225 protein-coding genes, 6 tRNA genes and 1 pseudogene (2 of these 232 running past the window's edge) are annotated in these 225,990 nt (G+C 70.1%); 140 read left to right on the plus strand and 92 right to left on the minus strand.

All coding sequences use genetic code 11. From position 1 onward, the window contains the following. Positions 1-363: the 3' portion of a fluoride efflux transporter FluC gene (locus H9L21_RS03140; RefSeq protein ID WP_154595727.1), read on the plus strand. 9 nt of this gene lie to the left of the window's left edge; the window shows 363 of its 372 coding nt (coding positions 10-372); its start codon lies off the left edge, out of view; its stop codon occupies positions 361-363. Between the two features lie 12 nt (positions 364-375). Here the strand turns inward: H9L21_RS03140 and H9L21_RS03145 are convergent, their stop codons facing one another. The 6 genes from H9L21_RS03145 to H9L21_RS03170 form a co-directional block, all read right to left on the minus strand. Beyond that, on the minus strand, positions 376-2,271 hold the full coding sequence (locus H9L21_RS03145; RefSeq protein WP_154595726.1) for a YhgE/Pip domain-containing protein: 1,896 nt from the start codon (positions 2,269-2,271) through the stop codon (positions 376-378). Further along, positions 2,271-2,885 (minus strand): ATP-binding cassette domain-containing protein, encoded by a 615-nt coding sequence (locus H9L21_RS03150; protein ID WP_154595725.1) that lies wholly within the window; start codon positions 2,883-2,885, stop codon positions 2,271-2,273. Before H9L21_RS03150 ends, H9L21_RS03145 begins: the two co-directional genes overlap by 1 nt. A gap of 92 nt (positions 2,886-2,977) precedes the next feature. After that, the gene (locus H9L21_RS03155; RefSeq protein ID WP_154595724.1) at positions 2,978-4,018 is read right to left on the minus strand and encodes an LLM class F420-dependent oxidoreductase; all 1,041 of its coding nucleotides are present in this window, start codon (positions 4,016-4,018) and stop codon (positions 2,978-2,980) included. A gap of 96 nt (positions 4,019-4,114) precedes the next feature. After that, positions 4,115-5,086, minus strand: coding sequence for a DUF4349 domain-containing protein (locus H9L21_RS03160; protein ID WP_154595723.1), 972 nt, complete (start codon positions 5,084-5,086; stop codon positions 4,115-4,117). After that, positions 5,086-5,682: an RNA polymerase sigma factor gene (locus H9L21_RS03165; RefSeq protein ID WP_255467230.1), complete on the minus strand. Its 597-nt coding sequence runs from the start codon at positions 5,680-5,682 to the stop codon at positions 5,086-5,088. Before H9L21_RS03165 ends, H9L21_RS03160 begins: the two co-directional genes overlap by 1 nt. Positions 5,683-5,713: 31 nt before the next feature. Then, positions 5,714-7,234, minus strand: coding sequence for a dolichyl-phosphate-mannose--protein mannosyltransferase (locus tag H9L21_RS03170; RefSeq protein WP_154595722.1), 1,521 nt, complete (start codon positions 7,232-7,234; stop codon positions 5,714-5,716). 102 nt (positions 7,235-7,336) lie between these two features. Between H9L21_RS03170 and rsmI the strand changes: the two genes are divergently transcribed. The 8 genes from rsmI (at position 7,337) to H9L21_RS03210 (ending at position 16,461) form a co-directional block, all read left to right on the plus strand. Further along, positions 7,337-8,179 carry a 16S rRNA (cytidine(1402)-2'-O)-methyltransferase gene (gene rsmI / locus H9L21_RS03175; protein WP_187411745.1) on the plus strand — a complete coding sequence of 281 codons (843 nt, stop codon included), beginning with the start codon at positions 7,337-7,339 and terminating at the stop codon, positions 8,177-8,179. Beyond that, entirely contained in the window at positions 8,176-9,198 is a 1,023-nt protein-coding gene (gene fgd, locus H9L21_RS03180; protein ID WP_154595721.1) for a glucose-6-phosphate dehydrogenase (coenzyme-F420), read from the plus strand. The genes rsmI and fgd overlap by 4 nt, the downstream gene beginning before the upstream one ends. A gap of 44 nt (positions 9,199-9,242) precedes the next feature. Continuing rightward, positions 9,243-10,823 carry a methionine--tRNA ligase gene (gene metG, locus H9L21_RS03185; protein WP_187411746.1) on the plus strand — a complete coding sequence of 527 codons (1,581 nt, stop codon included), beginning with the start codon at positions 9,243-9,245 and terminating at the stop codon, positions 10,821-10,823. Positions 10,824-10,826: 3 nt separating this feature from the next. Further along, a complete protein-coding gene (locus tag H9L21_RS03190) occupies positions 10,827-11,684 on the plus strand; it encodes a TatD family hydrolase (protein WP_187411747.1) in 858 nt (285 codons plus the stop codon). A gap of 119 nt (positions 11,685-11,803) precedes the next feature. Beyond that, positions 11,804-12,886 carry a resuscitation-promoting factor gene (locus H9L21_RS03195; protein WP_154595720.1) on the plus strand — a complete coding sequence of 361 codons (1,083 nt, stop codon included), beginning with the start codon at positions 11,804-11,806 and terminating at the stop codon, positions 12,884-12,886. Next, positions 12,859-13,755, plus strand: a complete 897-nt coding sequence (rsmA, locus tag H9L21_RS03200; RefSeq protein ID WP_230081486.1) for a 16S rRNA (adenine(1518)-N(6)/adenine(1519)-N(6))-dimethyltransferase RsmA — start codon at positions 12,859-12,861, stop codon at positions 13,753-13,755. Before H9L21_RS03195 ends, rsmA begins: the two co-directional genes overlap by 28 nt. A 13-nt stretch (positions 13,756-13,768) precedes the next feature. After that, a complete protein-coding gene (locus tag H9L21_RS03205) occupies positions 13,769-14,683 on the plus strand; it encodes a 4-(cytidine 5'-diphospho)-2-C-methyl-D-erythritol kinase (RefSeq protein WP_222865906.1) in 915 nt (304 codons plus the stop codon). Further along, positions 14,683-16,461 carry an ABC-F family ATP-binding cassette domain-containing protein gene (locus H9L21_RS03210; protein ID WP_154595718.1) on the plus strand — a complete coding sequence of 593 codons (1,779 nt, stop codon included), beginning with the start codon at positions 14,683-14,685 and terminating at the stop codon, positions 16,459-16,461. Before H9L21_RS03205 ends, H9L21_RS03210 begins: the two co-directional genes overlap by 1 nt. A 15-nt stretch (positions 16,462-16,476) precedes the next feature. Here the strand turns inward: H9L21_RS03210 and H9L21_RS03215 are convergent, their stop codons facing one another. Further along, positions 16,477-16,962, minus strand: coding sequence for a MarR family winged helix-turn-helix transcriptional regulator (locus tag H9L21_RS03215; RefSeq protein ID WP_154595717.1), 486 nt, complete (start codon positions 16,960-16,962; stop codon positions 16,477-16,479). Between the two features lie 101 nt (positions 16,963-17,063). Between H9L21_RS03215 and H9L21_RS03220 the strand changes: the two genes are divergently transcribed. The 7 genes from H9L21_RS03220 (at position 17,064) to pth (ending at position 22,295) form a co-directional block, all read left to right on the plus strand. Then, positions 17,064-17,142 (plus strand) — tRNA-Gln (locus H9L21_RS03220). 240 nt (positions 17,143-17,382) lie between these two features. Beyond that, positions 17,383-18,093 (plus strand): glycosyltransferase family 2 protein, encoded by a 711-nt coding sequence (locus tag H9L21_RS15415; RefSeq protein WP_230081295.1) that lies wholly within the window; start codon positions 17,383-17,385, stop codon positions 18,091-18,093. A 47-nt stretch (positions 18,094-18,140) separates the two neighbouring features. Then, positions 18,141-19,592 (plus strand): bifunctional UDP-N-acetylglucosamine diphosphorylase/glucosamine-1-phosphate N-acetyltransferase GlmU, encoded by a 1,452-nt coding sequence (gene glmU / locus H9L21_RS03225; RefSeq protein ID WP_255467236.1) that lies wholly within the window; start codon positions 18,141-18,143, stop codon positions 19,590-19,592. Positions 19,593-19,614: 22 nt separating this feature from the next. Then, on the plus strand, positions 19,615-20,553 hold the full coding sequence (locus tag H9L21_RS03230) for a ribose-phosphate diphosphokinase (protein WP_154596306.1): 939 nt from the start codon (positions 19,615-19,617) through the stop codon (positions 20,551-20,553). Between the two features lie 10 nt (positions 20,554-20,563). After that, entirely contained in the window at positions 20,564-20,932 is a 369-nt protein-coding gene (locus H9L21_RS03235; RefSeq protein WP_154595715.1) for a hypothetical protein, read from the plus strand. 161 nt (positions 20,933-21,093) lie between these two features. After that, positions 21,094-21,729 (plus strand): 50S ribosomal protein L25/general stress protein Ctc, encoded by a 636-nt coding sequence (locus H9L21_RS03240; RefSeq protein ID WP_187411749.1) that lies wholly within the window; start codon positions 21,094-21,096, stop codon positions 21,727-21,729. Further along, positions 21,729-22,295 (plus strand): aminoacyl-tRNA hydrolase, encoded by a 567-nt coding sequence (gene pth, locus H9L21_RS03245; RefSeq protein WP_154595714.1) that lies wholly within the window; start codon positions 21,729-21,731, stop codon positions 22,293-22,295. Before H9L21_RS03240 ends, pth begins: the two co-directional genes overlap by 1 nt. A gap of 18 nt (positions 22,296-22,313) precedes the next feature. Here pth and H9L21_RS03250 read toward each other — a convergent pair whose 3' ends face one another. Further along, on the minus strand, positions 22,314-22,976 hold the full coding sequence (locus H9L21_RS03250) for an arsenate reductase/protein-tyrosine-phosphatase family protein (RefSeq protein WP_255467244.1): 663 nt from the start codon (positions 22,974-22,976) through the stop codon (positions 22,314-22,316). A 456-nt stretch (positions 22,977-23,432) separates the two neighbouring features. Here H9L21_RS03250 and H9L21_RS03255 point away from each other — a divergent pair, with 456 nt between their 5' ends. From H9L21_RS03255 to H9L21_RS03280, 6 genes are all read left to right on the plus strand, one after another. Then, positions 23,433-24,677: a lipopolysaccharide biosynthesis protein gene (locus tag H9L21_RS03255; RefSeq protein ID WP_154595712.1), complete on the plus strand. Its 1,245-nt coding sequence runs from the start codon at positions 23,433-23,435 to the stop codon at positions 24,675-24,677. Next, complete coding sequence (locus H9L21_RS03260) at positions 24,674-25,780, plus strand: polysaccharide pyruvyl transferase family protein (RefSeq protein ID WP_154595711.1); 1,107 nt, start codon at positions 24,674-24,676, stop codon at positions 25,778-25,780. The genes H9L21_RS03255 and H9L21_RS03260 overlap by 4 nt, the downstream gene beginning before the upstream one ends. A gap of 152 nt (positions 25,781-25,932) precedes the next feature. Continuing rightward, positions 25,933-27,297: a glycosyltransferase family 39 protein gene (locus H9L21_RS03265; protein ID WP_187411751.1), complete on the plus strand. Its 1,365-nt coding sequence runs from the start codon at positions 25,933-25,935 to the stop codon at positions 27,295-27,297. A gap of 167 nt (positions 27,298-27,464) precedes the next feature. Continuing rightward, positions 27,465-28,829: a tyrosine-protein kinase domain-containing protein gene (locus H9L21_RS03270; protein ID WP_187411752.1), complete on the plus strand. Its 1,365-nt coding sequence runs from the start codon at positions 27,465-27,467 to the stop codon at positions 28,827-28,829. A 637-nt stretch (positions 28,830-29,466) separates the two neighbouring features. Beyond that, a complete protein-coding gene (locus H9L21_RS03275) occupies positions 29,467-32,115 on the plus strand; it encodes a right-handed parallel beta-helix repeat-containing protein (RefSeq protein WP_187411753.1) in 2,649 nt (882 codons plus the stop codon). Continuing rightward, positions 32,108-34,108 carry a glycosyltransferase gene (locus tag H9L21_RS03280; RefSeq protein ID WP_154595706.1) on the plus strand — a complete coding sequence of 667 codons (2,001 nt, stop codon included), beginning with the start codon at positions 32,108-32,110 and terminating at the stop codon, positions 34,106-34,108. Before H9L21_RS03275 ends, H9L21_RS03280 begins: the two co-directional genes overlap by 8 nt. A gap of 4 nt (positions 34,109-34,112) precedes the next feature. Here H9L21_RS03280 and H9L21_RS03285 read toward each other — a convergent pair whose 3' ends face one another. Next, complete coding sequence (locus H9L21_RS03285; RefSeq protein ID WP_187411754.1) at positions 34,113-35,108, minus strand: glycosyltransferase family 4 protein; 996 nt, start codon at positions 35,106-35,108, stop codon at positions 34,113-34,115. Positions 35,109-35,222: 114 nt separating this feature from the next. Between H9L21_RS03285 and H9L21_RS15550 the strand changes: the two genes are divergently transcribed. Together H9L21_RS15550 and H9L21_RS03295 are read left to right on the plus strand one after the other, a co-directional pair. After that, the gene (locus H9L21_RS15550) at positions 35,223-40,754 is read left to right on the plus strand and encodes a PKD domain-containing protein (protein ID WP_154595704.1); all 5,532 of its coding nucleotides are present in this window, start codon (positions 35,223-35,225) and stop codon (positions 40,752-40,754) included. Positions 40,755-40,854: 100 nt separating this feature from the next. Next, positions 40,855-42,120, plus strand: a complete 1,266-nt coding sequence (locus H9L21_RS03295; RefSeq protein WP_154595703.1) for a hypothetical protein — start codon at positions 40,855-40,857, stop codon at positions 42,118-42,120. Here the strand turns inward: H9L21_RS03295 and H9L21_RS03300 are convergent. The 4 genes from H9L21_RS03300 to H9L21_RS03315 form a co-directional block, all read right to left on the minus strand. Next, positions 42,113-42,781, minus strand: a complete 669-nt coding sequence (locus H9L21_RS03300; protein ID WP_154595702.1) for a hypothetical protein — start codon at positions 42,779-42,781, stop codon at positions 42,113-42,115. The two genes, H9L21_RS03295 and H9L21_RS03300, sit on opposite strands and share 8 nt — an antisense overlap. 101 nt (positions 42,782-42,882) lie before the next feature. After that, positions 42,883-44,049 carry a glycosyltransferase family 4 protein gene (locus H9L21_RS03305; protein ID WP_154595701.1) on the minus strand — a complete coding sequence of 389 codons (1,167 nt, stop codon included), beginning with the start codon at positions 44,047-44,049 and terminating at the stop codon, positions 42,883-42,885. Next, complete coding sequence (locus tag H9L21_RS03310; protein WP_154595700.1) at positions 44,046-45,068, minus strand: glycosyltransferase; 1,023 nt, start codon at positions 45,066-45,068, stop codon at positions 44,046-44,048. Before H9L21_RS03310 ends, H9L21_RS03305 begins: the two co-directional genes overlap by 4 nt. After that, positions 45,065-46,270 carry a glycosyltransferase gene (locus tag H9L21_RS03315; RefSeq protein ID WP_187411755.1) on the minus strand — a complete coding sequence of 402 codons (1,206 nt, stop codon included), beginning with the start codon at positions 46,268-46,270 and terminating at the stop codon, positions 45,065-45,067. The genes H9L21_RS03310 and H9L21_RS03315 overlap by 4 nt, the downstream gene beginning before the upstream one ends. 166 nt (positions 46,271-46,436) lie before the next feature. Here H9L21_RS03315 and H9L21_RS03320 point away from each other — a divergent pair, with 166 nt between their 5' ends. Beyond that, positions 46,437-47,408, plus strand: coding sequence for a glycosyltransferase family 2 protein (locus H9L21_RS03320; protein ID WP_154595698.1), 972 nt, complete (start codon positions 46,437-46,439; stop codon positions 47,406-47,408). 1 nt (position 47,409) lies between these two features. On the opposite strand, the gene H9L21_RS03325 is transcribed toward H9L21_RS03320, so the two are convergent. Together H9L21_RS03325 and H9L21_RS03330 are read right to left on the minus strand one after the other, a co-directional pair. Continuing rightward, positions 47,410-48,546 carry a DUF1972 domain-containing protein gene (locus tag H9L21_RS03325; protein WP_222865839.1) on the minus strand — a complete coding sequence of 379 codons (1,137 nt, stop codon included), beginning with the start codon at positions 48,544-48,546 and terminating at the stop codon, positions 47,410-47,412. Next, positions 48,546-49,265 carry a CDP-alcohol phosphatidyltransferase family protein gene (locus H9L21_RS03330; RefSeq protein ID WP_154595697.1) on the minus strand — a complete coding sequence of 240 codons (720 nt, stop codon included), beginning with the start codon at positions 49,263-49,265 and terminating at the stop codon, positions 48,546-48,548. Before H9L21_RS03330 ends, H9L21_RS03325 begins: the two co-directional genes overlap by 1 nt. 189 nt (positions 49,266-49,454) lie before the next feature. Between H9L21_RS03330 and mfd the strand changes: the two genes are divergently transcribed. After that, a complete protein-coding gene (gene mfd, locus H9L21_RS03335) occupies positions 49,455-52,934 on the plus strand; it encodes a transcription-repair coupling factor (protein ID WP_154595695.1) in 3,480 nt (1,159 codons plus the stop codon). 55 nt (positions 52,935-52,989) lie between these two features. On the opposite strand, the gene H9L21_RS03340 is transcribed toward mfd, so the two are convergent. Beyond that, positions 52,990-55,404 (minus strand): right-handed parallel beta-helix repeat-containing protein, encoded by a 2,415-nt coding sequence (locus H9L21_RS03340; protein ID WP_154595694.1) that lies wholly within the window; start codon positions 55,402-55,404, stop codon positions 52,990-52,992. Between the two features lie 146 nt (positions 55,405-55,550). Between H9L21_RS03340 and H9L21_RS03345 the strand changes: the two genes are divergently transcribed. Genes H9L21_RS03345 through H9L21_RS03355 form a run of 3 tightly spaced genes read left to right on the plus strand, consistent with a single transcriptional unit; the run spans position 55,551 to position 57,796 of the window. Then, positions 55,551-56,564 (plus strand): LCP family protein, encoded by a 1,014-nt coding sequence (locus tag H9L21_RS03345; RefSeq protein ID WP_230081478.1) that lies wholly within the window; start codon positions 55,551-55,553, stop codon positions 56,562-56,564. A gap of 22 nt (positions 56,565-56,586) precedes the next feature. Then, the gene (locus H9L21_RS03350) at positions 56,587-57,213 is read left to right on the plus strand and encodes a hypothetical protein (protein WP_154595692.1); all 627 of its coding nucleotides are present in this window, start codon (positions 56,587-56,589) and stop codon (positions 57,211-57,213) included. A gap of 1 nt (position 57,214) precedes the next feature. Next, complete coding sequence (locus H9L21_RS03355) at positions 57,215-57,796, plus strand: nucleoside triphosphate pyrophosphohydrolase (protein ID WP_255467263.1); 582 nt, start codon at positions 57,215-57,217, stop codon at positions 57,794-57,796. A 28-nt stretch (positions 57,797-57,824) separates the two neighbouring features. Here H9L21_RS03355 and H9L21_RS03360 read toward each other — a convergent pair whose 3' ends face one another. Then, positions 57,825-58,343 (minus strand): cysteine hydrolase family protein, encoded by a 519-nt coding sequence (locus H9L21_RS03360; RefSeq protein ID WP_187411756.1) that lies wholly within the window; start codon positions 58,341-58,343, stop codon positions 57,825-57,827. Then, positions 58,340-59,836: a purine-cytosine permease family protein gene (locus H9L21_RS03365; RefSeq protein WP_154595691.1), complete on the minus strand. Its 1,497-nt coding sequence runs from the start codon at positions 59,834-59,836 to the stop codon at positions 58,340-58,342. Before H9L21_RS03365 ends, H9L21_RS03360 begins: the two co-directional genes overlap by 4 nt. Positions 59,837-60,025: 189 nt before the next feature. Here H9L21_RS03365 and eno point away from each other — a divergent pair, with 189 nt between their 5' ends. From eno to H9L21_RS03395, 6 genes are all read left to right on the plus strand, one after another. Beyond that, complete coding sequence (gene eno, locus H9L21_RS03370; protein ID WP_154595690.1) at positions 60,026-61,300, plus strand: phosphopyruvate hydratase; 1,275 nt, start codon at positions 60,026-60,028, stop codon at positions 61,298-61,300. Positions 61,301-61,302: 2 nt separating this feature from the next. Next, positions 61,303-61,857: an FtsB family cell division protein gene (locus H9L21_RS03375; RefSeq protein ID WP_154595689.1), complete on the plus strand. Its 555-nt coding sequence runs from the start codon at positions 61,303-61,305 to the stop codon at positions 61,855-61,857. Continuing rightward, positions 61,854-62,357, plus strand: coding sequence for a DUF501 domain-containing protein (locus tag H9L21_RS03380; protein WP_154595688.1), 504 nt, complete (start codon positions 61,854-61,856; stop codon positions 62,355-62,357). Before H9L21_RS03375 ends, H9L21_RS03380 begins: the two co-directional genes overlap by 4 nt. Before the next feature lie 43 nt (positions 62,358-62,400). Next, positions 62,401-63,324, plus strand: a complete 924-nt coding sequence (locus H9L21_RS03385; RefSeq protein ID WP_154595687.1) for a Ppx/GppA phosphatase family protein — start codon at positions 62,401-62,403, stop codon at positions 63,322-63,324. Next, entirely contained in the window at positions 63,321-64,235 is a 915-nt protein-coding gene (locus H9L21_RS03390; RefSeq protein WP_154595686.1) for an NAD(P)-dependent oxidoreductase, read from the plus strand. The genes H9L21_RS03385 and H9L21_RS03390 overlap by 4 nt, the downstream gene beginning before the upstream one ends. A 9-nt stretch (positions 64,236-64,244) precedes the next feature. Next, positions 64,245-64,317, plus strand: a tRNA-Leu gene (locus H9L21_RS03395). A gap of 10 nt (positions 64,318-64,327) precedes the next feature. On the opposite strand, the gene H9L21_RS03400 is transcribed toward H9L21_RS03395, so the two are convergent. Both H9L21_RS03400 and trmB read right to left on the minus strand, forming a co-directional pair. Further along, positions 64,328-64,780 (minus strand): hypothetical protein, encoded by a 453-nt coding sequence (locus tag H9L21_RS03400; protein WP_154595685.1) that lies wholly within the window; start codon positions 64,778-64,780, stop codon positions 64,328-64,330. Continuing rightward, positions 64,777-65,520, minus strand: a complete 744-nt coding sequence (trmB, locus tag H9L21_RS03405) for a tRNA (guanosine(46)-N7)-methyltransferase TrmB (protein WP_154595684.1) — start codon at positions 65,518-65,520, stop codon at positions 64,777-64,779. Before trmB ends, H9L21_RS03400 begins: the two co-directional genes overlap by 4 nt. Before the next feature lie 35 nt (positions 65,521-65,555). Here trmB and H9L21_RS03410 point away from each other — a divergent pair, with 35 nt between their 5' ends. From H9L21_RS03410 to H9L21_RS03430, 5 genes are all read left to right on the plus strand, one after another. Then, positions 65,556-66,068 (plus strand): DinB family protein, encoded by a 513-nt coding sequence (locus H9L21_RS03410; protein ID WP_154595683.1) that lies wholly within the window; start codon positions 65,556-65,558, stop codon positions 66,066-66,068. 28 nt (positions 66,069-66,096) lie between these two features. After that, positions 66,097-67,194, plus strand: a complete 1,098-nt coding sequence (locus H9L21_RS03415; RefSeq protein ID WP_154595682.1) for an NAD(P)/FAD-dependent oxidoreductase — start codon at positions 66,097-66,099, stop codon at positions 67,192-67,194. Positions 67,195-67,270: 76 nt separating this feature from the next. Beyond that, on the plus strand, positions 67,271-67,597 hold the full coding sequence (locus H9L21_RS03420) for a PadR family transcriptional regulator (protein ID WP_154595681.1): 327 nt from the start codon (positions 67,271-67,273) through the stop codon (positions 67,595-67,597). Further along, positions 67,594-68,655, plus strand: coding sequence for a hypothetical protein (locus H9L21_RS03425; RefSeq protein ID WP_154595680.1), 1,062 nt, complete (start codon positions 67,594-67,596; stop codon positions 68,653-68,655). The genes H9L21_RS03420 and H9L21_RS03425 overlap by 4 nt, the downstream gene beginning before the upstream one ends. Positions 68,656-68,748: 93 nt before the next feature. After that, a complete protein-coding gene (locus tag H9L21_RS03430) occupies positions 68,749-69,618 on the plus strand; it encodes a Bax inhibitor-1/YccA family protein (RefSeq protein WP_154595679.1) in 870 nt (289 codons plus the stop codon). 67 nt (positions 69,619-69,685) lie between these two features. On the opposite strand, the gene H9L21_RS03435 is transcribed toward H9L21_RS03430, so the two are convergent. Continuing rightward, positions 69,686-70,600: an SGNH/GDSL hydrolase family protein gene (locus H9L21_RS03435; protein WP_154595678.1), complete on the minus strand. Its 915-nt coding sequence runs from the start codon at positions 70,598-70,600 to the stop codon at positions 69,686-69,688. Positions 70,601-70,656: 56 nt separating this feature from the next. On the opposite strand from H9L21_RS03435, the gene H9L21_RS03440 reads away from it, so the two are divergent. The 4 genes from H9L21_RS03440 to H9L21_RS03455 all read left to right on the plus strand — a co-directional run bounded on the left by H9L21_RS03440 (position 70,657) and on the right by H9L21_RS03455 (position 74,600). After that, positions 70,657-71,337, plus strand: coding sequence for a tyrosine-protein phosphatase (locus H9L21_RS03440; protein ID WP_154595677.1), 681 nt, complete (start codon positions 70,657-70,659; stop codon positions 71,335-71,337). Continuing rightward, positions 71,337-72,227, plus strand: a complete 891-nt coding sequence (locus H9L21_RS03445) for a pirin family protein (RefSeq protein WP_154595676.1) — start codon at positions 71,337-71,339, stop codon at positions 72,225-72,227. Before H9L21_RS03440 ends, H9L21_RS03445 begins: the two co-directional genes overlap by 1 nt. Positions 72,228-72,288: 61 nt before the next feature. Then, the gene (locus H9L21_RS03450; protein ID WP_154595675.1) at positions 72,289-73,107 is read left to right on the plus strand and encodes an SDR family NAD(P)-dependent oxidoreductase; all 819 of its coding nucleotides are present in this window, start codon (positions 72,289-72,291) and stop codon (positions 73,105-73,107) included. Between the two features lie 11 nt (positions 73,108-73,118). Beyond that, the gene (locus H9L21_RS03455) at positions 73,119-74,600 is read left to right on the plus strand and encodes a cytochrome P450 (RefSeq protein WP_222865840.1); all 1,482 of its coding nucleotides are present in this window, start codon (positions 73,119-73,121) and stop codon (positions 74,598-74,600) included. Positions 74,601-74,811: 211 nt separating this feature from the next. Here H9L21_RS03455 and H9L21_RS03460 read toward each other — a convergent pair whose 3' ends face one another. Then, positions 74,812-75,363 carry a mismatch-specific DNA-glycosylase gene (locus tag H9L21_RS03460; RefSeq protein WP_154595674.1) on the minus strand — a complete coding sequence of 184 codons (552 nt, stop codon included), beginning with the start codon at positions 75,361-75,363 and terminating at the stop codon, positions 74,812-74,814. Between the two features lie 4 nt (positions 75,364-75,367). Next, positions 75,368-76,003, minus strand: a complete 636-nt coding sequence (msrA, locus tag H9L21_RS03465) for a peptide-methionine (S)-S-oxide reductase MsrA (protein ID WP_154595673.1) — start codon at positions 76,001-76,003, stop codon at positions 75,368-75,370. A 49-nt stretch (positions 76,004-76,052) separates the two neighbouring features. On the opposite strand from msrA, the gene H9L21_RS03470 reads away from it, so the two are divergent. Beyond that, positions 76,053-77,186, plus strand: coding sequence for an AI-2E family transporter (locus H9L21_RS03470; RefSeq protein ID WP_187411758.1), 1,134 nt, complete (start codon positions 76,053-76,055; stop codon positions 77,184-77,186). A gap of 9 nt (positions 77,187-77,195) precedes the next feature. After that, complete coding sequence (ilvA, locus tag H9L21_RS03475) at positions 77,196-78,386, plus strand: threonine ammonia-lyase (RefSeq protein WP_187411759.1); 1,191 nt, start codon at positions 77,196-77,198, stop codon at positions 78,384-78,386. 110 nt (positions 78,387-78,496) lie between these two features. Here ilvA and greA read toward each other — a convergent pair whose 3' ends face one another. Together greA and H9L21_RS03485 are read right to left on the minus strand one after the other, a co-directional pair. Then, positions 78,497-78,994, minus strand: a complete 498-nt coding sequence (gene greA, locus H9L21_RS03480) for a transcription elongation factor GreA (protein WP_154595672.1) — start codon at positions 78,992-78,994, stop codon at positions 78,497-78,499. A gap of 65 nt (positions 78,995-79,059) precedes the next feature. After that, complete coding sequence (locus tag H9L21_RS03485) at positions 79,060-79,443, minus strand: DUF4307 domain-containing protein (protein WP_187411760.1); 384 nt, start codon at positions 79,441-79,443, stop codon at positions 79,060-79,062. A gap of 74 nt (positions 79,444-79,517) precedes the next feature. Between H9L21_RS03485 and mca the strand changes: the two genes are divergently transcribed. Further along, entirely contained in the window at positions 79,518-80,369 is an 852-nt protein-coding gene (mca, locus tag H9L21_RS03490) for a mycothiol conjugate amidase Mca (protein WP_154596300.1), read from the plus strand. Positions 80,370-80,381: 12 nt separating this feature from the next. On the opposite strand, the gene H9L21_RS03495 is transcribed toward mca, so the two are convergent. Then, positions 80,382-82,004, minus strand: a complete 1,623-nt coding sequence (locus H9L21_RS03495) for a phytoene desaturase family protein (protein ID WP_187411761.1) — start codon at positions 82,002-82,004, stop codon at positions 80,382-80,384. A 115-nt stretch (positions 82,005-82,119) separates the two neighbouring features. Next, positions 82,120-82,566 carry an SRPBCC family protein gene (locus tag H9L21_RS03500; RefSeq protein WP_154595669.1) on the minus strand — a complete coding sequence of 149 codons (447 nt, stop codon included), beginning with the start codon at positions 82,564-82,566 and terminating at the stop codon, positions 82,120-82,122. 114 nt (positions 82,567-82,680) lie between these two features. Between H9L21_RS03500 and H9L21_RS15435 the strand changes: the two are divergent. The 7 genes and pseudogenes from H9L21_RS15435 to H9L21_RS03530 form a co-directional block, all read left to right on the plus strand. Beyond that, a pseudogene (locus H9L21_RS15435) lies at positions 82,681-82,785 on the plus strand (DUF8730 family Cys-rich protein); the annotation flags it as partial. A 27-nt stretch (positions 82,786-82,812) separates the two neighbouring features. Beyond that, positions 82,813-83,028: a hypothetical protein gene (locus H9L21_RS03505; RefSeq protein ID WP_154595668.1), complete on the plus strand. Its 216-nt coding sequence runs from the start codon at positions 82,813-82,815 to the stop codon at positions 83,026-83,028. A 7-nt stretch (positions 83,029-83,035) separates the two neighbouring features. Next, positions 83,036-83,593: a GNAT family N-acetyltransferase gene (locus H9L21_RS03510; protein ID WP_222865841.1), complete on the plus strand. Its 558-nt coding sequence runs from the start codon at positions 83,036-83,038 to the stop codon at positions 83,591-83,593. 38 nt (positions 83,594-83,631) lie between these two features. Next, positions 83,632-85,116, plus strand: a complete 1,485-nt coding sequence (locus H9L21_RS03515) for a hypothetical protein (protein WP_154595667.1) — start codon at positions 83,632-83,634, stop codon at positions 85,114-85,116. Then, positions 85,113-86,051 (plus strand): phosphatase PAP2 family protein, encoded by a 939-nt coding sequence (locus tag H9L21_RS03520; protein WP_154595666.1) that lies wholly within the window; start codon positions 85,113-85,115, stop codon positions 86,049-86,051. Before H9L21_RS03515 ends, H9L21_RS03520 begins: the two co-directional genes overlap by 4 nt. Before the next feature lie 16 nt (positions 86,052-86,067). Continuing rightward, positions 86,068-86,361, plus strand: coding sequence for a hypothetical protein (locus tag H9L21_RS03525; RefSeq protein ID WP_154595665.1), 294 nt, complete (start codon positions 86,068-86,070; stop codon positions 86,359-86,361). Between the two features lie 53 nt (positions 86,362-86,414). Beyond that, a complete protein-coding gene (locus tag H9L21_RS03530) occupies positions 86,415-88,439 on the plus strand; it encodes a thioredoxin domain-containing protein (protein WP_154595664.1) in 2,025 nt (674 codons plus the stop codon). Here H9L21_RS03530 and trhA read toward each other — a convergent pair. Beyond that, positions 88,414-89,112 carry a PAQR family membrane homeostasis protein TrhA gene (gene trhA / locus H9L21_RS03535; protein ID WP_154595663.1) on the minus strand — a complete coding sequence of 233 codons (699 nt, stop codon included), beginning with the start codon at positions 89,110-89,112 and terminating at the stop codon, positions 88,414-88,416. The two genes, H9L21_RS03530 and trhA, sit on opposite strands and share 26 nt — an antisense overlap. 93 nt (positions 89,113-89,205) lie before the next feature. On the opposite strand from trhA, the gene H9L21_RS03540 reads away from it, so the two are divergent. Continuing rightward, a complete protein-coding gene (locus H9L21_RS03540) occupies positions 89,206-89,967 on the plus strand; it encodes an isoprenyl transferase (protein WP_154595662.1) in 762 nt (253 codons plus the stop codon). Positions 89,968-90,158: 191 nt separating this feature from the next. Continuing rightward, positions 90,159-91,475, plus strand: coding sequence for an RNA 5'-3' helicase PhoH2 (phoH2, locus tag H9L21_RS03545; RefSeq protein WP_255467276.1), 1,317 nt, complete (start codon positions 90,159-90,161; stop codon positions 91,473-91,475). A 4-nt stretch (positions 91,476-91,479) separates the two neighbouring features. On the opposite strand, the gene pepN is transcribed toward phoH2, so the two are convergent. Beyond that, the gene (pepN, locus tag H9L21_RS03550) at positions 91,480-93,996 is read right to left on the minus strand and encodes an aminopeptidase N (RefSeq protein ID WP_154595661.1); all 2,517 of its coding nucleotides are present in this window, start codon (positions 93,994-93,996) and stop codon (positions 91,480-91,482) included. A 115-nt stretch (positions 93,997-94,111) separates the two neighbouring features. Between pepN and H9L21_RS03555 the strand changes: the two genes are divergently transcribed. Genes H9L21_RS03555 through H9L21_RS03585 form a run of 7 tightly spaced genes read left to right on the plus strand, consistent with a single transcriptional unit; the run spans position 94,112 to position 100,128 of the window. Further along, a complete protein-coding gene (locus tag H9L21_RS03555) occupies positions 94,112-95,263 on the plus strand; it encodes a glutamate--cysteine ligase (protein ID WP_154595660.1) in 1,152 nt (383 codons plus the stop codon). Next, positions 95,260-95,868, plus strand: a complete 609-nt coding sequence (locus tag H9L21_RS03560; RefSeq protein WP_154595659.1) for a mycothiol-dependent nitroreductase Rv2466c family protein — start codon at positions 95,260-95,262, stop codon at positions 95,866-95,868. Before H9L21_RS03555 ends, H9L21_RS03560 begins: the two co-directional genes overlap by 4 nt. Before the next feature lie 27 nt (positions 95,869-95,895). After that, positions 95,896-97,512, plus strand: a complete 1,617-nt coding sequence (locus H9L21_RS03565; protein WP_154595658.1) for a CDP-glycerol glycerophosphotransferase family protein — start codon at positions 95,896-95,898, stop codon at positions 97,510-97,512. 22 nt (positions 97,513-97,534) lie between these two features. After that, entirely contained in the window at positions 97,535-97,993 is a 459-nt protein-coding gene (locus H9L21_RS03570) for a ribose-5-phosphate isomerase (RefSeq protein WP_154595657.1), read from the plus strand. Next, on the plus strand, positions 97,986-98,798 hold the full coding sequence (locus tag H9L21_RS03575; protein ID WP_154595656.1) for an Fpg/Nei family DNA glycosylase: 813 nt from the start codon (positions 97,986-97,988) through the stop codon (positions 98,796-98,798). Before H9L21_RS03570 ends, H9L21_RS03575 begins: the two co-directional genes overlap by 8 nt. Before the next feature lie 9 nt (positions 98,799-98,807). Continuing rightward, positions 98,808-99,923 carry a PP2C family protein-serine/threonine phosphatase gene (locus H9L21_RS03580; protein WP_154595655.1) on the plus strand — a complete coding sequence of 372 codons (1,116 nt, stop codon included), beginning with the start codon at positions 98,808-98,810 and terminating at the stop codon, positions 99,921-99,923. A gap of 10 nt (positions 99,924-99,933) precedes the next feature. After that, positions 99,934-100,128: a hypothetical protein gene (locus H9L21_RS03585; protein WP_154595654.1), complete on the plus strand. Its 195-nt coding sequence runs from the start codon at positions 99,934-99,936 to the stop codon at positions 100,126-100,128. 1 nt (position 100,129) lies between these two features. Here H9L21_RS03585 and H9L21_RS03590 read toward each other — a convergent pair. Both H9L21_RS03590 and H9L21_RS03595 read right to left on the minus strand, forming a co-directional pair. Then, positions 100,130-100,205, minus strand: a tRNA-Gly gene (locus H9L21_RS03590). 53 nt (positions 100,206-100,258) lie between these two features. Next, the gene (locus tag H9L21_RS03595; protein WP_154595653.1) at positions 100,259-100,825 is read right to left on the minus strand and encodes a nucleoside/nucleotide kinase family protein; all 567 of its coding nucleotides are present in this window, start codon (positions 100,823-100,825) and stop codon (positions 100,259-100,261) included. 62 nt (positions 100,826-100,887) lie between these two features. Between H9L21_RS03595 and H9L21_RS03600 the strand changes: the two genes are divergently transcribed. Then, on the plus strand, positions 100,888-101,130 hold the full coding sequence (locus H9L21_RS03600; protein ID WP_154595652.1) for a MoaD/ThiS family protein: 243 nt from the start codon (positions 100,888-100,890) through the stop codon (positions 101,128-101,130). A 1-nt stretch (position 101,131) separates the two neighbouring features. On the opposite strand, the gene moaA is transcribed toward H9L21_RS03600, so the two are convergent. The 3 genes from moaA to H9L21_RS03615 all read right to left on the minus strand — a co-directional run bounded on the left by moaA (position 101,132) and on the right by H9L21_RS03615 (position 102,643). Continuing rightward, complete coding sequence (moaA, locus tag H9L21_RS03605) at positions 101,132-102,109, minus strand: GTP 3',8-cyclase MoaA (RefSeq protein WP_222865843.1); 978 nt, start codon at positions 102,107-102,109, stop codon at positions 101,132-101,134. Further along, entirely contained in the window at positions 102,106-102,546 is a 441-nt protein-coding gene (locus tag H9L21_RS03610; protein ID WP_154595650.1) for a molybdenum cofactor biosynthesis protein MoaE, read from the minus strand. Before H9L21_RS03610 ends, moaA begins: the two co-directional genes overlap by 4 nt. Before the next feature lie 23 nt (positions 102,547-102,569). Beyond that, positions 102,570-102,643: transfer RNA gene (locus H9L21_RS03615), tRNA-Pro, on the minus strand. A 132-nt stretch (positions 102,644-102,775) separates the two neighbouring features. Between H9L21_RS03615 and tig the strand changes: the two genes are divergently transcribed. The 9 genes from tig to H9L21_RS03660 all read left to right on the plus strand — a co-directional run bounded on the left by tig (position 102,776) and on the right by H9L21_RS03660 (position 111,528). Then, on the plus strand, positions 102,776-104,149 hold the full coding sequence (tig, locus tag H9L21_RS03620) for a trigger factor (RefSeq protein WP_187411762.1): 1,374 nt from the start codon (positions 102,776-102,778) through the stop codon (positions 104,147-104,149). A 198-nt stretch (positions 104,150-104,347) separates the two neighbouring features. Beyond that, the gene (locus H9L21_RS03625) at positions 104,348-105,463 is read left to right on the plus strand and encodes a lipase family protein (RefSeq protein ID WP_154595648.1); all 1,116 of its coding nucleotides are present in this window, start codon (positions 104,348-104,350) and stop codon (positions 105,461-105,463) included. A 57-nt stretch (positions 105,464-105,520) separates the two neighbouring features. Continuing rightward, positions 105,521-106,666, plus strand: coding sequence for a lipase family alpha/beta hydrolase (locus H9L21_RS03630; RefSeq protein ID WP_154595647.1), 1,146 nt, complete (start codon positions 105,521-105,523; stop codon positions 106,664-106,666). Positions 106,667-106,760: 94 nt separating this feature from the next. Next, entirely contained in the window at positions 106,761-107,243 is a 483-nt protein-coding gene (locus H9L21_RS03635; RefSeq protein WP_187411763.1) for an SRPBCC family protein, read from the plus strand. 17 nt (positions 107,244-107,260) lie between these two features. Further along, positions 107,261-107,713: an SRPBCC family protein gene (locus tag H9L21_RS03640; protein WP_255467494.1), complete on the plus strand. Its 453-nt coding sequence runs from the start codon at positions 107,261-107,263 to the stop codon at positions 107,711-107,713. Positions 107,714-107,811: 98 nt separating this feature from the next. Continuing rightward, positions 107,812-108,387 carry an ATP-dependent Clp protease proteolytic subunit gene (locus H9L21_RS03645; RefSeq protein WP_373681478.1) on the plus strand — a complete coding sequence of 192 codons (576 nt, stop codon included), beginning with the start codon at positions 107,812-107,814 and terminating at the stop codon, positions 108,385-108,387. Continuing rightward, positions 108,384-108,983 carry an ATP-dependent Clp protease proteolytic subunit gene (locus H9L21_RS03650; RefSeq protein WP_154595645.1) on the plus strand — a complete coding sequence of 200 codons (600 nt, stop codon included), beginning with the start codon at positions 108,384-108,386 and terminating at the stop codon, positions 108,981-108,983. Before H9L21_RS03645 ends, H9L21_RS03650 begins: the two co-directional genes overlap by 4 nt. Before the next feature lie 98 nt (positions 108,984-109,081). After that, positions 109,082-110,350, plus strand: coding sequence for an ATP-dependent Clp protease ATP-binding subunit ClpX (gene clpX, locus H9L21_RS03655; RefSeq protein WP_154595644.1), 1,269 nt, complete (start codon positions 109,082-109,084; stop codon positions 110,348-110,350). A 20-nt stretch (positions 110,351-110,370) separates the two neighbouring features. Then, positions 110,371-111,528 (plus strand): saccharopine dehydrogenase family protein, encoded by a 1,158-nt coding sequence (locus H9L21_RS03660; RefSeq protein WP_154595643.1) that lies wholly within the window; start codon positions 110,371-110,373, stop codon positions 111,526-111,528. 76 nt (positions 111,529-111,604) lie between these two features. Here H9L21_RS03660 and H9L21_RS03665 read toward each other — a convergent pair whose 3' ends face one another. Both H9L21_RS03665 and valS read right to left on the minus strand, forming a co-directional pair. Then, a complete protein-coding gene (locus H9L21_RS03665) occupies positions 111,605-112,372 on the minus strand; it encodes a DeoR/GlpR family DNA-binding transcription regulator (protein WP_187411764.1) in 768 nt (255 codons plus the stop codon). A gap of 59 nt (positions 112,373-112,431) precedes the next feature. Continuing rightward, on the minus strand, positions 112,432-115,008 hold the full coding sequence (valS, locus tag H9L21_RS03670) for a valine--tRNA ligase (RefSeq protein ID WP_255467293.1): 2,577 nt from the start codon (positions 115,006-115,008) through the stop codon (positions 112,432-112,434). A gap of 140 nt (positions 115,009-115,148) precedes the next feature. Here valS and H9L21_RS03675 point away from each other — a divergent pair, with 140 nt between their 5' ends. After that, entirely contained in the window at positions 115,149-116,129 is a 981-nt protein-coding gene (locus H9L21_RS03675; protein ID WP_222865844.1) for a GNAT family N-acetyltransferase, read from the plus strand. On the opposite strand, the gene H9L21_RS03680 is transcribed toward H9L21_RS03675, so the two are convergent. Further along, positions 116,093-118,201: an MMPL family transporter gene (locus H9L21_RS03680; RefSeq protein WP_154595639.1), complete on the minus strand. Its 2,109-nt coding sequence runs from the start codon at positions 118,199-118,201 to the stop codon at positions 116,093-116,095. The genes H9L21_RS03675 and H9L21_RS03680 overlap by 37 nt on opposite strands. 150 nt (positions 118,202-118,351) lie before the next feature. Between H9L21_RS03680 and H9L21_RS03685 the strand changes: the two genes are divergently transcribed. The 4 genes from H9L21_RS03685 to H9L21_RS03700 all read left to right on the plus strand — a co-directional run bounded on the left by H9L21_RS03685 (position 118,352) and on the right by H9L21_RS03700 (position 121,627). After that, positions 118,352-119,701, plus strand: coding sequence for a bifunctional folylpolyglutamate synthase/dihydrofolate synthase (locus tag H9L21_RS03685; RefSeq protein ID WP_154595638.1), 1,350 nt, complete (start codon positions 118,352-118,354; stop codon positions 119,699-119,701). Positions 119,702-119,706: 5 nt separating this feature from the next. Beyond that, the gene (locus tag H9L21_RS03690) at positions 119,707-120,033 is read left to right on the plus strand and encodes a DUF4233 domain-containing protein (protein ID WP_230081294.1); all 327 of its coding nucleotides are present in this window, start codon (positions 119,707-119,709) and stop codon (positions 120,031-120,033) included. Positions 120,034-120,099: 66 nt separating this feature from the next. Further along, a complete protein-coding gene (locus H9L21_RS03695; RefSeq protein ID WP_222865845.1) occupies positions 120,100-120,771 on the plus strand; it encodes a metallophosphoesterase family protein in 672 nt (223 codons plus the stop codon). Beyond that, the gene (locus H9L21_RS03700) at positions 120,764-121,627 is read left to right on the plus strand and encodes a chromosome partitioning protein ParB (protein WP_154595635.1); all 864 of its coding nucleotides are present in this window, start codon (positions 120,764-120,766) and stop codon (positions 121,625-121,627) included. Before H9L21_RS03695 ends, H9L21_RS03700 begins: the two co-directional genes overlap by 8 nt. A gap of 13 nt (positions 121,628-121,640) precedes the next feature. Here the strand turns inward: H9L21_RS03700 and H9L21_RS03705 are convergent, their stop codons facing one another. From H9L21_RS03705 to H9L21_RS03725, 5 genes are all read right to left on the minus strand, one after another. Continuing rightward, positions 121,641-122,807, minus strand: coding sequence for an ABC transporter ATP-binding protein (locus H9L21_RS03705; RefSeq protein WP_154595634.1), 1,167 nt, complete (start codon positions 122,805-122,807; stop codon positions 121,641-121,643). Positions 122,808-122,818: 11 nt separating this feature from the next. Then, positions 122,819-123,658 carry a carbohydrate ABC transporter permease gene (locus H9L21_RS03710; RefSeq protein ID WP_154595633.1) on the minus strand — a complete coding sequence of 280 codons (840 nt, stop codon included), beginning with the start codon at positions 123,656-123,658 and terminating at the stop codon, positions 122,819-122,821. Beyond that, complete coding sequence (locus H9L21_RS03715; RefSeq protein ID WP_154595632.1) at positions 123,658-124,596, minus strand: carbohydrate ABC transporter permease; 939 nt, start codon at positions 124,594-124,596, stop codon at positions 123,658-123,660. Before H9L21_RS03715 ends, H9L21_RS03710 begins: the two co-directional genes overlap by 1 nt. Continuing rightward, positions 124,593-125,876: an ABC transporter substrate-binding protein gene (locus H9L21_RS03720; RefSeq protein WP_222865846.1), complete on the minus strand. Its 1,284-nt coding sequence runs from the start codon at positions 125,874-125,876 to the stop codon at positions 124,593-124,595. The genes H9L21_RS03715 and H9L21_RS03720 overlap by 4 nt, the downstream gene beginning before the upstream one ends. A gap of 119 nt (positions 125,877-125,995) precedes the next feature. Beyond that, complete coding sequence (locus H9L21_RS03725; RefSeq protein ID WP_154595631.1) at positions 125,996-127,672, minus strand: glycoside hydrolase family 13 protein; 1,677 nt, start codon at positions 127,670-127,672, stop codon at positions 125,996-125,998. 38 nt (positions 127,673-127,710) lie between these two features. Between H9L21_RS03725 and ndk the strand changes: the two genes are divergently transcribed. Both ndk and H9L21_RS03735 read left to right on the plus strand, forming a co-directional pair. Then, complete coding sequence (gene ndk, locus H9L21_RS03730) at positions 127,711-128,118, plus strand: nucleoside-diphosphate kinase (RefSeq protein WP_154595630.1); 408 nt, start codon at positions 127,711-127,713, stop codon at positions 128,116-128,118. Positions 128,119-128,122: 4 nt separating this feature from the next. Beyond that, entirely contained in the window at positions 128,123-128,863 is a 741-nt protein-coding gene (locus tag H9L21_RS03735; protein WP_187411767.1) for a 3-keto-5-aminohexanoate cleavage protein, read from the plus strand. A 7-nt stretch (positions 128,864-128,870) separates the two neighbouring features. Here the strand turns inward: H9L21_RS03735 and H9L21_RS03740 are convergent, their stop codons facing one another. After that, positions 128,871-130,295 carry a CotH kinase family protein gene (locus H9L21_RS03740; RefSeq protein ID WP_154595629.1) on the minus strand — a complete coding sequence of 475 codons (1,425 nt, stop codon included), beginning with the start codon at positions 130,293-130,295 and terminating at the stop codon, positions 128,871-128,873. 110 nt (positions 130,296-130,405) lie between these two features. Here H9L21_RS03740 and H9L21_RS03745 point away from each other — a divergent pair, with 110 nt between their 5' ends. Next, positions 130,406-131,716: a DUF2079 domain-containing protein gene (locus H9L21_RS03745; protein WP_154595628.1), complete on the plus strand. Its 1,311-nt coding sequence runs from the start codon at positions 130,406-130,408 to the stop codon at positions 131,714-131,716. A 56-nt stretch (positions 131,717-131,772) separates the two neighbouring features. On the opposite strand, the gene H9L21_RS03750 is transcribed toward H9L21_RS03745, so the two are convergent. The 3 genes from H9L21_RS03750 to glpX form a co-directional block, all read right to left on the minus strand. Further along, positions 131,773-133,170, minus strand: a complete 1,398-nt coding sequence (locus H9L21_RS03750) for a class II fumarate hydratase (protein WP_154595627.1) — start codon at positions 133,168-133,170, stop codon at positions 131,773-131,775. A 68-nt stretch (positions 133,171-133,238) separates the two neighbouring features. Next, on the minus strand, positions 133,239-134,162 hold the full coding sequence (locus tag H9L21_RS03755; protein WP_154595626.1) for an alpha/beta fold hydrolase: 924 nt from the start codon (positions 134,160-134,162) through the stop codon (positions 133,239-133,241). A gap of 4 nt (positions 134,163-134,166) precedes the next feature. After that, the gene (gene glpX / locus H9L21_RS03760; protein WP_187411768.1) at positions 134,167-135,174 is read right to left on the minus strand and encodes a class II fructose-bisphosphatase; all 1,008 of its coding nucleotides are present in this window, start codon (positions 135,172-135,174) and stop codon (positions 134,167-134,169) included. A 77-nt stretch (positions 135,175-135,251) separates the two neighbouring features. Between glpX and H9L21_RS03765 the strand changes: the two genes are divergently transcribed. Continuing rightward, positions 135,252-135,785 (plus strand): DUF4245 family protein, encoded by a 534-nt coding sequence (locus tag H9L21_RS03765; protein ID WP_154595625.1) that lies wholly within the window; start codon positions 135,252-135,254, stop codon positions 135,783-135,785. On the opposite strand, the gene H9L21_RS03770 is transcribed toward H9L21_RS03765, so the two are convergent. Then, a complete protein-coding gene (locus H9L21_RS03770; protein ID WP_154595624.1) occupies positions 135,752-135,982 on the minus strand; it encodes an exodeoxyribonuclease VII small subunit in 231 nt (76 codons plus the stop codon). The genes H9L21_RS03765 and H9L21_RS03770 overlap by 34 nt on opposite strands. Next, positions 135,975-137,198: an exodeoxyribonuclease VII large subunit gene (gene xseA / locus H9L21_RS03775; protein ID WP_154595623.1), complete on the minus strand. Its 1,224-nt coding sequence runs from the start codon at positions 137,196-137,198 to the stop codon at positions 135,975-135,977. The genes H9L21_RS03770 and xseA overlap by 8 nt, the downstream gene beginning before the upstream one ends. A 68-nt stretch (positions 137,199-137,266) precedes the next feature. Between xseA and H9L21_RS03780 the strand changes: the two genes are divergently transcribed. Then, positions 137,267-138,256 carry a 4-hydroxy-3-methylbut-2-enyl diphosphate reductase gene (locus H9L21_RS03780; RefSeq protein ID WP_154595622.1) on the plus strand — a complete coding sequence of 330 codons (990 nt, stop codon included), beginning with the start codon at positions 137,267-137,269 and terminating at the stop codon, positions 138,254-138,256. Here the strand turns inward: H9L21_RS03780 and ggt are convergent. Beyond that, positions 138,234-140,063 carry a gamma-glutamyltransferase gene (ggt, locus tag H9L21_RS03785; RefSeq protein WP_154595621.1) on the minus strand — a complete coding sequence of 610 codons (1,830 nt, stop codon included), beginning with the start codon at positions 140,061-140,063 and terminating at the stop codon, positions 138,234-138,236. The genes H9L21_RS03780 and ggt overlap by 23 nt on opposite strands. A 130-nt stretch (positions 140,064-140,193) precedes the next feature. Here ggt and H9L21_RS03790 point away from each other — a divergent pair, with 130 nt between their 5' ends. Further along, entirely contained in the window at positions 140,194-140,598 is a 405-nt protein-coding gene (locus H9L21_RS03790) for a hypothetical protein (protein WP_154595620.1), read from the plus strand. Here the strand turns inward: H9L21_RS03790 and H9L21_RS03795 are convergent. After that, positions 140,582-141,022, minus strand: coding sequence for a DUF6542 domain-containing protein (locus H9L21_RS03795; RefSeq protein ID WP_154595619.1), 441 nt, complete (start codon positions 141,020-141,022; stop codon positions 140,582-140,584). The two genes, H9L21_RS03790 and H9L21_RS03795, sit on opposite strands and share 17 nt — an antisense overlap. A gap of 2 nt (positions 141,023-141,024) precedes the next feature. Next, positions 141,025-142,101, minus strand: a complete 1,077-nt coding sequence (locus tag H9L21_RS03800; RefSeq protein ID WP_154595618.1) for a DNA recombination protein RmuC — start codon at positions 142,099-142,101, stop codon at positions 141,025-141,027. Positions 142,102-142,214: 113 nt separating this feature from the next. Here H9L21_RS03800 and H9L21_RS03805 point away from each other — a divergent pair, with 113 nt between their 5' ends. Continuing rightward, positions 142,215-142,664: a YdeI/OmpD-associated family protein gene (locus H9L21_RS03805; RefSeq protein ID WP_154595617.1), complete on the plus strand. Its 450-nt coding sequence runs from the start codon at positions 142,215-142,217 to the stop codon at positions 142,662-142,664. A gap of 4 nt (positions 142,665-142,668) precedes the next feature. Here H9L21_RS03805 and H9L21_RS03810 read toward each other — a convergent pair whose 3' ends face one another. Genes H9L21_RS03810 through H9L21_RS03820 form a run of 3 tightly spaced genes read right to left on the minus strand, consistent with a single transcriptional unit; the run spans position 142,669 to position 145,080 of the window. After that, positions 142,669-142,995 (minus strand): antibiotic biosynthesis monooxygenase family protein, encoded by a 327-nt coding sequence (locus H9L21_RS03810; protein WP_187411769.1) that lies wholly within the window; start codon positions 142,993-142,995, stop codon positions 142,669-142,671. After that, complete coding sequence (locus H9L21_RS03815) at positions 142,992-143,750, minus strand: methyltransferase domain-containing protein (protein ID WP_154595616.1); 759 nt, start codon at positions 143,748-143,750, stop codon at positions 142,992-142,994. The genes H9L21_RS03810 and H9L21_RS03815 overlap by 4 nt, the downstream gene beginning before the upstream one ends. Before the next feature lie 37 nt (positions 143,751-143,787). Beyond that, positions 143,788-145,080, minus strand: a complete 1,293-nt coding sequence (locus H9L21_RS03820) for a lipase family protein (protein WP_154595615.1) — start codon at positions 145,078-145,080, stop codon at positions 143,788-143,790. A 112-nt stretch (positions 145,081-145,192) separates the two neighbouring features. On the opposite strand from H9L21_RS03820, the gene ychF reads away from it, so the two are divergent. The 7 genes from ychF (at position 145,193) to H9L21_RS03855 (ending at position 150,916) form a co-directional block, all read left to right on the plus strand. After that, positions 145,193-146,281, plus strand: coding sequence for a redox-regulated ATPase YchF (ychF, locus tag H9L21_RS03825; protein WP_187411770.1), 1,089 nt, complete (start codon positions 145,193-145,195; stop codon positions 146,279-146,281). 92 nt (positions 146,282-146,373) lie between these two features. Next, complete coding sequence (locus H9L21_RS03830; protein ID WP_154595613.1) at positions 146,374-147,993, plus strand: ABC-F family ATP-binding cassette domain-containing protein; 1,620 nt, start codon at positions 146,374-146,376, stop codon at positions 147,991-147,993. Positions 147,994-148,051: 58 nt separating this feature from the next. Then, entirely contained in the window at positions 148,052-148,240 is a 189-nt protein-coding gene (locus H9L21_RS03835) for an ATP-binding cassette domain-containing protein (protein ID WP_222865847.1), read from the plus strand. Positions 148,241-148,862: 622 nt separating this feature from the next. Further along, the gene (locus H9L21_RS03840; protein WP_154595612.1) at positions 148,863-149,309 is read left to right on the plus strand and encodes a DUF2510 domain-containing protein; all 447 of its coding nucleotides are present in this window, start codon (positions 148,863-148,865) and stop codon (positions 149,307-149,309) included. A 156-nt stretch (positions 149,310-149,465) separates the two neighbouring features. Then, on the plus strand, positions 149,466-150,191 hold the full coding sequence (locus H9L21_RS03845) for a DinB family protein (protein WP_154595611.1): 726 nt from the start codon (positions 149,466-149,468) through the stop codon (positions 150,189-150,191). Positions 150,192-150,266: 75 nt separating this feature from the next. After that, positions 150,267-150,500: a FitA-like ribbon-helix-helix domain-containing protein gene (locus tag H9L21_RS03850; protein WP_154595610.1), complete on the plus strand. Its 234-nt coding sequence runs from the start codon at positions 150,267-150,269 to the stop codon at positions 150,498-150,500. After that, on the plus strand, positions 150,497-150,916 hold the full coding sequence (locus H9L21_RS03855) for a type II toxin-antitoxin system VapC family toxin (protein WP_187411771.1): 420 nt from the start codon (positions 150,497-150,499) through the stop codon (positions 150,914-150,916). Before H9L21_RS03850 ends, H9L21_RS03855 begins: the two co-directional genes overlap by 4 nt. Positions 150,917-151,033: 117 nt before the next feature. Here H9L21_RS03855 and H9L21_RS03860 read toward each other — a convergent pair whose 3' ends face one another. After that, entirely contained in the window at positions 151,034-151,621 is a 588-nt protein-coding gene (locus H9L21_RS03860; RefSeq protein WP_154595609.1) for a CGNR zinc finger domain-containing protein, read from the minus strand. 54 nt (positions 151,622-151,675) lie between these two features. On the opposite strand from H9L21_RS03860, the gene H9L21_RS03865 reads away from it, so the two are divergent. Next, on the plus strand, positions 151,676-152,971 hold the full coding sequence (locus H9L21_RS03865; RefSeq protein WP_187411772.1) for an MFS transporter: 1,296 nt from the start codon (positions 151,676-151,678) through the stop codon (positions 152,969-152,971). A 67-nt stretch (positions 152,972-153,038) separates the two neighbouring features. Here the strand turns inward: H9L21_RS03865 and H9L21_RS03870 are convergent, their stop codons facing one another. Continuing rightward, the gene (locus H9L21_RS03870; RefSeq protein ID WP_230081293.1) at positions 153,039-155,096 is read right to left on the minus strand and encodes an MDR family MFS transporter; all 2,058 of its coding nucleotides are present in this window, start codon (positions 155,094-155,096) and stop codon (positions 153,039-153,041) included. A 100-nt stretch (positions 155,097-155,196) separates the two neighbouring features. Further along, positions 155,197-156,615 carry a GntP family permease gene (locus tag H9L21_RS03875; protein ID WP_154595606.1) on the minus strand — a complete coding sequence of 473 codons (1,419 nt, stop codon included), beginning with the start codon at positions 156,613-156,615 and terminating at the stop codon, positions 155,197-155,199. 238 nt (positions 156,616-156,853) lie between these two features. Between H9L21_RS03875 and bsh the strand changes: the two genes are divergently transcribed. Beyond that, the gene (gene bsh, locus H9L21_RS03880; protein WP_154595605.1) at positions 156,854-157,801 is read left to right on the plus strand and encodes a choloylglycine hydrolase; all 948 of its coding nucleotides are present in this window, start codon (positions 156,854-156,856) and stop codon (positions 157,799-157,801) included. 77 nt (positions 157,802-157,878) lie between these two features. Here bsh and H9L21_RS03885 read toward each other — a convergent pair whose 3' ends face one another. Together H9L21_RS03885 and H9L21_RS03890 are read right to left on the minus strand one after the other, a co-directional pair. Further along, positions 157,879-158,454: a TetR/AcrR family transcriptional regulator gene (locus H9L21_RS03885; protein WP_187411773.1), complete on the minus strand. Its 576-nt coding sequence runs from the start codon at positions 158,452-158,454 to the stop codon at positions 157,879-157,881. Beyond that, positions 158,447-159,277, minus strand: a complete 831-nt coding sequence (locus H9L21_RS03890; RefSeq protein ID WP_154595604.1) for an alpha/beta fold hydrolase — start codon at positions 159,275-159,277, stop codon at positions 158,447-158,449. Before H9L21_RS03890 ends, H9L21_RS03885 begins: the two co-directional genes overlap by 8 nt. 94 nt (positions 159,278-159,371) lie before the next feature. Here H9L21_RS03890 and H9L21_RS03895 point away from each other — a divergent pair, with 94 nt between their 5' ends. Next, positions 159,372-160,160 (plus strand): alpha/beta fold hydrolase, encoded by a 789-nt coding sequence (locus tag H9L21_RS03895; protein WP_154595603.1) that lies wholly within the window; start codon positions 159,372-159,374, stop codon positions 160,158-160,160. Here the strand turns inward: H9L21_RS03895 and H9L21_RS03900 are convergent. Together H9L21_RS03900 and H9L21_RS03905 are read right to left on the minus strand one after the other, a co-directional pair. Continuing rightward, positions 160,094-160,597, minus strand: a complete 504-nt coding sequence (locus tag H9L21_RS03900; RefSeq protein WP_222865848.1) for a hypothetical protein — start codon at positions 160,595-160,597, stop codon at positions 160,094-160,096. The two genes, H9L21_RS03895 and H9L21_RS03900, sit on opposite strands and share 67 nt — an antisense overlap. Beyond that, complete coding sequence (locus H9L21_RS03905; protein WP_187411774.1) at positions 160,584-160,919, minus strand: antibiotic biosynthesis monooxygenase family protein; 336 nt, start codon at positions 160,917-160,919, stop codon at positions 160,584-160,586. The genes H9L21_RS03900 and H9L21_RS03905 overlap by 14 nt, the downstream gene beginning before the upstream one ends. Before the next feature lie 128 nt (positions 160,920-161,047). On the opposite strand from H9L21_RS03905, the gene H9L21_RS03910 reads away from it, so the two are divergent. Beyond that, a complete protein-coding gene (locus H9L21_RS03910) occupies positions 161,048-161,434 on the plus strand; it encodes an SRPBCC family protein (protein WP_187411775.1) in 387 nt (128 codons plus the stop codon). A 9-nt stretch (positions 161,435-161,443) separates the two neighbouring features. Here H9L21_RS03910 and H9L21_RS03915 read toward each other — a convergent pair whose 3' ends face one another. Continuing rightward, a complete protein-coding gene (locus H9L21_RS03915; RefSeq protein WP_154595602.1) occupies positions 161,444-163,192 on the minus strand; it encodes a dihydroxyacetone kinase subunit DhaK in 1,749 nt (582 codons plus the stop codon). An 85-nt stretch (positions 163,193-163,277) separates the two neighbouring features. Beyond that, entirely contained in the window at positions 163,278-163,796 is a 519-nt protein-coding gene (locus tag H9L21_RS03920; RefSeq protein WP_222865849.1) for a flavin reductase family protein, read from the minus strand. 53 nt (positions 163,797-163,849) lie between these two features. Here H9L21_RS03920 and H9L21_RS03925 point away from each other — a divergent pair, with 53 nt between their 5' ends. Beyond that, positions 163,850-164,212 carry an SdpI family protein gene (locus tag H9L21_RS03925; protein WP_154595601.1) on the plus strand — a complete coding sequence of 121 codons (363 nt, stop codon included), beginning with the start codon at positions 163,850-163,852 and terminating at the stop codon, positions 164,210-164,212. A gap of 2 nt (positions 164,213-164,214) precedes the next feature. On the opposite strand, the gene H9L21_RS03930 is transcribed toward H9L21_RS03925, so the two are convergent. After that, positions 164,215-165,705 carry a carotenoid oxygenase family protein gene (locus H9L21_RS03930; RefSeq protein WP_154595600.1) on the minus strand — a complete coding sequence of 497 codons (1,491 nt, stop codon included), beginning with the start codon at positions 165,703-165,705 and terminating at the stop codon, positions 164,215-164,217. A gap of 81 nt (positions 165,706-165,786) precedes the next feature. Here H9L21_RS03930 and H9L21_RS03935 point away from each other — a divergent pair, with 81 nt between their 5' ends. Beyond that, entirely contained in the window at positions 165,787-166,386 is a 600-nt protein-coding gene (locus H9L21_RS03935; RefSeq protein WP_187411777.1) for a TetR/AcrR family transcriptional regulator, read from the plus strand. Between the two features lie 4 nt (positions 166,387-166,390). On the opposite strand, the gene H9L21_RS03940 is transcribed toward H9L21_RS03935, so the two are convergent. Further along, positions 166,391-166,726, minus strand: coding sequence for a YnfA family protein (locus H9L21_RS03940; RefSeq protein ID WP_154595598.1), 336 nt, complete (start codon positions 166,724-166,726; stop codon positions 166,391-166,393). A gap of 30 nt (positions 166,727-166,756) precedes the next feature. On the opposite strand from H9L21_RS03940, the gene H9L21_RS03945 reads away from it, so the two are divergent. The 4 genes from H9L21_RS03945 to H9L21_RS03960 are packed head-to-tail and all read left to right on the plus strand — an operon-like array spanning position 166,757 to position 168,388. Next, a complete protein-coding gene (locus tag H9L21_RS03945) occupies positions 166,757-167,071 on the plus strand; it encodes a YchJ family protein (RefSeq protein WP_154595597.1) in 315 nt (104 codons plus the stop codon). After that, on the plus strand, positions 167,068-167,292 hold the full coding sequence (locus tag H9L21_RS03950) for a helix-hairpin-helix domain-containing protein (RefSeq protein ID WP_187411778.1): 225 nt from the start codon (positions 167,068-167,070) through the stop codon (positions 167,290-167,292). Before H9L21_RS03945 ends, H9L21_RS03950 begins: the two co-directional genes overlap by 4 nt. Before the next feature lie 13 nt (positions 167,293-167,305). Then, the gene (locus H9L21_RS03955) at positions 167,306-167,515 is read left to right on the plus strand and encodes a DUF4287 domain-containing protein (protein ID WP_154595595.1); all 210 of its coding nucleotides are present in this window, start codon (positions 167,306-167,308) and stop codon (positions 167,513-167,515) included. Next, a complete protein-coding gene (locus H9L21_RS03960; protein ID WP_154595594.1) occupies positions 167,516-168,388 on the plus strand; it encodes an ATP-grasp domain-containing protein in 873 nt (290 codons plus the stop codon). On the opposite strand, the gene H9L21_RS03965 is transcribed toward H9L21_RS03960, so the two are convergent. Then, a complete protein-coding gene (locus tag H9L21_RS03965; protein WP_154595593.1) occupies positions 168,371-169,576 on the minus strand; it encodes a YibE/F family protein in 1,206 nt (401 codons plus the stop codon). The genes H9L21_RS03960 and H9L21_RS03965 overlap by 18 nt on opposite strands. Before the next feature lie 9 nt (positions 169,577-169,585). Between H9L21_RS03965 and H9L21_RS03970 the strand changes: the two genes are divergently transcribed. The 3 genes from H9L21_RS03970 to H9L21_RS03980 are packed head-to-tail and all read left to right on the plus strand — an operon-like array spanning position 169,586 to position 171,561. After that, positions 169,586-170,359 carry a phosphotransferase gene (locus H9L21_RS03970; RefSeq protein ID WP_195849042.1) on the plus strand — a complete coding sequence of 258 codons (774 nt, stop codon included), beginning with the start codon at positions 169,586-169,588 and terminating at the stop codon, positions 170,357-170,359. Positions 170,360-170,393: 34 nt separating this feature from the next. Further along, positions 170,394-171,287 (plus strand): bile acid:sodium symporter family protein, encoded by an 894-nt coding sequence (locus tag H9L21_RS03975; protein WP_154595592.1) that lies wholly within the window; start codon positions 170,394-170,396, stop codon positions 171,285-171,287. After that, positions 171,280-171,561: a hypothetical protein gene (locus H9L21_RS03980; protein WP_154595591.1), complete on the plus strand. Its 282-nt coding sequence runs from the start codon at positions 171,280-171,282 to the stop codon at positions 171,559-171,561. The genes H9L21_RS03975 and H9L21_RS03980 overlap by 8 nt, the downstream gene beginning before the upstream one ends. Positions 171,562-171,696: 135 nt before the next feature. Here H9L21_RS03980 and H9L21_RS03985 read toward each other — a convergent pair whose 3' ends face one another. Next, positions 171,697-172,347 carry a TetR/AcrR family transcriptional regulator gene (locus tag H9L21_RS03985; protein ID WP_154595590.1) on the minus strand — a complete coding sequence of 217 codons (651 nt, stop codon included), beginning with the start codon at positions 172,345-172,347 and terminating at the stop codon, positions 171,697-171,699. Positions 172,348-172,578: 231 nt separating this feature from the next. Here H9L21_RS03985 and H9L21_RS03990 point away from each other — a divergent pair, with 231 nt between their 5' ends. Beyond that, positions 172,579-173,598, plus strand: coding sequence for an alpha/beta hydrolase fold domain-containing protein (locus H9L21_RS03990; protein WP_154595589.1), 1,020 nt, complete (start codon positions 172,579-172,581; stop codon positions 173,596-173,598). Here H9L21_RS03990 and H9L21_RS03995 read toward each other — a convergent pair. Continuing rightward, positions 173,561-175,645 carry a S9 family peptidase gene (locus tag H9L21_RS03995; RefSeq protein WP_154595588.1) on the minus strand — a complete coding sequence of 695 codons (2,085 nt, stop codon included), beginning with the start codon at positions 175,643-175,645 and terminating at the stop codon, positions 173,561-173,563. The two genes, H9L21_RS03990 and H9L21_RS03995, sit on opposite strands and share 38 nt — an antisense overlap. A gap of 36 nt (positions 175,646-175,681) precedes the next feature. Here H9L21_RS03995 and mshB point away from each other — a divergent pair, with 36 nt between their 5' ends. Genes mshB through H9L21_RS04010 form a run of 3 tightly spaced genes read left to right on the plus strand, consistent with a single transcriptional unit; the run spans position 175,682 to position 178,850 of the window. Beyond that, positions 175,682-176,587 (plus strand): N-acetyl-1-D-myo-inositol-2-amino-2-deoxy-alpha-D-glucopyranoside deacetylase, encoded by a 906-nt coding sequence (mshB, locus tag H9L21_RS04000; RefSeq protein WP_154595587.1) that lies wholly within the window; start codon positions 175,682-175,684, stop codon positions 176,585-176,587. A gap of 35 nt (positions 176,588-176,622) precedes the next feature. Continuing rightward, positions 176,623-177,156, plus strand: a complete 534-nt coding sequence (locus H9L21_RS04005) for a flavin reductase family protein (RefSeq protein ID WP_187411780.1) — start codon at positions 176,623-176,625, stop codon at positions 177,154-177,156. After that, entirely contained in the window at positions 177,153-178,850 is a 1,698-nt protein-coding gene (locus H9L21_RS04010) for a VanW family protein (RefSeq protein ID WP_154595586.1), read from the plus strand. Before H9L21_RS04005 ends, H9L21_RS04010 begins: the two co-directional genes overlap by 4 nt. Positions 178,851-178,862: 12 nt before the next feature. Here the strand turns inward: H9L21_RS04010 and H9L21_RS04015 are convergent, their stop codons facing one another. Next, entirely contained in the window at positions 178,863-179,768 is a 906-nt protein-coding gene (locus H9L21_RS04015; protein ID WP_154595585.1) for a GNAT family N-acetyltransferase, read from the minus strand. 86 nt (positions 179,769-179,854) lie between these two features. Here H9L21_RS04015 and fdxA point away from each other — a divergent pair, with 86 nt between their 5' ends. Further along, positions 179,855-180,178: a ferredoxin gene (gene fdxA / locus H9L21_RS04020; RefSeq protein ID WP_187411781.1), complete on the plus strand. Its 324-nt coding sequence runs from the start codon at positions 179,855-179,857 to the stop codon at positions 180,176-180,178. Positions 180,179-180,184: 6 nt separating this feature from the next. Then, positions 180,185-181,285, plus strand: a complete 1,101-nt coding sequence (dapC, locus tag H9L21_RS04025) for a succinyldiaminopimelate transaminase (protein ID WP_255467318.1) — start codon at positions 180,185-180,187, stop codon at positions 181,283-181,285. On the opposite strand, the gene H9L21_RS04030 is transcribed toward dapC, so the two are convergent. Next, positions 181,286-182,434 carry an ROK family transcriptional regulator gene (locus H9L21_RS04030; RefSeq protein WP_187411782.1) on the minus strand — a complete coding sequence of 383 codons (1,149 nt, stop codon included), beginning with the start codon at positions 182,432-182,434 and terminating at the stop codon, positions 181,286-181,288. It lies immediately after the preceding gene. Positions 182,435-182,600: 166 nt separating this feature from the next. On the opposite strand from H9L21_RS04030, the gene H9L21_RS04035 reads away from it, so the two are divergent. From H9L21_RS04035 to H9L21_RS04055, 5 genes are all read left to right on the plus strand, one after another. Further along, on the plus strand, positions 182,601-183,671 hold the full coding sequence (locus H9L21_RS04035) for a substrate-binding domain-containing protein (protein WP_187411783.1): 1,071 nt from the start codon (positions 182,601-182,603) through the stop codon (positions 183,669-183,671). Positions 183,672-183,746: 75 nt separating this feature from the next. Beyond that, entirely contained in the window at positions 183,747-184,565 is an 819-nt protein-coding gene (locus H9L21_RS04040; RefSeq protein ID WP_154595583.1) for an ATP-binding cassette domain-containing protein, read from the plus strand. Next, entirely contained in the window at positions 184,562-185,788 is a 1,227-nt protein-coding gene (locus H9L21_RS04045) for a sugar ABC transporter permease (RefSeq protein WP_154595582.1), read from the plus strand. Before H9L21_RS04040 ends, H9L21_RS04045 begins: the two co-directional genes overlap by 4 nt. Positions 185,789-185,831: 43 nt before the next feature. Next, a complete protein-coding gene (locus H9L21_RS04050; protein ID WP_154595581.1) occupies positions 185,832-186,758 on the plus strand; it encodes an ABC transporter ATP-binding protein in 927 nt (308 codons plus the stop codon). Next, positions 186,755-187,549 (plus strand): ABC transporter permease subunit, encoded by a 795-nt coding sequence (locus tag H9L21_RS04055; RefSeq protein ID WP_154595580.1) that lies wholly within the window; start codon positions 186,755-186,757, stop codon positions 187,547-187,549. The genes H9L21_RS04050 and H9L21_RS04055 overlap by 4 nt, the downstream gene beginning before the upstream one ends. A 156-nt stretch (positions 187,550-187,705) precedes the next feature. Here H9L21_RS04055 and H9L21_RS04060 read toward each other — a convergent pair whose 3' ends face one another. From H9L21_RS04060 to H9L21_RS04070, 3 genes are read right to left on the minus strand one after another with little or no spacing between them, the layout of a single operon-like run. Then, positions 187,706-188,527, minus strand: a complete 822-nt coding sequence (locus H9L21_RS04060) for a hypothetical protein (protein WP_187411784.1) — start codon at positions 188,525-188,527, stop codon at positions 187,706-187,708. Beyond that, positions 188,527-189,465, minus strand: coding sequence for a 2,3,4,5-tetrahydropyridine-2,6-dicarboxylate N-succinyltransferase (dapD, locus tag H9L21_RS04065; protein WP_154595579.1), 939 nt, complete (start codon positions 189,463-189,465; stop codon positions 188,527-188,529). Before dapD ends, H9L21_RS04060 begins: the two co-directional genes overlap by 1 nt. Positions 189,466-189,506: 41 nt before the next feature. Then, a complete protein-coding gene (locus H9L21_RS04070) occupies positions 189,507-189,968 on the minus strand; it encodes a tRNA (cytidine(34)-2'-O)-methyltransferase (protein ID WP_187411785.1) in 462 nt (153 codons plus the stop codon). 150 nt (positions 189,969-190,118) lie between these two features. Between H9L21_RS04070 and H9L21_RS04075 the strand changes: the two genes are divergently transcribed. From H9L21_RS04075 to H9L21_RS04095, 5 genes are all read left to right on the plus strand, one after another. Further along, the gene (locus H9L21_RS04075) at positions 190,119-191,048 is read left to right on the plus strand and encodes a MetQ/NlpA family ABC transporter substrate-binding protein (RefSeq protein WP_255467323.1); all 930 of its coding nucleotides are present in this window, start codon (positions 190,119-190,121) and stop codon (positions 191,046-191,048) included. A gap of 2 nt (positions 191,049-191,050) precedes the next feature. Then, positions 191,051-192,070, plus strand: a complete 1,020-nt coding sequence (locus tag H9L21_RS04080) for a methionine ABC transporter ATP-binding protein (RefSeq protein ID WP_154595577.1) — start codon at positions 191,051-191,053, stop codon at positions 192,068-192,070. Then, a complete protein-coding gene (locus H9L21_RS04085; protein WP_154595576.1) occupies positions 192,067-192,738 on the plus strand; it encodes a methionine ABC transporter permease in 672 nt (223 codons plus the stop codon). Before H9L21_RS04080 ends, H9L21_RS04085 begins: the two co-directional genes overlap by 4 nt. A gap of 97 nt (positions 192,739-192,835) precedes the next feature. Beyond that, positions 192,836-193,231 (plus strand): hypothetical protein, encoded by a 396-nt coding sequence (locus H9L21_RS04090; protein ID WP_154595575.1) that lies wholly within the window; start codon positions 192,836-192,838, stop codon positions 193,229-193,231. Positions 193,232-193,267: 36 nt separating this feature from the next. Beyond that, the gene (locus H9L21_RS04095) at positions 193,268-194,119 is read left to right on the plus strand and encodes a hypothetical protein (RefSeq protein ID WP_154595574.1); all 852 of its coding nucleotides are present in this window, start codon (positions 193,268-193,270) and stop codon (positions 194,117-194,119) included. Positions 194,120-194,124: 5 nt separating this feature from the next. Here the strand turns inward: H9L21_RS04095 and H9L21_RS04100 are convergent, their stop codons facing one another. Further along, positions 194,125-194,991, minus strand: coding sequence for a sulfurtransferase (locus H9L21_RS04100; protein WP_154595573.1), 867 nt, complete (start codon positions 194,989-194,991; stop codon positions 194,125-194,127). Next, positions 194,991-195,560 (minus strand): NYN domain-containing protein, encoded by a 570-nt coding sequence (locus H9L21_RS04105; protein ID WP_187411786.1) that lies wholly within the window; start codon positions 195,558-195,560, stop codon positions 194,991-194,993. Before H9L21_RS04105 ends, H9L21_RS04100 begins: the two co-directional genes overlap by 1 nt. A gap of 113 nt (positions 195,561-195,673) precedes the next feature. Here H9L21_RS04105 and H9L21_RS04110 point away from each other — a divergent pair, with 113 nt between their 5' ends. After that, the gene (locus H9L21_RS04110) at positions 195,674-196,912 is read left to right on the plus strand and encodes a fibronectin type III domain-containing protein (RefSeq protein ID WP_154595572.1); all 1,239 of its coding nucleotides are present in this window, start codon (positions 195,674-195,676) and stop codon (positions 196,910-196,912) included. A 57-nt stretch (positions 196,913-196,969) separates the two neighbouring features. On the opposite strand, the gene katG is transcribed toward H9L21_RS04110, so the two are convergent. After that, positions 196,970-199,177: a catalase/peroxidase HPI gene (gene katG / locus H9L21_RS04115; RefSeq protein WP_154595571.1), complete on the minus strand. Its 2,208-nt coding sequence runs from the start codon at positions 199,175-199,177 to the stop codon at positions 196,970-196,972. Next, positions 199,170-199,625 carry a Fur family transcriptional regulator gene (locus H9L21_RS04120; RefSeq protein ID WP_154595570.1) on the minus strand — a complete coding sequence of 152 codons (456 nt, stop codon included), beginning with the start codon at positions 199,623-199,625 and terminating at the stop codon, positions 199,170-199,172. Before H9L21_RS04120 ends, katG begins: the two co-directional genes overlap by 8 nt. A gap of 103 nt (positions 199,626-199,728) precedes the next feature. On the opposite strand from H9L21_RS04120, the gene H9L21_RS04125 reads away from it, so the two are divergent. Further along, positions 199,729-200,166: a nitroreductase family deazaflavin-dependent oxidoreductase gene (locus tag H9L21_RS04125; protein ID WP_154595569.1), complete on the plus strand. Its 438-nt coding sequence runs from the start codon at positions 199,729-199,731 to the stop codon at positions 200,164-200,166. A gap of 3 nt (positions 200,167-200,169) precedes the next feature. Here H9L21_RS04125 and H9L21_RS04130 read toward each other — a convergent pair. Both H9L21_RS04130 and bcp read right to left on the minus strand, forming a co-directional pair. After that, a tRNA-Leu gene (locus H9L21_RS04130) sits at positions 200,170-200,252 on the minus strand. Positions 200,253-200,281: 29 nt separating this feature from the next. Next, positions 200,282-200,758 carry a thioredoxin-dependent thiol peroxidase gene (gene bcp, locus H9L21_RS04135; protein ID WP_154595568.1) on the minus strand — a complete coding sequence of 159 codons (477 nt, stop codon included), beginning with the start codon at positions 200,756-200,758 and terminating at the stop codon, positions 200,282-200,284. A 46-nt stretch (positions 200,759-200,804) separates the two neighbouring features. Here bcp and H9L21_RS04140 point away from each other — a divergent pair, with 46 nt between their 5' ends. The 5 genes from H9L21_RS04140 to H9L21_RS04155 all read left to right on the plus strand — a co-directional run bounded on the left by H9L21_RS04140 (position 200,805) and on the right by H9L21_RS04155 (position 203,129). Beyond that, positions 200,805-201,074 (plus strand): DUF3618 domain-containing protein, encoded by a 270-nt coding sequence (locus H9L21_RS04140; RefSeq protein ID WP_187411787.1) that lies wholly within the window; start codon positions 200,805-200,807, stop codon positions 201,072-201,074. After that, a complete protein-coding gene (locus H9L21_RS04145; RefSeq protein WP_154595566.1) occupies positions 201,074-201,394 on the plus strand; it encodes a GroES family chaperonin in 321 nt (106 codons plus the stop codon). Before H9L21_RS04140 ends, H9L21_RS04145 begins: the two co-directional genes overlap by 1 nt. After that, positions 201,394-202,509 (plus strand): FUSC family protein, encoded by a 1,116-nt coding sequence (locus H9L21_RS04150; RefSeq protein ID WP_154595565.1) that lies wholly within the window; start codon positions 201,394-201,396, stop codon positions 202,507-202,509. Before H9L21_RS04145 ends, H9L21_RS04150 begins: the two co-directional genes overlap by 1 nt. Then, positions 202,509-202,634: a hypothetical protein gene (locus tag H9L21_RS15440; protein ID WP_255467325.1), complete on the plus strand. Its 126-nt coding sequence runs from the start codon at positions 202,509-202,511 to the stop codon at positions 202,632-202,634. The genes H9L21_RS04150 and H9L21_RS15440 overlap by 1 nt, the downstream gene beginning before the upstream one ends. A gap of 345 nt (positions 202,635-202,979) precedes the next feature. Then, positions 202,980-203,129, plus strand: a complete 150-nt coding sequence (locus tag H9L21_RS04155; protein ID WP_154595564.1) for a hypothetical protein — start codon at positions 202,980-202,982, stop codon at positions 203,127-203,129. Between the two features lie 67 nt (positions 203,130-203,196). Here H9L21_RS04155 and H9L21_RS04160 read toward each other — a convergent pair whose 3' ends face one another. From H9L21_RS04160 to mobA, 6 genes are all read right to left on the minus strand, one after another. Further along, entirely contained in the window at positions 203,197-204,066 is an 870-nt protein-coding gene (locus H9L21_RS04160; RefSeq protein ID WP_154595563.1) for an HpcH/HpaI aldolase/citrate lyase family protein, read from the minus strand. Positions 204,067-204,075: 9 nt separating this feature from the next. Further along, on the minus strand, positions 204,076-205,125 hold the full coding sequence (locus H9L21_RS04165) for an HpcH/HpaI aldolase/citrate lyase family protein (protein WP_187411788.1): 1,050 nt from the start codon (positions 205,123-205,125) through the stop codon (positions 204,076-204,078). 138 nt (positions 205,126-205,263) lie between these two features. Continuing rightward, on the minus strand, positions 205,264-205,605 hold the full coding sequence (gene arsC, locus H9L21_RS04170) for an arsenate reductase (glutaredoxin) (RefSeq protein ID WP_187411789.1): 342 nt from the start codon (positions 205,603-205,605) through the stop codon (positions 205,264-205,266). 14 nt (positions 205,606-205,619) lie between these two features. Beyond that, entirely contained in the window at positions 205,620-206,750 is a 1,131-nt protein-coding gene (locus H9L21_RS04175; RefSeq protein WP_154595562.1) for a molybdopterin molybdotransferase MoeA, read from the minus strand. Further along, positions 206,747-206,995: a DUF6457 domain-containing protein gene (locus H9L21_RS04180; RefSeq protein ID WP_154595561.1), complete on the minus strand. Its 249-nt coding sequence runs from the start codon at positions 206,993-206,995 to the stop codon at positions 206,747-206,749. The genes H9L21_RS04175 and H9L21_RS04180 overlap by 4 nt, the downstream gene beginning before the upstream one ends. Continuing rightward, positions 206,982-207,545, minus strand: coding sequence for a molybdenum cofactor guanylyltransferase (gene mobA, locus H9L21_RS04185; RefSeq protein WP_187411790.1), 564 nt, complete (start codon positions 207,543-207,545; stop codon positions 206,982-206,984). The genes H9L21_RS04180 and mobA overlap by 14 nt, the downstream gene beginning before the upstream one ends. A gap of 66 nt (positions 207,546-207,611) precedes the next feature. On the opposite strand from mobA, the gene H9L21_RS04190 reads away from it, so the two are divergent. The 5 genes from H9L21_RS04190 to H9L21_RS04210 are packed head-to-tail and all read left to right on the plus strand — an operon-like array spanning position 207,612 to position 215,560. Beyond that, entirely contained in the window at positions 207,612-211,310 is a 3,699-nt protein-coding gene (locus H9L21_RS04190) for a nitrate reductase subunit alpha (RefSeq protein WP_154595559.1), read from the plus strand. Beyond that, positions 211,310-212,971 carry a nitrate reductase subunit beta gene (gene narH, locus H9L21_RS04195; protein WP_154595558.1) on the plus strand — a complete coding sequence of 554 codons (1,662 nt, stop codon included), beginning with the start codon at positions 211,310-211,312 and terminating at the stop codon, positions 212,969-212,971. Before H9L21_RS04190 ends, narH begins: the two co-directional genes overlap by 1 nt. After that, the gene (gene narJ, locus H9L21_RS04200; protein WP_187411791.1) at positions 212,968-213,594 is read left to right on the plus strand and encodes a nitrate reductase molybdenum cofactor assembly chaperone; all 627 of its coding nucleotides are present in this window, start codon (positions 212,968-212,970) and stop codon (positions 213,592-213,594) included. Before narH ends, narJ begins: the two co-directional genes overlap by 4 nt. Then, on the plus strand, positions 213,594-214,358 hold the full coding sequence (gene narI, locus H9L21_RS04205; RefSeq protein WP_154595557.1) for a respiratory nitrate reductase subunit gamma: 765 nt from the start codon (positions 213,594-213,596) through the stop codon (positions 214,356-214,358). Before narJ ends, narI begins: the two co-directional genes overlap by 1 nt. Continuing rightward, positions 214,355-215,560 (plus strand): MFS transporter, encoded by a 1,206-nt coding sequence (locus H9L21_RS04210; protein ID WP_154595556.1) that lies wholly within the window; start codon positions 214,355-214,357, stop codon positions 215,558-215,560. The genes narI and H9L21_RS04210 overlap by 4 nt, the downstream gene beginning before the upstream one ends. Positions 215,561-215,572: 12 nt before the next feature. Here the strand turns inward: H9L21_RS04210 and H9L21_RS04215 are convergent, their stop codons facing one another. The 3 genes from H9L21_RS04215 to H9L21_RS04225 are packed head-to-tail and all read right to left on the minus strand — an operon-like array spanning position 215,573 to position 218,090. Continuing rightward, complete coding sequence (locus H9L21_RS04215) at positions 215,573-217,144, minus strand: SLC13 family permease (protein ID WP_187411792.1); 1,572 nt, start codon at positions 217,142-217,144, stop codon at positions 215,573-215,575. Positions 217,145-217,198: 54 nt separating this feature from the next. Then, complete coding sequence (locus H9L21_RS04220; protein ID WP_154595555.1) at positions 217,199-217,525, minus strand: DUF503 domain-containing protein; 327 nt, start codon at positions 217,523-217,525, stop codon at positions 217,199-217,201. A gap of 4 nt (positions 217,526-217,529) precedes the next feature. Continuing rightward, positions 217,530-218,090, minus strand: coding sequence for a TetR/AcrR family transcriptional regulator (locus H9L21_RS04225; RefSeq protein ID WP_187411793.1), 561 nt, complete (start codon positions 218,088-218,090; stop codon positions 217,530-217,532). Between the two features lie 38 nt (positions 218,091-218,128). On the opposite strand from H9L21_RS04225, the gene H9L21_RS04230 reads away from it, so the two are divergent. Beyond that, positions 218,129-218,602, plus strand: a complete 474-nt coding sequence (locus tag H9L21_RS04230; RefSeq protein ID WP_154595553.1) for a PaaI family thioesterase — start codon at positions 218,129-218,131, stop codon at positions 218,600-218,602. Between the two features lie 86 nt (positions 218,603-218,688). Next, on the plus strand, positions 218,689-219,939 hold the full coding sequence (gene nhaA, locus H9L21_RS04235; RefSeq protein ID WP_154595552.1) for a Na+/H+ antiporter NhaA: 1,251 nt from the start codon (positions 218,689-218,691) through the stop codon (positions 219,937-219,939). A 3-nt stretch (positions 219,940-219,942) separates the two neighbouring features. On the opposite strand, the gene H9L21_RS04240 is transcribed toward nhaA, so the two are convergent. Together H9L21_RS04240 and H9L21_RS04245 are read right to left on the minus strand one after the other, a co-directional pair. Next, entirely contained in the window at positions 219,943-220,248 is a 306-nt protein-coding gene (locus H9L21_RS04240) for a hypothetical protein (RefSeq protein WP_154595551.1), read from the minus strand. Further along, positions 220,245-220,703: a MarR family winged helix-turn-helix transcriptional regulator gene (locus H9L21_RS04245; RefSeq protein WP_154595550.1), complete on the minus strand. Its 459-nt coding sequence runs from the start codon at positions 220,701-220,703 to the stop codon at positions 220,245-220,247. The genes H9L21_RS04240 and H9L21_RS04245 overlap by 4 nt, the downstream gene beginning before the upstream one ends. 75 nt (positions 220,704-220,778) lie before the next feature. On the opposite strand from H9L21_RS04245, the gene H9L21_RS04250 reads away from it, so the two are divergent. Continuing rightward, positions 220,779-221,021 (plus strand): helix-turn-helix domain-containing protein, encoded by a 243-nt coding sequence (locus H9L21_RS04250; RefSeq protein ID WP_154595549.1) that lies wholly within the window; start codon positions 220,779-220,781, stop codon positions 221,019-221,021. Between the two features lie 10 nt (positions 221,022-221,031). Then, a complete protein-coding gene (locus H9L21_RS04255; protein ID WP_154595548.1) occupies positions 221,032-221,298 on the plus strand; it encodes an acylphosphatase in 267 nt (88 codons plus the stop codon). Between the two features lie 39 nt (positions 221,299-221,337). On the opposite strand, the gene H9L21_RS04260 is transcribed toward H9L21_RS04255, so the two are convergent. Both H9L21_RS04260 and H9L21_RS04265 read right to left on the minus strand, forming a co-directional pair. Continuing rightward, positions 221,338-221,413 (minus strand) — tRNA-Lys (locus H9L21_RS04260). 65 nt (positions 221,414-221,478) lie between these two features. Then, positions 221,479-222,993 (minus strand): phytoene desaturase family protein, encoded by a 1,515-nt coding sequence (locus tag H9L21_RS04265; protein WP_154595547.1) that lies wholly within the window; start codon positions 222,991-222,993, stop codon positions 221,479-221,481. Between the two features lie 42 nt (positions 222,994-223,035). On the opposite strand from H9L21_RS04265, the gene glpK reads away from it, so the two are divergent. The 3 genes in view from glpK to H9L21_RS04280 are tightly spaced (at most 19 nt apart) and all read left to right on the plus strand, a layout consistent with a single transcriptional unit that may run on beyond the window. Continuing rightward, the gene (gene glpK / locus H9L21_RS04270; protein WP_154595546.1) at positions 223,036-224,544 is read left to right on the plus strand and encodes a glycerol kinase GlpK; all 1,509 of its coding nucleotides are present in this window, start codon (positions 223,036-223,038) and stop codon (positions 224,542-224,544) included. After that, positions 224,541-225,599 (plus strand): alpha/beta hydrolase, encoded by a 1,059-nt coding sequence (locus H9L21_RS04275; protein WP_222865850.1) that lies wholly within the window; start codon positions 224,541-224,543, stop codon positions 225,597-225,599. The genes glpK and H9L21_RS04275 overlap by 4 nt, the downstream gene beginning before the upstream one ends. 19 nt (positions 225,600-225,618) lie before the next feature. After that, positions 225,619-225,990 carry the beginning of a glycerol-3-phosphate dehydrogenase/oxidase gene (locus H9L21_RS04280; RefSeq protein ID WP_154595545.1) on the plus strand. It continues 1,356 nt past the right edge of the window, so 372 of the gene's 1,728 nt are visible here — the first part of the coding sequence; its start codon is at positions 225,619-225,621; the stop codon falls past the right edge of the window.

Raw genomic sequence — 225,990 nt, forward strand, 5'->3', positions numbered from 1 at the left:
CTCGTGGTGCTGGCCGGAGGGCTCGGCGCGGTGCTGCGGTTCGTCGTGGATGCATGGGTGACGCGTGTGGTCCGTTCGCGGGTGCCCCTCGGAACCCTCGTCGTCAATGTCACCGGCTCGTTCCTGCTCGGACTCGTCGTGGCGCTCAGTGGCGACCATGGCGTCGGTGCGGACGTCCGCTCGGTGGTCGGGACGGGTCTGCTGGGCGGGTACACGACCTTCTCGGCAGCGAGTGTCGAAGCGGGGAGCCTGGCCCGGCAGCGCGGCTCCCGTGCCCTCGTGACGGCGACTGTGCACGCGGCCGCGATGCTCGTCTGCAGCCTCCTCGCGGCCGGGCTCGGCCTCTGGTTCGGGGGACGCTGACGCCAGGGCGATCTACAGGGCGATCTCCGGCTTGATCTGCGACACCTTCCAGATCCTTCGTCGATAGGCCGCGAGGGCCGTCAGGGCCACCGATCCCACCACGTACGCCGCGAGCACCGCGATGTCGCGCGGCAGGCTGTCGAGCGCCGCGTCGTACATCAGGTGACGGATGCCGTCGATGGCGTAGGACATCGGCAGGACGTGGTGGGCGGCCTGCAGCGCGCCGGGCAAGGTCTGCCACGGGAACGTGCCGCCGGCGCTGGCCAATTGCAGGACCAGCAGGACCAGCCCGAGGAACTGACCGACCGGCCCGAGCCACGCGTTGAGGCAGTGCACGATGGCCACGAAGGCCGCAGCCACCAGCATGAGGAACAGCGCGACCTGCGCGGCACGGAGCACGTCGATGCCCACCACCGCCACCACGATGCCGAGCATGACGAGCACCTGCACGGCCGCGAGGAGCGCGGGGGTGAGCCAGCCACCGAGAGCCGTGCGCAACGGGGACTGCCGCGCCGCGATCGCGCGGTTCGACAGCGGCCGCACCAGCAGGAACATGACGTAGCTGCCGACCCAGGTGCCGATGCACAGGAAGAACGGAGCCAGTCCGGCGCCGTAGCTGTCGGCGGACGCCTGGGCGACGTCCCGGGTCTGGATCGGCGAGGCGATGGCCTCGGCGGCCTCGTCGCGGCGCTCACGGCCGAGGTCCGGGACCGAGTTGATGCCGTCCTCCAGCCCGGTCGCCAGGCGCTGGGACCCCGCGCGGGCCGTGCCCAGCCCGGTGGTCAGCTCGTCGGCGCCCGATGCCAGCTTCCTCGCCCCGTTCTCGGCCTCGAGCTGCCCGCTGACGAGCCGGGCGCTGCCGGACTCGGCGGTCGTGAGGCCGTTCTTGAGCGTCGCGGTGCCGTTCGCGACCTTCTCGGCGCCGGCGGCCAGCTCGTCGATCTGGGCGTCCGTGGCCTGGACCTTGTCGTTGAGCTGGTTCAGCGGTGCTCCGAGCTGGTCGACCTGCGCCAGGATCCGGCGCTGCTGGGCCGGAGTGAGTCCGGCGTCGTCCAGGAGCTCGGCGATGTCGGCCCGCGCCTGCGGGAGCGCCTCATTGGCCGTCTTGGAGGCGGCCGCGATGTCGTCGGCCACCGTCGCGATCTTCTCGTTGCCGGCGGCCACCTGGCGCGACCCGCTCTCGAGCTCGGCCGTGCCCGAGGCGGCACTGCTGATGCCTCGGCCGAGCGTGCGCTGGCCCTCGAGCAGGGTCGCCTGCCCGTCGGCCAGCTTCGTGGCGCCGGTGGCGAGCCGCTCGCTGCCCTTCTCCGCCTCGGCGATGCCCTGGGTCAGCTTCTCGGCTCCGGCTCCGGCCTCCTGCAGCTTGTCGTGCAGGGTCGAGAAGCCCAGCAGGAACGCGGCAGCGGCCTTCTCGCCGACGTTCTGGTCGATCGACGCGCTGACCCTCGACAGGACCTGGTCGGCGATCGTGGCCGAGAGGTAGTTGTTCGCCTCGTTCGTGGTCAGGATCAGCGTGCCCTTCTTGGGGTCGAAGTCCGCCGTCGAGGCGAGCGCCTCGGAGAACCCCCGGGGGATGGTCAGGGCGAACAGGTACTCGCCGTTCTCGACACCGCGGTCCGCGTCGGCGGCGGACACCTCGCGCCAGTCGAACGAGCCGTCCTTCACCAGGTCGCGAGCCACCTCCCGGCCGGCGTCGATGCGCCCGCTCTGCTTGCTCTCGGCGGGCTGGTCCTCGACGACCAGCGCGGCCTCGACGGTGGTGAGGCGGCCGTACGGGTCGTGATTGGCCCACAGGTAGAGCGAGGCGTAGAGGGTCGGGATCAGGATCACGGCCGCGATGGCCAGCCGGGGGAGCAGTCCGGCACTGAGCCTCAGGAGCTCGGTGAGGGCGAGCCGCAGCGATGTCATCAGGACCTCCCGAGGGTGGCGTGCGAGTGGTCGACACCCTGCAGGGTGGTCGTGGTCAGCTGCAGGCACACGGCGTAGCCGGAGTCGGCCAGCTCGCGGGCCACCCCGAGGGCCTCGTCGGCCTGCACGCCGTAACGGTCGGGACAACACAGGACGAGGGCGCGGACGCCGGGGCGCTGGGCGGCGAGATACGCGAGCAACTGGAAGCGCAGCGCGGCCGGCACGTCCTCGACGCGCGTGCGACGCCAGTCCTCGGCGCCGTACTGGCTCAGCGTCTCGCGCACGTGCCTCGGCCGGGCGGGCAGGCGCGCCATCGCCAGCTCCTCGCCGATCGCCGTGGACAGCGACACGACCTCGTCGGGCTCGGAGACCGCCGGCACGTCGACGACGGCCACCTCGCGGCGCAGCCGCTGCCCGTCCGCCTCGCCGTCGACCAGGACCTGCCCCGAGGACGGGACCATCCGGCCGGCCACGACGAGGCTGAAAGCCGTGTGGCCCGTCCCCGGCGGCCCGTCGATGATCGTGACGGCTCCGGACTCGATCGTCGCTGAGGTGGGGCGCAGCAGGGGCGAATGAGGGCCGTCCACCGCGACAGCCAGGGATTCGATGCGCATGGGACCTCGCTACGGCAGTCGGTTCCCTCCACTGTGACCCAGCGTGGCGGGAACCGAAACCGGAGAGCGACGCCCGCCGGACCCCGGCCGCGTCAGAGCACGAGCTCGGCCATGAGGCGCAAGGTGGCCTCGTCGCCCCCGACCATGAGCGTCGTGACGACGGACTCGCGCCAGGCGGCGAGATCGTCGCGGATCTTCTCCTTCGGTCCGATCAGGGCGATCTTCTCGACGAGGTCGAGGGGGACGGCGGCCGTGGCCTCGTCCTTGCGACCCTCCAGGTACAGGTCCTGGATCTTCGTGCAGACCTCCTCGAACCCCAGGCGCGCGACGGCGTCGAAGTGGAAGTTGGCACCCTTCGCGCCCATGCCGCCGACGTACAGCGCGATGAACGGACGGATCCAGTCGGCTGCCGCCTCGAGGTCGTCGGACACGATGACCTGCACCGGGCAGGCGACCTCGAACTGGTCGCGCGGCAACCGCTCGGGCGAGCGCAGCGCGAAGCCCGCCTCGAGGGCGTCGTGGGCGAAGGTCGCGTCGTGCGGCGAGTAGAAGAACGGGATCCAGCCGTCGGCGATCTCGGCCGAGAGGGCGATGTTCTTCGGCCCCTCGGCGGCCAGCAGGAGGGGGATCTGATCGCGGACCGGGTGCAGCGTCGAACGCAGGGACTTGCCCAGGCCGGTGGACTTCAGGCCGTACCTGTCGACGTAGGGGATCTGGATCTGGGCGCCGTCGTGGGCGACCTTCTCGCGGGCGATCGCCTGACGCAGCACATCGAAGTACTCGCGGGTGCGCGCCAGCGGGCGCGGGTAGGGCTGGCCGTACCAACCCTCCACGACCTGTGGGCCCGAGACGCCCAGCCCGAGCATCATCCGGCCGCCCGAGAGGTGATCGAGGGTCATGGCGGCCATCGCGGTGGCCGTGGGGGTGCGGGCGGACATCTGGACGATGCCGGTGCCGAGCTTGATCCGCTCGGTCGAGGCGCCCAGCCAGGCCAGCGGCGTCAGGGCGTCGGAGCCGTAGGCCTCCGCGGTCCAGACCGAGTCGTAGCCCAGCTCCTCGGCCAGGGCGACCTGCGCGGCCTGTCCCGGCGGCTGTCCCTTGCCCCAGTAGCCGAGGCTGAGTCCGAGCTTCATCCGTCTGCACCTCCCATGAGCGGGCGCACGTCGCCCGTGTCGTGGCTCACGCTGCCACATCGAGGGCCGCCGCGTCCCGGATGGTCCCGAGGTGGGTCAGCGTCGGGCGCGGCGGCGGCGGACCCCCAGCACGACGACGGCGACCAGGCCCACGGGGATCAGCCACGGTGTCAGCAGTCCGGCGACGGTGACCAGCCCGTCCACGGTGGCGACGAGGGCGTTCCAGCCGCGCGTGAGGCCCCCACGGAAGCCCTCACCGGGCTCGACCGGGCGCGCGGTGTCCCGGGGCGTCACGAGCACCTCGATGGTGGCCAGCGAGGTCTGGTCGCGCAGCGCGCGGCGCTGGCCCTGCAGTGCCTCGAGATCTCCCTGGCGCTGGGTGAGCTGGGCCTCGGCGTCGAGCAGGTCTCGGGTCGACGAGGACTCCGCGACGATCGCCCGCAACCGTCGGATCGACGTCTCCAGCGACGCGATGCGCGCGTCGACGTCCGCGATCGTGGCCGCCTCGTCGGTGCGCTCGAGGTACACCGAGGACGGCGCGCCGAGGGAGTCGAGCTCGCGCCGGAGCGCCTCGACGCCGTCAGCGGGCACGCGCACGGTGAGCGAGGCCGAGCCCTCCGCGCCGCCCTCGATGGTCTCGGCGTCGATACGTCCCAGGCGCCCCGCGACGAACGTGCGGATCACCGCGACCGCGTCGCGCACGTCGTCGACCTCGACCGACATCGAGCCCGTCGTGACGACGGTCGTGAGCGGCGGGACCTCCGCGTCGGCAGCGGTGTCGTCCGCCTCGGCGCCCGCGTCCGACCGGGCACTCGGCGCCTCCGCCGCGGCCGTGTCATCGGCGGTGGTCGCCTTCGAGTCGCTCGAGGACCCGCCGAGCTCGCTCACTCCCACTCCGACGCCACCCACGACGACGACCGCCGCGGCGACGGCGCCCGCGAAGGCCGCCCGCACCCGCCGGCGCCGGTGCCGCGTGGCGCCCTCGTGCTCGGCGACCGCGTCCATCACGCCCACGCGCATCCGCTCGATCCGCTCCGGCTCGAGCACCGGCAGCTCCGTCCCGGTCATCAGGCACGCTCCTCTCGCAGGTCGCTGCGCAGGCGGGTCCGCAATCGCGACACGCGGTTGCGGACGGCTCCGTGGGTCACGCCGACCGCGGCGGCCGCCTGCTCGTAGGTCAGGTCACCGTCGACACACAGCTCGTACAACCGGCGATCGATGGGGGAGAGGCGGGCCACGGCCGCCTCGATGGCCGCCGCGACCGCTGCCTCCTCCAGGCGGCCGGAGGGATCGGCGTCGGGATCGACCGGCTCGTGCTCCAGCGCGACGGCGCGACGGCGCGCACGCTTGCGACGGGTGTTGAGCGCGGTGTACCGCGCCGTGACCATGAGCCACGGCAGGATCGAGCGGTCGGCGATCGTGATGTCGCCGATGCGCCGCCAGGCCGTGACGAACGTGTCCTGGCAGACGTCCTCTGCCTCGTCGGCGTCGCCGACGACCCGGTGCGCCTGCCAGTAGACGGCACCGACGTGCCGGTCGAACAGTGTGCCGAACGCGAACGTGTCTCCGCGTCGGGCCCGCGCCAGCAGCGCCGCGTCGCTCAGCGGAGCGTCCTGCGCCTCGGGCTGGGCCGGTCCGGCCATCGTCTCGATCCTTGCCTCCACGACCTCTCATGTCGCGGTGCAGCGCATCGTCTCAGATCCAGCGGTCCCACCACATGCGTTCGCGCCACTGGTCGTACGTGATGATCCGGTTGGCCAGGATCGGGTAGAAGTACCAGAACATCGCGATGACGATGCCCACGTAGGCCGCGATGCCGCCCCACCACAGCCGGTCCGGGATGCGGCGGCGGATCGCGGCGAACACCAGGCACAGCGCCACGATCATGAACGGCACGATCGCGACGGCGTAGAAGGTGAAGATCGGGCGGCCCGAGGTGATCCACCACGGCGCCCACGTGGCCACGACGGCGACCAGCGGCAGGCTCCAGCGCCACGTGGGGTTGCGGATCCAGGCCACGAGCGCCGTGACCAGACCGAGCGTGCCGACCCACCAGATCGCGGGGTTGCCCAGCGTCAGCACCTGGCGGACGCACTTGGACTCGGCTGCCGCACCGCACGCGGAGGCGGCGATGTCGAAGTTCGAGGAGACGTTCGTGGGCCGCCACTGGATCAGCCAGCCGAAGGCGTTGGTCTCGTAGGGGTGGGTCTTGGTCGCGAGGTAGTCGCCGGTGTGGAAGTTCCAGGTCATGACGTGGAAGCTCCACAGCGAGCGGAACGCGTCGATCAACCCGCCCAACGGGCCACGGGTGGGGTTGCTGACGCTGCCCCAGACCGGCTCGTCGCCGTAGCCGTGCCCGAAGCGCGTCTCGAAGGCGTCGTGGTTCAGCAGCCAGCCGGTCCAGCTGAGGAGGTAGACCACCAGCGCGACGCCGACGAGCGAGACGAAGGCGGGGAGGCCGGCACGCAGCACCCGCATCACCGCGTCCTGCCACGTCGCGACCCGGCCCCGGGCCCACACGTCCCACACCACGACCGTGATGCCGAACGCCGCCAGCACGTACAGACCGCTCCACTTGGTCGCGATCGCCAGGCCGAAGCAGGCGCCGGCCGCCAGTTGCCAGGGGCGCAGCCAGATCCACGCATCGGGTCCGACCTCGCGCAGCTTGCGGGTGAGCCAGTCGCGGTCGGCGGCCAGGCAGGCGGTGGCGCAGACCAGCCAGAACGCGAGGAAGACGTCGAGCAGGGCGATGCGCGACATCGTGAAGTGCAACCCGTCGAGGGTCAGCAGCAGGCCCGCCAGGCAGCCCAGCGCGATCGAGCCGGTGAGCCGCAGCACGAGGCGGGCTAGCACCAGGACCGTGAGGGAGCCGATGACGACGGCGCCGAAGCGCCACCCCAGCGGCGTCAGGCCGAACAGCTTCTCGCCGAACGCGATGAGCCATTTGCCACCGTCGGGGTGCACGACCCAGGTCGGGTCCTGGGTGAACACGTCGGTCTCACCGTTGATGATCCGGCCGTTCGCGTCATCGACGGCGTCGCGTGCGTACCCGCCGTGCAGGAGCCCCCAGGCGTCCTTGGCGTAGTACGTCTCGTCGAACGTCAGCGAGTTCGGGCTCGAGACCTTCCAGATCCGCAGGAAAAAGGCCAGCAACGCCACGGCGATCGGCCCGATCCATCCCCAGGCGCGCAGGCTGATGTTGTCGAGCAGAGTCACCCGGCACACCCTAGCCAGACTGGGAGCCGAGCGGGAGTGCCATCGAACTCGCAGTTACATCGGGCCCGTTCGCGCCGTGTGCCGCCGTGGCAGGATCGAGGGGTGCTGATCCTCGCCGGGACCCCCATCGGAACCGTGGCGGACGCCTCCGGGCGCCTCGCCCCCGCGTTGGCCGAGGCCGACGTCGTCGCGGCCGAGGACACCCGCCGCTTCCGGCGGCTGGCCGCCGACCTGGGCGTCGAGGTCACCGCTCGCGTCGTCTCGTACTTCGAGGGCAACGAGGAGCAGCGCACGGCCGAGCTGATGGACGACCTGCGCGCCGGCCGGACCGTCGTCCTGGTGACCGATGCCGGGATGCCGAGCGTGTCGGACCCGGGCTACCGGATCGTCGCCGCTGCCGTGGCCGAGGACCTGCCGGTCACCGCGATCCCGGGCCCCTCGGCCGTGCTGACGGCGCTGGCGGTCTCGGGGCTGCCGGTGGACCGCTTCTGCTTCGAGGGCTTCCCGCCGCGCAAGCCGGGCGAGCGGGCTCGCGTGCTCGGCGCGCTCGCGACCGATCCGCGCACCTTGGTGTTCTTCGAGTCCCCGCACCGCACTGCCGCGACCCTGGCGGCGATGGCCGAGGCGTTCGGGCCCGACCGTCGCGCAGCCGTCTGCCGCGAGCTGACGAAGACGTACGAGGAGGTCGTGCGCGGTCCGCTGTCCGACCTCGCGCAGTGGGCCGGCGACGGCGATCGCGTGCGCGGCGAGATCACGATCGTCGTCTCCGGCGCGGAACCGGCGGCCCCCGAGGACCTCGACGAGGCCGACCTCGCGGCGCTGGTCGAGCAGACCCGAGCCGAGGGGCTCAGCACCAAGGACGCGATCGCCGACGTCGCGCGGCGCACCGGAATCTCCCGCAAGGTGGTCTACGCCGCCGCCCACGCCCCCAAGGAGTCCTCATGAGTCAGCCGCTGAAGCTCGGGTACAAGGCCTCGGCCGAGCAGTTCGGTCCGCGCGACCTGGTCGAGTACGCCGTGGCCGCCGAGGCGCACGGCATGGAGTCGGTCTGGACCAGCGACCACTTCCAGCCCTGGCGCCACGTCGGCGGGCACGCCCCGTTCTCGCTCGCGTGGATGACCGCGGTGGGCGAGCGGACCCACTCCGTGGTCATCGGCACGTCCGTGATGACGCCGACGTTCCGCTACAACCCCGCCGTCATCGCCCAGGCGTTCGCCACGATGGGATGCCTGTACCCGGGTCGGATCGTGCTGGGCGTCGGCACCGGTGAGGCGCTCAATGAGATCGCCACCGGCTTCCGCGGTGCGGGCGAGCAGGACTGGCCCGAGTTCAAGGAGCGGTTCGCGCGGCTGCGCGAGTCGGTGCGCCTCATGCGGGCCCTGTGGTCCGACGAGCGGGTGTCCTTCGAGGGCGAGTACTACTCCACGCACGACGCCTCGATCTACGACCGCCCCGACGAGCCGATCCCGGTCTACATCGCGGCCGGCGGCCCGGTCGTGGCGAAGTACGCCGGGCGCATGGGAGACGGCTCGATCTGCACCTCGGGCAAGGGGCCCGAGCTCTACACCGAGAAGCTGCTGCCGGCGATGCGCGAGGGCGCCGAGGCCGCGGGGCGCGACCCGCAGGAGGCCGACCGGATGATCGAGATCAAGCTCTCCTACGACACCGATCCCGAGCTGGCGCTGGAGAACACGCGCTTCTGGTCGCCGCTGTCGCTCACGCCCGAGCAGAAGCACTCCATCACCGACCCGGTCGAGATGGAGAAGGCGGCCGACGCGCTGCCGATCGCGCAGATCGCCAAGCGCTGGATCGTGGGCTCGGATCCCGACGAGGTCGTCGAGAAGATCGGCCAGTACGTCGACTGGGGCTTCAACCACCTCGTGTTCCACGCGCCCGGGAACGACCAGAACCGCTTCCTGGAGCTCTTCGAGCGCGATCTGGCGCCGCGTCTGCGCGCTCGCTGACCGCGGGACGAGCCGCGGTTCGAGGGCTCACTAGACTCGAACTCGTGCCCGAACCTCGTTTCTACGCCACGACGCCGATCTACTACGTGAACGACGCGCCCCACATCGGGCACGGCTACACCACCACGATCGGCGACGTCCTGACCCGCTGGCATCGCCAGCGCGGCGAGCGCGTCTGGTTCCTGACCGGCGTCGACGAGCACGGCCAGAAGGTCCTGCGCAAGGCCGAGGCCAACGGCGTGTCCCCGCAGGAGTGGGTCGACCGCCTCGTCGAGAACGAGTGGCTGCCGATGCTGGAGACGATCGACGCCGCCAACGACGACTTCATCCGCACGACCGAGCAGCGCCACGAGAAGGGCGCCCAGGCGTTCTGGCAGGCCCTGCACGACCGCGGCGAGGTCTACCGCGGCGAGTTCTCGGGCTGGTACAGCGTCGGCTCCGAGGAGTTCGTCGCCGACGAGTACGTGACCGACGGCGAGGGCGAGGACGAGGGCTTCAAGATCTCGACGCTCGACGGCAGCCGCCTCGAGCACGTCACCGAGGAGAACTACTTCTTCCCGCTGAGCAAGTACGCCGACAAGCTGCTCGAGCTGTACGAGGCGCGGCCCGACTTCGTGCAGCCGGAGTCGGCGCGCAACGAGGTGCTGGCGTTCGTGCGCGGCGGTTTGAAGGACCTGTCGATCTCGCGGTCGACGTTCGACTGGGGCATCCCGCTGCCGTGGGACGACTCGCACGTCATGTACGTCTGGATCGAGGCGCTGCTGAACTACGTCACGGCGGCCGGCTACGGCGTCGACGACGAGCGGTTCGAGGACCTGTGGCCCGCGAACGTGCACCTGGTCGGCAAGGACATCGTGCGCTTCCACGCGGTCATCTGGCCGGCCCTGCTGATGGCCGCGGGACTGCCCGTGCCGCACCGGGTCTTCGCGCACGGCTGGCTCCTGGTGGGCGGCCAGAAGATGAGCAAGAGCAAGGCCAACGGCATCCACCCGAACGAGATCGTGGCCACGTTCGGCTCCGACGCCTACCGCTACTACTTCACGCGGGCGCTGACGTTCGGCAGCGACGGGTCGATCTCGTGGGAGGACATCGGCGCGCGGTACCACGCCGAGCTCGCCAACGGCTTCGGCAACCTCGCGTCCCGCGTGGCCGCCATGATCGGCAAGTACTTCGACGGCGAGCTGCCGGCTGCCGGCGAGCTGGGCCCGGCCGAGCAGCACATCGTCGACACCGTCGCGACGGCCGTGGCCGAGGCCGACGAGGCCATGGAGCGCATCGCCCCGCAGGACGCCCTCACGGCGATCTGGCGCATCGTCGACGCGCTGAACCTCTACATCACCGAGTCCGAGCCGTGGGCCGTCGCCAAGGACGAGTCCCAGCGCGAGCGCCTCGGCACGATCCTCAACACCGCGGCCGAGGGCCTGCGCGTCCTGGCCGTGACGCTGCACCCCGTCATGCCGAAGGCCACCACCTCGCTGTGGGAGTCCCTCGGCGCCGAGCCCGACCTCGGGCCGGTCGCCGACCAGCGCCTCGACGAGGTGGCGACGTGGGGCCGGCTGCGCCCGGGCGCCACCGTCACCAAGGTGCCGTCGCTGTTCCCGCGCATCGATCTCGCGCAGGACTGAGCCGTGAGCCTCACCGAGGGCTGGCCGCAGGCGCCCGAGCCGTTGCCGCGGCCGGTCGTCGACAACCACTGCCACCTCGACACGCGGATCCGCGGGGGAGCCCTGATCCCCGTCGACGAGGCGCTCGATCGTGCCGCCGCCGTCGGCGTGACGCGCACCGTCCAGGTCGGGTGCGACCTCGAGAGCTCGCGGTGGGCGGTCGAGGTCGCACGGCAGCAGCCCAGCGTCGTCGCCGCCGTGGCGATGCACCCCAACGACGCCGCTCGCAGCGCGACGCTCGAGGACGATCTCGCCGAGATCGACCGCCTCGCGGCCGACCCCGTGGTCCGTGCCGTCGGCGAGACCGGTCTGGACTACTTCCGCACCGGCGCCGAGGGCCGGCCGGCCCAGCAGTACTCGTTCCGTCGTCACATCCGGATCGCCAAGCGGCACGACCGCACGCTGGTGATCCACGATCGCGACGCGCACGACGACGTGCTCTCGCTCCTCGACGACGAGGGTGTGCCCGAGCGGGTCGTCATGCACTGCTTCAGCGGTGACGCCGACGTCGCGCGACGCTGCCTGGACCGCGGCGCCTACCTGTCCTTCGCGGGAACGGTCACCTTCAAGAACGCCGATTACCTGCGCGACGCCCTGCGGATCGCGCCGCGCGACCGCATCCTCGTCGAGACCGACGCGCCGTTCCTGACGCCCATGCCGCACCGGGGCGAGCCGAACGCGTCCTTCCTGATCCCGCACACGGTGCGGTTCATGGCCGAGGTGCTCGACACCGACCTCGCGCAGCTGTGCGACGCCATCGCCGAGAACACCGATCGGGCGTTCGGCGGACACTGGTCCGAGCGCGGCGATATCGTGGCCTGAACCACAGAACTTGATATCGCAGTCCCCGTCACGCATGGTGGATTGGTTGCATCTCCGAAACCCTGAGGTTGTTTGTGCCCCGTCTGTTACCTGAAGTCACTGCCAAGAACGCGCTCGTCATGGGTGCGCTGGCGACCGGTCTGGTCGTTGCCATCGGCGGCGTCGTCCACGCCTCCACCTACGACCAGCTCGTCCGTGTCGACGTCGACGGCGTGGTCACCGAAGTGCGGACCGAGAGCGACTCCGTCGCCGATCTGCTCGACGAGAAGAACGTCACCGTGGCCGCCACCGACAAGGTCAGCCCGGCTCCCGTCACCGAGCTCGACGACGGCGACGTCGTCAAGGTGCGCCGCGCCAAGGCCGTCACGCTGGTCGTCGACGGCAAGATCAGCCAGCGCACCGTCCACGACGTCGATGTCGCCGGAGCGCTCGACACGCTCGGCGTCGAGCCGAAGGAGGGGGCCGTCTTCTCGATGGCGCCCGACGAGCGTCTGAGCCGCGACGGCAACAGCGTCGTGGTCAGCAACCCCAAGGCCGTCACCTTGAAGGTCGACGGCGAGAAGAAGACGCTCACCACCGCGGCTCCCACCGTGCATTCCCTGCTCGAGCAGCACGGGGTCGAGGTCGGCAAGCTCGACGAGGTCAAGCCGGGCCTCGGCTCGTACCTTAAGCCGCGCCAGGCGCTGCGCGTCGTCCGGATCAAGAAGGTCACGCGCACCGAGAAGATCCCGGTCGACCACAAGGTCACCTACTCCTCCGACCCGTCGCTGTTCAAGGGCGACACCGAGGTCGTCAAGGAGGGTCGCGACGGTCTCGACCGCGCGAAGGTCGAGCTGATCCTGGCCGACGGCAAGCTCCGCGAGCGCCGGGTCATCTCCCGCAACTCGGTCCGTCCGCCGGTCACCGGTGTGGTGAAGCGCGGCACGAAGGCCAAGCCCGCACCCGAGACCCCCGACTCGTCGATCGACGGCGGCGTCTGGGACCGGATCGCCAAGTGCGAGTCCGGCGGCAACTGGAGCATCAACACCGGCAACGGCTACTACGGCGGCCTGCAGTTCTCGCTCGCCACGTGGCGCAGCGTCGGCGGCCCGGGCTACCCGCACGAGCAGAGCAAGGCGACCCAGATCAAGTACGCCAAGATCCTGCAGGCGCGTTCGGGCTGGGGCCAGTGGTCCTGCGCGGCCAAGGTCGGTATCCGCTGAACGACTCCCGCCCGGACGACACCGTCCGCCTGCTCGGCGCTGCCGACATCCGTCGGCTCGCCGAGGAGGCAGGAGTGCGTCCCACCAAGCAGCGTGGCCAGAACTTCGTCATCGACGGCAACACGGTCCGGCGCATCGTCGACGTCTCGGGCGTGGGCCCGGACGACGTCGTCGTCGAGATCGGGCCCGGTCTGGGCTCGCTGACGCTGGCCCTGCTGGACCGCGCCCGCCACGTGACGGCGGTCGAGATCGACGAGGCGCTGGCCGCGCGGCTCCCGGCGACGATCGAGCAGTTCGCGCCCGGCGCGGCCGACCGCTTCGACCTCGTGCAGGCCGACGCCATGCGGGTCACCGAGCTGCCGGGGCCGGCGCCGACCGCGCTGGTCGCGAACCTGCCGTACAACGTGTCGGTGCCGGTCCTGTTGCACTTCCTCGAGACGTTCCCGTCGCTGCGCACCGTCCTGGTGATGGTGCAGGCCGAGGTGGCACACCGCCTCGCGGCCGGGCCGGGATCGCGGACGTACGGCATCCCCAGCGTCAAGGCCGCCTGGTACGCCGACGTGCGACTGGCCGGCAACATCGGCCGCAACGTCTTCTGGCCCGCACCGAACGTCGACTCGGCACTGGTCGCGATGACCCGTCACGAGCCGCTGCCGGGCGACCGCGCGGCCGTCTTCCGGGTCGTCGACGCCGCGTTCGCGCAGCGTCGCAAGACGCTGCGGGCCGCGCTGGCGGGTGTGGCCGGCGGCGGCCCCGCGGCCGAGGCGGCCCTGACGGCGGCGGGGATCGATCCCCGCACCCGGGGTGAGCAGTTGACGGTCGAGCAGTTCGCCGCCGTCGCTGCGTCGCTGGCCTCGGTCGGCCGTTAGGTTGGGGACCGTGGTGTCCAAGGTGACCGTGCGTGTTCCGGCCAAGATCAACCTGTGTCTGGGGGTGGGTCGTCCGCGCCCGGACGGCTTCCATCCGTTGGCCACGGTCTACCAGGCCGTCGACCTGCACGACGAGCTGCGGATCACCGCCCGCGACGACGGTGAGATCACCGTGGCGGTGCACACCGAGGTCGCCCTGCCCGAGGGCTCGGTCGTCCCCGAGAGCGACGACAACCTCGCCGTGCGGGCCGCGCGCCTGCTGCGCAAGCACTTGGGCGACGAGAGCCTCGGCGCCGACATCGTGATCCGCAAGGTCATCCCGGTCGCAGGCGGCATGGCCGGGGGTTCGGCCGACGCCGCCGCCGCGCTGGTGGGCTGCAACGAGCTCTGGGGCGGCGGCCTGTCCAAGCTCGACCTCGAGCCCTTCGCGGCCGAGCTCGGCAGTGACGTCCCGTTCCTGCTGCACGGCGGCATCGCCATCGGCGGCGGCCGGGGTGAGACCGTCAGCCCCGTCCTGGCCCGCGGCGGCTACCACTGGGTGTTCGCCACGGCCGCCGAAGGCCTCTCGACCGCGGCCGTCTACGCCGAGTTCGACCGGCTCGCGCCCGACGCCCCCGCCGAGCCCGAGGTGCCCGACGCGCTGCTCAACGCCCTGCGGGCCGGCGACGCCCATGCGCTCGGACTGGCCCTGAGCAACGACCTCACCGAGGCCGCGCTGTCGCTGCGGCCCGAGTTGGCCGACACGCTCGACGTGGGGCTCCGGGCCGGTGCGTTGGGCGCGATCATCTCGGGGTCCGGCCCGACGACCGTGTTCCTGGCGGCCTCCGAGCAGCACGCGCTCGACCTGGCGATGGCGCTGACCAGCGCGATGAACGCGGCCGACGTCATCCAGTCCCACGGGCCCGTCTCCGGGGCGCGACTCGTCTGATGCCTCCTCTCGTCGTCGCCGAGCGCATCGGCCAGTCCTTCCCGTCCGGAACCGTCCTCGAGGACGTCACCCTCGGCGTCGCCGAGGGCGACCGGATCGGCGTCGTCGGCCGCAACGGCGACGGCAAGTCCACGTTGCTGCGGATCCTGTCGAAGACGTTCGCTCCGGACTGCGGCCGCGTCACCTGGCGTCGCGACCTGCAGGTGGGCGTCGTGGAGCAGACCGACCTCCTCGACTCGACCGACACCGCCATCCACGCGGTGGTGGGCGACCGGCTCCAGCACGAATGGGCATCGGACCCGGCGATCCGCGATGTCCTGTCCGGCCTCATGGGCGACATCGACCACGAGGCGATCGTCTCCACGCTGAGCGGCGGTCAGCGCCGCCGCGTGGCGCTGGCGCGCACCCTGGTGCGCCGCTGGGACCTGCTCGTGCTCGACGAGCCCACCAACCACCTCGACCTCGAGGGCGTGACGTGGCTGGCCGAGCACGTGAAGCGCCGTACCGAGGCGCTCCTGGTCGTCACGCACGACCGATGGTTCCTCGACGAGGTGTGCACGCTGACGTGGGAGGTCCACGACGCCCGCGTGGACGCCTACGAGGGCGGCTATGCCGCCTACGTGCTGCAACGCGTCGAGCGCGACCGCCAGGCGGCCGCCTCGGAGGAGCGTCGCCAGAACCTCATGCGCAAGGAGCTGGCCTGGCTGCGTCGCGGTGCTCCGGCCCGCACGTCGAAGCCCAAGTTCCGCATCGACGCGGCCAACGAGCTGATCGAGCGTGAGCCGCCCGTCCGCGACTCCGTGTCGCTGGCCAAGCTGGCCACGGCGCGCCTGGGCAAGGACGTCGTCGACCTGCTCGACGTCTCGGTCGAGTACGACGGACGACCCGTCCTGCGCGACGTCGAGTGGCGGATCGCGCCGGGGGAGCGTGCCGGGATCCTGGGCGCCAACGGCGCGGGCAAGAGCACCCTGCTCGGTCTGGTGACCGGCGCCGTGGCTCCGACGTCCGGCCGGGTGAAGCGCGGCAAGACCGTCAAGATCGCCGCGCTGACGCAGGACCTGGCCGATCTCGACGCCGTCGCCGACGACCGCGTCAGCGAGGTCGTCGCCCGGCGACGGACCGCCTATGTCGCCGAGGGCAAGGAGATGACGCCGAGCCAGCTGCTCGAGCGGCTGGGCTTCACGTCGGCGCAGCTGACGACTCCCGTGAAGGACCTGTCCGGCGGCCAGCGCCGTCGCCTCCAGCTGCTGCTGATCCTGCTCGACGAGCCGAACGTGCTGATCCTCGACGAGCCGACGAACGACATGGACACCGACATGCTCGCGGCGATCGAGGACCTCCTCGACACGTGGCCGGGAACGCTGCTGGTCGTGTCGCACGACCGGTACCTGCTCGAGCGCGTCACGGACCACCAGTTCGCCGTCCTGGACTCCCACCTGCGGCACCTGCCCGGTGGCGTGGAGGAGTACCTGCGGCTGCGCGCCGCGGGCCCGGTCGACGCCCAGCCCTCGGGCCCGGCGCCCGCCGCCGCGAAGCCGCCGGCCGCCACCCAGCGTGGCGGGCAGGCCGAGCGGCAGGCCAAGAAGGACGTGGTCCGGCTCGAGCGTCAGATCGAGCGGCTGACCGCCCAGATCTCCGACCTGGAGCGGGCGATGGTCGAGGCCTCGACAGAGCCCGACCGGCTCATGACGCTGGACGCCGAGCGTCGCCCGCTGGTCGAGGAGCTGGAGCGCGCCGAGGAGGCGTGGCTCGAGGTCTCCGCCGCTCTGGAGGGCTGAGTCCGGCGCGGACCCTCAGCCGTTGAAGTGCGCCGTCAGCGTGCGCAGCGCCTGGGCGACGTGCTCACGCTCGGCCTCGGGAAGGTCCTCGAGGATGGCGCTCTCGAGCGCCAGCAGGGTGTCGAGCGCACCGTCGACCCGGGCCCGCCCCTCGGCGGTCAGCCGGACGAGCACCCCGCGCCGGTCCGACGGTGCCGGGCGTCGCTGCACGAGTCCCCGGGCCACGAGCCGGTCGACCCGGTTGGTCATGGTCCCGCTGGTGACCATGGTGGCGGCCACGAGCTGGCCGGGGGAGAGCTCGTAGGGCTCGCCCGAGCGCCGCAGCGCCGACAGCACGTCCCACTCCCACACGTCGAGCTCGTGCGTCGCGAAGGCCTGCTTGCGCAGTCGCTCGAGGTGCTTGGCCAGGCGCGTGAGCCGGCTGAAGACCTCCAGGGGAGTCACCTCGGCGTCGGGTCGCTCGACCCGCCACGCCGCGACGATCTCGTCGACCTCGTCCATGGACCTCACGGTAGTCCATCAAGAATCTTGACGTAGAGATAGTTGCGCTCCCTGCGGTCTCGGCCTCTCCGGGAAGCGCCTCCGGTAGCCTGAGACGACCGTCCCCGGTTGGTCTGTCGGCAGGGCCCGCCTGACTTTGAATCAGGATTAGCGACGTAGGTTCGACTCCTACCCGGGGAGCTCCGCCATGATCGTGCCGTGCCCCATGCCGGGCGGGTCGTGAGTTTCGGTCGGGCCGTCGATGTTGGAAGTCTCGTGCCGCGACCCGAGATCCTCCGGTAGCCTCGACGGACTCGCAGGGAGGCGGGAAGGCCCATGAGAACTGGACTGAGACGTCTCGCGCGTCGTGCCGCTGAACCGGTCGACCGGCTGCACGGCCGCTGGGCCTTGCCGGCCCCGACGGGCCCCGTTCAGCGCATCTTGGTCGTCGGTATCTACCGCGAGGACGAGCCCATTGCGAGTCTCGTCGAAGAGTTGATGACGAGTCGTCACGATGTGCGTTTTCGACTCGGGGCGATGGCTGACTCCGGGCCGAGGTTGAGCCACGTCACCGCGCGGGAGCACCTCAGCGCGGGCAAGTTCCAGAACCTCAACGAGCTCGTGGAGGCAGATGACGGTGAGTCGGACTGGTTGCTGATCGTGGATGACGACGTGTTGCTGCCGCGCGGCTTTCTCGACCGCATGGTCGAGGTATGCCGGCGCTGTGACTTCGCGCTCGCTCAACCGGCTCAAACGAGGTTCAGCAACGCCAATTGGCCGATCGCCAAGCGCCATTTCCTTTCCTTGGCGCGCGAGACCAAGTTCGTCGAGATCGGTCCTGTCACTCTCGTGCGCCGAGATGCCGTGCGGCTGCTCACTCCGTTTCCTGCGGACTTGAGATATGGATGGGGCCTGGACTTCGTGTGGTCCGAGGTCATGGAGCGGCACGGACTCGGGATGGGCATCGTCGACGCCCTCGCGGTCGAGCATGCGTCGAGAGCGGTCGCGAGCACCTACTCGTGGGACAGTGCGCAGGAGGAAGGGCGGCGGTTCCTGGAGACGGTGGACCACGCGCCGATCGGTGTCACGGAGGGTTCGGGACTTCGAACCTTTCGGTGGGCGCCTCGCGTGCCGGCCGCTCCGCCGTCCTGATTCTCTCCGACTCCCTACACTCGGAAGGTCGTCAACCGAGGAGTGATGTGAGCGAGCAGGTCATCGCGATCGTCCTGGCCGCAGGTGCCGGGACCCGCATGAAGTCACGCCGGGCCAAGGTGCTCCACGAGATCGCCGGCCGTCCGATGCTGGGTCACGCCCTCGACGCCGTCCGCGGCGCCGGGGTCGACCGGGTCGTCACGGTGGTCGGTCACGACCGCGAGCAGGTGGAGGCCGCCGTCGCCGAGCTGGAGCCGTCGGCGACGATCGCCGTGCAGACGCAGCAGCTGGGCACCGGCGACGCCGTGCGCGTCGCCCTCGACGCCCTCGACGTGAGCGCCGAGACCTACTTGGTCACCTACGCGGACGTGCCGCTGCTGACGGCCGAGACCTTGCGCAGCCTCGTGGACGAGCACCGCGCCGCGAGCCGCGCCGTCACGATCCTGACCTCCGAGCCGCAGGACCCGACGGGTTACGGGCGGATCCTGCGCGACGAGGCCGGCTCGGTCATCGCGATCCGCGAGCACAAGGACGCCACCGAGGCCGAGCGTGCCACGCGGGAGGTCAACAGCGGCATCCTCGTCGTCGACGGACCCTTCCTCGACCGTGCGGTGCGGGCGCTCAGCACCGAGAACGCGCAGGGCGAGCTGTACCTCACCGACATCGTCGGCCAGGCCGTCGCCGAGGGACTGCCCGTGGGTGCCCACGTGCTCGAGGACGTGTGGCAGACCGAGGGCGTCAACGACCGGCGTCAGCTGGTCCGGCTGGGCCGTGAGCTCAACGCCCGGATCGTCGACCGGTGGTTGGCCGAGGGCGTCACGATCGTCGACCCCGAGACGACCTGGATCGACACGGCCGTGACGATCGGCCGCGACACGACCCTGCTGCCGGGCACCCAGTTGCTGGGCGCCACGACCGTCGGCGAGGGAGTGACGATCGGCCCCGACACCACGCTGCGCAACATCGAGGTCGGTGACGACGCCACCGTCGAGCGCACCCACGGCTCGGACTCGACGATCGGCGCGGGCGCCACGATCGGCCCGTTCGCCTACCTGCGACCCGGTGCGGTCATCGACGACGGTGCCAAGGTCGGGACCTTCGTCGAGATCAAGAACAGCCACATCGGCCCCGGCGCCAAGGTGCCCCATCTGTCCTACATCGGCGACGCCGAGGTGGGGGAGGGCACCAACCTCGGCGCGGGCGCGATCACCGCGAACTACGACGGGATCCGCAAGCACCGGACGACGATCGGCGCCCAGGTGAAGACCGGGTGCCACAACGTCTTCGTCGCCCCTGTTGAACTCGGTGACGGGGCCCACACCGGCGCCGGAGCGGTCGTGCGCGAGGACGTGCCGCCGGGGGCGCTGGCGGTGCCGGCGGCCGGACAGAGGACAATCGAAGGGTGGGTCGCGAGTCGGCGGCCGGGCACGCCTTCCGCTGTTGCAGCGGACCAGAACACGCAGGAGACCAGCGGTGGCGACGAACAAGAGCCTCAGTAAGCGCACGCCCACGAGCAACCTCATGTTGTTCTCGGGGCGCGCCCATCCGACGCTGGCCCGTGAGGTGGCCGAGTTGCTCGAGGTCGACCTCGTGCCGACGACGGCCTACGACTTCGCCAACGGCGAGATCTACGTCCGCTTCGACGAGTCGGTCCGCGGCTGCGACGCCTTCGTGATCCAGAGCCACAGCGCTCCGATCAACGAGGCGATCATGGAGCAGCTGATCATGATCGACGCGCTCAAGCGCGCCTCGGCCAAGCGCATCACCGTCGTGCTGCCGTTCTACGGCTACGCGCGCCAGGACAAGAAGCACCTGGGCCGCGAGCCGATCAGCGCCCGCCTGATGGCGGACCTGTTCCTGGCCGCCGGCGCCGACCGGCTGATGACGGTCGACCTGCACACCGCCCAGATCCAGGGCTTCTTCGACGGCCCCGTCGACCACCTGCTGGCCATGCCGATCCTGACTCGTCAGGTGCGCAAGAACTACGGCAAGAAGCCGCTCGCGGTCGTCTCTCCCGACGCGGGCCGCATCAAGGTCGCCGAGCACTGGGCGCGCCAGTTCGACAACGCGCCGCTGGCGTTCATCCACAAGACGCGTGACGTCACGCAGGCGAACGTCACGAAGGCCAACCGCGTCGTCGGTGACGTCGCCGGCCGCACCTGCATCCTGGTCGACGACCTGATCGACACCGGTGGCACGATCTGCCAGGCCGCCGAGGCGCTGAAGGCCGGTGGCGCCGCCGAGGTCGTCATCGCCGCCACGCACGCGGTGTTCTCGGGCAAGGCCGTCGAGCTGCTCAAGAACTCGGTCGCGACCGAGGTCATCGTCACCAACACGCTGCCCCTCAACGAGACGCAGCGCTTCGACAAGCTCACCGTCCTGTCGATCGCGCCGCTGCTGGCTCAGGCCGTCTCGGCGGTGTTCGAGGACGGGTCGGTCACGAGCCTGTTCAGCGAATGACGTTCCTGCCGTGACCGTCGGCTCCGTGCTGCGGGCCATGGCCCAGCTCGCGGCGGCCTACGCGGTGGTGGGGGTGATCGGCACGATGGTGCTGGCGCTGCTGAGCGGCGGTCTGGATGCGAACGGGCTGCTGCCGCTGGTCGTGCTGGCCGTCGCGCTGGGCTTCGCGGCCGTCGTCATCGTCTTCCTGGCCCGGCTCGTGGTCTCCTGGCTGGACGGGCGTGTCGGCGACCCCGTCGACCTCGCCATCATGTTCGTCTCCGGGCTCGTCCTGCTCAGCGGTGCGTTGACCATCGCCTCGCTGGGGCTCTCGGGACTCCTGGTCGCGGCCCTGCTGGCCCTGGCCACGCATGCCGTGCTGACGCGCAACTGGGCCTGACCGGAGCGCGCGCGGGCGATTTCAGGTCTTCCACGCCGGTGGGCTAGAATTGTGGGGTTGCCTCGGCGAGGGTCCTTGCGGACCGTGATCGACAGGGTGCTCCACAGGAGTGCTGTGTCGAGCGCCGAGACCAGACCCAGACCTTCCAAGGAGAATTCCCCGTGGCCGAGATCAAGCTTTCCGCCGAGCAGCGCACCGAGTTCGGCAAGGGTGCCGCCCGCCGCATCCGCCGCGAGAACAAGGTTCCCGCCGTCCTCTACGGGCACGGCACCGATCCCGTGCACGTGACCCTGCCCGGCCACGAGACGATGCTGGCGCTGAAGACCGCCAACGCGCTGCTGGCCGTCGAGCTGGACTCCGAGAAGCACCTGGCCATCCCGAAGGACGTCCAGCGCGACCCGCTCAAGGGCTTCATCGAGCACGTCGACCTGCTGATCGTCCGCCGCGGCGAGAAGGTCACCGTCGACATCGCGATCAACGTCGTGGGCGATCCCGAGCCGGGCGTCCTGGTCGTCACCGAGAACGCCAGCGTCTCCCTCGAGGTCGAGGCCACCCACATCCCCACCGAGATCGAGGTCTCGGTCACCGGTCGTCAGATGGGCGAGCAGGTGCTGGCCTCCGACCTCGACCTGCCCGAGGGTGCGGCGCTCGCCGTCGAGGACGACTACATGATCCTCAACCTGACGCACGCGCCGACGGCCGCCGAGGTCGACGCCGAGCTCGAGGGTGCCGAGGCCGACGCCGGCATCGAGCGCGACGAGTCCGAGACGCCCGAGCCGGAGTCCGTCGAGGGCTGATGACCTGGTTGGTCGTCGGACTGGGGAACCCCGGTCCGTCCTATGCCGCCACCCGGCACAACGTCGGGTATCACGTGACCGATGAGCTGGCCGCCCGTATGGGCGGCCGGTTCTCGTCTCTGAAGGCGGCCCGCGCCGACGTCGTGTCGGGTCTGCTCTCGGGGCAGCGGGCCGTCCTGGGACGGTCACGCTCCTACATGAACGAGAGCGGGGGAGCCGTCTCGGCCCTGCTCAAGTACTACGACGTCGCGCCCGAGCAGCTCATCGTCATCCACGACGAGCTGGACCTGCCGCTGGGATCGTTGCGCTGCAAGCTCGGCGGTGGCGACAACGGCCACAACGGCCTGAAGTCGATCCGCCAGTCCATCGGGACCGGCGACTTCCTGCGCGTGCGCTTCGGCATCGGCCGCCCGCCGGGACAGCAGACGGTGCACGACTTCGTGCTCAAGCCGTTCGCCAAGCCCGAGCGCACCGAGGCCGACATCGTCGTCCAGGAGGCCGCCGACGCGGTCGAGAGCCTGATCTCGGTCGGCCTGGTCAAGACGCAGAGCGCCTTCAACTCCTGACGTCGGACGGGGACCGGTTCACCCGGCGTGGCTCGTGTTGCGGGCGGCCGGCAGTTCGTCGCGCCGGGGATCTCCCGAGGGCGAACTGAGCCCGGCGATTCGTGACAGTAGTTGCTCGCTGATCGCCAGGGCGAGCGAGCGTGACGCGTTCAGGACCGGAGGATGGATGGACATGCGCGACGCGTGCGCGTCCTGCACCGAGAGCCCTCGTAGCGGACGTCGTGAAGCGAGCTTCCGCAGGGCGATCCTCGACGGGGTCTTCCAGTGCTCGTTCGCCACCTGCCAACGCATGCGGTGGAGGAGAGCGACCAACGTCTCGAGGTCGGTCGGTCCTGTCGCGATCTCTGGAAGAGAGAACAGTCGCTCCAGCTCGACCATCGTGAAGGTCCGCGCGCGGGCGGCCGGGTCCAACTGCGCCACCAGTGACCGCTCGCGTGGGGTGGCCGTGACGATGAGCGCCGAGCGGGCGGAGTGCTTGGACGACAACCGGGTGGCGCGGTGATGCACGGCGAACTCACGACCACGCGACTCCTCGGCGAGGAAGTCGCTCGCCCGGACGCAGATCTCCTGTCCGGTCACGGCGTCGGTCCCCACGCTGGAGACACTCAGCCTGGTGTCGGACAGTTCCCTCGCGGCGAAGAACTCCGCCACGGGCGATCGGCACAGATTGGCTCGACACACGAAGAGGATCGACGATTCCTCACGCTGCTGCAAAATGTCACGTCCAATCTGGGAAGCCTCGGCGTCGTCGGCGAGGTGCCCTCAATGATCTGACGGGCGTGCCTCGTCGCTATGACGCCACACGACCGATCCGTGGTCGAATTGGTCCGGGTGACGAAGCCGTCACGATGAAACCACGCGTGAATGAATGGGCGCAAGCGAAAGCACAGTGCTGCTGAGTACTGTGAGGCGCGCTGAACAGGCGCCGACTCGCGGTTTCACCAAATCCGCCCAAGGACTGAAATCGCACCTCTAGACTCGGCCTGCGGGCCCAGTGCCGCCTTTTGCCTTGCGGAGCGAGGCGACCCTTCACAGCCTTGAGGCGCGGTTTTGATGAATGACGTACAGCAGTCTAGTTCGCGACCAGCACTTCGCGCGGCCGGGACGGGTGCGCTGGCACGTCTTCTGGTTTTGGCGGTGAGCACGGGGCTGGGCATCGTGGTCACGAGGCTCCTGATCGAGAACTACGGCGTCGACTCGTATGCCCAGTACATGCTCCTGGTCGGTCTGATCGCACTCGTCCCGTTCGCCGACCTCGGTATCTCGGCGTCGATCATCAACACGGTCGCCGGCTCGGACGATCCTCGGAACGACCCGCGCGTGCGGGGGGTGCTCATCACCTGCCTGCGGATTCTGGCCGTGTCGATGATGGTCATCCTGGTGATCACCGCGGTGGTGACCGGCTCGGGCGTGTGGGAGTCGCTTCTGGGCGACGGCTTGATGCCCGAGACGGGCCCCGCTGCCGCCGCTGCGTGCCTCGTGGTGTTCGCGATGACGCTGGGGATCGGGTACGGGCAGCGGATTCTCATCGCGCTGGGCAAGAACCACATAGTGGTCCTGCTCGGCTTGGTTCAGACGCCCATCGTCCTGACCTGCATCATCACGATGCTGCTTCTCGACATCGACGCCGGCGGGTACCTGGCCATCGCGGCGTACGGCGGCATCTTCGTGGCCGCGGCCATCGCCATGGTCATGGCGAGCCGCGCCCTGGCCCCGATGCTCCGCCTGGCCTACCGCGACGCTCTCCGCGTGCGATCGGTCCGTGGGGCGCGAGTCTTCGACACGGCCTTGCCTCTGCTCGTCCAGATGATCGCCCTGCCGATCGCCATGCAGTCCAGCCGCATCGTGCTCAGTCACGTTGCCTCGCGGGACGAGCTGGCGCAGTACAGCCTCGCGGCCCAGATGTTCCTGCCGATCGTCGGGGTGGCGATGGCCGCCGGTGTGTCTTTGTGGCCCGTTTTCGCGCGCGAGAGGGCGGCCAACCCCTCCTCGATCTCCTCACCACATGCGATGGCACTGTGGTTCGGTGTCGCGGCGTGCGTCGTCGGCGCGATGGTCGCGGTTGCCTCGCCGTGGCTGGCCGAGATCGCCTCCGGTGGGCAGATCCGGCTCGATGCCGCGCTCGTGGCGGCGTTCGTCGTGCTCGTCATCGTGCAGGCTGCCAAGAATCCTCTGGGCAACTTCTTGACCGACGCCCGGGGCCTGCGGTTTCAAGCAATCATGGTGACTCTCATGATGCCGTGGAACATCGTCGCCTCCGTGTTCCTGTCGATGAGCCTCGGAGCGATCGGTCCGGTGATCGCCTCGATTTCCGGGGTGATGATCTTCCAACTGGCCGCCAACTGGATCTACGCGACTCGGACGGCGGTGATGACGAGGTGACTGCCATTGCTCACGTCGGGGCGTTCTCGATGTCCAACTACGGCGACCAGGTGTATCCGGGCGTGCTCGACGCGTTGTCACGACAGCTGGGGATACAGCCACCCTCGAGACACTTCGGGCTGATTGCGGGACAGCTCCCCGACGGGCGCTCCGTCGAGGCGATCTCGAGTTATCGTCCGGAAGGTCTCGACGCAGCATGGATCGGCGGCGGAGACATCATCCGCGTCGACCGCCGCGTCGTCGCCATGGATCATCTGTGCGTCCCCACCGGCGAGCGTGGGAAGTGGATCAACAGACTGCGGGCTGACCGATTCGCGCGCCGCGCCATCGGGAACCGCCCCGGGCCGTGGATGGCCCGCTCGTGGGGGGTGCCTGCGGCCTACGTGTCTGCGGGTGTCCACACGCTTCCTCGCTCACCCGACGTGCTGGAGGCGATCACCTCGTCGTCGGGCGCCTGGGTGCGCACGCATCGGGGTGCCGAGATCCTGCGCGATGCAGGAATGAGCGCCGATGCGGTTCTCGTCGGGCCCGATGCGGTGTTCGCGCTTCCGCTGGTCGAGTCTGCAGCCGATGCCGCCGAGCGGGGGGCACGCATCCTGGCTGAACGTACGGGTGCGTCCGACGCCCCGGTGGTGTTCCATGCTGCCGCGTTCGCAGGGTGGACTCGTGCGCGGCTCGCGAGCCTGATCGAGGCCTGCGCTCCGGCGCCCTGTGTCGTCCTGCCGCTGGGCAGGTACGCAGGCGAGCACGTCCTGCTGCGCGACGCCGCCGCGCGCGCCCGGGTGCCGTTCCTAGGAGTTCTGCCGGCCGGCGAGGTGACCGCGGTGCTCGCCGCCGCGGGCTGTGTGGTCAGCACCAGCATGCATGCGGCGGTCGTCGCCGCGACCTACGGTCGGCCGGTGGTTTCGCCGGGGGTCGCCAAGACGGCCACGGCGTTCGAGGCATGCGCCGAGCCGCCGCCGCTGCACCAAGCGACCGATGAAGCGATTCCAGCCCTCGTGAACGAGTTGCGTCTGCGTGACACCGAGAAGGTGAGCGATGCGAACCTGGCGGCAGTCGTCGAGACCTTCGAACGGATCGTCGCCCTCGTGGGGCTCCGTTGACGGCTGGCCGAGGATCTCTTCGCTCCGAGGTCCTCGTTGCGACCGTCTGGGGTCTGCTTGCCACCGTCATAAGTCTCGTCGGTAGTTCGGTCCCAGCCTTCTGGGTGGACGAGGCAGCCTCGTTGTCCGCGGCCCGCCGCCCGCTGGCTGACTTGGCCGGACTCCTTGAGCGCATCGATGCGGTGCACGGCGCCTACTACCTGGTCCTCCATGGCTGGATCTCCGCCTTCGGAGCGTCGGAGCTCGCCGTGCGGTCACTGAGTGCGATCGCGATCGGCGTCGCAGTCGCAGGAACTTACGTCCTCGCCCGCCAACTCTTCGACTCGAGTGTGGTCCCGAGCGCGGCCGCCCTGATCCTCGCCGTCCTGCCTCGCGTCACGTGGATGGGTCTCGAGACTCGCTCCTTCGCTCTGGCGACCGCCGCCGCCGTGTGGATGACGGTGGCGTTCGTGTGGGCGGGGAGGGCCGGTGGTCGACGCTGGTGGGCCTATGCCGCTCTGGTGACGGTGGGAGTCCTCTTCCACCTCTACGTGGCACTCCTCGTCGTGGTTCACGCCCTGGCCATCCCGTGGTTCGTCGAGCGAACGCGTGAGCGTCTCCACTGGTCGCTGGCCGCCGCGGGAGGGATGCTCGTCGCCGCCCCTCTCGTGGTGACGGCCCTCGGACAGCGGGGGCAACTCACGCAGACCGAGCTGTCGGTGCCCGGGTTCGTTCGACGGGCCGTGGTCAACCAGTGGTTCCTCGGTGAGACGCCGGGCGGCGTCGAGGCCGGTCCCTGGTTGCCGGCGGCACTCATGCTGGCCCTGGCCGGGTGGATCGCGGCGGGCGTGGGAGCCATACGGCTGCTTCGTGCCCCACGACCGCAGGCGCAGACGGGCGCGGCCATGCTGCTCCTCGGTTGGATCCTTCTGCCCACCGTGGTGATCGGTGGCTGGTCGCTCCTGGGGGGGTCCCTCTACCACCCGCGCTATTTCGGATACTGCGCCCCGGCTCTGGCCATGCTGATCGCCATGGGCCTGACGACGATCCACGGCCGGTTCGCCCGCGTTGCGCTGGTCGGCGGTTTGGTGCTCCTGGTCGCTCCTATCTACGCATCCCAACGGATGGAGGGTGCCAAGAGCGGCTACGACTGGTCGAGGGTCGCCGAGCGGATCGCGGAGCGAGCGCGGGAGGGAGACGGCGTCTACTTCAGCCCGTCACGCATGGACGATGCCAGCGTGGTCCGGGCCACCAGTCGGCCGATCGCCAGCGCGTATCCGGAGCCCTTCGCCGGTCTGGTCGACGTCACCCGAATCTCGGACCCGGCTGATTCTCATCTGCTCTTCGCCGGCTCGCGTCAACTCGCGGTAGCGGGCTCAACCCTCGATGGGCTCGACACCATCTGGGTCGTTCGCCGCACGGACCTCGAGGCCGCCGCTCGTGACCGTGATGAGGAGCTCCTCGCGGAGCACGGCCTGACCCCGACGGACGCTTGGTCGGGTCCGCGCACCACGTTGGTGCGCTTCGACCGGCGGTGACCGGGTCGGGCTCCTCACGAGGCGGCCGGTGCCCTCGCCGGCGGTGTCGAATGGTGTGGAGTCATCCGATCGCTTCCACTCCGGGAGGCGCTGTTGGCACCTAGACTCGGAGCCGTGACTTCGCGAGCTGGCACGATCCGACCGACGATCGTGTTTCGACGATGAGTTTGCGCGCGTACGTCAAGACGATCCAACGCCACGTCGCGGCCATCTTGCTGCTTGGGATCGTCGGGGCGATGGTGGGCTACCTGCACGCGAGCAACACGCCGCCGACCTACCGGGCCACCAGTCGCGTCCTGCTGACGACGGACTTGGGCGGTAGTGCCACCGACATCGTTCAGGGCTCCAACTTCATCCAGAACATCGTCGCGTCTTACGTGCTGCTGGCGAATTCCGAGATGGTGCTCAAGCCGGTCATCGAGCGGCTCGACCTCGACGTCACGCCGAAGCAGCTTGCGGGGTCGGTCAGCGCCTCCTCCCCGCTCAACACCGTGGTGATCGACGTCGCCGTCACCTCGGGCGATCCCGAGGAGGCACGTCAGATCGCCGCCGGAGTCACCCGAGAGCTGGCGGCCGCCGTCTCGGAAGTCTCGCCAGCCAACAAGAAGGGCGCTCCGGTCATCCGGCTCACCACGGTCGGTCCGCCGGCCACCCCTGGGGCACCCATAGCGCCGAGCCGGCGCAACGAAGTCATCCTGGGCGCACTGGTGGGTCTGGCCCTCGGGTTGGGTTACGCCCTTCTCCGTCGCTTCTTCGGTGCATCCATCCGTGATGCCTCGGACGTGGAAGAGATCACCGAGCTTCCCGTGCTGGGGGAAATCGTCGAATCGGGACGCGGAAGCTCCTTCCTGCGGGCCGTGATGTCCGATCGGCGGGGCAGGCAAGCCGAGTCACTCCAGGGCCTGGTCACGAGCCTGAGCTTCCTGAGGGTACCGAAGGGCGTCTCCTCGCTGGTGGTGACGTCGGCGACTCCGGGTGAGTCGAAGAGCTCGGTCGCGGCAGGATTGGCCGCCGTCGTCGCTGCCGGAAACAAGAAGGTCCTCCTGATCGACTGTGACCTTCGTTCTCCATCGGTCGGCCTCGTCACCGGCTTGGAGTCGGCGGTGGGCCTGTCCAATGTCCTCTCGGGCCAGTACAAGCTCTCGACCGCTGTCCAGGAGTGGATCCCGAACCTCGACGTCCTCGCCGCCGGCCCCATTCCCCCCAACCCGGCGCAACTGCTCAGTAGCACTGCCATGGAGGAGTTGATGGAGCAGGTCAAGGCGGACTACGACTTCATCGTCCTGGACTCGGCCCCGGTTCTGGCGGCCGCGGATGCGGTCTGGCTGGGCCACGTCACCGATGGCGTGCTGATGCTCGCGCGTCGCGCGAAGGTCACGACCGGCAAGTTCACCAAAGCACTGGACATCCTCGAGGCGGGTCACGCGCCTGTCCTCGGCGTCGCGTTGACGCGCGTGCGCCGTGGCCATCGGCTGCGCTACGGAAGCGACGGAGTGTACGGAAAGCGTTCACGGGAACGCGTCGACGTGTGATCCATTCCGTTGCGTGGAAGTCATTGCGCACAGCGCCAGTAGTTTGCGAGGCTACGGGGACAATCTCGGGTTGTTCACGACTTCGACGGAGTCGCGCGGTGCTCCGCGGCGGAAATTGTCTACCTGAGGTTGCCCCTTGATGACGACTGGACTGCAGCGCGGCCGCGCTGTCGCATCTCGCTTCATTCTCCTCGTTCTCGGTCTCGGCCTGGTTGCAGGCGCGATGGTCGGCGCGGTGACGGCGTCGGCCGGAGCCACTGTCCTGCAGGACGATTTCGACCGTCAGGTCGCCTCAGGGTGGGGAGCCGCCTCGAGTGGTCAGGCGTACACGGCAGGTTCGCCGGGACGGATGAGCGTCGGTGACGGCGTCGGCAAGGTCGATCTGGCTGCGGGCACGCAGGCCGCCTCGGTTAGTGAGAGCGTCGTGCTCGGTGACTCCTATGGCAAGGTGAACGTCTCGTTCCAGCGTCAGGGCGAAGGCACCTCCGACGGTGTCTCCACGTCGTTGCTCCTTCGGCGCAAGAGTCTGGGCTTGTACTACGAGGCGCGACTGCGCCAGCTCTCGACCGGTCGATTCGGACTCACCATCATCCGCAGCGATCGCACCTCGACGTCCACGCTCAGCAAGGAGGCCGTGGTGGCAGCGCGCATCGCGCCCGACCAGCGGTTGTCGGTCGAGTTCACGGCGACCGGTGGTGCCGTGGTCGAGCTGAAGGCACGCGCGTGGGCCAGTGGCGCATCGATCCCCTCGTGGCAGGCGATCGCCGTGGACTCGTCGGCCTCACGCATCGCCGCAGGCTCGCCCGGTCTGGCCTTCAAGTCGTCGAGCCGATCGGCGCGCACGACCGTGAGGGTCGACCAGTTCCGAGCCTCGGACATCAGTGCGAGCGCGGCGGTTCCCGGAACCGCGCGCCACCTCGCCGACGATTTCGCGCGCCGCTGGACTGAGGGCTGGGGCGCTTCGACCAGCGGATCGATGTACACGACAGGAGCCCCTGGCCGACTCCTCGTGGACGGGGCGCAGGGAGTCGCCACGGTCGAGTCGGGCAAGTCCGCGGCAGCGGTGGCGGAGGGCCTCACTCTCGGGGACGCCACGATCAAGGCCGACGTGACCGTCGCGACGGAACAACGAGGCGGCGGAGCGACCACGGCGGTCATCTTGCGTCGCTCGGCTCTCGGTTACTACTACGAGGCGCGCCTGCGCCACATCGCCGGCGGGCGCGTGGGGCTCTCCCTGCATCGTGTCGCAGGTTCCTCGACAGCCATGATCGGCGCAGAGAAGGTCGTCCTCGCGAGCGTCCCGGTGAACCGGACGCTCACCGTGGAGTTCTCCGCGATTGGGGACAGCAAGGTGGACCTGAGAGCACGAGCATGGCTGACAGGCGCCGCTGCTCCTGCCTGGCAGGTGACCGGCGTCGACTCGTCGGACGACCGTTTGAGGGCTGCTGGTGCCCCGGGTCTGAAATTCGCGGTTCCGGACGATGGGGTGGCCACCGTCATCCGTGTCGACAACGTCGCGACGGCGAAGGCAGACACCTCCGCCAGTCCGACGCCACGGCCTACGCCGACGACCCCGTCGCCGACTCCCACGGCACCTGCGACCACCGCGACGACTCCCGCACCGACCACTCCTGCCCCGGTCACACCTGCGGCCGTCGGCTCGCTTCCAGTCGGCAAGGCCTCGTATCCGGTTCCCTCGGGGGCCATCTTCGTGGCTGCCAAGGGCTCGCGAGCGGGGGCCGGGACCAAGGCTGATCCCTATGGGAGCCTGGGATTCGCGTTGGAGAAGGCCAAGCCGGGTTCGACACTCGTCCTTCGTGGCGGCACGTATCAGGAGAGCGTGCTCATCGACAAGAGCAAGTCCGGCATCACCGTGCAGAACTTCCCCGGTGAGGCGGTGTGGTTCGACGGCTCGAAGTCGGTGGCGAACTGGACCGCGAGCGGGTCTCGCTGGGTCGCCTCGGGGTGGACGAGTCTCTTCGATCACCGGATCATGGCGGGCTCCACGGATGAGACGAGCAGATGGGTGGACCCGGCGAGGCCGTTGGCGAGCCATCCGGATCAGGTGTGGGTCGGGGGCAAGGCGCTGACGCAGGTGGCTTCGGAGTCGGCCGTGTCGGCGGGCAAGTTCTTCGTCGACAAGGCCGGCAAGCGGCTCGTGATCGGCGATGATCCGCGAGGTAAGGCGATCCGAGCCAGCGCGTTGACACGAGCGATCGAGGTCCATGCACAGGATTCGGTCTTGCGCGGCTTCGGCGTGCGGCGCTATGCGACGGCGAAGAATCAGTTCGCGGCGGTGATCGCGGGCGTGCCGGGCATCGAGTTCGAGAACGTGGTGGTGACGGAGAACGCGTGGGTCGGGATTGCTGCGTGGGCGGCAGGCCAGCGTTACCGGAACGTGACGGTCTCGGAGAACGGCATCATGGGCTTCGGGGGAAACAACACAAACGACCTGGTGATCGAGAACTCGGAGTTCCGTGGCAACAACGCGCAAGGCTTCAAGCCGACACCTATCGCGGCGGGTATCAAGATCACCCGCGCGAAGGGCGTGGTCCTGCGCGACAACGTGGTCGCGAACACCTCGTTCGCTGGAGGCGTCTGGTTCGATGTGTCGTCCTCGAAGCTGCAGATCGTCGGTAACTCGGTCTCGGGGAACGCTGCGGGAGTCATGGTGGAGCTGAGCGAGGACGCGCTCATCGCCGACAACCACATCTTCGACAACTCCGGGACGGGGGTGCGCGTGCAGGCGTCCGGATCCGTGGACGTGTGGAACAACACGATCGTCGGGAACCCGCGGCCGTTCGCGGTGTGGGCTGACGAACGGCGTCAGGAAGTGCCGGCGCTCGTGGCGACGATTCCGTGGGTGGTCGATGACATCGACTTCCACAACAACGTCGTGAGCATGACGGGATCGAACACCTGCCCCATCCTCACGCAGGACGAGTCCCAGATCATGGTCGGAGATGACTTCGGCATCACCTCTGACAACAACGCGTTTCACCGGCCAAGCGCCTACAGCCCGGCCAACTTCGCTTGTTGGGCCAACGGTGTGTTCCAGGTCGAGAGCTTCAAGAACCTCCAACAGTTCCGCGAGGGCACAGGCAATGACAAGTCCTCCATCCTCACGGAGGGCGCACCCATCGTCGACGCCACCGGCGTGGTGGACGCCGCGAACCGGGCGCGTGCCGGCTCGATTGCCCTGGGGCTGCCCGCTGTGATCGCCGAGGCGACCGGTCAGCGAACCGGTACGAAGGCCCTCGGCGCTTTCACGGGGCGCCATGGTTGACGGTGCACCACAGGAGGAGCTCGCCGACGGAAATCATGCTCGGCTCGGCGTCGTGGTGGTCAACTACGGATCGAGTGGTCTTCTCCGCGAGAATCTGGCCCGGATCCCGTTCGACGCGGGTTGCGTGGTGGTGGTCGTGGACAACTTCTCGTCGGTGACCGAGCGTTCGACCGTACGTGGACTCGTCGGTGAACAAGGGTGGGTGGGTGTCTACCCGGAAGGGAACCTCGGCTTCGGCGGAGGATGCAACGTCGGCGTGGCGCAGGCTCTCGAGCGGGGAGCATGCCGTGTCCTGCTGTTGAATCCGGATGCAACCATCGATTTGGGCTCGGTGGCGGCACTTGAGTCAGTGGTGGCGGCACGGCCCAGAACCCTGGCAGCCCCGACGATCCTCAACGGCGTGGGAGCGGTGTGGTCGGCAGGCAGTGACCTCCTGCTCGACACCGGGGACATGCGCTCGTGGGGCCGGCGGGTGCCGGGTGAACGCCATCTGCCCTGGCTGTCCGGGGCATGTCTGATGTTCTCCGCGGAGCTGTGGCGGGAGATCGGCGGCTTCGACGAGGACTACTTCCTCTACTGGGAGGACGTCGATCTGTCGGCCAAGGTGCTCGCTGCCGGGGGCGATCTGGAGCTCGTGGCCGGCGCGACAGCGATCCATGACGAGGGTGGAACCCACCAACTCGAGAGCCGATCACGCGCCAAGTCGTCCCTGTACTACTACTTCAACACTCGCAATCGTCTGTTGTTTGCGCGCAAGCATCTCGAGGACGAGGACTTCCGTCGATGGAGACGGCGGTCGTGGGCCGCCGCGCGGAGCATCCTGCTCCGAGGTGGGCGGCGGCAGATCATCCGCCCCGACCGGACTGTCTGGCCGGTGCTGCGGGGAACTCTGGCGGGATGGCGAGCCGCGCGCACCACGGGGGCGCTGGCACCGCGGGTCCGGGTGTACGAAGGTCTGCGAACGGCTCACCTGGAACGTTTCCATGTGTTGGAGCCGGCTTCCGTGCTCTACGGCGGGCGCAACTACGACTTCGCCGAAGAGCTGCTCGGTGGCTTGGATGTGCGCCGATTCTCGGGCACGCGGAGTCTGGTGCTCCAGTTGCTGCGGGCCGACGTCCGCCAACTCGAGGTCAACGAGCCACTCATGTTGTCAGCGGTCAAGAACAGCCTCGCCGCCGCTCTCGCGGTTCGGCTCCGAGGGCTCATCACCGGCCGGCACGTCCGGGTCGTGAGCTATGCCATCGGCAATGAGGATCCATTCGCGTCGCCGAGTCCGCGCCTGGCGTCGTGGTGGCGGCGGTGGGTGTACCGATCCATGGTGAATCTGTTGATGCGGCGAGTCGACCGCCTGGCGGTGGGCACTCCGGGCGCGATGGCCCAGTACGCCCCTTACCGGATGCGGCGATCGGCGCAGAGCCGTCTGATCCCGGCTCTCCCGGAGCCGTGTGGGGCGTGCTCGCTGGGAGGCCCGAGGTCCGCGGTGGTCTTTCTGGGCGCATTCGATGAGCGGAAGGGCCTACGTCAGTTGATCGAGGCGTGGCCCCTGATCAGGACGGGGTCTCCCGGCACCCCTCTGCACATTCTCGGCAAGGGTGAGCTGCGCGGGCTCGCCGAGTTTGCCGTTGCCGGGTGGGATGAGGCGACGATCCAGGTCGACCCCAGTCGGGAAGAGATCCACCGCGTGCTGGCCTCGGCTGCGGTGCTGGTGCTGCTCTCGCAGCCGACCCCGACGTGGCGCGAGCAGGTCGGGTTGCCGATCGTCGAGGCGCTCGCCCACGGCTGCGAGATCGTTGCCACCTCGGAGACCGGGATATCCCCGTGGCTGACCGAGCATGGTCATCAGGTTGTCGACGCTCACGGGGCCGGCCCAGAAGACGTCGCGGCTGCCGTGCGGCGAGCGCTGGAGGCTGACCGCAAGGCGGGTGACGTGCTTCAAGACCTACCTGCCGTCGACGGAAGGCTCGCCGCTGATCGCTGGATGTTCGGCGACTGACCCGTTAGGCCAGACCGACGGCCGTGGCAAGTCGATTCGCGAGATGTTGGCAGGTGAACTCGTCCTCGACGTGTCGACGAGCCTCGTGGCCCATCGATGCAGCCCGGGCCGGGTCGTCGACGAGGTCGATCAGGCGCTCGACCCATCGGTCGGTCGCCTGCGAGCTCATCAGGAATCCGGTCACGCCGTCGTCTACGTAGTCCTCCGCACCCGGTGTGTGCGTGAGAATCACCGGTCGTCCGGTGGCCTGTGCTTCGAGGGACACGGTCATCCCCGAGACGTGCAGGTTGGGCCGGGTCGCGATCGCGACGACCGAGGACCGCCGATAGAACTCCCTGAGTTCGAGGTGCGAGAGATGCGGGACGACCGTGACTCCGGGGGCGGACGCACGTGCCCTCGTCTGTACGACGGCCTTCACGTGCGGTCGAGCACGGACGACCTGCGCGAAGGCGGCCAGGATCGTCTCGTGATCGCGATCCCGGTCGCCCCCTGCGCTGAACAACAGCGGTTGCTCGGGGTACGGCGCGGGGGAGAAGAACGCGTCGTCAACGCCGAACTTCACGAATTCGGATGGGGTCGAGCTCCCGACGAGACGGTCGACGGCGTCCAGTTGTCCTCGACTCAGCACCCACACGGACTGCATGGCCGACAAGGTCCTGCGAACGCCCGCTGTCGCGCGACCATCGGCCTGGTCGAGCCGGTCGGTGGCCCAGATGACTCCGCAGTGCATGCGACCGTAGCGTCGCGAGGCGGCCATCGCGTGCGCCGTGCCCTCGTCCCAGGCAAGCCCGAGGCGCTCATTGCGTGCTGCTCGGGGGCGTAGGCGCCAAGCGAGTCGGGCCCCCCGCGACGGTGCGCTGACGTGTCTCATGGCGACGGGGCGTCCGGGACGGTCGATGCGCTCCAGTCCGTAGGGCCACAGCCCGGGAACCTCCCCGCGCGCGTGTCGCTCGCTCCAGGTGCTCGACGCCACCGGGAAGACGAACTCCGTCTCGGCCATGCGTTCTCCGTTCAGTCCCCGCGCTGTCGAGCAGTGATTCGTCACCGTACAGCAGCGCGGTGGGGCCTCGGACTCTTTCCGTCGGGACCGGAAGGGCAGCATGCGGAGTAAGTCGTGGGACGAAAGATGAGAAAGAGGCAGGAGTGTCGAAACACCATTTCTGAGGTCCGCCATTCGCCGAACGGTGTATCGCGACGCGTGTTTGACTGCTCGTGTTCCAAGAATTCGCGGGGGGAAATCGCGACTTGCGGGCATCCGGCTGGGTGCACTGATCAAAGGAATACGCGCGTGAACAGCACTCATGGCCGACCCATCGTCTTGATCGGTACCCTCTCCCTGATTCTCCTCGCGATGGTCGCGCCGTCGATCAACCGCGCCGATGCCGCGGAGCCCCTGCCTGAGACCGTCACGGCAGATGCACTGCCCACCGCGCAGATGAACGGGAAGTCGACGACCGTGCTGATCGTGGGTGACACCGTCTACGCCGGCGGTGACTTCACCAGTGCGCGTCCGGCCGGCGCCCCGGCGGGTACCGGCGAGAGTCAGCGATGGAACGCGATGGCCTTCGATCTGCGCACGGGCGCGCTCAAGGCCTGGGCGCCGCAGTTCAACGGTCAGGTCAAGGACATTGCGACGAACCCGGCCAAGACCAAGCTCTACGTCGTGGGGACGTTCACCCAGGTCAACGGCCTGAGCCGCAACCGCATCGCGATCTTCGATCTTCCCAGCGGCAATCTCAGTAGCCTCGCTCCCAACATCAACGGCATCACCAGCACCGTCGCAGCCACGAACGACACGATCTTCGTCGGCGGCTACTTCACAGGCGTGAACAATCTGCCGCGCGGACGCGCGGCTGCGATCAACGCCTCGACCGGTGCGACGCTGCCGTGGCGGGTCGACGCCGACAACAACCAGGTGCAGTCGATGGAGGTGAACACCGGGGTCAACAAGGTCCTGATGACAGGCAACTTCACTTCGGTGGGTGGCAGCGACAATCCCGGTTACGGCATGTTCCTCTCCGATGCGACCACGGGTGAGGCGCGGCCGCTCCCGGTGAACACCCAGGTTCGGGACGCAGGTGAGAACTCTGGCATCGCCAAGACCGACAGCGACGGGCAGAGGTTCTACGGGGTCGGCTGGCACTACGGCGGCGGTGGAAACTCCGAAGGCACATTCGCAGCGAACTGGAGCGATGGGTCGCTGGTCTGGATCGAAGACTGCCACGGCGACACGTACGACGTCGCGGCCACGTCCGATGTGGTCTACACGGCCAGTCACAAGCACTACTGCGGGAACAGCAACGGGTTCCCCCAGTCGGATCCGTGGACGTACTACCACTCGAACGCCTTCAGTAACGATGTGCGCGGCACCAACACCCCGGACATCTATGGCTACAAGGATCACCCCGGCGCCCCGCGCCCCGAGCTCCTGAACTGGTGGCCCACCTCATCGGTCGGATCGGTGAGTGGACAAGCCACGTGGGCGGTCGACGCGGAGGATGACTACGTGGTCTTCGCCGGCGAGTTCCCACGGGTCAATGGTCAAGCGCAGGCTGGGCTCGTGCGGTACGCGAAACGTTCAGTCGCCGGCAACCCGAAGAAGCGCGGGCCGCAGAACTCGGCCGCGGCGATCAACCCCAGCGTGCGCAGCGCCCGGCCGGGCGAGGTTCGGCTCACCTGGCCGGCCAACCGTGACCAGGACAGTGCGAAGTTGACGTACCGTATCTACCGCAACACCGTCAACGCGGCTGGCCTGGTCCACGAGGAGGTCCAGACTGCCCGCTGGTGGGAGGGCAAGCCGATGTCCTTCCGGGACACGGGTCTCACGCCCGGCGCCGATGTGCGCTATCAGCTGCGGGTCCTCGACGACGACGGCAATCTCGCCACGTCCAACTGGGTGACCGTGACCGTCGCTGCCACCGACACTCTCGGGCAGTACGGGAACGCCGTGTTCGATGACGGGGCGACCAAGTACTGGCGTCTCGGGGACAGCGGCACCGCCGTCGCCGACTGGATCGGGAGCGACAACACGGTTGCCGGATCGGGCGTGACGCGGGGCACTGCCGGTGCGCTGAACAACTGGACCGACACTGCATCCGGGTTCGCCGGTACGGCCAATGGCCGAGTGATCTCGTCGGAGCTGACGCCGGGCCCGCACGTCTTCTCGACCGAGGTGTGGTTCAAGACCACATCGAGGGCGGGCGGCAAGATCGTTGGTTTCGGCAACGCTGCGACGGGCGACTCCGGAAGCTACGACCGCCACATCATGATGAACACCGCGGGGCGCCTCGTGTTCGGCGTGTACCCGAGTGCTGAACGGGCGGTGACGTCAGCCAAGGCGTACAACGATGGTCAGTGGCACCAGGCGGTGGCGACGTTGAGTCCCAAGGGTCAGGTCCTCTACGTCGACGGCAAGCGGGTTGCCCAGCGGACCGACACGACGTCCGCGCAGGTGTACAACGGCTACTGGCGCATCGGTGGCGACAACACGTGGACCGGAGGAAAGAACTTCAACGGCCAAATCGACGAGTTCTCGGTGTACCCCACCGCCCTCACGCCCGCGCAGGTCAACAACCACTGGATCCAGAGCGGTCGTCCCTCGGCCCTGGGGACGGCACCGGCCGATCCGTACGGTGCTTCCGTTTTCAGCGACGAGCCGGATCTGTTCTGGCGTCTTGCCGACACGGGATCGACGGCGGCGGACGCCGCACCGTTGGGCGACCGCGAGGGGACGATCGCGGGAAACAGGACGGCGGGTCGCCCCGGCGTGATTGCCGGGAACGCTTCGCTCCGCCTCGGTCCCAGCACCATGTTCGGAATGAGCCCCGGGGGTGTTGTGACGTCGAAGACCCAGATCCCCGGACCCGCCACGTTCAGCCAAGAGGTGTGGTTCAAGACCACGATGTCTGGCGTGGGCCGGATCTTCGGTTTCGGTTCGAGCAGTGGCACGGGAGCGTCGACGAACTATGATCGGCATCTGTGGCTGTCCGCCGGACGGCTCAACTTCGGCGTGAATCCCGGATCCGCCGTGACCATCACGTCCAGCGAGACCCTCAACGACGGCCAGTGGCACCACGTGGTCTCCACCTTGGGGCCGGACGGGATGAAGCTGTACGTCGACGGTGAACTCGACGGGACGCACCCGAACACCTCGGCCCAGGCGTACGACGGCTATTGGAAGCTCGGTGGCGACCGGCAGTGGACCGACTCCTCCACGGCGTGGTTCGACGGCGATGTCGACGAGGCCGCGATCTACTCCCGAGCCCTGTCGACGTCCGACGTTCAGCGGCACTTCGTCGCTGGCGGCGGTGTGCTGCCGAACGTGAGCCCGACGGCCGACTTCACAGTCGCCAAGGATGGATTGGCGGCTGCTTTCACGTCCAACGCCTCGGACCGCGACGGAACGATCGTCTCGTACCTGTGGGACTTCGGCGATGGGCAGACCAGTACGCAGGCGAACCCCTCGCACACCTATGACGAGGAAGGCACGTTCACCGTCACCCTGACCGTGGCGGACGAGGACGGAGGCGAGGGCACCTACTCGGCTCCCGTCGTGATGGAGAGGCCGAACGTCGCTCCCACGGCGGATTTCCGGTCGACGACGACGCCCGGCTCCAAGACGGTGGCGTTCACCTCCGAAGCGCGCGACAGCGACGGCTCAATCGTGTCCCACCTCTGGGAGTTCGGGGATGGAAACACTTCGACCGAGCAGAACCCGGTACACGACTTCGTGGGCTTCGGGAGCCATGAGGTCAAGCTCACCGTGACAGATGACGAGGGTGCGTCCTCGTCCGTGACGCGGACGGTTTCGCTCGAGGCTCCCAACCAACCCCCGACGGCCGCGTTCTCTGTTACAACGAACGGACTCAGAGTCACGGTGAATGCCGCTGGATCGAGCGATCCGGACGGGACGATCACGTCCTACGAGTGGGACTTCGATGAGGGTCCCGGTGGTTCGGGCTCATCGGCAACGCACACCTACGGCGCCGCCGGCACATACACCATCGCCCTGACTGTCACCGATGACGATGGTGGAACCCACACCGCGACCAGAGAGGTGACGGTGTCGGTACCGGCAGCCACCGACATCGTGGCCAAGGATGTGTTCGATCGGACGGTGACGGGTGGTTGGGGTGCCGCTGATGTGGGTGGCGCGTGGTCGACTCCGGCGTCGGCTCAGCGCTACTCGGTGTCCGGTGGGGCGGGTGTGCTGTCGGTGCCGGCTGGCGGGACCGTGGCGGCGACGTTGGGGGAGGTCGGCTCGGCGAACACTCGGGTGACCGGGGTGTTCTCGGTCGACAAGCTCTTCGAGGCGACGTACGTGTCCTTGGTCGGTCGCAAGGTGGGGACGAACGAGTACTTCGCCCGGTTGCGGCTCGCTGCCGACGGCAGTGTTCGGATGAACCTGTTGCGCAACCCGGGCACGGTCACGGTGGGGGCGCAGGTCGTCCCGAACCTGACGATCGTCCCGGGGGAGAAGTATCGGTTGGCGATCGAGGTGACCGGTTCGGGTCCGACGACGCTGAAGGCGAAGGTCTGGAAGGACGGCACTGCAGAGCCTGACTGGCAGCGGACGGTGACCGACGTGGCTGCAGCGTTGCAGGTGCCCGGTTCCGTCGGGGTGTGGGGCACGTTGCCCTCTGCCGCTTCGGCGGTCTCCCCGTTGGCGCTCCGCTGGGACGCGATCACCGTCACCGACCCCACCATCGTGGTGGCTGAGCCCGAGGAGCCGCCGACGCCGAACGTGGCACCGGTGGCCGACTTCGCCTGGACCGCTTCTGGTTTGACAGCCGCCTTCACATCGGCCGCGTCGGACTCGGACGGAACGATCGCGTCGCACGCCTGGGACTTCGGTGATGGCGCGACGAGCACCGCATCGAATCCCTCGCATCGCTTCGACTCGCCCGGATCGTACGTGGTCCGGCTGACGGTCACCGACGACGACGGTGCAACTCACTCCGTCACCAAGTCCCTGGCGGTCAGTGCCCCCGATCCGGAGGACCCGGCGCCGGCGAATCTGCTGGCCGAGGATGTGTTCGATCGGACGGTGACGGGTGGTTGGGGTGCCGCTGATGTGGGTGGCGCGTGGTCGACTCCGGCGTCGGCTCAGCGCTACTCGGTGTCCGGTGGGGCGGGTGTGCTGTCGGTGCCGGCTGGCGGGACCGTGGCGGCGACGTTGGGGGAGGTCGGCTCGGCGAACACTCGGGTGACCGGGGTGTTCTCGGTCGACAAGCTCTTCGAGGCGACGTACGTGTCCTTGGTCGGTCGCAAGGTGGGGACGAACGAGTACTTCGCCCGGTTGCGGCTCGCTGCCGACGGCAGTGTTCGGATGAACCTGTTGCGCAACCCGGGCACGGTCACGGTGGGGGCGCAGGTCGTCCCGAACCTGACGATCGTCCCGGGGGAGAAGTATCGGTTGGCGATCGAGGTGACCGGTTCGGGTCCGACGACGCTGAAGGCGAAGGTCTGGAAGGACGGCACTGCAGAGCCTGACTGGCAGCGGACGGTGACCGACGCGGCTGCAGCGTTGCAGGTGCCCGGTTCCGTCGGGGTGTGGGGCACGTTGCCCTCTGCCGCTTCGGCGGTCTCCCCGTTGGCGCTCCGCTGGGACGCGATCACCGTCACCGACCCCTCGGCTCTCGACTGATCGGCCAGATCTGAGGCGGCAGAACTCGACAATCTCGCGGCGCCGCCGCGCTAGGGTGGTGTCTGCTGGCCCGGATCGCGGTCGGCGAAGGGAGGCGATCGTGTCGCGCCAGAACGCTGCGCACGTGCCGCCCCGGATCCGCAGTTCGTCCGTCGCCCTGGACGCCGAGCTGGTGCAGTTCCTGGCCATGGCGCTCGTCCTCGCGACGGCTCTGCGATTGCCCTTGCCGCTGGGAGTGCCGCTCGGATTCCTGGTCGGCGTGCCGCTGCTGCCCATCACCGCCACCGCCATGAGGCGGTATCGATTCGTGCCGCTGTTCGTCGGTATGTGCGCCGTGGCGGCCGTCAGCGGTGTTCTCCTGACGATGCAGTTCTCCCCTGAGGCGGGTTGGGACGCTTCGATCCTGTTCGCCAACACTGTTCGAGTGCTGTCCCTCGCTGTCGGGGTCGTGAGCCTGCTCTGGGCGCGCACGGTGGTCGGGCTCCGCACCGTGGTGCTGGTGTTCGGGCTGGGGGCCTTGGCCAACGTGGCGATTCTCGGCGCCAATCCGGCGAACGTCTGGAAGTTCTCACTGTCCGTTCCGGTCATCTTGCTGGCACTCAGCGGACCCTGGGTGTTCGGGAATCGCAACCGAGAGTTCGTGGTCCTGATCGCTCTGACCGTCGTCTCGGCGCTGAACGACTCGCGCTCGGCTGCCGCCATGCTCCTGATCGCGGCCGCGATCGTTCTGATCCAAGGCGGGCGAGCAGGTACCGCGGGCACGGCTCGGCTGCGTTTCGTCGTGGTGCCGGTGCAGCTGGTCGTGATTGCGGTCGCTGGCTACTTCGCCGTTCAGGCGGCGATTCTCGAGGGCGCTCTCGGTGAGGCCGCCCGAGACCGAACGGTGGCCCAGACGACCACTGCGGGATCCGCGCTGCTCGGCGGTCGACCGGAGATCGGCGCGACGGCCGCCTTGGTCGACGCGAATCCGTTCGGACTGGGAGCGGGGACGCTGGTCAGTTACGACAACCTGCTTCTGGCGAAGGAGGGGATGCGGAAGATCGGCTACGACCCGAACAACAACTACGTCGAGGTCTATCTGTTCGGCAACACCTACGAAGTCCATTCGGTCCTCGGGAACCTGTGGATCCAGTTCGGCATCGCGGGCTTGGTGACGGCGGCGCTGGTCGGCTTGATCCTGATCCACGGATTGGTCGTCGTGTCGTCGGAGAGGATCGCCCGCGGCGTGGTGGTCTACCTCGCCCTGCGGTCGTTGTGGGATCTGCCTTTCAGCCCTTTCTACACCTCCGCGGCCACCCTGGCGCTGGCGCTGGCGGTGATCGCGGTGCCCCGACGGTCGACTGCGCCGGTGGCCGACGTCACCTGAAGGTGCCGGCGAAGCGAGCCACCGGGAGTTGGGGAGCGAGGTCGACCTCGAGCGTGACGTTGCTGCGGGCCTTTGGACCGATGTCGAACAGATAGACGCCGGTGGCCGTCTTGCCGGCTGCGATCGAGGTGGGGATCGGGCGCCCTCCGGGCTCGCTTAGCACGTTGGCGGGGACCAGGTCGTCGCCGTGGTAGGCATTGACCACCGCGAATCGGGTGTCGAGGCGGGCGTTGGAACGATTCGCGACCTTCACCGAGATGCGAACGGCAGGGCCCTTCTTGTCGCTGGGCAGGACGATCTTGCTCGTGACGGCCTCGATCTTCACCACACGGATGGATACGGCCCTGGACAGCTTCGCGGTGTCCGCGGGGCGCACCGGGTCGAGAGCGATTCGCTCACCGGCCGGATCGGTGGCGACCGGTGACGGCTCATCGGTGGGCACGACGGCGCTCGAAGGCTTGCCGGTCGCCGTGGGGGTGGGGCTCTGAGGCGGCTCGGTCGGCGTGGCCGGCTCGCTGGACGCCTTGGGGGCGTCCGACGCGTCGGACTGGTCGTCAAGGATGGCCCAGACGATCCACGCCAATGTGGCGGCAGCAACGAGACCGGCGAGACTCGTCAGCCAGCGACGTGTGGTCCTGCGCCCATCCTGGTGGTCGCTCATAAGATCGCTTCTTCCTCACGGCCCAGTGCAGATCGCTCCCCAAGTGTAGGCGGCGTGAGGCGGGTGCGGGTCCGTTATGCGCGGGCACCCGATCGTTCCCGTCAGGAAGGTTGGTCCAGCTCGTCCGGGTGATCGGGCACCCCGATCGCGGCGCGGATCTGTCGGCGATAGCGCTCAGCTCCGAATCGATCGAGTGCGTCGGCGTGGCCCGTGTCGGCCAGCTGCCTGGCCAGGCTCGGGTTGCTCGCCACCACGAGGATCTGCTCGGCCAGAGAGGTGGGATCACCCGGGACGGCCAACAAGCCGCCCGCTCGATGGGTGACGATCTCCGCGAGCCCTTGGGTGCTGGATGCGACGAGAGGCCGCCGCGCGAGCAGTGCCTCGACGGCAGTGTTCCCGAAGGGTTCGACCCGTGAGGGCACGAGGACGACATCGGCCCGGGCCAGAGCGGGCCACACGGGATTGACGTAGCCGTGGAAGGTGACGCGTCCGACGAGGTCGCCCTCGTTCGCTCGGTCGTGCAATTGCTCGGCGAACCACTCGTAGCCCTCGAACGCCGAGCCGTAGACGTCGAGCGAGACGTCAACCCCTGAGCGCGCCACCTCGGCGGTGGCCTCGAGTGCGACGTCGATGCCCTTTCGCGGAGAGAGCCGCCCCACGACGGCGAGAGAGAGCGGCGTCTCGTGTGTTCGTGTCCGCACGGGCGAGGGCGTGTCTGGTGGTCCGGGAACGCCGTTGTAGACGACCTCGACCCGGTGGCGAAGTGAGGGGACCACGCTGGTCAGGGCGCGCGCCGAGCACTGGCTGTTGACGATCAGCTTCGTCGCGAAGAGGTTGGGCAGAGCCAGCAGCGTCCGGAAGAGCCGCGAGCCGTCCTCCTCGGCCTCGTGCACGTGGCCGATCGTCGGCAGCCGAACCCAACGACCGGCGACCAACCACCACGGGATGGTGATCGTGTTGACCAGGAGGAACTGGGCATCGGTGCGTCGCAGCAGGGCGATCGATCGGGGAAGCGCCATCATGGCCTCGGCCACCAACCGCGCGAAACGCAGCGGGTGCAGGGCGGACTTTCGAAGTACGGGGAATCTCATCGTGAGGACCTCGGCACCGCGCCGCTCCAGCTCGTTCGTCAGCGGACCGGTGCTCGGGAGTGCCACGAGGACACGGGCGCCCGACTCGACGAGCGACTCGACCGTGACCAGAAGTTGCAGGTCTGATCCGTAGACGTCGGCGGACGGGTGGGCGACGACGACCGTGGTGTCGCTCATCGACGCTTGCCCTCTCGAGATGTCGCCGCCGCGAAGGCGACCAGGTGGGCGGTGCCGGCGTCGTCCCAGTCGCGCCTCGACAGGTCGGGCCGATCCGTCGGCGCCAGGGTGGAGGCGGCCGCCAGTGCCGCCGAGACGTCGTGTTCGTCGACGACGCCTGTGAAGAGATGGACCCACCGATGGCCCACCTCCTCGGCGAGGGCTCGGTTCACCGGGTTGTCCGGCATGAGGACCGGGCGGCCGACGGAGAGAGCGGCCAGGGCCACACCGGAGTTGTGCATGTGCCGGTAGGGCATCGCGACCAACGACATCGACGCCAGTTCGGCGGCGTAGTCGGCATCATCGACGAACTCCAGGCGCACGCTCATGCGAGGATCCTCCCGCGCGAGCGTCCGGATCGTCTCCTCCAACTCGGGGGTCGAGGGTTTCCCGACCACCCGCAGGCTGGCTGCGGGATCGTCGATCCTGGCAAACGCCGCGAGCAGGTCCTCGACTCCCTTGTACCGACGGATCAGCCCGACATAGCCCACGCGGCCGGGCGTCGCGGGTGGCTGGTGATGGTGCCCGTACCAGTCCCGGTAGTGGCCGTGCAGGATCGTCACGACCGGAGACGAGCTGATCTGCTCCGTGACCGGGTTCAGGACGATGCGGAGAGCCGTCAGCCGGTCGAAACCGTCGAGCAGCCACTGGTCGATGCGCCCGAGATCGGAAGGGCGCTCGAGGTTGTGCCAGGTCCTGACGACCGGGACCCGGAGCGCCCACAGCCGCAGGAGAAGCAGCACGGCGAGCGCACGTCGCGCCACGCGGCCGTACCAGTGGTGACCACCGACCAGATTCTCGGGCCAGTGGGTGTGGAACACGTCGTAACGGCTCGTCAGGGCGGCTCGATAGGAGAAGTGACGCAACGCGAGTCCGGAGGTCCGTGAGAGGACCTGACTGAGCTGGGTGATGTAGGGATTCGTCGTCGGGCGCGGCGGCGGGAACGACTCGAGGACCACGAGGTCATCGGGATGCGTCATCGTTCCTCCGCGGCATCGGCGCGCCCGGCCATGGCGTCGGCGTACCACTGACGGACTCGGGGGACGAGTCGATCGCGTGCCCAGGTGTCATGTGGAACGCCGGGTTGCTCTCGTGTCCCCGCCAGGGCTTCGGCGAGATTCTCGGGGATGTCGCCCTCCAGCGAGACGACGCGGGCGTTGACGCCTGCCAGCAGGTGCGGGCCGCCCAGCGGCAGGCAGACGACAGGGCACCCGAGACTGCTCGCCTCAGCTGCGACCCATCCGGCTTGGTCGTGCATCGAAGGGAAGAGCATCGCATCGGCCCGCGCGAAGGCCGCAAGCACCTCGGTTCGGGGCCGGTGACCGAGAAAGGCGACCCGGTCGCCCAGGCCGTGTCGTTGGACGAGTGATTCCAGCGCCTCACGCTCGTAACCATCCCCGTAGATATCGAGATGCCATGCTGCGGCGGCGGGACGCGTGAGAGCCTCGACCGCCAAGCGCACTCCCTTCCAGGCGACGAGTCGGCCGACGAACACGGCCGTGGGGACGTCGTTCGGCGGTGGGGGGATCGGGCCGAGGGCGGCCAGGACTTCCTCGTAGCGGTCGAGAGCGGCGTTCGGCTCCACGACGACCCGCCGTGCTCGGCGGAAGCGAGCGGCCACCTCGTGGTTCTGGGCGACGACGACAGCGGCGCGCGACGCGTTGCGGTCGCCCCACACCCGTCGCGGAAGTCGGGTCAGTGCGCCGCGAACCAGCTCCGTGAGCAGACCGCGTCGGCCCAGCCATCGGCCGAGCCGCCGCAAGGGGACCGCGCTGGCACCACCGACTGGACCCCAGACGAACGGCACACCGCGCACGTGCGAAACCCCGGCGTGCAGCCAGTCGTTGGCCCACGTCGCATGGTGCACGACGTCGAAGCGGAGCTCTCGGTGCAGCCGGCGAGCGACGCCGCCCAGGGCGTACTGCCAGGCGACGTAATACCAGTACAGGTCGATGTTGCGACGTTTCAGAGCGACGATCCGGGGGGCGAGGTCGTGGAACACGACGGTCAGCCGGGCGGCGAGCTCCGGGTCTTGCGCCAGCGCGTCCTCGATCGCGGTACGGAATCGCGGGCGTGTGACGAGCCAGACGTCGTGGTCCGCGGCGGCGGCAGTGGCCAGCGCCCATCCGGCGCCTGCCTCGGGTTCCTCTCCCGGGCTCGCCGCGTAGGCCCCGATCAACACACGAGGTCGACTGCCAACGCTGCCGAGGGCCTGTGGCATCGTCACGTATTGCCCCTTCGAGTCGTGCCGAGAACGGGCGCGCGGTCTCGGCGGCAGAGCCGATCCTAGCGCTCAAAATCTACGGCGTTCGAAGATCGGGGGAGCTCGCCGCGCCTAGGATGTGCTCGTGGCGAACCAAGGCGCGGTCGCGGGGCGGCTGGTCGTCGGTGTCGCGACATTCCACCGGGCCGGCCCGCTTGCCGCCCTGCTGCCGCTGCTCCTGGCCGAGCTCGATGGTGTGGCCGACGTGCTCGACCCGCCGAGCGAGCTCGGGCTCGTCGTGGTGGACAACGATCCGAGTGGCAGTGCTGAGCCGGTGGTCTCGAGGGTCATGGACGCGCGGGTCACCTACGCCCGCGAGACCACGCCCGGCATCTCGGCCGCGCGGAATCGCATTCTCGACCTGGCCGCTGGTGCCGACCTGCTGGTTTTCATCGACGACGACGAGACTCCGGAGCCCGGTTGGCTGAGGGCGCTCATCGAGACATGGCGGTCCAGTGGCGCAGATGCCGTCAGCGGCCCCGTTGTCTCAGTGCCCGACGGTGCACTCGATCCCTGGGTGGCCGCCGGCGGGTTCTTCGAGCGGTCTCATCGCGACATGGTGCCGACGGGAGCCGCGCTCGACCGGGCTGCGACCAACAACCTGCTCCTGCATCTGCCTGCCGTCCGTCGGCTCTCGTTGCGGTTCGACCCGCGCTTCGGCCTCAGCGGCGGAGAGGACTCGCTCTTCACCAGGTCCCTGGTGGCACGCGGCGGCAGGATCGTCTGGTGCGCCGAGGCCGTGGTGCTGGACCGGTTGCCGGTGGATCGGCTGACCAGGTCGTACGCGCTGAGCCGGACCTACGGCCTCGCGCACTCGTCGACGCGTGTGGACCTCGCGCTCCAGCGTGGGGCGGCGGGTCGCGCGCGGGGGCGGATGCGGGCGGTTGTCACGGGGGTGGCTCGGTTGGCGTGGGGCGCGGCGCAGGGCGCGCGTGGGGTGCTGGCGCGAGGCGTGGAAGACCGGGCGCGTGGCCGTCGCATGATGGCTCGCGGCCGAGGGGAGATCGCGGCTGCGCTGGGGACGGTTAGGAGATCGTACGGAGGTTCGGGCGGGTGATTCAGCGCCGCTTTCCGCTCGCCTCGCCTCGCCGGCTCTGACCGTCCGCCAAGCGTTTCGCGAGGGCGAGGTAGCCGTCCGTCACTGCCTCCCACGAGTACGTGGAGACGACGCGCGCGCGGACCGTCTCGGCATGGGCGACGGCGCCGGCCACGTCACCCTCGGTCTCGACCACGCAGCGTGCGACGTCGCCAGCCGTCCGGAAGTAGCGTGCTCCCGCTCCCAGGGACTCGGCATTGAAGCTGATGTCATAGGCGATGACGGGAGCGGCCGCGCCGATCGCTCGCAGCAGCGAGGGATTGGTGCCGCCCACGCTGTGGCCGTGCAGATAGGAAGCCGCGTTCGCATAGAGAGCGTCGAGGAGGTCCTGGTCCCAGACGCCCCCGACGAGCCGGATGCGAGGGTCGCCATGGGCAGCCTGTTCGATCTCGGTCGTGTACGCGTCGGCATAGGGCGCCGAGCCGACCACGACGAGCGGCAGCGTGGCGTCGCTGGCACGGTAGCCGCGGACGATCTCGAGCACGTGGTTCTCGGGCTCGAAGCGCGCGACCACGAGGTGGTAGCCGCGGTCGTTCAGATCGAGGTCGGCGATCCGCTCGGTGCGACGGTCCGTCAGGAGGGGCGCCCCGTATACGAGGAGTTCGGTCGAGGCGCCGAACTCCTCGGTGTAGTAGTCGGAGATGCCCCGCGCGTCCGCGATGAGCGCGTCGGCCCATCGAACGGAGAGGGCTTCCGCCGTCCGGTAGTACCGGCGCCCGGTGCCGCCCCACTTGGCACGCTTCCACTCCAGCCCGTCGACATGCACGGCGGTTGGGAGCCGGCGCAGGCGGAGCACCGGCAGAAACACGGCGTTGGCCGCGTTGAACACGAAGGCCACGTCGTGGCGGCGCCGGGAGAACAGCAGGTGGAACACCGACAGGCAGGTGTGGCTCAGGGTCTCCAGGGCCTTCTTGCGAGCCGCGGGGAGATGCACCAGCTTCATGCCGAGGTGCTCGGGTGGTTCGCCCTCGGCGCCACGACAGTAGACCGTCACCTCGTGTCCGCGGTCCGCCATCCGACGGCCGATCTCCTCGATGGCAGTCTCGAAGCCGCCGTAGCGCGCGGGGACGCCGCGCGTCCCCAGCATCGCGATGCGCATCAGGTGAGCCCGTCGACGGCCCGAAGTTCGTGCCACCACTTACGGAGCGCGACGGCCAGCATCGCCGCGGCGGCGATCAGAAGCAGCGTCCAGACCAGGCGGAAGGCGGTCGGCCAGCCGAGGAGGACGAAGACCCAGCAAAGGAAACCGTAATCGATGGGCAGCAGGAGAAACCTGCGCAACGGGCTCTCCACCGGCGGCGCGGCCCATGTCGGAGCGGCGGCCGGTCTCAGGGTGGGCATGAGGATCAGACCGAAGTAGGTGGCGGCCGCGACGACCGTGAAGGCAAGGGGGACCAGCAGCCACGCGTCCGACGGGAGATCGAAGAACCGGTACCAGCTGATGAGAACCGCCAGGTGCAGGGTGAGGGTCTTGAAGCAGTCGACGGTGTGGTCGAGCCATTCGCCGGACTTGCTGCCGCCTCCCCGGAGCCGGGCCAGCTGGCCATCGACGGAGTCCATGACGTAGCCCCCAGCAAGGAGCGCCGCCACGAGGATCCCCAACCACCAGGTGGGGGAGACCAACGCGATCAGGGCGATCCCGGCTGCCGAGAGCGTCGCGCTCACCGCGGTGGCCTGGTTGGGCGTGAAGCCGTGCGAGTTCATCCACGCCGCCATGTAGCGACCCGCGGGTCGATTGACGTGCCGGGAGTACGCGGCGGTCCCGCGGGACGGCTTCTGCGCGGAGCGCAGGGCTTCGAGCCCGGATCGGAAGTCCATCGGCGTCACAAGATGTCCGCCTCACTGCAGGGTGTGCTGGCCTGTCAGCGTAATAGAGCCCCCGCCGTCGCCGTGGGGGTTTTCGTCGACTGACGCCCGCGGGAGCAGGTCGTGGCCGTGGCCTGGTGACGCTGCGCACCATGGTCGGCAAGGGTACGGTCTCGAGTGACGCCGTAGTCTTGACAGGTCATGGTCCAGCCTCAGTTGTCCGCGGCCGTCGCCGCCGAACCGCACCTCGCCGCCTTCGTCTCCGACCTCCGTGACGGTGACGGGGGCTCGAAGCTGACCGCGCCTCCCGCCCTGCACCCGTTCGTCGCCGCAGCGCTGGCCGACGGCCCGGGGGTGACCGTCGCGGTCACGGCCACCGAGCGTGAGGCGGACGACCTCACCCGCGCCGTCGCGGCCCTGATCGGACCCGACGCCGTCGCGACGTTCCCGGCGTGGGAGACCCTGCCGCACGAGCGCCTGTCGCCGCGCTCGGACACCGTCGGTCGCCGCCTCGCCGTGCTGCGGCGCGTCGTCCACGGCGGTGAGGACCGGCCGAAGGTCGTCGTCGCTCCCGTCCGCTCGATCCTGCAGCCGCAGATGAAGGGGCTGGCCGATCTCGAGCCGGTCGAGCTGGTCGCGGGCCAGGACGTGGAGCTCGATGACGTCGTCCGGCGGCTCGCGGCGGCGGCCTACACGCGCGTCGACCTGGTCGAGCGCCGCGGCGAGTTCGCTGTACGCGGCGGCATCGTCGACGTGTTCCCGCCCACCGAGGACCACCCGCTGCGCGTCGAGTTCTGGGGCGACACCGTCGACGAGGTCCGTCGATTCGCGGTGGCCGACCAGCGCACCCTCGAGCCGGTCGACCGGCTGTGGGCGCCGCCGTGCCGCGAGATGCTGCTGACCGACGAGGTCCGCGCCACGGCCGCACGGTACGCCCAGACCCACCCCTCGATGGCCGAGCTGTTCACGAAGCTGGCCGAGGGGCACGCGGTCGAGGGCATGGAGTCGCTGGCTCCCGTGCTCGCGGGCGAGATGGAGCTGTTCGTCGACCTGCTGCCCCCGGGCTCGACGGTCGTGACGAACGACCCCGAGCGGATCCGCGCCCGCGCCGCAGACCTCTTCGCGACGAGCGAGGAGTTCCTGGCCGCGTCGTGGGCCACGGCCGCGGACGGTGGCGAGAGCCCGATCGACGTCGGAGCGGCGGCGTTCCACGAGCTCGACGACGTCCGTCAGCACGTGGCGAAGCTCGGCCTCGGCTGGGGCGAGGTCTCGCCGTTCGCGCTCGACGAGTCGCACACGGTCGCCGCCGAGCCCGCTCCGCAGTACCGGGGCGAGATCGACGCCGCCCTGTCCGACATGCTGGCCTGGCGCGGCCAGAAGCGGCACATCGTGATCGTCGCCCCCGCCCACGGCCAGGCGCAGCGTGCCGTCGAATGGCTCGCCGAGCACGACGTCCCCGCCACGATCGTCGATCACGCCGACGGGCCGGGAGGCCCCGAGCAGCAGGTCGTCCAGGTCATCTGTGCCGACCTCGTCCACGGCTTCGTGTCGGAGTCCCTGGGGCTCGTGCTGCTGACGCTCGAGGACCTCGTCGGCCAGCGCGCCCCCGAGCGCACGCAGCGGTCGATGCCCGCGCGTCGCCGCCGGCAGATCGACCCCCTCGAGCTCAAGCCCGGCGACGCGGTCGTGCACGAGCAGCACGGCGTCGCGCGCTACGTCGAACTGGTCAACCGCGTCGTGCACGGAGCCGCCCGCGAGTACCTCGTGCTGGAGTATGCGCCCAGCAAGCGGGGGCAGCCGCCGGACCGGCTGTTCGTGCCGATGGACCAGCTCGACCAGGTCAGCCGGTACGTCGGCGGCGAGGCTCCCTCGCTCGACCGCCTCGGCGGCGGTGACTGGACCAACCGCAAGAACCGCGCTCGCAAGGCCGTGCGCCAGATCGCCGACGAGCTGATCAAGCTCTACGCGGCCCGGCAGTCCACGAAGGGTCACGCCTTCGGGCCGGACACGCCCTGGCAGGCCGAGCTCGAGGACGCGTTCGCGCACGTCGAGACGCCCGACCAGCTGTCCACCATCGACGAGGTCAAGCGCGACATGGAGCGCGTCGTCCCGATGGACCGCCTGGTGTGCGGTGACGTCGGCTACGGCAAGACCGAGATCGCGGTGCGCGCGGCGTTCAAGGCGATCCAGGACGGCAAGCAGGTCATCCTGCTCGTCCCGACCACGTTGCTGGTGCAGCAGCACTACGCGACGTTCGCCGAGCGCTTCGGACAGTTCCCCGTCACGATCCGGCCCCTGTCGCGGTTCCAGACCGAGAAGGAGTCCAAGGCCACGCTCGAGGGCCTGGCGGACGGCTCGATCGACATGGTCATCGGCACGCACCGACTGCTGCAGCCGGGCGTCAGGATCAAGGACCTCGGCCTGGTCATCATCGACGAGGAGCAGCGGTTCGGCGTCGAGCACAAGGAGGCGCTCAAGCACCTGCGTGCCGCCGTCGACGTCCTGAGCATGTCCGCCACGCCGATCCCGCGCACGCTCGAGATGGCCGTCACGGGCATCCGCGAGATGAGCACGATCGCGACGCCGCCGGAGGAGCGTCACCCCGTCCTGTCCTTCGTCGGGCCGTACGAGGACCAGCAGGTGATCGCCGCGATCCGGCGCGAGTTGCTGCGCGAGGGCCAGGTGTTCTACCTGCACAACCGGGTGCAGAGCATGGAGAAGACCGCGGCGCGCATCCGCGAGCTCGTGCCCGAGGCCCGCGTGGCCGTGGCCCACGGCAAGATGGGCGAGCACCAGCTCGAGGAGGTCATGGTCGACTTCTGGGAGAAGCGGTTCGACGTCCTGGTCTGCACCACGATCGTCGAGTCGGGCCTGGACGTCTCGAACGCCAACACGATGATCATCGAGCGCGCGGACACCCTCGGCCTGTCGCAGCTGCACCAGTTGCGCGGGCGCGTCGGCCGTGGCCGCGACCGTGCCTACGCGTACTTCCTCTACCCGCCGGACAAGCCGCTCACCGAGACGGCCCACGACCGGCTCGTCACCATCGCGCAGCACTCGGAGCTCGGCGGCGGCATGGCCGTGGCCATGAAGGACCTCGAGATCCGCGGTGCGGGCAACCTGCTCGGCGGCGAGCAGTCCGGTCACATCGCCGACGTCGGCTTCGACCTGTACATCCGGCTCGTGGGCGAGGCGGTCGCGGAGTTCCGCGGCGACGCGGCCCCCGAGAAGGAGGTCAAGCTCGAGTTGCCGATCGAGGCGCACCTGCCGCACGACTACGTGCCCAGCGAGCGGTTGCGGCTCGAGATGTACAAGCGGCTGGCCGACGTGCGGGCGACCGCCGACATCGAGGAGCTGCGCACCGAGCTGGCGGACCGCTACGGCCCTCCGCCCGAGCCGGTCGAGACCCTGCTGCAGGTGGCGGCGCTGCGCGTCAAGGTGCGTGCCGCGGGCCTGACCGAGGTGACCTCGGCGGGGTCCAACATCCGGTTCACGCCGGTCACCCTCTCGGAGTCGGCGAAGCTGCGGATCAACCGGATCTACCCGAAGAGCCTCTACAAGGAGGCGGTCAAGGTCCTGCTCGTGCCGGCGCCGCGCAAGGAGGGCATCGGCGGAGCGCCGCTGCGCGGGCGTGAGCTGCTCGAGTGGGCCGGTCGCGTGGTGGACACGATCGCGGGCTGACTCCACGCGGCGCTCCCGCGCTGCTCCGACGGCCCGACCGATCTGCTCGGATGGCTCAGTTGCGACCGGAGAACGCCCCGAGGGACTTCGTCCCGGTGCTCCGACCGATCAGTGTCGCGATCGGGGCAGGCAGGGGAGTGGCCACCGACGAGTTCGCGGATCGGACCGCCCCCGTCGCTCTGCCGAAGCGGTCGACGACGGGAGCGCCGTGCACGAGCCTGGATTTCTTGTCGTTGCCCGTTCCCGACCTGAACTGCGCGAGGTCCTTGAAGCTCTTGACCTGATAGATGCCGTTGGCCCAGCAGGCGAAGTTCGAAGGTGTGGCCGCACCAGGGCGATGGAACACATTGTTGTTCGAGCTGATGCCGAAGTTGTTGCCCTGCAGGACCTGCGACTCGTCCTGCGTGAGGATGGGGCAGGGGTTCGATCCGGTCATGCTGATGACGTTGTTGCGCAGCTTGACGTCCGCGACCCTCCACGGGATCGTCTTGGCCAGCGCCGTGACGTTCTGGGTTCGGCCGTCCTCCCACGCCGCGAACGGCCGGGGGTTCTCGACGATCGTGTTGTTCCACACGTCGATCGATCCCGACGCCTGGACGCGCAGGCCGGTTCCGGCGTTGCGGTAGATGTGGTTGTCGGCCACCACGGCGTTCTCGCTCAACTCGATCATGAGTCCCGCGGCATTGCCCGAGACCGAGTTGCCGACGATCTTCATGTTCGACGAGGACACGTCGAACCAGATTCCGCCCGCGTAGGGGGTGTCCGCGACGATGTTGTCGCGAAGCACCACGTTGGCCGACCGGGTGATTTTGAGCCCCGACGCGACGGGCGTCGGCTTGAAGCCCTGCGCGTTGTTTCCACGGAACACGGACTTCTCGATGACGAGGTTGTTGGTGTTGTTGCCACCGAACCCCATGATGCCGTTGCCGGAAACGGTCACATTCCGATAGCGCTGCCCCGCTGCCCAGCCGGCGATGCCGATCCAGGCGTTGTCGGAGACCACCACATTCTCGAAGGTGATCCCGGAGACGCCGGCGACCACGGCGGCGGACTGCTTGTTGGTGGTCGCGTAACGGCGCACGCCGATGCCGCGGACGGTCGTGTCCTTGGCGTGGATCTCCATCGCGCGTTGCAGGGTACTGGCTTCGACCGTCCTGTCCCGTGGATCGTCCCCGATCACGATGCGCTTCGCGGACTTGTCGACGAAGAAGGTCCCAGCGATGACGGCCTGCTCGGCCGCGACCTGCCTCAAGCCCTTGCCGTTGACCCACACCTGGTCCGGATGACTCGCCAGAGGCCGGTCGGCATTGACCCATCGGCTCGTCTCATCTGACGATCCCGACATGATCCTGTGGTCGAAGAGGTGGTTCCAGTCGCTCGCGACCCACCGCTTCCCACTGGAGTTCCAGTTCGTGACCTTCTCCGATCCGTCGAGCCACACCGCCTCTCCGGGGTAGTTCTGGATCACCAGGCCGGACTTGCTGCTGGGAACGAGGACGTTCTCGTGGTACCTCCCTCCCCGGAGGACGAGAGTGGCACGAGCACGGGCTCGCGAGAGCGCGTATCCCAGGCTTCCGTACGGGTCTTGTGCCGTGCCAGAACCGCTCGACGTGCCGCGAGGCGCGACGAAGATGGCCGACGACGGAACCGCGTAGCGCGCCGATCCGATGGGGGCGGACCCGAGGCCCCGCGCTCGAGGGGCGGGCTGTGCCACCGCTGCGACCGCGGTCACGGAGACGGCCGAGGAACGCGCCGGGGGAAACGTGCGTACCTTCTTGCCTGAGCGCTGGCGGGCCTTCGCGGCCATCGCTCGGTACCGCCACGTGCCTCGGGGAGTCTTGATCGTGATGCGGCTGGAGGTTCGCATCTTTCGGGTCGCGACCGTCTGCCACGAGCGCTTGGACGCGTTCCACCGCTGGAGGCGCACGGTGCGCTTGGCCTTGCTCTTGTTCATGACCCGGAAGGACACGCGAGCGCCGGGCGTGACCTTCTTCTTCGCCACGCTCAGACGGAGGGTGCCCTGGGTGCCGACCCCAGATCTCACCGTGACGGCAGCGGAAAGTGCCTTCGGAAGCGACCGGGCATTGCCTTTCGAGTTTCCGGCCGTGGAGGGTGAGAAAGCTCGGTAACGCCACGTGCCCTTGGCTGCCTTGAGCGTGATGCGGGTCGAGGCTCGCATCTTTCGGCTCGCGACGGTCTGCCACGAACGCTTGGTCGGGTTCCAGCGCTGGAGGCGCACGGTGCGCTTGACCCCGCTCGAGTCGGCCACCTTGAAGGTCACTCGCGTGCCAACGCTTACTCGAGCGCGCGAGGTGCTCAGGCGCAGGATCGCAGTCGCGTGCGCGGCGGAGCTCGACGCGCGGACATGGGAGTTCGCGGCATTGGCCGGTGCGCCCAGGGCCGGAGCGGTGAAACCGGCGAGCACCAGAACGAGCGCACCCCAGGTGGCCGTGGGACGAGTGGTACGCATGTGACTCACGAGTTGATCGTTGCACGGTTTCTCACTGATTCACAAGGGGAAACAGGAGGTTGGGTTTGATCGGATGACGGAGTCACCTCTTCTTGGAAAGCCCACCATCGCGGGCCGATTCTGGTTACCGTCAGGTAGTGAGCGTCATGGAGCAGGAGCCGTCGCCGGCCGAGGACCGACCGCGCTGGCGGCGTACCGGCAGGAGTCTGCTGACGGTTCTGGTGATCGTGGTCGTGCTGGCCGTGGCCGCGGCGCTGGGTGCCGACTTCTGGCTCCGCCGTCATCTCGGTGGGCAGATGGAGGCGCTTCCCGCGGCGATGCCGGTGGGGGAGCGGCCCCAGAGCACGCCGGACGACTCGATCAACATCCTGCTGCTCGGCAGCGACAAGAGGGTGGACGGATCGGTCGCCGGCCAGCGCAGCGACACCATGATGGTCATCCACATCCCGGCCGATCGGAAGTCGGTCAGCCTCGTCAGCATCCCGCGCGACTCGTGGGTGCAGGTACCCGGGCACGGCCCGGCGAAGATCAACGCCGCGTTCTCCTGGGGCGGTCCGGCGCTGTCGGTCGCGACCGTCGAGAAGCTCACCGACGTCCGCATGGACCACGTCGCAGTGATCGACTGGGAGGGCTTCAAGCGGGTGACCGACCTGCTCGGCGGCGTCACCGTGACCATCCCGAAGACGGTCAAGGACGGCTACTCCGGACGGACGTGGGAGGCGGGCACGTACGAGATGGATGGCAAGACGGCGCTGGCCTACGTGCGCCAGCGTGCCGGGCTCGCCGGCGGTGACCTGGACCGGATCAAGCGGCAGCAGGCGTTCCTGCGCTCCTTGGCCGGCAAGACCTTGTCGCGTCCGACGTTCACCGATCCCCGCCTGCTCTACAAGGTGCTCGACGCGGTGACGGCCAACCTCGGCGTCGACGAGGGATGGACGGCCTCCGACATGCGGAACCTGGCCTGGTCGCTGCGATCGGTCCGGTCCCAGGACATCTCCTTCACCGTGGTCCCGCTCAAGTCCCTCGGGATGGAGGGCGCCCAGAGCGTGGTCTATCTCGACCGCCCCGAGGGCGAGGAGTTGTGGCAGGCGCTTCGCGAGGACCGACTCTCGGCGTGGATCGGTGAGACCGGTACGGGTCTGGCTGATGTGGTCGACTGAACGGGCCCGGTACTGTGGCGCCATGTCGAAGACCCGCTTGGCCGTTCTCGGGCTCGCCGCGCTGCTGTTGGCTGGCTGCGGTCCCGTCCATCCCGGTGCTGCCGCCGTCGTCGGCGACACCCGGATTCCCATGTCCGACGTCGACGATGTCGCGAGCGTCTACTGCGCCGCCTCGAAGCAGCAGGCCCAGCAGGGCGGTGCCGGCAGCGTGGACAGCGCGGCCCTGCGTCGCCAGTCGCTGGCGGATCTGCTCGTCGGCGAGATCGCCGACCAGATCGCGCAGGAGCGTGACCTCACCATCGAGGTCCCCGCACTCACGGCCGAGGACAAGGCGCAGCTGGAGCAGATGTTCGGCGACCAGGTCGACGAGGCCGTGAAGCTCGTCGAGCGCAACCAGCGCACCAGCGCGATCGCCCTCGAGCTGGGACGCGAAGCCGCTCCCGCGGGAACCGACGAGGAGCAGCTGGTCCAGGCCGGCCAGCAGTTGCTCGCCCAGCAGATCGCCGAGTTCGACGTCTCGGTCGATCCCCGGTTCGGTCTGGACGAGACGATCCAGCAGGTCTCGGAGTCCGGCTCCCTGTCGGTCCCGGGCGGCGAGCTCGACGCCACGGCCATCGAGGATCGGCCCCAGGCCCTGCAGTGCACCTGACGTGAGCCAGGAGTTCGATCGCCTCGTCGAGGTCATGCGGCGGTTGCGGGCGGAGTGCCCGTGGACCCGCGAGCAGACCCACGAGTCCTTGCGTCGCTACGTGATCGAGGAGGCCTACGAGACGGCCGAGGCGATCGACCTGGCCGACTCGGAGCACCTGCGCGAGGAGCTGGGCGACCTGCTCATGCAGGTCGTGATCCACGCGGCGATCGCCGAGTCCGACGGCGAGGGCTGGACGACCGACGACGTCGTGCGGGGGATCGCCGACAAGCTCATCCATCGCAGTCCCCACGTCTTCGGGGACGTCACCGTCTCGTCGGCCGCCGAGGTCGACGCCAACTGGCAGCGACTCAAGGGTGAGCGCAAGCAGCGCCGTCACCCGCTCGAGGGCATCCCCGCCGACCTGCCCGCGCTGATGGCGGCCGACAAGGTGCTGGGCCGGGTCGACGCCCCGGTCGAGGGCGACGAACTCGGGGCGCGGCTGCTGCGCCTCGTCGCGGAGGCGCGCGCCGCGGGCGTCGATCCCGAGGCCGAGCTGCGCGCGGCCACGCGTCGCCACGCCGACGGCGTGCAGGACTCCTGAGCCCGCAGGCTCACGCCGTGTGGCGCCGTCAGACGACGGTGATCTGAGGCCCGTAGAGCGCCATGACGTCGAGCGCCTTGGCGTGGTTCTCGGGGGTGGAGCCGCCGCATGCCTGCGCGACGACGCGCACGGTGGCGCCGGCGTCCGCGGCCGCAAGTGCCGTCGAGATGACGCAGCAGTCGGTGGCGACCCCGGTCAGCAGCAGTTCGGGCGCCGGACCGGTGATTCGCTCGAGGGCCGGCCACTTGCCGAAGGTGGTGGCGTCGACCGTGCCCTCGGCGGCGAGGTCGGCGACCTCGGGCACGAGGTCGAAGAGCGGATCACTCGCCGGCCGGTCCGCGAACGGCCACGCCTCGAAGTAGGCCGCCCACGAGCCGGTGCGCTCGGGCCCGGCGGCCGGCACCCAGCGCGTGACGATCGTGCGGTGGGTGGCGGCGAGCTCACGGATGGGCTCGACGATGGAGCCGAACATGGGGGAGGCCCAGGGCGACTCGGCCGCTGCGAACACGCGCTGCGGGTCGATGACGACCAGCCAGGGCGTGCTCACACCGACTCCTGGCGGCGCACCCGCCCCCGCTGGACGACGAGCGTGACGACGAACCCGATCACGAAGGCGAACAGCACGCCCAGGTTGGCGAAGGCCCACGCGCCCGACCACTCCAGCGTCTCGGAGTTCCACTCGGCGAGGTTCAGCGGCTCGAGCAGGTATCCCTGCCAGTTGTTCCACGTGACGTCGGCCGGGTAAGCGTTGACGACCAGGCCCCAGCCGACGACCGAGGCCCCGACGAGCGTGGCGATGGCCGGCCAGTTGACCGCGCCGTACCGGCCCTTCGGGTCGAACAGCGCCGGCTCGTCGTAGTCGTGCTTGCGCAAGGCGATGTCGGCGATCACGATGCCGGCCCACGCTCCGATCGGGACGCCGAGCGTGATGAGGAAGCTCTGGAAGGGCGCCAGGAACGTCTGTGCGACGAAGACGACGTAGATCGTGCCGAGCGTCAGGATGACGCCGTCGACGAACGCGGCCGCCGGGCGCGGGATCTTGACGCCGAGGCTCAGCAGGGTCAGCCCCGAGGAGTAAATGCCCAGCACCGCGCCGCTGACCAGCGCCAGGACCGAGGCGACCAGGAACGGCACGAGGAACCAGGTCGGCAGGATCGTCGCGAGCGTGCCGATCGGGTCGTTCGCGATGCCGTCCTGCAGATCGGGTCGCGAGCCGGCGAGCATGATGCCGTAGAGCACCAGCACGACGGGTGCCAGGGCGCCGCCGATCGTGTTCCACAGGACGATCCGGCCGCCCGAGGTCCCACGCCGCTGGTAGCGCGACCAGTCGGCGGCGATGTTGATCCAGCCGAAGCCGAAGGCGGTCATCACCATGACGAAGGCACCCACGACGGCCTGCATCGATCCGTTCGGCATGGCGGTGAGAGCGTCGATGTCGATCTGGTCGAGCGTCAGCGCGATGTAGACGATCGTCGCGAGGCCGGTGAGCCACGTCAGCACCGACTGGAACCGGATGATGACGTGATAGCCCGCCACCGACGCGGCGACGATGAGCGCCGCGATCACGGCCATGGCCAGGACCTTGGTGGTCGTGCCACTGCTCCAGCCGAGCTCGCGGAAGACGGTCGCCGTCGCGAGGGTGGCCATGATCGCCAGGAACGTCTCCCAGCCGATCGAGATGATCCAGCTGAAGACGCCCGGCAGCTTCTGGCCCACGACGCCGAACGGTGCGCGCGACAGGATCATCGTGGGCGCCGAACCGCGCTTGCCGGCGATCGCGACGAGGCCGCACGCGATGAAGGAGACCGTGATGCCGACGACGGCGACCAGCGAGGCCTGCCACCACGAGATGCCCGCCCACAGCAGGTAACTGCCGTAGGAGATGCCGAATACCGACACGTTCGCGGCGAACCACGGCCAGAACAGGTCGGACGGCTTCGCGGTGCGCTCGCTCTCGTCGACGATCTCGATACCCGTGGTCTCGATGCCCGCGCGGCGCACGGCCTCCAGGCCGCCCGGCCCGTCACTCTGAACCGTCATGTCCATCCTCCTGCTGATGTGTGGGCTCACCTTCCCACGGGAGAGGCGGTCGATGGCGCACGTGGCCCCGTGCCGCCCCGGGTGACGGCTGTCGTCCGGCGCCCGCGGGCCCACCGCGTCCCGGGCGCCGACGGCGCTAGGCTGAGGTTGATCGACCTCACACCCCAGTTCCCAACCGAGGAGCCTCTCATGGCCATCATCGACGACGTCGCCGCACGCGAAATCCTGGACTCCCGTGGCAACCCCACCGTCGAGGTCGAGGTCGTCCTCGACGACGGCTCCTTCGGCCGCGCCGCTGTTCCCTCCGGTGCGTCGACCGGTCAGTTCGAGGCCGTCGAGCTGCGCGACGGTGGCGACCGCTACCTCGGCAAGGGCGTCCTGAAGGCGGTCGAGGCCGTCAACGGCCCGCTGGCGGAGTCGCTCGTCGGGCTCGAGGCCGACGACCAGCGCGCCATCGACGAGATGATGATCGATCTCGACGGCACCCCCAACAAGGCCCAGTACGGCGCCAACGCCATCCTCGGTGTCTCCCTCGCGGTGGCGCACGCCGCCGCCGAGTCCGCCGGCCTGCCGCTGTTCCGCTACGTCGGCGGCCCTAACGCGCACGTCCTGCCCGTCCCGATGATGAACATCCTCAACGGTGGCGCGCACGCCGACTCCAACGTCGACGTCCAGGAGTTCATGATCGCCCCGATCGGTGCGGAGTCCTTCGCCGAGTCGCTGCGCTGGGGCGCCGAGGTCTACCACGCGCTCAAGTCCGTGCTGAAGCAGAAGGGCCTGTCCACGGGCCTGGGCGACGAGGGCGGCTTCGCGCCGAACCTCGAGAGCAACCGGGCCGCGCTCGACCTCATCGCCACGGCCATCGAGAAGGCCGGCCTGAAGGTCGGCTCCGACATCGCGCTGGCCATGGACGTCGCCTCCAGCGAGTTCCACGACGACAACGGCTACACCTTCGAGGGCGTGGCCAAGACGTCCGACGAGATGATCACGTACTACACCGAGCTGGTCGCCTCCTACCCGATCGTGTCCATCGAGGACCCGCTGGACGAGGAGGACTGGGCCGGTTGGACCGCCATGACGGCCGCCCTCGGCGACAAGGTGCAGCTGGTCGGCGACGACCTGTTCGTCACGAACGTCGAGCGCCTCAGCCGCGGCATCGCCGAGAAGGCCGGCAACGCCATGTTGGTGAAGGTCAACCAGATCGGCTCGCTGTCCGAGACGCTGGACGCCGTCGACATGGCCCACCGTGCCGGGTTCCACAACATGATGAGCCACCGCTCGGGCGAGACCGAGGACGTCACGATCGCCGACCTCGCCGTCGCGACGAACTGCGGCCAGATCAAGACCGGCGCCCCGGCCCGCTCCGACCGTGTGGCCAAGTACAACCAGCTGCTGCGCATCGAGGAGCTGCTCGGCTCGGCCGCCAGCTACGCCGGCGCGCGGGCGTTCCCCCGGTTCGCCTGAGCATGGCCGGACGCGGATCGTCACCGTCGTCGCGTCGACCCACGGGTCGGCGCGACGGCCGGTCGACCCCGCGCACCAGCTCGCGCCCCTCGGTCGCCCCGGTATCGGTCGGCCCCTCGGGGTCCGGCACGCGCTTCACGGCGCGGGCGCTGATCCTGCTGGGCGTCGCGGTCATGTTGATCGCCTCCTACACGGCCTCGGTCCACGCCTGGTGGCAGCAGCGCTCCGAGATCGCGGCCCTGGAGTCGCAGAACCGGCGCACCGAGGCCGAGATCGACGACCTCAAGGACCAGCAGCGACGCTGGAACGATCCGGCGTACATCCGCCAGCAGGCGCGCGAGCGCTTCGGCTGGGTCATGCCCGGTGAGGTCGGCTACCGCGTCATCGGCGTCGACGGCGAGCTGAAGGGCCAGTCCTCGACGCTCGACGCGCCTGAGGCGGTGCCGCGTCGGCCCTGGGTCGAACGCCTGTGGGGCTCGGTCGAGGCCGCCGGACAGGCGCCACAGCAGGCCGCACCCGAGACACCTTCCGATCCCGCACTGGAGCCCGACGAATGATCGACCCGGCCGACATCGAGGCCATCACCGAGCAGCTCGGCCGACCCCCGCGAGGCATGATCGAGGTCTCCTCGCGTTGTCCCTCGGGCCACCCCAACGGGGTCAAGACCGAGCCCCGGCTGCCCGACGGCACTCCCTTCCCGACGCTGTACTACCTGACGTGTCCGCGCCTGACCGGTGCGATCGGCACCCTCGAGGCGTCGGGTCTGATGGCCGAGATGACCGAGCGGCTCCGCAACGAGCCCGAGCTCGCGGCCGCCTACCGGGCCGCGCACGAGTCCTACCTCGCCGAGCGTGAGGCGATCGGCCACGTCGACGAGATCGACGGGATCAGCGCCGGCGGCATGCCCGATCGGGTCAAGTGCCTGCACGTGCTCGTCGCGCACTCGCTGGCCAAGGGCCCGGGCGTCAACCCGCTCGGCGACGAGGCCGTGCGGCTGCTGGGTGACTACTGGGGACACTCCAGCTGCGCTCCAGCCGCCCAGGCCGACCCCGCCTGACCGGCCCGGTCGCGGTGGAGCGGCCCCCGCTAGCCTGAACGCCATGGGTGGGACGACGGTGGCTGCGATCGACTGTGGGACGAACTCCATCCGGCTGCTGATCGCCCGGATCGACGGCAGCGAGAAGGTCGACCTGACCCGCGAGATGCGCGTCGTGCGGCTCGGTCAGGGCGTCGACGAGAGCGGATCGCTCGCACCCGAGGCGGTCGAGCGCACGCTCGCCGCCTGCCGCGAGTACGCGCTGGCGATCGAGGCGATGGGGGTCGACGTGGTCTCCTTCGCGGCGACCTCCGCCGTCCGCGACGCCGACAACGCGCGGGAGTTCTCCGACGCCGTCGAGGCTGTCCTGGGCGTCCGGCCCCGGATCCTGACCGGCGACGAGGAGGCGCGTGCTTCCTTCGAGGGGGCGACCGGCGATGTCGCCGACGTCCTCACCACGGTGATCGACCTCGGCGGCGGGTCGACCGAGGTCGTCCAGGGCCTCGGGACCCCGACGTTCGCCCACTCCTTCGACCTGGGCTCGGTGCGCATGACCGAGCGATTCCTGCAGACCGACCCGCCGTCCGTCGCCGAGGTCACGGCCTGCATGACGCACCTGGATGCGGTCATCAACCCGAAGCTGGCGAACCTGCCGCCGACCGAGGAGATCGTCGGCGTCGCGGGGACCATCACCACGATCGCTGCCCACGCCCTCGCGCTGCCGTCCTACGACCACGAGCGGATCCACCTCGCCCGCATCCACATCGACGACCTGCGTGCCGCGTGCAGCTCGCTCATGCAGATGCCGGTCGCCGACCGCCGGGCCCTGCCGTACATGCACCCGGGCCGCGCCGACGTGATCGCCGGGGGAGCGTTGATCCTGGACCGTGTCCTCGAGCACCTGCCCCGCGCCACCGAGGAGATCGTGGTCAGCGAGCAGGACATCCTCGACGGCATCGCATGGGCCGCGGCTCGGGAAGGAGCATGATGCGCGTCTCCGTGCCGGACGAGTCCTGGCTCAGCGCACTGGCCGATCTCGACGTCGAACTCGTCGTCTGGGACGGGTCGGTCGAGCAGCCCGAGGGCTGGCTCGATCTCGTGGTGTGGCCGTACACGCTGGCTCCCACCGACCTCGCCGCGATCGACGTGTCGCGGATCGGTCTCGTGCAGGGGCAGTCGCTGGGCTACGACGGTGTCGCCGACCTCCTGCCTGCCGGAGGTCGATACGCGAACGCCGTCGGCGTGCACGAGGACTCGACCGCCGAGCTCGCGGTCACCCTGCTGCTCGCCGCCGCCCGCAACCTCGACGTCTTCGCCTCCCGCCAGACCCAGGGCCTGTGGCGCAAGAAGTGGTCCTCGAGCCTGCTCGACCGCCGGGTCATGCTGCTCGGGGTCGGCGGCATCGGGACGCGCGTCGCCACCCGCCTCGACGGCTTCGGCTGCGAGCTCGTGCGGGTCGGCTCGCGTGCTCGTGACGATGAGTCCGGCCACGTGCACGGCACCGACGAGCTCGACAAGCTGCTGCCGACCGTCGACGCGGTCGTGGTCGCCGTGCCGCTGACCCCGAAGACCGAGCGGATCATCGACGCCGACTTCTTGGCGCGGCTGCCCGACGGCGCGATCGTCGTGAACGTGGCTCGAGGACGCACGGCCGACACCGCCGCGGTGCTCGCCGAGGCGGGACGGCTGAGGTACGCCGCCGACGTCTTCGACCCCGAGCCGCTCCCGCAGGACCACCCGCTGTGGTCGGCTCCGGGGGTCATCATCACGCCTCACGTGGGCGGCATGACCTCGGCGATGGCGCCGCGCATCCAGGCCGTCGTGCGGGGGCAGATCGCCCGGCTCGCGGCCGGGGAGGAACCGGTCGACGTCGTGGTCGACCATCGCGCCGGCTCGTAGGCTGGGCTCGCTCCCGTAGCCCAACGGCAGAGGCAGACGGCTTAAACCCGTCCCAGTGCGGGTTCGAATCCCGCCGGGAGCACCTCAGGCGGTCAGGACTGCCACAGCCGGACCGCGGACCACGTGTCGTCGAGCAGCGTCGGCTCGGCGGTGCCCCAGCCGTACTCGCTCACGCCCGTGCTCAGGATCGGCAGCGGCAGCGAGCCGGTGGGGAAGAGGACCCACACGCTGCCGACGGAGCCGAGGCGAGGCAGGACGTCGTCGAGCCGCATGTGGAACTCCTGGCTGTTCGACACGGCGATCACGGCGGTGTCGATGCCCGAGGGCTTGACCGGCTCGGTGGGCTCGAGCTGGTTCTCGGCACCCGTCCACGTGTCGTCGAACCAGCGGTCGTCCGGCTGCTCGACGACCTCGTCCTCGTAGGTCTCGACGCCTTCGGGCAGCGGGTCGAGCAGAGCCGTCTCCTCGACCGAATCGCCCACGATCCACACCAGCGAACCCGGGGTGATGCCCAGCAGTTCGGCGGTCGTGAGGTCGTGGGTCATGCGGACATCTTAATGGCGTCGACGTCGCGGATGGCGCGACCGACGGCCAGGCCCTTGGCCTCGAACCGCGTGACGGGTCGGCCCGGGAAGCGCTCGGCCCAGTCTCCCGAGGTCGTGAAGCCCTCGGCGCGGCCGACGACGTCGAGCATCTGGTCGGCATAGTCCTGCCAGTCGGTGGCCATGCGCCAGACGCCGCCGGGCTTGAGGGCCCGGCGGGCGACCGGGACGAATTCGTCCGAGACCAGGCGGCGCTTGTGGTGGCGGGTCTTGTGCCACGGATCGGGGAACCAGATCCGCAGTTCGTCGAGGCACTCCGCCGGCAGCATGCGGCTCAGCGCGGGCACCGCGTCCACGATGATGAGCCGGATGTTCTCGACGCCGTGGTGCCGCATCGACAGCAGCGTCTGCGCGATGCCGGGCACGTAGACCTCGAGGCCGATGAAGTCGGTGTCCGGGTTCTCGCGGGCCGCGTGTACGAGCGACTCGCCCCGGCCGCTGCCGATCTCGAGGATCAGCGGCGCCTCGCGGCCGAACAGGGTCGCCGGGTCGAGCGTGAACCCCTCGGCGACCGAGGTGCTGGTCCGGCCGCGCGGGATGTCGACGACGAAGCGCTCGGCGAGATCGTCCCACGCGCCCTGCAGCCGCTCCGTGAGGCGGCCGCCGCGGCGGGTGAAGGAGACGACCTCGCGCCGGAGCGGCTCCTCGGCACGATCTCGACGGTCTTCGGCGGTTGGGGGCATGGTTCGAATCTATCGAGCCTGTCATCGTGATCGGCATGGCGATCATCCCGGACACGAAGGACTGGACGTGGGTGCTCGACGAGCCCTGCGCGGAGTGCGGCTTCGACGCGTCGGCGGTCGAGGTCGAGCGCGCCGGCGACGAGGTGCGGGCGATGGTCCCGCGGTGGCGCGTCGCGCTCGCCCGCCCGGCTGCGGCCGAGCGTCCTGACCCGGCGACGTGGTCGGTGCTGGAGTACGCGTGCCACGTGCGGGACGTGCTCCTGCTGTTCGCCGAGCGGTTGCGGCTCATCCGGGAGCAGGACGCGCCCGCGTTCCCCGACTGGGACCAGGACGCCACCGCGGCGCAGACCGGATACGCGGCCCAGGATCCCGTGGCGGTGGCCGCGGAGCTGGGCCCCGCCGCCGACGCGTTCGCGGCCGAGATCGCGCTCGTGACCGACTGGACGCGGCCCGGCCTGCGGTCGAACGGCTCGGCGTTCACGGCCGAGTCGCTGACCCGTTACGGGCTGCACGACCTCGTGCACCACATGGTGGACGTCGACGCCTGAGCCGTCCGCGGCGCCCTAGGCTGGGCCCATGGCAGTGGGTACGAACGTGGCAGTCGTCGGAGCGGGAATCGTCGGATTGGCCACGGCCTACTCCCTGCAACGGGCGGGGGCGTCCGTCACGGTCTACGAGACCGGTCGTCCGGGCGGCGGCCAGTCGGCGGGCGACTCGCGGATCTTCCGCCATGCGCACCTGGACCCGCGGCTGACCGCGTTCACGACGCGGTCGCGTCGCCTGTACCGCGAGTGGGGCGATGAGCTCGGTCTCGAGCTGGTGTCCACCGGCGGCGCCGTGGCGCTCGGCCCCGACGTCGACGACAAGCTGGCCGCACTGGCGCAGGTCGACGGCCTCGAGGCGCGACGCATCGACGCCGCCGAGCTGGCCGAGCGCCTGCCGTTGCTGGCCCACTACGACGGTCCGGCGATGATCGACGCCGGCGGTGGCTCGATCAACGCTGCCGGCGCGGTCGAGCGGATCTCGGCTCGGCTCGGCGACGCGATCGTCCAGGACCACGTCCTCACGGTCCGGCCGACCGCCAGCGGCACGGTCGAGGTCCGCACGGGCACCGGCCGCACCGAGCACGACCACGTGGTCGTCGCCGCGGGCCGAGGGACGGCGGCGATCGCCCACGGGCTCGGGTTGTCGCTGCCCGTGCGCAACTCCGCCCAGGTGCGGGTGACGTTCGCGGTCGACGGCGAGCCGCCGGCCACCCTGGCCACGCTGCAGGACATGAGCGGTGCCTTCGGCGAGCCGCGGGTCTACGCCGCCGCCAGCGCCGACCGGACCCGCTACGGCGTGGGCATCGCCGAGGAGGTGCAGGTCAACGACGACGGCTCGTCGGTCGATCCCGAGGTGCTCGACGCCCTGGCCGACCGCGCGGTCGCGTACGTGCGCCGCGCCCTGCCCGGCCTCGATCCGACGCCGGTCGCACACATCCACTGCTGGGTCACCTCACTGCCGTGGGGCGAGGACGGTGTCGGTGTGTGGCAGCACAACGGAGTCTCGCTGGTCGCCGGCAACAACCTGTTCAAGCAGGCGCCTGCGTTGGGCGAGGCCCTCGCTGCGGCGGCCACCGGGGGAGCGCTGCCCGAGTCGCTGCTGGCCTCCTCGCGCCTCGGCCGCGGCTAGGCCCGCAGGCCACGACACGCCCCGAGCGGTGCTGTTTCGTCCGCACTAATGCGGACTGCGTGGTACTGTCTGGTCCATGGATGCGACCCAATTGCTCAAGGGAGTGCTCGACGTGGCCGTGCTGGCCGTCGTCGAGGGCGAGGACGGCTACGGCTACGACGTCGTGCGCCGGTTGCGCACGGCCGGACTCGAGGAGGTCGGGGACGCCTCGGTGTACGGCACGCTGCGCCGGCTCTACTCGGCCGGCGCCCTGACCTCGTACGTCGTCCCCAGCGAGGAGGGGCCGCACCGCAAGTACTACGGCATCACCCCCCAGGGGCGGGCGATGCTCACCACCCAGCGCAAGACCTGGGCGGAGTTCGCCCACACGATGAACCGCCTGCTCGAAGGGAACGCCGCATGAACGCCACCCCCGTCCTGCCCGCCCAGATCACCGCGTTCGCCGCGGAGGTCCGAGCGGCCCTCGCCGACCTGCCCGCCGACGAGGTCGACGAGCTGACCGAGGGCCTGGAGGCCGACCTGGCCGAGGCGTACGCCGAGGACCTGGCCCGCGAGCTGCCCGATCCGGTCTCCTACGCAGCCGAGCTGCGGGGAGCGGCCGGCCTTCCGACGCCGGAGCCCCGGCGCGGACGCATCGCCTCGATCGGCGCCCAGGTCGCCGGCATCGGCGCCGACCTGCGCCGCAGCCTGCGCGCCAACCCGGCGACGGCGGCGGCCCTGGACTTCCTGGCCACGCTGCGGCCCGCGTGGTGGATCGCGCGCGCCTGGGCCGCCTTCCAGTGCTTCGGGGCGTTCTTCGGCTTCGAGGGCGATCTGCTCCCGGCGGACCTCGTCCAGTGGGCGCTGCTGCTCGTGCTGATCGCGGGCAGCGTGTTCCTCGGCCAGCGCACCTGGCCCACGTGGGCCAGGCTCCTCATCGGGGCCGGCAACGTCATTGCGGTCGTGACCTTGATCTTCGCCCTTCCCCAGGTGCCGACCCATGCGGACCTCGGCAACGCGTGGGACAGGGCCGACTCGGCCTACGACTACGAGGGCGGCGTCTACGACGATGACGGCGACGGCACGGGGGTGTACCTCAACGGCAACGAGGTGACGAACATCTTCGCCTACGACGCGCGGGGACGGGCCCTCACCGGTGTGCAGCTGTTCGACCAGGACGGCAAGCCCCTGACCACCTCGGTGCCCGGCGGCAACGGCTGCCTGGCCAAGGACGCCGAGACCGGCGAGTGCACCACACCGGGCGCGTGGGTGCCGACCGTCCTCGAGACGGGGGCGCAGGCGTGGAACGTCTTCCCCATGACGATGGCCGAGTCCTCCTACGACGACCCGACGAAGCCCATCGAGGGCGCCGTCCCGCAGGACCGCCCCGCGCCGTTCCTGAAGGTGCCGGCGCTGTTCTCGGCCGTGCAGCAGGACGCCGAGGTGGCGAAGGACGCGAAGGACGCGAAGGCGCCGCGCTGAGCGGAAGAAACCCGGCGGTGGCGGCGTTGTATAAGGTGAACACACCGACCCCGCCACCACCGGCGCGCGGGGCCACATTCTCCGGAGGAGACCATGAGGAGCAGCAACCCCGTCTTTGCGAAGAACGCGGAGTTCAACGGCCGCGGCACCACGCAGTACGCAGATCCGTCGCAGTGGAAGATCGACCTGTCCGGCGGTGACGGACGCGGCGCATCCGGACCCGGGCTGCAGGCTCCCTCCTCGCCGGGGCGGATGACCCTGGACACCGTCGTCGAGAAGACCGCGATCACGGTCGGCACGGTCGTGCTGTTCGCCGCGATCGCCTGGTTCACCATCGGCAAGGTCTTCGACGACCAGCTCGGCACGGTCGACCAGTCCGCGGTCAACACCGCGTGGATGTTCGCCATGGGCGGCATGATCGTCGGCTTCGTGCTGGCGATGGTGAACTCCTTCAAGAAGGTCATCAGCCCGGCGCTGGTCCTGGCCTACGCCGCAGCCGAGGGCGTCTTCGTCGGCGCCTTCTCCAAGATCGTCTCGACGTGGGTCGGCGACTCGACCATCGTCTTCCAAGCCGTGCTCGGCACGTTCGTCGCGGCCGGTGCGACCCTGGCGGCGTACAAGTTCTTCAACATCCGCGTGACCGACAAGTTCCGCAAGGTCGTCACGATCTCGCTGTTCGCGTTTGCGGGCGTCATGCTCGTGAACTTCCTGCTGAGCATCTTCGGCGTCCTCGACCAGGGCGGTCTGCGCAGCTTCGGCCTCCTGGGCCTCCTGGTCTCGCTGTTCGCGATCGGTCTGGCGGTCCTGTGCCTGATCATGGACTTCGACTTCGTCGAGCGCGGCGTCGCGGCCGGTCTGCCCGAGCGCGAGTCCTGGCGCGCGGCCTTCGGCCTGACCGTCACCCTCGTGTGGCTGTACCTCGAGATCCTGCGTGTCCTCGCCATCTTGCGCGGAGACAACTGATCCTCTCCGAACGAAGGCCCGTCACCTCACGGTGGCGGGCCTTCGTCGTGTCCGGGACCTGAGCCGGTCAGCGGCGCCAGCGCAGGACGGCCGCCCAGCGGCGACCGCGCGGCGCGGGCGCGACTTGGGTGCCACCGTGGTCGACGGCCCACTCGGCGGCCTCCTCGAGCGTCATCTGCTCGAGCGGCGCCTCCTCGTGCGGGCGGACGACGCTGGACCGCCACTGGGTGACGGCGGCGTCCACGAGGAAGTTGGCCACGGTCGCGTAGCCGTGGGCGCTCGGGTGGAAGCGGTCGTCACCGAAGAGCGCATCGGCCTTGAGCAGCAGCAGCGGCTCCAGCACATCCGAGAGCGACACGACGCGCGCGCCCGCCTCGACGGCGGCGACCGTCTGGCGTCGGGCCAGGTGGCGGCTCCAGTACCGGCACACCGTGCGCAGCGGGACGGGCAGCGGCTTGATCGTGCCGAAGTCCGGGACGGACCCGACGATCACCTCCGAGCCCATGGCGCGTAGTCGCCGGACCGCGGCGCCGAGTCGGCGGGCGGAGCGCTTGGCGGGCACCTGGTGGGTGATGTCGTTGGCGCCGACCAGGATGATCGCCAGCTGCGGCTTCAGGTCGACCGCGGCGTCGATCTGGCCCTGGAGGTCGCTTGAGCGAGCACCGACGAACGACTCGTTGTGGATCTGGACCGGCACGCCCAGGATGTGCGAGAGCCCGATGCCCACGAGCGCCGAGGGCGTGTTGTCGACCGACTTCATCCCGTAGCCGACCATGGTCGAGTCGCCCAGCAGGAGGCAACGGAGGGGATCGCCGTCGAGGTCGTGGCCGTAGAGACCGTTGCCCGAGGGCGGGCGATCCGTGGTCGTGCCGATCCGACGGCGTGCGAGGAGGGCCTGGGCGATGAGGACGACGTATGTGCCGACGCTGACTCCCGCGGTCCGCACGGCAGCCTTGGCCGTCGTTCGCGCGGGGCTGGTCACCCCACCAGTGTAAGAAGGTGCGCCAGACGTGGGCCCGGGGTTCCTAGGATGGGGACGTGAACGAGACCGTCCCGAATCTGCGCGACCTCGGCGGGATGCCCGTCGAGGGCGGCTCCGTGCAGCCCGGGCGACTGCTGCGCAGCGCCCTGCCCCTCGCAGACGACACCGCGCCGCCGGAGATCGTCTGGCCGCCGTCGGTCGTCATCGACCTGCGATCGGCGGCCGAGATCGAGCCCGAGCATCCGCTGTCGGGGTCGGGAGTGACGGTCCTGAACTTCCCGTTGCTGAGCGCGCTGCGACCCGGCGTCGCCCCGCCCGAGAGCCTGGCCGAGCTGTACCAACTGATGCTGCGCACCACCGCCGACCACCTCGTCGACGTCGTCGATGCCGTCGCGACGGCACCGGGCACCACGCTCGTGCACTGCGCGGCGGGCAAGGATCGCACGGGTGTTTCCATCGCGATGGTCCTGGCCCTGCTGGGTGCCAAGCGCGAGGACATCGTCGACGACTACCTGGTCACGGCGCAGCACGAGGAGCAGATCGAGTCGCGGTTCCGCCGCCTCTTCGGCCCGCGCCGCGCCACGCTGCCCAACCAGTACCTTGCGACCCCGGTCGAGGCCATCACGGGCGTCCTGGACACGTGGGACGAGCACCCCGGCGGCGCCTTCGGCTGGTTCCAGCAGTGGGGCGGCCGCCCCGAGACGGTCGACCGCCTCCGATCGACGCTGGTCGGCTGATGATCACCGACCGCACGATCGAGCCGCGGGACGTCCCGCTCGGCGGTCTGCGCGGTCTCCGGGTCCACCGCACTCTGCCGAGCCGTCCGCTGCCGACGATCGGCGCCTGGTGCTTCGTCGACCACTTCGGCCCGACCGGGGCGCCGATGGTGGAGGTCCTGCCGCATCCGCACACCGGACTGCAGACGGTCACGTGGCCGCTCGAGGGATCGATCCGGCACCGCGACAGCCTCGGCAGCGACGTCGTGCTGCGCCCCGGCGAGCTGAACCTCATGACCTCGGGCGACGGGGTGTCCCACTCCGAGTTCAGCGACCCGGGTCCGATGCATGGCATCCAGCTCTGGGTCGCGCTGCCCGAGCATCGCCGGCACGGTCCGGCGGACTTCGAGCACCATCCGGACCTCCCGCGCGTGGGTGGGGACGGTTGGGAGGGGGTCGTCCTCGTCGGCCGGTTCGGTGGCGGCGAGTCCCGGGCCACGGTGCACACCCCGCTCGTGGGGGTCGAGCTGCGACTGCAGCCGGGGCGGCACGTGTTCGAGCTGGACTCTGCCTTCGAGTACGGCGTGCTGGCCGTCGACGGTGACGCGACCGTCGCGGGGCAGCCGGTCGCGCAGCGGGCCCTGCACTATCTGGCGCCCGGCCGGGCCGCGCTGGCGATCGAGGTCGAGCGCCCCACCCTGGTGATGCTCCTCGGCGGTGAGCCGTTCGAGGAGGAGATCGTCATGTGGTGGAACTTCATCGGGCGCACGCACGAGGAGGTCGTGGCCGCGCGCGAGCAGTGGCAGGCGCTCGATCCACGCTTCGGTCGGGTCGAGGGACACGACGGAGTCGTCATCCCGGCTCCGCCGCTGCCGCGTGTGCGGCTGACTCCGCGCACCCGGCGCGACTGAACACGGGGGAGGTGCGCGCATTCGCCCCACTTTCAGATACTCTCGGTATTCGGAGGTGGGTATGACGTACTTCACACAGAAGATCGCCGTCGTCACGGGTGCGGGTTCGGGGATCGGTCGTGCACTCGCGCTGGAGCTGGTGGGCCGCGGGGCGCGGGTCGCCATCTGCGACGTCGACGCCGCAGGCCTGGCCGAGACCGAGCAACTGATCCGCGCGGCGGGCGGTGAGGTGCGGTCGGACCACCTCGACGTCACCGAGCGTGAGCGGGTGCTGGCCTACGCCGCCGAGGTCGCCGATCATTTCGGCGCCGTCCACCAGATCTACAACAACGCGGGCATCGCGTTCACCGGCGACATCGAGGCGACGGACTTCAAGCACCTCGAGCGGGTCATGGACGTCGACTACTGGGGTGTGGTGAACGGGACGAAGGCATTCCTGCCCCACCTGATCGCCTCGGGTGATGGTCACGTCGTCAACATCTCGAGCGTCTTCGGCATCATCTCGGTGCCCACGCAGGGCGCGTACAACGCCGCCAAGTTCGCCGTCCGCGGCTTCACCGAGGCGCTGAGCATGGAGATGGCGTCGCGCGGCCGTCCGGTGAAGGTGACGTGCGTGCACCCCGGCGGGATCAAGACCAACGTCGCGCGCAACGCCGGCCAGGTCGACGGGCTCGACCACGACGGACTGGCGACGACCTTCGACCGGATCGCCCGCACCAGCCCCGCCCGGGCCGCCGAGGTGATCCTCGACGGCGTCCAGAAGGGCAGGACGAGGGTGCTCATCGGCGCGGACGCGCGGGTGATCGACCTGGTTGCCCGGGTGGCCGGGCCGCACTACCAGCGCCTCGTGGGGCGCCTCGCAGGAAAGGCCGGATTGTGAGCTTGTTGACCGTGCGGAACAGCTGGAGCGGGCACAAGTTCCCCCATCCGCCCGGGCGTCGCCCCATCGCCTACGACGCGATGCGGATGAACACCGACACTCCGATCAAGAACGTCATGACGATCGGTGGGTCCCTCGGTCCGATCTTCGAGGTGCGCGTCTTCAACCAGAAGTACGTGTTCGTCTCCGACGCCGCGCTGGCCGCCGAGTTGTGCGACGAGTCGCGCTTCTACAAGGTCCTGGCGCCCGCGGTGGCGCAGTTGCGCGACTTCGTCGGCGACGGCTTGTTCACGGCGCTCGAGGGCGAGCAGAACTGGCACACGGCCCACGGCGTGCTCATGCCGGCCTTCGCGAAGGCTGCGATGCGCGGCTACCACGACACGATGCTCGAGACGGCGGCCGAGATGTTCGGGGTGTGGGACAGCCAGGGCGGGCCGATCGACGTGACCGCCGACATGACCCGGTTGACGCTCGAGACGATCAGCCGCTGCGCCTTCAGCCGCGACTTCGGATCGTTCACCTCCAGCGAGCGTCACCCGTTCGTCGACGCGATGGTGATGGCGCTCATGACGGGGATGCAGAAGGGTGCGCTCGACGCGGTGCCCGGGGGCGGCAGGATCGCTCGGCGCATCGACGAGCGGAACGCCGATCAGCGCGCGTATCTCGACGATCTCGTCGACACGATGGTGGGGGAGCGCCGCGAGAGCGGTGAGCGGCACGACGACCTGCTCGACCGGATGCTCTACGAGGCCCATCCCGAGACCGGTGTGAAGCTCGACGACCGCAACATCCGCGAGCAGATCCTCACGTTCCTGGTGGCGGGTCACGAGACGACGTCGGGTGCCTTGAGCTTCGCGCTGTACTACCTGTCGCGGAACCCCGAGATCCTCGCGAAGGCCCACGCCGAGGTCGACGACCTGCTGGGGCCGGACCCCGACACCGAGCCGACCTTCGAGCAGATCCCGCGCCTGCGCTACCTGCGGCGCTGCCTCGACGAGACCCTGCGGCTGTGGCCCACCGCCCCGGCGTTCGCCCGGTCTCCGCGCGAGACGACGACCGTCGGAGCGGGAACCGAGCATGAGGTCGTGATGACGCCGGATGACTGGGCGATGATCATCCTGCCGATGACGCACCGCGATCCGAAGGCCTGGGGTCCGACGGCCGAGGACTTCGATCCGGATCGGTTCCTGCCCGAGAACTCGCGCGGGCGGATGAAGAACATCTACAAGCCGTTCGGCACGGGGGAGCGGGCCTGCATCGGCCGCCAGTTCGCGATCCACGAGGCGATCTTGGTGTTGGCGCGGATTCTGCATCGCTTCGACATCACGGGAGACCCGGACTACGAGCTGCGCATCGAGGAGCGGCTGACGATCGTGCCGAAGGACTTCCACGTCACGTTGACGCCGCGCACGCCCACGGTGGCTGCTGCGCAGGCGCCGGCCGCCGACACCGGACCCGCCGAGGCGCCGTCGGGCTGCCCCGTCGCGCACTAGCGCGAGTTCACGCTCACCGCAGCGTCGTGCGGCCGGCTTGAGCACGGTGGCCCCAGCCAACCTCGCCTGCGCGATCACCGCGTCGACCTCGTCATTGTCCTTGACGAAGCCGAGACCGTCCTCGTAGAACGACCGGGCGCGATCCAGGTCGGCCACACCGAGGCTGGTCAGGCTGAGTTGTTGGACCATGGGCTCACCCCAGGCACGACCGTCACGCGGGGAGCAGGCCCGCGGCTTGCGCCACCTCGCGATAGGCCCGCGCCAGCGACTCCACGTTCTCGTGCGCGTTCAGTCCGCTGGGGTTGGGCACGACCCAGACCTGGGCCCCGGCGAGGTCGTCGGGTTGCCGGCCCGGGCGGGCGGCGCGGTGGCCGAACGCGGTGCGAAAGGACGTGATGCCCGCGACCGCGACGACGCGCGGTCGGTGCTCGGTGACGAGCTCGACCAAGCGGGCGCGGCCCTCCACCAGCTCGGACGGGTCCAGCTCGTCGGCCCGGGCGGATGCTCGGGCGACGAGATTGGTGATCCCCACGCCGCGGTCACGCAGCTGCTCGGCCGCCAGGGCCGGGTCGTCGGTGTCGACCAGCCCGGCGCGCACCAGCGCCGGGTAGAACCGGTTGCCGCGCCGGGCGAAGTGCAGGCCCGTCGCGGCGCTGACCAGGCCGGGGTTGATCCCGACGAACAGCAGCCGCAGGTCGTCCGGCATCAGGTCCGGGATCGTGCGTCCGGCGAAGGACTCCAGCTCGGCGCGACTCCAGCTCATGCGATCAGGCGTAGGAGACGCCGGTCGCGTGCAGCGGGCAGTACCCGAACGGGTTCTTGACGAGGTACTGCTGGTGCGCCTCCTCGGCGTAGTAGTACGCGTCGAGGGGGCGGATCTGCGTCGTGATCTGGCCGTACCCGTGGGCGGTCATCTGCTGCTGGTAGGCCTCGCGGGACGCCTCGGCCTCGGCCTGCTGCTCGGGCGTCGTGGTCAAGATGACGGACCGGTAGTTCGAGCCGCGGTCGTTGCCCTGGCGCATGCCCTGCGTCGGATCGTGGTTCTCCCAGAACACCTTCAACAGGTCGGCGTAGCTGATGACCGAGGGATCGAAGATGACGCGCACGACCTCGGCGTGACCGGTACGGCCCGTGCACACCTCCTCGTACGTCGGGTTCGGGGTGACGCCGCCGGCATAGCCGACGGAGGTGGACCAGACGCCGGGCTGCTCCCAGAACGTCTTCTCCTCGCCCCAGAAGCACCCGAGGCCGAACACGGCGATCCCGAAGCCCTCGGGGCCGTCGGTCTCGATGGGGTTGCCGGTCACGAGGTGCCGATCCCCGACCTCGAAGGGGCGGGTGTCGCGGCCCGGGAGCGCGGTCTCGGGCGTGGGAAGCGTCGTCTTGTCGAATCCGAATCGCATGCCAACATCAACGCCGCGCGATGTCGGCATGTTCCCGTAGCCTCAGAGAGTGAGCAGCGAATCCCGGGGGGCCGGCCGGTACGCGATCCCCATCGGAGTGGAGATCGCTGCGGCGTGGGCCTGGCGCCTCGTGCTCATCGGAGCCGCCGGCTACCTGCTCATCCGGGTGCTCGGCTACTTCTCCGAGGTCACCGTCCCGATCGCCATCGCCGCACTGCTCGCGGCTCTCACGGTCGGAGCGGTCGACTGGCTCGCCCGTCACGGGGTGCCCCGGCTCGCTGCGGCCCTGACGGTCGTCCTGGGGCTGCTGCTCACGGTGATCGGCCTGATCGGCGTGGTGGGACAGCAGTTGTCGACGCAGTTCGACGACCTGCGCGACAGCGTCATCCAGGGGATCGACCAGGTGCAGAACTGGGCGCGCACCGGGCCGCTCGATCTCTCCGACCGTCAGCTCGACAGCTGGATCGACCGACTCGAGAAGGCGATCTCCAGCAGTGACTCCGCCATCTTCTCGCAAGCCACCGAAGTCGGCGTCCAGATCGGCCACTTCGTGGCTGGCTTCCTGGTCACGTTCTTCACCCTGTTCTTCTTCCTCTATGAGGGAGCTCGCATCTGGGGCTGGATCGTGCGGTTGTTCCCACGGGTCGCCCGTGAGCGCGTGCACTCCTCGGGCCGCGCGGCGTGGGGGTCGCTCACCGCGTTCGTGCGCGCCACCGTCCTCGTCGCCCTGGCGGACGCCGTCGGCATCGCGGGCGTCGCCCTGATCCTGCAGGTTCCCCTCGCGGCGGCGATCGGCGTCCTGGTGTTCCTGGGTGCCTTCATCCCGATCATCGGTGCCACCCTTTCGGGCCTGGTGGCGGTTCTGGTGGCCCTCGTCGCCCAGGGTCCGGTCACGGCGTTGGTGATGCTGGCGGGCGTCATCGCGGTGCAACAAATCGAGGCACACGTCCTGCAGCCCTTCCTGATGGGCCACATCGTCGCTCTCCATCCGCTCGCCATCCTGCTCGTGATCGCGACAGGGCTGGTCGCCGGCGGCATCGTCGGTGCCCTGCTCGCAGTGCCCCTCGCGGCGTGCGTCAACACGATCGTGCGGCACCTGGCGGCGGGCGATCCACCGGACACCGATGGACCACTCGGCGAGGAGTCACGGGACCTCGGGAGCCCACCCGCGGCACCGGCCTAGGCTGGACGCGTGGACCTCGACGATGCGCGCGCGGCAAGGCAAACCCTCCAGGGCGTCAGTGAAGTCACGCCGCTCACGCACTCGAGGTGGCTGCACGAGCTGACCGGTCGCGACGTCCGGCTCAAGTGCGAGAACCTGCAGCGCGCTGGGTCGTTCAAGATCCGCGGCGCCTACACACGCATCGCGCGGCTGTCCGACCAGGAGCGTGCCCGGGGGGTCGTCGCGGCCAGCGCCGGCAACCATGCGCAGGGCGTCGCCCTCGCCGCCGCCAAGCTCGGTGCCCGCGCCACGATCTTCATGCCGCACGGCGCTGCCCTGCCGAAGGTCCAGGCCACCCTCGGGTACGGCGCGGAGGTCCGGTTCCACGGGCTCGGCGTCACCGAGGCGCTCGTGGCCGCCGCCGAGTTCGCCGAGGAGACCGGCGCCACCTTGATCCACCCCTTCGACCACCCGGACATCATCGCCGGGCAGGCGACCGTGGGACTCGAGATCGTCGAGCAACTCCCGGAGGTGTCGACCATCCTCGTCCCCTTGGGCGGCGGGGGACTGGCAGCCGGCATCGCCCTGCTCAAGTCCGAGCGCCCCGACATCACCGTCGTCGGCGTGCAGGCCGAGGCCGCGGCGGCCTATCCCGGATCGCTCGCCGAGGGGATCCCCGTCGAGGCCGACCTCGGGTCGACGATGGCCGACGGGATCGCGGTCTCACGACCGGGCGCAGTGCCGTTCGGGTTGATCCGCGAGCACCTGGACGGCGTCGTCACGGTCTCCGAGGAGTCGATGAGTCAGGCGCTGATCGGACTGCTCGAGCGCGCCAAGCTGCTCGCCGAGCCGGCGGGATCGGTGGGAGTGGCGGCGCTGCTGGAGTACCCGGACCGCTTCGACGGCCCCGTGGTCCCGGTGCTCTCGGGCGGCAACATCGACGCCTTGCTCCTGCTCGAGGTGATCCGGCACGGCCTGGCCTCCGGCGGCCGGTTCCTGATGTTCCGCGTGCGCATCTCGGACCGCCCCGGCGAGTTGATGCGGCTGCTGACCGAGCTGGCCCAGATGGACGTGAACATCCTCAACGTCAACCACGATCGCGGCTCGGAGGCCCTGGGCGTGCGCGAGGTCGAGGTGGCGCTGCAGGTCGCGACCCGCGGCAACGCCCACCGCGAAGAGGTCTGGCGCCGCCTGACCGAGCTGGGCTACGACCCCAGCTGAGCGTGACGGTTTACCACGGTCCCGTGGTAAACCAGCGCCTCCCCAGGGAAACTTCCCTGGGGAGGCGGCGAATTACCACGGGACCGTGGTAAACCGACGGTCCCGACGGATCAGAAGGGCTTGGCCTCGACGATCTCGACGGTGAGGGTCTTGCCGTTGGGGGCCTCGTAGGAGACCGTGTCGCCGGCGAAGGTGCCCATGATGGCCGCACCGAGCGGCGACGTGGGCGAGTAGATGTCCAGATCGACGCTGGAGTCCATGCTCAGCAGCTCACGCGAGCCCAGCAGGAACGTCTCGGTGTCGGTGTCGCCCTGGAAGCGGATGGTGACCTTCATACCCGCCTCGACCTTGCCGTCGTCGGCCGGCGCGTCGCCGACCTCGGCGCGGCGCAGCCGGTCCTCGAGCTGACGGATCTGCGCGTCGGTCTTGCCCTGCTCCTCGCGAGCGGCGTGGTACCCGCCGTTCTCGCGCAGGTCGCCCTCTTCGCGGGCATTGGCGATCTTCTGCGTGATGTCGGGAAGAACCTCGTTCTTGAGGCGGTTGAGCTCGGCGACGAGTCGGTCGTAGGCCTCCTGGGTCACCCAGATGGTCTCGGTCTCGGTCGACATGGCTGTTCTCCTCACTACGTGCGACACCCCGGGACCTCCCGGGGTGAAACGTCGAGTCTACAGCATCACGAAGGTTCGCAGGAGTCCAAAACCGCGGTGACCGCACGGCGCTCGGTGCGGATCTCCGAGACGACGCGCACGGGACTCTGCGACGAGGCCGGCACCTCGACGTTCTTCTCACCGACGACGACCTTGTCCTGGGCCTGGGCGAACACCCGGCAGGTCAGTGCCACGGGCTCGTCGCGGAAGATCTCCAGGTCGACCTGGGTGCGCTGCGCGTCGATGACCTCGTAGGAGTGGACGCGGGCCTGGAACACCGGCACGTCGGTCCACGAGGCCCAAGCGGCCCAGGCGATGCCCACCGTGACGCCGAGGGCGGCGACGAGGGGCCACAGCCATCGCGGGGTCGTGCGGCGATGGCGTCCGTAGCGCGCGTCGAGATCGGTCACGCCTTCCAGTGTCTCAGGGGCGTGAAAGACTGGGGCACGTGGTCGAGAACGAGGCAGACACCAAACTGCGCCTGATGCACGTGCACGCCCATCCTGACGACGAGTCGAGCAAGGGTGCGGCGTCCACCGCCAAGTACGTGGCCGAGGGGGTCGACGTGCACGTCGTCACCTGCACCGGCGGCGAACGGGGGTCGATCCTGAACCCCGCCTTCGAGCACCCGGGGATCCTCGAGAACCCCGAGCTCATCGCCGAGATCCGTCGCGAGGAGATGGACAAGGCCCGCGAGATCCTGGGCGTCACCCAGGACTGGCTGGGCTTCGTCGACTCGGGCTGGCCGGAGGGCAACCCCAAGCCACCGCTGCCCGAGGGCTGCTTCGCCCTCGTGCCGATCGAGGAGGCCGCCGCGCCCCTCGTCCGGCTGATCCGCTCCTTCCGCCCGCACGTCCTGACGACGTACGACGAGAACGGCGGCTACCCGCACCCCGATCACGTCAAGTGCCACGAGGTCAGCGTGTACGCGTTCGAGGCCGCCGCCGATCCCGAGCGCTACCCCGAGCTGGGCGAGCCGTGGCAGGTCAAGAAGCTCTACTACCACCACGGCTGGTCGCGGGCGCGCATCGAGGCGATCAACGCGGCGATGGAGCGGCACGGCCTCGAGTCGCCCTACAAGGACTGGCTCGAGACCCGCGAGATCGACCCCGAGCACGAGAAGCGCATGACCACCCGCGTGCCGTGCGCCGACTACTTCGAGGTCCGCGACCGCGCCCTGATCGCGCACGCGACCCAGATCGACCCCAACGGGTTCTGGTTCGCCGTGCCGCCCCAGGTCCAGGCCGAGGCGTGGCCCACCGAGGACTGGGAGCTGGTGAAGACCTTCGTCGACACCGAGCTGCCCGAGGACGACCTCTTCGCCGGTCTGCGCTGAGTCCGGCGGGGCTCAGCCCCGCCGGGCCCTCACCGAGCGCGCCCAGCCGCGCACCGGCGAGACCACCTGGTCGATCCGGCCGTGGGCCAGGGCCGCCCGCGCGGCGTTCATGCCCGGCGCGCCGTGCACGCCTCCGCCGGGATGAGCCGACGCCGACCCCAGGAAGAGCCCGGGGATCGGGGTCTCGGCGCGTCCCAGCCCGGGGATCGGGCGGAAGAACAGCTGCTGGTCGATCGCGGCGGTGCCGCCGTTGATGGCGCCACCGACGAGGTTGGCGTTCCGGGCCTGCAGCTCATGCGGGCCCAGCACGCGGCGCGCCAGGATCCGCGAGCCGAAGCCCGGGGCGAGCCGCTCGATCCGGTCCTGCATGCGGTCCGCGAATCGCTCGGCGTCGTCGCGGTCCCACGTGCCCCGGATCGTGCCGTCGCCCGCATCGGCGACCGTCTGCTGCGGGACGTGCGTGTACGCCCACACCGACTCGGTCCCCGCGGGCGAGCGGGTCGGGTCGGTCGTGGTCATCTGACCGGCCAGCAGGAACGGCGTGGCGGGCACGTAGCCGTCGTGGACCTGCTGCAGGGCCTGGTTCATCTCATGGCGGGAGTCGGCGACGTGGAACGTCCCGGGCGCGTAGGGCGGCGGTGAGGCCCACGGGATCGGTCCGTCGAGCGCCCAGTCGACCTTCACGGTGCCGGGGTCGAGGCGGAAGTGCCGCATCCGCTCGTGCACCTTGGCCGGGACGTCCGCCGGGTCCAGCAGGGCCCTGTACAGCGCCGGGGCCACGACGTCGGCCACGACCGCGCGGCGTGCTGCGTAGGGAGTGCCGTCGGCCGTGCGGACCCCGCTCGCGCGCCCGCCCGACACGTCGATGTGCGCGACTCGGCTGGAGGTCTCGATTCGTCCACCGCGCGCCTGGAACCGTGCGGCCAAGGCCTCCGCGAACTTCCCGGCGCCGCCCTCGGGCACCGGGAACCCGACGGTCTGGCCCATCATCGTCATCATCAGGCCCATCAACCCGGAGCCGGGGGAGTCCAGCGGGATGTCGGCGTGCCCGGCATTGCCGGCCAGCAGGATCCCCGGTGCCGGTCCGCGAAACCGCGTGTCGGCGATGTCGACGACGGGGCTGAGCAGCATCTTGACGAGGTCGAGACCACCCGCCTTCGGCAGGTGGCGCAGGAGTGACAGCCCGCCGCGCACCGGCGGGAACGGCGTCAACAGCCCGGTGATGAGGGCGTCGCCGATCTCGTCCCACGTACGGCACAGTTCGAGCCAGGCCTCCCCGTCGCCCGCGTGCTGGCGATCCATCAACGTGGCCGTGATCTCACGATCGCGGTGCTGCAGAGCCCACTGGCCGTCGGCGAACGGGTGGCCCAGGACGGCCGGTGCATGGCGCCACACCAGCCCGTACTGCTCGAGTCCGAGGCGCTGGATCGTGCGTGAGGCAGCGGCCAGGGGATAGAAGGTGCTGAAGGTGTCGTGCACGAAGCCGGGATGGACGTCGGTGTCGCTGCGCACCGCCCCGCCCACCGTGGGCTGCTCCTCCAGGACGAGGACCGACCACCCCGCGTCGACGAGGTGGTTCGCCGCCACGAGTCCGTTCGGTCCGGCGCCGATCACGATGGCGTCGAAAGTCGTCACGAGGGGGCCTCCTGCCAGGACGCGAGCGCGGCGCCCGGCGTCCTCTCCACCGTACGGCTGCCGGCGGCCTGCGGTCGCCGGAGTTGCGGCGTGCAGACCGTGCGGGCCCGCGAGGTCACGCTCCGGAAGCCTCGCGCCGTTCGGCGAGGAAGGCGAGGCGGCGCAGGGTCTCGGTGTTGCGCCAGTGCAGCGTCGGCGACTGGACGACCTGCGGGATCATCGTGGCCGGTCCGCTGACGGCCTGCTCGACGATGGTCACGTTGGTCCCGGCGCCCTGCGGGGCGAGGGTGATCAGCACCTCGGCCGCCCCGGCCGGCCACGCCCGGGCGTGCAGCTTCAGCGACCGCCCGGGATCGGATTCGAGCACCAGGGTGTCGTCGTCGATCAGAGCCGGCCACACGCCCACCGAGTGGTGCAGCTTGGCGCCGACCTCGGGCCACGCGGCGTCGACGTCGCGCATGCGTGAGGCGCCCACGACCCACAGCGGGTACAGCCAGCCGTCGGCCAGGACGTCCCACACTCGCTCCGGGGTGGTCTCGATGAGGCGGGTGTTGGTGCTCATGGTCGCGAGGTACCCACGGGACGCGCCCTCACACACCGCCCGTCGTGTCAGGGGTTTCGGCCGATCGCCTAGTCTCGACAGGTAGGCAGTCGAACGACAGTGAGGATGGGGCCCATGTGCTCTCCGGTTCCGTGCAAGCAGTGCGGCAAGACGACGTGGCGCGGATGCGGTGAGCACGTCGACCAGGTCAAGGCGGCCGTCCCGGCCGACCAGTGGTGCGGCCACGAGCAGGACTAGGCTGTGTCCGTGACCATGCTGGATCTCGCGGTTCTCACCGCCCAGGAGATCGACCCCAAGGGCAACCAGTCGATCGGCTGGCTGCCGGGCCTGTACGTGCTCGGCCTGTGCATCATCGTCGGGCTGCTGCTGTGGTCGTTCGCCAAGATGGCCAAGAAGGCGCGTCAGCCCTGGGAGGGCGAGGACGAGACTCCTCGCAAGCCCGAGGACGACTCCACTTCCTGATCACCCCGTGACGGACCTGCGCACCCCGCGGTTGAGACTGCGGCACTGGAGCCAGGTCGATCGCGAGCCGTTCGCCGCGCTCAACGCGGATTCGCGGGTCATGGAGCACTTCCCGGCACCGCTCGACGCTTCCGAGAGCGACGCTCTCGCCGACCGGATCTCCTCCCGTCTCGATGAGCACGGCTGGGGCCTGTGGGCCGTCGAGACCCCGGACGGCCGGTTCGCCGGCTTCACCGGGCTCAACCCCGTGCCCCGGGCGATCGCCGAGCTCGTGCGTGGCGAGCCGACCATCGAGGTCGGCTGGCGACTGGCCCGCTGGGCCTGGGGCCACGGCTACGCCACCGAGGCCGCGACCGCCGCCTTGCGTCACGGGTTCGACGTCCTCGAGCTCGAAGAGATCGTCTCGTTCACCGCCGCCGGGAACGCCCGGTCGCGCGCCGTGATGGAGCGCTTGGGGATGACGCGTGACCCTGCGGACGACTTCGACCACCCCGCCCTGGCGCCGGACAGCCCGCTGCGCCGGCACGTCCTCTACCGCCTGTCACGCGGGGGAGTGCGGTCCTGAGGTCCGAGCCGCGGGGATGGCTCGACTATGGTCTTCGAGTGCCTTCCGACCTCGCATCCGGTGGTCGGGATCGACGTTCCCTGCGTGACCGATCCGGCCTTGCGATCGTCGGCTTCGCCGTTCTCGCGGTGTTGTTGCAGCTTCCCTTCATCGGGGCTCCTCCCGGACGCGACGAGGCGGGCTACCTCATGGTCGGCGCGGGCTGGGGCCACGGCGACGAGCTCTACGGCAGGTACTGGGTCGACCGCCCGCCCGTGCTGGTGTGGATCTTCGAGGCCGCCGGCGACCTGACGACGCTGCGACTGATCGGCTGCACTGCCGCCGCGGCCGTCGTGGTGCTGGTGGGCCTCGCCGCCCGCGTCGCAGCCGGCCCTCGAGCGGGTGTCTGGGCCGCCGGCGCGGCCGCACTCCTCGCCTCGCAGCCGTGGCTGGGGACCGCGCGCGTCAACGGCGAGATCCTCGCCGCCCCGTTCTCCGCTGCCGCGCTGCTCGCGACCGTCCTCATCGTCCGGCGGGGCGCGGGCTGGAAGGCTGCCGTCGTCGCCGGATCCGCGGCCACCCTCGCGGTCCTGGTCAAGCAGTCCACCGTGGACGCGGCGGTCTTCGTGGTCGTGGCGCTCGTCATGATCGCGTGGCGCGGGCGCCGGTCCCGGAGTCAGCTGCTGGCGCTCGCCGCCGGGGTCGTCGGGGGAGTGGCGGTGACGCTGACGGCCGCCGTGGCGCTCGCGGCCGCCCGGGGTGCGGGTCCGGTCGAGTTGTTCGATGCCGTCGTGACCTTCCGGCTCGAGGCCGGTGCGACGATCCGCGCGTCCGCCTCGGGTGCCACGACTGAGCGCCTTCTCGCCATGGTCTCGACCTGGCTTGTCAGCGGGCTGGCCATGTTGACGGCCGCCGTCCTGGTCCTGGCGGCCCGCCGCCGCGACCCTGTCGTCTGGGCGACGAGCGCCGCGCTGCTCGCAGCCACGGTGTTCGCCCTGATGGGCGGCAGTTACTGGGCGCACTACCTGATCGCGCTGATCCCGACCGGCGCGCTCGGTGCCGGCCTGGCCGCCGCTCAGGTACCCCGGCGCTGGGCTCGTACCGGTGCGGTCGTACTCGTGGCCGCGACGATCGTGTCCACCGGATACGCGCTGACCGACCCCGGCCGGGACGGCCGCGAGCAGCAGGCCGTGGGCCGCGCCATCGAGAAGGTCGCCGAGCCCGGCGACACCGGCGTCGTCACCTATGGGCAGCCGAACGTCCTGTTCAACGCGGGACTCGAGAGCCCTTACCCCTATCTGTGGAGTCTGCCCGTCCGCGCGCTGGACCCTGATCTGGACCAGTTGAGCGACGTGCTGGAGGGCCCGGACGCGCCCACGTGGATCGTCGACTGGAGTGGCTTCGACGACTGGGGCGTGGACGCGCAGCGGCTGATCGACGTCGTGCAGGAGCGATACCGTGTGATCGCGCAGGTGTGCGGCCGCGATGTCTGGCTCGACCGCCGCGTCGACCGGCCGGTCCCGCACGGAGGAGGTTGCCGGTGACCACCGAGGAGTCCACCGAGGCGACCGAGCCCCGCTCGAAGGCGGTGCGCTGGCGCCCGCTCGCCATCGCGGTCTATGCGGCGGCCCTCGTGGCGTGGATCGTGGTCATCGGCGTGCCGACCGACCCGTTCCAGATGTTCGCGTGGATGTGGCTGGCCGTCATCGCGTGGCGGTGGGGCGTGCCCGCCCGGGCCCACCTCGACTTCGTCAAGGACTGGTGGCCGGCGTTCGCCGTGCTCGTGGTCTATCTCTACAGTCGCGGGCTGAGCGACGAGCTGATCGGCACCGTGCACTGGACGATGCCGATCCACGTGGACCGCTGGCTGACGGGCGGCAACGACCTGCCCACGGCCTACCTGCAGGACGCCCTGTGTGGCGACCCGTGCGTCCGAGAGACCTCGCCGCGTTGGTACGACGTCCTCCTCACGACCGTCTACTACACGCATTTCGTGGTCGCCCTCACCCTGGCGCTCGTACTGTGGGTGCGGAACCGGGTCGACTGGGCGGCGTGGCTGAGCCGCTACCTGGTGATGAACGTGGCGGGCCTGATCGTCTACGTGCTGTACCCGATGGCGCCTCCGTGGCTGGCGTCGAAGGAGGGCTACATCGCCGAGAGCCTGCCCCGGCTGACCGGCCGGGGCTGGTCCGACATCGGCCTGGGCGGCTTCCACGTCATCCTGGCCGAGGTGGGCAATCCCGTCGCCGCCATGCCCTCGCTGCACGGCGGCATCGCGATGCTCGTGGCGCTGTGGACCATCCGCCGCCTCACCAGCCCGTGGCGCTGGACGGCGCTGATCTACCCGCTCGTCATGGCGTTCGCGCTGGTCTACTACGCGGAGCACTACGTCATCGACATCATCGCCGGGTGGGCCCTCGCCGGCCTGGTCATGTTCGGGGTCGGCTGGTGGGAGCGCCGACACCACGTGCCCATCTGACGGGAGAGGATCGACCGTGGGGACAAGGAATCTCGCGACCGAGTTCGGGACGCTGCGCGACCTGCTCGTCGGGGCGCGGCGCGCCGATGACAGCGGTCCCATCCTCACCATCGAGGACGTGATCGCCGTGTCCGTGTCGCCGAACCTCGTCGAGGGGCGGATCATCTACACCGACGAACGCGTGCCCGGTCGGCCGACGCGGTCGTCCGATTTCGACTACGAGGTGGAGCAACTCGCGGTCGACGGCCCCGAGGACGCGGCGGACCTGTTGCTGGTCAACCTCGAGGAAGAGGTGCTCGCCGTCGACTGACCGGGGCGTTCGCTCCGCAAGTGCTCGTTCGGCACCCCCGGTAGCGTGAACCAATGGCCAATCGACTCGCCCAGTCCCAGTCGCCGTACCTGCGTCAGCACGCGGACAACCCCGTCGACTGGTGGGAGTGGAGCCCGGAGGCGCTGGCCGAGGCTGAGCGCCGCGACCTGCCGATCCTGCTGAGCGTCGGATACGCGGCGTGCCACTGGTGCCACGTCATGGCGCACGAGTCGTTCGAGGACCCGGCAACGGCGGCCTACATGAACGAGCACTTCGTGAACATCAAGGTCGACCGCGAGGAACGCCCCGACATCGATGCCGTCTACATGCGGGCCACCCAGGCGATGACGGGCCAGGGCGGGTGGCCGATGACGTGCGTCCTGACGCCGACGGGGGAGCCGTTCTTCGCCGGCACGTACTTCCCGCCCGAGCCGCGGGGCGGGCACCCGGCCTTCAGTCAGATCCTGCAGGCGCTGGCCGATGCGTGGCAGAACCGGCGCGAGGAGGTCCTGTCGTCGGCGGGGCAGGTGCTGGACTTCCTCTCCACGGACGACGACTTCGGCGGCGAGCCGCTCACGTCCGAGGACCTCGACCGCGCGGCCGCCACGCTCGTGAAGCAGGGCGACCCCGAGGCCGGTGGTTTCGGTGACGCTCCGAAGTTCCCGCCGTCGATGGTGCTTGAGTTCCTGCTGCGCCAGCATGCGCGGACGGGGAACGAGGAAGTCTGGTCGATCGTCTGCCGCACCTTCGAGGCGATGGCGCGCGGGGGCATGTACGACCAGTTGAGCGGCGGCTTCGCGCGGTACAGCGTCGACCGCTTCTGGCGGGTGCCCCACTTCGAGAAGATGCTCTACGACAACGCGCTGTTGCTGCGCGCGTACCTGCACTGGGCCCGCGCGCTACGGGCGCACGAGGGCTCCGAGGAGCAGCTCGCCCTGGCCGAGCGCATCTGTCATGAGACCGCCGACTTCCTGCTGACCGAGCTGCGCACCGAGCAGGGTGGCTTCGCCTCGGCACTCGACGCCGACAGCGACGGTCACGAGGGCACGTACTACGTGTGGAACCCGCACCAGCTGATGAAGGCGCTGGGCACGAGCGACGCCGCGTGGGCGGTCCAGTTGCTCTCGGTCACCGGTGGAGGCACCTTCGAGCGCGGCTTCTCGACCCTGCAGCTGCTGCAGGACCCCGACGACCCCGAGCGCTGGGAGCGCGTGCGTGCCCGACTGCTCGAAGTACGGGCCGAGCGCACCCGCCCGGCCCGCGACGACAAGGTCGTGGCCGCGTGGAACGGCTACGCCGTCACCGCGTTGGCCGAGTGCGGCATCCTGCTGGACCGGCCCGATCTCGTCGACGCGGCCGCCGAGGCAGCGACGCTGCTGTGGGACCTGCACGTCGAGCCAGGGTTCGTCCGCACGTCCCTGGGCGGCGTCCGCTCCGAGCATGCGGCGGTGCTGGAGGACCATGGCGCGGTCATCGAGGCGTTCATCGCCGTGCTCGGCGCCACTGACGACCCCCGCTGGCTGGACCGCGCCCGGCACGTGGCCGACCGCGCGCTGGTGCACTTCCGCGCCGAGGACGGCGGTTGGTACGACACGGCCGACGACACCGAGGCACTGGTCGTGCGACCGCGCGACGTGTCCGACAACGCCAACCCGTCAGGCTCGTCGGCCCTCGCGCACGGGCTGCTCGCCCTGGCCGCGGTCACCGGCGACCATGACGTGCGAGCCGCCGCGGTCGACTGTGTCGAGTGCGCCGCTGCGCTGGCCACCGGAGCTCCGCGGTTCGCGGGATGGACCCTCGCCGCCGCTGAGGCGCTGCACGACGGGCCCGCCGAGATCGCCGTCGTCGGCGAGGTCGCCGGTCCGATGCACCGGGCCGCGCTCGGCCTGACGGCGCCGGGCGCCGTCGTGGTCGCGACGCGCGAGGGCTCGCCCGTGCCGCTGTTCGAAGGACGGCAGGCGATCGGCGGGCACGCCACCGCCTACGTGTGCCGCGACTTCGTGTGCGCGCTGCCCGTCACCGATCCCGCGGACCTCGCCGCAGGGAACGAGGTCAGGACTGGTACACGAGGAAGCTGACGCCGATGTAGTGGACGATGAACGCCGCGATCGTCAGGGCGTGGAACACCTCGTGGTATCCGAACCACCTGGGGTTCGGGTCCGGCCACTGGAACGCGTAGACCAGGGCGCCCACGGTGTAGAAGATCCCGCCCAGCACGAGCATCGCGAACACGGTCGTGGACGCGGCCGCCATGAAGTCGGGCAGGTAGATCAGCGCCGCCCAGCCCAGGGCCAGGTAGAGGGGCACGTAGACCCAGCGCGGTGCCGACAGCCAGAAGACCTTGAACAGCACGCCGAGGATCGCGCCGCCCCACACCAGCGAGAGCAGCGTGATGGTCTGTCGCTCGTTGAGCAGCAGCAGCGAGAAGGGCGTGTAGGACCCGGCGATCATGATGAAGATGTTCGAGTGGTCCAGTCGCCGCAGGACCTGCTTGGCGCGCTCGCGCCACGGCACGGTGTGATAGACGGCGCTCACGCCGAACAGCAGCAGGGCGCTGAGCATGAAGACCGCCGCGCCGGCGCGAGCGGCGAGGCTGTCGGCGAAGACGAGCATGATCAGGAAGGAGATCAGCGCCAGCGGTGCAGTCGCCGCGTGCAGCCATCCGCGAAGGCGAGGCTTCATCTCCTCGACGGTGTCGCGAATGCGATCCCCCACCTCGTCGACGGTGGTGTCGGGCTTCGGGGACGGCATGTGCCCATGGTAGTCCTCACGCCGTCGGGAGCCACCCGGACGAGTGCGTGACAGTCGTCCCATCGCGCGGGGCCGCCGCGTACTCTGGACGCCATGCCGGTCAGCGATCTCCTCTACGGCGTGTACGAGCGTCGCCTCGCCAAGGGACTCGACCCCGAGCACCTCCCGCGCCACGTCGGCGCGATCGTCGACGGAAACCGTCGCTGGGCCCGCGGTGCGGGCGCCGGCGTCGACCACGGTTACCAGGCCGGCGCGGACAAGATCGCCGAGTTCCTCGCCTGGTGCGACGAGCTCGGCGTCGAGATCGTCACCCTGTGGCTGCTGTCGACCGACAACCTGCGCCGTCCCGCCGACGAGCTGGCCGCGCTGCTCGTCGTCATCGAGCGCCTCGTCGAGGACCTCGCCACCGGGGGCTACCGCATCCGCCTCATCGGCAACCTCGACATGCTCCCGGCCGAGAGCGCGGCGCGGATGAAGCGCGCCGCCGACCTCACCGTGGGCGCCGAGTCGAGCCTCTCGGTCAACATCTGCGTGGGCTACGGAGGTCGCCAGGAGCTGACCGACGCGATGCGCTCCCTGCTCATGGAGCAGGCGGGGTCCGGACGGAGCCTGGAGGACGTCGCGTCGACGCTCGAGGTCGACGACATCGCCGAGCACCTGTACACGAAGGGCCAGCCGGACCCCGACCTCGTGATCCGCACGTCGGGCGAGCAGCGACTGAGCGGCTTCCTGCTCTGGCAGAGCGTGCACTCGGAGTTCTACTTCTGCGACGCGCTGTGGCCCGCGTTCCGGCGCGTCGACTTCCTGCGCGCCATGCGCTCCTACGCCGAGCGCGAGCGCCGCTTCGGCGCCTGATCGACCCCTCCGACCGTTCGCACAATCGTGGCGACACGCGGCGCGGCGTCCGATTCACCGCCTGCTCCGGTCGTACTTTCGGGGTGTGCCCTTGCTCCATCACGAGCTCTCAGGTGACCGAGAGGCTCAGCCCCACTTCCACTAGTGAGAGCTGGGCGCCGGGCGCGCGCGTGGCTCTCGAGGAGACAGCCGTGGCTGCTACGAAGAGCAACACCCCGCCCCGCCGCACCTACGTCCTCGACACGAGCGTCCTGCTGGCCGATCCGGCCGCGATGCAGCGCTTCGGCGAGCACGAGGTCGTCCTGCCGGTGGTCGTCATCACGGAGCTGGAGGCCAAGCGCCACCATCCCGAGCTCGGGTACTTCGCCCGCAACGCGCTGCGCTTCCTCGACGACCTGCGGGTCCAGCACGGCACGATCGACGTCCCCATGCCGATCGGGGTCGAAGGCGGCAGTCTGCGGGTCGAGCTGAACCACACCGACCCGTCCTCGCTGCCCTCGGGCTTCCGTCAGGGCGACAGCGACACCCGGATCCTCTCGGTGGCCCGCAACCTCGCGAACGAGGGGAACGACGTCGTGCTGGTCTCGAAGGACCTGCCGATGCGCATCAAGGCGTCGGCGGTGGGACTGACCGCCGAGGAGTACCGGGCCGAGTGGGCCCTCGAGACCGGTTGGACGGGCATGACCGAGCTGGACGTCGACAGCGCCGATCTGGACGACCTGTACGAGCAGGGCACCGTCGAGCTGGAGCCCGCCCGCGAGCTGCCCTGCCACACCGGCCTGGTGCTGCTCTCCGACAAGGGCAGCGCTCTGGGCCGGGTGACGGCCGACAAGCAGGTCCGTCTGGTCCGCGGCGATCGCGAGGCGTTCGGCATCCACGGGCGCTCCGCCGAGCAGCGGGTGGCACTGGACCTGCTGCTCGACCCCGAGATCGGCATCGTCTCCCTCGGTGGTCGCGCCGGCACCGGCAAGTCCGCGCTGGCGATCTGCGCCGGCCTCGAGGCCGTCATGGAGCGCCGCCAGCACCAGAAGGTCATCGTGTTCCGCCCGATGTACGCCGTCGGCGGGCAGGAGTTGGGCTACCTGCCCGGCAGCGAGTCCGAGAAGATGGGCCCCTGGGGTCAGGCCGTGTTCGACACGCTCGGCGCCGTCGCCTCACCGCACGTCGTGGAGGAGATCGTCGACCGCCAGATGCTCGAGGTGCTGCCGCTGACGCACATCCGCGGCCGGTCGTTGCACGACGCGTTCGTCATCGTCGACGAGGCGCAGTCGCTCGAGCGCAACGTGCTGCTGACGGTGCTCTCGCGCATCGGGGCCAACTCCAAGGTCGTCCTGACGCACGACGTCGCGCAGCGCGACAACCTGCGGGTGGGCCGCTACGACGGCATCGTCGCCGTCGTCGAGAAGCTCAAGGGCCACCCGCTGTTCTCGCACGTCACCCTGACCCGGTCCGAGCGCTCGCCCGTGGCGGCGCTCGTGACCGAGATGCTGGAGGACGTGACCCTCTAGGGCGTCAGTTGATCTCCCGGGCGGCGAGCGCGCGGCGGAGGTCGTCACGGCCCTCCAGCACGTAGCGCTTCGCCGCGGCGGGCGCTTGGGTGCCGGCGAGCCAGGCGTCGACCTTCGCGAGCGTCTCCGCCGTCGGGTTGGGCAGCGGGAACAGGCTGATCAGCGCGACCTGGCCGATCCACACGCCCATCTCGTCGATGACCGTCTCGGCCATCTCGAGGTACTTGTCGACGTACGGTGCGAGCACCTCGGCCTGGCCGGAGACCTGGAAGCCCGAGGCGATCTGACGACGCGTCTCGTTGGGCGTGGAAGCGTCCTCGACGACGCGGCGCCACGCCTCGGCCTTGGCCTCGGCGGTGGGACGCAGGGCCTTGGCCCCGGCGGCGTGCTCCCGGCCCTGGCTGGTGTTGTCGCGCTCCAGTTCGGCGTCGATCTCGGCCTCGTCGGCGTCGCCGAGCTTCGCCAGGCCGCTGATCAGCGTCCAGCGCAGGTCGGCATCGAGCTCGAGGCCCGAGATCCACCCGTCGAGCAGGTCGCGCAGCAGCTTCGGCGACGTGGCCGCCGAGGCCAGCGCGCGGGCGAACGCCAGCTGGTGGTCGCTGCCGGGCTCGGCGTTGACCAGCAGGTCGGCCACGCCGGCCTCCCAGCGCGCGGCGAGCTCGGGACGGTTCTCGTCGGAGGTGAACTGGGTGACAGCCGTCTTTCCCTGGCGCAGCAGCGAGGACACCGCGGTCAGGTCCGTCTCGGTGCCCACGCCGGCCAGGACGAGGTCGACGAAGTCGGCCGACGGCAGCTCGGCATCACGCGTCATGTCCCACGCCGAGCCCCAGCACAGGGCGCGGGGCAGCGACTCGGCGAACGAGCCGATGCTGCTGAGCAGGGTCTCGAACGAGACCGCGTCGAGGCGGATCTTGGCGTAGGTGAGGTCGTCGTCGTTGAGCAGGATCAGGTCGGGGCGGGCCTTGCCGACCAACTCGGGGATCTCGGTGCGCTGGCCACGGACGTCGGTCTCGATCCGGTCGGTGCGCACGAGCCGGTCGCCCTCGCGGCTGTACAGGCCGATCGCGATGCGGTGACGGCGCAGCGTCGGGTACTCCTCGCTCGCGGTCTGCTCGACCTCGAAGCGGGTGAACGTGCCGGCATCGTCGACGTCGAAGTCGGCACGCAGCGTGTTGACGCCCGAGGTCTGGAGCCACTCCGCGGCCCAGCTGTCGAGCTCGCGGCCGGAGGCCTCGGAGAGCTCGGCCAGCAGGTCCTTCAGCTCGGTGTTGCCGTACGCGTACTTCGAGAAGTAGCTGCGCAGGCCGGCGAAGAAGTCCTCCTCGCCCACCCAGGCGACGAGCTGCTTCAGCGCCGAGGCGCCCTTGGCGTACGTGATGCCGTCGAAGTTCGCCTCGACCGCGTGCAGGTCGTAGTTGTCCGCGGCGATCGGGTGCGTCGTGGGCAACTGGTCCTGGCGGTAGGCGCAGTTCTTGCGGTTGTTGGTGAAGCCCGTCCACGCATCGGTGAACCGGGTGGCCTTGACCGACGAGTGGTGGGCCGCGAACTCCGCGAACGACTCGTTCAACCACAGGTCGTCCCACCACTTCATGGTCACGAGATCGCCGAACCACATGTGGGCCATCTCGTGCAGGATCGTGTTGGCGCGCTGCTCGTAGGCCGAGACGGTCTGGCGGCTGCGGAAGATCATCTCGTCGCGGAAGGTGACGCAGCCCGCGTTCTCCATCGCGCCCATGTTGTACTCCGGCACGAAGAGCTGGTCGTACTTGCCGAACGGATACCCCATCTGGAAGGCGCCCTCGAAGAACTCGAAGCCCTGCTTGGTGATGAGGATGATGTCGTCGGCATCCAGGTACGGCACGAGCGACTGGCGGCAGAACACGCCGAGCGGGATCTGGCCGTACTCACCGGCGTACGTGTCGCGGACCTCGTGGTAGTCGCCGGCGACGAGCGCGGTGATGTAGGTGCTCATGGTCTTGGTCGGCTCGAAGTGCCACACCGCCGCACCGCCGTCGAGCACGATCGGCTCGGGGGTGGGGGAGTTGGAGACGACCTTCCAGTGCGAGGGCGCCGTGACGTGGAACGTGAACTGTGCCTTCAGGTCAGGCTGCTCGAACGTCGCGAAGACACGGCGCGCATCGGGGACCTCGAACTGGGTGTAGAGGTACACCCGGTCGTCGGCGGGGTCGACGAAGCGGTGCAGGCCCTCGCCGGAGTGCGAGTACAGGCACGTGCCGGTGACGACCAGCTCGTTGCGGGCCTCGAGGCCGTCGATGGCGATGCGCTGGTCGGAGTAGGCCGAGAGGTCCAACTCGCGACCGTTGAGGGTGACGGACTCCAGCTCGGCGTCGACCAGGTCGACGAACGTCGACGAGCCGGGCTGCGCGGCGAAGGTCAACGTGGTGACCGAGCCGAACCGCTCCCCGTCGAGGGTCAGGTCCAGGGCGATGTCGTAGGCGGCGTCGGAGACGACGGCTGCGCGCTGGCGGGCTTCTTCGCGGGTCAGATTGGTGCCGGGCATGCTCTTACTCTTTCACCCGTCCACGACTGCCCACCACCCGACGCTTCGTTGGAGATGGGTCACACCGGCCCTCTCGGGTGGGGCTTCGCGCCACGTGGTCGGGCAGGATGTTCGCATGGACATCCCGTTCGCCGCCTCGGAGCGGTCGACGATCGGCGTGGAGTGGGAGCTCGCGCTGGTCGACCAGGACTCCGGGGACCTGCGCCAGGTCGCCCAGACGGTGCTCGAGGCGGTGGCGCCGGTCGGTGGCGGGGAGCACCCGCACATCAAGCAGGAGCTGCTGCTCAACACGGTCGAGGTCGTGACGGGGGTGTGCCGCACCGTCAAGGAGGTCACCCACGACCTCAGTCGCAGCATCGAGGCGCTCCGGCTGGTCACCGACCCGCTGCGGGTCGAGCTGATGTGTGCGGGCACCCACCCGTTCGCACGGTGGACCCAGCAGAAGGTCACCGACAAGGAGCGGTATGCGACCCTGATCGACCGCACCCAGTGGTGGGGCCGCCAGATGTTGATCTACGGCGTCCACGTCCACGTCGGCATCGAGGACCGCGACAAGGTGCTGCCGATCAGCCGGGCGATGCTCACGCACTACGGCCACTTCCTGGCGCTCAGCGCGTCCAGCCCGTTCTGGGGCGGACAGGACACCGGCTACGCCTCGAACCGCGCGCTGATGTTCCAGCAGCTGCCCACGGCGGGCCTGCCGTTCCAGTTCGACCACTGGCACGAGCTCGAGCACTACGTCGGCGACATGATGCACACCGGCGTCATCGACTCCTTCGACGAGATCCGTTGGGACATCCGGCCCTCGCCGAAGTTCGGCACCCTGGAGATGCGCATCTGCGACGGCGTCCCGACGCTCTCCGAGCTGGGCAGCATCGCGGCTCTGACCCACTGCCTGGTCGAGCACCACTCACGCGAGCTGGACGCGGGGCGCGAGCTGCCCTCGATCCCGTCGTGGTTCGTGCAGGAGAACAAGTGGCGGGCCGCCCGCTACGGCATGGACGCGATCCTCATCCTCGACCGCGAAGCCCGTGAGGAGCTCGTGACCGACGACCTGGAGCGGCTGCTGGTCCAGCTCGAGCCGGTCGCCGAGGACCTCGACTGCGCCGAGGAGCTGAACGGCGTCCGCGACATCATGGCCGCCGGGGGCGCGTCCTACCAGCGTCAGCGCGCGGTCGCCGCGCAGCAGGCCGGCGAGCTCGACGTGGTCGTCGCGGCCCTCGTCGAGGAAATGCGAGCAGGCCGCCCGGTGTTGGACCGGACATGACCTCCACCGAAACCGTCGACCTCTGGTTCGACCCGCTGTGCCCCTGGGCCTGGATGACCTCCCGCTGGATGCTCGAGGTCGAGCAGGTCCGGCCCGTCCACACCGTGTTCCACGTGATGAGCCTGTCCGTGCTCAACGAGGACAAGGACGTGCCCGACGAGTACCGCGAGGCGATCGAGCAGGGCTGGGGTCCCGTCCGCCTGGCCATCGCCGCCGAGCAGAAGTACGGCACCGAGGTGCTGCGCGACCTCTACACCGAGCTGGGCACGCGCCGCCACAACGAGGGCCGCGAGTTCGACCGCACCCTGTACGAGGAGGCGCTGGTCGCAGCCGGACTCCCCGTCGAACTGGCGGACGCCGCTGACGACACGTCGCTCGACGACGCCGTCCGGGCCTCCCACGTCGACGGCATCAGCCGTGTCGGCGAGGAGGTCGGCACCCCCGTGATCTCGATCGGCGACACCGCCTTCTTCGGTCCGGTGCTCTCGCCCGCCCCGAAGGGCGAGCAGGCCGGAACGGTGTTCGACGGTGCTCGCGCCCTGGCGTCCTACGACGGCTTCTTCGAGCTCAAGCGCACCCGGACCCGCGAGCCGATCTTCGACTGAGGGAGCCGGGCCGGGATACTGGGCGCGATGACCGACCAGCTGCCAAGTCTCGCTGCACGTCTCCGCGCTCGCCGGGACCGGGAGGTCGACGACCTCCGGCACCGGTTCCGCACGGACCTGGGGACGCGCAACCGCGTCTTCGCCTGGTCCTCTGCGGGACTGGTCCTCGTCGCCGCGCTGGCCCTGACGATCCGGGCCGTCGTGCACGGACTGGGCCCGGGCGCGGTCGTGGCGGCGGTGCTCGGCGGCGTGCTCGTCCGGGCCGCCATGCTGCGCCCGGCGGCCCCGCCGCACGTGCACGGCCTTCCCGGCGTGCCCGAGCCCGCCGTCTGTCCCACGCCCGACCCGCCCGATCGCAGCCCGTTCGTCCTGACCGTGCGCTGGCTCGGCGCCGTGCTCGCCTTCGCGCTGGCCCTGGCCTCGCTGCCGGTGGTGCTCGTCGTCCTCGTCCCGCTGGCCGTCGCGGCCGCGCCGGTCGTCGCCGACAAGGTGCGGTTGTGGGGCGCCCGCCGGACCCTGCGCCGCGCCCTGCTGGCCTACGAGCCACGGTTCGTGCTCGGCTACGGCGGCTACGGCGGCGGGCCGATCCACGTCGGGATGTGGGAGCCGCACCTGCTGGCCTCGGGGGACCGCGGCGTGATCGTCGGGCTGCGGTCGCACTACTGCGCCGAGCTGCGTGCCGGGATCCGCCCGACGATGCCGTGGATCTCGGCCGGCTCGGACGTGCTGGGGGACATGCGGGTCCTGACGGTCCCGTCCATGACGACGTTCTTCTACGTCCACAACGCGCCCGGCCACCTCAAGCTCATGGGCATCCGCTCGGTCCGGCACGTGTGGTTGGGACACGGCGACTCCGACAAGTCCGGCAGCCACCACAGCCGTCACCTGCGCTACGACGTGCTGGTGGCGTCGGGTGAGGCGGCGATCGACCGGTACACACGGCACGGGGTCGACATTCCGCGCGAGCGCTTCGTGCTGCTGGGCCGTCCCCAGTCCGGCGACGTGCTGCCCGCCGCCACGCCGGTCACCGAGCTGGAGCGGCCGACCGTGCTCTACGCGCCCACCTGGACCGGCAACGGCAAGATGACGAACTTCTCGTCCATCAAGGTCGCCGACCGGATCCTGCGGGCGCTCATCGACGCCGACGTGAACATCATCTTCCGGCCCCACCCGGTCTTCCTGCGGGCTCCCTCGTGGACCGACCGGCTGGCGGCGCTCGACGCGATCCTGCAGGCCGATCACGACGATCCGACGAACGCCCGCCGGCACCTGTGGGGAGAGGAGGCCGTCCGCGGGCTCTCGGTCGCGGACTGCATGAACCGCGCCGACGCGCTGGTCTCGGACGTCTCGAGTGTGGTCTCGGACTGGCTCGCCTCGGGCAAGCCGTACCTCATGGTGAGCATGGCCCACGGTCTCGACGAGTTCGCCGAGGCCGTCCCGGTCGCCGCGGGCGGCTACATGGTCGACAAGCGCCTGACGGGCCTGGCCGACGTCCTCGACGACATGCTGCGCCGCGACCCGCTCGCCGACCGCCGGCGGCTCCTGAAGGTGCACGTCCTGGGTGATTACGAGGGTGACGAGTCGGCCCGCGCGTTCGCCGCCTGGGTGCACGAGATGGCACACACGCCGCTGGTCCGGTCCTGATCGGACCTGACAGGATGGACCCATGCGCGTCCACCTCGGTGCCGATCACGCCGGCTACGAACTCAAGAACCATCTCGTCACCTGGCTCACCGAGCACGGTCACGAGCCCGTCGACCACGGCGCCCACAGCTTCGACGCCGAGGACGACTACCCGCCGTTCTGCGTCGACGCGGCCCAGGCGGTCCTCGACGACAAGGGCTCGCTCGGCATCGTGATCGGCGGATCCGGCAACGGCGAGCAGATCGCCGCCAACAAGGTCCCCGGCATCCGCTGTGCGCTGACCTGGAGCGTCGAGACCGCTCAGCTCGCGCGCCAGCACAACAACGCCCAGGTCATGGGCATCGGCGCCCGGATGCACTCGCTCGAGGAGGCCGAGCAGATCGTCGAGGCCTTCCTCACGACGCCGTGGAGCGAGGCCGATCGCCACCAGCGTCGAATCGACCTGCTGGCGACGTACGAGGAGACCGGCACCTTTGCCTGAGGGGCACACCCTCCACCGCCTCGCGTTGGACCTGACCGGGACGTTCGGCGACAAGGTCGTGCGCTCCGGGAGCCCTCAGGGCCGGTTCGAGGCCGCCGCCCGGCTCGACGGCCGCACCCTGCTCGAGGCGACGGCTCATGGCAAGCACCTCTTCGTGGCGTTCTCCGACCTGGAGGAGCAGGTGCACGTGCACCTGGGTCTCTACGGCGCGTTCACCTTCGTCGAGGACCCCGAGCCGCCCGTCGTCGGCCAGGTCCGCTGGCGGCTCTCCTCGGGCCGCGCGACGGCCGACCTGCGCGGGCCGACGGCCTGTGAGCTGCTGGTCCCCGACGAGATCGAGGCGATCCACGCCCGGCTCGGCGCGGACCCCCTCGATCCCGCGGCGGACGTCGAGCGGGCCGCGGCCGTGGTGGCGGCGTCGCGGGCGCCCATCGCGACCCTCCTGATGGACCAGCGCGTCATCGCGGGCGTCGGCAACGTGTATCGCGCCGAGGTGCTCTTCCGGCACCGGATCGACCCGAGGGTGGCCGGTCGCGACCTGCGGCCGGGCACGTTCCTGACGCTGTGGGCGGACCTCGTCGACCTGATGGGCGAGGGTGTGCGCACCGGCCGGATCGACACCGTGCGCCCTGAGCACGAGCCCGAGGCGATGGGCCGCGAACCGCGGGTCGACGACCACGGCGGCGAGGTCTACGTCTATCGGCGGGCGGGTCAACCGTGCCTGGTCTGCGGAACCCGCGTGCGCACCGAAGTCGTCGCCGGCAGAAACCTCTTCTGGTGCCCACGTTGTCAGCGGCGCCGGTAGGGTCGGTCCGTGAGCACGACGAAGGGTCCGCGGCGCGATCCGGTCGGCAGGTACCTGTCGACCAACGCCCGCGAATGGCGGTCAGGATCCCGGGACGGCCAGATGGCCGTTCTCGCCGCCCTGATGCTGCTCACCGGCGCGATGTTCATCGTCAGCCTGCAGTGGTACTGGATCATGCCCGTCGCGATGTTCATCGTGCCGCTGATCGTCGGCGGGATGCTGTTGCAGTGGCGGCTCCACGCGGCCCTGACGGTCATCGTCCTGTTCGCCGCCACCGTGTCGGCGCTGGTCTACTCGGTGGACACCGGCTTCAACTCCTCGCGTCCGGCCTCCGCGGCGGCGCTCTACATCGCTGCGGGAATCCTGTTGTACAGCTCTTCGCGCAACCGCTCCGGACTGCCCGCCGCGCTCGGTGAGGCGATGCTGATGGAGTTGCGCGACCGGCTGCAGGCCCAAGGCGCCGTCCCGCCGCTGCCCGACGGCTGGGTCAGCGAGTCGGCGATGGAGTCGGCCGGGTCGGCCAAGTTCGCGGGCGACTTCCTCGTGGCCAACCTGTCCAAGGACGAGAAGTACCTCGAGATGGTGCTCGTCGACGTCTGTGGCAAGGGCGTCGCGGCCGGCACGCAGTCCCTGCAGCTGGCCGGTGCGCTGGGTGGGCTCATCGGATCCCTCCCGCCGCTGGGCCTGTTCGCCGCCGGCAACGACTACCTCATGCGCCAGTCGTGGGACGAGGGCTTCGCCACGGCCGTGCACGTCCTGGTCAACCTCGAGACGGGTGGCTACGAGGTGCTCAACGCCGGACACCCGCCGGCCATGCACTGGAAGCGCGACCAGAAGGAGTGGGTCGTCTCCGGTGCGCGCGGACTGGCGCTCGGCATCATCGACCGTCCGGAGTTCCACGGCACCTCGGGTGTCATCGAGCCGGGCGAGGCGCTGATGTTCTACACCGACGGCGTCGTCGAGACCCGCACCCTGGACCTCACCGTCGGGGTCGAGTGGCTGCGCGGGGCCGCCGCGATCGCGATCTCCCAGGAGATGGCCGGCGCGCCGCGTCGCATCCTGGACCAGACCGAGCCCGGCGAGGACGACCGCGCCGTGCTGATCCTGCATCGACTCCCGGCCTGACGGGTTCCGCGTGGACGAGCAGCCCGGACCGGTCACCTGGCCGTTCTACGCGACCTGCGCCGTCATCGTGGCGATGGGGATGTTCCTCATGAACGGGGGGAACAGACCGCTCGCGGGCTGGCTGTTCGTGGTCTTCGGTGCCGTGGCGATCGTCGGCTCCCTGGCGCGGGCGGCGGTGGACCGCCTGCGCGGTCACCGCGACTGAGTGGAGCGGACGACGAGATTCGAACTCGCAACATCCTGCTTGGAAGGCAGGGACTCTAGCCATTGAGTTACGTCCGCGTGGCGCCGAAGCGCCAGCACCATGATGCCACAACCACCCGTGCGGGTTCGACTCAGCGGGCGGTTCGCGAGTCCGACGTCGTGGAGATGACCAGGTCCGCCGCGGCGGGGGTGCGGTCGGTCGTGAGGTACTCCTCCTCCTGGGCGGCCCACACGTCCCACCAGGGCTCGTACGTGTCACCGTCGCGGGCCAGGGCGCGGCGGCGACGCTCGGTCTCGTCCGCCTCCAGCCACACCAGGTGGCTGAGGAACGGCCGCAACGGCAGCGCGCCCGCACCGACGCCCTCGATGATCAGGTCGGGGGTGGGCCGGACGGTCAGCCACCGCCCGGGCCGGTCGGCCGCCCAGTCCCACTGACGCGCGCGCCCCACCTCGCCGATCGCCAGGTCGGCCAGCAGGGCCCGGACGACCGCCGGGGTCTGCGCGAGTCCGTGCCATCCGGGATAGAGCCGCTCGAGGTGCAGGATCGGCGCGCCCGTCAGGTCGGCCAGGTCGAGGGCGAGGGCCGTCTTGCCCGCTCCGCTGCGCCCGTCGATCGCGACGACGCGGGTCGTTCCGCAGGCGGGTGCGCGCAGGCGGACCTGCTCGGCCAGGTGTCTCGCGGGGCTGGTGGGTTCCACTGGATCGACGCTAACCTGCTCGCCCCGTCGTGGCCAGAGCGACGGCGGGCTACGTTGGGCCCATGGAGCCCGTCCACGTCCGACTCTTCGCCGCCGCGCGTGAGGCCGCGGGGACGTCCGAGACGTCGCTCGTCGCCGGCACGCTCGGCGAGCTCCTCGACGGCCTGGCCGAACGGTTCGTGGACCTCGGGCCGGTGCTCACGCGGTGCTCCGTGCTGGTCGAGGGGATCCGCACGACCGATCGGGAGACCGTCCTGCCGCCGGGCCTCACCGTCGACGTGCTGCCGCCGTTCGCGGGAGGCTGAGTCAGCCGCCGATCGCGCTCATCGGGCGCGTCGGCTGGACGAAGGTCGGCGAGTCGATGCCGTGCCCGGCACGCTTCGCGGCGATCGACGACTCGAAGACCCGGGCGAGGTCGGCATCGGTGCCGCCGCCGCGCAGCACCGGGACGAGATCGGACTCATCGCGCGCGAAGAGGCAGTTGCGCACGTGACCGTCGGCAGTGATCCGGATGCGGTCGCAGGCCGCGCAGAACGGTGCGGTGACCGAGGCGATCACGCCCACGGTGGCCGGGCCCCCGTCGACCGTCCACAGATCGGCGGGGGAGGAGCCCCGGCCGGTCACGGGCTCGAGCTCGAACCGGGTGCGCAGGGTCTGCAGGATCTCGGCGCCCGGCACCATGGTTGCCCGGTCCCAGGTGTGACCGGCGTCGAGCGGCATCTGCTCGATGAACCGCATCTGGGCGCCGGCACCGATCGCGAACTCGACCAGGTCGACCAGCTCGTCGTCGTTGACGCCGCGCATGGCGACCGCGTTCAGCTTCAGCGGCGCGAAGCCGGCAGCGCGGGCGGCCTCGATCCCGGCCAGGACGTCGCCCAGCCGGTCGCGTCGGGTCAGCGCCGCGAAGCGCTCGGCGTCGAGCGTGTCGATCGAGATGTTGAGCCGGGTCAGGCCCGCCTCGCGCAGCGGGACGGCGAGCTCGGCCAGGCGCAGGCCGTTCGTCGTCATCGAGACCTCGGGTCCGAGGGCCGCGAGCCGGCGGACGACGTCGACGGCATCCCTGCGCACGAGCGGCTCGCCCCCGGTGAGCCGGATCGTGGTGACGCCCAGCGAGACGCAGACCCGGGCGATGCGCTCGATCTCGTCCGTCGTGAGGATGCTGTCGCGCTCGATCCACGGCACGCCTTCGGCGGGCATGCAGTACGTGCAGCGCAGCGAGCACTTGTCGGTGAGGGAGATCCTCAGGTCGCGGTGGACCCGGCCGAAGCCGTCGACGAGGCTCACAGTCCGACCCAGCCGCTCCGGCCGCTGGCGTCGGTCTGGCGCTTCCAGATGGGGACTTCGGTCTTGATCAACTCGATCAGTGCCCGGGTCGACTCGAGCGCCTCGCGGCGATGCGCGGCGCTGCTGGCGACGACCACGGCCACGTCCCCGACCCCGAGGGAGCCGACGCGGTGCGACACCGCGATCGTGGCGCCGGTGTTGAGCGCCACCGTTCCCGCGAGCGCCGTCAGGATTCCCTCGGCGTCGGGGTGCGTCTCGTACTCCAGCGCGACGACGGCGCCGTCGGCCCCGGGGTCGTGGTCGCGGATCGTGCCGATGAAGACGTCGGTGGCTCCGACGGTCGGACCGGCGACGGCGGCGAGGTGGGAGGCGACGTCCAGCGACGCGTCCACCACGCGGGCCAGGGCCACGCGTCCGGCGGCCGCCTCGGTGATCATGACTTCAGCCTAGGCGTCCTGCGTCGGGATGACAGGATTTGAACCTGCGGCCCCCTGCTCCCAAAGCAGGTGCGCTACCAAGCTGCGCCACATCCCGTGGGCACGGACAGTGTACGGCGGCCGGGCGGCGGCCCGTTTGACCCACCGCCACTGCAGCCCCGTAGACTGAACGCTGGCCTGCGTGAGGACTCCGTGGGCTGGACACGCCCAACGACGCAGGAGTCATCACGTGAAGAGCAGCACCGAATCGCTGAGCCCGACGCGGGTCAAGCTGACCATCGAGGTGCCGTTCGAGGAGTTCAAGCCGAACCTCGACAAGGCCTACAAGACCATCGGTGCCCAGATCCAGGTCCCCGGCTTCCGCAAGGGCAAGGTCCCGGCGGCCATCATCGACCAGCGCGTCGGCCGCAGCGCGGTCCTCGACGAGGCGCTGAACTCGGCCCTGCAGGGCTGGTACACCCAGGCGCTGCAGGACACCAAGACCACGCCGCTGGGCCAGCCCGAGATCGACCTGACGAAGTTCGTCGACGGTGAGCCCATCGAGGTCACCGCCGAGCTCGACGTCCGTCCCCAGCTCGAGATCCCGGATGCGTCCGAGATCGCCGTGACGGTCAAGGACATCGAGGTGAACGACGACGACGTGAACGAGCAGCTCGACCAGCTGCGCGAGCGCTTCGCCACCTTCACCGACGTCGACCGCCCGGCCGCCGACGGCGACTCGATCACGATCGACCTCTCGGCCGCCCACAAGGACGGCACGCTGATCGACGAGGCCCAGGCTGAGGGCCTGCCCTACGTCATCGGCAAGGCCACCATGCTCGACGGTCTCGACGAGGCCGTCACGGGACTGTCGAAGGGCGAGTCCGCCACCTTCTCGACCACCCTCGTCGGTGGCGACCTGGCCGGCGAGGAGGTCGACGTCACCGTCACGCTGCAGGACGTGCGTCAGACCGAGCTGCCCGAGCTCGACGACGAGTTCGCCCAGATGGCCTCCGACTTCGACACGATGGACGAGTTCCGTGCCGACCTGGTCGAGCGCCTGACGCGCGGCAAGCGCATCGAGCAGGCCGCCGAGGCCCGCGACCTCGTCCTGGAGGAGCTCGTCTCCCGGGTCGACGCCCCGATGCCCGACGGACTGGCCGAGGCCGAGCTGGCGAACCGTCGTCAGCAGATGGACCAGCAGCTCGCGATGGCCGGCCTGACCCTCGAGAACTACCTCGAGGACCAGGAGGACGGCAAGACGGTCGACGAGTTCGAGTCCGAGCTCGAGCGCGACGTCCGCGAGTCGATCGTGGCGCAGTTCGTCCTGGACCAGCTGGTCGAGGAGAACGAGTACGACATCGACAACGACGAGCTGAGCCAGCACATCATGCGTCGGGCCCAGCAGTCCGGCGAGGACCCGAACTCCTACATCCAGCACATCATGGAGCACAACCACGTGCCCGAGATGATCAGCGAGGTGCTGCGCGGCAAGGCGCTGGCGTCGCTCGTGGAGTCGGCGAAGGTCACGGACCAGTCCGGCAACGTCGTCGACCTGGCGAACCTGCGTGCCGACGGCACGGTCGGCGGCGACGAGCCGGCCGACGAGTCCGCCTCGGAGTGACCCTCCGGCGGGCCCTGCCCGCCCGAACGACAGAGCCGGTGCCCTTCGGGGCGCCGGCTCTTTCGTTGTCCGGGCGCGACACGCCGCGCGGGCCTTGACCGCACTGCGTGGGCCGGGCAGAGTAACCGAGTGTTACGCGCCACCGGAACCTGATGCCGTGGCTCTCGGGATAGCTCGAGACCCCGCAGGAGAAGATCCGTGAAGGTGCGCCCCCTCGCCGCCAGCGCCGTGGCCTTGCTGGCCGGCCTCCTCACCGTCTCCCTGACGTCCGTACCGGCGTATGCGATCGAGGACGGCGGTGTGTCCGCAGCCGCCGCAACGGCCTCGCCCGGCTCGGTCCTCGAGCAGGCTCCGGCGCCCGGGGCCCTGGCCGCCCTCGGGATCGCGCCGGCGGATGCGACGGCCACCCGGGTGCTCTACGCGTCCACGGGCGTCCGGGGTGAGGCGACGCCCGTCTCCGGCTTGGTGATCGTCCCGAAGACCCCGTGGCGTGGGCCGGGGGAGAGGCCGCTCGTCGCGGTCAGTCCTGGCACGCAAGGCCTCGACGACCGCTGCGCCGCCAGCCGGCTGATCGAGTCCGGCCGGCTCAACGACGGCACGTGGATCAAGCAGTTCCACACGGCGGGCTACGCGATCGCCATGACCGACTACGAAGGACTCGGCACGCCCGGCGACCACCCGTACGCCGACAACGTCGTCCTCGGCCACAACGCCCTCGACGTGGTGCGGGCCGCGCGACAGCTCGGTGTCTCGGTGACCGCGCCCGTGTTCCTCCAGGGATTCTCCGAGGGCGGCGGCGCGACGGCCGGGGCCCTGGAGCTGGCCCCGAGCTACGCCCCCGAGCTGCCCATCGCGGGCGGCCACGCGACCGCGCCCACCGGCGACCTGACCGCGATCGGCGTGCGCCGTGGTCCCGACGTGTACCGGCCGTTGCTGCTCCTCGCGGTGGGCGTGCTCGACGACGACGCTCCGGCGTCCGGATGTCCGCCGGTGGGACTGCCGCGCGGGCTGACCGATCCTGAGGCGTTCGGTCCCACCGCCACGGCGACCCCGGAGCCGCCGCCGACGAGCCGGTCGCGCATCGAGGTGCCGTTCGCGGTGACGGCCGCATGGGCCGACGAGATCGTCCCTCTTCGCTCGGTCAAGGAGGCCGCGAAGCAGTGGTGCGCCCGGGGCTCGCGGATCGTCTACTCGACGTCGTGGGCGCCCTCTCACCTCGCCTCCGGGTACGAGGGTGGCGGCCAGGCCGTGCGGTTCTTCGGCGACGTCCTGCGCGGCAAGTCCTTCGAGTCCACCTGCGACTGGCTGTTCTGAGGTCCGCGCCCCGAGATCGGGGCGGGAATCGCTGGGCGCCTGGGGCACCATGGACGCATGACCTCGACCGCTCGCACGACCGACGTCGCCGCGCTCGCGCTCGAGTACGGCGACCGGGTCGTCCTGGGCACGGTCCGCGACGTCCACACGGCGGTCGCCCACCGCGTCTTCGGTGCCACCCGGATCGTCGGCAGCCGGGTGCCGGAGGCGATCCACGACGCGGTCGCGGGCACGGTCTACGGCTCCCTCTCGCGGGCACTGCGGGCCTCGGGCACCGCCGCCCGGTCGATGGCGGCGCACGGCGTGGGTGCCCCGGTGGATGGTTCGAGGGTCGGCCGCCAGGTCCGCTCCGCGGTCAACGGGCTGGTCGGCGACGAGCTGCGCCTCATGGGCGATCCCCAGGCGATCACGATGTCCCTGCGCCGCGACGGCACGGACATCGCCGCGACACCGTGGAAGCTGCGCCAGGCCTATCCCGACGCGACCGGCCACCTCGTCGTCCTCGTCCACGGCCTGTGCGAGAACGACGAGTCCTGGCTGCGCCGGGGACCGAGCGCCACCTACGCCGAGCGCATCGCGGCGGACACCGAGGCCACGACCGTCCTGCTGCGGTACAACACCGGCCTGGACGTCTCCGAGAACGGCCAGCACCTCGACGAACTGCTCGAGCAGGTCGTCGCCAACTGGCCGGTCGCGGTGCATCGCATCACGCTGGTCGGGCATTCGATGGGCGGACTGGTCGTCCGTGCGGCGACGAACCGGGCCACCGTGGCCGGGCACCTGTGGCCGCACCGGGTCGGTGACGTCGTCTGCCTCGGCACGCCGCACGCCGGTGCGAACCTGGAGAAGGCCGCGCACCTGGGGTCGCGCGTGCTGGGGTTCTGGCCCCGGTCCACGCCGTTCGGCACGATCCTGGACTCCCGCTCGGCAGGCATCGTCGACCTGCGCCACGGGTACATCTCGGCCGACGAGTGGGAGGGCCAGGACCTCACGGCTCGCTGGGGTATGGACCGCATCGCGGCGGCGCCCCTGCCACATGCGGAGTACCACTTCGTGGCGGCCGGGCCCGTCGGGCCGGCCGCGCGGTCGGAGTACCTGCCGTCGGCGCACCACTTCGCGTTGCTGAACCATCCCCGGGTCGGCGACTGGCTGGTGGCCTGGATCAATGCCAAGCCGCGTCAGGTGCGCAGCCTCGGCTCCTGATCTGCGTGTGAGACAGGTCACCCCCATGTGACACCTTCGCTGTCACGGTCGGTTAGGCTCGCGGAGCACCGACCGACGAACCAGGGAGACGACTGTGGCGAACCGTGACGAGATCTCGGCGACGATCGACATCGAGGCGCCCCCGGAGCGGGTGTGGGAGCTGGTGAGCGACCCGGCGAAGATGCCCCGTTGGAGCCCGCAGTGCCGCAAGACGATCGTGCGTGGCAAGGGTCCTGTCGGCGTCGGCACGACCACGGTCAACATCAACCGCCGCGGTCCGCTGTTCTGGCCCACGCGCTCGAAGGTCGTGGAGTTCGTGCCCGCGAAGCGCTTCGCCTTCTCGATCGCCGAGAACGGCACCGTGTGGTCCTACGACCTCGAGGCCACGGCGACGGGCACCCGCCTGACCGAGAGCCGTCACGCGCCCCACGGGGTCTCGGCCCTCTCGAACTTCCTCACCAGCCGCGTGCTCGGCGGCACGGACAACTTCGAGAGCGAGCTCGAGGACGGCATCCGCCAGACACTCGACCGGATCAAGGCCGCCGCCGAGGGCGGTGTCACGCCGGGAAAAGCCTGAGCGGCGGGGTCCCGCCGCTGGAGACCTCGACGTTCATCCCCGCTCCGGCCGAGCGGGTCTGGGAGGTCCTGCAGGACCAGCGACGGATGCGCCGCTGGAGTCCCGAGACGTGGGCCCAGCTCTTCCTGCCGCGTCGGCTGGCCCCCGGCCAGCTCTCGGTGAACCTCAACAAACGCAAGGCGTTCATCTGGCCGACGCTCAGCCGGTACGTCGCCGTCGAGCCGCCCGAGCTGCTGGCGTTCCGCGTCTACGGGCCGGGCGCCCGCTGGTCCTACCGGCTCGAGCCGCAGGACGGCGGCACCCGCCTGGTCCTGCGCCGCGATCTCCTCGGTGGCCGGCGCACCCTGATCAGCCGCGTCATCGCGACGCTGGCCCTCGGCGGGATCGAGGAGCACGACGACGAGCTGGTGGTCGGAATGGACCGGACCCTCGACGCGATCTCGGCCGACGTCACCGTGCGCGGTGCATGACGTGCTGTACGCCGATGGCGAACACGGGTGTCGGGCGCGTGTCTGTGTCCGTCCCGCGGTCTAGGGTCGGTGACGTGAACGCACCCATGAACCCCCAGATGGCCGTCGAGGCGGGTCCCTCCGACCTCGACGGGCACATCTACAACCGTCTGCTGAAGGAACGCATCGTCTTCCTCGGCTCGGAGGTCCGCGACCAGAACGCGAACGCGATCTGCGCGCAGCTGCTGTTGCTCAACGCCGAGGACCCCGAGGCCGACGTGTACTTCTACATCAACAGCCCCGGCGGCTCCGTCGACGCGGGCATGGCGATGTACGACACGATGCAGTTCATCTCGAACGACGTCGTCACCGTCGGCATGGGCCTGGCCGCCTCCATGGGCCAGTTCCTGCTCGCGGCGGGCACGGCCGGAAAGCGCTTCGCGCTGCCGCACACGCGCATCATGATGCACCAGCCCTCGGGCGGCATCGGTGGTTCGGCCTCGGACGTCAAGATCCAGGCCGAGCAGTCCATCCTGCTGAAGAAGCAGCTCAACGAGCTCCAGGCCAAGCACACCGGCCAGAGCGTCGAGCAGATCGAGGCCGACGCCGACCGTGACCGCTGGTTCACGCCCGCGCAGGCCAAGGCGTACGGACTGATCGACGAGATCGTCAACACGGCAGGAGACGTCCGATGAGCTACTACATGCCCCAGTGGGAAGAGCGCACGTCCTACGGCTTCCGTCGGATCGATCCCTACACGAAGCTGTTCGAGGACCGCATCATCTTCCTCGGCACGCCCATCAGCGACGACGTCGCCAACGCGGTCACGGCCCAGTTGCTGTGCCTGCAGTCGATGGATCCCGATCGTGACATCAGCATCTACATCAACAGCCCGGGCGGCTCGTTCACCGCGCTCACGGCGATCTACGACACGATGCGCTACATCAAGCCGGACGTGCAGACGTTCTGCCTGGGCCAGGCGGCCTCGGCCGCCGCGGTGCTCCTGGCCGCCGGCACCCCGGGCAAGCGCTTCGCCCTGCCGAACAGCCGCATCCTGATCCACCAGCCCTACACCGAGGGCACCGGTGGCCAGATCTCCGACCTGGAGATCCAGGCCAACGAGATCATCCGCATGCGCGAGCTGCTCGAGAAGATGCTCGCCGAGGCCTCCAACAAGACGCCCGAGGAGGTCAGCCGGGACGTCGAGCGCGACAAGATCCTGACGGCCGCCGGTGCTGTCGAGTACGGGATCATCGACCAGGTGCTCGACACGCTCAAGACGCCGCTCTGAGCGACACGCTCCGACGCAAACGCCGGTGACGTTCCCTCCACGGTGCACAGCTGTGGCATCGTGGGGGGACCGTTCGGAAACGACAGGAAAACACACGCATGGCACGCATTGGTGAGACGGCCGACCTGCTGAAGTGCTCGTTCTGCGGCAAGAGTCAGAAGCAGGTCAAGAAGTTGATCGCCGGTCCCGGCGTCTACATCTGCGACGAGTGCATCGACCTGTGCAACGAGATCATCGAGGAGGAGCTGGCCGAGGGCGCCGAGGTCAGCCTCGGTGAGTTGCCGAAGCCGGCTGAGATCTACGAGTTCCTCAACACGTACGTCGTCGGCCAGGAGGGCGCGAAGAAGTCGCTCGCGGTCGCGGTCTACAACCACTACAAGCGTGTCCAGGCCCAAGCCTCGGGTCGGATCAACAAGGACGAGACGGTCGAGCTGGCCAAGTCCAACATCTTGATGGTCGGCCCTACCGGCTGCGGCAAGACCTACCTGGCCCAGACGCTGGCCCGCATGTTGAACGTCCCGTTCGCGATCGCCGACGCCACGGCCCTGACCGAGGCCGGCTACGTCGGCGAGGACGTCGAGAACATCCTGCTGAAGCTGATCCAGGCGGCCGACTACGACGTCAAGAAGGCCGAGACGGGCATCATCTACATCGACGAGATCGACAAGATCAGTCGCAAGAGCGAGAACCCGTCCATCACGCGCGACGTGTCGGGCGAGGGCGTCCAGCAGGCCCTGCTGAAGATCCTCGAGGGCACGACCGCCTCGGTGCCCCCGCAGGGCGGGCGCAAGCACCCGCACCAGGAGTTCATCCAGATCGACACCACCAACGTGCTGTTCATCGTCGGCGGCGCGTTCGCGGGCTTGGACCAGATCATCGAGCAGCGCAGCGGCAAGAAGACCCTGGGCTTCAACTCCGACCTCGCCCCGGTCGTCGAGGAGAAGGACTCCGAGCGTCTGTCGAAGGTCGTCCCGACCGATCTGCTCAAGTTCGGCCTGATCCCCGAGTTCATCGGCCGTCTGCCGGTGATCGCCGCGGTCAACAAGCTCGACAAGCCGGCCCTGATCTCGATCCTCACCGAGCCGCGCAACGCGCTCACCAAGCAGTACGTCCGACTGTTCGCCATCGACGACGTCGAGCTGGAGTTCACCGAGGAGGCGTGCGAGGCGATGGCCGATCTGGCCCTCGAGCGCGACACCGGTGCTCGTGGTCTGCGGTCGATCGTCGAGGACGCCCTGCAGGACATCATGTACGAGATCCCCAGCCGCGACGATGTCGCCAAGGTCATCGTCACGGCCGAGACCGTGCGCGACCACGCGGAGCCCACCGTGATCACCCGCGACGAGGCCGACAAGAAGGCCAGCTGACTTCCGTATAGCGTCGACCCATGGTCGACATCACGCTGCTCGGAGCCACCGGGTTCACCGGCGGACTCACCGCCGACTACTTGGCCGTCCATCTGCCCGAAGACGCCTCGTGGGCGATTGCGGGGCGGACCCGCGCCAAGCTCGAACAGGTGGCCGCGCGGATCGCCGCGACCGGTCGTGAGGCCCCCGAGATCGTCATCGCGGACCTGGCTGATCCGGACTCGATGGCGAAGATGGCCCGCGACACCCGCGTCCTGATCAGCACCGTGGGTCCGTACCTCCAGCACGGCGAGCCCGCCGTCAAGGCGGCCGCCGAGGCGGGCATCGACTACGTCGACCTGACCGGCGAGCCGCAGTTCGTCGACGAGATGTGGCTCAAGTACCACGAGACGGCCGTCCGCACGGGCGCCCGGCTCGTGCACGCCTGCGGCTTCGACTCCATCCCCTACGACCTCGGCGTGCTCTACACGGTCGACCAGCTCCCGGCGGGTGTCCCGCTGATGATCCGCGGCTACATCCGGGCCAAGGCCACGTTCTCGGCCGGGACGTATCACTCGGCCGTGGGCCAGATCGCGCAGTTCCGCCAGTCGCAGGCCGCCGCCAAGCAGCGCCGGGCGCGTGAGGGGCGTCCCACCGGGCGCCGCATCCACGGGGGTGGCCACCTCGGACGTGCTGAGCCGCCCGTCAAGGGCTTCGGGGTGCCGCTGCCGACGATCGACCCGCAGATCGTGCTGCGCTCGGCGCGCGCCCTCGAGCGGTACGGCCCCGAGTTCAGCTACGAGCACCACGCGCACTTCCGGACCCGGCGGATGATGGCCATGGCCGCTCCGGTGCTGGCGGCGGTCGCGGTGGGTGCCCAGATCCCTCCCGTCCGCGCGGCGCTGCTGAAGCTCAAGGCCTCGGGCGACGGGCCCTCGGAGGAGCAGCGTGCCGGGTCCTGGTTCACCCTGACCCTGGTCGGACACGGCAGCGACACCAAGGTGGTCACCACGGTCCGGGGCGGCGATCCGGGCTACACCGAGACCGCCAAGATGCTGGCCGAGTCGGCGATGTGCCTGGCCTACGATGACCTGCCCGAGGTCGTGGGCCAGACCACCACGGCCGTGGCGATGGGCTCGGCCCTGATCACCCGGCTGCAGAACGCCGGGATCGACTTCTCCACCTCGACCGTCGACTGACCCCGAGATTTGCTCCTATTTGGACCTTTGAACGCGGTTCGAAGGTGAGTTGGGGAGCAAATCTCGGGAGCGGTGGTCAGGCGACGACGACGTCGACGCCGGCCTCGTGCAGCATGGCGCGGTCCTGGGGCCGGATGCCGTCGTCGGTGACGACGACCGTGACGTCCTCCAGGTCGGCGAAGGAGAAGACCTGGTGCGGGCCGAACTTGGTGGAGTCGGCCAGGACGACCTGGGTGCGGGACGACCGCACGAGCGCGCGCTTGACGGCCGCCTCCTCGGAGTCGGCGGTGCTGAAGCCGTGGTCGGAGGCGATCCCGTTGGTCCCCAGGAAGGCCACGTCGGCGCGAGTGGTGCCGAACGTCTCAACGGTCCGCTGACCGACCGCGACCCCCGTGACATCACGGACGCGACCACCGACGGTGTGCAGGGCGATGCCCTCGTGGCCGAGCAGCTGATGGGCGATCGCGACGCTGTGGGTCAGCACGGTCAGTCGCAGGTCGGACGGCAGCACCGAGACCAGGTGGGCGATGGTGCTGCCACCGTCGAGCAGGACGCTGCCGCCGGCCGGGGGCAGGAACGCCAGGGCGGCGGTGGCGATCCGCGCCTTGAGGTCGGGCCGCTCGGAGGTGCGCTGCGACAGGCTCGGCTCGATCCGCGAGTAGGCCGAGGACAGCACCGCCCCGCCGTGGACCCTCCGTGCCGTTCCCGCGCGCTCCAGCACCGTGAGGTCGCGTCGGATGGTCTCGGTCGAGACCTTCAGCTCGTCCGCGACCTCGTTGACCGCGAGGCGCCCATGGCGCTCCAGCAACTCCGTGAGCAACAACTGACGTTCGGCGGCGTACACCCCTGACCTCCCCGAAGATCGTGTGGGTTCATGTGGTTTCCCTCGGAGACTACGCCTCCTCAGGCGTCGGCGAGTGTGGTTTCGACGCGCAACGCGTCACTCTCGGCCTCGGCGGTGGCGAACTCGCCCACGACGCGGCCGGCAGCGCGCAGGTCCGGCACAGCGGCCTCCAGCAGGTCCAAGGTGGCACGGGGACCCGACACGGTGACCTGGGTGACCTCGGTGCGCTGGCTCACCTTCGCCGTCGACTTCGCGCCGCGGATGCCGGCCAGTGCCTCGCCCGCGATCGCCAGCAGACGGCCGTCGAACGGGTCCACTGCGAGGTCGTCGGTGGTCGGCCAGGCGGCACGGTGGATCGAGCCCTCCTGCCACCAGGACCAGACCTCCTCGGTCACGTAGGGCAGGAACGGCGCGAGCAGTCGCAGCTGGACCGACAGGGCCAGCACGAACGTGGCCTTCGCCGACGTGCCGGACTGGTCCTCGCGGCGGGCGCGCTCCTTGACCAGCTCGAGGTAGTCGTCGCAGAAGTCCCAGAAGAACTTCTCGGTGACCTCGAGGGCCGAGGTGTAGTCGTACGCCTCGAAGTGGCTCGTGGCCGTCTCGACGACGTCACGCAGCGCGGTCAGCAGGGCGCGGTCGAGGGGCTCGGTGACCAGCGAGGCGTCGAGCAGGGACGCGTCGGCGCCCAGGCCGTACTGGTCGACGGGAGCCACCACGAACTTGCTCGCGTTGAGCACCTTCATCGCCAGGCGGCGGCCGACCTTCATCTGGGTCTCGTCGAACGGCGAGTCGGCGCCGGGGCGGGCGCCGGCGGCGCGCCAGCGGACCGCGTCGGCGCCGAACTTCTCGAGGATCTCGTCGGGGACCACGACGTTGCCCTTGGACTTGCTCATCTTCTTGCGGTCGGGGTCGACCACGAAGCCCGAGAGCGCCGTGTGCTTCCACGGCACCTGGCCGAACTCCTGGTTCGACCGCACGACCGTCGAGAACAGCCACGTGCGGATGATGTCGTGGCCCTGCGGACGCAGGTCCATCGGGAAGGTGCGCTCGAACAGGTCGAGGTCGCGCTCCCAGCCGCACACCAGCTGCGGCGTCAGCGAGGACGTGGCCCACGTGTCGAGCACGTCGGGATCGGCGATGAAGCCGCCGGGCTGTCCGCGCTGCGATTCGTCGAAGCCGGCCGGGGGCTGGGACGCCGGGTCGACGGGCAGGTCGTACTCGGGCGCGAGGAGCGGGTTCTCGTAGTCGGGCTCGCCGGCCTCGTCGAGCAGGTACCAGACCGGGAACGGGATGCCGAAGAACCGCTGGCGGCTGACCAGCCAGTCGCCGTTGAGGCCCTCGATCCAGTTCGTGTACCGCGACTGCATGTAGCCGGGGTGCCAGTCGATGTCGTTGCCGAGCTCGACCAGCTGCTGACGCAGTTCGGCGTCACGGCCGCCGTTCTTGATGTACCACTGGCGCGTGGACACGATCTCGAGCGGCTTGTCGCCGCGCTCGTAGAAGTTCGCCATGCGCTGCGTGGGCGTCGGCTCGCCGTCGAGGTCGCCGGACTCCTTGAACGCAGCGGCGATCGCCTCGCGGGCGCTGAAGGCGGTCTTGCCGGCCAGCTCGGCGTACACCGACTCGCCGGGACCGCCGGCGATCCACTCGGGCACCTCACGCAGGATGCGGCCGTCACGGCCGATCACCGTGCGGTTGGGCAGGTCGAACTCGCGCCACCACTGCACGTCGGTCAGGTCGCCGAACGTGCAGCAGTGCACGATGCCGGAGCCCTTCTCGGGGTCGGCCAGCGTGTGGGCCAGGACGGGCACCTCGACGCCGAAGATCGGCGAGTGGGCGGTCGTGCCGAACAGGTGCTGGTAGCGCTCGTCGTCCGGATGCGCGATCAGGGCGACGGCGGCCGGGGTGAGCTCGGGCCGGGTGGTCTCGATGAAGACCTTCTGGCCATCGGCCAGGTGGTACGAGACGCGGTAGTAGTGACCCGGGTAGTCGCGCGCCTCGAGCTCGGCCTGGGCGACGGCGGTCTGGTAGGTCACGTCCCACATGGTCGGGGCGTCCTGGCTGTACGCCTCACCGCGCGACAGGTTGCGCAGGAAGGCGCGCTGGCTGGTGGACTGGGCGTCCTGGCCGATCGTCGTGTAGGTCTGCGACCAGTCGACCGACAGGCCCAGCGTGCGCCAGAGCTTCTCGAAGACCTGCTCGTCGCGCTCGACCAGCTCGTTGCACAGCTCGATGAAGTTGCGCCGGCTGATCGGGATCTGCTTCTTGGGATCGGGCTTGGCCGGCGGGGTGAAGTCGGGGTCGTACGGCAGCGAGGGGTCGCAGCGGACGCCGTAGTAGTTCTGCACGCGACGCTCCGTGGGCAGGCCGTTGTCGTCCCAGCCCATCGGGTAGAAGACCTCGAACCCGCGCATGCGCTTGTACCGCGCCATGAGGTCGGTGTGCGTGTAGCTGAAGACGTGACCCACGTGCAGGGAGCCCGAGACGGTCGGCGGCGGGGTGTCGATCGAGTACACCTGCTCGCGCGTCTTGGTCCGGTCGAAGGCGTACGTGCCCTGCTCGGCCCATACGCCCACCCACTTCTCCTCGAGACCTTCGAGGACGGGCTTCTCGGGAACGCGGTTCTGTGTGGTCACAAGCGCCGATTCTACGTGGGTCGCCGGGCGTCGGTTTACCACGGGACCGTGGTAAACCAGCGCCTCCCCGGGGAAGTTCACCCAGGGAGGCGCAGGCTTGCCCGGGGGAGTCCAGGAAGATGGACGGCGGAGGCGATCAGATGAGCGACGGCAGCAGGCCGACCATCCACGTCGTGGCGGCATTCACGACCGATGCGGACGGCCGGATCCTCATGGTCCGCAAGAGCGGATCCGAGATCTTCATGCAGCCCGGTGGCAAGCCCGAGCCCGGCGAGCAGCCGGTGGAGGCCCTGGTGCGCGAGCTCGCCGAGGAGCTGCTGATCGACGTCGATCCGGACGACCTTGCGGCGTGGGGACGCTTCGAGGCCGACGCCGCGAACGAGCCGGGCCACCACCTCGTCGCCGACGTCTTCGCCCTGGGCCTCGACCGCGAGGTCACCGCCGCGGCCGAGATCGCCGAGGCGCGCTGGTTCACCCGGGACGAGGCTCGCGTCCTGGGCGATCGCCTGGCGCCGTTGGCGCGCCGGATGCTGGAGCTGCCGCCGACCCGCTCGCAGTTCCGGCCCTTCCGCTTCACCGAGCCGATCGAGACGGCGCGGCTGCGGTTGCGACCGATCACGGTGAACGACGTGGACGCCTTCCACGAGTACCAGTCCCGCGAGGACGTCGCCCGCTTCATGCTGTTCGAGCCGCGAAGCCGCGAGGAGATGGCCGCCAAGGTGGCGGAGTGGTCGTCGCACACCGCGCTCGAGCGCGACGGTGACTACCTGGAGATTCCCGTCGAGCTCCGCACCGGCGGACGCATGATCGGACACCTCTATCTGAGCCTGCGCAGCGTTGACCACCTCACCGCCGAGATCGGCTGGGGCCTCCATCCGGACTTCCAGGGGCAGGGGTTCGCCGAGGAGGGTGCCCGTGCGCTGCTCCAGCTCGCTTTCGAGCGGATGCGCCTGCACCGCGTCGTCGCCGAGCTGGATCCGCGCAACGACGCCTCGGTCGCACTGTGCCGGCGCCTCGGCATGCGCGAGGAGGCTCACTTCCGTCAGGACATGTGGTTCAAGGGCGACTGGGCCGACACCGGGATCTACGCGGTGCTGGCCGAGGAGTTCTCGGCCCGCTGACCGTCGGTGCGCCAGAGGGCGCTCGGCCACCAGATCCGCGGGCCGATGTCGAGGTTCAGCGCCGTCACCAGCACCGAGCGCACGATGATCGTGTCGAGCAGGACGCCGATGGCCACCGCGAAGCCCAGCTCGGCCAGGAACACGACCGGCAGCGTCGCCAGTGCCGAGAACGTGCCCGCCAGCACGAGCCCTGCCGAGGTGATCACGCCGCCGGTCGCCGCCAGGCCGATGAGCGCGCCGCGGCGGGTGCCGTGCACGAGAGCCTCCTCGCGCACCCGGGTCATCAGGAAGATGTTGTAGTCGATACCCAGCGCGACGAGGAACACGAACGCGAACAGCGGGAACGACGAGTCCGCTCCGGCGAAGTCGAACACGTACCGGAACACGAGCGCGCTGATGCCCAGCGCGGCGGCGAAGGACAGCACGACGGTGACCAGCAGGATCACCGGCGCGGCCACGGAGCGCAGCAGGATCATCAGCACGAGCAGGACCACCACGAGGATGATCGGGATGATGAGGCGGTTGTCGGCCGCCGAGGCCTGCTGGACGTCCAGGTTGAGCGCCGTGTTGCCGCCGACGAGGGCGTCGGCGCCGTCGACTGCGCCGACCGCGTCGCGGATGTCCTCGATGGCGTCCTGAGCCGCGGAGGAGTCGCTGGGCATCGACAGGGTCGCCTCGATGTAGGACACGTCGCCCTTGGTCCGCGGCGGCGTCACCGTGGCCGGGTCGACGCCTTCGACGCTGGCCAGTGCCGAGCGCACCTGCGGCGCGCCGTCGGCGGTGGCGATCACCTGGACGGGGTCGCCTGCGCCGGCCGGGAAGTGCTCGGCGATCCGCTCCTCGGCGATGACCGAGTCCGGCGTGCTGGTGAACGCCTCCTCGTTGCTCAGGCCCGTCGCGTCGAGCTTCACGACACCGAACGAGAGCGCCACCAGGACGAGGGTCGTGACGACCCACACGACGCGGGGCGCCTTGGCGATGCGGCGGCCCACGCCGGACCAGAAGCCCCGGTCCGTGCGCTCGGGATCGCCGAAGTGCGGGATGAACGGCCAGAAGACCCAGCGGCCGAAGATGACCAGGAGCGCGGGCAGGAGCACCAGCATGATCAGCAGTGACACGGCGATGCCCGCCGCGCCCACCGGTCCGAGTCCGGCGGTCGAGTTCATCTGGGCGAACAGCAGGCACAGCAGTCCGATGACGACCGTGCCGCCGCTGGCGATGATGGCCGGTGCGGCCCGGTGCAGGGCATGGGCCATCGCCTCGTGGCGGTCCTCGTACCGGCGCAGCTCCTCGCGGTACCTCGCGACGACGAGCAGGGCGTAGTCGATACCCGCGCCCAGGACCAGGACGCTCAGGATGCCGGCGCTCTGCCCGTTGACGGTCAGGCCGCCGTACTTCGCCAGCAGGTAGACCAGTCCCTGGGAGGCGAACACGCTCATCAGGCCGCAGAACAGCGGGATCAGCCACAGGATCGGGCTGCGGTAGGTCAGCAGCAGCATCACGACCACGACGCCCACCGCCGACAGCAGCAGGATGCCGTCGATCCCCGCGAACGACTCCGCCTGGTCCGCGCTCAGGGCGGCGGGTCCGCCGATGTCGACCTGCAGGTCGGTGTCGGCGATCCCGGACTCCGACGCGTCGCGGATCTCGTCGATCCAGTCCGGAAGCTTCTCCCAGGAGTCGTCGTCGAGCGTCATCGGCACGACCAGCTCGATGGCCTGGCCGTCGCGGCTGGGGATCGGGGGAGTGATCTCCCCGAGGGGCACGTCCTCCAGGGCCGCGATCTCACGAGAGACGGCCTGGGCCGCGGCGAGGTCCTGCGGGCCGAGCCGCTCCGAGGACGACAGCATGACGATCGCCGGGACGCTCTCCTCGTCGTAGAAGGCCCCGGCCTTCTTGATCACTTGGGTCGACTCGGCGTCGTCCGGGAGCCAGGCCGCGACGTCGTTGTCCTGCACGCTGGTGAGCTTGCTGGCGAACGAGCCGAGGGCGCCGATGAACAGCAGCATGACGACCAGGACCACCCATTTGGCCCACCGATGCGTGATCCACCCTGCCGCCTGACGATTCATTTCCTCAGTGTGTTCCCGGCTCCGGAACGCTGACCATGGGTGGAATCACCCATTTCCGGTCGGGGTCGTCAGCCTGGTCCCGTCCGCCTCACCAGCCTCATTCGCGGCGGTGTGACAACCCTCGATGCCCGCACTGGGATACTGGCAGGGATGAGGCCCACCTACCCCGATGTCGAGCTCGCCCTGCTGTCCCGTTGGCCCGAGACCCGGCTCGAGCCGTCGCTCGACCGGATCCGTGCCGTGTGTGAGCTGATGGGCGATCCGCAGAACGCGCAACCGGTCATCCAGCTGACCGGCACCAACGGCAAGACCTCGACCAGCCGCATGATCGATGCGCTGCTGCGCGCCCTCGACCTGCGCACCGGCCGCTTCACCAGCCCGCACCTGCAGCGCATCAACGAGCGCATCTGCATCGACGGCGAGCCGCTCAGCGACGACCTCTTCGTCGACGCCTACGCCGATGTCGCCGTCTACGCGGACCTGGTCGACCAGAACCAGCCGCACCGGCTGAGCTTCTTCGAGATGCTCGTCGCGATGGGCTACGCCGCGTTCGCCGACGCGCCCGTCGACGTCGCGGTCGTCGAGGTGGGCATGGGCGGCGCATGGGACGCCACGAGCGTCGCCGACGCCGCGGTCGCGGTCATCACCCCCATCGACGTGGACCATGCCTCCTACCTGGGCGACACGCCGGCCGACATCGCCGTCGAGAAGTCCGGGATCATCAAGCCCGGCACCCGCACCGTCCTGGCCTCGCAGTCCGAGGAGGTCCTCGAGGTCATGCTCGGCCGCGCCAACGAGGTGGGTTCCCTGCTCGTGCTCGAGGGCGCCGACTTCGGCGTCGAGTCGCGCACCACCGCCGTGGGCGGCCAGCTGTTCACGATCCAGGGCGTCAAGGGACGCTACGAGGACATCCTGCTGCCGCTGCACGGCGCCTTCCAGGCCCGCAATGCGGCGCTCGCCCTGGCGGCGGTCGAGGTGTTCACCGGCGAGGCCCAGCTCGACCCCGACCTGGTGCGCGCCGGTTTCGGCGCGGTGACGTCGCCCGGACGGCTCGAGGTCGTCCGGCGCAGCCCCACCGTCGTCCTCGATGCGGCACACAACCCGCACGGCGTGCGGGCGATGGTCGAGTCGCTCACCGACGAGTTCGCCTTCAGCCCGCTGATCGGGGTCGTCGGGATCATGGCCGACAAGGACGCCGAGGAGATCCTGCGCGAGCTCGAGCCCGTCGTGGCGCACCTCATCTGCACGCAGAACAGCACCGAGCGCTCGCTCGCGGCCGGCGACCTCGCCGAGATCGCCGCCAGCGTGTTCGGGGCCGATCGGGTCGAGGTCGTGCCTCGCCTCGACGACGCGCTCGAGCGGGCGATCTCGTTCGCCGATGCGCCGGGCGAGGAGTTCGGCGACTCGATCGGCTCGGCTGGCGTCCTGGTCACCGGCTCGGTCGTGACCGTCGGCGAGGCGCGCACCCTGCTGCGCGGCGGAGAGGGCGGTGCAGCATGAGGCACATGTGCGCGACGATGCTGACGCTGCAGGCCATCATCCTGGGCCTGTCCATCCCCGTGATGATCGCGGTGCAGGACGTCGAGCCGCTCACAGCGTCGCTGCTCGGCGGTGGACTGGCGGTGCTGTGCCTCGTCACGGCGGGCCTGTTGCGCCAGCCGTGGGCCTACTGGATCGGCCACGCCATCCAGGTCGCCACCATCGCCCTGGGCTTCCTCGTCCCGATCATGTTCTTCATCGGCCTGATGTTCGCGGCGCTGTGGCTCGGGGCGTTCTTCCTCGGGCGCAAGATCGAGGCGGACAAGGCACGCTGGGCCGCAGCCGGCGAGTAGCGCCGACGGTGAACGGGAATCTCGCGATGTGACATGGGTCACCCACCGGCCCGGTACGGTGGATGCATGGCGCGTGTCCTCGTGGTTGCAGACGAGATCTCGCCGGTGATCCATGACGCCGGCGTGCGGCGGATGCGCCCGGACGTCGTTCTCGGCGCGGGCGACCTGCCGTGGGACTACCTGGAGTTCCTCTCCTCGATGCTCGACGTGCCGGTCGTGTTCGTGCCGGGCAACCACGACCCCGAGGTCGACGCCCCGCTGTCGGGATTCCGCGGCTGGTTGACCGGCAACGGCCTGCCCCAGGAGGACCCGCGTCCGCTCGGCGGGACGAACGCCGACGAGTCGATCATCGACGTGGCCGGACTGCGCATCGCCGGGCTCGGCGGCAGCATCCGCTACAACGACGGCCCGAACCAGTACACCCAGGAAGAGTTCACCAAGCGCGCCAGGCGGTTGCTCAGGGTGGCTGCCAAGCGCGGAGGCGGGGTCGACGTGCTGCTGACCCATGCGCCGCCCCGAGGGCTCGGCGACGGCGACGACCCGCCGCACCACGGCTTCGAGGCGCTGCACGAGGTCATCGAGACGCTCAAGCCCACGTGGCACCTCCACGGGCACATCCATCCGTACGGTCAGCCCCAGCCCGACCGGACCCTGGGGTCCACCACCATCCGCAACGTCGTGCCCTACCGGCTCATGGAGATCGAGCCGCACCTCCAGTCGGTGGAGGGCCATGGCTGATTCAGGGTCCCCGCGGATCGACGCCGAGAGCGACTTCCTGCGCTCCCGGCGCCTGCAGACCCTGTCGTCATTGGCGGCGATGCTGCGCGGTGACCGCGACACGACCAAGGCGCTCTCGTTCGACGAGGTCGCCGATGCGCTGGGCCGGCGGGGTGAACGGCGCGTGGGGCTGCAGCTGATCCCGCTCGACGCGATCATCGGGTCGGTCGACAAGGTGCGCGACTTCGATCGTCGGTTCCGGCCCACCTCGGACCGCAGCCGGGCCCGTTGGGAGCGCATCGCCCGGGCCAGCCGGATCGGCGAGGAGATCCCGCCGATCGACGTCTACAAGCTGGGCGACTACTACTTCGTGCGCGACGGCCACCACCGCGTGTCGGTCGCCCGCGCCCTGCACCTGCGGCTCATCGAGGCCGAGGTCACCGAGGTCCAGACGCTGCTCGAGCCCCGCGACATCGGCCGGCGCACCGACCTGGAGATGAAGCACTGGCGCAAACTGTTCCTGCAGCGCGTGCCGCTCGAACCGAGGATCCGCGGAGCCGTCACCGTCACGGACCCCTTCGCCTACGGCCTGCTCGCCGAGATGGTCGAGGCCTGGGGTGCGCGCTGCATGCAGGCCGAGGGCCAGTTCATGGACAAGCAGACGATGGCCCGCCGCTGGCTGGACGAGGAGTTCCTGCCGGTCCTGCAACTGGTCGCCGACGCCGGACTGAAGGGCGAGGACGAGACCGACGCCGACGCCTACATCCGCATCGCGGGGGAGCGGTACCGCCTCATCGGGGAGCACCTGTGGGACCGCGACATCATGGCCGAGGTCGCCAAGCGGCGTGGGCGTCGCTCCTCGCGCCGCCGGACCTGAACCCTCCCCGGGCTCAGTGCGTGATGTTCTCGCCGCTGGACGCGTCGAAGATCTGGATCTTGCTGGTGTCGACGTAGAGCTCGGCGCGCTGGCCGCTCGCGACCTTGGACTCGGCGCTGAGCCGGGCGTTGACCTGCGTGCCGCCGCCGGTCATGTCCTGACCGGAGTCCTTCGCCAGGTCCTCCAGGTCGGCGTTGTCGGCGCTGTTCCCCTCGACCGAGAAGTACGCGTAGACGTCGGAGCCCATCTGCTCGACGAGGTCGACCGTGACGTCGACCCGGGCGCCGGGGGAGTCCGCGGCCACCAGCGAGGCGTCCTCGAAGTGCTCGGGGCGGATGCCGACGATCACGTCGCGGCTGGCACTGCCCGAGCGCAACGCCTCGCGAGCCGTGTCGGGCACGGGCAGGTCGCCGATCGAGGTCCGCAGTGTGTCGCCCTCGATCGTGGCGGGCAGGAAGTTCATCGACGGGCTGCCGATGAAGCCGGCCACGAACAGGTTGACGGGGTTGTCGTAGAGCTCGGCGGGGGAGCCCACCTGCTGGATCTTCCCGGCGCGCATCACGACCACCCGATCGCCCAAGGTCATGGCCTCGGTCTGGTCGTGGGTCACGTACACGGTGGTGGTGCCGAGGTTCTTCTGGATCCGCGCGACCTGGGTACGCATCTGCACGCGCAGCTTGGCGTCGAGGTTCGACAGCGGCTCGTCCATGAGGAAGGCCTTGGGATTGCGCACGATGGCGCGGCCCATGGCGACGCGCTGGCGCTGGCCGCCGGAGAGGTTGGACGGCTTGCGGTCGAGGTGGGCCTCGAGCTCGAGCATCCGCGCCGCCTCCATCACCTTCTCCTTGATCTCGGCCTTGTCCATCCCGGCGAGCGTCAGCGGGAACGCCATGTTCTCGTAGACCGTCATGTGCGGGTAGAGCGCGTAGGACTGGAACACCATCGCGATGTCGCGGTCCTTCGGCGCCTTGTCGTTGACGACCGTGCCGTCGATCTTGAGCTCGCCGGTGGTGATGTCCTCGAGCCCGGCGATCATGTTCAGCGTGGTCGACTTCCCGCAGCCCGACGGGCCGACGAGGATGATGAACTCGCCGTCGGCGATCGTGAGGTTGAAGTCCTCCACGGCCAGGGCTCCGTCGGGATACCGCTTGTTCACGTGGTCCAGGACGATTTCAGCCATGATGATTCCTTTCAGCCCTTGACGGCGCCGCTGGTGAGGCCGGCAACGATCCGGCGCTGGAAGAACAGGACGAAGATGACGATCGGGATGGTGATGACCACTGCGGCCGCGGCAATCGACTGCGTGGGCTTCTCGAACGTCGTGGCGCCGGTGAAGTAGCTCAACGCCGCCGGCACGGTGCGTGAGCGCTCGCTGGAGGTCAGCGAGATGGCGAACAGGAAGTCGTTCCAGCAGGAGATGAAGACCAGGATCGCGGTGGTGAACACACCCGGCATGGCCAGCGGCGCGATCACCTTGCGGAAGGCCTGGAACGGCGTGGCGCCGTCCATCTTGGCGGCCTTCTCCAGCTCCCAGGGGATCTCCCGGAAGAAGGCGCTCAGGGTGTAGATCGCCAGCGGCAGCGCGAACGTGATGTAGGGGATGATCAGGCCGGCCCACGTGTCGAAGAGGCCGAGGCTGGTCTCGATCTTGAACAACGGCGTGACCAGGGCGATCTGGGGGAACATCGCGATCAGCAGCGAGGCGCCCACGACGAGCCGCTTGCCCGGGAAGTCCAACCGCGCGACCGCGTAGGCGGCCATCGTGCCGACCAGGATCGCGATGAACGTCGAGATCAGGCAGATGCCGATCGAGTTGATCAGCGAACGCGTGAAGTCGTTGTTGTTGAAGATCGCCTCGTAGTGCTCACCGGTGAACTGGCTCGGGAAGAAGCGCCCGTCGTTGAGGGTGGCGTCCGGTTTGAACGACAGCGACAGGATCCAGATGACGGGCACGAAGGCGTAGATCAGGACCAACGCGTTCACGCCCCACCAGATCGCCTTGGTCTTCGGCGTCTCGATCACGGTGCTCATCAGCGCCTCCCCTCATCGGAACCGGGTGCCGCAGCTCCGAAGAGCTTCACGAACGCGAAGGCGATGATCGCGATCGTGATGAAGATCAGCACCGACATCGTGGAGCCGATGCCCAGGTTGAGCCCTCGGATCAGGTTGTTGTAGGCGATGATCGAGACGCTGGAGGTCTCGTTGGCGCCGCTGGTCAGGATGTAGATGTTGTCGAAGACGCGGAAGGCGTCCAGCGTGCGGAACAGCACCGCCACCAGGATCGACGGCTTGATCAGCGGGACGGTGATCTTCCAGAACCGCTGCCACGGGTTGGCGCCGTCCATCGACGCGGCCTTCATCAGGTCCTCGGGCACCAGGGCCAGGCCCGCCATGAGCAGCAGCGCCATGAACGGGATCGTCTTCCAGACCTCGGCCAGCACGATGATCCAGAACGAGCTCCACTGGCCGGTCAGGGGTGCGCTGTCGCCGGCCAGCCAGCCCATGCCCTGACTCCAGGCGAAGCGCCAGCTGAAGGCGGCGACCACGGTGACGATGGCGTAGGGGACCAGAGCCGACGTCCGCACCAGGCCACGTCCGACGATCGTGCGGTGCATGACGATCGCCAGGGCCATGCCCAGGATCAACTCGAAGATCACGCTGACGACGGTCAGCAGCAGGGTGAACCCGAAGGCCCTCCACCAGATGTCGCTGGACAGGACCGTCGCGTAGTTGTCGAACCAGATGAACTTGTTGTCATCTGGTGTGCGCAGGTCGGCCCGGAACAGCGACAGGTAGAAGGCGTAGGCGATGGGGTAGGCGGTGACCGCCAGCATGATGATCACGGCGGGTGCCACGAGCATCAGGCCCAGCCGGCGCTCGGCCTTCTTGCCCTCGCTGTGACGCTGGCGCGCGATCCGCGCTCCCTCGTCCTCACCCTCGGTCTCGGTGACGGCCTCGATGATGCTCATGGCAGGATCCCCTTCCCGTCGATCGCGTCCTGGATCGAGGTCTTGAGCTCCTCGGTCGTCTTCTTCGGGTCGATCGCCGACGGCGGCGACAGTGTCGACGAGATGATCGTCGAGATGTTCTGGTAGACCGGCGAGATCGGTCGCGAACTGGCCGTCTCGAGGGCGTCGAGGAGCACCTGCGCCTGCGGGTACGCCTCCTTGAACTCCGCCTCGTTGAACACCGCCTCGAGCGTGGGCGGCTCACCGGCGGACAGCGCGTGCTGGAGCTGGTGCTTCGGCGAGCGCAGGCACATCGCCGCGTCGTAGCTCTCCTGCTTGTGCTCGCTGTACTCGCTGATCCCGAAGTTCATGCCGCCGACGGTGACCCGGGACGGCTCGCCCGCGATCGTCGAGGGGAAGGTGGCGAAGCCCAGGTCCTGGGCGACGTCCTTGTTGGCCTCGCGCATCGCGGCCAGGACGTACGGCCAGTTGAGGCTGAACGCCGAGTTCTCGTTCTGCAGCTGGGCGAACACCTCCGGCTCCTGGGAGTTCGACAGCGACCGGCTGGCCAGGCCCGACGTGGCCAGTCGCTTCAGCAGCGCCAGCGCCTCGGTGGTCTTGTCGTCGATCGTGACCTTGGTGCTGTCCTCGTTGACGATCGTGCCGCCGTAGGAGGACAGGATCGTGTTGAATCCGACGACCAGGCCCTCGTAGCGGGCGCCCGTGAAGCCGATCTCGTACGGGTCGCCCTCGGCCTTGAGCTTCTCGGCCATGTCGAACATCTCGTCCCACGTGTCCGGCGGGCCGTCGCCGACCTTGTCGACCAAGGACTTGCGGTACCACATCAGCTGGGCGTTGGTGTGCTTCGGGATGCCGTAGACCTTGTCCTTCCAGGTGGCCGTCTCGAGCGGCACCTCGAGGGTGCCCTCGGTGACCTGGGCGGTCTGCTCCTCGTTCAGCGGCACGATCCAGCCGGCCTCGGCGAACTCGGCGGTCCACACGACGTCCATGCCGAGCAGGTCCATGCCCTTGTCCTTGGCGGCGAGGCGCCGGACCAGCTGCTCGCGCTGGCCGTCGGCGTCGCTCGGGACGAGGTTGCCGACGATGCGGTAGGCGCCGTCGGCCTCCTTGTTGCACTCGTCGATGATCTTGTCGAAGCCGGTGGCGGAGGCGCCGCCGAAGAGGTTGATGACGGGCGTTCCGCCGTCGTCACCGCTTCCGCAGGACGCCAGGGCCCCCACGAGCGTGGCAGCGGCGGCCAGGCCGACACTGCGGCGGATGAACTTCGTTCGCCTTGTCACGTGCACCACTCGACCTTCCCCCGAGAGTCCGCGGCGTGCGACCGGTGAAAATGTGACGCCGCTCACATGAACCTAGGGGTGTAGCGGGCGGGCCGCAAGTCCAACGGCCCGTGCGCCGATCAGCCGGGAGCGACCCAGGCCGTGGTGTCGGTGGGGAGACGGTGTCCCTCGAGGGATCCGCTGGCCACCAGCAGCTCGCCGTGCGGCAGGTCGATGGGCGTCGGACCGAAGTTCGTCACGACCAGGACGCGGCGACCACCGTCGGCCACGACCATGAACGCGAGGACGTCGTCACCGAGGTCCTGCCAGTGCAGCTCGCCGTGGCCCAGCCCGTACTTGCGACGCACGGTCAACAGGCGCCGGTAGAGCTCCAGCGTGCTCCCGGCGACGCCCTCCTGGCGGTTCGGGGCCAGGTCACCGTAGACCTCGGGCTGCGGCAGCCAGCTCTCGCCCGTGGGGCTGAAGCCGAACGCGGGCTGGTCGGCGTGCCACGGCACGGGCACGCGGCACCCGTCGCGGCCCACGTCCTCCCCGTTCGTCCGGACGAAGGTCGGGTCCTGGCGCACCTCCGGCGGCAGGGTGGTGGCCTCGGGCAACCCGAGCTCCTCGCCCTGGTAGAGGTACGCCGAGCCGGGCAGCGCGAGCATCACGGTGGTCGCGGCGCGAGCGCGGCGCAGGCCCAGCTCGGGGTCGGGCTGCGGGTGGTCCGGGCCGATGCCGAGCACGCGGGTGGGGCGATCGATGTCGTAGGACAGTCGCGAGGCGTGCCGCGGCACGTCGTGGTTGGACAGCACCCACGTCTGGGGCGCGCCCACGGCCGTCGCCGCCGCCAGCGCGGCGGTGATCGAGTCGCGCTGGTCCTTGGCCCGCCACGGGGTCATCAGGTAGCCGAAGTTGAACGACTGGTGGAGCTCGTCCGGCCGCACGTACTTGGCCAGCGCCTCGTCCGGGACGACCCACGCCTCGGCGACCAGGATGCGGTCGGCGTCCTTGCCCTCCACGCGGTACTCGTCGACCAGCCGGCGCCAGTCGCGGTAGACCTCGTGCACGGCGGGCTTGTCCCACATGGGCTGCAGCGAGGTCGCCTCGTTGGCGATGTCGTAGTCGGTCGGGGCGTCGGGCAGCCCCTCGGCCTTGTGCAGGCCGTGGGCGACGTCGATGCGGAAGCCGTCGACGCCGCGATCGAGCCAGAAGCGCAGGACGGAGCGGAACTCCTCCTGGACCTCGGGGTTGTTCCAGTCGAAGTCCGGCTGCGTCGGGTCGAACAGGTGCAGGTACCACTGGCCGGGCGTTCCGTCGGGGTTGTCCACGCGCGTCCACGCCGGTCCGCCGAACGTGCTCTGCCAGTTGTTGGGCGGCAGCTCGCCGTTCTCGCCCTGACCGTCGCGGAAGATGTAGCGGGCGCGCTCGGGGCTGCCCGGCTCGGACGCCAGCGCGGCCTTGAACCACTCGTGCTCGCTGGAGGAGTGGTTGGGCACGAGGTCGACGATGACGCGCAGTCCCAGCTCATGGGCGCGGGCGACGAGCGCGTCGAAGTCGGCCAGCGTGCCGAAGAGTGGATCCACGTCGCGGTAGTCGGCGACGTCGTAGCCCGCGTCGTTCTGCGGGCTGGTGTAGAACGGCGAGAGCCACACGGCGTCGACGCCGAGCTTGGCCAGGTAGTCCAGGTGGGACGTGATGCCCGGCAGGTCGCCGATGCCGTCGCCGTCGGAGTCGGCCCAGGAGCGGGGATAGACCTGATAGATGACGGCGTCGCGCCACCAGTCGTCGTGGGTGGTGTCGTTGCGATCGACCATGGGAACTCCTTGATCAGCGCGCGGGATAGATTGACCTCATGACACAGCGCACGCTTGTTCTCATCAAACCCGATGCTGTGGCTCGCGGCTTGGTGGGGGCGGTGACCACGAGGTACGAGCGCAAGGGTCTGCGCATCGTTGCGATGCAGCTGCGGACGATCGACGGTGCGATGGCCGACGCTCACTACGCGGACCACGTCGAGCAGCCCTGGTACCCGCCGCTGCGCGAGTTCGCGACGTCCGGCCCCCTGGTGGCGCTCGTGCTCGAGGGAGACCACGCGATCGAGGTCGTTCGGGGGATCAACGGCGCCACGGACGGCCGCAAGGCCGCTCCGGGGACCATCCGGGGCGACTTCTCGCTGTCCAACCGCGAGAACCTCGTCCACGCCTCCGACTCCGAGGAGTCCGCCGCGCGCGAGATCGCGCTCTGGTTCCCGGAGGCCTGACGTCGTGGGCGGGCCGATCCTGATCCAGGCCTGCATCAACGGCGCGCTCCCGCCCGCAGCGCACCCGGCTCTGCCGGTCACGCCGGCGCGGATCGCCCAGGACGTCGCGGCGGTCGTCTCGGCCGGTGCCGACGCCGTGCACCTGCACGCGAAGGGTGACGACGGACTCGACACCCTCGACCCGGACACGGTCGACGCGGCCATCACCGCCGTGCGGGTGGCGGTTCCCGCACTTCCCGTCAGCGTCACCACCGGGGCGTGGGCGCTGCCCGACCCGGTGGCCCGCCTCGAGGCGATCTCCGCCTGGAGCGTGCTGCCGGACGTCGCGTCGGTCAACTGGCACGAGCCCGGCTCGGTCGCGATCGTCGAGGCGCTGTTCGAGCGCGACGTCGGCGTCGAGGCCGGACTGTGGACGATGGACGACGTGCGCGCGTGGGCCGACTCGCCGGTGCGCGACTCGGTCAGCCGGGTGCTGCTCGAGCTGCCGGACCGTCTCGAGCCCGGCCAGGCCGTCGCCCTCGCGGACGCGATGATCGCCCACGTGCGCAAGGTCTCGGTGGACGTGCCGATCCTGTTGCACGGCGAGGGCGCCTCGGCCTGGCCCGCGCTGCGCCACGCGCTGGTCCTGGGTCTCGAGACCCGGATCGGTCTGGAGGACACCCTGCTGCTGCCCGACGGCTCACCGGCGGCCGACAACGCTGCCCTGGTGGGGGCGGCCCGCGAACTGGTCGACCGCCTCGCCTGAGCGGACGTCAGTCCAGGAACTCGCCGTCGAGCCAGCCGACGCGGCGCTCCAACCACCGTCGCAACAGGTCGACCTCGTTCTGCCAGCCCTCGCGGGGCTCGACCGCCGGATCGTCGTTGGCGTAGACGTGGCTCGTCGGGTCGTTGTCGAACTCGCTCGCCGTCACCGGCAGACCCGGGCCGTCGACATCGGGCGAGCTGAAGTTGTCGGCGGCATCGTCGGCGATGACGGCGGCGCGGTCGTCGATGAAGTCGCCCATCGTGGCCAGGCTGTCCGAGACCTCGGTCCAGCGGTCGGCGACCCGGGCGGCGAACCACGGATCGGACATCAGGACGTTGAAGTAGTGACCCCGGCGTTGGTTCCACAGCTGAGTGGGGGAGAAGGCCTCGCGCCATCTCGGGTCGTCGCTGATCGAGTACCAGGACCGCTGCAGCCACCAGCCCTTCGGATGCTCGAGACGCCACGAGCCGTTCGCCCGGTTGCCCTGCGAGGCGTCGAAGGCCCACGGGGCGCCCATCGCGACGGTGTCGTCCCCGCGCAGGACCAGGTGGACGTCGTCGTCGAACGGGCTGCCGATGTTCTTGGTCAGCTCGTTCAGGAGGTACCAGTCGACGAAGGAGGCGACGTCGATGCGGTCGCGGTAGCCGTTGGTCGGGAAGTCCCGGGCGTAGAGCAGGTCCTCGACCTGCTGGAACCGCACCGCCGCGTCCGAGGCGTCGCCGGCCTCGTTGTCCGGCAGGTAGAGCTGCAGGCCGCGATCGGTCCGGAAGCGCGGGTGGTCGAGGTCGCGGCTGTCCGCCAGCAGCGCGATGTCGTCGTCCTCGAGCTCGGCGCGCCCGTCCTGCACCGTGGGGCTCTCGCCGAACGAGTACAGGCCGCACGGGGTGCCGTTGACCTCCAGCCAGGCCGGCACGAGCCGCGGGACCCAGTCGAAGCCGAGCCGGCGGGCGATCTCCATCGCGCTGGCGGTGCGCAGCAGCGACCGGTCGGAGAAGTGGTCCAGCAGCACCCAGTCGCGCGAGGCGGGGAGGCCCAGGACGGAGGCGGGCTCAGCCAGCTCGACGGTGTACGGCCGCTTCAGGCCCTGCCACGGGTTGGCCGTCTGCGGGACCGACACCTCCGCGTCGAGCTCCTGCTTCGGGTCGGCGGGTCCTCGGACGGTCATCTCGACCGAGGTCGGGTCTTCGGTGCTCGTGATGAGCTCGCGGCAGGGCGCGGCGGGCTCCTCCGCGAGGTCGTCGACGGGCACCTCGAGCCGGACCGTCGCGACGCCGTCGATCTTCACGGGAGGCTGGCGTTCCGAGGGGGAGGCGGCGCCCGGCTCGGCGTCGCTCTTCGGCGCCGCGTCGACGTTGACCACGATCAGGAGGGCGAGCAGGGCCAGGGCCAGCAGAGCGGCCACGGCCACCCCGATCACGCGTGTCCGGCTCATGGTCGAACCCTACGTCGGGCGATGCGCGCGCACTGCGGGAACGCCGCTCTTCGCGAGATGGACCGCCGACAAACGGCAACTACGGGTTACCGACCGGTACGGTGTCGAGCGTGAAGCGATGGATGCCGTGGGCCTGGGCCCTGATCGTCGGGGTGCTCTACAGCCTGGTCTCCCTGTTGTCGTGGCGACGGCTGACCGTGAACTCGTGGGACAACGCGATCTTCGAGCAGGCCGTCAAGGCGTACTCGCGGTTCGACGCGCCGATCGTGCCGGTGAAGGGGCCCGGGTACAACATCCTGGGCGACCACTTCTCGCCGATCGACGCGCTGCTGGCCCCGGCGTACTGGGTCTTCCCGTACGGACAGACCCTGTTGGTCGCCCAAGGGGCGCTGATCGCGCTGTCCGTCGTGCCGATCACCCGCCTGGCCGTGGACCGCCTCGGCGTACGGGTCGGCTGGACGATCGCGCTCATGTACGGCCTGGCCTTCGGGTTCGGCAACGCGGTGGTGGCCGACTTCCACGAGGTCGCGTTCGCGGTGCCGATCCTGGCGATGGCCGGCGTCGCGTTCGTCGAGCAGCGCTGGTCCGCCGTGGTCTGGTGGTCGTTGCCGCTGCTGCTGGTCAAGGAGGACATGGGCGTCACCGTCGCGGCCGTCGGCGTGGCGCTGTGGCTCGCCGGCGAGCGGCGCCGAGGCCTGCTGCTGGCGGTGGGCGGGGCGATCGCCCTCGTGCTCGTGGTCTGGGTGATCATCCCGGCCTTCAACACCGGCGGCGGTTACGACTACACCAGCAACCTCGGCGGGGACGTGGGGATGTGGGAGACCCTGACGACGCAGGCCGACCGCAAACTGCTCACCCTGCTGCTGACCTTCGGCGTCACGGGCTTCGCGGCCCTGTGGTCGCCGTGGGCCGTCGTGGCGGCGCCCACGTTCCTGTGGCGCTTCCTCGGCGACGTCGAGTACTACTGGGGCACCGAGTGGCACTACTCGATCGTCATCATGCCGATCGTGTTCGTGGCGATGATCGACGCGATCGGGAAGCGGCGCTGGCTCGAGTGGCCCGGCGTCGTGCTGGGTGCTGCGGTCGGCGGCTACCTGCTGGCCGGCGGTCCGGTCGTGAAGCTGCTCGAGCCCGAGACCTGGGACGCCGCGCCGCGCCGCGAGGCCCTGCAGGAGGCGATCGACACGATCCCCGAGGACGCCGTGGTCGAGACCGACATCTCGGTGCTGAAATACCTCACCGGCAGCCACGACGACGTCTACTGGATCGGCACGATCGGCGACGTGGTGCCGGACTACATCATCTTCGACCGCAATCTGACCCAGACCGATCCGATCCAGCACGGCGCCGAGCACGGCGCGGCCTACGAGGTCGTGTTCGACCGTGACAACTACGTGGTCGCCGAGCGCGTCGACGACTGACGAGAAAGACGCCGCCCGCTCCCCGGAGGGAGCGAGCGGCGTCTCGTGGCGTCTCGTCAGGGGTGCGTCATGCTCATGACGTCGAGTGCCTGGTCGAGGTCGGCCTCGCTGATGTCGCCGCGCTCGACGTAGCCCTCCTCGATGACGACCTGGCGGATCGTCTTGCGCTCCTTGACCGACTTCTTGGCGATCGCGGCCGCGTTCTCGTAGCCGATGTGGCGGTTGAGCGGCGTCACGACGGACGGGCTCGACTCGGCCAGCTCGCGGCAGCGGTCGACGTCGGCGGTGATGCCGTCGATGCAGCGGTCGGCCAGCGTCGTCGAGGCGTTCGCCAGCAGGCGCATCGACTCGAGGATGTTGCGGCCGATGACCGGCAGCATGACGTTGAGCTCGAACGAGCCGGAGGCGCCGGCGAAGGCGATCGCGGCGTCGTTGCCGATGACCTGGGCGCACACCATGAGCGTCGCCTCGGGCAGGACCGGGTTGACCTTGCCGGGCATGATGCTCGAGCCGGGCTGCAGGTCGGGCAGGTGGATCTCGCCCAGGCCCGTGCGGGGGCCCGAGCCCATCCAGCGCAGGTCGTTGTTGATCTTGACCAGGCTGACGGCGATGGTGCGCAGCTGGCCCGACATCTCGACCAGGCCGTCGCGGGCGCCCTGCGCCTCGAAGTGGTCGCGCGCCTCGGTCAGCGGCAGGCCCGTGCGCTCGGCGAGGATCTCGATGACGCGCTGGGGGAAGCCCTTCGGCGTGTTGATGCCCGTGCCGACGGCGGTGCCGCCCAGGGGGACCTCGGCCGTGCGCGGCAGCGACGCCTCGATGCGCTCGATGCCGCGGCGGATCTGCGCCGCGTAGCCGTTGAACTCCTGGCCCAGGGTGACGGGCGTGGCGTCCATGAGGTGCGTGCGGCCGGACTTCACGACGTCGGCGAACTCGGCGCCCTTGGCCTCGAGGCTCTTCGCGAGGTGGTCCAGGGCCGGGATCAGCGTGTTGAGGGCCGAGTCCGTGGCGGCGACGTGGATCGAGGTCGGGAACACGTCGTTGCTGGACTGCGAGGCGTTGACGTGGTCGTTCGGGTGCACCTCGATGCCCGAGTTCCGGGTGGCGAGGGTCGCGATGACCTCGTTCGTGTTCATGTTGCTCGACGTGCCGGAGCCCGTCTGGAACACGTCGATGGGGAAGTGGCCGTCGTGACCGCCGGAGGCGACCTCGTCAGCGGCGGCGACGATCGCGTCGGCCATGTCCTGGTCGAGGATGCCCAGCTCGGCGTTCGCGGTCGCGCAGGCCGCCTTGATCTGCGCCAGCGCGCGGATCTGGGAGGACTCGATCGGCGTGCCGGAGATCGGGAAGTTCTCGACGGCGCGCTGGGTCTGGGCCCGGTAGAGGGCGTCGGCGGGGACCTTGACCTCGCCCATGGTGTCGCGCTCGATGCGCCATTCCTTGTTGTTCTCGGTCATGCCTCGCACCCTAGTGGGCGCGGCGCGGATCGTCCGTTTCGGGTCGAGGCGCGCGCGTGTGTGAGGGGTCAGCGGGCGCGCTCGGCGTTCGCGACGATCGCGTCGACGAACGTGCCGTACAGCTGCGCGGGGAGATCGTGGCCCATGCCGGCGATCTCGAGCAGCGCGGCACCGGGGATCGCCGCGGCGGTGGCGCGACCGCCGGAGCGGTGCACCAGCAGGTCCTGGGAGCCGTGGATCACCTGGGTGGGCACCGAGACGGCGCGGAGCCGCTCGGTGCGATCGCTCTGGGTCAGGACCGCCAGCATGTGGCGCGAGACGCCGCTGGCGATCCAACCGCGGTCGTAGGTCTCGAGGGCGCGGGCGTGGGCGACGTCGTCGGGAGTGGGGAAGGCCGGCGACGCCATGACCTTGCCGTTGCGGACCGAGGTCTCGGCGAACTCGGGGCGGGTACGACCAGCCGGGGCCAGCATCGTGCGGATCACGAGCGGATGGATCCAGCCCGCCGTGCGCCGGCCCGTGGTGGACATGATGGAGGTCAGGGAGCGCACCCGGGACGGATGCTCGACGGCCATCGTCTGGGCGATCATCCCGCCCATCGACACGCCGACGACGTGGGCGGCGTCGATGCCCAGGTGGTCCAGGAGGCCGACGGCGTCGTCGGCCAGGTCGTCGATCCCGTACGGCGCCGTGCCGCGGCCGAGGAACGCCTTGACGACGTCGGTGCGCGACACCTGGTGGTGCCGCAGCTTCGTCGAGCGCCCGGTGTCGCGGTTGTCGTAACGGATGACGTGGAACCCGCGTCCGGCCAGCAGCCGGCAGAACTCCTCGGGCCACCACGTCATCGGGCCGCCGAGTCCCATGATCAGCAGGACGGGCTGATCCTGCGGGTCACCGAAGGTCTGGTGGCACAGGTCCAGGCCGCTGGGCAGGTGCGCGAAGAGCTCGCCGGAGACGGCGATGTCCTCCTCGCGTGCCTGCCCGGCGTCCATCGGATCAGTGCTCGTAGTCGATGGTGGAGAACGCCGCGAGCTTGTGCAGCTGGTGCTCGCTGCGGATCGTGCGGATCGTGCCCGAGCGCGAGCGCATGACGATCGACTCCGTCGTGGCGCTGCCGGCGCCGTAGCGGACGCCGCGCATGAGGTTGCCCGTCGTGATGCCGGTGGCCACGAAGAAGCAGTCGTCGCCGGTGACGAGGTCCTCGGTGTGCAGGATCCGGTCGAGGTCGTGGCCGGCGTCGATGGCGCGCTGACGCTCGTCGTCGTCGACGGGCGTGAGGCGGGCCTGGATGACGCCGCCGAGGCATTTCATGGCGACGGCGGTGATGATGCCCTCGGGCGTGCCGCCGATGCCCAGCAGCAGGTCGACGCCGGAGCCGGGGCGGGCCGCGGTGATGCCGCCGGCCACGTCGCCGTCCTGGATGAACTTGATGCGGGCGCCGGTCTGGCGGATCTCCTGGACCAGCGCGTCGTGGCGCGGTCGGTCGAGCACGCACACGGTGACGTCCTCGACGTCCAGGCCCTTGGCCTTGGCGACGATCGAGATGTTCTCGGCGGCAGGCAGCCGGATGTCGACCTTGTCGGCGGCCTCGGGGCCGGTGATGAGCTTCTCCATGTAGTAGACCGCGGACGGGTCGTACATCGAGCCGCGCGGCGAGACCGCCATGACCGAGATCGCGTTGGGCAGGCTCTTGGCCGTCAGCGTCGTCCCGTCGATCGGGTCGACGGCCACGTCGCACTCCGGTCCGGTGCCGTCGCCGACGTTCTCGCCGTTGTAGAGCATCGGGGCGTCGTCCTTCTCGCCCTCGCCGATCACGACGACACCGTTCATCGCGACGGTGTTGATCATCGAGCGCATGGCGTTGACGGCGACGCCGTCCGCACCGTTCTTGTCGCCTCGTCCGACCCAGCGGCCGGCGGCCATGGCGCCGGCTTCGGTCACGCGGACGAGGTCCAGGGCGAGGTTGCGGTCGGGGGCGGCCTCGGCGGGCTTCAGGTGGTCCACGCGGTCATCCTACTGGTAGCGCCGGTTACGCTGGCTGATGCGACCAGACGGTCTCACACCTCACGAACAGGAGCACGATGAGCGGCTACTCCCGGGGCGTTCCCGCGATGGGCGACGTGCTGCGCTCGGTGCTCGTGCTGGGTGCGGTCGTCGTCGGGCTGTTCCTCTTCGGCCGGTTGCTGACGGTGACCCCCGACAACCCCACCTCCGAGGTCGATTGGCGCACCGCCGCCTCCGGCGTCGAGAGCCGGGCGGGCTTCGTCCCGCTGGTGCCCGCCGAGGTGCCCGACCGGTGGCGGGTGACGCGCGCCGAGCTGATCGACGACCGGTGGCAGCTGAACGTGATCACCGAGAAGGACAAGTACGTCGGCCTGAGCCAGCGCCGCGGGGATGCCAAGGCGCTGAGCGCGCTGGTCGAGGACCGCGCCCCCGGTGCGAAGCCGGCCGGCGACGTGCGGATCGACGGACAGTCCTGGCAGGTGGGCACCGGGCCGAAGGGCGCGGTGACACTGTCCCGGCTCGTCGGCGGTGACGCCGTCGTGGTCACCGGCAACGCCGGTCAGTCCGTGATCGAGGACTACGTGGCGTCGTTGGAGCCCTTCTCGTCCTGAGCCCCGTCCAGCCGGGCGCGCGCGCCGTCGAGCCAGCGCTGGCACGCCTCGGCAAGGGCCTCGCCGCGCTCCCACAGGGCCAGTGACTCCTCGAGCGTGGTGCCGCCGGTCTCGAGTCGCTGCACGATCGTGACCAGCTCGTCGCGGGCCTGCTCGTAGGTCAGCTCGGAGGGGTCCGGCTGGGTCGGCTCACTCATGTGGGTGCTCCTGCAGTTCGGTGACGCGGACGGTGGCCCGTCCGTCGGTCAGGTGGAGGACGAGCTCGTCGCCGGCGGCGAGCGGCTCGATGGAGGTCACGGCATGCCCGGCGGGGTCGAGTGCCACGGCGTATCCCCGGCGCATGGTGGCCAGCGGTGACAGGGCGCGGACGCGGGCCAGGTGATGGCCGATCTCGTCGTGCGCGCGGTCGAGGCGGCTGCCCATGGCTCGGCGGGCACGCTCGCGCTGGGCCAGGACGAGGTCCTGCTGGGAGTCGACGAACGCCGACGGTGAGCGCAGGACCGGGCGGCTGCGCAGGGCGGCCAGACCGGCCAGCTCTCGGTGGACCTGGGCCGCGACGGCCTGGCGGGCCCGTTCGCGGGCGGCGGCGAGTCCGGCCAGCTCGTCGCCGACGTGCGGCACCACGCGCTTGGCCGCGTCGGTGGGGGTGGAGGCGCGCAGGTCCGCGACGAGGTCGAGCAGGGGCACGTCCGGCTCGTGGCCGATCGCACTGACGACCGGCGTGGTGGCGGCGTAGACGGCCCGCACGAGGGCCTCGTCGGAGAACGGCAGCAGGTCTTCGAGGGCACCGCCGCCGCGCGCGATGACGATCACGTCCACGTGAGCCGCGGCGTCCAGCTCGCGCAGGGCCGCGATGACCGCGGTGGCGGACTGCGATCCCTGCATCAGGGCGTGGCGCACCTCGAGGGTGGCTCCGGGCCAGCGGTCGCGGACGTTCTGGATCACGTCGCGCTCGGCCGCCGAGCCCTTGCCGGTGACCAGGCCGATCGCGGTCGGCAGGACCGGCAGCGGCCGCTTCCAGCGCGCCTCGAACAGTCCTTCGGCGGCCAGCAGCTGGCGGCGGCGCTCGAGCTGGGCCAGCAGCTCGCCCTCGCCGGTGGGACGGATCTCGAGCAGTTTCAGCGAGAGCCGGCCGTTGGGGGAGTAGAACTCGGGCTTGGCGTGGACGATGACGCGCGTGCCGTCGGTGATGGGGCTGGCACTGGACTCGACCACGGCGCGGAAGGCGATGGCGCTGATGCTCATGGTGGCGGCCAGGTCGCGCAGCGTGAGGTAGTAGGTGTTGCCGCTGAGCTTCGGCTGGACGACCTCGGCCTCGACCCAGACCGCGCCGAGCTTGCCGATCCACCCCTGCAGAGCGAGCGAGATGCTGCGCAGCGGCGCGGGGGAGTCCGCGCTCGTCTCGAGGGCCATGGGGCCCACCCTATGAGTCCGGTGTGACGGTGTGCCCGGGGCTCGGCCCGGTCGGTACGCTGGGGGCCATGTCCACACAGGTCGAACTCGGCATGCCCGCAACCTCGGGCCAGGTCCTCCTGGCCGACCCGCGCGGATACTGCGCGGGAGTCGACCGCGCGGTCATCACCGTGGAGAAGGCGCTCGACCTGTACGGGGCTCCCGTCTACGTGCGCAAGCAGATCGTCCACAACAAGCACGTCGTGAACGATCTGGCCGCCCGAGGCGCGATCTTCGTCGAGGAGCTCGACGAGGTCCCGCCGGGCGCGACCGTCGTCTTCAGCGCCCACGGCGTGTCCCCGGCCGTGCACGCGCAGGCCGCCGAGCGCAGCCTCAAGACGATCGACGCCACCTGCCCGCTGGTCACCAAGGTGCACCACGAGGCGCGCCGCTTCGCCCAGGAGGACTACCGCATCCTGTTGATCGGCCATGCCGGTCACGAGGAGGTCGAGGGCACCGCGGGTGAGGCTCCCGAGCACATCACCTTGGTCGAGCACCCCGACGACGTCGCGGCGCTGGAGTTCCCCGAGGGCACCCGGCTCAGCTGGCTGAGCCAGACCACCCTCAGCGTCGACGAGACGATGGAGACGGTCCGCCGTCTGCGCGAGAAGTTCCCGCAGTTGGAGGATCCGCCCAGCGACGACATCTGCTACGCCACCCAGAACCGTCAGGTCGCCGTCAAGGAGATCGCGAAGGACGCCGATCTGGTGATCGTGGTCGGCTCGGCGAACTCGTCGAACTCGGTTCGGCTGGTCGAGGTCGCCCTCGAGGCCGGCGCCAAGGCGTCGTACCGGATCGACGACATCAGCGAGATCGACGACGCGTGGCTCGAGGGCGTCAGCACCGTGGGCGTGACCTCCGGTGCCTCGGTCCCCGACGACCTCGTCCAGGAGGTGCTGGTCTACCTCGGCGAGCGCGGCATCGGCAACGCCAAGGCGATCCGCACGGCGGACGAGTCGCTCATCTTCGCCCTGCCGCCCGAGCTGCGCCGCGACATCAAGGCCGCTTCACAGGCTTGACCACCAGGCCGGTGCCGCCGCCACGACGCTGCGGCTCGGCCGCGGCCGTCATGAGTCCGCGCCGGTCCACCTCGATGGTGGCCGCCGCGCCGATCTCGGCGGCCGACGTGAACGTGTCGCCCGAGGGCACGAGCGTCTGGCCGAACGGCGCCAGGATGGACTGGTAGCGCTCGATGAAGGCCGGCTCCGCGGGCGTGTTCGCGGCGTTGCGCTGTGAGGCGCGCGGTGCGGCCACCGCCTGGGGCAGCGTCATCCCGAGATCGATCCGGTTGATGAGGATCTGCAGCACCGTCGTGATGATGGTGGCGCCGCCGGGCGAGCCCAGGACGAGGCGGACCTTGCCCTTATCGGTGACGATCGTCGGCGACATCGACGAGCGCGGGCGCTTGCCCGGCTCGATGCGGTTCGGGTCGGCCGGGTCGTACACGGCGGTGAAGTCGGTCAGCTCGTTGTTGAGCAGGAAGCCGCGTCCCGGCACCGTGATGCCCGAGCCGCCGGTCTGCTCGATCGTGAGCGTGTAGGCCACGGCGTTGCCCCAGCGGTCGACGACCGACAGGTGCGTGGTGGACACGTTCTCGGTGTCCGGCTTCTCCGCCTTCGCCGCGGTCGCACAGCCGGCGCCGTCGAGCGCGCCGGGCGCGACGGGGCGGATGGACGCCTGCGCCGGGTCGATCGTGCAGTCACGCGAGTTCGCGAACCGCTGGCTCAGCAGGGTCTGGGTCGGGACATCGACGAATGCCGGATCGCCGACGTAGGCGTTGCGGTCGGCGAACGCGCGGGCGGACGCCTCGAGGTACAGGTGCAGGCTCTGGCCGAGACGGGCTCCGCCGCCGAGGCGGTGGTTCTCGAGGATGTTGAGCGCCTCGCCCACGGTGGTGCCGCCGGACGAGCCGGGCGCCATGCCGTAGACGTCCAGTCCGCGGTAGCGGACGTGGGTGGGCTTCTGCAGTCGCACCGAGTAGTTCTTGAGGTCCCGCGTGGTCATCGTGCCGGGCGGCACGGGCAGGGTGGTGGCCGGATCCTTCGGGGGGTTCTGGACGGTCTGCGCGATCTCGTCGGCCAGGCGACCGGTGTAGAACGCCTTCGGACCCCTGACGGCGATCAGGGCGTAGGTGCGCGCGAGGTCGGGATTACGGAAGCGCGATCCCACCTGCGGGGCGTCACCGTTCGGCAGGAAGAGCCGGGAGCTCTCGGGGAACGCCGCGAAGCGCTTGGCGTTGTCGAGGGTCTGGTTGCGGAAGGTCTGGTCCACGGTGAAGCCCTGAGCGGCGAGCGAGATCGCGGGCACCAGGTTGCGGGCCAGGGAGCGCTTGCCGAAGCGGCGGGAGGCCTCGTTCCAGGTGGCGACGGTGCCGGGGACGCCGACCGAGACGCCGGAGGTGACCAGTTCGGGCGTGAATCGGTACGGCTGGCCCGTGGCCGGGTCGATGAACGAGTCGGGCTTGATCCCCGCGGGGGCGGTCTCGCGGCCGTCGATCGTGGTGACCTTGCCGGTGCGGCCGTCGCGGAAGACGAAGTACCCGCCGCCGCCGACTCCGGCGCTGTAGGGCTCGGTGACGCCGAGGGCCGCGGCGGTGGCCACGGCAGCGTCGGCCGCGTTGCCGCCGGCCTTGAGGACCGCGAGCCCGGCACGGCTGGCGTCCGCGTCGACGGAGCTGACCGCGCCTCCGTAGCCGTACGAGGTCGGCGTGGCCTGGGCGGCAGGGCGCGGTTTCGCGCTTCGCGCCTCGGCGGGCGACTGCAGGGCCACCGCACCGGCGGCCAGGGTCAGGGCCGACAGGGCGGCGACGGAGCGGCGGATCAGCATGGATTTCCCCCCGGAGATCGACGTCCTGTCACGGTAGGGCGCCCTGCGCGGGTCGGCAACCAGGCGGCGGTCCGGTGGCGCGAGGGCGGATCTTCGCTAGCGTGCAGATCGGCCGACGATGGAGGACGTCATGAACGCCCACAAGACCCTGCTGTTCACCACGGTGACGTCCGCAGTACTGGCGGTGGCGATCGTTCTCCTCTACCCGGTGCTGATCGAGCCCGGGGACGACTTCGAGGCCGGCCTGCTGTTCTTCCTGCTGCTCGTCCCGGGTCTCGGTGCCGGGGTGCCGATCATCTTCAGCGCCGTGGTGCACGCCCGGTACGGGCGGACTGACCGCTGGGTGCCGGGGGCGGCGTCGGTCGCGGTCGTCGTCGCCGTGCTCGTGCTCCTGGGCAAGGACGGCAGTCCGGGGAACCTGCTGCCCACGGGCGCGATCGTGATCGCGATGTTCGTGGGGGCGTCACTGCTCGCGAACTGGGCAGGTCGCCGGTTCGTGCCGACCGAGGGCGGGGAGGTCAGCGGCGGACGGTGAGGATCCGGCCCACGATCACGGCGATCGCGATGGCATGACCGACCAACAGCGGGACGCCGTGGGCGATCGTGGCCGAGAGGGTGCGGCCGAAGACGCCCGTTCCCTCGGGCATTCCGCTGATGACGATGGCATCGGGTGCCAGCGTCGCCACGACGAGCAGCGCGCCCACCAGCAGGACCGGCGGCATGATGCCGGCGGTGAACATCCCGCGCTCCTGCACCGCGGTGGCCGCGCTGATCACGACGAGGACGAAGGCGACGGAGAACGCCAGGCCGAGTCGGCCGTCGAGGAGGTCCAACGCGGTGACGGTGGCGAGGCCCAGAACGGAGCACACCACTGCGGCTCGCGGCGTCAGGTCGTACCTGGCGGCCGCGGCCGGGGTCCTGGCCAGGGCGATGACGGCGCCGGCTGCCGGCGAACTCATGGTCATGACGTTAGTTCATCGAGCAGCTCTGGCGCCGTCATGACGCGGGGTGTCGCCTCGATCACACGCGGGTGGAACGGCGGCTCGTCGTCGACCTTCAGATCGTGCAGGCGCCGTGCGCTGACCAAGAGTCGCGACTCGACCGACGCGACGGTGTCGTTGTAGGAGCGAACGGCCCGCTCGAGGGAGGACCCGAGCTTGTCGACGTGACCGGCCACGGTGCCGAGGCGCTCGTAGAGCTCGCGTGCCGCGCGGTGGATCTCGCGGGCGTTCTCGGCGACGGACTCCTGGGTCCACGCCAGGGCGACGGTACGCAGCAGCGCGACGAGGGTGGTGGGCGATGCGAGGACGACCTGGCGCTCGGCGGCGTGCTCCAGCAGGCCGGCGTCGGCCTCGAGCGCGGCCGAGAGGAACGACTCGCCGGGGACGAACAGGACGACGAACTGCGGGGCCGACTCGAACTGGCGCCAGTAGGACTTCGCGGCCAGCTGGTCGACGTGGCTGCGCAGCTGACGGGCGTGACGGTCGAGGTGGGCCTCGCGCGCCTCGGGCTCGTCCGTGGCGGTGGCGTCGAGGAACGCGTCCAGCGGCACCTTCGAGTCGACGACGATGTGACGGTCGCCCACGAGGCGCACGACCATGTCGGGGCGCAGGCGGCCGCCGTCGGTGGCGACCTGGAGGTCGAAGTCGCAGTGCTCGACCATGCCGGCGAGCTCGGCGGTGCGCCGCAGGTGCAGCTCGCCCCAGCGGCCGCGGACCTCGGGTCGGCGCAGCGCCGTGGCCAGGGACGCGGTCTCGCGGCGCAGCGCCTCGCCGGTGACGCGGACGGACTCGACCTGCTCGCGCAGCTGCGCGTGCCACTCGATCCGGCTGGCCTCGAGGTCGCGCAGGCGCGAGTCGAAGCGGTCGAGGCTCTCGCGCACGGGCTCGACCGCCCGCGCGGTGGCGGCGCTGGCGACGTCCACGTCCTGGGCGGAGGCGGGACGGTCGCGGGCACCCAGGACGTAGCCGAGGACTCCGGCCAGGGCGGCGACGAGCAACAGGGCGAACAGCACGGTCAGGCTGGGGAAGGTGGCCATGCGGCCATGGTGTCGGCGCGCACCGACAGTTCTGGCAGTTGACGGCACCGCACGGTGGACAGGCAGCGGCGCCGAGCGGAACCATCGAGGGACCGGCACGTCCAGGAGGCACCATGGCGAAGATGACACTCCGGCTCAGCACGACCTTGGAGTCCCGCGGCCCCGCGGCCGCGGTGATCCTCACGGACGAGCAGGTGGAGGCCCTCGGCGCCGGCCGGGCGTTCCCGGTGCGGGTCACGATCGGCGACGCGTCCCAGCCGGCCCGGCTGGCCCGGATGGGGGACGAGAACCTCATCGGCCTCAGCAAGGCCAAGCGTGAGGCCCTGGGCGTGCAGATCGGCGAGGAGGTGGACGTGCGGATCGAGCTCGACGAGGCGCCGCGCGAGGCGGAGGTCCCCGATGCCCTGGCTCAGGGGCTCGCGGCCGCGGGGCTGCGCGACGTCTTCGACGCACTGGCCCCCTCGCGTCGCAGGGAGCATGCGCGTGCCGTGACCGAGGCGAAGAAGGACGACACGCGCGAGCGCCGGGTCCAGAAGGTCCTCGACGCCCTGCGCGGGTCGTGAGCGCTCAGCCCTGCGAGAGGTCCGCGACCTCGTAGTTCCACAGTTCGCTATGGCTCGAGACCGGCTTCGGCGCCTCGCCGCCGGAGCGTTCGGACTCGGAGCGGTGGCCGTGGCCGAAGGCGGGGGAGTTGAGCCAGGCCTGGAACGACTCCTCGTCGCGCCAGCGGGTGACGACGAGCCACTGCTCGCGGTCGTCGGTGGGCTTGAGCAGCTCGAAGCCCTCGAAGCCGTCCTGGCCGTCGACGGCTCCGGCGCGCTTGGCGAAGCGGTGGGCCAGCTCGTCGCCGGCGTCCTTGGGCACGGTGATGGCGTTGATCTTGATGACAGTCACAGTCCCCAGTGTCCCACTGCGGCACCATCGAGCACGATCACCGCGTCCTCGTCGTCGGCCTGCAGGACCCGCCCGGGCACCGAGGCCACCTGCTCGGTCGACAGCAGGGTCACGAAGACGCCCTCGGAGCTGAGCCACTCGGTCATCGGCGCGGCGACGGCACGGACCTGATCGAGTCCGCCGGGTCCGCCGTCGACGGTGTGCCGGGGCTCGTGGGCGCGGAAGTCGGGATGGATGCGCTCGACCCGGTCGGTGGGGACGTGGGGCAGGTAGCCGACCGCCAGGTCCACGCGACCCCGCAGCGTGGTGGGCAGTGCGGTCCACCAGGACCCGTGGTGGGCCCTGAACCCGAAGCGCCGGCCATTGGCCCGGGCGACCACGACCGAGGCGGGGTCGATGTCGACGGCGTGGATCTCGGCGCCGGGCAGGTGGGACGCGAGGGCCGCGGCGAGGGCGCCGCACCCGCATCCGAGGTCGACGACCACGCGCGCGTCGGGCCGGTGGGCGACGGCGGCCGAGGCGAGCACCTCGGCGCGACGACGTGGCACGAAGACCCCGTCCGCGACGGCGACGGCCAGCCCGGCGAACTCGGCCACGCCCACGGCGTGCTCGAGCGGCATGCCTCCGGCGCGGGCCTCGACGGCGCGCTCGATGTCGCCCGGGTGGTGCAGGTGGCGGCGGACGAAGGCCGCCTCGGCCTCCGCGAACACGCATCCGGCAGCACGGAGCCGGGCGACGATCGGGTCGCTGTGCACGACTCGATCATCGCCCGGCTCGATCATCGTGCCCCCGTCAGGGCAGCAGCCACAGCGAGCTGCAGTTCGAGCGCACCGACTTGCCCGCGAGCCGATCGGCGAGCCAGTCGTGGCTCGGCACCAGGCGGGTGATCATCGGGGTGAGGTGGTTGAGTGCCGTGCCGCCGGTGCCGATCGGCTGGATGACCGGGACGTAGGTGACGTTGACGCCCTGGGCGCACCAGTCCTTGGCCAGTTGCTTGGCCTGGGCGTGGTCGACGATGTCGTCCTTCGTGCCGGTGAGCACCTGGACGGGGATCGACGGCTTGAGCGTGCCGATGCGCTGGGCGTCGACGGGAGCGCGCAGGGCCGGATCGTTCTTGACCGTGTCGTAGAGCGACTTGCCGTTGGTGGTCCACTTCGAGGTCTTCTGGAAGCCGTACGACAGCAGCGTGCTGCCGATGCACTGCGTCTTGACCTTCTCGAGCGCCTCCTTGCCGGCGGGGGTGGCCAGCTCGTCGAGGGCGCCCTGCAGCTCGGGGTGGTACGGCGTGATGCCGTTGATCGCGTAGGCGATGACACCCGTCAGGTCGGTGCCGTCGGCCGACTTGAGCACCTCGACGAGGTTCGCCGGGGGAGCGCCCGCGAAGGCGCCCTTGAGGTTCAGCTCGGGGGCGTAGGTCGGAGCCAGCTCGGCGGCCGATCCGGCGGCGCCGCCGCCCTGGGAGTAGCCGTACAGGCCGACCGGCGACGCGGCGGTGACCGACGTGTTGGGCAGCTTCAGGGCGGCGCGGGCGGCATCGAGCAGGGCGTGGCCCATGTCGAGGCGGTTCGTGTAGGTGTGGACGCGATCGGTGGTGCCCAGGCCGATGTAGTCGGTCAGGACGACGGCCATGCCGCGGTTCAGGAAGTCGTGGATGCTCGGGATCTCGTAGCCGATGCCCAGCTCGTTGCCCTGGACGTTGAGGAACGTCTCGAGGGACTTCGACGGGGCGCACGCGTCGCCCTGGCCCTGGGTGCCGGCGGCGACGGCGACGAGCGGGCGGGGGCCCTTGCCGGTCCACTTCTTCGTCGGCTCGATGTAGGCGCCGGTGACGGCGGCGGGAGCGCCGGCTTCGTCGGTGGAGGTGTAGAGCAGGCGGGTCGCGGTGCCCGGCATGTAGAGGCCCTTGAGGGTGAGCGCGAGCTTCATCGGCTCGCTGCGCACGAGGGTGCCGTTGCCCGCGGGCAGATCGGCCGGCGGATCGTAGAAGCCCTCGGACGGCGCAGCGGTCGCCGAGGGGGCGTTGGCCAGGCCCAGGGCGAGTGCCGCGGCAGCCGCCACGGCGAAGGTCTTGACGGTACGCAACATGGCGACTCCCAGGATGAGTGTGAGGTGGATCACGCGAAATGTATCACGGAGTTACACCTGTCAGATATGGCCCCAGCGGTCCCTTCGGTTCTCGGCAGTAGGCTGGTTCCTCGTGGCCCTCACCATCGGAATCGTCGGACTTCCCAATGCCGGCAAGTCGACCCTGTTCAACGCCCTGACCAAGAACGACGTGCTCGCCGCGAACTACCCGTTCGCGACGATCGAGCCGAACGTCGGCGTGGTCGGTGTGCCCGATCCGCGACTGGAGAAGCTGGCCGAGATCTTCGGCTCCGAGCGGATCCTGCCCGCCACCGTCGAGTTCGTGGACATCGCCGGCATCGTGCGCGGCGCGTCCGAGGGCGAGGGGATGGGCAACAAGTTCCTGTCCCACATCCGCGACTCCGACGCGATCTGCCAGGTCACCCGCGTGTTCCGCGACGAGGACGTCACGCACGTCGACGGCGAGGTCAACCCGAAGAGCGACATCGAGACGATCTCGATCGAGCTGATCCTGGCCGACCTGCAGACCGTCGAGAAGGCGCTGCCGCGACTGGACAAGGAGTCGCGCAAGGACAAGTCCCTCGTGCCGCAGTTCGAGGAGGCCAAGAAGGCCAAGGAGGCGCTCGAGAACGGCACCGGCGTGCTCAACGCCGGACTCGACCTCGAGGCGCTGCGTGACCTGCACCTGCTGACCGCCAAGCGGTTCCTCTACGTGTTCAACTGCGACACTGAGGAGCTGTCCGACGAGGACCTCAAGGCCAAGATGCGCGAGCTCGTCGCCCCGGCCGAGGCCGTCTTCCTCGACGCCAAGAGCGAGGCCGAGCTGGTCGAGCTCGGCGACGACGAAGAGGCCGAGCAGATGCGCGCCGAGATGCTCGCCGAGCTGGGCATCGACGAGCCCGGTCTGGACCAGCTGGCCCGCGTCGGCTTCTCGACCCTCGGCCTGCAGACCTACCTGACCGCCGGGCCCAAGGAGTCGCGCGCCTGGACGATCAAGAAGGGCGCCACCGCCCCCGAGGCCGCCGGCGTCATCCACACCGACTTCCAGAAGGGCTTCATCAAGGCCGAGATCGTGTCGTTCGACGACCTGGTCGCCGCCGGCTCGATGAACGAGGCCAAGGCCGCCGGCAAGGTCCGCATGGAGGGCAAGGACTACGTCATGGCCGACGGCGACGTGGTGGAGTTCCGCTTCAACGTCTAGAACCTCTGGCAGCCGCCCCTCGGCTGATGACGGAGCTTGATGCCCGCAGACCCCTGGGCTGAACGGTGACCCCGTCCTGACAGGCTTCTGTCATGGGTCACGTCGACGTCGCACACCTGGAATACGTCCTGCCGGACGGGCGGTTGCTGCTCGGTGACGTGTCGTTCCGAGTGGGGGAGGGGTCCGTCGTGGCGCTGGTCGGCCCGAACGGGGCCGGCAAGTCGACGCTGCTCAGGCTGATCGACGGCTCCCTGTCGCCCGACTCGGGCACCGTGAACGTCTCCGGTGGTCTGGCCGTGATGCCGCAGTTCGTCGGAACGGTTCGCGACGGGTCGTCGGTGCGTGACCTGCTCGTGAGTGTGGCGCCCGACCGGATCCGCAACGCAGCGCGAGCGGTCGACGCCGCCGAGGCCGCGCTGGCCTCGAACGATGACGAGGCGACTCAGATGGCTTACGCCCAAGCACTCTCGGACTGGGCCGAGGCCGAGGGTTACGACTACGAGAACACCTGGGACATGTGCACGATCGCTGCGCTGGGTGCCTCGTACTACTCCGTCATGGACCGTGAGGCCGTGACGCTGTCGGGCGGTGAGCAGAAGCGGGTCGTGCTGGAGGCGTTGCTGCGCGGACCGGCCGAGGTGCTGCTGCTCGACGAGCCCGACAACTACCTCGACGTCCCCTCCAAGCGCTGGCTGGAGCAGCAGTTGCGCGAGACCCGCAAGACCGTGCTGCTGGTCTCGCACGATCGCGAGTTGCTGTCGGAGGCCGCTGACAAGATCCTCTCGGTCGAGCCGTCGCCGGCCGGAGCGGACGTGTGGGTGCACGGAGGCGGGTTCGCGTCCTTCCACGAGGCCCGCACACAGCGATTCGCGCGGTTCGAGGAGCTGCGCAAGCGCTGGGACGAGCAGCACGCGCGGTTGAAGAAGTTGGTGGTGACCCTGCAGCAGGCTGCCGCCGTCAGCCATGCGATGGCGTCGCGGTACTCCGCGGCGCAGACCCGGCTGAGGAAGTTCGAGGAGATCGGGCCGCCCCCTGAGCCACCGCGCGAGCAGGACATCACGATGCGCCTGAAGGGCGGTCGCACCGGCGTGCGGGCGATCACCATCGAACAGCTGGAGTTGACGGGCCTGATGGCGCCGTTCGACCTCGAGGTGTTCCAGGGCGAGCGGGTGGCCGTGCTCGGCTCGAACGGCTCCGGGAAGTCACACTTCCTGCGCCTGCTGGCGGGTCAGCCGGTCGACCACTCGGGCGCTTGGAAGCTCGGCGCGCGGGTCGTGCCGGGTCACTTCGCGCAGACTCACGCCTACCCCGAGCTCGACGGCCGCACGCTGCTGGACATCCTGTGGGCCGAACATGCACTGCAGCGCGGGCCGGCGATGTCGTCACTGCGACGCTACGAGCTCGAGCAGCAGGCCGAGACCACGTACGAACGGCTCTCGGGCGGGCAGAAGGCGCGGGTGCAGATCCTGCGCCTCGAGCTCGGCGGAGCGACGTCGCTGCTGCTCGACGAGCCCACCGACAACCTCGACCTGGAGTCGGCCGAGGCGCTGCAGGCCGCGCTCGAGTCGTACGAGGGCACCGTCCTGGCCGTGACCCACGACCGTTGGTTCGCCAAGACCTTCGACCGATTCCTGATCTTCGGGGCCGACGGCGTGGTGCGCGAGAGCTCGGAGCCCGTGTGGGACGAGGGACGCGTGCAGCGCGACCGCTGAGACACTGGACTGTCCGGAACCGCTGCCCACGCGCACCCTCACTCCCAGAGGACCACGTATGACCGAAACACTCGTCGCCACCGGACTTGCCGGTGGCCACGCGCACCGGACGCTCTTCGACGACCTCGACCTGACGGTCGCGCCCGGCGACGTCGTCGGCGTGGTGGGTGTCAACGGGGCCGGGAAGTCGACCTTGTTGCGCATCCTGGCCGCAGAGCTGAGCCGCAGGCCGGCACGCGAGGGTTGATGTCCTGAGCATCGAAGATCGCGGAAACTGGGCAGTGGTGGCGCGGTTTTCAGCTGACCCCGGAATGTGCCGCGCTGGACGCCAGCGATGCCGTCGTCCGCACCGTCGGTGGTGGTGCCGTGGCGGGCCTGCGGTCCGCAAACAGTCCGCAAGAAGTTCGTTTCCTGTCGACTTTCACACCTTGTTCCCAACGGTGTTCGATGGTCGTTCCTGACTGGTATTTCAGCCTTTTTAGCCGGTGGCCAATCACGTCAAGCACGTGTCGAAAACCTGGATCTTTGTTCCGCTTCAACGTCTGACTCGGCGCGATGCGCTGGTCAGGGGGTCTCCAGTCCGCAATAGTCCGCAACAATTTCAGTCACACCTGCCTTCCAGTGCCCGCTCAGGAGTTTCCTGATTGCCTGCACGGCGTGGTTTTCTCTAGATACGCTCGGCCATATCTTGAGGGGGAAGAATGGCGGATGGTCTGGAACCTGGCTGGTACCCCAGAACTGATGGCAGTCGAAGGTACTGGGATGGCTCGGCTTGGCTTGATATCCCCGAGCCGGTTTCAGGTCCGTCGCAAACTCCACGGCGGAGATTGGCGTCAAGGAGGCAGCGGATCGTAGTCGCCGCTGCCGCGGTGGGCCTGCTCGTCGCCGTTGGTGGATCCGTCGCAGCCGTAGCGGCTTATAACAACAACGCCGAGAACGAGCGTCAGGCAGCCGCCGCCGAGACGAAACGTCAAAAGCGGGAGGCCGATGAGAAGAAATCGGCCGCAGAGGCAGCTGCTGCCGCGACGGAGCGGGAGGCCCGCGCGAAACTCGTGACCGAGATTCAGGAAAGCGTCAAGAAGATGGCGGTGGGACACGCCAAGGACGGGTTGTTAGCCGACGCCCCACTTAAGAACGTTGATACGAATTGCGAACCAGTGGACGGGAGCTTCGACGACTTGCTCTCGCCAACGACCACGTTTAAGTGCTTTGTGCCAACGAAGAAGGCCGATGGCGGTATGTACGAGGGGTTCAATTACCACGCCACGGTGAACTGGGACTCAGGCGAGTACACCTATGGCATGGGCGAGCCGTAAGGCGGAATGATTCGCGGCGGCGCGCCCCAGAGGCCAAGCTCAGAGGCCGCCCGCCAGCGATCCCCGGCCGCAGCGCCCGTGGCGTGCGACCTTATCGCTTGGGTCGTTGCGCGGTCGGCTCTTGGCGGTCCGCGGTTCCCGTGGTGATCATGGAGGATGACGCGATTCGTCGACACGGATGAGTTCGAGGGCGCCACGTTCGTCGCGGCGAGTTTCAAGGGCGCCACGCTGCGCTTCTGCGACGTCAGCGAGGTGACGATCCGCGGCGCCCAGCTCGACGGGCTCGACATCGACGGTCACGACCTGTCCTTCGGTCGGCTCATCGTCAACGGCGTCGACGTCGTGCCGCTGGTGGAGGCCGAGCTCAACCGCAGGTTCCCCGGGCGTGAGCTGCAGAACGCTCGAACACCCGAAGGCCTGCGCGACGGGTGGGTCGCGGTGCAGGCGGCCTGGCAGCAGACGCTCGACGACACGCCTCCCGAGCTCATCGAGGCCCACGTCGAGGACGAGTGGTCGCTGGCCCAGACGTTGCGCCACCTGGTCCTGGCGACCGATGCCTGGCTGCGCGGCGCGATCCTGCGGATCTCCGAGCCGTTCCACGAGAACGGCCTGGCCTTCACCGGCGCCGAGCAGATGGGATTCGACGTCTCGATCTTCCGTGCCGAGGTGCCGTTCGACGAGGTCCTCGCCGTGCGCGCGGAGCGTCAGCAGATGGTCACCGACTTCCTCGCCACGGTGACGTCGGAGCAGCTCGACGAGGAGCGGAACGACCCGTGGGGAGGCGGCTGGCACCCCACCGTGGGGGACTGCATCCGCGTGATCCTCGAAGAGGAGTGGGCGCACCTGCGGTACGTCCGGCGCGACCTGGCTGCGCTGGGTTGAGGTGCTCATGTCCACGAGCATCAGGTTCTCCGACGGTGATATCATGTGCGATATCAGTCGGAGGAGGTGCTCGCCATGGCGTCCATCATTGTCAGAGGGCTCGATGATTCGGTGAAGCAGCGGCTCGCCGCGCAGGCCGAGGAGCACGGCCGGTCGATGGAGGCCGAGGTGCGTGACATCCTCACGCGGGCGGCGTCGCGGCCCCATGTCGGGCTCGCGCTCCTGGAGGCCGCTCGTGCCGTCGGGGGCGTGGAGGATCTTGCGATTCCTGAGCGCTCCGACGCGGCTCGCGGGGTGGACTTCGGGTGATCGTGCTCGACACGAACGTCATCTCGGAGATCTTCCGTCCACAACCTGAGCCGCGCGTGCTCGCGTGGCTCGAGTCGCTCACCGATGACGTCGCCATCACCTCGATCACGCTTGCGGAGCTACTCGCCGAAGTTCGCGGGCTCCCGGAGGGGCGACGCAAGACGGATCTCTCGGCGGCGATCCATGCCGCGATCCAGCCGTACCGGGACACGCGTTCGCTGCTGGCCTTCGACGCGGATGCTGCTGATGAGTACGCCGAGGTGTTCGTGTTGCGCGAGCGCGCCGGGCTGCCGATCAGCATGGCCGATGCCCAGATTGCCGCGATCTGCCGCGCGAATCGGGCGGTGTGCGCCACCCGGAACGTGAAGGACTTCGACGCCACCGGCGTGGAGGTCGTCAACCCTTGGGGTGGGTGAAGACTCGGCCCGAGGGTCCGTGGTGATGCCGCGCTGGCGCGGGACGAACTGTGGGAGATCGCGACCACCCAGCATGGTTTCGTGATCGGGCAGGGCTACCTGAAGACGGGGTGACGGCTACCTCGTTGGTCGAGTGCTTCGAGGCTCCTTGTCGTGCCGCTCTCGCCAGGCCTGCTGCTTGGCTCGGTTGCCGCACAACTGCATGGAGCACCACTTGCCGGTACGGGCTCGGGAGTGGTCGTAGAAGGCCCAGCGGCAGGCGTCGTTCTTGCAGACCTTGAGGCGCCCCCAGGTGCCGTCGCCAGCGGCTTGAACGACAATCGCGAGAAGGGCGCCGAGTGCTTCGTCGATCCCGTTCGCCCGAGGACGCGCGGTCCACGTCGCGTCCGGGGTGAGCGCGAGACCGAGACCGGCCCGCTCAGCGGCGGCGTTGATCGTCATGACTGCCTCAGGCGGCACCGATGCGTCCGAGTCGTTGGCCGTCAGGGCCTCTCTGAGCGCCTCGCGCAGATCGACGGCATGCCTCAGGTCGCGTTCGTCGGCGTCGATGGCTGTCCGACTGAGCGAGGCCCCGCGTAGCCAACGAGCCAACGCTTCCGGTGTGGACAGCTGCTCGGTCCCCGACTCCAGGTCGCAGGTGTTGACGAACTGACGCACCACCTCGAGGGGGGCGGGTGCTGCTGGACCCGATGCCGATGCCGTCACAGCGTCAGTTTAACCATTGCCGATCGAATCATGGTTACGCTAACCTCTGTCTGTATGACACCAGTTACGTCATCGTCCACGGCTTGGTCCGTTCCGAACTTCCGGCGGCTGTGGACGGCGTCTGCGGCCTCCTCCCTTGGTTCTGAGGTCGCCGAGATCGCCGTGCCCATGCTGGTGATCCTCACGTTGTCGGCGAGCGCGACTGAGGTCGGCTGGCTGCGCGCGGCGCAGTTCTTGCCGTTCCTGCTGGTGACGCTTCCCCTCGGTGTCCTCGTCGACCGGTGGCGGGGCCGGCGTTTGTCGTTGCTGGTCGGCGCCGACACGGGGCGTTTCGTGCTCTTCGCAGCTCTCCCGCTCCTGGTCTGGGCTGGAGTGTCCAACGTCGCCCTGTTCTACCCGCTCGTCTTCGCCATCGGGACCCTCACGGTGCTGTACCAGGTCGCCGACTTCGCTTTCCTGCCCAGCGTGGTCGGGGCTCATCAGTTGGTCGATGCGAACGGCAAGATCGCTGCGACGTCATCCGCGAGCGAGATCGCCGGCCGAGGTCTGGGCGGGTTGCTCGTGCAGGCCGTCACCGCACCCGCCGCCATCGCACTCACCGCCGTCACCTTCGGTCTCTCGGCCCTCAGCCTGCGACGCATCAAGGTTGGCCAACTCGACTCGCCGCCAGAGGAGTCGCTGGAGGAACCACGGCGACCGGCACGACAGGAGATCCTCGAGGGCCTGCGGCACGCCTTCACCAACCGCTACATCAGGGCCCTGCTCGGTGAGGCAGCCACCTTCAACCTGTTCAACGAGCTGTTCATCATCGGACTGCTGCTGTGGACACTTCGCGACCTCGACCTCGGTGCCTTCGCGACCGGTCTGATCTTCACCGCCGGCGGGTTGGGATCGTTCCTCGGCGCATGGTTCGGCGCCCGTGCGACCGAGCGCTTCGGTTACGGCCGAGTCCTGCTCCTGACCATGGCGGTCGGGAACACCGCACCCCTGGCGGCGGCCCTGGCGGACCGGGCCGCAGTGGGCCCGGTGGCCGTCCTGTGCGCATTGTTCACCCTGGTCGGTCTCGGCTCAGGCATCGCAAACGTGCACGCGGTCAGCCTTCGCCAGACCACCCTTCCCGAGGAGTTGCGCGGCCGAGTCAATGCTGCCTACCGACTGATCTCCTGGGGGGCGATTCCGGTAGGCGCAGCCGTCGGAGGACTGGCCGCCGCGCGTATCGGGGGCCAGGGCACCATGCTGATCGGCGCCGCGGGGATGGCGGTCGCGACGCTGTGGGTCGCGATCTCGCCGGTGCCGCGGTTGCGCCGGATCGAGGAGGCACATCCACCGTCGTCGCGGAGCGGCTCCTGAGCGAGCAACGCGCGGCCAGCCACGATCCCGACCCGAGCGTTTTCGTGCCCAGACTGCCGGCGCCGAGTCACGGGCCGACGCCGACCACGGGCGCCTGGGCCGACGAGAGTTCCGCCTCCGCCCGCTCGACGACGACACGCCGGACGACGGCGGCGATCGCGGTGCCGATCACCTCGGGTGGGCTGTCGCTCGTCCACTCGAGATGGGCCGTGATCCACGCCACCAGGCGGTCTCGTAGATGGTCGACCGCGCCCTTGCCCCGGGCGGTCAGGGTCAGGTTGTCGAGGTCGCCCTCGGCGTAACCGGCGGCGATGAGCTGGTGGAAGTGCGGCTCGAGCACCGCGGTCGGCAGGTCTCGGGACCGCGCGATCTGACCGACGTCGGCGCGGTGACCGGCGGCGGTGAGACCGTAGACCTGGACGATCGCCCAGAGCCCGGCTGCGTCGAGGTCCTCCTCGCTGGACTGCAGGAGGTCCAGCACCCGGTCGCGGTGCCGGCCATAGAGCAGGTTCGTGATCCGGCGAGACAGTACTTCCTCGTTGGCCGGCGAGTGTGGGGCGCCGAATCCGTCGCCGAGGTCCTGGGCGGCGTCGGCCACGTTGTCGGCGAGCTTGACCTGCGGCAGCACGAGCGCCAGGGCGAAAGCGACCAACGCGACCGGGGCCGCCCAGAGGAACACCTGGGTCAGCGCCCCGGAGTAGGCGTCGACGATCGGCGCGATCACCCGTTCGGGGAGTGCATGCAGCGCTTCTGGAGTCGCGCGGTCGGCGGCTGTGACGCTGGGTGCCTTGGCGATGGCGTCGGGCAGTCGGCTCTGGAGGAAGTTGCCGTAGAGGGTCCCGAAGATGGCCGCACCGAAGGCGCTGCCCATGGTGCGGAAGAAGGTGACGCCGGAGGTGGCGACTCCGAGGTCGCTGTACTGGGCCGAGCCCTGCACGATGATCGTGAGCACCTGCATGCTCATGCCGATGCCGAGGCCCAGGACGAACAGGTACAGCGAGGAGACAGCGAGCGGGGTCGACGGATCCATCCGCGAGAGCAGGAAGAGACCGAGAGCCATCACCAGGCTGCCGACGACCGGGTAGATCTTGTAGCGACCGGTCTTGCTGACGAGGTTGCCGGCAGTGACCGAGGTGATCAGCAGCCCGATCACCAGCGGCAGCATGCGGAACCCGGACTCGGTCGCGGAGATGCCCTCGACGTACTGGAAGAACGTCGGCAGGAACGTCATCGCGCCGAGCATCGTGAAACCGACGACGAAGCTCAGCGCGCAGCAGACGCTGAAGACCCGGGCGGTGAACAGGCGCGGCGGCAGGATCGGATCTGCCGCACGCTGCTCGATGAGGACGAAGATGCCGAGGACCGCGACGCCGCCGACGAGGAGGCCGATGATCTGCCACGAGCCCCACGCGTACGTCGTGCCACCGAAGCTGGTCGCCAGGATCAGCATCGAGGCGCCCACCGCGACCGTGGCCATGCCGAGGTAGTCGATGCGCGGCTTGGCTCCGCGGGGCACCCGGGGGATGGTCCAGTGTGCGGCGGCGATCACGATCGCGGCCAGTGGGACGTTGACGTAGAAGCACCAACGCCAGCTGGCATTGTCGGTCAGCAGGCCGCCGACCAGCGGACCGATCACGGTGGCGAGCCCGAAGACGGCGCCGAGCGCGCCCTGGAACTTCCCGCGCTCGCGAAGCGGGATGATGTCGGCGATGAGGGCGGTGGCCGTGACGGTGAGACCGCCGGCGCCGATCCCCTGCAGGGCCCGGGAGCCGATCAGCCAGAGCATGCCGTCGGCCAGGCCGCACAGCGCCGAGCCCACGATGAAGACGATGACGCTGAGCTGGAAGAGGAGCTTGCGGCCGAACTGGTCACCGAGCTTTCCGGCGAGCACGGTGACCGTGGTCTGGGCGAGCAGGTAGGACGTGACCACCCAGGACACGTGCGTGCCGCCGCCGAGGTCGCCGACGATGGTCGGCAACGCTGTGGACACGATCGTCGAGTCGAGCGCGGCGAGCAGCATGCCCATGCCGATCGTCGCGAAGGCCGCGTTCCGCCGCCAGCCCGTGAGTGCCCGTGTCGCAACGGGCGTGGGCGCCGGTGTGGCGGCGGTGGTGGTGGCGGACAAAGGCCCTCCTCTGAGGGGGGACATCATCAGTATCAACACGCCCAGTGCGTTGCGCAACGCGCGTGGGACCGGGCCGTGCCGACTGAGCGACGAGGAACGCTCAGGCGATCAGAGCCGCCAGCATGACCAAGGGCAGCGACACGACGGACGCGACCGACGTGACCAGGGTCAGGGTCTTCAAGGTGCCCTTGGTCGAGAGGCCGAGCAGCGACTTGAACATCCAGAAGAAGTTGCTGTTGACCTGGAGCGCGAACATGGCCCCCGAGGCGATCGCCAGACCGATCACGATCGGCGAGACCGCCAGTGAATCCAGGATCGGCGCGATGATGCCGGCAGCGGTGATCGCCGCGACCGACACCGAGCCGATCGCCAGGTGCAGCACCGCCGCGATGAACCACGCGAGCAGGATGCTCAGGATCACCGGTGCGCCCTCGTCGGCCTGGAACAGGTCGCCCAGCACGGAATCGAGCCCGGTCGCCTCGATCACGGCGCCGAGGGAACCGCCGACGCCGGTGATCAACAGGATCTCTCCGGTGGTGTGGAACCCGTCGGTCATCGCCTCGCTCGTACGCTCCGCGCCGGCCGACATCCGGGTGAGGACGTAAGCCCCGAGGAGTCCGAGGAAGAGCGCCAGGTTGGCATCGCCGAGGAAGGCGATGAACGTGGTGGACCATCCGCCGAGCTCAGCGAAGGCGCCGAAGGCGATCAGCACCAGCGGCACGAGGATCGGGAGCATCAGCACGAGCAGGGGCAGGCGGCGCACGCCCTCGTCCTTCTCGGTCTCGCGTGCCTGGTCTTCGGCGCGGGACATCGCCTCACCCGCCGACACCCGCTCGCCGGTGGCGGACGCGTCGGCGGCCTCCAGCTCGGCCATCGCCTCGTCCACCTCCTCGTCAGTCTCGGGGTCCCAGAAGCGGACGGCGCTGAACAGGATCCGCATCAGCGTCGTCGAGACGACCGCGGCGACGAGACCGATGACCAGTCCGTACAGGAGCCAGGCGCCGAGCTGGATGTCGAGGAGTCCGGCGATGGAGATCGCGGCGAGGCCGGGAATGACGAAGACGTAGCCGGCGAAGATGCCGCCCCCGAGCGCGGACGCCATGACGGGCAGGCCCGTCCGGCCGATGAACGGGGAGGCGCTGCGCGCCACAGGTGCCGCCAGGACCACCTGCACGTCGACGTAGATCGACGGCATCACCACCGCGAGGAGTGAGGTCAGAGCGTACGGCAACCGCCCGGCGCCGACGCTCTTCACGAGCAGGCCGACCAGTCTTCGGAAGGCCCCGCTGGAGTGCAGCAGCGCTCCGATCAGCACTCCGAAGCCGATGAGGAGCCCGACCTCGGCCATGATGCCGCCGAAGCCGACGGTGATGGCCTCGAGCGTTCCGGCGAATCCCACGCCGGCAGCAAGTCCGAGATAGAGCGAGCCGACGACCAGTGAGATCACCGGGTCGACACGCACCTTGATGATGAGCGCGATCACCAGGACGATCGCGATGACAGTGTGGACGGCAACCATGGATGACCCTCGTTCGTCAGCGACGTCCCCTGTCTATCCTGCTCGGATCGACTCCGCCATACCCGCTGCGTCGTGATGCCCGGATTCTGTAGGTATTGCGGCAGGTTTCTGCGGAGTTAGCCTGAAAAGGACAAGCAGCCTGGCCCGACCGGGCCGAGGCGCAGCGGACGAGCGAGGTCGGCGGCGACTGCAAGGCGGGGGAGTCGCGGCTTTGCCCACAGACAGGGGCCACGACGACATGTGCACGAGCATCAGGTTCTCCGACGGAAGCAACAATCTCTATCTCGCACGCAACCTCGACTGGTCGGTCGGCTACGGCGAGCGGGTGGTGGTGACGCCCACCGGCTACGAGACGAAGTCACCGTTCGGTGCGGTACCGAGCATCCAGCACCCGGTCATCGGCATGGGGATCGTCGAGGAGGACACGCCGCTGTACTTCGACTGCGGCAATGACGCGGGCCTGGCCGTGGCGGGCCTGAACTTCCCGGGCTACGCGGAATACGCCTCGGAGCCGATCGACGGCAAGACGAACGTCGCGGCCTACGAGTTCCCCCTCTGGGTGGCCTCGCAGTTCTCCAGCGTCGACGAGGTCGAGGCCGCGCTCGGTGACGTGGCGATCGTCGACCAGCCCATCAACGACAAGTTCCCGAGCTCGTTGCTGCACTGGATCATCGGTGACGCGTCGCGCGCCATCGTGGTGGAGTACACCAGCGAGGGCATGCACGTCTTCGAGGACGACGTCGACGTCCTGGCGAACCAGCCGGGCTTCGGGTGGCACCACGAGAACCTGCGCAACTACCTCAACGTGGGTCCGGAGTTCCTCGAGGACGTCGTCGTCCGACGCGCGCACCTCGCCGCGTTCGGCTCGGGCTCGCGCATGCGCGGCATCCCGGGTGACTACTACTCGCCGTCGCGGTTCGTGCGCGCCGCGTACGTCAACGCGCACTACCCGGAGAAGTCGAGCGAGGAGGAGAACGTCAGCCGCGCGTTCCACACGCTGCAGCAGGTCGCGATGGTGGACGGTGCTGCGGCCATGGGCTCGGGCGAGTTCGAGAAGACCATCTACACCGGACTCTTCTCGGGGCGGACCGGGACGTACTACTGGAACACCTACGACGACCCTGCGATCCAGAGTGTCGCGATGGCCGACCACGAGCCCGACGGGAGCAAGCTCACGGTCGTCTGACCAACGCCCCGTTCTTCGTCGGCACGAGCGTCCTCAGCGCCGTGATCCTGGTGGCGATGCGCTGACGGGGTCGGCGGTCAACGCTCGGGCGCCCACCCGCACAGGCCTCGGTCGAGCAGGTCGATGAGCCACTCGAAGCTCGCGTCGATCTCGGTCGACCACTGGAAGCCGTGTTCGGCCTGCAACGTGGCGAAGCCGTGGAACGCGCTGCGCAGCGCACGCAGCGCGTGGTCCAGGTCGCCGGGCGCGATCTCGTAGCCGTGCAGGATGCAGGTGAAGGAGTCCAGCAGCCGCGCCCCGGCGACGCCGATCGGGTCGTCGGGGCCGGTCGGTTCGACGCCGATGCTGGCGGCGTACCGCCCCGGGTGGGCCAGGACGTAGGCACGGAACGCCCGCCCCGCGGCGGCGAGCGCATCGCGGCCCGCGTAACCCTGCGTGGCCACGCCGACCGCGTCGGCCGCCTCGGCGAGCGAGAGCGCCGCGATCCGGCGGTTGAGGTCGTCCAGGCCGGCGACGTGCTTGTAGAGGGACGGCGTCCGGACGTCGAGCCGCTCGGCCAGTCGGGCCATGCTCAGTCCGGCGAGCCCGACCTCGTCAGCGAGCTCCGCGCCGGCCTCGGTGACCGCGTCCGGAGTCAGGCCGGCCCTAGGCACGCGCGGACTTCAGGAACGGCAGCATCAGCTCGACGAGCTCCGACGGGAACTGGACATGGGGGTAGTGGCCCGAGCCGGTGATCATCTCCAGTCGGCCGATGCCGGGCGGGAGCGCGGCCACGATGGCCTCACCCTCGGCCTGCGGCGAGGCCCAGTCGGGGTCGAGCGTGCCCTCCACGATGAGCACGGGCGACTGGACGTGGGGGAGCTGCGCCCCCGCGTCGGCCGGCGTGGTCTTGCCCATGCCCTGCAGCGCCTTCATCCGGCCCGGCTCGCGCAGCATCGCATCGATCTGGTCGAGGCGCTCGTGCCAGTCCGCGGGACGCGGACCGGGGTAGGCCACCTCCAGGTACTTGCGCCACTGACTCCTGCTGCCGAGGAAGGCGGTGCCGAGCAGGTGGAGCATCCCGCGGCGGAAGCGGGCCACCCGCAGGTCCTTCAGGGACATCTGCTGCTTGCGGGTGAACGGCGCCAGCTCCACCACGGCGCTGATCAACGTCGGCGCCTTCGCCGCGGCGATCGTGGCGGCGCCGCCGGAGATGGAGTGGCCCACCAGGACGGCGGGCCCGCCGAGGTGCTCGATGACGGCGATCAGGTCACCGGCGATGTCCGTGCGGCTGTAGGACGGCCACTCGGCGCTGGACTCCCCGGCTCCGCGCAGGTCGACGGCCGCCACCCGGTACCCCGCCTCCACGAGCGCCGGGGTGACGAAGCGGAAGGCCTCCCGGCTGTCCCCGATGCCGTGGGCCAGGACGACCAGGGGTCCCTCCCCGGTCACCTCGTAGGCGATGGTGCCGCCGTCGACGGTCAGGTGTTCGGACATGACGTCCTCCAGTTGGCTAATAGCATTAGCCAACACGCTACGACAGTTAGCCATGGTTGTCGAGGGGCAGTCATGAACTCGTTATCGTGGCCCGATGCACGTGATCGAACGAGGCACCGGAACACCGCTCGTCCTGCTGCACGGGTTCGGGGTGGACCACCGGCTCCTGCTGCCCCTGGACCCGGCGATCGAGGCCGCCGGTGCGTGGCGGCGGCTCTACCTCGACCTGCCCGGCCACGGTCAGAGCCCTGCGGGCGACGTCGCCGGCACGGAGGACGTCGTGGCCGCCGTCGAGGCCGAGATCCTCGACCGGGTGGGTGACGAGCCCTTCGCGATCCTCGGCAACTCGTTCGGCGCCCTGGTCGCGCGGCGGATCGCCCACGACCACCGAGACCGGGTGCTGGGACTGGCGACGATCGCCGGGGTGTTCGTCGCCGAGCACGACCGCCGGAGCGTGCCCGACCCGGTGGTGTTGGTGGAGGACCCCGCCGTGGTGGCGGGCCTCGGTGACGACGGTGAGGAGTACGCGGAGCTGGCCGTGGTGCAGACGCCCGAGAACGCGCGGGCGTTCCGTGAGCACGTCCGGCCGGGGACGGCCGCCGCCGACCAGGACGCGATGGAGCGGATCGCCGAGCGGTACGCGCTCGATGCCGTGCCCGAGGAGGCGTCGTCCGAGCCCTTCACCGCGCCGACCCTGATCCTGACCGCCCGGCAGGACCAGGTCGCCGGGTACACGGACGCGTGGGCCCGCGTCGAGCACTACCCCCGGGCCACGTTCGCCGTGCTCGACACCGCCGGGCACAACCTCCACCTCGATCAGCCCTCGCTCACCGGCGCGCTCGTGACGGAGTGGCTGGCGCGCGTGGTCCTCGCGCGGGACTGAACGCCCGGCGGGCCTGCCCGTCCGGGCAGGGTGCCGAAGCTGTTGCGGTACTCCTGGCCCGGCTTCGGGTGCGTGAAGCGCAGCGCGCTCCACGTCGTGTCGATCGACAGGCACGTGCTCTCGACCAACCCGGCGTCGTAGCCGATCGCGATGACCCGCGGCAGGGTCAGGTCCGAGCCGAGCCCGCGCCCCTTCGGCCAGGACAGCCAGAGCTTGCCCTGCGGCGCCAGGTGTGCGGCGAGACGTGGGAACTCCGCGCGCATCTGCTCCTGCGTCGTGACGAACAGGTGCAGGTAGTCGACCGGGCCGTCGAGGTGATCGACGACCTCGAGCTCCGGCAGGCCCATCGCCTCGGGGACGCCCGGCGGCGCGTCGACGAAGTGCGCCGTCCAGCCCGGCCGCAGGCCCATCTTCTCGGCGACGCTACGCGTGGCCATCGAGGAGCCCGGGATCGAGATCGAGATCGGCCACCTCGTGGTGCTCGGCGAAGGAGTCCTTCTCGACCAGCAGTTCGTCGTCGCCGGGGTAGAACATGGCGACCTCGGGCCGGTCCCCGGCGAAGAGGCGTACCGCGTCCATCGAGTCCCACAGCGAGATCGTCACGACCTCGACGAGGTTGCCGACCGGCCGATGCAACACGAACACCCCGCGGTTGCCGGGCGTGGAGCGGTACTCGCGCACGCCTGTGGCGCGCTGGTGCTCCAGGTAGGCCTCGGCGTCGTCGGGCCGGACGGCCCCGCGCCAGCGACGGACGATCATGTGCGTTCCCCCTCGGTGTGCCCACCCTCACGGTACGTCCGTCGGCGGCGCTCGGACAGGCTCGTTGGGCCGAAAGATCTGGGATCGCACCCGTGTCTGATCCGCCCGCGCCGTGGCATGCTCGCGCCATGAGGTCGCGTCACCTGAGTCGAGTCGTCGCCGCGTCGCCGCAGAGCGTCTATGAGTTCGCCGCGGACCCCGCCAACCTGCCGCTCTGGGCGGGGGGCCTCGCGCAGACGGAGGTGGAGGTCCGCGGCGACGCGCTGGTCGCGCAGTCGCCGATGGGCGAGGTCACGGTGCGGTTCGTGCCGCACAACGATCTCGGCGTCCTCGACCACGACGTCACGCTGCCGTCCGGCACCACGGTCACCAACCCGCTGCGCGTGCTGGCGCACCCCGACGGCGCCGAGGTGCTCTTCACGGTGCGCCAGATCGAGCTGACGGACGAGGAGTTCGAGCGCGACTGCCAGCTGGTGGAGCAGGACCTCGAGACGCTGCGGGGCCTGCTGGAGTAGCGCCCGCGCTCAGTCGTGCAGCAGCCGCTGGGCCTGCTCGCGCGGCTCGCTGAGGTCGTCGCCCGTGAGGCGCTCGACGATTGCGGCCAGCACCTGCACGAGCGCCACGGCGCCGGGATCGGGCACGCCGATGGCCTTGTCGCCGACGTAGCTGCTGCGGCCGCGCTTGCCCACGAGGTCTGCGGTGGCGGCGGCGCCGTCGACGGCCCGCTGCACGGCGGCCGCGTCGAGCGGCGTTCCGGCGTCGGCCACCGCGGGCGCCAGCGCGTCGAGGAAGGTCCGGTCGCCCGGCTGCGCCCCGCCGGCGCGCGTGACGCTGGCCATCCCGGCACGCAGGCCCTCGCCGACCGCCGGGGGCAGGTCGCCGTCACCGGCATCCTCGACGGCCTCGGCCAGGCCGGTCAGCACGAGGCCCAGCAGGGGGCCGCTCGATCCGCCGACGTCGTTGCCGAACGCGTCGGCCATGCTGCGCAGGTCGTCGGCCAGGCTCGCGTCCGGCCCGGCGGCACGCGTCACGGACGAGGCGAAGGCCAGCTCCATGTTGCCGCCGAAATCGCCGTCGCCGGCGCGTCGGTCGAGGTCGTCGTAATCGGCGCGGGACTGTGTGAAGTGGTCGGCCAGCGCACGCAGCCAGGCCGACGGCTCGGCGGTCGGTGCCGCGTCCTCCTCCGGCCCGGTGCCGCGGTCGACGTCGGGGTCCCAGGGGCGCGGGCTGGGCAGTCCCGGGGTGCTGTGGGACGCGTACCAGTCGTCCATCCAGTCGGGATCGGCCTCGGTCAGCGTGATCGAGAAGCCGTCCATGTCCAGCGCGGAGACGAAGGTCCCGGCGACGCCACTGCGCAGCGCGACGCCGCGGGCCTCCAGCGCCAGCTCGACGTCGCCGAGCAGTCCGAGCAGCTCGAGGTTGGGTGCGCCGCCCAGGCCGTTGACCACGGCGATGACCCCGTGCGGCAGGTCTCCGAGGGCGTCGAGCAACTCGTCGACCATCCGCTGGGCGAGGTCGACGTGCACGGGCTCGTCGATCGTCTGCCGAGCGGCCTCGCCGTGGATGCCGACGCCGTACTCGAGGGAGCCGGGCTCGACCTCGAAGCCGCGGGTCCTGCTGTCCGGAGCGGTGTGACCCTGGCGGGCCACGGCGACCGACCGGGACCGGTCGGCGACCCGCGCGCCCAGGTCGGCCAGCTCCGCCAGGGCGAGACCTCGGTCGGCGGCGGCCCCGAGGATCTTCTCGACCACGAGCGTGGCGCCCGTGCCGCGACGCCCGACCTCGTGCCCCTCGGAGCCGAGGTCGTCGTCGACCACCACCTCGGCGACCTCGACCCCGCGGGCGCGAAGGCGCTCGGCCGCGATGGCGAAGTTGATGCGATCGCCCGTGTAGTTCTTGACGATCTGCAGGACGCCGCCGTCGCGCTTCACGCGGTCGCTCGCCTCGAAGATCTGGCGGCTGTGGGGTGAGGTGAAGACCTCACCCGGGCAGGCGGCATCGAGGCCCCCGGCTCCGACGAAGCCACCGTGCAGCGGCTCGTGGCCGGCTCCGCCGCCGCTCACGATCGCGACGCGTCTCGTCTCCGCCGGCTCCAGCGCCCACACGTACACCGGATCCCGGTTCACGCCGACCTGGTGGCCCGCGGTGATGGCGATGCCTCGGAGGGCTCGCGTTGAGGGCGTTGCGGGGGACGGGCTGTTCACGAGTGGATCCTTCGTCTGGGGCTGTCGTGATGGGTGGGGGACCCATCCAGTCTGGGGACTGCGACACATCCGGTAAAGCGATGATTCCTGACCAGTGTCGTTCAGGATTCCTGACCGATACGGTCGCGCGTCGGGACAGTGAGGACTGACTCGCTCAGGGGCGGACGGCGCGCGCCTGGGCGGGGTGACCGGGCTCGAGACCGTCGGCGTCCGACACCCGCAGGGGCGTGAACGGCCCGGCGGAGTGGGCCGAGACGACCCGCGTGGTCATGCAGACGTGGTCGCCGCCGTCGTCGAGAGCCGCGATCCGCTCCAGCACGATCCGGTTCGGGGCCGAGCGCAGCAGCGGCACGCCGGTCTCGTCGGTGTCGACGGCCAGGTCGGCGAACTTGTCGGTCTCGGCGCTGCACTGCGTGCCGAAGACCTCGGCCAGCTCGAGGTCGCCGTCGGTCAGGAAGTGGACGGCGAAGTGCTTCGCGCGCAGCGCCATGCGATACGTGTGGTTGGCCTTCGACAGCCACACGCAGTAGTGCTCGGAGTCGATGCTGGACTGCGCGTGGAACCCGACGAGGCAGCCCGCGCGCTCGCCCTCGGCCGCCGTCGTCACGACCACCAGCGGTTGGTCGACCGAGGTCATGAGGGTGTCGAAGGCGTTGTCGTCCAGGGAGGTCACCCACCCAGATTAGGGGGCCGCGGACCGGGGCGCCTGGGCTAGCGTGGGCGCTCGTGAGCGAGAATCTCGTGGCTCGACTGGTGCTGTCCGTGGTGATGCTGGCCACGGCGGCGTTGCTGTGGTGGATGGCTCGTGCGGCGGCCGGTGGCCGGCTCAGGCGCAATGCGATCGCCGGGATCCGCACGGCGTCCACGATGGCCAGCGACGAGGCCTGGCTCGCGGCGCACCGCCGGGCCGAGCGACCGACGCTCGCAGCGGCCGGCGTCGCCTTCCTCGTCGGCCTGGCTCCCGCGCTGCCGGTGGGGGACGACGCCCTGTTCGCGGTCGTGATGGTCGGGTCCGTCGCGATCTTGGCCCTCGTCGTCCACGGCGCCGTCGTCGGCGGGCGGGCGGCCCGCGCGACGTCGACGGACTGACCTCACACGTTCGCGAGGTCGGTGCCCTCCGGAGCCCAGTTCCCGTGGAAGCCGGCCGGTACCCGCCCGGGCAGGTGCACGGTGGCGACGTCCTCGAGCGTGGCCGCGTCGAGCAGTCGCAGCTGGCTGCGCCCCTCGGCCCGGTCGTGGACGTATCCCATCAGCACGCCGTCGTCCTCGGTCGTTCCGTCGGGATGCGGCACGAAGCAGAACTCGCTGGCCTCAAGGCCCGGGCCGAGCCGCCGCGCATCCGTCGTCCCGGCCTCGAGATCGTGCCGCAGCACGGTGTCGCCGGGGACGCCGTCCTCGAAGCCGACCGCCCAGCCGTAGCGGTGCCGCCGACCGGTGAGTCGCTCGTCATGCCGGGGGAACTCCTGCGAGCGCTGGTCGATCCCGCTCTCGTGGGCGCGGCCGGTCCGCAGGTCGAGCGTGAACCGGGTCAGGACCGCGGGTCCCTCGTTCGGGCCGTTCATCACGGTGGCGAACATCTTCGGGTGGCGGATCACGTCGACCACCACCGTGTCCCCGTCGTCGTACGCGTTGAGGGTGTGGAACACGAAGCAGGGCGCGATCTCGAACCAGCGGACCGAGGCGCCGTCGCCGTCGCGGGGCATGATCCCGATGCGGGCCGGGTAGTCGGGGTTCCAGCGGTAGGGCAGGGAGGCGTCGTCGCTCCCGCCGCGGGCGATGCGCGCGATCACGGGTTCTGGAAGCGGGTTCCGCCCGATGACGCGGTTGAGGATGCCACGCACGACCGGTCGCACGAGGCGCGGCACGTCGGTGGTGGCCGCGGCGATGTCGAACGTGACGGGCAGGTCGAGGATCACGACGTGCTGCTCGGTCAGGGCGAAGTCGTGCATCATCGGGCTGCCGTGGACCTCGATGTCGACGCTTCGCCGGATGCGGCCGTCGTTCCCGAGCACCGAGTAGGCCACCCGATTGCCGCGCATCCAGTTGTAGGAGAGGGCATGGAGCTCACCGGTGTCCGGGTCGCGGTGCGGGTGCGCGGCGTAGCCGGGACGGCCGGGCAGGCTCGGCAGCGTGCCGCCGAAGTCACACGGCCCGACCGTCTCCAGCTCGTGGGTCAGCTCGTAGGGCGGCGCGCCCGCCTCCACGAGGGCCAGGGTCCGGCCGTGGTGCTCCAGGACGTTGGTGTTGGCGGCGAAGTCGAGCTCGCCGGGGGTCCCGCGTTGCGGCTCGCCCAGGGCGTCGGCGACGGCGGCGGAGCGCACCCACCGGTTGCGGTACCACTGGGCCTGCCCGTCTCGCAGCCGCACGCCGTGCACCATGCCCTCGCCGAGGAACCAATGGTGCTGGTCGCCCGGGTCGTCGAGCGGATTCGGGCCGATGCGCAGGTAGCGGCCGTCGAGGTGGTCGGGCAGACGGCCGGTGACGGTGAGGTCGGTGGCGGTGAGCTCCTCGCGCACCGGCGCGAAGTTGTCGCGCAGGTAGCGGTTGCTGGACTCGGTGGTGGGGTCGATGGTCTCGGTCATGACGTCTCTCCTGGTGACGCGCGCCCGAGTCGCATAACACTGTTATCCCGACGATAACGCTGTTATGCCATGCTGTCGAGCATGAGTTCCGTACCGTCCCCGGGGGCGTCCGAAGCGCGGGCGCGCCTGCTGGAGGGGGCCGCTCGGATCCTGGACGAGCAGGGCCCGGCCGCCCTCTCGGCGCGCCGCCTGGCGACCGAGGTCGGCGCGTCCACCATGGCCGTCTACACGCACTTCGGGAGCATGGGCGCCGTCGTGGACGCCGTGGCGACCGAGGGCTTCCGGCGCCTCATCGCTCGCGTGGATGCCGTCGAGCAGACGGACGATCCGGCCGCCGACCTGCTGGCGGCCGCCGCCGCCTACCGCGAGAACGCGCTCGAGAACCGCCACCTCTACGCGGTGATGTTCGGGGCGGTCAGCGTGCGAGGTCTCGGCGGCGCCGGCCCCGACGCCGACGTGGCGTACGCGGCGTTCCGGCAGCTGGTCGCCGTGGTGGAGCGGGCGATGGACGCCGGACCCCTGCGTCGCGGCGACCCGAAGGCGGTGGCGGCGCAGTGGTGGAGTGCGCTCCACGGCTACATGATGCTGGAGCTCGCGGGGATGGACCAGGTGGTGAGGGACCCCGAGCACCACGTGCTGTGGCAGCTCATGGGCAACTTGCTGCGGTCGCTCTCGGACTGAGGCGTCAGGCGCTGCGCGGGGCGTACATGATCACGGCCACGCCCGCGAGGCAGATCGCGGCACCGGCGAGGTCCCAGCGGTCGGGCCTGAAGCCGTCGAGCAGCATGCCCCAGGCCAGCGAGCCAGCGACGAAGACGCCACCGTACGCCGCCAGGATGCGCCCGAAGTTCGCGTCAGGCTGCAGGGTGGCCACGAACCCGTAGAGGCCCAGCGCGACGACGCCCAGACCCATCCACAGCACCCCACGGTGCTCGCGCACGCCGTGCCAGATCAGCCACGCGCCACCGATCTCGGCGACCGCGGCCAACGCGAACAGGGCGATCGAGCGCAGGACGTCCATGGCCCGATTGTGCCGTGCGAAGGTGGTGCCATGACGGACCAGCCCCGTACGGCCGAGGCGCTCATGCGATCGCGGTTCGAGGCGTTCAAGCGCGGTGACCGCGAGTGGTTGCTCCGCACCTGGCACGCCTCGACCCGCCCGGCCGACCTCGACCTGTCGGACAACCCACGCTGGCGTGGTCTGCAGATCCTCGACACCGAGGCGGGTGGCACCGACGACGCCACCGGGGTGGTCGAGTTCCGGGCCACCTACATCGCCGACGGCGAGCTGGGGATCTTGCAGGAGAGGTCGCGGTTCGTCCGTGAGGACGGCCTCTGGTTCTACGTGGACGGAGACGTGCGGTGACACCGCCGCAGGACCACGCGAGCCCGGACCTGCCCCGCGGGATCGGCCGGCCGGCGACACGAGCGCTGGCCGCAGCGGGGATCACGTCCCTGGCCCAGGTCGCCCAGTGCACCGCCGACGAGATCGGCGCGCTGCACGGGGTGGGACCCCGGGCGGTCCGGGTCCTCGGCGAGGCGTTGGCCGAGCGTGGCCTGGGCTACCGGAGTGCCGACGACGAGTGACTAGGCTCGCGGCATGACTGAGAGCGTCAAGGGCCCGGCCTCCTACTTCCCGGCCATCGAGAAGAAGTACGGCGAGCCGATCGAGCACTGGATGCGCCAACTGGAGTCGGTCGTGACCGCGAAGCACATGGAGCAGGTCGCCCTGCTCAAGAAGCAGTTCGGCATCGGCCACGGTCACGCCAACGCGCTGGTGGCGGTGTTCCGTCAGGAACGGGGCCTCTGAATGGTCCAGCAGCGCATCGCGTTCGCCACCTGTGCCCGGCTCGCGGACGGATTCGAGGACGACCACGGGGCCGCGAGGCTGGTGGGCGCCGACTTCGTCGTCTGGAACGATCCGGCCGTCGACTGGTCGGTGTACGACCTCGTCGTCATCCGCTCGGCCTGGGACTACACGATCCAGCGCGAGGCGTTCGTCGCCTGGGTGCGGTCCCTCGGCGACCGGGTGGCCAACTCGGCCGACCTGATCGCCTTCAACTCCGACAAGGCCTACCTCGGCGCGCTCGGCGTCCCCGCGGTCCCCACGCGGTACGTCGTGCCGGGCGCGCAGGCTCCCGACCTGCGCGGCGAGGTCGTGGTCAAGCCCACCGTCTCGGCGGGCGGTCGTGACACCGGCCGGTTCGATCCTGAGCACCACGACGCGGCGCGCGAGCTGATCGCGCAGATCAACGCCTCGGGTCGCGTGGCCATGGTCCAGCCCTACGTCGCGGGGGTCGACGCCGCCGGCGAGACCGCCGTCGTGTTCCTCGGCGGCGAGCTGTCGCACACGCTTCACAAGAAGCCCGTGCTGCGTGAGCAGGGGACCGCCGAGCTGCTCGATCCCGACGACCCGGCCTCGGAGGCCGCGATCATGCACGACGACGACCTGGTCACCGCGCGCGAGGCGGCCCCGGAGTTCGTCGATCTCGCCCTCGCCGCACACGGTGAGCTCGCGGCCCGCTTCGGCGAGCCGCTCTACGTGCGGGTCGACCTGGTGCCCGGGCCGTCCGGCCCCGTGGTCATGGAGATCGAGGCGGTCGAGCCGTGCCTCTACCTCGACCTGGTCCCGGGCGCGGCCGAGCGCTTCGCCGCAGCGATCAGGTCACGCCTCGACCGCTGAGGCACGCGTCCCCGTGCGGGCCGGCGCCAGCCACACCGCGATCGCGGTGGTGATGGGCACGGCGAGCACGAGGCCGATCGCACCCACGAGGGTGCGGATCACCTCCTGGGCGATCCCCTCGGTGACGGCGACCTCCAGCAGCGGACGCTGGTAGGCCGAGATCAGCAGCAGGGTCGTCATCGCGGTGCCGGCGTAGGCGAAGACCAACGTGTAGACGCTGGAGGCGATGTGGTCCCGGCCGATGCGCATGGCCGAGACGAACAGCTCCGGCCGGGCGGCGGTGGGCTTGAGGGCGCGCATCTCCCACACGGCGCTGGCCTGCGTGACGGTGACGTCGTTGAGCACGCCCAGGCCGGCGATCACCATGGATGCCGCGACGACGCCCGACAGGCTCATCTGCGGCGCGGTCGCCAGCAGCAGGTGGTCGTCCTCGGACCCGACCCCGGTCAGGTGCGCCCAGTCGGTCGAGGCGGCACCGACGATGGCGGTGAACGCGATGCCGAAGAGCGTGCCGAACAGGGCCGCCGTCGTACGGATCGAGACCCCGTGCGCGAGGTAGAGGACGGCGAGCATGATCACCGTGGACCCCGCCACCGCGACGGCGATGGGCGGCTGGTCCGCCAGCAGTGCGGGCAGCACGAATCGCAACAGCACGAGCAGGGTGATGCCGATGCCGATCAGAGCGAACAGGCCGCGCCAGCGGCCGACCAAGGTGACCAGCACCGCGAACACCAGGGCGATGATCGCCAGCTGCGGGCCGCGTTGGTAGTCGTAGAACTCGTACGTGGTCTCCTGGCCGTCGGCCGTGAAGGCGCTGACCCGGATCTCGTCGCCCTCGGACATGCCGCCGCCGACGTACCGGGTCGGGTCGAGCGTGAAGGAGGCCGATCTGCCGTCGTCGGTCTCGGCGGTGACCTGGGCGCACATGCCCTCGACCATCGGGACGTTGTCAGGGCCGGTCCCGGTGCTGCCGCAGTCGAACGGCGTCACCTTCGTGACCGTGGCGTCCACGAGGTCGACCTGGCCGTACGGGTCGGCGCCCTTCGGGACCTCGCTCTGGTTCGGCCACAGCAGCGCGACGGCGGCCAGTGCGGCCAGCGTGACGGCCAGGACGGCCGCGGTCAGCGACCAGGCCAAGCGGGGGCGGGGCGGTCCCTCGGGAGGCTCGATGCCGTGGTGGTGTGTCACGATGCCAGCGTGTCACGTGGCGAAGAGATCCCTGAACACCTCCCCGGCGGGTCCGGCGGCGTGTGGCGCGTCGGCCGCACCGTCCGGCGCCCCACCGGCCCCTGGACGCCGGCGGTCCACGAGCTGCTCGACTGGCTCGCCGACGAGGGCCTCGGCGGCATCCCGCACGTCTCGGGAGTGGACGAGGACGGCCGCGAGATCGTCTCGTACATCGAGGGGCGCGGGGTGCCCGTCGACGACGAGGTCGTGCTCGACCAGGTGCTGGTCGAGGCGGTCGCGTGGCTGCGGGACTTCCACGACATCGTCGACGGCTACGCGCCCGACGGCCCGCGCGTCTGGCGCCAGACCGGCGACGACCCGGTCGACCTGGCGCCCGGCCAGATCATCTGCCACAACGACCCGGGCGCCTACAACTGGATCATCCAGAGCGGTCACTTCGTCGCGATGATCGACTGGGACCTGGCCGGCCCCGGCCGACCGATCGACGACCTGGCGTTCCTGTGCTGGACGGCCATCCCGCTCTACCGCGAGATCCCGCTCGAGGACGTCGTCCGGCGCCTCGAGCTGGTCGTCGACACCTACGCCGAGTGGGGACCGCTGACGCTGCTGGACGCGGTCGTCGCCCGGATGACGACCGCCAGCGAGCGGATCGCCACGGGCATCGAGCGTGGCGACCCGGGAATGATCAACCTGCAGAAGAAGGGTGAGCCGCAGCGGACCCGCGACCGGGTCGCGGCGTTCGAGGCTCGCCTGCCCGCGATACGCGAGGCGCTCGAAAAGTAACTCAGAGTGACATTCGTCACGTAGGGTGTCGGCCATGGACTCGAGCCTCTCGACCGTCGGGCTGCCCGTCGCGCTCGGCATCATCATGTTCGGCCTCGGTCTGTCGCTGACCGTCGGCGACTTCGCTCGGGTCCGCCAGTCGCCGCGCGCGGTCGTGATCGCCCTGCTGTGCCAGCTGGTCCTGTTGCCGATCGTCTGCTTCGGGCTGGTCCTGGCGCTCGACCTGCCGCCGCTGCTCGCGGTGGGCATGCTGCTGCTGGCGGCGTCGCCCGGCGGCAGCACGGCGAACCTCTTCAGCCACCTGTTCCGCGGCGATGTCGCGCTGAACATCACCCTGACGGCGATCAACTCGATCGTGGCGATCGTGTCCCTGCCGGTCGTGACGAACCTCGCGATGGCCTACTTCGACCTCGGCGACGAGGTCTCCCTGCAGTACCGCAAGGTGGTCGAGGTGTTCGCCGTCGTCCTGGTGCCCGTCGCCCTGGGGATGCTCGTGCGGGCCAAGGGTCCCGACTTCGCGCACCGCATGGACAAGCCCGTCCGCATCGGGTCGGCGGTGCTGCTGCTGATCATCATCGTGGGCATCGTGGTCGACCAGCGCTCGAACGTCGGCGACTACGCGGCCTCGGTGGGCCTGGCGGTCACGATCTTCTGCGCGGCCAGCCTGGTCATCGGCTACCTGGTCCCGTGGTGGGCCGGGGTGAAGGAGAGCCAGGCCGTGGCGTGCTCGTTCGAGATTGGCGTCCACAACGCCACGCTGGCGATCTACGTGGCCGTCGAGGTCCTCGACAACGTCGAGCTCTCGGTGCCGGCCGCGGTCTACGGTCTCGTCATGTTCCTGCTGGCGACGCTGTGGGGCCTGACCCTCACGCGCTGGATCCTGCCGCGGCGGACGGAGTCGGGCGCGTTACCGTCGCAGCATGCCTGAGGTTCATTTCGACGAGCGTGAGGACGCGGAGGCCTTCGTCGCGGAGCTGGAGTCCCAGGGCCTCGCTCACCGGCTGCACCGTGACGAGTTCGCGGGCGAGGACGACTTCGAGGACGCGGCCTGGCTCGTCGAGGTCGAGGCGACCGTCCCGGACCTGCACGCCCGCGTCGAGCGCGCCGGCGGCTGGCTCGTGGAGGCTCCGGATCCGAGCCGATCCGTACCGCCCCCGCTGCCGGAGGCACCGCGTCGGATCAAGCGCTCCCCGGGGCATTGACGGGTCACGTGTTTTTGCACGGGTGATCGGTGACCCGGCACGGACCTGCCTGCTGTCGACCTCTTCAGCCGCACGTCCCGCGAGTCACCGCCGCGGATCCGCTGCTGGGGGAGCGGTTCGACTCCTGCTTCGACCTCAGACGGAGACGGGCTGCTCGTCCTCGGGAAGTCGGATGACTCCGCCGTAGATCGTCAGCAGCACCTGGTCGAGCACGGCCTCGCGGTCGAAGGGCCGGCCGGTCCACCGAGCCATCTCGGCGGCGAACCACAACGAGCCGAAGATCTGCTCGTGGGCGAGCCGGACGTCGACCTCGTCCTTCATGAGGTCGGGGATGCCGTTGACGGTGATCGTCGTGGCGACGTCGAACAGGGCGTCGAGGCGCTCGACGAGCTTGCTGCGAACCGGTGAGTCCGGCCCGAACGCGGTGGCACCGATGAGAGGGCCGAGCTCGACGGCGAGGTCGGCCAGGTCGGTGAAGAAGCGACGGATGCCGTCCTGGATCTCGGTGGACGAGCCGGCGAGGTCCCGGCTGATGCTGCGGGCGTTCGCGTTGGCCCCGATCATGGCGGCGTCGATCGACTCCAGGACCGAGGCCTCGAAGAGCTCCTCCTTGGAGGGGAAGTGTCGGTAGAGCATCGCCTCGTTGACACCGGCCTCCGCCGCGATCTCGCGGGTCCGGGTCGCGGCGTAGCCCTTCTCGGAGAACACGCGCCGCGCGGAATCGGTGATCTGAGCACGGCGAAGCGCGGCGGACATCCGCCGTTTGGGGCCTCGTTCAACACTCACGCGAGAAACGGTAGGTCACATCCCTGGAATGTGGGTGAAAAGAGATGAAACTCGTGTGACCGGTGTGACTGGTGTGACGGAATGTGTGTCAAATGGTAACGGGAATCACAATTTTTTCGAATTCGTTTGCACGCCGCGTCAGAACCCACCTAATCTGGCGTCACTTCATAGAAGTCAATACCTACTTACTTAGGTCGGGATGCTGCCCCGGTCTTTGCGCAAGGAGAGAACATGAGCGTTCCGAAGCCGCTCGTAAGGACCCGCCTACGGATGGCGCGACCGGTGATGCACTCCACCCGCGTCAGCCTGGGCGCGAAGCGCACCATGGCCGACTCGATGGCCGGGTCCGCCCGGGCCCCCGAGGGCGCCATCTACGACTTCGACGTGATCGCCGGACTGCCGGTGCAGTTCGTCACCGTCGAGGGGACCGGCCCGGCCACCGGCCGCGCCACCATGATCTATCTGCACGGCGGCGGTCACGTCGTCGGCAGTTCGCGCGCCTACCGTGCCTTCGCTGCGCACCTGGCGATGCACTCGGGCATGGACGTGCTGCTGCCCGAGTACCCGCTGGCCCCCGAGAGCCCTTACCCGGCGGCGCTCGACTCGCTCCTCGCGCTCTACCGCGCGTTGCCCGCCTACGGTGTCGACCCGACCACCGTGGTGCTCGCCGGCGACGATGCCGGTGCCGGTCTGGCCCTGGCGATGGCGCTGGAGATCCGTGACCGCGGTCTGCCGATGCCCGCCGCGATCGGCATGATCAGCCCCTGGCTGGACATGAGCGCCGACGTCGAGCGCGCCCGTCCCTCGGCGTCGGACCCCTGGTTCACCCCGGCCCTGGCCACGCGATGGGCTCGCACCTACCTCGGTGGCGCCGACCCGCGCGAGATCGGCGCCTCGCCGTTGCACGGCGACTTTGACTCGCTGCCGCCGATCGTCGTGCACTACAGCGGCCTGGACCCGCTGCACACCGACGCCGAGGCGTTCCTGGAGAAGGTCACCTTGAACGCCGACGGCCCGCGGGTCATCGCCCGGGAGTACCCCGAGATGTGGCACTCCTTCCACCTCCAGGCCGGTCGTCTCGCCGCCGCCGACGAGGCGGTCGAGGAGTTCGGCAAGGCGATGGCGTCCCTCGTGCAGGTCCCGCGTCGCCACGGCGACGTCGTGCCGATCAACCGGCCCGTCGCGGGTCAGGGTGGTCGCCGGCTGCGACTGGTCAAGCCAGTTGCTGCCGCAGGAACTCCATCTGTATGAGCTTGAGGTTCTCGGCGACCTCTTCCTGAGGCGTCATGTGGGTGACTCCGGACAACGGCAGCACCGTGTGCGCTCGTCCTGCCGCCAACAGTGCGGAGGACAGCCGCAGGGTGTGCGCTGCGACGACGTTGTCGTCGGCGAGCCCGTGGATCAGCATCAGCGGACGCTCGAGCCGCGGCGCCAGCGGCAGCAGTGAGTTCTCGTCGTAGACCTGCGGGTCCGTGGCGGGATGTCCCAGGTAACGCTCGGTGTAACAGGTGTCGTAGAGCCGCCACTCGGTGACGGGCGCCCCGGCGACCGCCGCGTGGAAGACGTCCGGACGTGCCAGCACGGCCAGTGCCGCGAGGTACCCGCCGTAGGACCAGCCGGTGATGCCGACCCGCCCGGCGTCGACGTCGTCCGGGTGGCGCTCGGCGATCGCCGCCACGGCGTCGACCTGGTCCTGCAGGGTCACCTCGGCGAAGCGGTGGTGGATCTCGCGCTCCCAGGCCGAGCCGCGCCCCGGCGTGCCGCGGCCGTCGGCGACCACGACGCAGAAGCCCTGGTCGGCCATCCACTGGGCCTCGAGGAACATCCGTCCCGAGGCCAGCACGCGCTGGGCGTGGGGACCGCCGTAGGGGTCCATCAGCAGCGGCAGCCGCCGCGAGCCGGGCACGTGGTCGCGGGGGAACAGCACCGCGGCTCGCAGTTCGCGGTCACCGAGCCGGACCAGCTCGACCTCTGGCGTGAGGGGAGCGGGCTCGGACAGGACCCGGATCGACGCCGGCTCGCGGCCGGGCGCGTGCACGGTGACCGTGGTGGTCGTCGACTCGAGCTCACTGCGGACGATGACGGTCGTGCCCCCGCCGGAGACCGCGCCGTGGACGGCGCGCCCCTGGGTGAGCACGTCGGTCGAGCCGTCGAAACTGATGCGGACGACGTGCACCTCGGTGGGCTCGTCGGACGCGGTGACGAGGACGCCGGAGTCGGAGACGTCGACGATCGAGCGGACCTGCCACGTGTCGCCGCTGATGGCGGTGCCGTCGACGCACACGCGGCGACGGCCGTCGACGTCCTCCACGGTGACGAGACGCCCGCCCGGACCGCGCCGGGGAGCCGAGGACAGCTCGACCCAGGCGTCGTCGGCGAGCTCGCGCAGGGTGCGGGTGGCACCCGTGGCCGGATCGACCTCGAGCACGAGACTGCGCCGCTGGTCGCGGCTGAGCACCTGCAACACCGGGTCGGAGCCCTCGGACCAGTCGATCCGGGCGAGGTACTCGAAGGCCGCGTGGTCCCACGTCACCTCGGTCGGCGCGGAGCCGTCGAGGGTGACGTGCCACAGGGTGACGATGCTGTTCGGCGTGCCCGCGGCGGGGTAGCGCTGCTCGACGGCCGGGCGATCGGGGTTGGCCGGGTCGGCGATGTGCCAGACGGGCACCTCGGCGTCGTCGTACCGCTCGACCAGCAGCGATCGACCGTCCGGCGCCCACCAGAACCCGCGCATGCGGTCCATCTCCTCGGCGGCGATGAACTCCGCACGGCCCCAGGCCTGGGTCGGCGTCTCGGGTGACACGAGAGCACGGTCCTGCGTGCCCGCCACGTCGACGACGCGCAGCTCTCCGGCCGAGTTGGCGTACGCGACGTGGCGACCCGTCGGGTCCAGACGAGGATCGATGACAGCGCCCGTCGCGGGCAGCTCGCGCACGGCGTTCGCTCCCAGGTGGACCGCGAACAGTCGCCCCGACAGCGTGAAGCACGCCCACCGCCCGGTGCCGTCGACGTCGTAGGAGACCAGCCCGCCGGCCGACTCGCGCGCCCGCTCGCGCCGCGATCGCTCCTCGGGGGACAGGTCCTCGTCGGCCCCGGCGAGCACGTCCTGGGGGTCCACCAGCAGTGACTCGGCACCGGAGGCGACGTCGAGCTCCCACAGCTGGCCCGAGCGCGTGACGCCGTCGGGCGTGCGGATGAAGCGGACGGTCGCGCCATCGGGCGAGACGGTCACGTTCCGCGGGATGCCGAGGGTGAAACGCAGGGTGCGCGCCGCGAGCCGGGGGTAGGAGTCGGTCATGGGCCCATCTTCGCAGGGGCGCTCTAGATTGGACCCATGCCCGATCGCCGCCTGCTGCTGGTCCATGCCCATCCTGACGACGAGTCCATCGGCTCAGGGCTCGCGATGGCGAAGTACGCCGCCGAGGGAGCCCAGGTGACGCTCGTGACCTGCACGCTGGGCGAGCACGGTGAGGTGCTCGTGCCCGAGCTGGAGCACCTGGCCGCCGAGCGCGAGGACAACCTCGGCCCCCATCGCCTCGGCGAGCTGAGCGACGCGATGGCGCACCTGGGTGTCAAGGACTTCCGTCGCCTCGGCGGGGACGGGACGTATCGCGACTCCGGCATGGTCTGGGACGAGAACGGCAACGCCGCGGCGATGGACGACATCGACTCCCGGGCCTTCTGGCGTGCCGACCTGCTGGAGGCGGCCACTCACCTGGTGGCCGTGATCCGCGAGGTACGGCCGCAGGTCCTGGTGACGTACGACGAGTTCGGCGCCTACGGCCATCCCGACCACATCCAGGCGCACCGCGTCGCGCACTACGCGGCCGCCCTGGCCGCGGTGCCGTCGTACCGGCGCGACCTCGGTGAGGCGTGGGACATCCCCAAGATCTACTGGACCGCCGAGTCGGCGTCCCGGCTGCGCGAGGCCTCCGAGCAGCTGGCGCAGGCCGGTCAGGAGATGCCGTTCCAGTTCGACCTGGACCACCTGCCCCCGATGTTCGCCGAGGACGAGGACCTGAGCGCTGCGATCTCGTCGGCGCCCGAGCACGTGCAGGCCAAGCTCGACGCGATGCGCGCGCACGCCACGCAGATCACCCCCGACGGCCAGTTCTTCGCCATGGGGATGGACCTCGCGGCGATCACCTGGGGCACCGAGTACTACCGGCTGGCCAAGGGAGTCGCGGGTCCGGTGGGCGAGTCCGGGTTCGAGGAGGATCTGTTCGCCGGCTTGGGCTGAACCCGGCACTGGGCGATGACCCGTAGGCTTGACGGGTGGAGAAGTCCGTCGATCAAGCCGCGTTCCGGGGCGCGCTGTCGCGATTCGCCAGCGGAGTGACCGTGGTGTCGACCGCCCATGACGGTGTCGACCATGCCATGACCGCGAGCGCATTCACGTCCGTGTCCCTCATTCCGCCACTCGTCCTGGTGTGCACCAACCGGGGCAGCCGGTTCCACGACGCCGTGCGCCAGTCCCAGCGCTGGGGCGTCTCGATGCTCTCCGAGCACGGCCGTGAGGCGTCGGCGTGGTTCGCCCACCGCGGGCGGCCGCTGGCCACCCAGTTCGACCAGATTCCGCACCACCGCAGTCCCGGTGGCCTGGCGCTGCTGGACGACGCCCTGGCGTGGCTCGAGTGTGAGACCGAGGCCGAGCACGACGGTGGCGACCACCTGATCCTGGTGGGCCGCGTGCTGTGGGCCGACTACCACGACGAGGCCGACAACCCCCTGCTGTACTACCGCTCGCACTACGGTTCGATCGTGCGCCAGCCCGAGTCCGAGAAGACCGTGTATCGGAGCGGCCGGTGAGCCGGCGTCGTCTGCTGGCCGTGACCGGGGGAGTCGTGGCCGTCCTGGCTGCCGCGTACGTGGGCGGATACGTCCTCACCGGCCAGCGCCTGCCGGCCGACACGACCATCGCCGGTGTCGACGTCGGCGGCAAGAGTCCCGACGAGGCCGAGGCGGCTCTGACTCGCGGGCTGGCCGAGCGGGTCGAGGAGCCGATCGTCGCGACGTTCGAGGAGCAGAAGTTCGAGCTCGACCCCGAGCAGGCGGGACTGGCGGTCGACGTGCCCGCCAGCGTCCGGGCGGCCGGCGGGCGCTCGTGGGACCCGCGCGACATGATCGCCCTGTTCGCCGGCGGCTCCGACCACGACCCGCAGTTGCGCGTCGACGACACGAAGCTCGCTGCCGCCGTCGCATCGGTCGCCGAGACCGTGGACCAGCCCGTCGTGCAGGCGCAGATCACGTTCCCCGACGCGAAGCCGAAGGCGCGTCAGCCCAAGCCCGGCAACCAGGTTCCCCAGGACGAGTTCGCCCAGACGATCCGCGAGTCGTGGCTGACGAGCGAGGACCCGATCCGGGTGCCGGTCGCGGCCGTGGCTCCCGCCGTCGACCGAGCCGGACTCGAGCGCGCCATGCGCGAGATCGCGCAGCCTGCCGTCTCCGCACCCGTCACGCTGAAGGTCGGCTCGAGCCGGGCCGATCTGCCGGTCACCGCCTACGCGCCGGCCCTGTCGATCGTCGTCCGTGACGGCGCGATGGTGCCGACGATCGACGCGAAGGACCTGGCCGGTCCACTGACCAGCTCCGTGACCGGCATCGGCCGTCGGGCCGTCGACGCGTCGTTCCGCTTCGAGGGCGGCCGCCCCGTCGTCGTGCCCAGCAAGGCCGGCATCGGTCTCGACCCCAAGACGATGGCCGAGCAGCTCGTGCCGGTGCTGACGAAGACTGGCGACCAGCGCGTGATCACGGTCGAGGCCACCACCGTCCAGCCGGACTTCACCACCCAGGACGCCGAGGCGCTCGGCATCAAGGAGCGGATCGGCAGCTTCACCACCGAGTACCCGCACGCCGACTACCGCAACACCAACCAGGCCGAGGCGGCCCGCCGGATCGACGGCACGATCCTGAAGCCCGGCGAGACGTTCAGCTTCAACGAGACCGTCGGCGAGCGCACTGCCGCGAACGGCTTCGTCTCGGGCTTCGTCATCAACGGGGGAGTGTTCCGCGAGGAGCTCGGTGGCGGCGTCTCGCAGGTCGCCACGACCGCCTACAACGCGGCGTTCTTCGCCGGTCTCGACGACGTCGAGCACCACCCCCACGCGTTCTACATCGACCGCTATCCGGTGGGCCGCGAGGCGACGATCTACTACGGCAGCCTCGACCTGCGCTTCCGCAACCCCTACAAGACCGGCGTCGTGATCCGGGCCTGGGTCGACAAGAGCAGCCCGGGCTCGTCGGGACGGATGAACGTCGAGATCTACGGCACCAAGGTGTACGAGGTGAAGTCGCGCCAGAGCAAGCGGTACAACTTCCGCGAGCCCGGCACGCAGTACGACGACACCCCGGCCTGCGTCTCGCAGTCGCCGGTGACGGGCTTCGACATCGACATCCACCGCGACTTCTACCAGGGCGGCAAGCGGGTCAAGACAGAGAAGGACACCGCGTACTACCAGGCCGCCGACCGCGTCATCTGCGGCAAGAAGCCGAAGAGCGACTGACCGCCCGCTGCCTCACGGTGCCGTGAGGTAGCGGTACGCGTGGTGGGTCGTGAAGCCGTAGGCGCCGTAGAGCCCGAGGGCCGGCTCGTTGTCGCGCATGGTCTGCAGGTAGGCCTTGTCGGCGCCGTGCGCCGCCGCCCACGCCAGGGCGGTGTCGACGATCCGTCGCGCCAGGCCGCGGCGCCGGTGCGCCGGGTCGACCTCGACGGCGGCCAGTCCCGCCCACTCGCCGGTGACGACGACCCGGCCGATCGCGACGTCGTCGAGTGACAGGAAGCCCACCGTGGCGGGGCCCTCCAGCACCGCCCGTGCCGTGGCCGGCTCGCTGACGCGACCGTAGTGCCGCAGCCAGGCGTCGGAGGCGTGCGTCTCGACCACGACCTCGGGGTCGGGTGCGGGAACGGCGGCGAGGTCGGCCACCTGCACGATCGCGCCGGGCGGCTGGTCGGTGACGGGGACCCAGGCGGCGTCCTCGAACCGGCGGTCCCAGACCGACCCCTCGACCAGCTGGGCCAGGGGCCGGAGACCGCGGGCGGTGTAGAAGTCGACGACGGCGGCGAACGGCTCGTCGGTGTGCGGATCGCCGTGGACGGCGACGGAGTTCGCGCGGCCGGTGAACCCGCCCGACGCCCGCAACTCCCAGTCGCCGAGCGGGACCGACTCGACGGCGGGCCAGCCCCGCGACGTGATGCGGGTCAGCTCCTCGGCCGAGAACGAGGCCGCGCGGCGGGTGCGCCGGGGTCGGTCGGGCACGACGCGCATGGCCAGGACCGTGCCCGCCGGCACGAAGGCGAGCTCGCCGTCGCGGCGCTCGATCCGCAGCCCGTCGGGCCCCGCGGCGAGCACGCGTCCCACGACGTCGCGTACGCCCTCGCCGTCGCGATGGCGCACCGAGACGCGTCGTCCGAGCAGATCCACGACGACACGATCTCATGAGGCGAACCCGGCCAGCGGAGGTTGGGTCGCACCCGTGATACTGGGGACCGAACCGAAGGAGCAAGCCCGTGACGTATGTGATCGCCCAGCCGTGTGTCGACATCAAGGACCGTGCCTGTGTGGACGAGTGCCCGGTCGACTGCATCTACGAGGGCAACCGCATGCTCTACATCCACCCCGACGAGTGCGTGGACTGCGGCGCCTGCGAGCCGGTGTGCCCGGTCGAGGCCATCTTCTACGAGGACGACACCCCGGACGAGTGGAAGGACTACTACGACGCGAACGTGCACTTCTTCGACGACCTGGGCTCGCCCGGCGGCGCGGCGAAGATGGGCGTGATCGACGCCGACCACCCGTACGTCAAGGCCCTGCCGCCGCAGAACCAGGAGTGACCCGCCGTGGGTCACGCCTCGGTGTCGGGACGGTTCCCCGACTTCCCCTGGGACACGATCGCGCCGGCCAAGGCCCGCGCCGCTGAGCATCCGGGCGGCCTGGTCGACCTGTCGATCGGCACTCCCGTCGACCCGACGCCCGAGGTCGCACGTCAGGCGTTGATCGCCGCCGCCGACTCGCCGGGGTACCCCACCGTGCTCGGGCCCGAGTCCCTGCGGCGATCGGTCGGCGACTGGCTGGACCGGCGCTTCTCGATCCCGGGCATCGGCACCGACCAGGTCCTGGCCACGATCGGCAGCAAGGAGCTGATCGCGAACCTGTGCGTCCAGCTGGGGATCGGCCCGGGCGACGTCGTGGGATTGCCCGAGACGGCCTATCCGACCTACGCGGTCAGCGCGGCCTACGCCGGCGCCACCGCGATCGCGACCGACTCCCGGGTGGCCTTCGGTCCCCAGCGCCCGAAGCTGGTCTTCATCAACTTCCCGGCCAACCCGCACGGCCGCGTGGTCGGGCGCGAGCACCTGAAGGCCTGGGTCGACTACTGCCGCGAGTCCGGAGCGTTGCTGGTCAGCGACGAGTGCTACCTGGAGTTCGTCTGGGAGGGCGAGCCGGTCTCCGTGCTCGACCCGCAGGTCAACGGCGGCTCGCTGGACGGGATCATCGCGCTGCACTCGCTGTCGAAGCGGTCGAACATGGCCGGGTACCGCGACGCCTTCGTCGTGGGCGACCGCACGGTCATCGCCGAGTTGCTCGCCGTGCGCAAGCACCTCGGTTTCATGCTGCCCACCCCGGTCGCGGCGGCGATGCAGGCGGCGCTGGCCGACGACACCCACGTCGACGAGCAGCGCGAGCGGTACGCCCGACGCCGGGCGACGCTGCGCGCGGCCCTCGAGGGCGCGGGCTTCCGCATCGACCACTCGCAGGGCTCGCTGTACCTGTGGGCCACGCGCGACGAGCCGTGCCGCGAGACGGTGCAGTGGCTGGCCGAGCGCGGGATCCTCGTCGCGCCGGGCGACTTCTACGGCGCCACCGGCACGCGCCACGTGCGCTTCGCGTTCACCGCCACGGACGAGCGCATCGCGGCCGTGGCCGAGCGCCTGGCCTGATCAGCGGGGCAGCTCGACGGCGTCCAGCGCCAGCAGCACGCTGCCGACGCAGGAGGGCCGCTCGTCCAGCTCGGAGACCGTGACGCGGACCTGGCGGGCGACCGGAGTCAGCGCGTGGCGGCGCATGGAGGCCCGGACCTCGTCGAGCAGGAGGTCCCCGGCCACCGCCAGCTCGCCGCCGATCACGACCACTTCGGGCCCGAGCAGGTTGGCGACCGTCGCGACGGCCTCGCCCAGGTGCCGGCCCGCATCCTCGATCAGTCGACGTGCGCCCTGGTCGCCGTGCAGCGCCCTCTCGACGAAGCCGGGCACGTCGAGCTCGCCGCCCATGGGGGCGAACTGGGCGATCAGCGCGGACCCGCCGACGTAGGCCTCGAGACAGCCGCGGCTGCCGCACCGGCACAGGGGCCCGGACTCGTCCATCGTGAGGTGGCCCAGCTCGCCGGCCGTGCCCAGGCCGCCGTGGTGGACGCGGCCGCCGAGGACCAGCCCGCAGCCGACGCCGGACGCGATCTTGATGTAGACGAGGTCCTCGTGGCCGCGCCCCGCACCGCGCGTCCATTCGGCCAGGGCGCTGAGGTTCGCGTCGTTGTCCACGACGACGGGGCACTCGAAGGTCTTCTCGGCGGCGGACCGCGCGTCGACGCCGACCCACCCGGGCAGGATCGAGCCGGAGTCGATGACGCCGTCGCGTCCGATGGGCGCGGGGATGGCCATCCCGACCGCTCGCAGGTCGTCATGGGTGAGGTTGCCGTCGCCGAGCAGCGCGTCGACCATCTCCCGGGCGAGGCCCAGGGCGTCGTCGCTCGGTGCGTCCGGAGCCAGGGGCACGGCGCGCGCCGCACGGATGCGCCCGGCGAGGTCGGCCACCGCGACCTGCAGGTGGGAGTGGCCGAAGTCGACGCCGGCCACGACCCCCGCGCCGGGGGAGACGGTCACGGTCGCGCCCCGGCGGCCCGAGCCTGCCTCGGAGTGCAGGAAGCCCGCGTCCACCAACTCGCGGATGATGCCCGAGACCGTCGCGGGCGCCAGGTGCGTGCGACGCGCGATCTGGGCCTGGCTGAGCCCGCCGGCCTCGCGCACGACGCGCACGACGCGGCGCTGGTTCGAGGCGCGCAGGGCGGCGGTGGTCCGGGGGGCGGTCGGCATGCGCATACTGTCGCGCAGCCCCAACTTATCGTCAAGTATCGAACACAAGATGTTGGCAGCACTGCTCGAATGCGCCCTTGTGTTCACCTGTTGACCCCAATTGTGTGACGTAGTTCACTGTTGGTACTCCACGCCGAGGTGGGGGTCGACATTTCTTGGAGGATCTGTGAACACCTTCTCTCGCGTCGCCGTGGTGACGGCGACCCTCACGATCGGCCTGGGCGCACTGTCCGCGTGCGGTGCCAACGACGACGGCGGTGACGACGGTGGCGGCGGTGGCGACAAGGAGAAGAAGATCGCCCTGCTGCTCCCCGAGACCAAGACGACGCGCTACGAGAGCTTCGACAAGCCGCTCTTCGAGGCCGCGGTCAAGAAGATGTGTGACACGTGCACGGTCGAGTACCTCAACGCCGACCAGGACGCGTCCAAGCAGCAGCAGCAGGCTCAGTCCGCCATCACCAACGGCGCGAAGGTCCTGGTCCTGGATCCGGTCGACGGCAAGGCCGCCACCACGATCGTGAAGTCGGCGCAGAGCTCGAAGGTGCCGGTCGTCGCGTACGACCGCTTCATCGAGGGTGCCGACTACTACGTCTCCTTCGACAACGAGCGGGTCGGCCAGATGCAGGCCGAGGCGCTCGTCAAGGCCACCGGCGACCAGGGCGACATCCTCATGTTGAACGGCTCGCCGACCGACCCCAACGCCGCGCAGTTCAAGGAAGGCGCCCACTCGGTCCTGGACAAGAGCAACCTCAAGATCGTCGCCGAGTACGACAACCCCGACTGGAGCCCGGACAACGCCCAGAAGTTCACCAGCTCGCAGTTCAACAAGATCGAGCCCCAGGACCTGGCGGGGGTCTACGCCGCCAACGACGGCCAGGCCGGCGGCGTGTTCGCCGCCTTCAAGGCCGCCGGGGTCGCGAAGATCCCGCCGATCACCGGTCAGGACGCCGAGTTGGCGGCCATCCAGCGGATCATCGCGGGCGATCAGTACATGACCGTCTACAAGCCGATCCGCCGGGAGGCCGAGAAGGCCGCCCAGCTCGCCACCGACCTGGCCAACAGTGTCGACATCGCCGGAACCGAGGACGTGGACGGCGTCGCGTCGTTCATCCTGGACCCGATCGTGGTCGAGAAGGACAACATCGACGACACGATCGTGAAGGACGGCTTCTACACCGTCGAGGACATCTGCACTCCCGAGTACGCCGACGCCTGCAAGGCGGCCGGCCTGTCGTGAGGCGGTGAATCGGGGGCCGGCTCCGGCCGGCCCCCGTCCGCACGCCCATCGTCCTCAAACCCCCCAGGAAGTCCCATGACCAGTCCCGTGTTGTCCCTGCGAGGCGTCGGCAAGCGCTTCGGCGCCGTGCAGGCCCTCACCGATGTCGACTTCGATGTCCGTCCGGGCGAGGTCGTCGCCCTCGTCGGCGACAACGGCGCCGGCAAGTCCACCCTCGTCAAGATCATCTCCGGCGTGTACGGCGCCGACTCCGGCACGATCGAGCTCGAGGGCCGCGAGGTCCAGATCCACGGTCCGAAGTCGGCCCAGGAACTCGGCATCGCCACGGTCTTCCAGGACCTGGCCCTGGCCGACAACCTCGACGTCGTCGCCAACCTCTTCCTCGGCCAGGAGACGACCGCGGTGGGCGTCCTGGACGAGGAGGCGATGGAGTCGCGCAGCTGGGAGCTGCTCCGCCAGCTCTCGGCCAAGATCCCGTCCGTCCGGATCCCCATCGCCGGCCTGTCCGGTGGTCAGCGACAGACCGTCGCGATCGCCCGCAGCCTGGTCGGCGACCCGAAGATCGTCATGCTCGACGAACCCACGGCCGCGCTCGGCGTCGCCCAGACGGCCGAGGTGCTCAACCTGGTCGAGCGGCTCCGTGAGTCCGGGCTGGCCGTCGTGCTCATCACCCACAACATGGCCGACGTCCAGGCCGTGGCCGATCGGATCTACGTCCTGCGGCTGGGCCGCAACGCCGCGGAGTTCCGCATCGACGACGTCACGACCGAACAGCTGGTCGCGGCCATCACCGGGGCCTCCGACAACGTCGTCGCCGCGCGGCGTGCCCGCGCCGAGGGCGCCGCCGTCCCGCTGATTCCCCCCACCGACCTGCCGACGGAGGACGAAGCATGAGCCACGCCGACCGCGCCGACGAGCGCCTCGTCCAGGACACGTCGCCCCGGGCGATGGTGGGCACCCTCGTGCGTCGACTGAAGTCCGGTGACCTCGGGATGATCCCGGTCGTCATCGGGCTCGTCGTCATCTGGATCGTCTTCTACGCGATGAACCCCCGGTTCCTCTCGTCACGCAACCTCGTCGAGCTGAGCCTGGACTCGGCCACGATCGGCATGATCTCCGTGGGCATCGTGCTGGTGCTGCTCCTGGGGGAGATCGACCTGTCGGTGGGATCGGTCTCCGGACTGTCCGGTGCCGTCCTGGCGGTCCTGCTGGTCTACCAGGACTGGCCGCTGCTGGCGTCGATCCTCTCGGCCCTGTGTGTGGGACTGCTGATCGGCGCGTTCTACGGCTTGCTCTTCACCCGGTTCGGGGTGCCGAGCTTCGTGATCACGCTCGCGGGCCTGCTGGCCTTCCTCGGCGCGCAGCTGAACGTGCTCGGCTCACGCGGCACGGTCAACCTGCCCGGGGACTCGGCGCTGATCGACTTCGCGAACTTCACCTTCCTGCCGCCGTGGCTGTCGTACGTGCTCGCTGTCGCGGTGGGGCTGGCCTACCTGCTCGCCCGGCTGCGGACGCTGCGCCGCCGTGCCGCGGCCAACCTCTCGACCCCGAGTCTGAGATGGATCGTCGTGCGGGCCGTCCTGATCGTCGCCGCCGTCGCGGGCGTGGCGTGGTACCTCAACATCGACCGCGGGTTCGGTGCCCTGCCGCTGCTGTGGGTGGGCGTCATCATCGTGATGGACTTCCTGCTGCGGCGCACCACGTGGGGCCGGCACGTGTTCGCGGTCGGCGGCAACGAGGAGGCGTCGCGACGTGCGGGTGTCGCGGTGAACAAGGTCTACATCTCGGTGTTCGCCCTGTGCTCGATGTTCGCGGCCCTCGGCGGCGTGCTGGCGGCCGGCCGGCTGCAGGCGGTCAGCCAGAGCAGCGGAGGCACCGACACCAACCTGATGGCGATCGCCGCCGCGGTCATCGGCGGTACGAGCCTGTTCGGCGGTCGCGGGTCGGTGTACTCGGCGCTGTTCGGGATGCTCGTGCTGCAGTCCATCACGAGCGGGCTCAACCTGGTCGGGGTCGACGCCTACGTGCGCTACATGGTCACCGGCGCGGTGCTGTTGCTGGCCGTCACCATCGACTCGCTCGCGCGGCAGGCCCGCAAGAGCAGCGGCAGCGGATGATGGCCTGCCGGGGCGGGTGCCGGTCCCCGTTAGTCTCGTGCGCATGCGAACTGAGACCGACGTCGTCGTCGATCACCTGACCAAACAGTTCGGCTCCGTCAAGGCCGTGGATGACCTCAGCTTCACCGTCCGCCCCGGCGCCGTGACCGGATTCCTCGGTCCGAACGGAGCCGGCAAGACCACCACGCTGCGGATGCTGCTGGGACTCGTGCGGCCCTCCGGAGGGCGCGCCCTCATCGGCGGCCGGCGCTACGAGGACATCAAGCAGCCCGGAGCCGTCGTCGGAGCCGCGTTGGAGGCCTCGAGCTTCCATCCCGGCCGGACCGGACTGGACCACCTGCGCGTGTACGCGCCGCAGGTCGGAGCCAGTGACGCGCGCTGCCACGAGCTGCTCGAGCTGGTCGGCATGACCGACGCGGCCAAGCGCCGCGTCGGCGGCTACTCCATGGGCATGCGGCAGCGGCTGGGCCTGGCCTACGCGCTGCTCGGCGATCCGGACGTGATCTTGCTGGACGAGCCGGCGAACGGTCTGGACCCGCAGGGCATCGTCTGGCTGCGCCACCTGCTGCGCGCCTTCGCCGACGAGGGCCGCACGGTGCTGGTCTCGAGCCACGTGCTCAGCGAGGTCCAGCACACCGTCGACGACGTCGTGATCATCTCCCACGGCCGCTTGGTGCACGCCTCGCCGCTGCAGGGCCTGCACGCCCTGGTCGAGTCGCGCGTCCGGATCGCCGGTCCGGCGCCCGAGCGGATCGCGGCCCTGGCCGCCGAGCGAGGGTGGCGCCACGAGCCCGTGGCCGGGGGCGTCGACGTCGTCAACGTGTCCGCCGCCGAGGTCGGTGCCGCGGCGTTCGCGGCTGGCATCGAGGTGCACCAGCTGGCGGACGTCGGCGTCGGTCTCGAGGACGTCTTCCTGCGCCTGACCTCCAGTCCCGACGCCCCGGCGTCGCGAGGGGGTGTCGCGGCATGAGCACTGCGATCAAGGCAGAGCTGCGGAAGCTCTTCAGCACCCGTCTGTGGTGGCTGCTGGCCCTCGTGCTGGTGGCGTACCTCGTGTTCATCGCCGTGGTGATCTCGTTCTCGTTCACCGTCGACATGGGCGACGACTCGGTGGGCATGCCGGTGGGTGAGGAGCTGGCGCGCGTCGTCTACTCGCTCACCAGCCCGATCGGCTACGTCTTCCCGCTCATCGTGGGCAGCCTGCTGTTCACCGGCGAGTTCCGGCACAAGACCATCACCGCGTCCCTGCTGGCCCAGCCGAACCGGTCGGTGCTGATGGCCGCCAAGCTGGTCGCGGCCGTCGTGGTCGGCCTGATCTACGGCGTCATCGGGACGCTGTCGACCGTCGCCGGGGCGGCTCCCGTGCTCGCGTGGCGCGGTGACGGTGCCTACCTGGGCGCCGAGAGCGTGCTGGTCCTGCTGGGCATGTCGGTCCTGGTCATGACGATCTGGGCCGTCCTGGGCACCGCGATCGGCAGCGTCCTGACGAACCAGGTCGCCGCGATCATCGTGATCCTGGCGTTCACCCAGTTCGTCGAGCCGATCGCGCGCGTCGCGCTCGGTGCCTGGGACGCGACGTCCGAGGTGGCCAAGTACCTGCCGGGCGCGGCAGCCGATGCCGTCCTGGGGTCGAGCTTCTTCGCCCAGGACACCACGACGGATCTGCTCTCGCGTGGGCCCGGGGCGATCGTGCTGCTGGCCTACGTCGTGGTGTTCGTGCTGCTGGGCCGCTTCGTGACCCTGCGTCGCGACATCGGCTGAGCGACTCTCGCCGCCACCCCTGGCCACTTTTGGAAACGGATCCACCTTTCTGCCCCGGCGGAACGTGGATCCGTTTCCAAAAGTGCGAGCGGGGGAGGGACTGCGAGCGGGGGAGGGGCTGAGGGCGACCGAGGGCTGAGGGCTGAGCAAGCCCGCTCAGCGGCGGACGAACCGCACGTCGGTCCGGCTGGCGTCCCGCGTGGGACGCCAGCCGGGCTCGTCCTGGCCGGCCTCCCAGCGCATGTCGTCGAACGTGACCTCGCTGATGCGGAACTCGGTCGAGTTCGCCACGAGGAACTGCGCCAGCGCCCAGCCGCGGGTGCCGATCTGGTCGCCGCTCAGCGTGATCGCCTGCTGGCCGGACGACGGGTCTGAGTCGACGCGCACGCGGCCCCAGGCCTGGTTGAGATACGCGTCGAGGTCGGCGCCGGTCGATCCGGCCTTCGGGTCGGTCGCGCAGGCGAACGCCGCGGGGGAGTAGCCCCGTAGCGCGGAGGCCAGCACCCGGGCGTCGGCCTCGTGGTCGGCGTAGGCCTGCGGGAAGCCCGAGCGCTGGACGGCCTGGGCGGCGTCGGTGATCTCCATGGACTCGTAGTCGTCGATCTTCGCCAGAGCGTCGTAGAACTTCCCGGTCGAGTAGACCGGATCGAGGATCTGCTCGACCGTGCCCCACCCCTGCGAGGGACGCTGTTGGAACAGGCCGACGGAGTCCCGGTCGCCGTAGTCGATGTTGCGGATCTTGGACTCTTGGTACGCCGTCGCGATCGCGATCGTCGTGGCCCGCGGCGGCAGGCCCCGCTCGTGGGCCTGGGCCGCCATGAGGGCGGCCCACTTGGCCTGCTCCACGTCGACCTCGACCGTGCGGTCACCCACCGTGGCGACGCAGAAGCCGCTGCTGTCGATGCTGTTCTCGAAGGTCTTCAGGACGACGAGCACGAGCGCCGCCGTGGCGACGACCGTGGCGACGATCCATCGCATCAGTTGGCGTGCAGGTCGGCGTTGAGCTCCACGCCGGTCCGGCCGCCGCGCGGACGGGCCTCCAGTGCGCCGGTCTGGCTGTTGGTCAGGAACAAGATGCCGTCGGCGCCCGAGAGCTGGGCGGCCTTGACGACCGACCCGTCGGGCATGGTGATCTTGGAGCCCGCGGTCACGTAGGTGCCCGCCGCGACGACACAGTCGTCGCCCAGCGAGATCCCGATCCCGGCGTTGGCGCCGATCAGGCAGCCCTCGCCGACGCTGACGACCTCCTTGCCGCCACCGGACAGCGTGCCCATGATCGAAGCGCCGCCACCGACGTCCGAGCCGTTGCCGACGACGACGCCGGCCGAGATGCGTCCCTCGACCATGGCGTGGCCGAGCGTGCCGGCGTTGAAGTTGACGAAGCCCTCGTGCATGACCGTGGTGCCCTCGGCAAGGTGGGCACCCAGGCGGACGCGGTCGGCGTCGCCGATGCGCACGCCACCGGGCACGACGTAGTCGGTCATGCGGGGGAACTTGTCGATGCTCGTGACCGACACGGTCAGGCCGGCGGCGCGGGCTCGGGCGCGGACCGCCTCGAAGTCGTCGACGGCGCACGGGCCGATCGAGGTCCACACGACGTTGGTCAGCAGGCCGAAGATGCCGTCGAGGTTCTGCCCGTGGGGCTGGACCAGCCGGTGCGACAGCAGGTGCAGACGCAGGTAGACGTCGTAGGCGTCTGCCGGCGGCGCGTCCAGGTCGGCGATCTCGGTGTGGACGACGTGGGTGCTGACACCGCGGACCGGGTCCTCACGCTCGGCGGCGACCAGGTCGGACGGCTCGACGGTGGTCTCGGGCGCCGGGCCGAGGATCGGCTCGGGGTACCAGACGTCCAGGACGGTGCCCTCGGGCGTGACGGTGGCCAGGCCCCAGGCGTGGGCCGATCGGGTGTCGCTCATGACCCAAGGTTATCGAGGCCGGTCACGCCGACGGTGTCGTGTCAGACGCCGCCGGCGAACCCGTGTTGGCGCCACGCCTCGTACACGGCGATCGAGGCGCAGTTCGCCAGGTTCATCGAGCGTCGCGACGGCAGCATCGGCAGGCGCAGCCGGTCGGTGACACGCGCGTCGGCGAGGACCTCGTCGGGCAGGCCGGTCGGCTCCGGCCCGAAGAGCAGGACGTCGCCGGGCTCGTAGGCGATGTCGGTGTAGGCGGTCGTGGCCGCCGTCGTGAAGGCGAAGACCCGGGCCGGCAGCAGCGCGGCGTACGCGTCCTCGAGGGTCGGGTGGACCGTGACGACGGCGAGGTCGTGGTAGTCCAGACCGGCGCGGCGCAGCTTGCTGTCCTCGAAGTCGAAGAGTGGATCGACCAGGTGCAGGTGGCTGCCGGTGGCGGCTGCGAGCCGGATGGCGTTGCCCGTGTTGCCGGCGATGCGTGGCTCGAAGAACAGGATCCGGAACACGCCCCCACAGTAGGCGCTACCACTTTCTCGGCGCCTCGGACGTCCGTTCCTGACAGGTGAGACGTGGTCAGAGCGACGGGTGGGACCTGCCTACGGTCGTGTCGACCCCCCGCACCACGGGTCGCCCGCACCATGAAAGGAACTCCCCCCGTGTCCGAGAACTCCCCCCTGATCGAGGCACCGAAGCGTCGCGGCCCCGCGATCGCCCTGGCCGTCGCCGTCCTCCTCGTCGTCGGCGCCCTGGTCGCCTTCGCGCTGACTCGCGGCGACGACTCCGCCGGTGACGACCTGACGAAGGTGAAGCTCGGCGTGGTCGGTGCCAGCGACCCGTACTGGAAGACGCTGAAGGACGAGGCGAAGGACGAGGGCATCGATCTCGAGGTCGTCGACTTCGCCGACTACCCGCAGCCCAACCCGGCGCTGACCGAGGGCGAGATCGACATCAACCAGTTCCAGCACATCGTGTACCTGGCCGACTACAACGTCGCCAACGACCAGGACCTGACGCCGATCGGCTCGACGGCGATCTACCCGCTGGGCCTGTACTCGCAGAAGGTCGACTCCGTCGAGGACATCAAGTCCGGCGACACCGTCGTCGTCCCCGACGACGACAGCAACCAGGCGCGCGCGCTGGGCATCCTGCAGTCGGCCGGCCTGATCAAGCTCAAGGACGGCGGCTCGATCTTCTCGACGCTCGCCGACATCGACAAGGACGCCTCGAAGGTCAAGGTCAAGGCGATCAAGGCCGACCTGACGCCCACCTCGCTGCCCGACGTGGCCGCCGCGATCGTCAACAACGACTTCGTCGAGAAGGCCGGCCTGAAGTTCGAGGACGCCATCGCGAAGGACGATCCGTCCGACCCGAACGCGGTGCCGTACATCAACATCTTCGCCGTCCGCGCCGAGGACAAGGACAACAAGACCTACGCGAAGCTGGTCGAGGTCTACCAGAACAGCAAGAAGGTCCAGGACGGCGTGCAGGACATCGCGGCCGGGACGGCCGAGCTGCTGAAGACGCCGGTCGCCGACCTCGAGGCCTCGCTGGCCAAGGTCGAGGCGGACACCCGCGCGCGGGGCTGACGATGGCACTGGTCGAGCTGCGTGACGTCCACAAGACGTTCGCGCCCACGAAGCGCGGTGGCGCCCCGATCGAGGCGGTCCGCGGGGTCTCCCTGGACGTCGAGGCCGGCGAGATCCACGCGATCGTCGGGTACTCCGGCGCGGGCAAGTCCACCCTGGTGCGACTCGTCAACGCCCTGGAGCAGCCCACGTCCGGCACGGTGACGGTGGACGGCACGCGGCTCGACCAGCTGGGGGAGCGGGACCTGCGCCGCGTGCGGCAGGGGATCGGGATGGTCTTCCAGCAGTTCAACCTCATGCGGTCGCGGACCGTGTGGGGGAACCTGGAGTTCCCGCTGAAGTTGGCGGGCGTCGACCCGGCCGAGCGCCAGCGGCGGATCTCCGAGCTGCTGCACTTCGTCGGCCTGGCCGACAAGGCGCACGCCCACCCCGAGCAGTTGTCGGGCGGTCAGAAGCAGCGCGTGGGGATCGCCCGGGCGCTGGCGACGAACCCGTCGATCCTGTTGGCGGACGAGTCGACCAGCGCCCTGGACCCCGACACCACGCGCGAGGTCCTCGGCCTCCTGCGCAAGGTGAACGAGGAGCTGGGCATCACCATCATCGTCATCACGCACGAGATGGACGTCGTCCGGACGCTGGCCCACAAGGTCAGCGTCATGGAGACCGGCCGGGTGGTCGAGAGCGGTCCCGTGATCGACATCTTCGCCCGCCCGCGCGAGGCGGTGACCCGTCGCTTCGTCAGCACGCTCGTCGACGAGGTCCCGCAGGGCGCCGAGCTCGAGGCGCTGCGGCGTCAGTTCGAGGGCCGGTTGATCGTCGTGGACGTCGAGGGGCACACCAGTCAGTCCGACGTGTTCACTGCGCTGGCGACCCGCGGTCTGTCCGTCGAGGTCGTCCAGGGCGGCGTGAACCGCGTCGGCCCGGCCGTGTTCGGCCACGTGACCCTCGCGGTCCGCGGCGAGGGAGTGGACGAGGTCGTGGCCGAGGTCGGCCGCCTCGAGGGCGTGGAGGTGCTCGCATGATCAGCCAGGACACCAACCTGCCCGAGCTGTGGTCGCTCATCGGGACGGCGACGTGGGAGACCGTCTACATGGTCGCGATCACCCTCGCCATCGGTGGCTTCCTGGGCCTGGGCGTGGGTCTCGCGCTCTACGCGACCCGCGCGGGTGGGCTCTTCGCGAACCGGGTGGCGTTCACGCTGCTGAACCTCGTGGTCAACTTCTTCCGACCCATTCCGTTCGTCATCTTCATCGCGACGGTCCAGCCGCTGGCTCGCCTCGTCGTGGGCATCGGCATCGGCAACAAGGCGATCATCTTCGCGATGACGCTGGCGGCGATGTTCGGCATCGGCCGCATCGTCGAGCAGAACCTCGTGACGGTCGACTCCGGGGTCATCGAGGCGGCACGCTCGATGGGCGCCAGCCGGCTGCGCATCCTCACGACCGTCGTCGTTCCCGAGGCGCTCGGCCCGCTGATCCTGGGCTACACGTTCGCCTTCGTGGCGATCGTCGACATGAGCGCGATCGCGGGCGCGATCGGCGCCGGCGGCCTGGGCAACTTCGCGCTCCAGTACGGCTACCGCCAGTTCGACACCGTCGTGACGTGGACCGTGGTGCTGATCATCGTCGCGTTCGTCCAGGTGGGGCAGTTCCTCGGGAACACCGCGGCGCGCCGCGTCCTGCGGCGCTGACGAGGTCCCGGCCGCATCGTGAGACGAGCGGAAACTGTCCGAGGCGCGTGAGTGACTGGAGGTCCGACCGCACGACCGACGACTGGAGGTGACCGTCATGACCGAGCCGATCCGCAGGCCCGTCTCGCAGTTGCGAGCCGGCGACCTGATCGCCCCGGACGACGGAGGGACCGTCTACGTCGTGTGCGCGATCTCCCAGCCGGTCGGCACGAGCCGGCGGGCCGAGGTGGTCGACGCTCGCACGGGCGAGGCCGACCACTGCGTGCTGCTGCCGCTGCACGACGCGGTGCTGACCGTCCCGGGCCGGGCCCGCTGGGTCGAGGTCCCCGATGCGGCCGGTGACGAGGTCGCTGGACTGCTCGTCGGCCCCGAGTTCCCCGTCGACGATGCCGTGCACGCGGTCTGGGAGGTCGAGATCGACCTGTTGAGCCACCCCGGCTGGGAGGAGCTCGTCCGTGGTGCGCGGCTCGACCCGGTCGCGGAAGCCGCCTGACGTGACACCGGCGGCATGCCTCGCCATACTGCTCCGGTGCTGATCTCCTCCCGTTCCCGGTCCCTTCGACTGCCCGTCGTCGGGCTGCTCGCCCTGGCCGTCCTCCTCGCGTCCTGTGCGGGCGAGGGGGCCCAGCAGGACACGTCCGCGCCCGAGACGTCGGCGCCACCGGCGATCACTCTCGCGTCGATCGGTCTGGGCGAGGTTCCGGCCCCGGACGCGATCGATGCGGACTGGCCGAAGGCCCCGGCCGGTTTCGACGCCGAGCGCTACCACTCGATGGTCTACGCCCTGCGCAACTGGGGGCAGGCGGCGGCGCTCAGTCAACAGGTCCGAGAGGCCGAGGATCCGATCGCCGCCGTCGAGGACGCGATCTCGGTCTTCGACATCACGTACCGGCTCACGGAGAGCTTCAAGGAGCAGATCACGCCCCGGCTGACCGCGGCGTCCGTGTTCCACCCGGACGTGGAGGCCGTGGGTGACCCGCACGTGACGTGGGCCTGGAAACGGAGCATGGAGACCGACCCGAAGAGCGGGATCGAGATCGTGACGGTGACGCTCCAGACGCGCGCGGCCTACCCGGTCACGGTGAAGGACGGCGCGGAACGGGTGGTCGGAGTCATCCGGTCGCACTCCCTGACGACCGGACCGGGTCCGCGCGGACAGTTCGGGATGGGCCATTCCTGGCAGGGCTTCGGCGTCGACGAGTGCGCGATGGTGCTCGACGACGCGTTCCTGCCCGATGACGATGTCGCGGCGGCCACGAAGAGCCTGCGTCGGTTCGCCCAGGTGGTGACGTCGACCAAGGTCAGCACCAAGCCCGTGGGCGGCGGCGCCAAGCCCATCGACGAGGGGTTGGCGAAGCGGTGCGAAGCTGACGCAGCCTGACCCGGTCAGCGGGCCGTGGGGCCCGTCGCGACCGGCAGGTCGAGGTTGCTCCACTGCGACCACGAGCCCGGGTAGAGGGCGGCGTCGATGCCCGCGATCGCGAGTGCCGCGATCTCGTGGGCGGCGGTGACGCCGGAGCCGCAGTACGCCGCGACGGGTCGTGAGCCGTCGGCACCGAGCGCGGCGAAGCGCTCGCGTAGCTCGGCGGGGGAGCGGAAGCGTCCGTCCGGGGTGAGGTTCTCGGTGGTGGGCGCGTTGCGGGCACCGGGGATGTGTCCGGCCTTCGGGTCGATCGGCTCGACCTCGCCGCGGTAGCGCTCGGCGGCGCGGGCGTCGAGCAGCACGCCCGATGCGGCGAAGTCGGCGACCTCGTCGAGCTCCAGCACCGGAAGCGCCCCTGCCGACAACCTGACCGATCCCGGGGCCGGGGACACGTCGCCCGTCTCCAGAGGGCGACCGCTCGCGACCCACGCCGCCAGCGCGCCGTCGAGCAGGCGCACGTTCGTGAAGCCCGCCCAGCGCAGCAGCCACCACGCGCGTGCGGCGGCGAGGTTGCCGTTGTCGTCGTAGACCACGACCGAGGAGTCGTCGTGGATGCCCCACCGGCGCGCCGCGCGCTGCAGGTCGGCGAGCGACGGGAGCAGGTGACGCCCGTCCGTCGGCTCCCCGTGCGCGGCGAGCTCGGTGTCGAGCGGCACGAAGACGGCCCCCGGGACGTGACCCGCCCGGTGGGCGGCGTCGCCCGACGGACCGCCGAGGGTCCAGCGGACGTCGAGCACGACGGGCGGGCGGCCGGAGTCCAGGGCGGCGGCGAGCTCGTCGACGTCGATCAACACCTCGGCGCCCACGTGAGGCCCCGGACGCCCGTCCATCAGAGGAAGTCGTTCGGGTCGAACTCGTCGATCGGGATGACGCGGATGCGCGGCAGCTCGACGGTGAAGGCGTCGACGTCGTGCTCGAGGTCGAAGCACTCCAGCCCGCGCGGCACGAGGGCCGCGAACCGCGAGTTGCGGAACTCCTCGAAGCCCAGCACCGCGACCCGACGGCTGCCCGAGACGAGCGCCTCGACCTGCGGCACGAAGTCGCCGTCGTTGCTGGCGAGCATGACGTCGGCGTCGCGACGCGCGATCTCCTCCAGCGTGCGCTGGATGGCCAGGTCGACGACCTTCTGGTCGGGCGTGCCGGACAGCGGCACCGGCCGGTAGCCGATCGAGGTCAGCGCCTGGACGAACGGCATGGGCAGCTCGGTGTCGACCGCGAGGAAGAACAGGCCCTGCACCGGCTGGTCCCAGACCTTCTCCGCGAACCGGAGCAGGCGGTCCCAGCGCGGGCGCTCCTGAGGCTGGGGGCGGCGGCCCAGGATGGACATGCCGAGAGTGGCGTCGATGTTCTCGCCGTCGACCAGCAAGTAGGTCAAGGGGCCGGGCGTGCTGTCGTTCACGCCTCGACCCTACGCGGACGGGGACAGGCCGGGAACGAGACCGCCCTCACGGCGGGAGGAACGCCGGAAAACGCCTGCGCGACGGCGGGGTTCCGCTTAGCGTGGGTCTCCCCATGCACATACGCCCCGTCTTCCTCACTGGCCTCGCTCTCGCCCTCGCGTTCGGCGGGCTGCTGAGCGCCCCCGCCCACGCCGCCCCTCGGGTCGGCCTCGTGCAGGCCGTCGGAGTCACCGCCACCTCCGTCACGCTCACCTGGCCGAAGTACCGGGGTGCGAAGACGTACCGCGTGCAGCGCGCGGCCAACTACGCCTTCACGAAGGGCCTCCGCACCGTCAAGGCGAAGCGGAACCGGGCCACCGTGCGCGGGCTGCGCCCCGGCGTCGAGTACTGCTTCAAGGTGCGCGCGTACAACCGCAAGGGCAAGCACGTCGCGACGAGCGCTCGCACGTGCAAGCCGGCTGCCGCGATCTCGGTCCCGAGCCGGGGAGTCAGCGTCAGCACCCTGACGTACAACATCTGCTCCAAGGCCTGCGACAGCAGTCAGGAGGCCTGGTGGGCCGGGATGAAGCCGTGGGCCCAGCGACGCCCCGTCGTCACGAGGACCGTCCTGGGCTCCGGTGCGGACGTGGTGGCGCTGCAGGAGTCCTCCGGCTGGAACACCGTCGCCGCCGACGTCCGGGCCACGTACTCGACCGTGCCCGACTTCGGTCGCTACCTGACCTCGAGCCTGCTGTTCCGGACGTCACGGTTCGAGCAGGTGGCGGACACGGTGACCCACCCCGACGACTCGGCGCCCGGGGGAGTGGGCCACTGGACGACGCCCCGAGCCGCCACGATCGAGATCGGGAACGGACGGCGAGCCACCTGGTCGGAGCTGCGTGACAAGCGCACCGGGAAGCGCACGATCTTCGTGTCCGTGCACCTCTCGCCGGACAAGAGCGTCGCGGCGAACCGGCGGCGTAGGGCCGAGACGCTCTCGCTGATGCGGCAGGTGAACGCGGCGAACACGAACCGCTCGCGCGTGGTCTACCTGGGGGACTTCAACTCGAACAAGTCCCGCGGCCATGCCCGGGACACTCCGGCCCGGGTGATGGGCGCCGCCGGCTACCGCGACGCCTACGACCAGGCGCGGACGCTGTCGCGGCCGAACTACAACAGCGGGACCGCGGGCGGGCGCAAGCCGGTCGTCTCGTACACCTGGGGCGATCACGTGGACAAGGTCTGGATCCGCAAGGGCGACGGCATCGGCGTCCTGTCGTGGGCGAACGTCAACCCCCGCCGCGGCGCGAAGTACGCCGGTCCGGTCGGGTCCGACCACTGCCCGATCCGGGTGGTTCTCAAGCTCTCGTGACCCCGGAACGACGACGCCCCCGGGAGTGATCCCGGGGGCGTCGTTGGTGCAGTCGACTCAGCGCAGGTCGAACCGGTCCAGGTCCATGACCTTGGTCCAGGCGGCGACGAAGTCCTTGACGAACTTCTCCTTCGCGTCGGCGCTGGCGTAGACCTCGGCCACGGCGCGCAGCTCGGAGTTCGAGCCGAACACCAGGTCGGCGCGGGTGCCCGACCAGCGACCGTCCTTCGTGGCGAAGCGCGTGCTCGACTCGTCCGTCGCGGTCCACTCGGTGTCGATGTCGAGCAGGTTGACGAAGAAGTCGTTCGTCAGGGCGCCGACCCGGTCGGTGAGGACACCGAGGTTCGAGCCGTCGTAGTTCGCGCCCAGGACCCGCAGGCCGCCGACCAGGACGGTCGTCTCCGGCGCCGTCAGGGTCAGCAGGTTGGCGCGGTCGATCAGCTCGTACTCCGCCGGCATGCCGCCCTTGCCCTCGTAGTTGCGGAACCCGTCGTGACGCGGCTCCAGGTACGAGAACGACTCGACGTCGGTCTGCTCCGGCGTGGCGTCGACGCGGCCCACCGAGACGGGGACCGTGATCTCGACGCCGCCGTCACGGGCGGCCTTCTCGATCGCGGCCGCACCGGCGATGGCGATGACGTCGGCCAGCGAGACGGCCTTGTCGTAGCCGTCCGCCACGTCCTGCAGGACCGAGATGACCTTCGCCAGCTGAGCGGGGTTGTTGACCGCCCAGCCGTTCTGCGGGGCCAGGCGGATGCGGGCGCCGTTGAGGCCGCCGCGCTTGTCGCTGCCACGGAAGGACGACGCGGCCGCCCAGGCGGTGGAGACCAGTTCCGAGACGGTCAGACCGGTCTCGAGGACCTTGGCCTTGAGCGCGGTGACGTCGGCGTCGCCGATGACGTCGCCCTCCCACGTCGGCAGCGGGTCCTGCCAGAGCAGGTCCTCCTGCGGCGCCTCGGGACCGAGGTAGCGCGCCTTCGGGCCCATGTCGCGGTGCGTCAGCTTGAACCAGGCGCGCGCGAACGCGTCGGTGAACGCCTGCGGGTCGTTCTTGAAGCGCAGCGCGATCTCGCGGTAGGCCGGGTCCTCGCGCAGGGCGATGTCGGACGTCAGCATGCGGGGCTCGCGACGGCCGTCACCGAACGCCTCGGGCACCATGTCCCCACCGGCGCCGTTGATCGGACGCCACTGGTGCGCGCCGGCCGGCGAGGTGAAGAGCTCCCACTCGTACGCGAACAGGATGTGGAAGAACTCGTTGTCCCAGCGGGTCGGGTGGTAGGTCCAGGTGACCTCCAGGCCCGACGTGATCGTGTCGGGGCCGTGGCCCGTTCCGTGGGTGTTCTTCCACCCCAGACCCATCTGCTCGATGGGCGCGCCCTCGGGCTCGGGCTGCAGGTGGTCGGCCTCGGCGGCGCCGTGCGTCTTGCCGAAGGTGTGTCCACCGCCGATGAGCGCGACGGTCTCCTCGTCGTTCATCGCCATGCGGCCGAACGTCTCGCGGATGTCGCGCGCCGAGGCGAGCGGGTCGGGGTGACCGGCCGGGCCCTCGGGGTTGACGTAGATCAGGCCCATCTGGACGGCGGCCAGCGGGTTCTCGAGGTCGCGCTCGCCCTCGTAGCGGTGCTCGTCGCCCAGCCACTCGGTCTCGGCGCCCCAGTACACGTCCTGGTCGGCCTCCCACACGTCCTCGCGACCGCCGGCGAAGCCGAAGGTCGGGAAGCCCATGGTCTCGAGGGACACGTTGCCCGCGAGGATCATCAGGTCGGCCCAGCTGATCTTCTTGCCGTACTTCTGCTTGACCGGCCACAGCAGGCGGCGGGCCTTGTCGAGGTTGACGTTGTCCGGCCAGGAGTTGAGCGGGGCGAACCGCTGCTGGCCGGCGCCGGCGCCGCCGCGGCCGTCCGTCACGCGGTACGTGCCGGCGCTGTGCCACGCCATGCGGATCATGAGCGGGCCGTAGTTGCCGAAGTCGGCCGGCCACCAGTCCTTGGAGTCGGTCAGGACGGCGGCGATGTCGGCCTTGAGCGCGTCCAGGTCGAGCGACGAGAACTCCTCGCGGTAGTCGAAGTCGTCATCCATCGGGTTCCGCGCGGGGGCGTTCTTGGCCAGGATCTGCAGGTTGAGGCGCTCGGGCCACCACTTGCGGTTGGCATCACCGGCCGTCGGCTTCGGCAGCTGGTTGTGGACGACGGGGCACTTGCCCTTCGCCTCGTCCGGGTCGTTGACCTCGGCGAGGATCGCGTCGGGGTGGTTCTGGTCAGACATGGAGTGTCCTTTCGATGGGTTCGGGGGTCGCAGGTGAGCAGGAGGGGCACAGGCCCCAGAAGACGACCTCGGCCTCGTCGATGACGAAGCCGTGGTCCTGGCCGGGGGTCAGGCACGGTGCTGCGCCGATCGTGCAGTCGACGTCGACGATGCGGCTGCACGAGCGGCACACCAGGTGGTGGTGGTTGTCGCCCGTCCGGGTCTCGTACCGCGCTGCCGAGCCGGCCGGCTCGATGCAGCGCACGACGCCGGCGTCGGTCAGGGCGTGCAGCGAGTCGTAGACGGCCTGGTGGGACAGGTCCGGGATCGTCTCGCGGGCACGGTCGATGATCGCCGCGGTGTCCGAGTGCGGGTGGGCCGTGACCGCGTGCAGGACGGCGGTCCGTTGGCGGGTGACCCGCAACCCGGCGGCGCGCAGCGCCTGCTCGAGGTCGGGGGAGTGGGGCATGACGCCCACTCTACCCTATTCTTGAATCAATCAAGAAAGCGGGGTCGGCCCGGCGAGCCCGTCCGTGGTTTGCTGGGAGTCCGCCACCGTGAGGAGATCACCGATGCCGCTGACCGGAGAGTACGAACCCAGCACGTCCGAGTGGGCGCGCACCCAGGCCGAGACTTACGAGGCGACGGGTGGCCGCGAGGCGAACCTGCTCAAGGGTGTGCCGATCATCGTGCTGACGAGCGTGGGCTCCAAGTCGGGCAAGCTGCGCAAGACCGCGCTGATGCGCGTCGAGCACGACGGCGACTACGCGGTCGTCGCCTCGAAGGGCGGCGCCCCCGACCACCCGGCGTGGTACTGGAACCTCAAGGCGAATCCGCACGTCGAGCTGCAGGACGGCGAGACCAGGCGCGACTACCGCGCCCGTCAGCTCGAGGGTGACGAGTACGCCACGTGGTGGGAGCGCTCTGTGGCCGTGTGGCCGGACTACGCCGAGTACCAGAAGAAGACGGACCGCCAGATCCCCGTGTTCGTGCTGGAGCCCATCGACTGAGGGTGCCGGTGACAGGACTTGAACCTGCACGCCCGTGAGGACACCAGGACCTAAACCTGGCGCGTCTACCGTTCCGCCACACCGGCAACGGGGACGAGTCTAGGGTCGTCTGCGCCTACGCGGCGTCGAGACCCAGGTCACGGCGCAACTTCGCCACGTGTCCGGTGGCCTTGACGTTGTACTGCGCCAGCTCGACCTTTCCGTCGGCGTCGATCACGAACGTCGAGCGGATGACGCCCTGGACGACCTTGCCGTAGAGCTTCTTCTCGCCGAAGGCGCCGTAGGCCGTCAGGACCGACTTGTCCGGGTCGGAGAGCAGCGTGATCGTCAGGCCGTCGCGCTCGCGGAACTTCGCCAGCTTCTCGGGCTGGTCGGGGCTGATGCCCAGCACCGTGAAGCCCTCGGCCTGCAACCGATCGATCGAGTCGCTGAAGTCGCACGCCTGCTTCGTGCACCCCGGAGTCATCGCCGCGGGGTAGAAGTACACGATCACGCGCTGGCCCCGCAGGTCCGAGAGAGTGACCTCGTTCCCGTCGTCGGTCGGGAGGGTGAAGTCGGGGGCCTGGTCGCCGGGCTGCAGTCGGGTCGTCATGGGCACTATCCTGACAAGGCACCCCGCACCGATCGAGAGGACTCCCGTGGCACGAGGACATGCCGAACCCGCCCAGGCGTCTCCCGACGAGATCGTCGACGAGCTGGAAGTGCTCCTGACCCGACTCAGCGACAACGTCGACGAGCTGGTCGATCGCGTCCGGCCCGCCAACGTCGCCCAGCGACAGATCCAGCGCGTGAAGGACTACTTCGTCGACGAGGAGACGGGCCCGCGCTTCGAGCACATCGTGCCCGTCGTCGTCGGCACCGTCGCCACGATCGCCGGACTCGCGGTGCTGCGTCGACTCCTGAAGTGATGGACGCCAAGCTTCCGATCCGGATGCTGCACGACCGGCTCCTGGTGTCCCTGGACTCCGAAGCCGGCGACCGGCGGTCGTCCGGAGGCATCGTCATCCCCGCCACCGCGGCCATGGGGCGGCGGCTGTCGTGGGCGCGGGTCGAGGCCGTCGGGTCCCAGGTCCGTGCCGTCGAGGTGGGCGACCGGGTCCTGTTCGACCCCGAGGACCGCGCCGAGGTCGAGGTCCGGGGCGAGAGCTTCATCCTGCTGCGCGAACGCGACCTGCACGCCGTCGCGTCCGAGCGCATCGACGAGGGCCAGACCGGCCTGTATCTGTGATGAGCAGCGACCGGCTCCCGTTCAGCCGGTTGCGCCTGCCGCGCCCCGAGATCACGGTGCGGCAGCGATGGATGGGGGTTCGCGAGAACTGGCGACTGCTGCTGCGGCTGGCCGTCGCCACCGGCAGTGCGTTCACGATCGCCACGTACCTCCTCGGGCACACGCAGGCCTTCTTCGCCCCGATCGCCGCGGTCATCACGATGATGGGCGGCGCGGGGAGGCGTCAGCGCGTCATCTTCGAGTTGGTGCTCGGTGTCGCCTTCGGCGTCCTCGTCGCTGAGCTGCTGATCCTGCTGATCGGTCGCGGCGGCTGGCAGATGGCGCTGGTGGCCTCGCTGACGGCGGTGGTCGCGATGCTGTGCAATCTCAAGGGCATGGCGTTGACCCAGGCGATCAACTCCGGGGTGCTGCTGGCCGCCGTCGTCCCTCTTCCCGGCGTGGCGAACCCCGCGGTCACCCGCTTCACCGATGCGTTGATCGGCGGGATGTGCGGGTTCTTGATGATGCTGATCCTGCCGCGCGACACCCGCCGTGACCTCGACGAGAGCCTGCAGAAGCTGCTGACCGGCCTGGCGGACGTCCTGCGCCACACCGCCGAGGCGATGCGGACCGACGACGCGGCGATGGCCGATGCCGCCCTGGACCAGGCTCGTGACACCCAGTCCACGATCGAGTCGCTGCACTCCACGGCCGCCAACGTCAGCGAGATCGCGCGGCTCGCGCCGCTGCGGTGGAACCAACGGGCCGATGTGGAGCGGTACGCCGGGAGCGTGAACGACCTCGACAACGCCATGCGCGACGCCCGAGTCCTCGCCCGGCGGGTCGCGGCGATGCTGCGGCACCACGAGTCGGTGCCCTCGGGGTTGACCGACGCCGTCGAGACGCTCGTGGTCGCGGTCCAGATCTATGCCGACGAGTTCGCTTCGTCCGTCGACCTGGAGCGTGCCAACGAGCGGCTCGTCGAGGCCTCGAACCTGGCCATGCAGGCCCTGAGCGATCGCCTCACGGTCAACACCGCGTCGGTGGCCGCGCAGGTGCGGTCCCTGGCAGCCGATCTGCTGATGGCCGGGGGAGTGTCCCGCACCGCACTCGACGACATCCTGGACGTGGACTGATGGAACCTCGACACCTGCTGGCCCAACTGCGCAAGCGGCTGGCGGACCTGGCGCGCGACGGCGAATCGGGCGAATCCGGCGAATCCTCAGAATCCGAGGACGAGACCTCGACAGAGGACGACTGAGTCCCTTAGGGTCGTTCTCAGCACTTCGATCGAAGTGACGTGTCACACACACAGGAGGTGAGTCCCATGACGAACAAGAACGCTTGCATGTTCGCCCCCGGGCACGCCTCCGTCGTGATGTTGACCTAGTCGATTCTTTCGACCTGTATCACCAGCCGCTTCGGACGCTCGTCCGAGGCGGTTTTTCTTTGCGTCCACCCACCCGACGAATCAGAAAGGAGGCGCGTCATGACCACGACATTCCCCCACTTCACCCTCATGCCCGCGAACGCCACACTTCCGACTCCAGTCCCGGACTCCGGGACCGCACACGCGGAGGCGACCACGGGAGAGGGGGTGATCTCCATGTCGTTGTTCGATTACGGGAACCGGCCGCAGTCGCGCGCCGACCTCGATCGTCTCGTCATCCTGGAGCGGCTGAAACAGCGCCGCCGGGCTGAGCGGCACATGCGCGCGGTGCACAGCCAGCTGTGGGGCCTGCGCGCCAACCGATGAGGCGCATCAACGGCACGAGGCGCGTATCGAGACCCAGGTCTCGGTACGCGCCTCGTGTGCGTTCGGCTCAGCGGCCCTGCAACGCCTCGGCGTAGGCCAGGATCCGCTTCGCGTCACGGATGTGCAGCTCCTCGATCATCTTGCCGTTGAAGGTGGCGACGCCCTTCTTCTCGGCTGCGGCCTCGTCGAAGGCCGCGATCATGCCCCGGGCGCGCTCGATGTCGGCCTCGCTCGGGGCGAACGCCTCGTTGGCCGGATCGACCTGCGACGGGTGGATCAGCGTCTTGCCGTCGAAGCCCATCTCGCGACCCTGGCGGGCCTCGGCCGCGAAGCCCTCGGCGTCCTTGACGTCGTTGTAGACGCCGTCGATGACGACCTTGCCGGCGGCGCGCACGGCCAGCAGCGTCCACGAGAGCGCCGTCAGGACGAGCGGGTTGCGCCCGGGCACGTGCAAGCCGTACGTCTCGTTGACGATGTCGTTGGTGCCCATGACGATCACGGTCAGGCGTTCGTGGGCGGCCGCGATCTCCTCGGCGTGCAGCAGGGCCTTCGGGGTCTCGATCATGGCCCACAGCTGCGTGCTGTCGGGGGCGCCCGCGGCCTCGATCGCGGCGACCAGGTCCAGGACCTGCTGGGCCGACTCGACCTTGGGCACGAGGATGGCATCCGGACCGGCCTTGGCGGCGGCCGCGACGTCGTCGTCGTGCCACTGGGTGCCGATCGAGTTGACCCGGATGGCCAGCTCGCGGTGGCCGTACTCGCCCGAGGTGACGGCGGCGCACACGTTGGCGCGGCCGGTCTCCTTGGCGTCGGGCGACACCGAGTCCTCGAGGTCGAGGATCAGCGCGTCGGCGTCGATGCTCTTGGCCTTCTCGAGCGCGCGCTCGTTGGCGCCGGGCATGTAGAGGACGGAACGGCGGGGGCGGATCTCAGTCATCGTGGCTCCTCAGAGGTCGTAGGCCGCGGCCAGGTCGGGGTCGCGCTCGGCGAGGGACTTGGCCAGGTCGAGCATGACCAGGCACTGCTTGCAGGAGGCGTCGTCCTCCATCTTGCCGTCGATCATCACCGCGCCGGAGCCGTCGCCCATGGCCTCGACGACGCGCTTGGCGTGCGCGACGTCCTCGGGGCTGGGGGAGAAGACCTTCTTGGCGATGTCGATCTGGACCGGGTGCAGGCTCCAGGCGCCGACGCAGCCGAGCAGGAACGCGTTGCGGAACTGGTCCTCGCAGGCGACGACGTCCTTGATGTCACCGAACGGTCCGTAGAACGGCAGGATGTCGTTCATCGCACAGGCGTCGACCATGCGCGCGATCGTGTAGTGCCACAGGTCCTGCTGGTACGTCGCGCGACCGGTGGTGAGGTCCTCGCCCGTGGGGTCCTGGCGGACGATGTAGCCGGGGTGGCCACCGCCGACGCGCGTGGTCTTCATGCGGCGGCTGGCGGCGAGGTCGGCCGGGCCGAGGCTGATGCCCTGCATGCGCGGGCTGGCCGCGGCGATCTCCTCGACGTTCGCAACGCCCTCGGCGGTCTCGAGGATCGCGTGCACGAGGATCTGGCGGTCCAGGCCGGCGCGGGCCTCGAGCTGGGCCAGGAGGCGGTCGACGTAGTGGATGTCCTGGGCGCCCTCGACCTTGGGCACCATGATGACGTCGAGCTTGTCGCCGATCTCGGTGACGAGCGTGATGATGTCGTCGAGCACCCACGGCGAGTCGAGGCTGTTGACGCGGGTCCACAACTGGGTGTCGCCGAAGTCCGTGGCCTTGGCGATGTCGACCAGGCCCTGACGCGCGGCTTCCTTCTTCTCGGTCTTCACCGCGTCCTCGAGGTTGCCCAGGATGATGTCGACCTTCTTCGCGATGTCCGGCACCTTGGCCGCCATCTTCTCGTTGCTCGGGTCGAAGAAGTGGATCATGCGGCTCGGGCGGAACGGGACGTCGGAGCTGGGCTTCGGAGCGCCGACGGCGAGCGGACGCAGGAAGGCACGGGGATTGCGCACGGGAACTCACTTCCGTGGGAGTCAGGGTCGGGGCCAGTATGGCGCGCCGGGCGGGGGAGAGCGCGGCGGGTCCGGGGCGCGGGTCGAGCCGGCACGAGAGGATGCGTTCGGTATTGGGCCCACGAGCGAAGGAGTCCTTCAGAGGATCTCGTCGAGCCTCTCGAGCGGACGGGCCAGGCGGGTGCCCGTCGAGGTGACCACGAACGGTCGCTCCACGAGGACGGGGTGCTCGACCATGGCGGCCAGCAGCTCGTCGTCGCTGGCGTCGGCGAGCCCGAGCTCGGTGTACAGCTTCTCGCGCTTGCGCACCGCCTGGCGGGGCGTCAGGCCGGCGGCGACGAAGAGCTCACGCAGCTGGGCCTCGGTCCAGCCCTCGTCGACGTACTTCACGACCGTCGGCTCGATCCCGGCGTCACGCAGCCGGTCCAGCGCCTTGCGAGAGGTCGTGCAGCGGGGATGGTGATAGATCGTCGCGTCCACGCGCCCCACCGTACTCACCACGCGCGGCGCAGGACCTGCACCGGATCTCCCGGGCCGATTCCGCCACGCGGGACGATCACCACCACATCGGCGTCGGCCAACGCGGTCAGCAGATGAGGACGGCTCCGGCCGACGGGAACGACTCCCGCGGCCGTGTGGCGAGCCGGCACGAGGGTCGTGTCGGCCCGGCTCTCGAACGCTGCACCCGCCACGGCCCACGCCGGCTCGGCCGGAACGGCTCCGGTGAATCCCTCGACCAGGGCCGGGACGAAGGACAGGGCGGTCATCGTCGCTGCGAGCGGGTTGCCCGGGAGGGCCAACCACGGCCGACCGTCCGGCAGGACCGCCAGTGAGACCGGGTGGCCGGGCCGCATGTCGACGCCCCGGAACCGCACGTCCGCGTTCGACCGTGCCCAGGCGGCGTCGATCGGATCGGCGGCCGAGTGGCCGGTGCCCCCGGCGGTGATCACGAGGTCGGCGTCGCCGGACACGACCTTCGCGGCGAGGGCGCGGGGGTCGTCACGCACGTGGTCGAGCCGGGCGACCTTGCCGCCGAGAGCACCCAACAGCGGCGGCAGCGTCGGTGTCAGGGCGTCGCGGACGTGCCCGGCCTGGGGCACGCCGGAGGGGACGAGCTCGTCGCCCGTGACGACCAGGTGGACCAGGGGCGCGCGGCGTACGGCGATCGTGTCGTGCCCGGTCATCGCCAGCACGCCCACCCGGGCCGGCGTCAACACCTGGCCCGCCGACACGAGGACGTCGCCCTCCTGCGCCTCCTCGCCGGCGGGACGCACGTGGCGACCGGGCACAGGAGGGTCGCCGTGCAGGACGTCGCCGGACAACCGGCCCGCCTCGGAGGGCACGATGGCGTCGGTCCCGTCCGGCGGGACGGCGCCGGTGACGACGGCCCGCGCCCGGCCGGCGGAGAGTGGCCCGTCGTCGGGGTCGAGCTGCCAGGGCGCGGGTCCGCACACCGCCCAGCCGTCCATCGCCGACGTCGTGGCGTGCGGGATCGGTCCCAGTGCCCGCAGGTCCTCGGTCGCGACGGTGCCCACCGCGCCCGCGAGGGTGACGGAGATGATCTCGCCGCGAGGCAGTGCCGCCCGGGCCAGGTCGCGTGCCTCGGCCCACGACGGATCGGTCACCCGAAGTCCTCGGCCGCGCGTTCGGCACGCTCGACGAGCGAGTCCATGCCGGCCGCGTCGGCGTCGGCCAGGCCGGCCGCGTAGCCGACCAGGAAGGTCGTCAACGGTGCTGCCGGACGGACCACGGCGTGGGCCGCGGTGCCGGCGAGGTCGAGCAGGACGTCGGGGTCGGCGTCGGGATCGACGCCCAGTGCGGTGCACAGCTGACGCCACCAGCGTTGCAGGATCTCGTCATCGTTCGACATCGGCGTACTCCTCCAGGTCGTCGGGGGTGTCGAGGTCGGCCACGGCCTCGGCGGTGAGGGGGACCTCCAGCGGGTCGAGCGCTCCGATGACCGCCTTCAAGGCAGCGTCGGCGGTGGGGGTCGCGGCCAGCGCTCGGGCCAGGTCGCCGGCACGGGCCCGACTGCACGCCCATTGCCGGCGCCCCTCGGGGTCGACGGCGACGCGAGCGCCGGAGCCCTGCGACAGCGCGGTCACCACGAGGTCGGGTCGCAGCAGGTCTCCGGCCAGGATCAGCACCTCGTCGTCGTCCTGGGTACGCAGCGCGGCCAGTCCCGCGGCGACCGCGTGGAGGGGGCCGGCGAAGGGCGGCTCCTCGCGCACCCAGAGCACCTCGCGGTCCAGCTCGAGATCACGACGCGCGCCCACGATCGCCACGCTCCGGGCGTGGGGGAGGGTGGCGACCACGCCTTCGAGCAGGGTCCGGCCACCGACGCGCACCATGAGCTTGTCGCGTCCGCCGAGACGGCGGGCTCGTCCTCCGGCCAGGACGATCGCATGGAACGGCTCCATGGGGCTCATCGTGCCTCATGGCGGCCTGCACTTGCATGTGACCCAAGTCACGCGCTTCATGGAAACATGGCGAAGTTCGACGGCCCCGCGTCCACGGCCCTGCTCAAGACCGGGCGATTCTTCACCCGGTGGGACGAGTCGGAAGACGGCCGGGCCGTCTTCCGCGAGGGCGGCCGGCGCGGCGACGTGTTCTACCGCGACCGGTGGAGTCACGACAAGGTGGTCAGATCGACCCACGGGGTGAACTGCACCGGGTCCTGTTCCTGGAAGGTCTACGTCAAGGACGGGATCATCACGTGGGAGGCCCAGCAGACGGACTATCCGTCGGTGGGACCCGATCGCCCCGAGTACGAGCCGCGCGGCTGTCCTCGAGGCGCTGCCTTCTCCTGGTACACCTACTCGCCGACCCGCGTGCGCTATCCGTATGCCCGAGGGGTCCTGCTGGAGATGTACCGCGAGGCCAAGGAGCGGCTGGGCGACCCGGTCCTGGCCTGGGGGGACGTCATGGCCGACCCCGAGCGCCGCCGCCGCTACCAGCAGGCCCGCGGCAAGGGCGGCTTCGTCCGGACGAACTGGCTCGAGGCGGTCGAGATGACCGCGGCCGCGCAGGTGCACACCATCAAGGAGCACGGACCGGACCGCATCGCGACGTTCAGCCCGATCCCGGCCATGTCGATGGTGTCGCACGCGGTGGGGGCCAGGTTCACCCACCTGCTCGGTGGGGCGATGACGTCGTTCTACGACTGGTACGCCGACCTGCCGGTCGCGAGCCCCCAGGTGTTCGGCGACCAGACGGACGTGCCCGAGTCGGGCGACTGGTGGGACGCGAGCTACCTGATGATGTGGGGCTCGAACGTGCCCGTCACGCGCACGCCCGATGCCCACTGGATGGCCGAGGTCCGCTACCGAGGCACGAAGGTCGTCACGGTGAACCCCGACTACGCGGACAACACCAAGTTCGCCGACGAGTGGCTGCCCGCCCAGGCCGGGACCGACGGTGCGCTCGCGATGGCGATGACGCACGTCATCCTCAAGGAGTTCTTCGTCGAGCGCCGCGTGCCGATGTTCGTGGACTACACGCGCCAGTACACCGACCTGCCGTTCCTCGTGACCCTGACGGAGAACACCGAGCACGGCGGCCTCGTCCCCGGCAAGTTCCTCACGGCGGCCGATCTCGGCGACGTCGCACCCGAGGGCGCCTGGAAGACGGTGCTCCTCGACGCCGCGACGGGCGAGCCCGTCGTGCCGAACGGCTCGATGGGCTTCCGGTACGCCGAGTCGGGCGAGGGCCGCTGGAACCTCGACCTCGACGGGGTCGTGCCCGCGCTGACGCTGAGCGAGGCGAACGTGCCGGGCGAGACGGCCGAGGTGCTGCTGCCGTCGTTCGCGGGCCTCACCGGCGAGGGCGAGGTGCTGCGCCGCGGCGTGCCGGTCGCCCGGGTGGCCGGACGGCTGGTCACGACGGTGTTCGACCTCATGCTCGCTCAGCACGGCGTGGGGCGCCCGGGTCTGCCGGGACGGTGGCCGAGCGGGTACGACGACCCGTCGACGCCGTACACGCCGGCGTGGCAGGCCGAGATCACGAGCGTCCCCGCCGAGGCGTGCATCCGGGTGGCTCGCGAGTTCGCGACCAACGCCGAGGAGTCCGGCGGCCGTTCGATGATCATCCTCGGTGCGGGCGTGTGCCAGTGGTTCCACGGCGACGCGACGTACCGCGCGATCTTGTCGATGCTGATGCTGACCGGCTGCATGGGCCGCAACGGCGGCGGCTGGGCGCACTACGTCGGCCAGGAGAAGTGCCGGCCGATCACGGGCTGGATCTCGCTGGCGAACAACCTCGACTGGAGCCGGCCGCCGCGCACGATGACCGGCACCTCGTACTGGTACATGCACACCGACCAGTGGCGCTCGGACGGGTACCGGGCCGATGCGCTGGCGTCGCCGCTGGCCGAGGGGCACCTCGCGGGGATGCACACCGCCGACACGATCGCGCAGTCCGCCCGGATGGGCTGGATGCCGTTCTACCCGCAGTTCGACCGCAATCCGCTGGACCTGGCCGACGAGGCCCAGGCCGCCGTGGACGCGGGGACCGCCTCGGACGTCAACGACTACGTGGTGCATCGGCTGAAGGACGGGTCGCTGCACTTCGCGATCGAGGACGTCGACGCACCCGAGAACTGGCCCCGGACGCTGACCCTGTGGCGGTCGAACCTGCTCGGCTCGTCGGCCAAGGGCAACGAGTACTTCCTCAAGCACCTGCTGGGCACGCACTCGAACGCCACGGCGGTCGACGGGGATCCCTCAGTGCGACCGAAGGACGTGACGTGGCGCGAGGAGGCGCCCGAGGGCAAGCTCGACCTGCTCGTGTCCGCCGACTTCCGGATGACCTCGACGACCCTGCTGTCGGACATCGTCTTCCCGGCGGCGACCTGGTACGAGAAGTACGACCTGTCGGCGACGGACATGCACCCGTTCGTGCACGCGTTCACGCCCGCGATCGACCCGCCGTGGGAGACCCAGACCGACTTCGCGATGTTCCACCACGTCGCGCGCAAGATCGCCGAGCTGGCGAAGACGCACCTGGGGGTCCGCCGGGACATCGTGGCCGTGCCGATGCAGCACGACACGCCCGGCGAGACCTCGCAGCCCGGTGGAGTCGTGCGGGACTGGAAGCACGGCGACGTCGAGCCGATCCCCGGCAAGACGATGCCGGCCCTGCACGTCATCGAGCGCGACTACACGGCGATCGCCGAGAAGCTCGCCGCCATCGGCCCGCTGGCCGACCGCCTCGGGCTGGGCGTGAAGAACGTGACGTTCGAGCTGAAGGAGGCGCTGGACATCCTCGCGAGGTCCGGCGGCGTGTTCGACCGGGGCGCCGCGGCGGGGCGGCCGGCGATCGACACCGACGCGAAGATGGCCGAGGCGATCCTGACGCTCTCGGGCACCACGAACGGCGAGCTGGCGGCGCAGGGCTTCCGCACCTTGGAGAAGCGGGTCGGCAAGCCGCTGGCCGACCTCGCCGAGGGGGCTCGCGACCGGCGCATCACGTTCCGCGACACGCAGACGGCGCCCCAGCCGGTGATCACGTCGCCGGAGTGGTCGGGCTCGGAGACCGGCGGGCGACGGTACTCGCCGTTCACGATCAACGTCGAGCGGCTGAAGCCGTGGCACACCCTCACGGGGCGGATGCACTTCTTCCTGGACCACGACTGGATGCGCGACCTGGGCGAGTCGATGCCGGTGTACCGGCCACCGCTGGACATGAGCCGGCTGTTCGGCGGCCCTCGGCTCGGTCCGAACGGCGACCGCGAGATCACGGTGCGCTACCTGACGCCCCACAACAAGTGGTCGATCCACTCCGAGTACCAGGACAACCTGCTCATGCTGTCGCTCTCGCGCGGTGGCCCCACGGCCTGGCTGAGCCGCGAGGACGCCGAGGCGATCGGCGTGAAGGACAACGAGTGGATCGAGTGCGTGAACCCCAACGGCGTCTTCGTGTGCCGCGCGATCGTCAGCCACCGCATCCCCGAGGGCGTCACCTTCGTCCACCACGCCCAGGAGCGCACGATCGACGTGCCCAAGTCCGAGGCGACCGGGCGGCGCGGCGGCATCCACAACAGCGTCACGCGCGTGCTGGTCAAGCCCAGTCACCTCATCGGCGGCTACGCCCAGTTGTCCTACGCCTTCAACTACCTCGGCCCGACGGGCAATCAGCGGGACAACATCGCGACGATCCGTCGCCGGTCGCAGGAGGTGACCTACTGATGCGAGTCATGGCCCAGATGGGCATGGTGATGAACCTCGACAAGTGCATCGGCTGCCACACGTGCTCCGTCACGTGCAAGCAGGCCTGGACCAACCGTGCCGGGACCGAGTACGTGTGGTTCAACAACGTGGAGACGCGACCCGGTCAGGGGTACCCCCGGCGGTACGAGGACCAGGAGAAGTGGCGCGGCGGCTGGGAGCTGCGGCGAGGTCGCCTGCAGCTGAGGACCGGCAGCCGGCTGCGCCGGCTGTTCGGGATCTTCGCCAGTCCGGTCATGCCCGAGCTCAGCGACTACTACGAGCCGTGGACGTACGACTACTCGATGCTCATCGACGCGCCGCTGGGCGACGACTTCCCGGTCGCTCGGCCGAAGTCGCTCATCACCGGCGAGAACACGGCGATCACGTGGTCGGCCAACTGGGACGACAACCTCGGCGGCGCGAGCGAGATGGGCGACCTGGACCCCATCGTCGAGAAGGTCCGGCGCGAGAGCGAGGACAAGATCAAGTTCGAGTTCGAGCAGACCTTCATGTTCTACCTGCCGCGGATCTGCGAGCACTGCCTGAACCCCTCGTGCATGGCCTCGTGCCCCTCGGGCGCGATCTACAAGCGCGAGGAGGACGGCATCGTCCTGGTCGACCAGGACCAGTGCCGCGGCTGGCGCATGTGCATCACGGGCTGTCCCTACAAGAAGATCTACTTCAACCACAAGTCGGGCAAGGCCGAGAAGTGCACCTTCTGCTACCCGCGCATCGAGGTGGGGATCCCGACGGTCTGCGCCGAGACCTGCGTGGGCCGGCTGCGCTACATCGGGCTGTACCTGTACGACGCGGACGCGGTCACCGCAGCGGCCTCGACCCCCGACCCGAAGGACCTCTACGAGGCCCAGCTGGACCTCATGCTCGACCCCCACGACCCGGAGGTGATCCGCGCCGCCCGCGAGCAGGGCATCGCCGAGGACTGGCTCGAGGGGGCCCAGAGGTCGCCGGTGTACGCGCTGGCGAAGAAGTACCGGGTGGCCCTGCCGCTGCATCCGGAGTACCGCACGATGCCGATGGTCTGGTACGTCCCGCCGCTCTCGCCGATCGTCGACCTGTTGCGCGAGCAGGGCCACGACAGCGAGGAGGCAGGCACGCTGTTCGGCGCGATCGACGCCCTGCGCATCCCGATCGAGTACCTCGCCGAGCTGTTCACCGCGGGCGACACGCAGGTCGTCTCGAACGTGCTGGCCACGCTCGGCGCCATGCGGGCGTACATGCGCGACATCAACCTCGGGCGCGAGAGCGACGCCTCGATCCCCGAGGCCGTCGGCATGACGGAGGAGTCGATGTACGAGATGTACCGGCTGATGGCGATCGCGAAGTACGACGAGCGCTACGTCATCCCGACGGCGCACGCCGAGAAGGCGCACGACCTCGAGGAGCTGGGCTGCTCGCTGGACTTCGACGACGGGCCCGGCATGGGTGGCTCGGGCCCGTTCGGCGAGGCCAGTGGCACGCCGACGCCGGTGGCCGTCGAGACCTTCCATGCGCTGAAGGACCGCCAGGAGTCCGACTCGGTGGCGGGCGGTCAGAACATGCGCGACCGGGTCAACCTGCTGAACTGGGACGGCAACGGCCGACCGGCGGGCCTGTTCCCGGAAGGGGAGCGGGACCGGTGAGCGCTCAGGTCGTGCACCAGGTCGCGTCGTGGGTCCTGTCGTACCCGCACGACGAGGTCCTCGCGGCCCTGCCCGAGCTGACCTCGGCGCTGGGGGAGCAGCGTCCCGACCCGGCGGTGCGCGAGCTGCAGGCGGTCCTGGCCTGGTTGGCCGAGACGCCGCCCGAGCAGCTGCGCAACGACTACGTCGAGACGTTCGACCTGAGCCGGAGCCACGCGCTGCACCTGTCGTACTGGACCGAGGGCGACACGCGTCGCCGCGGTGAGGTGTTGGCCGCCTTCAAGCAGGTGTACCGCGACAGCGGGATGGTGGTGCGACTCGACGGCGAGCTGCCCGACCACCTGCCCGTCGTGCTGGAGTTCGCGGCGCTCGTCGACCCGCAGGCGGGATCGGCCCTGCTGCAGCGGTACCGGGCCAGCCTGGAGATGCTGCGCTTCGAGCTGGAGGACCACGGGTCGCACTGGGCCGGGGCGGTGCGCGCCGTGTGCGCCACGCTGCCCGGCGCGTCGCCGAGGAACCGGACCGAGGCCATGGCCCTGGCCGGGCCCGTGCAACCGGTCGAGACCGTCGGTCTCGAGCCGTACGATCCGCGGCTCCTGCCGCTGGCAGAAGGAGCACGCTGATGGACGTCGTGTTGTGGGGGATCCTGCCCTACGTGATGTTGGCGGTCCTGATCGGCGGCACGATCTGGCGCTACCGCTACGACAAGTTCGGGTGGACGACGCGGTCGTCCCAGCTGTACGAGTCCCGGCTGCTGCGGATCGGCTCGCCGCTGTTCCACTTCGGGATCCTCGTGGTCCTCGTCGGACACTTCGTCGGCCTGGTGATCCCCGAGAGCTGGACCGAGGGCGTCGGGGTCACCGAGGAGGTCTACCACGCCAACTCGTTGGTCCTCGGCCTGATCGCGGGCATCGCGACGCTCGTCGGGTTGGTCCTGCTGATCTGGCGTCGCCGCACCAGCGGTCCGGTCTTCATGGCGACGACGGTCAACGACAAGGTCATGTACGTCGTGTTGGTCGCGGCGATCGTCCTCGGCCTGTGGACCACGCTGGCCTCGGCCGGCGCCGGCGACGTCGAGGCCTACAACTACCGCCAGACGGTCTCGCCGTGGTTCCGCTCGATCTTCGTGTTCCAGCCGGACGTCGATGCGATGGCCGCGGCGCCCTGGGACTTCCACGTGCACGTGCTGGTCGGGATGCTGCTGTTCACGATCTGGCCGTTCACTCGCTTGGTCCACGCCTTCACGGCGCCCGTGCACTACCTGTTCCGGCCGTACCTCGTCTACCGCAGTCGCGACGCGCGCCCCACCGTCGGCACGCGCGCCGTCCGTCGCGGCTGGGACCCGATCGGGACACCGGACGACGTCCAACCCAGGAGGCCACGATGACCAGCACCGAGCCGGACCTGAGGACCGGCCAGACGCGCAATCTCGCCCTGGCCACCCTCGCCTTCGCAGTGAGCTTCTGGGCGTGGAACGTGATCGGCCCGCTGGGCGTGCGATATGCCGAACAGCTCGACCTGTCGCCGAGCCAGAAGTCCCTGCTCGTGGCCATGCCCGTGCTGGTCGGTTCGCTGGGCCGGATCCTGTCCGGCACGCTGACCGACCGGCTCGGCGGTCGCGTGATGTTCACGGTGCTGCTGCTGATCTCGGCGCCGTTCGTGCTCCTCGTCGCGTTCGCCGGTGATCAGGGCTCGTACGCGATGCTCCTCGTGTTCGGGTTCTTCCTCGGGATCGCAGGCACGACGTTCGCGGTCGGGATCCCGTTCGTGAACGCCTGGTTCGACAAGCCGCGCCGCGGTTTCGCCACCGGCCTGTTCGGCGCCGGCATGGGCGGCACCGCGCTGTCGTCGTTCTTCACTCCGAGGATGGTCGAGTGGTTCGGGTACGGGCTCACCCACGTCCTGATCGCGGCGGCACTCGTCGCGGTGGCGGTGCTGTCGTGGCTCGGCATGCGCGACTCACCCGCGTGGCAGCCCAATCGGGACCCCGTCGTCCCCAAGCTGGCCGGCGCGCTGCGGCTGCCGATCACGTGGCAGCTGTCGTTCCTCTACGCGGTCACCTTCGGCGGGTTCGTGGCCTTCTCGACCTACCTGCCCACCTACCTCAAGGACGTCTACGACTTCGACCTGGCGGCCGCCGGCACCCGCACCGCCGGCTTCGCGGTGGCGGCCGTGGCGGCGCGGCCCCTGGGCGGTGTCCTCTCGGACAAGCTCGGCCCGAAGCTCGTCACGATCGTCTCGCTGCTCGGCACCGCCGTGATGGCCGGCGTGGTCGCGTTGCAGCCCCAGCCCGAGATCCCGGCCGGTGCGGCGTTCATCCTGCTCGCGGTCTTCCTGGGCCTGGGCACCGGCTCGGTGTTCGCGTGGGTGGCGCAGCTGGCGCCGGCCGAGCGGGTCGGCAGCGTCACCGGTGTGGTCGGCGCCGCCGGCGGGTTGGGCGGCTACTTCCCGCCGCTGGTCATGGGCGCGACCTACAACGCGCAGGACCACAGCTACACGACCGGTCTCGTGCTCCTGATGGTCGTCGCGCTCCTCGCCTGCGCGTTCACGCAGTGGTTGATCCGCCCGGCGCGGAGGGCTCGGACCTGAGGCCCGACCGGCTCAGCCGATGCCCAGCAGGCCCGCCATCAGCGTCACGCCGGTGACGATGATGATGATGCCCAGGACGTCGAACACGATGCCCGAGCGCAGCATCCGGGTGATGGGGACCATGCCGGTGCCGTAGACGATCGCGTTCGGGGGCGTCGACACCGGCAGCATGAAGCCGAACGACGCGCCGAAGATGGCCGCCAGGACGGGCACGGCCGGGTTGACGTCGGCCGCCAGGGCCAGCTGCGCGGCGATCGGCGCGACCACCACGACGCTGGCGGTGTTGCTCGTGGTCTCACTGATGATGACCGCGATGACGGTGGCCAGGATCGTGATGCCGACCAGGCTCGTCGTGCCCAGCAGGTCCGACAGGGAGGTGCCCATCGTCTCGGCCAGCCCGGTCGTCGAGAGCAGTCCGCCCAGCACGATGCCGCTGCCGAACAAGATGATCGTGCCCCAGTCGATCTTGACCGCGTCGTTCCAGTTCAGGGTGAACTGGCGCCGGCCCCAGTCCACCGGCAGCAGGAACAGCAGGGAGGCGGCGAAGATCGCGACGGCGCCCTCGTTGAGGTGCTCCAGGAGCCAGTCGTACGTGGCGGACTCGCCGCCGGTGGCCAGGCCGACCACGCCGGGCAGCACCCACAGCGTGACCGCGACGCCGAACGCGATGAGGGTGTTGCGGCCGCCGACGCCCATCGCGCCGAGCTTCGAGCGCTCCTCGCGGATGTAGTCCTCGACGCCCTCCACGTGCTTGGCCTCGGGCTTGTTCAGCCGGATCAGCACGACACACAGCACGAGGAACATCACCAACACGAGCGGCGCCGCCAGCACCATCCACTGGAAGAACGGGATCGTGATGTCGAGCTCCTCCTCGAGGTACGCGCGGCCGATCAGGTTCGGGGGACTGCCCACGGGAGTCAGCAGGCCGCCGACGCTCGCGCTGTACGCGACCATCAGCATCAGGGCTGTCGAGAACTGGAGGCGCTCGGGGTTGAGCTCGGCCTGCGCGTCGGCCCGGCGCATCGCCGAGACCATGAACCCGACGATGCCGGCGCCGATGGGCATCATCATGGCCGCCGTCGCGGTGTTGGAGACGAAGCCGCTCAGGATGGCGGTGATGGCGCCGAAGGCGACGATGATGCGTGTCGTCGAGGCGGCCACGCCGGGCAGGCTGAGGACGCCGAACGCGAAGCGCCGGTCGAGCCCGTGCTTGCTCATCGACTCGGCCAGGATGAAGCCGCCGATGAACACGAAGATCGTGCTGTTGCCGAACGACCCGAAGACGTCGTCGGCGGCCGCGATGCCCAAGGCGATCACCAGCGCCATGGCCAGCATCGCCGTCACCGGGATCGGGATCGCCTCGCAGACCCAGTAGACGGCGACCCAGGCCAGGACGCCGGCCAGTCGTTGCGCCGACTCGTCGAGGCCTGCGCAGGCGAAGTACATCGCGATGCCGATGACCGGGCCGGCGAACAGCCCGGTGGTGCGGCGGATCCGCTCGAACCGCTGCTCGGCCGGACTGAGCGTCGACTGGACCTCGTCGAAGGTGCGGTAGGTGGTCGGTTTCTTCTCGGTGTCGGTCACTACGCCCCCCTGCAAGATGATCTGGATCACATCACCGTAAGAGAGGCGGACGCGTCACGCGAATGGAAGCTCGCCCTGGTCGTCCTCGTCGTCGGCGCTGCTCGTGAGGTGCCGATGGGCCTCGAGGATCTCGATCTCGGGCCGCTCGGCCATCCAGCGCTCGACCGCGTCGAGCACCTCGACGACGTGCGCGCGGTCGATCGACACCAGCGAGCCGCCGATGCCGGCGCGGCGGTACAGGTCGACCGAGTCGGTTTCGGCCGCCGACAGGGAGAACCTGCGGCGCAACTCGTTCACGACCGGCCGGATGATGGAGCGCTTCTCCTTGAGGGAGTGCACGTCACCGAGTCTGAGGTCGAACTCGATCCATCCCACCCACATGGGGTCAGTCTGGCAGCACGTCGTCGACGAGCCGGTGCAGCATCGCGCGCAGGTCCTCGAGGGGCTCGGTCGTGCGCAGGGCGCGGGCCGTCATCACCGCGCCCTCGATCGCGCTGACGTGGAACCGGCCCAGGGTCGCCGCGGCCTCCGGGTCGGCGCCCGCCTGCTCCAGCCGCGAGGCGAAGCGTGCGGACCAGTCGGCGAACACCTCTGCGGCCGCGGCCACGACGCCGGGGGAGTCGGACCCCGCGAGGGCTGCCGCCGCCACCGGGCAGCCGAGCGCGAAGTCGTGCCGGCGCAGCTGGTCGGTCCACCAGTCGATCCGGTGGTCGACCTGCGCGTGCGGGTCGTCGGGCGTGCCCCGGGTGACGTAGGCGCCCGCGCGCCGGGTGGCCTCGGCCACGAGCTCGGCCTTGCCGCCGGGGAAGTGCTGGTAGATCGACTGGCGCGCCGCGCCGCTGGTGGCCAGCACCTCGGCGATGCCGGTCCGGTGGACTCCGCTGCGTCGCAGCGACGTGATCGTGGCGTCGAGCAGGCGCTCACGCGGGCCTCGCGACGTTCCCATGTCGACGAGCATAGACCGATCGGTCTATGGTGGCGAGCATGACGAACCTCCCGCTCTCGGACGAGCACCTCGCCGCGGTCTCCCAGATGACCGGTCTGGAGTTCCTGCGCTTCGCCTTCTCGTTGCCCCGCGAGCAGCGCCCGCCCGTGATCGGCGACCTCTTCGGCTTCGAGGTCCAGTCGCTGGAGGAGGGCGAGGTCTCGTTCTCGATGGTCTCGATGCCCTCCGGCGCCAATCCGCTGGGCACCCTGCACGGCGGCGTGTGCGCCACCTTGCTCGACTCGGTCATGGGCTGCGCCGTGCACACGCGCCTGGGTCCCGGGGTCGGGTACGGAACGCTCGAGCTGAAGGTGAACTACATCCGCACGGTGCCCGTGGACGGTCGCACCCTGATCGGTACGGGGTCGGTGATCCACCTCGGGCGCAGCACCGCCACGGCGGAGGGGCGCGTCGTGGACGCCGACGGCAAGCTCGTCGCGCACGGGACGACCACCTGCATGATCTACTCCTGAACCGCCCCGCTCTGCGGGATAGGCTGGAGTCTGGTGTGCCGGGAAGTCTGGTCGGCGTCCTTGCTGCCGACCCCTGAAGGAACCCCATGAGCTCACCTGGCCTGTTCTCCCGTGGCAGTTGGCCCGAGACCGCCCGCATCGCCGACGTCCTGCGTCGCGAGACCGTCGGCGGATCGATCCTGCTGGTCGCCGCCGTGGCTGCCCTGGTCCTGGCGAACTCGCCGTGGTCCGACGCGTACTTCGACCTGGCCGCGCTGCGGATCGGGCCCGAGTCGCTGCACCTGGACCTGACGGTCGCGCAGTGGGCCGCCGACGGGTTGCTGGCGATCTTCTTCTTCGTGGTGGGACTCGAGCTCAAGCGCGAGTTCGTCGCCGGCGACCTGCGCGATCCGCGCCGGGCGATGCTGCCCGTCGTCGCCGCCATGGGCGGCATGATCGCCCCGGCGCTCATCTTCGTGGCCTTCAACGCGAGCAACGGGACCACGCACGGCTGGGCCATCCCGACCGCGACCGACATCGCCTTCGCCGTCGCCGTGCTGGCTGTGCTGAGCACGCACCTGCCTGCAGCGTTGCGGACCTTCCTGCTCACTCTCGCTGTCGTCGACGACTTGCTGGCCATCACGGTGATCGCGGTCTTCTACACCGAGTCCGTCGACCTGTTGATGCTGCTGGGCGCGGTGCTGCCGCTGGCGGCCTTCGCGTTCGTCGTGCGCCGTGCGCCGCACTGGTGGTGGCTGCTGATCGCGCTGGCCGTCGTCACGTGGGTGCTCATGCACGAGTCGGGCGTCCACGCCACGGTCGCCGGCGTGCTGCTGGGATTCATGGTCCCGGCGCGCGGGGACCACAGCATCGCCGAGCGGATGGAGCACCTGGTCCGACCGGTCTCGACCGGGTTCGCCGTGCCGGTCTTCGCGTTCTTCGCGGCCGGTGTCGCGGTCTCGGGCGAGGTGCTGTCCGGAGCCGCGGGCTCCGTCGTGACGTGGGGCATCGTCGCGGGTCTCGTGCTGGGCAAGCCGCTGGGCATCGTCGGCAGCTCGATGCTGCTGTCGGCCACGACCCGCGCCCAGCTCGATCCCAGCATCCGCTGGATCGACGTCGTGGGGGTCGCGATGCTGGCCGGCATCGGCTTCACGGTGTCGCTGCTGATCGGGGATCTCGCGTTCGTCCGTGAGGACCTGGAGGAGTACGTCAAGATCGGCGTGCTCGGCGGCTCCCTGCTGGCGGCCGTGCTCGCCGCCGTCGTGCTGCGGTCGCGCAACCGGCACTACCGCCGCATCGAGGAGCAGGAGTCCGCGGACGACGACGGGGACGGTGTCCCCGACGCGTTCCAGCGGTGAGGCTCAGAGGATCCAGAAGAACGCGGCCACCGTCGGGACCAGCAGCACCAGCAGGAACGGCAGCGAGCGCCAGGTGAAGACCGGCTTGTCGAGGATCACCCGGGTCACCCCGAAGATGATGAACGCCAACGGCACCGACACGACGAGCAGGATGATCTGGTCGCCCCGCCGGTCCGAGCCCAGCGCGTAGGCCCCGCCCAGGGTGCCGAACAGACCGTGGATCGCCGTGACGACCCAGGTGATCGCCAGGATCCGGCGCCGGACGAGGTTGAGCGACTCCTCCGAGGAGTCCGGGAGGCGGGAGGTCATGCCGTGGTCCTTTCCTGGGCGCGGTCGGCCCGGTCGATCAGTTCGCGCAGCCACCGGTTGACCTGCTCCAGCTCGGCGACGTCCATGTCGAAGCGCTCGAGCATCGTGGTCGGCACGGCAAGGGCCTGCTCGCGCAGCGCCCGTCCCTGGGCGGTGACGGTCAGGGAGAACGCCCGGTCGTCGTCGGGGCGGCGGTCGCGACGCACCAGCCCGGCCGCCTCGAGTCGCTTCACGAGGGGGGAGACGGTGGCCGGCTCGAGCCGCAGCACGTCGCTGAGGCCGCGCAGGGTCAGGCCGTCGGACTCCCACAGGGCCAGCATCACGAGGTACTGCGGATGCGTGAGCCCCAGCGGCTCGAGGACGTCGCGGTAGCTCCCGATCACGGTGCGCGAGGCGACCGAGAGGGCGAAGCACACCTGCTCGTCCAGCGAGAGGGGATTGCGGGACTCGCTCATGTCATCAGTGTACGAACTGTTCGTGTGCTCACGACATGGGGTGCATCCTGTGCGATCGCGTCGTAGGTTGACTCCATGGCCTTCCGCCACCGCCGCAAGTACGACGATTCCGTGCCGCGCGCCCTCCATGCCGCCCGCGAGGCGTACGACTCCGCCACCGCCGAGTACGAGCGCGCCATCGCGCGGGCTCGCGGCGAGTGGGCCGCCGCGCTGGCCGCCGCGATCGAGGCGGGGATGTCCTACCAGGAGATCGCCGACGAGGTCGGTGTCTCGCACACGAGCATCAGTCGCGCGATCAAGCAGTACGGCGCCAGCTGACGCCCCGGCCATGAGGCGAGTTCACGTGGTGGTGCGCGGGCTGGTCCAGGGAGTGGGGTACCGCTGGTCGACGCGGATCGCCGCGGAGCAGGCCGGCGTCTCGGGCTGGGTGCGCAATCGTGCTGACGGCTCCGTCGAGGCCGAGTTGGAGGGAGAGCCGGCGCAGGTCGACGCCGTGCTCGCCTGGATGGCCGAGGGGCCGCCGGGCGGTCAGGTCGAGTCCGTGGACGTCCGCGACCTCGCGACGACCGAGAGTCACGGATTCACCGTCCGCTGAGAAACGAGAAAGGCCCCGGCGAACCGGGGCCTTTCTCGTTGGTACACCCCCTCGGACTCGAACCGAGAACCCATTGATTAAGAGTCAATTGCTCTGCCAATTGAGCTAGGGGTGCTCACGCGCTGCGCGATCACCAACACTACCGCATACCCTCCGCGGGGGTGAAATCCGGCCCCCTCGCTACGCCGATTCCAGCACGGCGCGGGCCGCGTTGTGGCCGCCGATCCCGCTGACGGCACCGCCACGGCGGGCGCCACTGCCGCACAGCAGGACCCGGGGGTGCGCGGTGGCGACGCCCCAGCGATCCGCCGGGGTGCGCGGATGCTCCCCCTCCTCGAGCCACGGCCAGGCCAGGTCGCCGTGGAAGATGTGCCCGCCGGGCATCCACAGCTCGCGCTCGATCTCCGACGGCGTCTTGGCCTCGAGCCCCAGGATGAGCGGCTCGATCGGCTCGGCCAGGTGTGCATCCAGGGCGGCCAGGACTCGGGCCACGGCCGCGTCCTTGGCGCCCGGCGCGTCCAGGACCCCGGGCGGCGTGTGGAGGCCGAAGTAGGTGAGGGTCTGGGCCTCGGAGTCGCGCAACTCCGGGCCGAGGATCGATCGGTCGGTCAGGGTGTGGCAGTAGAACTCCCCGGTCGCCGGGGGCAGGTCGCCGGACGCGGCGGTCGCCCAGGCCAGCTGCAGCTGGTCGAACGACTCGTCGAGGTGGAAGGTCCCCGCGAACGCCACGCGGGGATCGACGCCCGACGCCAGGCGCGGCAACCGCGAGAGCAGCACGTTGAGCTTGAGCTGGGCTCCCGCCGGCTTGGCGGCGGGGGTGCGGCCCAGGAGGCGTTGCAGGACGTACGGTGCGGCACCGAACAGGACCCGGTCGGCGCGCTCGACGAAGCCGTCTCCGGCGATCGTGACGTCCACGTCGCTGACGTCGATCCCGTCGACCTCGGAGTTGAGCCGGATCGTCGCCCCGGCCTCGGTGGCGACGCGTGCCAGCTCGCTCGTGACGGCGCCCATGCCACCGACCGGCACGCGCCACTCGCCGGTCCCGTTGCCGATGAGGTGGTAGAGGAAGCAGCGGTTCTGCACGAGCGTGAGGTCGTCCAGCGAGGCGAACGTGCCGATCAGCGCGTCGGTGGCGACGACGCCGCGCACGATGTCGTCGCTGAAGCGGCGACGCAACGCGGTCCCGAGCGGCTGTTCGACCACATCGGTCCAGATCGCCATCGGCACCCGGTCGCGCACGTCGCCGATGTGGGGCAGCGGCTCCAGCAGAGTCGGCGCGAGGGCCCCGGCCAGCGTGCCCACCTCGTCGTAGAAGGAGCTCCAGGCGTCGAACGCGCGGTCGTCGCCGGTCAGCTCGGCGAAGCTCTGCCGGGTCGCCTCGCCGGCGTCGGTCTCGACGAGGAGTCCACCGGCGCGACCGTCGCGTCTCCACGGGGTGAACGACGCCGTGTCGCGCGAGCGGAGCTCGAGGTCCAGCCCCAGCTCGTCGATCAGGGCCTGGGGGAACAGGCTGACGAGGTAGGAGAACCGTGAGAGGCGCGCGTCGTACCCGTCGAACGCCGGCGCGCTGACGGCAGCGCCGCCGACGCGATCGAGGCGCTCCAGCACCAGCACCTCGTGGCCCGCGCGGGCCAACAGTGCGGCGGCGACGAGCCCGTTGTGTCCAGCTCCGACGATGACGACGCGTTCGGCCATGGCACGAGCGTATGACGCCGCGGGTCTTCTAGGGTGAGGCCCATGTCACAGCAGTACGTCGGTGCGATCGACCAAGGCACGACCAGTACGCGGTTCATGGTGTTCGACCATGGCGGGGACGAGGTCGGCCGGCACCAGGTCGAGCACGAGCAGATCCTGCCGCAGGCCGGGTGGGTCGAGCACGACGCCGCGGAGATCTGGGCGAACACCCGCACGGTCGTCGAGAAGGGCCTGGAGGCCGCCGGCATCGCCGCGACGGACCTGGCTGCCGTCGGCATCACCAACCAGCGCGAGACCACCGTGGTCTGGGATCGTCGCACGGGCGAGCCGTACGGCCACGCGATCGTGTGGCAGGACACCCGCACCGCCGCTCTCGCGCGGACCATCGAGGAGGACGGCCGCGGCGCGATCGTCCACGCGAAGTCGGGCCTGCCGCCCGCCGCGTACTTCGCCGGCGGGAAGCTGCACTGGATCCTCGAGAACGTCGACGGGGTCCGCGCCGACGCCGAGGCGGGGCACGCCCTGTTCGGCACGATCGACACCTGGCTGATCTGGAACCTCACCGGTGGGCCGGACGGCGGCGTCCACGTCACCGACGTCACGAACGCCAGCCGCACGATGCTGATGGACATCGAGGCCCTGCAGTGGGACGACGAGCTGCTCGAGATCTTCGAGATCCCGCGGCAGATGCTGCCCGAGATCACGTCCTCCTCGCAGGAGTTCGGCCGCACGCGCGCCGATGGTCCCTTCGGGACCGAGGTGGTCCTCGCGGGCAATCTCGGCGACCAGCACGCCGCGCTGGTCGGTCAGGCCTGCTTCGAGCCCGGGATGCTCAAGAACACGTACGGCACGGGCAACTTCCTCGTGCTCAACACCGGCACCGAGATCGTCCGCTCCGAGCGAGGTCTGCTGACCACGGTGGCCTACCGCTTCGGGGACGCGCCGCCCGTCTACGCCCTCGAGGGCTCGATCGCGGTCACCGGGTCGGCGATCCAGTGGCTGCGCGACCAGTTGAAGGTGTTCGCCGAGGCGGCCGACTCCGAGGCGCTCGCCGAGACCGTCGACGACAACGGCGGGGTCTACTTCGTGCCGGCGTTCAGCGGTCTGTTCGCGCCGTACTGGCGTCCGGACGCGCGTGGGGTGATCGTCGGCCTCTCGCGCTTCAACACGGTCGCGCACGTGGCGCGCGCCGCGCTCGAGGCGATCTGTTACCAGAGCAAGGACGTCGTCGACGTCATGGTCGCGGACTCCGGCATCGAGCTCGAGGTGCTGCGGGTCGACGGCGGCATCACCGCCAACGAGCTGTGCATGCAGATCCAGGCCGACATCCTCGACATCGAGGTCAGCCGCCCGGTCGTCGCCGAGACCACGGCGCTCGGCGCGGCCTACGCGGCCGGGCTGGCCGTCGGGTTCTGGACCGGCACCGACGAGCTGGTCGCCAACTGGTCGGAGTCGAAACGGTGGACCTCCCAGTGGACCGACGAGGACCGTGAAGCCGGATATCACCAGTGGAAGAAGGCCGTGGAGCGCACGCTCGGGTGGGTCGAGTGAGCGCCGGGACCCGCGCCGGCCTGTCGGCCGCGCTGCAGGCCGAGCGGGCCGTGATCCGCGGCTTCGCCCGGCTGCCCGAGTCCGTCGTCGCCCGCCTCGGCCGTCATGCGCCGGTGAACCGCGACGGTGAGCAGCTCGCTCCCGAGATCGCCGTGGCCCTGCGCGTCATGAACCGCATCCCCGGCAGCGACTTCACCCAGTACCCCGTCGAGCAGGCGCGCCGCATGCTCACCGACGAGGCGCTCGTGTTCGCCGACGTCTTCGAGGACTTCGCGGTCGAGGAGGACCTCGTGATCCCCGGACCGGCCGGCCCTATCCCCGCCACCCGCTACCGCGCCACGACGGAGTCGAAGGGCCTGGTCGTGTACTTCCACGGCGGGGGATGGGTCCTGGGCAGCCGGGTCAGCACCGATTCGGCCGTGCGCTTCCTGGCTCGCGAGGCCGGGGTCGACATCCTCTCGGTGGACTACCGGTTGGCGCCCGAGCACCCGTTCCCGGCGGCGGTCGAGGACGCGGCCGCCGCGTGGGACTTCGCGGTCGACCACGCGCCCGGGTGGGGCGTCGACCCGACCCGCATCGTCGTGGCCGGCGACAGCGCCGGCGGCAACCTGGCGGCCGTGCTGGCGCACCACCTGCGGGGCCGCGACGTCGTGCCGGTCCTGCAACTCCTGCTCTTCCCCGTGACGGACCTGTCGACGAAGCACCCCTCCTACGCCGAGTTCCGCGAGGGCTTCTTCCTCACCGAGCAGCACATGGACTGGTACGCCGAGCGGTACCTGGCCGACCCGGCCGATGCCCTCGATCCGCGCGCGTCCCCGCTGCTCGCCGAGGACCTCACCGGCCTGCCGCCGGCCTACGTCGCGGTCGCCGGGTTCGACCCCTTGCGCGACGAGGGCATCGCCTATGCCAGGCGCCTGGAGGAGGCGGGCGTGCCCACCACGCTGGCCCGCGAGGGATCGCTGATCCACGCCTTCATCAACATCACCGGTGTCAGCCGGACGGCCAGGGAGGCGACGATCCGCATCGCCCGGGCGATCGAGGCGTCGATGGCCTGAGGCTGGTTGACTGGTGGGCATGCGACCGGTTGCCCTGTCTCCGACCCACCGCGAGGACGCCCTGGACGCACTGGGCGCCACGCACCTCGACGTCCTCGTCATCGGCGGTGGTGTCGTCGGCGGGGGTGCGGCCCTCGACGCCGCGACGCGCGGACTGACGGTCGGTCTGGTCGAGGCGCGCGACTTCGCGTCCGGCACCTCCAGCCGGTCGAGCAAGCTGATCCACGGCGGCCTGCGCTACCTCGAGATGCTCGACTTCCGGCTCGTGGCCGAGGCGCTGGGGGAGCGCAGCCTGCTCATCGACAAGCTGGCGCCGCACCTGGTCAAGCCCGTGCCGTTCCTCTACCCCCTGACGCACCGGGTGTGGGAGCGGTTCTACGCCGGCTCCGGC

Source organism: Aeromicrobium senzhongii, assembly GCF_014334735.1.
In the GTDB taxonomy this organism is placed as follows: Bacteria; Actinomycetota; Actinomycetes; order Propionibacteriales; family Nocardioidaceae; genus Aeromicrobium; species Aeromicrobium senzhongii.

Coding starts and splice junctions, on each gene's coding strand:
- H9L21_RS03145 (WP_154595726.1), bottom strand. CDS start 2,271: ATGACATCGCTGCGGCTCGCCCTCACCGAGCTCCTGAGGCTCAGTGCC.
- H9L21_RS03150 (WP_154595725.1), bottom strand. CDS start 2,885: ATGCGCATCGAATCCCTGGCTGTCGCGGTGGACGGCCCTCATTCGCCC.
- H9L21_RS03155 (WP_154595724.1), bottom strand. CDS start 4,018: ATGAAGCTCGGACTCAGCCTCGGCTACTGGGGCAAGGGACAGCCGCCG.
- H9L21_RS03160 (WP_154595723.1), bottom strand. CDS start 5,086: ATGACCGGGACGGAGCTGCCGGTGCTCGAGCCGGAGCGGATCGAGCGG.
- fgd (WP_154595721.1), top strand. CDS start 8,176: ATGAGTCAGCCGCTGAAGCTCGGGTACAAGGCCTCGGCCGAGCAGTTC.
- H9L21_RS03195 (WP_154595720.1), top strand. CDS start 11,804: ATGGGTGCGCTGGCGACCGGTCTGGTCGTTGCCATCGGCGGCGTCGTC.
- H9L21_RS03210 (WP_154595718.1), top strand. CDS start 14,683: ATGCCTCCTCTCGTCGTCGCCGAGCGCATCGGCCAGTCCTTCCCGTCC.
- H9L21_RS03215 (WP_154595717.1), bottom strand. CDS start 16,962: ATGGACGAGGTCGACGAGATCGTCGCGGCGTGGCGGGTCGAGCGACCC.
- H9L21_RS03230 (WP_154596306.1), top strand. CDS start 19,615: ATGTTGTTCTCGGGGCGCGCCCATCCGACGCTGGCCCGTGAGGTGGCC.
- pth (WP_154595714.1), top strand. CDS start 21,729: ATGACCTGGTTGGTCGTCGGACTGGGGAACCCCGGTCCGTCCTATGCC.
- H9L21_RS03280 (WP_154595706.1), top strand. CDS start 32,108: ATGGTTGACGGTGCACCACAGGAGGAGCTCGCCGACGGAAATCATGCT.
- H9L21_RS03285 (WP_187411754.1), bottom strand. CDS start 35,108: ATGGCCGAGACGGAGTTCGTCTTCCCGGTGGCGTCGAGCACCTGGAGC.
- H9L21_RS03300 (WP_154595702.1), bottom strand. CDS start 42,781: ATGAGCGACCACCAGGATGGGCGCAGGACCACACGTCGCTGGCTGACG.
- H9L21_RS03305 (WP_154595701.1), bottom strand. CDS start 44,049: ATGAGCGACACCACGGTCGTCGTCGCCCACCCGTCCGCCGACGTCTAC.
- H9L21_RS03310 (WP_154595700.1), bottom strand. CDS start 45,068: ATGACGCATCCCGATGACCTCGTGGTCCTCGAGTCGTTCCCGCCGCCG.
- H9L21_RS03325 (WP_222865839.1), bottom strand. CDS start 48,546: ATGCGCATCGCGATGCTGGGGACGCGCGGCGTCCCCGCGCGCTACGGC.
- H9L21_RS03330 (WP_154595697.1), bottom strand. CDS start 49,265: ATGGACTTCCGATCCGGGCTCGAAGCCCTGCGCTCCGCGCAGAAGCCG.
- mfd (WP_154595695.1), top strand. CDS start 49,455: ATGGTCCAGCCTCAGTTGTCCGCGGCCGTCGCCGCCGAACCGCACCTC.
- H9L21_RS03340 (WP_154595694.1), bottom strand. CDS start 55,404: ATGCGTACCACTCGTCCCACGGCCACCTGGGGTGCGCTCGTTCTGGTG.
- H9L21_RS03345 (WP_230081478.1), top strand. CDS start 55,551: ATGGAGCAGGAGCCGTCGCCGGCCGAGGACCGACCGCGCTGGCGGCGT.
- H9L21_RS03350 (WP_154595692.1), top strand. CDS start 56,587: ATGTCGAAGACCCGCTTGGCCGTTCTCGGGCTCGCCGCGCTGCTGTTG.
- H9L21_RS03365 (WP_154595691.1), bottom strand. CDS start 59,836: ATGACGGTTCAGAGTGACGGGCCGGGCGGCCTGGAGGCCGTGCGCCGC.
- eno (WP_154595690.1), top strand. CDS start 60,026: ATGGCCATCATCGACGACGTCGCCGCACGCGAAATCCTGGACTCCCGT.
- H9L21_RS03375 (WP_154595689.1), top strand. CDS start 61,303: ATGGCCGGACGCGGATCGTCACCGTCGTCGCGTCGACCCACGGGTCGG.
- H9L21_RS03380 (WP_154595688.1), top strand. CDS start 61,854: ATGATCGACCCGGCCGACATCGAGGCCATCACCGAGCAGCTCGGCCGA.
- H9L21_RS03385 (WP_154595687.1), top strand. CDS start 62,401: ATGGGTGGGACGACGGTGGCTGCGATCGACTGTGGGACGAACTCCATC.
- H9L21_RS03390 (WP_154595686.1), top strand. CDS start 63,321: ATGATGCGCGTCTCCGTGCCGGACGAGTCCTGGCTCAGCGCACTGGCC.
- H9L21_RS03400 (WP_154595685.1), bottom strand. CDS start 64,780: ATGACCCACGACCTCACGACCGCCGAACTGCTGGGCATCACCCCGGGT.
- trmB (WP_154595684.1), bottom strand. CDS start 65,520: ATGCCCCCAACCGCCGAAGACCGTCGAGATCGTGCCGAGGAGCCGCTC.
- H9L21_RS03410 (WP_154595683.1), top strand. CDS start 65,556: ATGGCGATCATCCCGGACACGAAGGACTGGACGTGGGTGCTCGACGAG.
- H9L21_RS03415 (WP_154595682.1), top strand. CDS start 66,097: ATGGCAGTGGGTACGAACGTGGCAGTCGTCGGAGCGGGAATCGTCGGA.
- H9L21_RS03420 (WP_154595681.1), top strand. CDS start 67,271: ATGGATGCGACCCAATTGCTCAAGGGAGTGCTCGACGTGGCCGTGCTG.
- H9L21_RS03425 (WP_154595680.1), top strand. CDS start 67,594: ATGAACGCCACCCCCGTCCTGCCCGCCCAGATCACCGCGTTCGCCGCG.
- H9L21_RS03430 (WP_154595679.1), top strand. CDS start 68,749: ATGAGGAGCAGCAACCCCGTCTTTGCGAAGAACGCGGAGTTCAACGGC.
- H9L21_RS03445 (WP_154595676.1), top strand. CDS start 71,337: ATGATCACCGACCGCACGATCGAGCCGCGGGACGTCCCGCTCGGCGGT.
- H9L21_RS03450 (WP_154595675.1), top strand. CDS start 72,289: ATGACGTACTTCACACAGAAGATCGCCGTCGTCACGGGTGCGGGTTCG.
- H9L21_RS03460 (WP_154595674.1), bottom strand. CDS start 75,363: ATGAGCTGGAGTCGCGCCGAGCTGGAGTCCTTCGCCGGACGCACGATC.
- msrA (WP_154595673.1), bottom strand. CDS start 76,003: ATGCGATTCGGATTCGACAAGACGACGCTTCCCACGCCCGAGACCGCG.
- greA (WP_154595672.1), bottom strand. CDS start 78,994: ATGTCGACCGAGACCGAGACCATCTGGGTGACCCAGGAGGCCTACGAC.
- mca (WP_154596300.1), top strand. CDS start 79,518: ATGCACGTGCACGCCCATCCTGACGACGAGTCGAGCAAGGGTGCGGCG.
- H9L21_RS03500 (WP_154595669.1), bottom strand. CDS start 82,566: ATGAGCACCAACACCCGCCTCATCGAGACCACCCCGGAGCGAGTGTGG.
- H9L21_RS03530 (WP_154595664.1), top strand. CDS start 86,415: ATGGCCAATCGACTCGCCCAGTCCCAGTCGCCGTACCTGCGTCAGCAC.
- trhA (WP_154595663.1), bottom strand. CDS start 89,112: ATGCCGTCCCCGAAGCCCGACACCACCGTCGACGAGGTGGGGGATCGC.
- H9L21_RS03540 (WP_154595662.1), top strand. CDS start 89,206: ATGCCGGTCAGCGATCTCCTCTACGGCGTGTACGAGCGTCGCCTCGCC.
- pepN (WP_154595661.1), bottom strand. CDS start 93,996: ATGCCCGGCACCAATCTGACCCGCGAAGAAGCCCGCCAGCGCGCAGCC.
- H9L21_RS03555 (WP_154595660.1), top strand. CDS start 94,112: ATGGACATCCCGTTCGCCGCCTCGGAGCGGTCGACGATCGGCGTGGAG.
- H9L21_RS03560 (WP_154595659.1), top strand. CDS start 95,260: ATGACCTCCACCGAAACCGTCGACCTCTGGTTCGACCCGCTGTGCCCC.
- H9L21_RS03565 (WP_154595658.1), top strand. CDS start 95,896: ATGACCGACCAGCTGCCAAGTCTCGCTGCACGTCTCCGCGCTCGCCGG.
- H9L21_RS03570 (WP_154595657.1), top strand. CDS start 97,535: ATGCGCGTCCACCTCGGTGCCGATCACGCCGGCTACGAACTCAAGAAC.
- H9L21_RS03600 (WP_154595652.1), top strand. CDS start 100,888: ATGGAGCCCGTCCACGTCCGACTCTTCGCCGCCGCGCGTGAGGCCGCG.
- H9L21_RS03610 (WP_154595650.1), bottom strand. CDS start 102,546: ATGATCACCGAGGCGGCCGCCGGACGCGTGGCCCTGGCCCGCGTGGTG.
- H9L21_RS03630 (WP_154595647.1), top strand. CDS start 105,521: ATGACCTCGACCGCTCGCACGACCGACGTCGCCGCGCTCGCGCTCGAG.
- H9L21_RS03645 (WP_373681478.1), top strand. CDS start 107,812: ATGGCCGTCGAGGCGGGTCCCTCCGACCTCGACGGGCACATCTACAAC.
- H9L21_RS03650 (WP_154595645.1), top strand. CDS start 108,384: ATGAGCTACTACATGCCCCAGTGGGAAGAGCGCACGTCCTACGGCTTC.
- clpX (WP_154595644.1), top strand. CDS start 109,082: ATGGCACGCATTGGTGAGACGGCCGACCTGCTGAAGTGCTCGTTCTGC.
- H9L21_RS03660 (WP_154595643.1), top strand. CDS start 110,371: ATGGTCGACATCACGCTGCTCGGAGCCACCGGGTTCACCGGCGGACTC.
- H9L21_RS03675 (WP_222865844.1), top strand. CDS start 115,149: ATGAGCGACGGCAGCAGGCCGACCATCCACGTCGTGGCGGCATTCACG.
- H9L21_RS03680 (WP_154595639.1), bottom strand. CDS start 118,201: ATGAATCGTCAGGCGGCAGGGTGGATCACGCATCGGTGGGCCAAATGG.
- H9L21_RS03685 (WP_154595638.1), top strand. CDS start 118,352: ATGAGGCCCACCTACCCCGATGTCGAGCTCGCCCTGCTGTCCCGTTGG.
- H9L21_RS03690 (WP_230081294.1), top strand. CDS start 119,707: ATGTGCGCGACGATGCTGACGCTGCAGGCCATCATCCTGGGCCTGTCC.
- H9L21_RS03695 (WP_222865845.1), top strand. CDS start 120,100: ATGGCGCGTGTCCTCGTGGTTGCAGACGAGATCTCGCCGGTGATCCAT.
- H9L21_RS03700 (WP_154595635.1), top strand. CDS start 120,764: ATGGCTGATTCAGGGTCCCCGCGGATCGACGCCGAGAGCGACTTCCTG.
- H9L21_RS03705 (WP_154595634.1), bottom strand. CDS start 122,807: ATGGCTGAAATCGTCCTGGACCACGTGAACAAGCGGTATCCCGACGGA.
- H9L21_RS03710 (WP_154595633.1), bottom strand. CDS start 123,658: ATGAGCACCGTGATCGAGACGCCGAAGACCAAGGCGATCTGGTGGGGC.
- H9L21_RS03715 (WP_154595632.1), bottom strand. CDS start 124,596: ATGAGCATCATCGAGGCCGTCACCGAGACCGAGGGTGAGGACGAGGGA.
- H9L21_RS03725 (WP_154595631.1), bottom strand. CDS start 127,672: ATGGTCGATCGCAACGACACCACCCACGACGACTGGTGGCGCGACGCC.
- ndk (WP_154595630.1), top strand. CDS start 127,711: ATGACACAGCGCACGCTTGTTCTCATCAAACCCGATGCTGTGGCTCGC.
- H9L21_RS03740 (WP_154595629.1), bottom strand. CDS start 130,295: ATGAGCCGGACACGCGTGATCGGGGTGGCCGTGGCCGCTCTGCTGGCC.
- H9L21_RS03750 (WP_154595627.1), bottom strand. CDS start 133,170: ATGACCGAGAACAACAAGGAATGGCGCATCGAGCGCGACACCATGGGC.
- H9L21_RS03755 (WP_154595626.1), bottom strand. CDS start 134,162: ATGGACGCCGGGCAGGCACGCGAGGAGGACATCGCCGTCTCCGGCGAG.
- H9L21_RS03765 (WP_154595625.1), top strand. CDS start 135,252: ATGAGCGGCTACTCCCGGGGCGTTCCCGCGATGGGCGACGTGCTGCGC.
- H9L21_RS03770 (WP_154595624.1), bottom strand. CDS start 135,982: ATGAGTGAGCCGACCCAGCCGGACCCCTCCGAGCTGACCTACGAGCAG.
- xseA (WP_154595623.1), bottom strand. CDS start 137,198: ATGGCCCTCGAGACGAGCGCGGACTCCCCCGCGCCGCTGCGCAGCATC.
- H9L21_RS03780 (WP_154595622.1), top strand. CDS start 137,267: ATGTCCACACAGGTCGAACTCGGCATGCCCGCAACCTCGGGCCAGGTC.
- ggt (WP_154595621.1), bottom strand. CDS start 140,063: ATGCTGATCCGCCGCTCCGTCGCCGCCCTGTCGGCCCTGACCCTGGCC.
- H9L21_RS03790 (WP_154595620.1), top strand. CDS start 140,194: ATGAACGCCCACAAGACCCTGCTGTTCACCACGGTGACGTCCGCAGTA.
- H9L21_RS03795 (WP_154595619.1), bottom strand. CDS start 141,022: ATGAGTTCGCCGGCAGCCGGCGCCGTCATCGCCCTGGCCAGGACCCCG.
- H9L21_RS03800 (WP_154595618.1), bottom strand. CDS start 142,101: ATGGCCACCTTCCCCAGCCTGACCGTGCTGTTCGCCCTGTTGCTCGTC.
- H9L21_RS03805 (WP_154595617.1), top strand. CDS start 142,215: ATGGCGAAGATGACACTCCGGCTCAGCACGACCTTGGAGTCCCGCGGC.
- H9L21_RS03820 (WP_154595615.1), bottom strand. CDS start 145,080: ATGTTGCGTACCGTCAAGACCTTCGCCGTGGCGGCTGCCGCGGCACTC.
- H9L21_RS03830 (WP_154595613.1), top strand. CDS start 146,374: ATGGGTCACGTCGACGTCGCACACCTGGAATACGTCCTGCCGGACGGG.
- H9L21_RS03835 (WP_222865847.1), top strand. CDS start 148,052: ATGACCGAAACACTCGTCGCCACCGGACTTGCCGGTGGCCACGCGCAC.
- H9L21_RS03845 (WP_154595611.1), top strand. CDS start 149,466: ATGACGCGATTCGTCGACACGGATGAGTTCGAGGGCGCCACGTTCGTC.
- H9L21_RS03850 (WP_154595610.1), top strand. CDS start 150,267: ATGGCGTCCATCATTGTCAGAGGGCTCGATGATTCGGTGAAGCAGCGG.
- H9L21_RS03865 (WP_187411772.1), top strand. CDS start 151,676: ATGACACCAGTTACGTCATCGTCCACGGCTTGGTCCGTTCCGAACTTC.
- H9L21_RS03875 (WP_154595606.1), bottom strand. CDS start 156,615: ATGGTTGCCGTCCACACTGTCATCGCGATCGTCCTGGTGATCGCGCTC.
- bsh (WP_154595605.1), top strand. CDS start 156,854: ATGTGCACGAGCATCAGGTTCTCCGACGGAAGCAACAATCTCTATCTC.
- H9L21_RS03890 (WP_154595604.1), bottom strand. CDS start 159,277: ATGTCCGAACACCTGACCGTCGACGGCGGCACCATCGCCTACGAGGTG.
- H9L21_RS03895 (WP_154595603.1), top strand. CDS start 159,372: ATGCACGTGATCGAACGAGGCACCGGAACACCGCTCGTCCTGCTGCAC.
- H9L21_RS03900 (WP_222865848.1), bottom strand. CDS start 160,597: ATGGCCACGCGTAGCGTCGCCGAGAAGATGGGCCTGCGGCCGGGCTGG.
- H9L21_RS03905 (WP_187411774.1), bottom strand. CDS start 160,919: ATGATCGTCCGTCGCTGGCGCGGGGCCGTCCGGCCCGACGACGCCGAG.
- H9L21_RS03910 (WP_187411775.1), top strand. CDS start 161,048: ATGAGGTCGCGTCACCTGAGTCGAGTCGTCGCCGCGTCGCCGCAGAGC.
- H9L21_RS03915 (WP_154595602.1), bottom strand. CDS start 163,192: ATGTGTCGCAGTCCCCAGACTGGATGGGTCCCCCACCCATCACGACAG.
- H9L21_RS03930 (WP_154595600.1), bottom strand. CDS start 165,705: ATGACCGAGACCATCGACCCCACCACCGAGTCCAGCAACCGCTACCTG.
- H9L21_RS03935 (WP_187411777.1), top strand. CDS start 165,787: ATGAGTTCCGTACCGTCCCCGGGGGCGTCCGAAGCGCGGGCGCGCCTG.
- H9L21_RS03940 (WP_154595598.1), bottom strand. CDS start 166,726: ATGGACGTCCTGCGCTCGATCGCCCTGTTCGCGTTGGCCGCGGTCGCC.
- H9L21_RS03945 (WP_154595597.1), top strand. CDS start 166,757: ATGACGGACCAGCCCCGTACGGCCGAGGCGCTCATGCGATCGCGGTTC.
- H9L21_RS03955 (WP_154595595.1), top strand. CDS start 167,306: ATGACTGAGAGCGTCAAGGGCCCGGCCTCCTACTTCCCGGCCATCGAG.
- H9L21_RS03960 (WP_154595594.1), top strand. CDS start 167,516: ATGGTCCAGCAGCGCATCGCGTTCGCCACCTGTGCCCGGCTCGCGGAC.
- H9L21_RS03975 (WP_154595592.1), top strand. CDS start 170,394: ATGGACTCGAGCCTCTCGACCGTCGGGCTGCCCGTCGCGCTCGGCATC.
- H9L21_RS03980 (WP_154595591.1), top strand. CDS start 171,280: ATGCCTGAGGTTCATTTCGACGAGCGTGAGGACGCGGAGGCCTTCGTC.
- H9L21_RS03990 (WP_154595589.1), top strand. CDS start 172,579: ATGAGCGTTCCGAAGCCGCTCGTAAGGACCCGCCTACGGATGGCGCGA.
- H9L21_RS03995 (WP_154595588.1), bottom strand. CDS start 175,645: ATGACCGACTCCTACCCCCGGCTCGCGGCGCGCACCCTGCGTTTCACC.
- mshB (WP_154595587.1), top strand. CDS start 175,682: ATGCCCGATCGCCGCCTGCTGCTGGTCCATGCCCATCCTGACGACGAG.
- H9L21_RS04030 (WP_187411782.1), bottom strand. CDS start 182,434: ATGCCGACCGCCCCCCGGACCACCGCCGCCCTGCGCGCCTCGAACCAG.
- H9L21_RS04040 (WP_154595583.1), top strand. CDS start 183,747: ATGACCAGTCCCGTGTTGTCCCTGCGAGGCGTCGGCAAGCGCTTCGGC.
- H9L21_RS04045 (WP_154595582.1), top strand. CDS start 184,562: ATGAGCCACGCCGACCGCGCCGACGAGCGCCTCGTCCAGGACACGTCG.
- H9L21_RS04050 (WP_154595581.1), top strand. CDS start 185,832: ATGCGAACTGAGACCGACGTCGTCGTCGATCACCTGACCAAACAGTTC.
- H9L21_RS04055 (WP_154595580.1), top strand. CDS start 186,755: ATGAGCACTGCGATCAAGGCAGAGCTGCGGAAGCTCTTCAGCACCCGT.
- H9L21_RS04060 (WP_187411784.1), bottom strand. CDS start 188,527: ATGCGATGGATCGTCGCCACGGTCGTCGCCACGGCGGCGCTCGTGCTC.
- dapD (WP_154595579.1), bottom strand. CDS start 189,465: ATGAGCGACACCCGATCGGCCCACGCCTGGGGCCTGGCCACCGTCACG.
- H9L21_RS04080 (WP_154595577.1), top strand. CDS start 191,051: ATGGCACTGGTCGAGCTGCGTGACGTCCACAAGACGTTCGCGCCCACG.
- H9L21_RS04085 (WP_154595576.1), top strand. CDS start 192,067: ATGATCAGCCAGGACACCAACCTGCCCGAGCTGTGGTCGCTCATCGGG.
- H9L21_RS04090 (WP_154595575.1), top strand. CDS start 192,836: ATGACCGAGCCGATCCGCAGGCCCGTCTCGCAGTTGCGAGCCGGCGAC.
- H9L21_RS04100 (WP_154595573.1), bottom strand. CDS start 194,991: ATGGACGGGCGTCCGGGGCCTCACGTGGGCGCCGAGGTGTTGATCGAC.
- H9L21_RS04110 (WP_154595572.1), top strand. CDS start 195,674: ATGCACATACGCCCCGTCTTCCTCACTGGCCTCGCTCTCGCCCTCGCG.
- katG (WP_154595571.1), bottom strand. CDS start 199,177: ATGTCTGACCAGAACCACCCCGACGCGATCCTCGCCGAGGTCAACGAC.
- H9L21_RS04120 (WP_154595570.1), bottom strand. CDS start 199,625: ATGCCCCACTCCCCCGACCTCGAGCAGGCGCTGCGCGCCGCCGGGTTG.
- H9L21_RS04125 (WP_154595569.1), top strand. CDS start 199,729: ATGCCGCTGACCGGAGAGTACGAACCCAGCACGTCCGAGTGGGCGCGC.
- bcp (WP_154595568.1), bottom strand. CDS start 200,758: ATGACGACCCGACTGCAGCCCGGCGACCAGGCCCCCGACTTCACCCTC.
- H9L21_RS04145 (WP_154595566.1), top strand. CDS start 201,074: ATGGACGCCAAGCTTCCGATCCGGATGCTGCACGACCGGCTCCTGGTG.
- H9L21_RS04150 (WP_154595565.1), top strand. CDS start 201,394: ATGAGCAGCGACCGGCTCCCGTTCAGCCGGTTGCGCCTGCCGCGCCCC.
- H9L21_RS15440 (WP_255467325.1), top strand. CDS start 202,509: ATGGAACCTCGACACCTGCTGGCCCAACTGCGCAAGCGGCTGGCGGAC.
- H9L21_RS04155 (WP_154595564.1), top strand. CDS start 202,980: ATGTCGTTGTTCGATTACGGGAACCGGCCGCAGTCGCGCGCCGACCTC.
- H9L21_RS04160 (WP_154595563.1), bottom strand. CDS start 204,066: ATGACTGAGATCCGCCCCCGCCGTTCCGTCCTCTACATGCCCGGCGCC.
- H9L21_RS04180 (WP_154595561.1), bottom strand. CDS start 206,995: ATGTCGAACGATGACGAGATCCTGCAACGCTGGTGGCGTCAGCTGTGC.
- mobA (WP_187411790.1), bottom strand. CDS start 207,545: ATGGAGCCGTTCCATGCGATCGTCCTGGCCGGAGGACGAGCCCGCCGT.
- H9L21_RS04190 (WP_154595559.1), top strand. CDS start 207,612: ATGGCGAAGTTCGACGGCCCCGCGTCCACGGCCCTGCTCAAGACCGGG.
- narH (WP_154595558.1), top strand. CDS start 211,310: ATGCGAGTCATGGCCCAGATGGGCATGGTGATGAACCTCGACAAGTGC.
- narI (WP_154595557.1), top strand. CDS start 213,594: ATGGACGTCGTGTTGTGGGGGATCCTGCCCTACGTGATGTTGGCGGTC.
- H9L21_RS04210 (WP_154595556.1), top strand. CDS start 214,355: ATGACCAGCACCGAGCCGGACCTGAGGACCGGCCAGACGCGCAATCTC.
- H9L21_RS04220 (WP_154595555.1), bottom strand. CDS start 217,525: ATGTGGGTGGGATGGATCGAGTTCGACCTCAGACTCGGTGACGTGCAC.
- H9L21_RS04225 (WP_187411793.1), bottom strand. CDS start 218,090: ATGGGAACGTCGCGAGGCCCGCGTGAGCGCCTGCTCGACGCCACGATC.
- H9L21_RS04230 (WP_154595553.1), top strand. CDS start 218,129: ATGACGAACCTCCCGCTCTCGGACGAGCACCTCGCCGCGGTCTCCCAG.
- nhaA (WP_154595552.1), top strand. CDS start 218,689: ATGAGCTCACCTGGCCTGTTCTCCCGTGGCAGTTGGCCCGAGACCGCC.
- H9L21_RS04240 (WP_154595551.1), bottom strand. CDS start 220,248: ATGACCTCCCGCCTCCCGGACTCCTCGGAGGAGTCGCTCAACCTCGTC.
- H9L21_RS04245 (WP_154595550.1), bottom strand. CDS start 220,703: ATGAGCGAGTCCCGCAATCCCCTCTCGCTGGACGAGCAGGTGTGCTTC.
- H9L21_RS04250 (WP_154595549.1), top strand. CDS start 220,779: ATGGCCTTCCGCCACCGCCGCAAGTACGACGATTCCGTGCCGCGCGCC.
- H9L21_RS04255 (WP_154595548.1), top strand. CDS start 221,032: ATGAGGCGAGTTCACGTGGTGGTGCGCGGGCTGGTCCAGGGAGTGGGG.
- H9L21_RS04265 (WP_154595547.1), bottom strand. CDS start 222,993: ATGGCCGAACGCGTCGTCATCGTCGGAGCTGGACACAACGGGCTCGTC.
- glpK (WP_154595546.1), top strand. CDS start 223,036: ATGTCACAGCAGTACGTCGGTGCGATCGACCAAGGCACGACCAGTACG.